Below are 230,686 nucleotides of genomic sequence, written 5' to 3' on the forward strand. Positions count from 1 at the left end.
CATCAGCGCGGGGTACGTTCCCCACCAGGTGGGGTAAACCCAAACCAGGTGATCGCACCACTGGATATCGGCCCATGCGGCTTCCAGGGCGGGTTCCCAGGGGGTGCGCTGGCGGTAGCCGTGATGAAGGTCGGGTTGGAAAGTTATTTCTCCGAGTTTCAGCTGGCGAACGGAATGCCCGGCTACAGCGGCTCCTTTTGCATAGGCGTCGGCCAAGGCGCCGCAGAAGCTGGCTGCATCGGGGTGGCCCAGGATCACGAGGATTTTCTTCGATTTCATGGGTGTAAAATTCAACAATGTGATGGGTGATCTTTTTGATATAAATCAATAAGTGGAATGATGGTGGTCGTGACGGATTGCCCGGTATCAGCGATAGCCGTGATGATCGTTTTTGGCAGGAGAATGATGGTGATGAAGGATTCCCCGGGATCAGTGAAAGCCGTGATCATCGTTTTTGGCGGGAGAATGCTGGAACAACCAGCACTACAAACTGCCGAAGCAAGAAAACCGAGGCGTCGACGCCCGGGAAAATGATGTTTGGAAATATTAATCCGAGGAAAGGGGGTCCGCGGCGTTGAGTAGCCGGAATATAAAAAGCATCGGAGGATAAAAAGCATCCCGATCATAAGAATACATCGGAGCATAAAAAGCATGCGGAGTATAAAAAGCATCGGAGCATAAAGAGCATCCGGAGTACAAGAAAGCATCAAAGCATAAAAAAAAGGTCCGTTAGAAAACGGACCTTCTACTAAACTAACCCAAACAAACGTTTAAAAAACGTATGTAAAATCTTGAATTTCATTTTGTTGTGCCGGGACTTCTGGCTGGAAACCGATCCTGTAATGGAGTTCATGTTTTCCAATTGCAGTTCCGGGATGTGGCGCATCCAATCTTAAGCGGAAGCTGCGGCTTCGGCGAGCTTCGCTTTGATCTTGGCTTCCACTTCGGCGGCTACTTCCGGATTGTCGAGCAGCAATTGCTTCACGGCATCGCGGCCCTGGCCGAGTTTGTTGCCTTCGTAGCTGAACCAGCTACCACTTTTCTGGACGATCCCGTATTCCACGCCCATGTCGATCAATTCGCCGACTTTGGAGATCCCGAGGCCGAAGATGATATCGAATTCGGCCATCCGGAAGGGAGGTGCCACTTTATTTTTCACCACTTTCACTTTCACGCGGTTACCTACTGCTTCGTCGCCGTCCTTGATCTGGCTCATACGGCGGATATCCAGGCGTACGGAAGCGTAGAATTTGAGGGCGTTACCGCCGGTCGTGGTTTCAGGGTTGCCGAACATCACGCCGATCTTTTCGCGCAGCTGGTTGATGAAGATGCAGCAGCAGTTCGTTTTGGAGATGGTGGCCGTCAGTTTCCTGAGTGCCTGCGACATCAGACGTGCCTGGAGGCCCATCTTGCTTTCGCCCATTTCGCCTTCCAGCTCGCCTTTCGGTACGAGGGCGGCCACTGAGTCGATCACCACTACGTCTACCGCGCCGGAAAGGATCAGGCGGTCGGCGATCTCGAGGGCCTGCTCACCATGGTCTGGCTGTGAAATCAGGAGTGAATCCACATCCACACCCAGCTTGCGGGCATATGAACTATCGAATGCGTGCTCGGCGTCGATGATGGCGCAAATGCCACCTTTTTTCTGCGCCTCCGCAATCGTATGAATCGCGACAGTCGTCTTACCCGAAGATTCAGGCCCGTAAATCTCGATGATACGGCCTTTCGGGAAACCGCCAATACCCAGGGCAATATCCAGCCCCAGCGAGCCCGTGGAAATAACCTCCATCGGCGCTTCCGCTTTTTCTCCCATCATCATCACGGATCCCTTTCCGAAATCCTTCTCGATTTTGTCCATGGTAAGGCGAAGGGCCTTCAGCTTTTCTGTATTGGCGTTTGACATATCAGTTTGAATTAGTAAGTCAGTATTTAGGTTTGTTTTCGTTTTTTTCATTCTCGGCTTGGTACTGCAAGGTAAAACTATTTTCAGATATTATCCTAAAAAAATTAGCAATTTCTTTCCAATGCTAATTTTAATAGTATGCTCCCTTCCGTTCACGATACAAAATTGCAGCGCCGCTACGCATGGGATCTGCGCAGTGAATAAATTCCTGAAAAAAAGCTGAAAAAAGAAGGAAAAAGCGGAAGTGTGCGACGCAACGGCGGCCCAAAAGCCCTACCAGCGCCGGCTTCACCCCTAACCTACCCCAAAATAAGATAGGCGCCCACCTGTGCCACGAGCCCTACGAAGAAGCCCGTCCACACCTCAGCAGGCGTATGCGCATCCAGCACCAGGCGCGCCGTACCCGCCACGCCGGCCAGCACAATGGCGATCGCCAGCGGCACCGCCACGTTCATGCCCATGCCGGCCATGAGGCAGACCAGGTAGCCCACAACGCCACCCCAGCCCACGGTATGCATGCTGATCTTCACGAAACTGTTGGCCACAAAGGATATCACCACGGCAATGAACACACCGAGCCAGAACGCATTATAAAATGCCGGCGCCGCCCCTTCGCGCTTGAAGGTATAAAACGCCCAGAAGTAAAATATGATAGAGGCTACGTAGGGAATGATCCGGTCTTTCTGGTCTTTCATCGTAATACTGCCCACGAAACCCAGGGCTTTCGATAAAGACACCACCAGCATGGGGAACAGCACGCTTGCCACCGCCACGCGGATGAAAAGCACGTCGTAATCCCAGCGGAAACTGTTGCTGCGGAACGAAGTAAAGAATTCGGGCAGCGCCGTTACGGACAGAAAAGTCACGAGCAGCGGGATAAATAAAGGATGCAGAACGTACGAAAATACGTTCGCCAAAGCCCTCGTCACGGGCGAAAAAGTCGGTTTCTGCTCTTCCATGAATGTCATCATAATTCCTTGCGTAAACGCGCCACCGGTATATTCAACTGCTCCCGGTACTTGGCCACGGTGCGCCGCGCGATGTTGTAACCCTTGTCTTGCAGCATCTTGGTCAGGTTCTCGTCGCTCAGCGGCTTGCGCTTGTTTTCCCCGCCGATCATGTCGGCCAGGATTTTCTTCACTTCGCGGGTCGATACTTCCTCACCGCTGTCTGTGCTGAGCGATTCGGAGAAAAAGAATTTCAGCTTGAAGGTGCCGAATTCGGTTTGAACGTATTTGCTGTTGGCCACGCGGCTCACCGTCGAAATATCGAGCTGGGTGATATCCGCTATATCCTTGAGGATCATGGGCCGCATCGTGGTTTCGTCGCCCGTCAGGAAGAAATCGTGCTGATAGTTCAGGATCGCTTCCATGGTGCTCAGCAGGGTGTGCTGGCGTTGCTTGATGGCGTCGATGAACCATTTGGCCGCATCGATCTTCTGTTTGATGAACAACACCGCCTCTTTCTGGCGTTTATCTTTTTTATCGCCCCGGTCGTATTCCTTCAGCATTTCGCGGTAACCTTCCGAAATCCGGAGGTCGGGCGCGTTTTTGCTGTTGAGGGACAGTTCCAGTTTGCCATTGTTGTTCATGATGAAAAAATCCGGGATCACATAGCTTTCCGCCTTGTTCATCACGCTGTAATTGGCGCCAGGCTTGGGGTTCAGCTTGATGATCTGGCCGATGGCCTCGCGGAGATCTTCGTCCGTAAGGTTCAGGGCGCGTTGTATTTTCTCGTAATGTTTTTTCGTGAATTCGTCGAAGTAGTCGTCGAGGATGCGGGTGGCGTAGATAACGCCTTCATCGTCCTGCGGTTTTCTCCGCAGCTGGAGCAGGAGGCATTCCTTGAGATCGGCGCAGCAAACGCCGGGCGGGTCGAACGTCTGGATCATTTTGATCATCTGGCGGATTTCTTCCTCATCGGTTTCCACATTCTGGGAAAAGGACAGGTCGTCTACGATGGCGGAAGCCTCGCGGCGGAGGTACCCGTCGTCATCGATCGAGCCGATGATCTGTTCGGCGATGCGGCGCTGGCGCTCGTCGAGCGTCTGCAGCCCCAACTGATCGAGCAGGTGGTCGTGGAAAGTGGTTTCCACACGGATGGGCATGGTGCGCTGCTCGTCGGGGTCCGGATAATTATCGTCGCGGAGTTTGTAGTCGGCGATTTCGTCGTCGCCCTCAGACACGTATTCGGAGATATCTATATTATCGTATTCGCTTTCGCTGCCATCGGGCTCGAATTCGTCTTCAGCACCCGCTTCGAATTCCTCGGCGGGCTTTTCCATTTCGTCGTCGGGAGAGGAGCCGTCTTCACTGTATTCGAGTGCGGGATTTTCTTCCAGTTCTTCCTTGATCCGCTCTTCCAGATTGGCAGTAGGTACCTGCAGCAGTTTCATGAGCTGAATTTGCTGAGGCGACAGTTTCTGTAATAATTTCTGTTGTTGGGTCTGCTTTAACATGGCTCGTTCCTTTTTACCACTTGTCCTCCCCGTCCAGGCTTAATTGATCCGGAAGCAAGCGGAACGACCTTCGGTGAAAGGGCGTATCGCCGTGGTTACGGATTGCGTCTCTGTGCTGGCGGGTCGGATAACCTTTGTTGTCTTTCCAGCCATAGTTCGGGAATTGTTCATGCAGGTTTTGCATGTATTCGTCCCGATAGGTTTTGGCCAGCACCGATGCTGCAGCTATGGAAGCATATTTTCCGTCGCCCTGAATTATGCAGGTATGCGGGATATTGCCATAGGGAGTGAACCGGTTACCATCGATGAGTAACAACTGGGGCTGTAGCGATAATCGTGCCAAAGCGATGTGCATCGCTTTGAACGAGGCTTTCAGGATATTGATCCTGTCAATTTCCTCGTTATCGACGCTGGCAACGGCGAAGGCTAAAGCCCGGGTTTCGATGACGGTCCTCAGTTCGAACCGGTCGGATTCCGTCATTTGTTTGGAATCGTTGAGGAACGGGTGGCTGAAATCTCTCGGCAAAATAACCGCCGCGGCGAACACGGGGCCTGCGAGGCATCCCCTTCCGGCTTCATCGCATCCGGCTTCCGTGAGTTCGTCCTGAAAATAAGGCAGCAGCAAGGTTACTGGTTTAGTTGGCGCTAAAATTACAAAAACCGGCCGAATGATTCCGGAATTGATAAAAATCATCCGCGGTGCCGGTAATTTCCCCATAAATTTGCGGGTTATGGACATGCAGCAAACAAAAGGGAACCGGGCCATCGTCATCTGGTTATACACCGGGGTGGCCATGATCATCGTGCAGGTATTGCTGGGCGGCATCACGCGGCTGACGGGCAGCGGGCTCAGCATCACGGAATGGAAGCCTATCCTCGGCGCCCTTCCGCCCATGAACGAAGCCGCCTGGCAGGAGGCGTTCGCGAAATACCAGGAGATCGGGCAAAGTAAATATATCAATAGTCACTTTACTTTGACCGATTTCAAATGGATTTATTTCTGGGAATGGCTCCACCGCAACTGGGCGCGCCTTATCGGCATCGTGTTCTTCGTCCCTTTTATATATTTCATCCTGAAAAAGATCATCGACCGCAGCATGATCTGGCCTATGGTGGTGCTTTTCGTGCTGGGCGGCCTCCAGGGCGGCATCGGCTGGATCATGGTGCAGAGCGGGCTGAACGAGGAAGACCTCTACGTGAGCCATATTCGTTTAGCCGGGCACTTTATCGCTGCGCTGGGATTGCTGTGGTACGTGCTCTGGTTTGCCCTGAAGCTGAGCGTTCCCCCTCCGGCCGCGCCGAAGCGCCGGGGCTCCGCCGGCTGTCTGGCTGGATCCTGGGGATTTTGGTCCTCCAATTAATATATGGCGCGTTCATGGCAGGTTTGCACGCAGCCCTTTCCGCGCCTACCTGGCCGTCTGTCAACGGGTTCGCCGTTCCGCCGGGGATGTTTGCGCAGGGAGGGTTCTGGGCCGATGCCACGCACAATCCCATCACGATACATTTCATCCACCGCGGGCTTGCCTATATATTAATAATACTGATCGCAGTATGGTACGTGAAAGCGCACCGGTTCCCGCAGCTGCAGGGCGCCCGCGCCGCCGCATTGTTCACCGTACTGCTGCAGGTATTCCTCGGCGTGCTCACCGTGCTGAACAGCTCCGTGAAAATTCCGCTGGCGTTCGCACTGGCGCACCAGTTTGTGGGCATGGGCCTGCTCATGGTGATGGTGTGGGCGCGGTTCCTGACACGGCCGGCGCACCGCTGACATATTATTAATTTTTCATTGCCGATTTTCTCCTTAATTTACTGAGGTGAAAAGATTTTGGACAAGATTCTTCTACTCCTTCCCTATTCAGCTGCTGCTGCTGCATTTCCGCAAGTACCAGGTGCTGTTGATATTCTGGGCGATCCTGTTCAGCACCATCAATGGCGGCTTCGCGAAGCTGTACGGCGGCGATGCGCTGTACCTCGCGCCCGAATACATGGGAAAGGTGAATTTCTACAGCACCACCGTGATGGGCGTGGCCACCGCCATTTTTACCATGAGCTGGAACATCACCACGTTCATTCTGCACAGCGGCCGGTTTAAATTCCTCGCCACCACATCCCAACCCTTTTCGCGCTACTGCCTCAATAACTCGATCATTCCCGCCGCCTTCCTGCTCATGCTGCTCTGGCGCGGATGGCAGTACCAACGCTGGCAGGAGCTCAATTCCGTTCCGCAGATCCTGCTGCTGGCCGAGGGTTTTATCTGCGGCTACCTCGCCATCCTGTTCGTCTCCTTTTTCTATTTCTTCAACGCGGATAAAAATATCGGGAAACGGCTGATGCGCAAATTCGGCAATCCGCGCAATTTCCTCCGCACCATCCTCATCCCCAACCAGGAGCACGACGAAAACGCCATCCCCGTACTGAATTATTTCGCCAGTCCATGGCGGGTACGCCGGGCCAGGAACGTAGGTCACTACAACAAACATTACCTCGATAACATTTTCCGCCAGCATCATTTCGCGGCCATGATCACGATAGGCCTGGCGCTGGTGTTCCTCGTCATCATGGCCTACCTCATGGATTATCCCGCGTTCCGCATCCCCGCGGGCGCGAGCGTCCTCATCTTCTTCGCGTTCCTCATCGGCGTGGCCGGCGCATACGCGTACCTGCTCGAAAGCTGGGCCATCCCCGTACTGATCGGCATCATCATCAGCCTCAACTGGATGGTGAAAAACCAGTGGCTCGACAACCGCAACAAAGCATACGGACTTAACTATAACAACAAAAAAGAACGCCCGGCCTACAGCGTGCCGCACCTGCAGGAATTCTTTACCGCAGCGCGCGCGGAAGCCGACCGGAAACATACCCTGCAGATCCTGGAGAACTGGAAAAAGCAGTTCCCCGCAGGCAGCAAGCCCCCGCTGATCGTACTGAACACCAGCGGCGGGGGAGCCGTTCCGCCGCGTGGACGATGAACGTGCTCCAGCGGTACGACAGCCTCCTCAAAGGAAAAATGCTCCGCCATACCTTCCTCATGACCGGCGCCTCCGGCGGGATGCTCGGGGCCACGTATTTCCGGGAGCTGTACCTCCGGCGCCAGGAGCACCGGCTGCCGGCATCGCAGAACCTGTACGACAGTTCGTACTGCGAAAAGATTTCCAGGGATTTGCTGAACTCCGTGTTCAGCTCGTTCGCCGTCAACGATTTCATCACCCCGTTCCGGCATTTCAAGATCGGCGACAACGCCTACGCGAAAGACCGCGGGTATGCCTTCGAGATGCAACTGAACCTGAACACCGATCACATCCTCAATAAAAAGCTCGGCGAATACCGGGAAGCCGAATTCGAAGCGCGGATCCCCATGCTGATCTGGTGCGCCAGCATCAATGCAGACGGGCGCCGGCTGTATATGTCGCCGCAGCCGGTAAGTTACCTCTGCGCGCCGGAGTACCGATACCCAACGAGGAGCATCCGGGATGTGGACGGAGTGGATTTCGCGCAGTTTTTCGCCAACCAGGACGCACAGGAGCTGCGGGTCACGAGCGCCATCCGCATGAGCGCCACTTTCCCTTATGTGCTGCCGAACGTTTTCCTGCCGAGCAACCCTATCATCGATGTGATGGACGCGGGCATCAGTGATAATTTCGGGCAGGAAACGAGCCTCCGGTTCCTGTATAATTTCCGGGACTGGATCAATGCCAATACTGCCGGCGTCATTTTCATGCAGCTGCGCGATTCGCGGAAAAACGACGTGAGCCCCATCAAACAGAAAAAAGATCTGGGCGATCTGATCTTCGAGCCCCTGTTTTCCATGCAGCGGCACTGGACGAGCATGCAGGATTTCGACCAGGACCAGCTTATTAATTATATGGAGGGATGTTTTCCCGGGAAGTTCACGCGGCTGATCTTCCAGTACGTTCCGCAGCAGGCGGATAAGGCGGCGGCGCTGAGCTGGCACCTCACCCCGCGGGAAAAACTGGACATCGCGCGGGCGCTCGACAACCCGGCAAACCAGCAGGCCTACCGGCAGCTGGAAACCGCGCTGGGCGGGGCTTCCACTACTCCATGACCCTCACACATGTTTGTCGCATCACATTTATAACAATCTATATAACAGTCGTTTGGACAAATGTCCGGATTCTGTTATTTCCGGGTTATTTAAAAATGTGCGGCACCAAATTCGCATGATTATTCGTACCTTTGCGCCTTCATTTCGGATTCTTCCGGTTTTTCAGAGCTATCAGGAAGGGGTCGGAAACGGCTAAAAACATTGTCATGCAAATCAGAAACATCGCTATCATCGCGCACGTAGACCACGGCAAAACGACCCTGGTAGACAAGATCTTACATTCTACCAACGTGTTCCGGGCCAACCAGGAAACAGGGGAGCTGATCATGGATAACAACGACCTGGAAAAGGAACGCGGTATCACGATCCTGTCCAAAAACGTGTCGGTTGAATATAACGGAGTGAAAATCAACGTTATCGATACTCCGGGCCACGCCGACTTCGGTGGTGAGGTGGAACGCGTACTGAAAATGGCCGACGGTGTGATCCTGCTCGTGGACGCCTTCGAAGGCCCCATGCCGCAGACCCGCTTCGTACTCCAGAAAGCCCTCCAGCTGAACCTGAAACCCATCGTCGTAATTAATAAGGTAGACAAAGCGAACTGTCGCCCCGACGAAGTGCATGACGCCGTTTTTGAACTCTTCTTCAACCTCGACGCAACCGAAGAACAGCTGAACTTCCCGACCTATTACGGTTCCGGCAAGAACGGCTGGTTCAACGATTCGCTCACGCCCCGTGAAGACATCCTGCCCCTGCTCGACGGTATCCTCAAACACGTTCCGCAACCGAAGATCGCAGAAGGCTCCCTCCAGCTTCAAATCACCTCTCTCGACTATAGCACCTTCCTCGGCCGTATCGCCGTAGGTAAAGTGACCCGTGGCACCATCGTCGAAAACCAGCCTATTTCGCTGGTTCAGGTAGATGGCTCCATCAAGAAATCCCGTGTTCGTGAACTGTACATCTTCGAATCGCTCGGTAAAAAACGCGTGACCGAAGTATACCCCGGCGACATTTGCGCTGTGGTAGGCCTGGAAGATTTTGGTATCGGCGACACCATCGCCGACTTCGAAAATCCCGAAGCACTGCCCGTTATCAGCGTAGACGAGCCTACCATGAACATGATGTTCAGCATCAACAACTCTCCCTTCTTCGGTAAAGACGGCAAATTCGTGACTTCCCGTCACCTGCGCGACCGCCTCATCAAAGAAACCGAGAAAAACCTCGCCCTCCGCGTGGTTGACACCGACTCCGCCGACTCCTTCCTGGTGTATGGCCGCGGTATCCTCCACCTCGGCGTACTGGTAGAAACCATGCGTCGTGAAGGATATGAGCTGACCGTTGGCCAGCCGCAGGTAATCCTCAAAAACATCGACGGCAAGAAATGCGAGCCTTATGAAACCCTCGTGGTAGACGTTCCCCAGGAATTCGCTTCCAAAGTGATCGACCTGGTTACCCGCCGCAAAGGTGAAATGCTCATCATGGAAACCAAAGGTGAAATGCAGCACCTGGAATTCGAAATTCCTTCCCGCGGCCTCATCGGTCTGCGTACCCAAATGCTGACCAACACCGCCGGCGAAGCCGTAATGGCACACCGCTTCAACGATTACAAACCCTGGAAAGGCCCCATCCCCGGCCGTAACAACGGTGTGCTCGTGGCAAAAGAAGCCGGTACCACTACCGGTTACTCGCTCGACAAACTGCAGGACCGCGGATCATTCTTCGTGGACCCGGGAGAAGAAGTTTACCGTGGCATGATCATCGGTGAAAACAACAAACCCGGTGACCTCGTGGTAAACCCGAACGAAGGCAAGAAACTGACCAACATGCGCGCGAGCGGAAGCGACGCGGCTACCAATATTGCGCCGAAGATCCTGATGACGCTTGAAGAATGTATGGAGTATATTCAGCAGGACGAATGCATCGAAGTTACTCCGAACCACATCCGTATGCGCAAAACCATCCTTGACGAAGAAGAACGCAAGAAATTCCAGAAGATGTTGAAAGCTGAAGAGGTGAACTGATGAATCAAAAGAACTAACGTTAGAAGGATACGGAACCGGGCCATAACAGCCCGGTTCTTTTTTTATCCTTACATCCCGGGAATGCCCATGCCGCCGAGCATACCGCCCGCCATGCCTTTCATTTCGGCTTCCCAGGTTTCTTCCGCCTGTTTCAGCGCGCGGTTCAACGCCGTGATGAGCAGGTCTTCCAGCTCCTCCTTCCTGTCGGCCGACAGCAATTCCGGATCGATCTCCACGCTCTTCACTTCCCGGCCGCCCGTCACCAGCGCCTTCACGCCGCCCGCTTCCCCTTCAATGGTAATATGACGCAGGCGCTCTTTGCTTTCCTGCATTTTCTGCTGCGCTTCCTGCAGCTTGCCGAACAAATCTCCAAACATATGATGCCGTTTTGGGCAAAGATATATTTTCCCCGGCGGCGGCAGAATACGTAACTTGCCGGATATGATCATGACGGATGTTTGCATTATCGGCGCCGGCCCCGGCGGTGCGGCGGCCGCCCTCCAGCTCGACAGGCTGGGCATTCCCTGCGTGGTAGTCGACAAAGCGGTTTTCCCGCGAGACAAAGTTTGCGGCGACGGCCTCAGCGGTAAAGTGATCGCCGGGCTCAACCGGATCGACCCGGCCATCGGCCAGCGGCTGCAGGCTTTCGCCGAAAAGGAAAACAGCTGGGGCGTAACGTTCGTAGCGCCCGGCCGAACGGGGATGGACGTTCCCTACAAACCGAATTACGATCCTGCCAACGACGCGCCCATCGGCTTCGTCTGCAAGCGGATACATTTCGATAATTTTTTGGTGGATGAGCTGAAACAATGCAAAAACGTGCAGCTGATCGAAGGGAAATCCATCGATCAATATACGCCGACTTCAAACGGATATGAACTGAGCGACGCGAAAGGCACTTTGCAGATCCATGCAAAGATCATCATCGTGGCCAACGGCGCGCATTCGGCATTCACCAAAGACGTGGCCGGCATCCGGATGGAACCGAAGCATTACGCCGCAGGCGTGAGGGCTTATTATACCGGGGTGACGGGCATGCACGATCACAGCTACATCGAGCTGCATTTCCTGAAGAACCTCCTGCCGGGGTACCTCTGGATTTTCCCGCTGCCCAACGGCGAAGCGAACGTGGGCATCGATATGCCTTCCGACACGATGCGCCGCCGCAAGGTAAACCTCAAAACCCTCCTCCACGAAACCCTCCAGTCCGACCCGGTTTTCGCGGAAAGGTTCCGTTCAGCCCAGCCCGTTAGCGCCGTGGAAGGCTACGGCCTGCCGCTCGGCTCCCGCTCCCGGAGGCTTTCCGGCGAACGCTGGATGCTCGTGGGCGATGCGGCCTTCCTCATCGATCCTTTTACCGGCGAAGGCATCGGCAACGCCATCTACAGCGGCGCCATCGCAGCGAAGCAGGCCGTGGAATGCCTGCAGTCCGGAGATTTTTCGGCGGAAACATTACTGGCGTACGATGCGTCTATCCAACGCGTATTGGGCGCGGAACTGCGGCTGAGCACCAAATTGCAGCAGCTCGTCCGCTACCCGCGGCTGTTCAACCTGCTCATGCGGGCTGGCACCCGGAACAAACAACTCCGCGACGTGATTTCCAGCATGTTCTACGAAGTGGACCTCCGGAAAAAACTCACCAAACCTTCCTTCTACATCAAACTGTTACTGAACCGGTAAACCTATGACGAGAGCGATATTCCTGCTGGCCGGGGTGCTGGCGATTTCAACCGTTAGCGCACAAACGAAATTTTACGATGAGCAGGACGGCATCCTCCGGCTTACCCAGGCGGGTGCGGAACATTTATCCGGCCTGCCCTTGAAATGCATGCAGCACGAGTTCCCCTACAAAACGGGCATCGTGTTCTCCGATTCTACCCTCATCGAAAAACCCATCACGTACCATCCCGCATTTTACGGTTGTTACGACTGGCACAGCAGCGTTCACGGCCACTGGATGCTGGTCCGCTTGCTGAAAACATACCCGAACCTCCCCAATGCCGCGCTCATCCGCGAGAAGCTGTCGCAAAACCTCACGGCCGACAATATCCGCAAAGAACTGTTGCTCTTCGCCAACAAGGAAAATAAAGGATTCGAAAGGATTTACGGGTGGAGCTGGCTGCTCCAGCTGCAAAACGAACTGCTGACCTGGAACGATCCCTTCGCCCGTGAGCTTTCGCGCAACATCGCTCCCATGGCCCGGTATTTCAGCGTGGCCTGGCGCGATTTCCTCAAAAAGATCGCCTACCCGATCCGCGTCGGCGAGCACACCAACCTCGCTTTCGGGCTCCGGCTGGCTTGGGATTACGCGGCCACGGCAAAAGATACCGCCCTCCAGTCTTCCATCCGCAGCACGGCCATGCGGTTTTACGCGGCAGACGCCGATTGCCCCGCCAGCTGGGAACCCGGTGGTTACGATTTCCTGTCGCCCTGCCTCGAAGAAGCCGATCTCATGTGGCGCATCCTTCCGGCGGCGGAATATAAGATTTGGCTGAAACGCTTCCTGCCGGGGCTTTTCAAACAGGAACCGCTGTTCAGGACCGCCATGGTCAACGACCGGACAGACGGGAAGCTCGTTCACCTCGACGGCCTCAACCTGTCCCGCGCCTGGTGCCTCTACGGCATCGCCCGGCACGCAGGGAGCCATGCGCCCGCCATCCGCGAACTGGCCGCACAACATCTGCGGGCCGCATTGCCGCACGTGGCGAGCGGCGACTATGCAGGAGAGCATTGGCTCGCTACTTTCGCCGTGTACGCGCTCACCGTGGAATAAACCCACAAAAATCAACGGAAAAACTGACGCGGACGAGGTATCTTTCGTCCCGGTTACGCCCTTCCATTCAAAGAAGAACAACCCTGATCGAATATTTATCCAATGCCTGGCAGTCCTGATTTTTTCCTTTCGCTCGCAATAATGCTGATCGTTATTGCAGCTTGCTACTTTGCCTCGCGGCGACTGTATGCCTATTCCTTACCGCCCACGTATCCCACGCCGGTACCGGAAAGATTGTCGTTAGGGATTTTCCTGATTATGGTGCTGATGATATTCAGTTTGCTGACCTGGGTCACGATGGTCCCGGATTTTCAGATCTGGAAAAAAGGGTTCTGGTCGAACAGCATTCCCGATGCAGACGTGCCGGTTAACAGGGGGCTGGAGTTGTATTTTGCCCTCGACGGTATTTTTACGCTGTGCGGCATTTTGTTTTGCCTGCTACTGCTGGTCCGGAAGCGCGACATTTTCCCGAAAGTATTCAGCTGGTTTCTGCACATCAACACTGGCATGTATTGCGTGGCGGTAGTCGTGGAAAAATGGATATTGACGGGCAGTTTTCAATTCGATGTGGAGGAAATCCGGCTGATTTCGCTGAACGTAGCCTTGGTGTTGTTCGTCCTTTGGTACCTCAACACGTCTGGCAGGGTGAAACGGATTTTTGTGTTGCCGCACCCCAGTTTGGTGGATCACGGGCAGCCATGATTTTAAAAGCTCACTATCATTATACCTGTACCTACAATCCGTTACCATGAATTTTCTTCAAACCGACTTTCTGATTTCCGCCTTACTGATCGCGTCAGCGTTCGTCGTTTTCGGCTTGATGGTCCTGCGGTTGAACAATACTTCGCTGCCACCGGTCTACCCCACTCCCAGGCCCATTGCTATCGGCGGCTGGCTGATCGTGATCGCGGTGCTGGTGATCATTTCATTGTGCTCGAGTTTCTTCAAACTTTTCGACCTGAGTATCTGGGTGGAGGGTTTCTGGACCGTCTATTTCCAGGATCCGGAATCATACCTAACCTTGTCGCTGCAGGTTTTAGATGCGTTGAACATCGTTTTCATCCTGACTTTCGGCTTCTTCTCCATTATACTGTTTTTTAAACGGCGGGATATCGCGCCGAAAGTGATGAATTATTACATCATCATCAGCACCGCCGTTAGTTGTATTATCAGTTTGACTGCTATTCTGGCCGAGCTTTCAGCCATCCCGCTCGATGGTTTGCCGGCGCGCCTTTTCATGATACAGATCCTCGCCATAATAATTGTCATTCTCATTACCTCGCTGATCGTCAGGTACCTGAGAAACTCCACCCGATCAAAGGAAACCTTCGTGCTGCCGCACCCCAGCCTGGTCGACCATGAGCTCCCGGATTTCGACCTCAACAAAGAATCGTAATAAAAAAGGGAGCCAGCAGGCTCCCTTTCGCGTAAGGGTTATTGTGGAATAGTTACGGAGTCGAAGACGACCACTTTCTCCCAAAGTGCGTTGCATTTTTCAATGAACGCCAGGTGGACGGGATGTTCCTGGTAGATGTCGTGCCCAGCCTCGTCGTTGAAAACGGTCAACAGGCAGTAGCTGTAGCTTTTGTCGATCACCGGCCTGTCTGTGCCGGCGGGTTTGCCGACGTTGAAGACTTTCAGCGTCTCGATTTTTTCAAGCGAGCTCACGCCTTCTTCAAATGTCCGGATTTCCGCTGCGGTGAGACCGGGTTTCAGATAAAAATTTACTACGTGCACGAATTTTTGTGATGACATGGCCGTTTGATTTTGGACAGACAAGTTAGTGGTTCCTTGTTTAAAAATCAAGCCGTCTTTCATGACGAAGCTCACCCGGCCCATCGCCTGAATGTCTTTCATCGGGTCTCCGTCCACAGCGGTGAAGTCTGCCAGTTTGCCCGGTTCCACGCTGCCGAGGCGCGCTTCTTCACCGAGCAGTTCCGCGGCCTTGATGGTGGCCGATTTGATGGCGTCCATCACGGGCATGCCGGCGTCGGTCATATACACGAATTCCAGCCAGTTGCGGCCGTGTTGATAAACGCCCGCGTCTGTTCCGAAAGCGATTTTCACGCCTTTCTTCCAGGCTTTGGCGAATGTTTTCTGGATTTGCGGGCCGATGGCTTCCGCTTTCGGCTTCACGATCTCGGGATAATACCCGGGAATTTTCGCGGAATCGGCCACAGACCGGCCCGCCGTGATGGTCGGCACATACCAGGTACCGTGCTTGATCGCCAGCGCCATGGCCTCATCGTCCATCAGCGTTCCGTGTTCTATGGAGTTAACACCCGCGCGGATGGCCCGTTTGATGCCTTCGGTCCCGTGTGCGTGGGCGGCCACTTTCATGTTATAATCTTTCGCCGTGCTGATGATGGCGGCCAGTTCTTCGTCGGTAAATTGCGGGCTGCTGCCGTCTTTCGCCACGCTGAGCACGCCACCGGTTGCCGTGATCTTGATCAGGTCTGCCCCGAATTTATATGCCTGGCGAACGGCTTTCCGGCACTCGTCCGGCCCGTTGGCCACGCCGGCTTCCGGCCCGGGATCGCCCATGAGCGCGCGGTTGTAACCATTTGTGGGATCGGCATGCCCGCCGGTGGTGGCGATGGATTTGCCGGCCGTGAAAATCCGCGGCCCAGTGATGAGCCCTTTCGCGATGGCGTTCCGCAAGGCGATGTTGACGCCCGTTCCGCCGAGGTCGCGGACGGTGGTGAAACCCGTCATCAAAGTCCTTTCCGCGTAGCGGACGCTCAGGAAAGCCAGGTCTGCGGGGTTTTGTGTGAATTTATCGGAATAGGCGGACTTGCTCGTTTCGGACTCGATGTGCACGTGCATGTCCATCCAGCCGGGCATGACCGTTTGCTTTTTCAGGTCTATCACTTTATCGCCGGGCGCGGGCGCCGTGAATCCGGATTGCACCGCGGTGATCTTGTTACCCGTGATGATGACGGACATATTTTGCCGGGGCTTGTCGAGCACCCCGTCGATCAGGGTGCCGCAATGCAGGATGGTCCGCTGCGCGAAGGCGTTGCCGGCGCAGACGATGGCCAGGAAAAGGGTCAGGATGGATTTCATATGTTGGTCAGGTATGAGCTTGGATCTCCTTGCGCACCGTCACCAGGTTCACGATATACACCAGCGCCAAAATCCCCAGCGTGGCGATAATGGTCATGATGCCGGGGTACGGCGCCACGAACATCCCGTGCTTCGCCAGCACGCCGCTGGCCCACCATTGCGCGGCAGATACTACGATCAGCGCTATCACGCCCGTCACGAAATACACCGGCACCAGCTGGCCCAGCAGGTAATGCTGTAACCGCTTCGGCGCGGTACCCAATGTCACCAGCAACCGGATTTCTTTCCTGCACGACGATATGACGAGCTGGATGAACATACTGAAAACGAGGAGCGCGAACATGAGCAGCACGCCGCCGAAAAACCCGACCACGCTCACGATGGTTTGCACGATGCCGCGGATTTTGTTGTATTTCGTTTTCTCGGAATCGGTCGAATAGTTATGTTGCTCGAGATAGTTTTTCAGTTCGATGCTGCTGGGGTCTTTCACGCGGATCACTACGCGCGACGGTAGTTTGGCCACGCCTTTTCCGTAGCGCGCATTCGCCCAGTCCATAAACGACTGCGGGACGAGCACAGTGGAGATGCGATCGGAAAATCCGGCGATCTTTCCCCTGAACTGCCCCTGCTGCATGCCATTGGAAATGATGACTTCCGGGGTGAGGCTTTTGATGGAGGTTTCGGAGAATTGCGGGATGCCGTTCCCCAGTGCAAATCCGAAGTTGAACATGTTCACGAAATCGCGCGGCACCACGATCGGCAGCATCTGGTCGCCTTCCCGCCATTTCCATTCGTCGGATTTTACATCGAGGAAAGTATCGGGCACGGCTTCGAAGAACGCGAGCGTCTGGAACCCCAGCTGGTCGGCCTGCATCTGCACGTTGAACTGCGCGGCGGTGATAGCGCCGAAAGCTTCCACGAAAGGCTGTGCGGCAAAATCTTTCTGCTCTTCGGGCGTGAACACCGTTTTTTCCGGCTTGCCCATCATATCGTTGGTGATCAGTTTGTTGACCACGAGATAATCGGCCCGTTCGTTCTGGTTCCGGCTGCCATGCAGCAGTTCGTTGAAATCCGTATGCACCTGGAGGGCTACGAGGATCAGCAGCATGGCTACGCCGAGGCCGATGATGGCCATCCAGTAGCGGCTTTTGCCGACGCCGGTGCGGATGATCTTTCTTAAAATCCGGTTGAATTGCATGCTATAGCTGATAGGTTACGTCGTAATTGAAATGTTGATCGTGGTCGAGATCGGTGAGGATGAACCCGGCGTTTCGCGCGCGGCATTCCTGGTCGATCAGTTTCGCGGCTTTGGCGGTATTGCCTTCGTCGAGGTGACTGAAGGGCTCGTCCATCATCAGCCACTGGAACGGCTGCATGAGGGCGCGGATGATGGCGATGCGCTGCCGTTCTCCATACGAAAGCGTGGCGGCGCTCTGGCCGAGCACATGCGTTACGCCCAGCTGTTCGGCGAATTCACGGATTTTCTCTGCCGGGTACAGGGGTTTGTTGTTCATGACCCGTTTCAGTTCGATGTTTTCTTCGGCGGTAAGCTGGTCGAACAGCCGGAGGTCCTGGAACACGACGGAGATATTATCCTGGCGGATGGCGGCGAGTTGCGCGGCGGAATAATCTGCCCAGGGCTTTCCGCCGGCCTTGATGGTGCCGGTATAATCGTATCGGATGTTGTAGAGATAATGTACGAGTGTGGTTTTGCCCGTACCGGAGGGGGCTTTGATCTTGACGAATTGTCCGGGCTGGAAGGCGACCTCCCGGTCCCAGATGTCCGATGGCCGCTGCCGGATCCTGTCGCGCAGGGGAACCGGCACCACGGCTGAAAGCTCGATCTGCATGTTGAAATGGATGTTAGGCTTAAATATAGGCAAAAAAAGAAAGCCGCCTCTTTGGAAAAGGGCGGCTTTCGGAAATATCGGTATCGATATGCGACTATTTTTCTTCAACTGCAGGTGCTGCAACAGCGGCATCTTCAACCATGGCGCTGTCTACGGTTACTGCGTCAGCAGCAGGCTCGCCCCACTGGGCTTCGTCGGCTTTACGCTTGGCGTTGGTCCAGTTGTACACTTTGTTGGTGAAATTGAACAGCTGGCTGAGCGCGTTCTTCGACTGGTCTTTAAACAGTACCACGCCGGAAGAATGGGATTTGTCGCCGCTGAACTGTTCGGATTTCGCAGAAATGGATTTCAGCAGGGATTTCAGATCGGTGCTGATGCTATCGGGCAGTTCCATTTGTTTGGAAGGGATGGCGTTCATGATTTTTTCCACGTCAACATAGAAAGCGCCGTAGCTGCCTTTCGCGTTGTCGAGCGCGTCTCCGTCGAGTTTTGCTTTGCCTTTGCCTTCATCGTAAGATTTCAGGAGCTCAGCATCGGAAGCAGCGAGCACGCGCTTGCTGTTGATCGACAGGGAAACTTCGCCGAGAGGCATGTTGGGAACGTATTCGTCGCTCTGTTTGGTGAGCGACTGTGCGATCATGGGAGAAGCCATTACTTTTTCGAAAGCGGCTTTGTCGCCCACTTTCAGGCTGAAGATCCATTTTGCTTCGGGTTTGGTAGCGGTGCTGTCCCATTCGGTAGGTTTGGGAACGGCAGCGAAGTCGGAACCTACGAGGGTCATTTCGCCTTTGAAAGCCAGCAGCAGATCGTCGAGGGTGATGCGTGCTTCGGAGAGGCCCATGTTGGCGAAGCCGTCCATGCCCATCAGTTTCAGCAGTTCGCCGATGATACGCAGGTCGAAGTTAATGGCAGCATAACCGAAAATGTTATCGGAAGGGTATTGTTCGATGGCGGCAACGTTGATTTTCTCAACGGGGTATTTTTTGATGATGGCGGCGAGCTCTTTGCTGGTGTAAGACCAGGCATCGAAATCGATCTTGCCGGCTTCGAAGTTGGCGGAACCGGTGGTGAAAGCGCCTTCGGTGATTTTCTTCATGTTGGAAGCCATGAGGGCGCCCATGCCGGAAGCGTTGGCACCGTTCATATTATAAAGGGCTTCGCTGCTCATCCAGAAGAGGATGTCGCCTTTTTCCTTGCTGATGTCTTTGAAAGACGCGATGGTGGCAACAGATTCGTCTGCTTTGAGGGTGAACAGTTTTTCGAGGAGCGCGGTGCCGGAAGCGGCCACGGGCTTGGCGGTATCTTCGCTGTCGAAGTAACGGCTGCCCTGGTCGATCGTGGCGATGCCGATCATGGTTTTGGCGGTGAAGCCAACCACGCTGTTATTGTCTTCTACATATTTAAAGTCCTTACCGGCTTTCACTTCTTTTTTGGATTTCTCCTTCACGAACGCTTCGAGTTTCGCTGCGTCGGAAACGTCGGCTACAACGATCATGCTCATGTTGCCGCTGGCTTCGCCGGGGACCATGGCGAAGAATACGTCGCCCTGGAGGTCGATACCGGAGTTTTTCGCGTCGGCGAGGGCTTTCGCGTAGTTATTAGAGGTGTCGGACTGCTGGAGGGTTTCGAAGATCTTGTCGATCGTGAGACCGTCTTTGGCCAGTTTGTCCTGGATTTGTTTGGATTTGAATCCGAAAACGATGGCGGCATTTTTAGGAATATGCTTTCCCGACTCGGGGGCTTTGGAGCACGAGGCTAACAGAATAAGCGCCGCACCAGTCATAAAGAGGAGCGCTTTTTGGATCGATCGTTTCATAAAGAAAGAGATGTTAAGAAAAATGGATTTGAAAATTAGAGGCGAAAATACAAGCTTTTTTGCTAATGCGTCTAAATTTGTTCCCTGGCGGGCGTTGGCTCGATTACTTTGCGCAATTTACATACCTTTGGCAGATATTCAGGATTTTAACCATTTTTTTGAAAGACCATATCTGACCTTTATGTACCTGATCCTCCTACAGTACATCCGCCCGCTGGCGGCTATCGAGCACTATATGGAAGCGCACAACGTCTTCCTGGAAAAGCAGGTCCGTGAAGGCCGCTTCATCCTCACCGGCAGGCGCAAGCCCCGCACGGGCTCCATCATCGTTTGCCGCGCAGGCAGCCGAAGGGAAGTGGAAGCCATCCTGGCGGAAGACCCGATGGACAAATTCCAGCTGGCCGTTTACGACATCATCGAGTTCGAGCCGAATACTTTCGAGATGGCCGGCATCAGCTCCTGATCTGCCTTTTATTCAACCACTCACTAGCCAACTTATCCAGCTCACACTTGCCGGCGTTCTTTCCCGGCGCTCCCCTTTCATCCGGAACGATCATCAAAAATGCTATCAGCCGCGCTACCGCGACCGGGGGGCACATTTTCATCAAACGATTGATTATCAAGCTATAACTTATTTCCTGCCGGCAGAAACGTTCGCTTCGGCGGCGGATTTCAGGCGCTGGAGGCTTTTCCGGAAATCGGTTTCGAGATTGTCTTTCATGAACATGCCCAGGATATTCTGCGGGCGGGGATATTTGGCGTCCATGCTCCACGACACGCGGGTGCCGCCGGCGGAATCGGCGAATTTGAAGGAGATATCGCAAATGGAGGCCAGCGGTTCGAAGAACTCCAGCTGCTGGCGGATTTCTGTATGGGGCGTAAGGGAAAGATGGCGCAGGCGGCCGAAGCCGATTTTTTTACCGGTCCAGGTGGTAGACGCGCCGGCCGTACCATCTACCCCGTTTATCCTGAATTGCGCATCAGGCTCCCTTTCCTTGAGGGTATTCCATTGATTATAACGGTCGAAACGGGCGGTTTGGTCCCACACCGCGGCAGGCGGCGCGTGAATAAATACCGATTGCTCGATGTGAACATGCGTGGGGGCCACCAGCAGCAGAATTGCCAGTAAAGCCATGGTCATGCCGATCACCCAGGCACTGTAATAGAAGAATTTTCTCAAAGGGATAGCTGGTTTTCCACAATTTACCGAATTTTTCCGGCGGATGGAAACCACGTTGCATTGGAAAGGCCGGCGCAAAGGAATTTGCACCGGCAGCATACAGTCAGGTTTTTTGGATGTGAATTACTTTTCTTTCCCGTTGAACTTCTTTTCCGCGTCCTGCGCTTTCTCGAAATCCAGGATCACCGAATTGATGCAATAACGAAGCCCGGTCGGCGGCGGCCCATCGTCGAACACATGCCCCAGGTGCGCCTTGCACCGGCCGCACTGCACTTCGGTACGCTGCATGCCGTGAGAATTGTCGGGCGTATAGATCACGCTCGTTTTGCTGACAGGCTGATAAAAACTTGGCCATCCGCAGCCGCTCTCGAACTTCGTGTCTGAAACGAACAGCGGATTGCCGCAAGCCGCGCAATAATACGTCCCGTGCTCCTTACTGTTCCAGAATTTTCCCGTAAATGCCCACTCAGTACCCTTTTCACGGGCAATGTCGTACACATCCTTGGGTAAGATCTTTTTCCACTCTGCATCTGATAGGTTGACTTTGCCCGTGTCTGTGCGGGAATACACCGGGCTCTTTTTTTCTTCCATAAATGATTTTTTAGTCCCGTTTTGTGAGTAGGAACAATGACTGACTGTCATGGCTACAACTAATAATAGGTAGGTCCATGTCCTCATGGCTTCAGTTTTAATATGCACAATACCTACGGAACATAATTATTTATAAATTATTAATCTGGATATGTGTTGTTCCGTCTATGCACCTTAAAGGTACGAAACGTACAACTGTATGGATTGTACGCCTTCATGTATTTAACAATATTTTTTCTTCCTAACTTTACGCCAAAAGGCAGGTAAGTGGCGGATATCATCAATTTATTACCGGACAATATTGCGAATCAGATAGCAGCGGGCGAAGTGATCCAGCGGCCGGCATCGGCGGTAAAGGAGTTACTGGAAAATGCGGTGGACGCTGGGGCTACTGAAATCCAACTCATTATAAGAGATGCGGGCAAAGAGCTCGTGCAGGTGATCGATAACGGAAGCGGGATGAGCGACACCGACGCACGGATGTGCTTCGAACGGCACGCGACTTCCAAAATCAGGTCGATCGACGATCTTTTCCAGATCCGGACCATGGGTTTCCGGGGCGAAGCCCTGGCTTCCATCGCCGCGGTAGCGCAGGTAGAACTGAAATCGAAGCGGCAGGACGATGAACTGGGGACTTTCATCGAGATCGACAACTCCGTCATCCGCCGGCAGGAGCCCTGCCAGGCGCCCGTGGGCACGAGCATCGCCATGAAGAACCTCTTCTTCAACGTGCCGGCCCGCCGTAACTTCCTGAAAAGCAATGCTGCCGAGATGCGCCATATCGTCGATGAATTCATCCGCGTGGCCCTCGCCTTCCCGCATCTCCAGTTTTCGCTGAACAGCAACGGGCAGCAGATGTTCCATTTCGAGAAAGGCTCCCTCAAGCAAAGGATCGTCTCCATCCTCGGCCAGCATTACAACTCCAAACTCGTCACCGTTAAGGAAAGCACCGATTATATGAACATCCACGGGTTTGTGGGGAAACCGGAAACGGCCAAGAAAACCCGCGGCGACCAGTTCTTCTTCGTCAACAACCGATTCATCAAATCCAGCTACCTGAACCATGCCGTGATGAACGCGTTCGCGGAAACGATCCCGTCAGACAGCTTCCCGCTGTACGTGCTCTTCATCGACCTCGATCCCGCACATGTGGACATTAACGTGCATCCCACCAAGCAGGAAATCAAGTTCGACGACGAGCGCATTCTGTACGCTTTCGTGCAATCGGCCATCAAACACGCTTTGGCGCAGTTCAGCGTAACGCCCGCGCTCGATTTCGACCTCGACCCCGGCATCCAGCAGCTCGACGCGCTCACGCAGCCTTTCACCGAAGAAAAGAAAGCACAGTCGACCGGCACTTCCATCTACAAAACCTTTACGAGCGCCAACCAGGCGCACGTGATCGATAAAACGGCCAACAGCAACCTGCAGCACTGGAAAGAGCTGTACGGCCCGCCGCCCGCGCGCGACAACGATTTCCCCTTGCCGCCGCCTTCCGAATTCCCGGCCGCTCCCACTTCTACCGCCTCCGTTATCGACGAACGCTGGCAGGAAGCAGCGCACGACCAGAAAGGGCCGGTGCAGGTGCATCAGCAGTATATCCTTTCGCAGATCAAATCAGGTTTCATTTTGGTAGATCAGCGATCGGCGCACGAACGTATTCTGTACGAACGATATCTCCGCGCCCTCGCCGAAAAACCCATCGCTACCCAGCAAAGCCTTTTCCCGCAAACGCTGGAACTGTTACCTGCGGATGCGATCATCGTCCACGAAATGCTGCCCGACCTGCAGGCCCTCGGTTACGACCTGGAACCTTTTGGCCAGCATACTTTTGTGGTGCGCGGAACGCCGGCCGATATTCAATCCGGCAACGAACAGGCCAGCATCGAAGGATTGCTCGAGCAGTTCAAGAATTTCAGTACCGAACTGAAACACAACCGCCGCGAGCGCCTCGTGCGCAGCATGGCCCGCAACAACGCCATCCCTTCCGGTAAACCGCTGACCTCCCGCGAGATGCAGAATATCATCGACGAGCTGTTCGCCTGTTCGATGCCCAATGTTTCCCCCGGCGGCAGAGGCACGTTCATCTCTTTTAAACTGAATGACCTGGAGAAAATGTTCGACAGGGGGTTTTAGAACGCAGACTTTTCCGTATCTTGATAGTATCCAAACCGAACGGCCATGAATAAACAAGCAACAACCGGTTCCAGATACGCATTTTTCGCGCGGTCGACCGCTTCGAAAAAGGAGCGTTTCCAGTCCCGTTTCTGGCTGATTTCGCTCGTGATCGAACTGATCGGCCTGCTGGCGAAGTAAACCGCCCGGGGTTTTATCCGTTCAATTTCCATCGACAACATTTCCATCATTCCATAAAAAGACAGCCGCTTCTTTCGAGGCGGCTGTCTTTTTTTATTTTTCCCGGAGGATGTCGGTGACATCTTTCAATCGTTCATATAACATGGAATACGCGCGGTAATTGCGTTCGTAAACTGGTGCATGTTCCGCGGCGGGCTCGAAAACGCGCGCGGCGGCGGCGGAATTGAACTGCCACGCGTCTACCTGCTCCAGCGCGTGCCAGGCCAGCATGGCGGCTCCGAGGGCGGAGGCGTCTTCGTCCTGGTGCAGGAGCATGGGCTTGCGGAAAATATCCGCCAGCAACTGGATCCACAACGGCGACGCGGTAAATCCACCGCTCACCGTCACTTCACGAATATCGCCCGTCACGCTTTCGAGGGCTTCGCCGATGTTGAGGAGGTTAAAGCAAATCCCTTCCACCAACGCCCGCTGGAAATGCGGCGAACCATGGTGCTGGCGCATGCCCACGAACGCGCCGGATGCGCGGCTGTCCCACACCGGGGCGCGCTCGCCCAGCATGTAGGGCAAACATAGCAGTCCATCGCTGCCGGCCGGCGCGGTGAAGGCCGTTTTCAGGAAATCGTTATAGTCTGACCAGGGCAGGAATGCTTTCGAGAACCATTGTAAAGCCACGCCACCGTTGTTCATGGCGCCGCCGCAAACGTAATGTTCGGGCGTGAGCACGTAAGAAAAAATCCTTCCGGCGGGATCATCGGCGGGCTTGGGGCTCATCACGCGGATGGCGCCGCTCGTGCCGATGGTGAGCGCGGCATGCCCGGGCTCCACGGCGCCGGAGCCCAGCTGCGCCAGGCAACCGTCGCTGCTGCCGGCCATGATGAGCGTGCCGTCGGGAACGCCCATGGCCTGTGCCATGGCGGGGTCCATGCCGATGAGGAGGCGTGTGGTCTCTACCGGGATGGGCAGGCGGTCGTCTGTAATGCCGGCGAGTTTCAGCGCGGGGGCGTACCAGTCGAGCGCCCGGATATCAAAAAGCCCCGAGCACGAGGCGAGGGAATAATCGGTGATGAATTCGTGGAAACAGCGGAACAGGAACAGGTCTTTGATCCCTACGAAACAGGCGGCCTGGTCGAAGATTTCGGGCTGCTGTTCGCGGATCCACTGGATTTTGCACAGGGGCGACATCGGGTGGATGGGTGTGCCCGTGGCGCGGTGGATATCTTTTCCTTCCGGCGTGTTGCGGAGGGCGGCGGCATAATCTTCGGCGCGATTGTCGGCCCAGGTCATCACGGGCGTGAGGGGCTCACCGTCCGCATCAACGGCCAGCAGACTGTGCATGGCGCTGCTCAGCGAGATGGCCGCGGGGGCGTAACCCATTTCCGCGACGGTTTCGCGGATGGTCTTGATGATAGCGGCGAGCACTTGCTCAGGGTCTTGCTCACTATACCCGGGAACCGGCTCCAGGGTGGGATAAGTTTGTCTGCGGGATGCGGGGATCTGCCCCGCCGTGGTCACCGCGATCGTCTTCGCACTCCCCGTTCCGATGTCTACACCGAGGATATATGGTGATTTTGTTGTCATAGAATAGAGCCCGAAAGTAAAAAACCCCTTTCATTTTCCGTATTTAATTTATAGATTTAAAATCTTTCAGGTTAAATCACGCTACAAAAATCCACGTACTTACAATGGCATTTGAGATAAAAAAACAAGCGAAAGCGTACGATGTGTGCATCATCGGATCTGGCGCTGGCGGCGGAATGGCGGCCAAAGTGCTGTCAGACGCGGGGCTGAAAGTGGCACTGCTCGAAGCGGGCCCGAAGTACGACCCTGCCGATCCGGAGCAGCAGACCCAATTGAAATGGCCCTACGAATCGCCCAGGCGGGGCGCCAACACCACCCGGCCCTTCGGCGATTTCGACGCCGCTTACGGCGGATGGGAGATCGAAGGCGAGCCCTACACACAAAAGAACGGCAGTAAATTCGACTGGTTCCGGTCCCGCATGGTAGGCGGCCGCACCAACCACTGGGGCCGCATTTCCCTCCGTTTCGGACCGAACGATTTCAAACATTATAGCCTCGACGGGCATGGAGACGACTGGCCGATCGGATACGATGAAGTGAAGCCCTGGTACGACCAGGTAGACAAAATGATCGGGGTTTTCGGGTCGAAGGAAGGGATTTACAACGAGCCCGACGGCTATTTCCTCCCTCCTCCCAAACCGCGCCTCCACGAGCTGATGGTAAAACAGGCCGGCGATAAGCTCGGCATCCCCGTGATCCATTCCCGCCTGTCGATCCTCACCCGCTCGGTGAACAAAGACCGCGGCGCGTGCTTCTTCTGCTCGCAATGCAGCCGCGGATGTACCGTTCACGGCGACTTCTCCTCCTCCACCGTGCTCGTGAAACCCGCCATGAAAAGCGGCAACGTGGATTTGTACGTGGGCGCCATGGCGCGGGAAATTGTGACGGACGCATCCGGTAAAGCAACGGGCGTGAGCTATGTCGATAAATCCGACATGCAGGAATACCGCATCGATGCCCGCGTGATCGTGCTGGCTGCGAGCGCCTGCGAATCGGCGCGGTTGCTCCTCAATTCCAAATCCCCCATGCATAAGAACGGCCTCGCCAATTCCAGCGGCCTGGTCGGAAAATACCTGCACGATTCCACCGGCGCCTCGCGCGGGGCGTACATGCCTTCGCTCATGGACCGGAAACGGTATAACGAAGACGGCGTGGGAGGGATGCATATGTACATTCCCTGGTGGCTCGACAATAAGAAGCTCGATTTCGCCCGCGGTTACCACATCGAGTTTTGGGGCGGAATGGGCATGCCGGCTTACGGTTTCGGTTTCGGGATCGAAGGCATGCATATGAAAGACCCCAACCGCGGCGGCGCTCCCGCCGGCGGTTACGGCGCCAGCCTGAAAAACGATTACCGCCGGTTCTTCGGTTCCACGATCGGGTTCGCCGGTCGCGGGGAAGCCATCGCGCGGGAAGACAACTATTGCGAAATCGACCCGAACGTCGTGGATAAATTCGGCATTCCCGTTCTCCGTTTCAATTACAAATGGAGCGAGCACGAGATCAAACAGGCACGGCATATGCACGAAACGTTCGAAGAGATCATCCACCAGATGGGCGGCATTCCCCTGGGCACCAAACCCGGAGAAGAAACCATGTACGGTCTCGAAAACCCGGGCCGGATCATCCACGAAGTGGGCACCACCCGTATGGGCAGCGATCCCAAACGCTCCGTCCTCAATAAATACAACCAGGCCCACGACGCCAAAAACGTATTTGTAGTGGATGGTGGCGCTTTCGTTTCGCAGGCAGACAAAAATCCTACCTGGACAATCCTGGCGCTGTCGCTGCGCGCATCGAATTACATCGTGGACGAATTGAAAAAACAAAATCTCTGATCATCATGGACAGAAGAGAATCGCTCAAAGCCCTCCTGATAGGTTCCGTATCCACCGGCGTTATCCTCAGCGCCTGCGAAACCAGCACCAAAGAGGCTGACAAAGCACCCAAAACCGGGAAATTCTACGGCCGTACGCCCGAAGAAGTGCTCCGCGACGAGGCGCTCAAAAAAGAAAAATTCTTCACAGACGCGGAGATGAAAACCATCACCGTGCTCGCAGATATCATCATCCCGAAAGATGAAACTTCCGGATCGGCTACAGACGCCAAGGTGCCGGAGTTCATCGATTTCATCGTGAAAGACCAGCCCAGGCACCAGCTGCCCATGCGCGGCGGCCTCCGCTGGCTCGATGTGCAATCCCAGAAACAGTACGGCAAGATCTTCACCGACCTGGAGCCCGACAAACGCCTGGCCATGGTAGACCAGATCGCGTTCCCCGAAAAAGCGGCGCCGGAAATGAGCCAGGGCGTAGCGTTCTTCAGTTTGATGCGCAACCTCACCGCCACAGGTTTCTTCACCAGCGAAATGGGCATCAAGGACATGGGGTACGCCGGCAACCGGCCCAATGAATGGGACGGCGTTCCGGACGATGTGCTCAAACAGTACAATCTCGCGTACGACGAAAAAATGCTGGCCGTTTGCCTGAAGAAGGAAGACCGCACCAAGCTCATGACCTGGGACGATTGATCCCATCTGAAATGCATAAAAAAAAGCGACGCCCGTAATGGACGTCGCTTTTTTATTTTTCCCCGGCGGATCAGTGCGCGTGTTCCTTAAACACACGGTTCAGCCAGCGCAGCATCAGGATGATGGTGCCCGCGGCAACGCCCAGCAACAGGAAGTTCACGAGGAAATAATTGACTTTATTGTCGTACTGGTCCCACATCGCGGCCAACACGCCCGACAATTTATTGCCGATAGACGTGGCCAGGAACCAGCCGCCCATCATCAGCGAAGTGAGGCGGGCAGGACTGAGTTTCGATACGAGCGACAGGCCCATCGGGCTGAGGAGCAATTCTCCCGCGGTGATGATGCCGTAGCTGCCGAACAGCCACCAGGGCGCTGCTTTCACCGCGCCGTTATCGCAAACCATGACGGCCGCCACCATGCAGAAAGTGGATACGGAAGAAATCACGAGCCCCCACGCGATTTTGGTCATCGTGGTCGGTTCTTTCTTCCGTTTGCGGAGGAAGGTGAAGAACGCGACGACGAGCGGCGTGAGGATGATCACGAAAAACGGGTTGATGGATTGGAATTGTTCGGTGTTGACGAGACTGATGGTGGCTCCTTCCGCCGGCATTTTTTCGGGCGCCACGTTCTTAAAGTAAACAGGCTTTCCGATTTCCTTCACCGGTTTGCCGTTTTCGTCTTTGATAACCCGGAATTCATGGTCGTACGCTACCACTTCGCCGGTTTGGTTGGTGGTGGTTTCCGCGAGGGACAGCGCGTTGGCGGGGCCGGTCAGCGAGGCAGACAGTTCGCGGTCTGTATAAAACTGCGCCCAGGTGGTGAGCGCGGTACCGTTTTGTTTGAATACCGCCCAGAACATGATAGACACTGCGAACACGGCGAGCAGGGCTTTTACGGGTTGCTTGTCTGTTCCCGAAGCTTTGCGCAGCAGGTTCACGAAGAAGTAAATAATGGGCAGGCAGGCGAAGATGAACGCGTCCGTAGAATCGGTGCCGAAGATATTGCCGGGGATGAACCAGCCGATGCAGCCCACGATCAGTACGGGAACGAATACCTGCGCGAAGATGGAGCCGAGGGGCATATCGCCGGGTTGGACGGGCTTGAGGACGTCTGCATGGCGGTAATGTTTAAGCCCCGCAACGAAGATGATGACACCGAGGAACATGCCTATGCCGGCTGCGATGAACGCTGCGCCCCAGTTGATGTTGTTGCGGAGGTACGATGCGAAGAAGGTGCAGATGAAGGCGCCGATGTTGATCCCCATGTAGAAGATGTTATAACCGGTGTCTTTGCGCTCGATGTACCGGGGGTCGTTGTAAACGTTGCCCAGCAGTGTGGAGATATTGGGTTTGAAGAAGCCGTTGCCCACGCAGATGAGCGCCAGCGAACAGTAGAAAACCGTTAAGTCTTTGACGGCCAGCCCGCAATACCCGATCCCCATGAGGATGCCCCCGATGATGATGGATTTGGAATATCCGATCTTACGGTCGGCCAGGAGCCCGCCGATGAACGGGGTGAGATATACGAATGCGATGAAGGTGCCGAAGATATCGACCGCGGCGTGGCGGTCCATGGCCCAACCGCCCTTCTCGGCGTCTGTCAGGTATAGTTGCAGAATGGCGAGCAGCAGGTAGAAACCGAATCGTTCCCACATCTCGGAAAAGAATAAAAACGGTAAGGCTACCGGATGTTTGCGGTTAGTCGACATGTTGTAACATAAGGTTTGAGACGGCTAAAAATAGGATAAAAAACCACATCCCCACCAACATTCCCGACGAACGGTAAGCCCATCCCACCCCAACAACAATTCCTGGTTGAAAAAATCGATTTAGCACAGGACAGTACAGGATGCCGCTCATAGAGATTATTGCTTTTTCTATAATTTTTTCTATTATATTGAACGAAAATTTATCAAATCATGGTTCAGGGAAAAAATAACAAAAGAAACCAGATTTCACGTAGATCATTTCTAACCAACAGCGCTACCGCCGCTGCAGGTTTCATGATCGTTCCACGTCACGTATTGGGAGGCCCGGGATACACCGCGCCCAGCGACAGGCTTCGCGTTGCCGGCATCGGTGTTGGCGGTAAAGGCGACAGCGATCTGAGCGAGATTTCCAAAGGCCCGGCAGACATCGTCGTACTGTGCGACGTTCACGACAGCCGCGCAGCAGGGTCCGTAAAACGCTTCCCCAAAGCAAAATACTACCGGGATTACCGCGAAATGCTCGACAAAGAACACAAAAACATCGACGCGGTAACCGTTTCCAGCCCCGACCATAACCACGCCGTGCAAGCCATGGCCGCCATGCAGCTCGGCAAGCACGTATACGTTCAAAAACCCCTCACCCACGACATCTACGAAGCGCGCATGCTCACGCAGGCCGCAAAAAAATATAAAGTAGTTACCCAGATGGGCAACCAGGGCGCCTCCGGCGACGGCGTCCGCCAGCTCATGGAATGGTACAATGCCGACCTCATCGGCGATGTACATACCGTGTATTGCTGGACCAACCGCCCCGTATGGCCGCAGGGAATTCCCTGGCCTGCACAGCCCGGCACCAAACCGGCCGACCTCGACTGGAACCTCTGGCTGGGCACCGCCCCGCAAAAAGACTTCGTCGACAAACTCGTTCCGTTCAACTGGCGCGGCTGGTGGGATTACGGTACCGGCGCGCTCGGAGACATGGGCTGCCACATCGTGGAACCTCCTTTCCGCGTGCTCGGCCTCGGCTACCCCGTTTCCGCGGAAGCCAGCGTTGGCAGCGTGTATGTAGACGAATTCAAACAGGGCTATTTCCCGGAAAGCTGCCCCCCGTCTTCCCACGTGATCATGACTTTCGAAACGAAACGCGGCCCGTTGAAACTCCACTGGATGGACGGCGGCATCCAACCCGCGCGCCCCGAAGAGCTGGGCCCCAATGAAAGAATGGGCGACGGCGGCAACGGCGCCATTTTCGAAGGCACGAAAGGCAAGATGATGTGCGGAACCTATGGTATGTACCCTTCGCTGCTGCCTTCCAAACGCAATGCGGAAGTGAACGTGAAGCAAACCATCGCCCGCGTGCCCGAAGGCCATTACGTACAGTGGGTAAACGCGTGCATCGCCGGTTACGGTAAGAAAGAACTGTCGGCCCCCTTCGAGATCGCCGGCCCGCTCACCGAAACCATCCTCATGGGCAACCTCGCCATCCGCAGCTACGATATCCGCAAGCCCAAAGCCGACGGCAAAGGTTTCGACTATCCCGGCCGTTACATCAAACTGTTGTGGGATGGCCCGAACATGAAGATCACCAACTTCGACGAAGCCAACCAGTTCGTGAAGCGTACCTATCGCGACGGCTGGACGCTCGGTGCGTAAGAAGTTTTTACGAAATAGTAAGGGCGCCCCCGACCGGAGGCGCCCTTTTTCTTATAGATACGATACGCTACTTGTTCTAACGGAACAGTTCCTTGAAATCGCGCTTGAACTCTTGCCACTCGCTGTCGGCTTTCTTCAGCGATTTATCGAGCCCTTCCTTCGTTTTGTCCCACGCATCCACCGTGGCGTTTTTCACGTCATCCGCCGCTTTGGCGAGGTCTGCCCGGGCGGCTTCCAGTTTGGCCTGCGCTTTTTTGCTTTTCGCGCTGCCGTCTTTTTTCAGCTCTTCGATGCGCACGTCCAGCGAATCCATTTTTTCCTTGATGGAGGCCGATGCTTCATCTTTCTGCCGCTGGAACCAAGCGCCGGCGGTATCCGCTTTCTGTTCGAGGCCTTCCTGGATGGAATCTACCCCTTCGTGGATCTTCGCATTGGCGGAAGTATCCTCGCCGGTAGTGGCAGTTTTGTTCTGGCAGGCCGCAAAGATGGCGGCTGCACCGAGGGCGATGAGTATTTTCTTCATATACGTTGATTTTTAGGTGATTATTATTGTTTTACGGCGGTAAATGTCGCTAAAACGGAATCTCCGCGCTGAATGCTGAGGATATCCTTTTCGATGGTGTATTTATTGGTGTTTTGCAGCGCCTGGCTGAAAGCGTTTTCCACGTTCAGGGCCGGACAGGCCATTTGGGTGGAAATGATGTCGGACACGGCCAGCTCGCCGGTGGGCGTGGCCACGAATTTGCCGCCGAAGCCGTTGCAGCCGAGATGGCCGCGTACCTGCGACGAGGAATCCACGAATTGCATATAAATTTCCTTCCCCCAGTTGCTGGTGTCTTTAGGGCCGTTCACGATTTCCTTCAACACCCATTTGGTGCCGGAAAGCGGCCATGCGGGCGCCCCATCTGTCGTAACGGCGGCTGCCGCGGCGGCGGAATCGGTACCCGATTGCTGTTGGGAACTTTGGCAGGCGGCCAGTATGGCCAGGGCGGCAAGGGCGGGAAGCAGTAACTGTTTCATGATAGTGGTTTTATGGTGTATTTGTTTTTCTTATCAATCATCAAGCCATTTTAACGCCACGGCACCTTCAATTGTTGACTTCCATGGCCGGTAAGGGCTATTATGAAAAAAATCGGTAGGTTTGGGCCCTTACAAAATCTAACATATGAAGAAAAATCTATTCCTGTTGCTGCTTTTGCTGTCTGTCAAGCTGGTAAGAGCGGACGAGGGCATGTGGCTCCCTTACCTGCTGGGGCCGCAAACTTATGCCGACATGGTGAAGAAAGGATTGAAGCTGTCGAAAGACCAGTTGTACAGCATCAACAAATCATCCATTAAAGATGCCATTATCATTTTCGGTGGAGGTTGCACGGGAGAGATCGTGAGCAATGAAGGGCTGATCTTTACGAACCACCACTGTGGTTACGGCGCCATCGCGTCTGCCAGTTCGGTGGAACATAACTACCTGCGCGACGGCTTTTATGCCCGCAGCAAGCAGGAAGAGATCCCTGCCAAAGGGCTCTCCGTTCAGTTCCTCGTGCGTGTGGAAGACGTGACCGCCAAAGTGGAAGAAGCCATCAAAGGCACTACCCTGGCCGATCGCAACCCCAAGCTCCAGGCTGCTTACGGTGATATCGTGAAAGCCGCCACCGACGGCAACGGTTACGAAGCTAAAGTGGTGCCCATGTTCAAGGGGAACCAATACCTCCTCTTCGTGTACGAACGCTACACCGACGTTCGCCTCGTAGGAACGCCTCCCGAAAACGTAGGCAAGTTCGGCGGCGATACCGATAACTGGGAATGGCCCCGCCATACCGGCGACTTCTCCGTGTTCCGCGTTTACGGCAACGCCAGCGGCAAACCGGCCGAATACGCTGCCAACAACATTCCCCTCAAGCCGAAACACTTCCTGCCCGTTTCCATCAAAGGCGTGAAAGAAAACGATTACGCCATGATCTTCGGGTACCCCGGCGGCACCAACCGTTACGAAACTTCCCTTGGCGTGAAACTGAAGACTGATGTGGAAAACCCTTCCATCGTCGGCCTCCGCGACATCCGCCTCAAATACATGTTCGAAGAAATGAAGAAAGATCCCGCCGTGAAGCTGCAACTCGCATCTTCCTACGCCGGCATCGCCAACTACTGGAAATTCTTCGACGGCGAAACCGCCCAATTGCTGAAGTACCACGTCTACGAAGAGAAACTGAAGAACGAAGCATCCTTCCAGCAATGGGCCAAAGGCAAATCCGAGTTCGAGCCCGTATTTACGCAGTATGAAGACATTTACAAGAAATGGTCTCCCTACGCAAAAGTCCGCCTCTACCTCATGGAAGGCATCCTCGGCTCGCCCCTCGCCGCATACGCCAGCTCCCTCGCGCAGCTCGAAAACACCATCCTCAAAAATGGTGACATCAAAGCCGCCGCCAACGCCGCAGACCAGGCCCGCACCAATTTCCTGAAAGACGAGAACAAACCCTCCGATCAGAAAATCCTCGCCGCCATGGCCATGCGCTATTACCAGGATATCCCGAAAGACCAGCACCCCATCGGTTTCTACGAAGGCCTGAAATCTTTCGGCGACCTGAGCGACGAAAAAACCTATCGCACCTGGGCCGCCAACGTGTTCAACAACACCATCATCTTCAACGACGCGAAATGGAAAACCTTCATCAGCCAGCCTGATGCCGTTACACTGCAGGAAGATCCCGCGTATGCCTACGCTTCCGCTTTCGTGAAGAACTACGCCACCAAATACGCGCCGATCTACGCCCAGTTCACCGCGCAAAACAACGAGCTCGGCCGCCTCTACCTGAAAGGCGAAGCCCTGCGCACGCCTAACGCGAACCGCTACCCCGACGCCAATTTCACCATGCGCCTTTCTTACGGCCAGGTGAAACCCTACTCCCCCGCGACGCCGTGGCTTACGACTACGTAACCACGATCGACGGTGTGATGGAGAAATATAAACCCGGCGATTACGAGTTCGATCTTCACCAGAATTTCATCGACCTCGTGAAGAAAAAAGATTTCGGCCAGTACATCGACGCGAAGCGTAAAACCCTCGTGGTAGGCTTCATCACCGGCAACGACATCACCGGCGGCAACTCCGGCTCGCCCGTCCTCAACGCCAACGGCGAACTGATCGGTCTCGCGTTCGACGGTAACTACGAAGCGCTCAGCCACAAAATCCAGTTCGACAAAAATTACAACCGTACCATCAACGTAGATATCCGCTACGTACTTTGGTGCATCGACAAACTGGGTGGTGCCAAAAACATCATCAACGAACTGAAAATCGTGAAATAAGATTTCCGTTCCGACCATAAAAAAATCCCGGCAAGCGTAACGTTTGCCGGGATTTTTATTTGCAGGAAGTACGTCAGCCCGCGTTGGCCGTGCGCACGAGGAATTTTTCCACCGCGCGGCGCACCGTAGCCGAAGAGTTTGCGTTGTGGTTATTGACAAGCACGCTGAAAATGAGCGTTTTACCCGATTTGGTGATCAGATATCCGCTGAGCGCAACCACGCCGCTGAGCGTGCCGGTTTTGGCATAGAGCCGGTTGGGCAGCGCCTGGTAGTAATTTTTCAGCGTGCCTTTTCCACCGGCGGGAAACAGCGGAAAGAGCCGTTCCTTCGAATGGTTTTTATACATTTTTTCGAGCACGGTAACGAAGTCGCGGGGCGTGAAAAGATTGTAGCGCGACAGGCCCGAACCATCCACCCAGTTCGGCGGATGCGGAAGATCGTTCAGCAATGTGTCCAGCAAATAACCGATCAGTTTCCGGGAATCGATCGCATCGTATTTGAGGGAAGATGCCATCATGAGGATTTGCTCCGCGAAGAAGTTATCGCTGCGGTGCATCATGGGTTGGAAAAGGGTATCTGTGGGGATGGATTTCAAGACCGTTCCGTTCAAAGGCGCCGTGGTGGCCATGATGCGGACGGGTTTGCGGATCGTGTCTTGCAGGCGGCGGGCCAATTGGGAAATATTCCCGGTGATGAAAGGCACTTCGAAAGTCTGCTCCGCGTGCACATCCGACCGGATGTGCAGCGTGAAGAGATTCTCGCGCTCTTCGCGGTCGGCCAGTGCTTCTGCCGGCGGGCGTTCGTATACTAGCTCAGTGGGGAATTCGGGCGTCATGGAATAACTGGCGCCTTTCATCCGGATGCGGGCAACGTTGCCGTACATGGGCCATTCGTTAAGCTCGGGCTGATAATAATCCGCATAATCGCTCCAGCCCCATCCCGGCCCGAAACGTTTATTCTTGATGACGGCAGGTTGCAGCCAGATGTTTTTCCCGGTTTGGGACAGCATGTCCAGCACGCGCTGGGCGGTAAAATCGGGATGGAGGAATGAAGGGTCGCCCGTTCCCTGGACGTACAGCGCCGTATCGTTTTCCACGAACCGCATCCCCGGCAACGAATCCCCCAGCAACTGCAAACCCGCGAACAGCGTGAAGATCTTCGTGTTCGACGCGGGCACGAAAAATTTATCGTCCTGGTATTGCAGCCAGTATTTCTTCGTGGCCGGATCGTAAATGCTGATGCCCACATGCGCGCTTTTCAGCTCTTTCGTCAGCAAAATATCTTCCTGTGCCCAGGCGCGCAGGTTCTTCGGTTGCGCCGCTGCGCCGAGGCTCAGCAACAGGGCGATGGCTCCCGTGAGGTACGATTTCATGTCCTGAATATAATCAATTTGAAGAAGGATCGCTTTCCATGGATGGACAGTTTCCGTAACCGGAACCGTTATTTGCATTCCCCATTTACCTGCGGACCGCAAAAGAAAAAGGCGCACCCGATATGGGTACGCCTTTCAGATATCGCAGCCTTTTCACTTGCGTGATCAGGAGAAATAGCGGGTGATGCCGGGCTTCGCGTATGCGTAGTGGCCGCTTGCATCCGGGAGTACCGGCGGCGGCGCGTCGAACGCATATTTCGCGGGTTGCAGGTTGATGCCGGATTTCAGCGCCTTGTCCCACTCGATCAGCTGACCGGAATAGGTGGCCATACGGCCGATGATGGCGGAAAGCGTAGCTTCTGCACCGCGTTGTGCATCCTGGTATTTGAACTGGCCGGCGGCGATGGCTTCGAACAGCTCATCGTGTTCGGCCTGGTACGGACGGTTGTGCATTTTACGATCGAACTGGTAGAGCGTTTTGCCTTTATGGTCAACGATCTGGCCACGGTCGCAGAAGATGCGGCCCTTGGTGCCCACGATCTCTTCGTCTACCTTGCTCACGGAATCTTTCCAGTGGCGGCATTGGGCGTTCATGACAACGCCATTGTCGTACCGGTATTCCACGAAGTGGTGGTCGAAGATTTCCCCTGCTTCCGGACCGGTGCGGATGGCGCGGCCACCCATACCTACGGCGTTTACGGGCGTTTTACCCATGAACCAGTTGCCCACGTCGATATTGTGGATATGTTGTTCTACGATATGATCGCCGCAGAGCCAGTTGAAATAGTACCAGTTACGCATCTGGTATTCCATTTCCGTGTATTCGGGCTTGCGCTCGCGCACCCAGAGGGCGCCCTGGTTCCACCACACCTGGATGGAGGTGATGTCTCCGATCATACCGTCTTTCAGGCGTTTGTACAATTCGCGGTAAGAGGTCATGTAGTGGCGTTGGAGGCCCACTACCACGTTGAGTTTTTTGGCTTTCGCCTTTTCCGCGGTTTCGAGCACTTTGGCGATGCCGGCGGGGTCTGTGGCCACGGGTTTTTCCATGAACACGTGCTTACCCTGCGCGATGGCTTCTTCGAAGTGGATGGGGCGGAAGCCGGGAGGCGTGGTGAGGATTACCACATCCGCCTTGGCGATGGCTTGTTTGTATCCGTCGAACCCAACGAATTTATCGGCTTCGGCCACTTTAACGCGCTCGGGCGTTTTTTTCATGGACTCCACGATTTCGTTGTAGCTACCATCGAGCCGGTCGCGGAAAGCGTCGGCCATGGCAACGAGCTGAACGTTCTGTTTAGTGCTGAGCGCCTGCACTGCGGCGCCCGTTCCGCGGCCACCACAGCCGATCAGGGCTATTTTGATGACACCGGCGGAGCCAGAGAAATAATTGGTCTGTGCTGCTTGCGACAGGTAAGGCGCGGCCATGGCGGCGCCTGCGAGGATAGAGGATTTCTTTACGAAGTCTCTGCGAGTTTGATCGTGGAATGAAGAGCGTGTTTCCTTTTCCATGTTTGGTAATTTACCGGACGCTTGCTGGCGCCGTTGGTGAAAAAGTATAATGAAATAGACAATAGCCTTATAAAGTACGGATTATCCTGCGAAAATCCATGTGGTGACAGAGATTTGACGGATCAGCGCGCGCCTACGAACTGGTCGATCATATCGGCGAAGAATTTCTCCGCTTCTTCTTTGGTCGGCTGCTGAACGGGGCGCACGATGCGGAACCCTACGAAAGGCGCATCGGCGTTCCACCATTTGCTTTTCGGGATCTGCGGGTCGCGGTCGTTCCACGCGATGTCTGACATGAGGCGGGCGGCGCTGCGCGTTGCGGCGGGGGCGTCCATATAGTTACCACCGCGTACGGTACGCGGGGTTTTGTCTGTCGGTTTCAGCCAGGGATTGGCAGCGTCAACGGTTTTGTAAGCCTCCGGTTCGTACTGGTCCATCGTCCACTCACCCACATTGCCGAGCATGTCGTAAAGCCCCCAGGCATTGGGTTTCAGCTCACCTACCTTGTGGTATTTATCTTCGGAATTGCTGGCCGTCCATGCGTATTCCTTCAATTTCGACGCATCGGCGCCGAAAGGATAAGCGGTTTTGGAACCCGCGCGGCAGGCATATTCCCATTCTGCCTCGGTGGGCAGGCGGAAGAAAACGCCGGTCTTATTATACAGCCAGCGGCAATACATCAGCGCGCCGTATTGGCTCATACTATTGGCAGGGAAACCACCGGATTTGCCCATACCGAGGGTCAGGTCGATGTAGGGCGGGCTGGGCCGGGTCATGCCATCGGGCAGCGGGGCCTTGTCCTTGTCTTTATCTGCATAGAGGTCGTACTGGTCGAACGTCACTTCATAAGCGCCCATCCAGAAAGCATCTACTTTCACTTTCTTCTGCGGCCCTTCGTCTGCGCCACGGCCTTTTTCGGAAGCGGGGCTTCCAAGGAGGAATTCTCCGGCTTTCACCGGCACCATGCGGATGGTAACGTCGCTGCCCTCGATTTTCTGATCGTAGGCCTCGAAAGGTGTAGTTTGTGCATGAACGGCGGCAGAGCAGATGCCTCCGATCAGGAATAACGCGGTTGTCCTTTTCATCTAGTTGGATTACAATAAAAGCGTGTGAATTTATCGATTTAGGGGCGGGAATGCAATTTTTATTTTATGAACGTCAAAAAATAAAGATAAGCGTTGCATGAAATCGAATGAAATCCCCGTTCATCTATTTTTTATTCAATACATGCGGATTTCCTTATTAAAAGCTATAAATTTCGCCTTCGCTAAGTCATTTTAAAATACACGCTATGGAAAGAAGAAGCTTTTTACAACAGTCGACCCTCGCCGGCATCTCCGCCCTGACCTTCGGAGGCGCCACCGCGCTGGCGGGCTCCGCCAAAGGGGCCGAGAAAGACAACACCGCCGCCGCGGGTAAAACTTTCAATCTCGATTACGCACCGCACCAGGGGATGTTCAAAAACTCCGGCGGCGAAGATTTCCTCGATCAGATCCGGTTCATGCACGACCAGGGTTTCAGGTCTATCGAAGACAACGGCATGCTCGGCCGCGACACCGCCCAGCAAAACAAGATCGGCGACCTCCTCGCCAAGCTCAACATGCGCATGGGCGTGTTCGTGATCGACGGCGGCGAAAACTGGAAAGTTTCGCTCACCACCGGTAAAAAAGAACATCTCGACGTATTCCTCAAAGCCTGCGAACGCTCCGTAGAGCTCGCCAAGCGCGTCAACGCCAAATGGGCCACCGTAGTTCCGGGCTTCTTCGAGCGCCGTACGCCCATCGGCGTTCAAACCGGCAATGTGATCGACGCGCTTCGCGCCGGTTCCGAAATCCTCGAAAAAGGCGGTCTCACCATGGTGCTCGAGCCTCTGAGCGATACGCCCGAGCTTTTCCTCCGCACCTCCGATCAAACGTACGAGATCTGCCGCGCGGTAAACAGCCCGTCCTGCAAAATCCTCTTCGATATCTACCACATGCAGAAAAACGAAGGCAATCTCATCAATATGATCAACCATTGCTGGAGCGAGATCGCTTATGTGCAGATCGGGGACAACCCCGGCCGCAACGAGCCCGGCACCGGAGAAATCAACTACCGCAACGTGTTCAAGCACCTCCACGAAAAAGGCTACAAAGGAGTGATGGGCATGGAGCACGGCAACGCCAAACCCGGCAAGGAAGGGGAAGCCGCGCTGATCAAAGCGTACCGCGATGCGGACAATTTCCTGTGATCTTTAGTGAATTGGTTTATAACGTCCCGGTTTGCTTCGGCAGGCCGGGATTTTTTGTGCGCATCAAAAAGCCCTCACAGCCAGGCTGTGAGGGCTTTTCTATATTGACATGAAGGTTATTTTTTGAAGAGCATCCCGTTGATCCAGTTCACCACGAGGCCGGGCCAGGTGTTGAGCACCGGGTCTTTCGGGGCCATCCCGAACCCATGGCCGCCATGGTCGTAAATATGCATGGTAGCGGGAATGTTGTGCTGCAGCAGCGCTTTGTAGAAAACGAGGCTGTTTTCCACCGGCACGCCTTTATCGTCGCTGGCGTGGATGAGCATGGTGGGCGGGGTTTCTGCGGTTACGCGGTTTTGGGTGGACAGCGAATCCTGTTTTTCCTTCGGCGCGCCCGCGCCCAGTAAATTATTGGCGGATCCCGCATGCCGGAAGCTTTCGCTGAGCGAGATCACCGGGTACACGAGCACGGAAAACGCGGGCCGCGAGCTGAACCGCTCGTGCGCTGCTTTCCCCTGCGGATCGGGCGCGATGTGCATCGTAGTGAGCATCGAAGCCAGGTGCCCTCCTGCCGAAAAGCCCAGCACGCCTACCTTTTCGGGATCGAAGCCCCAGGATTTGGCTTTGCTTTTTACGATGCGCATCGCCAGCGTCACGTCGTTGTACTGCGCCGGAAAAGTAGACCCGGGCTGCGGGCCGCCGTTCAGCCGGTAATGCAGCACGATGGCGTCGAAACCGTTGGCGTTGAAGAATTCGGCTACGTCTTTCCCTTCGTGGCCCAGGGCCAGGTTGGAATAGCCTCCGCCGGGGCAGACCAGCACGGCGGCGCCGTTCTTCTTGTCGCCCGGAGCGGGGTAATATTCGATGTGGGGAACGTCGTTGATTTCCTTTCCGCCCAGGATCTTCCATTCCGGATGGTCCGGGTACAGGTTGATGCGTTCCTGCGCGGTGGCGTTGATGGCGGCGATGGTAAGCATGGCGGCGATGAATGACTTTTTCATGCGTGGAATATTTCGCGTTTAATGTGCACCCGCCCGGCGCTTGATCATGCCGCCGCGGGTGTCGTTGATATTATGTTGCACAATAAACGCTTTTTCGTCGATCTTTTCAATCTCATCGATGACCTTATGCACTTCCAGGCGGGTCACAACGGTATAAATGATCTCGATCTCATTGTCCACTTCTCCCCTTTTTCCGTACCCGCTTTTCCCTTTAAAAACCGTCACGCCTTTTTTCAGCTTGAGTGTCAACGTCTTACGTATCAAATCCGCTCTGGGGGAAATGACGGTCAGGGCGATGTATTCCTCAAAACCCTGGATCACGAAATCCACTGTTTTCGAGGCAGACAGATAAGTGAGCATGGCATACAGCGCGGTTTCCACGTTGATGAGCACGGCGGCCACCCCGAAGATGAGGACGTTGAAATACATGATCACTTCGCCGATCGACAGTACGGTTTTCCGGGAAATCCACAGGGCGAGCACTTCGGTGCCATCGAGCACGGCGCCGCCGCGGATAGACATGCCGATGCCGGCGCCGAGGAAGAACCCTCCGAAAATGGCGATCAGTAATTTATCCTGCGTCAGTACCGGAACTTTGATGAGCGCCAGCGCCGTGGCGAGCCCTACGATGGCCGCGATGGTTTTCAGCGTGAAGAGGCGCGACAGTTGTTTGTAGGCCAGCACGATGAAAGGCGCGTTGATGACGATCAGCAAAACGGAGATCGACCATCCGGAAAGACGGTTTACCAGCAGGGAAATACCCGTTACGCCGCCATCGAGGAACCCGTTGGGCAGCAAAAAGGCTTTCAGGCCGATGGCGGCCAGCAATACGCCGATAGCGATAAGGGTGGCGTCTTGCGCATTCTGGATGATATTGATGCGGGCGAGCCTGGCTCTGCGGGGATGCGTCACATGATTTGCTTGAACGTTACCCTAAAAATAAGGAATTACAGGCGTTCCTGGCTACGGAGCCAACGCTCGGGCAGCTCGTTGTTGCTGGCCATGAGGTAATCCGAATAGGCGCAGGGCACGAAATTCTTGTCGGGCAGTTGCATCCACCAGCGGCCGGTTTTCTTGCTTTTCAAAAACACGGTGCTGATATCGGCCCCGGCGATGTGGAACTCCAGGAAAGCTTCGCGCTCGTTGAGCTGGGCTTCCTTGTTGCGGACATGCCGACCGTCGAGGAAATACCAGAGCATCTGCGAGATCTGCTTGGCCGTGAGATTGTCGCGGTCGCGGGTAGGATCGTATCCGTAAATACCGTAGGTGGAAAGGTTGTTGCTCATGCCGGCATAACGGGAAAGGGCACACGCCTCTTCGCCGGTGAAGCCGTTGGGAGACAGGGAGTGCGACGGTGCGTCGGTATGTTTGATCATGCAGACGTCTACCGAGAACAGGTCTGTGTTCCGCAGCACGGGCTCGATCTCTTCGATATTTTCGCGCACTTTGCCGAGGCGGTAGCAATCGAACCGGAGCTTGTCGAGCGTTTCGAGCATGCGTGGCTGAACGAAATAGCTCTGGAAGCCGATGTGGTTGTAGTGGCGGATGTAGTTGGGCTGTTCCATGAACATATCGAGCAGGAAGCGCTGCGATTTCATGGGCGAAGATTCCTGCAGGTCGATGAGGGCATCGGCTACGCTGACTTCGATAATATATTTTTTGCAGGCGTAGGCCTGGTATTGCGCGTAGGTGAGATCGTGGCTGCCGCCGAGGATGACGATGGTTTTGCCGGCGTCTATCAGTTCGGTGAGCACGGTTTTGAGGGCGGCGTAGGCATCGGCCTGGGAGCGCCCGGGGAGGAGGTTTCCGGCGTCGGCGATGCGGAGATCGCGGTGCCAGAGGAAGAGGCGGTAGAATTCTTTTCGGATAATGTCGGGTGCGGGAGTGGCGGAGTTGCTCCGTCCGTTGCCCCGTTCGTCGCCGGCGCCAAGGAAAATGACATCGGCGGCGTCGAGGTTGGGGAGGTGGCCTTGTTCGTAGCTGTCGATGATGTTCCCGACCTGGAGGTCGTCATATTCTTCATCTTCGTTCAGTTCCGCTTTGGAAACGGGCGACAGGTAATCTTGCAGGTGCGAAAAGTCTATCATCACAACGGATATTATTTGTGCGCAAACCTACAACAAGAATTTTACAAATCGTGCGGCGGCGCTGTTCAGTTCATGAACGGCATGGGCAGGACGGGGAGCCACCGGTAAGGTGGTCCGGGAAATGAAATGATGAGGTGGAAATAGTTACCGGAGACAGTTTTGCGGACCGGTTCGAAGTTGACTCTCTGCGTATTCACTTACTACTGAACAACGGGATGAACGTTGATGATCTGGCCGGGGAAGGAAGGCCTTTCCGGAATAGCGGGCTGGATACTTGCCCTTAGTTTTTGTGGATAATGAACTCAAATGCTTTCGGCTCCTTGCGGAAGAACGCGCGCTCCAACACTTTGCGTTTACTGGTAACGCGATGCTTGTTGCAATCCGCCACTTCGGTGGCGGCAGCCAGGAAATCCATCGTTTCTACCAGTGATAGCATATCGCTGATCTGCTTCACTTCCTGCTGGATCTCTTGCTCATTATAGCGGTCTTCGTGCAATAAAATGAGTAAATCCCTCTCTACAGGCTTCATGCTAATTAGGTTTGATTGTTTTCGCTGTTGTTGACATCCATGTTTTCAATAACGTGCGCACACGGTAAGATGTGCTTCAAGGTATAGGTGAGATATTCGCTAGTGCCGCATCCGCCCCTTCTGCATCGGCGGGCAGCCGCAATCGTTTTTCTTCAGCACACTGCAACCTTGCCACGTTAAACTGGCCATCGTCAAGAAAATGAAAATCCAGGAAATCCGTTTCATCATCCAAAATTAAAATGCTCGTCAAAATTGCTAGTCAGTCGGGCGGGAAGTTTACCTTTTCTTAACAATGATCATTTCTAAATTAAACTAATTTCGCAATAAATTCTGAAATATTTGTCCACAAATCCCACTGTGCAAAAAAAGTGCTGGTGGTACCCCTCGATTGGGGCCTCGGCCATGCCACGCGCGACATTCCGCTGATTCGTGAACTCTTAAACGCTGGTTGCGTGGTAGTTATTGCGGCCGAAGGAAAGCACGCCGCACTGCTCTCCCGGGAATTCCCGGAAATCACCATCCTTCCCCTGCCCGGATACCACATCACGTATAGTAAAAAAGGCCTCTTTTTCGGGGTCAAAATCCTGCGCCAGGTTCCCAAGATCTGGAAAGCCGTCCGCCACGAACAGGCCTGGCTGCGCAAAACCGTTGCCGAGCACGGCATTTCGGCCGTCATCTCCGACAACCGGTTCGGCCTTTACCATCCAGACATCCCCTGCGTCTTCATCTCCCACCAGTTGCTGATCAAGACGCCCTTCGGCGGCGTTACCGAACGCATCCTCCAGCGCATCAATTACCGGTATATCAATAAATACTCCGCCTGCTGGGTGCCCGACTTCCCCGGAGCGCACAACCTCAGCGGCGTGCTCGCCCACCCGGCGGAACTGCCCAATAACACCACTTACCTGGGCTGCCTCTCCCGGTTTGAGCCACAGCCGGGCGTTTCCCGGAAATACGACGTGCTCGCCCTCATCTCCGGCCCGGAACCGCAACGCACCCAGCTGGAAACCATCCTGAAAGAACAGCTCCGCCAGATACCCGGCATCAAAGCCCTCATCGTCAGCGGAAAACCCGACCAGGCCAGCGAAGAAACCACCGCACCGGGGATTTCGCAAGTCAGCCACCTTAATGCGGCAGACCTCAACGCCGCCATGCAAGCCAGCGACATCGTCATATCCCGGTCCGGGTACACCACCCTGATGGACCTCGCCAAACTGAACAAAAAAGCCATCCTCATCCCCACCCCCGGCCAGTCCGAACAGGAATACCTGGGCAAACACCTCATGCAGGAAGGCTATTTCATCAGCGTGCCGCAACACCGGTTCCGGCTCCAGCAGGCGCTCAACGACGCAAAAACATTCCCCTTCCGCTCTTTCGGCCGGCCGGAAGACATGAACGCATATAAATCAATCGTCCGCCGCTTCGCAGAATCACTTTAGGGAAATGTATAATTTGTGATCGATTAACGAAATCAGAGCGCGCTTTTCAGCGCCGCCACGGTTTTTGCGTCGTTCCCGATAAAAATTTTACCGTTCACGATCGCCACCGGCCGTTTCAGAAAAGTATATTCTTCGAGGATGAGATCGCGGTAATCATTTTCCGACAGTTCTTTTCCCGCAAGGCCGCGCGCCTTGTACAGCATCGACCGGCGGCTGAACAGCGATTCGTAACTGCCGGCCAGTGCGTGCATTTCTTCCAGTTGTTCCGGCGTAATTTTTTCCTTCTTGATGTCTTGCAATTCCGCACCTTTCGCCACCGCAGCCGTTTCTTCGAGGATACGGGCGCAGGTACTGCAGGTCGACAGGTAATAAATCTTCTTCATCCCGTAAAATTAGGAATTATGGGAATTGATTACTTTTGACGAATGAGCAAAAAACTCTTCTTATTGGACGCAATGGCGCTTATTTACCGCGCCTACTACGCATTGATCCGGAACCCGAGGCTTACCAGCAAGGGAAAGAACACCAACGCGCAGTTCGGGTTCACCACTACGTTAATCCACCTCCTCAACAAGGAAAAACCCACGCACATCGCCGTGGCTTTCGATACGCATGCGCCTACGGAGCGGCATACTGATTTCGCCGACTACAAGGCCAACCGCGAAGATGCGCCTGAAGACCTCCTCGCGGCCCTGCCCGACATCAAGCGGATCATCGAGGGATTCAACATTCCCGTGCTGGAGCTCGACGGGTACGAGGCAGACGATATCATCGGCACCGTTGCCTGGCAGGCCGCGGCCCAGGGCTATTCCGTATACATGGTTACACCGGATAAGGATTACGGCCAGCTCGTAAAAGACAATGTTTTCATCTGGAAGCCGCCCGCGCTCGGTAACAAGGAAGAAGTGATGGGGCCGAAGGAAGTTTGCGAGCGCTGGGGCATCAACGATGTGGCCCAGGTCGTGGATATTCTGGGGTTGATGGGCGATGCGGTAGACAACATCCCGGGGATACCTGGTGTGGGCGAAAAAACCGCCACCAAGCTGCTTTCCGAATGGAACACCCTCGAAAACGTTATCGCCAACGCCGATAAAATTCCCGGAAAGCTCGGCGAAAAAGTACGCGCCGGCGCCGATTCCGCCATCCTGTCCAAAAAACTGGCGACGATCATCACCGATGTACCGGTCGATTTCCATGAAGAAAATTTCTGCTGCACGGAAATCAACAAGGAAAAACTCACGGAAATCTTTTCCGAGCTGGAATTCAAAAGCCTCGGCAAAACGATCCTCGGCGATTCGTTCAACGCCCTGGCCGGAGATCCCGGAAAGCCCGTTCAACAAGATCTCTTCGGCAATCCCACCGAGGCTCCCCAGGCCGGAAGCGCCCTCGCCCAACAAGCGGAAGCCATCGAAGGCCCGGGCCTCGTCGCCGATAAAAATATCGAGAACACCCCGCATACCTACCACCTCGCCGATACGCCCGAAAAGCATGCCGCACTGGTAGCCCAGCTGATGAAAGAACCCCTCATCAGCTTCGACACGGAAACCACCGGCACCGACGCAAATGCGGTAGACATCGTGGGGATGAGCTTCTCCGTGAAACCGACAGAAGGCTGGTACATTCCCCTGCCACCTGCCCGGGACGAAGTGCTGCAGATCCTCGAAACGTTCCGCCCCCTTTTCGAACGGACAGACGCGGAGTTCGTGGCGCAAAACGCGAAATACGATATGATCGTCCTGAAATGGTACGGCATCGAAGTGAAAGGGAAATTGTTCGACACCATGCTCGCACATTACCTGATAGAGCCGGAGGGCCGTCGCTCGATGGACCTCCTCAGCGCCCAATACCTGCAGTACGCGCCGGTTTCCATTGAAACGCTCATCGGCAAGAAAGGCAAGAACCAGGGCAATATGCGCGATGTCGAGATCGAAAAGATCAAGGAATACGCTGCCGAAGACGCCGACATCACCCTTCAGCTCAAATCCAGTTTCGAGCCACTGTTAAGCGAACGCAATGTGGCCAACGTGTTTTACGACATCGAGGCGCCGCTCGTGCAGGTGCTGACTGATATGGAATTTGAAGGGGTGAAGATCGACACACAGGCCCTCGCCGATTATTCCCGCGAGCTGGAAACCGAAATCCGCAAGGCGGAAGAAAGCGTGTTCCAGCAGGCCGGCGTCCGTTTCAACCTCGGTTCGCCCAAACAGCTCGGTGAAGTGCTGTTCGAAAAGCTCCAGCTCGATCCCAAAGCCAAAAAAACCCGCACGGGGCAATACGCTACCGGCGAAGACGTGCTGGCCAAACTTTCCGCCAAGCATCCCATCGTGGAGAATATCCTCGTTTACCGCGAATTGAGCAAGCTCAAATCTACCTATGTAGACGCGCTGCCGACGATGATCAACCCGCGCACCAACCGGGTGCATACCTCCTACAACCAGGCGGTGGCGGTGACGGGGCGCCTCAGTTCCAACAATCCCAACCTGCAGAATATTCCCATCCGCACGGAAAGAGGGCGCGAAGTGCGCAAGGCGTTCGTGCCCCGCAGCGAAGAATTCACCCTTCTTTCCGCCGACTATTCGCAGATCGAACTTCGCATCATCGCGGCCATCAGCGGCGATCAGAACATGAGCGATGCATTCCGCAACAACCTGGATATCCACACTGCCACAGCCGCCAAAGTTTATGGCGTGGAACTGGCGGACGTAACGTCAGACATGCGCCGGAATGCCAAAAGCGTCAACTTCGGCATCATTTACGGCCAGAGCGCCTTCGGCCTCAGCGAGAACCTGGGCATCCCGAGAAGTGAAGCCAAAGCATTGATCGACAATTACTTCGCACAATATCCGTCCATCCGTCAATATATGGAAGACCAGGTGAAATTCGCGCAGCAGACCGGTTACGTGCAAACGCTCATGGGCAGGAAGCGCTGGTTGAAAGACATCAATTCCTCCAACGCCGTGGTGCGTGGTTTCGCGGAAAGGAACGCCATCAACATGCCCATCCAGGGAACGGCGGCAGACCTCATCAAACTGGCGATGATTTCGCTGCATAAAACCTTCCGGGAACATAATTTCCGCTCGCGGATGATCCTGCAGGTACATGACGAGTTGGTGTTTGACGCGCATAAAGACGAGGTAGACATCATTAAACCGCTCATCATCGAAGGAATGCGCAACGCCATGCCGCTCAGCGTGCCGATCGAAGCCGAGATCGGGACGGGCAGGAACTGGCTCGAAGCGCATTGATCCATATCGAAAAATCAGCAGACCTAACTAATACAAAGCCGGTACGGGACGGCGTTCCGTACCGGCTACAGTGAACAAAAAACAGCAACGTCGCCCTGCTCCTGCATGCAGGCCGCACCCCTTGCATTTCAGCGAATCGTTTACTAGTTTTCACTTATGATCCAAACCTCAAGGTTACAATTGTTACCCTGCACGTTGCAATATTTTGAAGCGCTTTTGCATGGGAATGAAGCATTAGCCCAGATCCTGGGAATAGACGTGCCGGAACAATGGACAGAATACCCTGAAATGGTATTGGTGGCCTACGACAAGTTACGCAACGATCCTTCCTTACTGGGTTGGTTCTTTTACCTGGCGATCCACAAGGCCGACAATCGCCTCATCGGCACCGCGGGTTTCAAGGGCCGGCCGGATGCGGATGGCGCGGTGGAAATCGGGTACGAAGTTTCCGGCCCTTACCGCGAGCAGGGATACGCCACTGAAATGGCGGAGATCCTTATCCGTTTTGCATTCAGCCATCCGTATGTGTCGAAGGTGATCGCGCATACGGAAGAAGAATATAATGCCGCCGTGAAAGTATTGCAGAAATCGGGGCTTCGCTTCGCCGGGGAAATCAACGGCCGGGAGGCCGGGGAACTTTGGCGCTGGGAAATCTCCCGGGAGCAATACCTCGGGGGCTGACCGCTCATCCATACCACAGCGCGCCGTTTCCCGCCGATCCCCTACATTTGTCGCCTAAATCTGCAATCAACATGAGCATGAAGAACTGGATGATGGGGGCGGCGATGCTCGCCGGCACCTCCGTCATGGCGCAAACAATGCCGCTCACCAACAAAGCGGGCAGCGAATACAAATTCACCATCCTCAAAAGCCAGGATGCCTTCGCGGTACAAAACCAGGGGCAAACCGGCACCTGCTGGTCTTTTTCCGGCCTCTCCTTTTTCGAATCCGAACTCCTCCGCACCGGTAAGGGCAAAGACCTGAACCTCAGCGAAATGTTCGTGGTCCGCAAAATGTATCCCCTCAAAGCCGCCAATTACGTGCGCATGCACGGAAAAGCCAACTTCGGTGAAGGCGGCGGTTTCCCCGACGATCTGCTCTGCCTTAGAAATTTCGGTCTCGTACCGCAGGAAGCATATGACGGCAACCGCGACAAAACCTACAACCACGCAGAAATGCTGGGCCTCCTCGAAGGCATGGTCAAAACCCTCGGCGACGCCAAAACGGTGAACCCGAATTGGCAAAAAGCCTTCACCGGCGTGCTCGACGCCTATATCGGCGCAACGCCCGAACAGTTCCAGTACAAAGGCAAAAGCTATACCCCGCAAACCTTCGCCAAAGAGCTCGGCCTCAATGCCGACGATTACGTGATCGTTTCCTCCTTCAACCACCATCCGTTCTACGAACAGTTCGTGCTGGAAGTGCCCGACAACTGGAACTGGGAAAAAGTATACAACGTTCCCCTGAACGAGTTCACCCAGATCGCCGAGCAAGCCGTCCTCAACGGTTACACCCTCGCATGGGCGGCCGATGTGAGCGAAAAAGGATTTTCTTTCAAAGATGGCCTCGCCATCGTACCTGAAAAAGAGTGGGCCGACTATTCCGACGCCGAGCGCCAGGCGCTGTTTACCAAGCCCGCGAAAGAAAAAACCATCACGCAGGAAAACCGCCAACTTGGTTTCGACAATTTCGAAACGCAGGACGACCACGGTATGCACATTACCGGCCTGGCCAAAGACCAGGAAGGCAAGAACTACTTCATCGTGAAGAATTCCTGGGGCGCCAATAACGGCTGCGGCGGCTACTTTTACGCTTCCGTTCCCTATTTCGCCTACAAGACCACCTGCTTCATGGTGAATAAAAAAGCCATCCCCGCCGCGATCGCGAAGAAAATGGGCATTTAATTACCTTCTATAGTAGCAACGTAGTTTTTTACAGGGCGCCTCCGGATGGGGGCGCCTTTTTTATGCGTGGCCTTACAGCTAATTCATCCTGCCATTCCAGCAACTTTTGCTTTGTCCCTTTCCACACATCTGAGCACTTTCATGATGTAAGCCACTCTTTTGGGAAACGAAGTTTGAATCCCATAGGCCCTGGCCAACATGACTACGTCCAGAGGCAATCCCTTTTTCTTTACTGATTTTTCAGCTCTCTTGTTCATCCTTTACTTTTTTTCGTATTCTAAATGTCGCAACTGGTATTTCCTTTTCCGGATCATACGGTAGTTCAAAGTTGAGCGCACTCATATTATTCAATACCGTTATCTCATATTTTCTTGAAAACCGTGGGAAATACCTTTTAAGGATCATCGAATAAATACGCGTTCTTTGCTGTGTACTCCCCGTAAACAGCAGACTGGCCTTCGGGTAAATCTCCAAAAAATCCTCCATCACCTTGATGATGGTTGCAAAGACCTTCAGCAGATCTCCGTTGTTGGATTCCTTAAGATCATCCAACGTTCCTTCAGCATCTAAATCGCCAAAGCCAACATTGAATTCGTCCGGCTTTAATCGGTTAAACTCCACCCTTTTACGGATGAAGCCGTGCTCGCCTTCGCTCTCAAAATCAAATTGATTTCCGCCGCGCGGAATTATTTTGTACGGGTCAACAGTCAATGGAAGTTCGTTTCGTGCAATAACGCGATTGCCGAAATACGAAACTTTTTTACAGCGATTTATTTTACCGGGAATTTCTCCGAAAATCGGAGATCGCGCGTCAGCTAACGGTTTCCCAATCCCCCGCGCCCTCGCGCACCACCATCGGCTCCGGGCCGGTACAGTCTACCACGGTAGACATCAGCACGCCGCCAGGGCCGCCATCCACCACAATATCCACCAGCTTGCCGAATTTGTCGTGGATGATTTCGGGATCGGTATATTCTTCGACGTACTCGTCGATGGGCAACGACGCACTCATCACCGGGTTCCCCAGTTCTTTCACCAGCGTCCGGCAAATAAGATTGTCTGGAACGCGGATACCGACGGTGTCGCGCTTCGTTTTCAGGAGCTTCGGCACCTGTTTGCTGGCCGGCAGAATGAAGGTATACGGCCCCGGTAACGCCCGCTTCAGGATACGGAACAGCGGCGTGTCCACACTTTTGGTATAATCCGTAAGATGGCTCAGGTCGTAACAGATGAAGGAAAAATGCGATTTTTTAGGGTCGATCCCCTTGATCCGCGCAATCCGCTCCACCGCTTCGGGCTTGAAAATGTCGCAGCCCATGCCATACACCGTGTCTGTCGGATAAATCACCACTCCTCCGTCCCGGAGGCATTCGATGATCGTTTTCAGGTTCCGGGGATTCGGATTTTGCGGATGCAGTTCTAGTCTCATGGGCCTTCCTTTTTATTATTAACAATCTTTCGCGGATCAATGTTGGCGGGTAAATTACAACCGTATCCATAATCTTGCTAACTTTCCGCCCTGTTTCGAAATCAAACCGGATGAAATTAAAAGGAATCGTCCCGAGAACATGGAAAATCATCAAAAGGGTTTTTCTTATTCTCTTTGTGGCACAACTGTTATACATCGTCATGCTCCGATGGGTGAACCCGCCCGTCACCATGACCATGATCGGCAGCTGGTTTTCCCTCATCGGTTCCGATAAATCTTTTCATCGCGATTATGTGGACCTCGGCGAAATGTCGCAACATGTCAAACTGGCCGTTATCGCCAGCGAAGACCAGTTGTTCCCCGATCATGACGGTTTCGATTTCAAATCCATCGAAAAAGCCCTCAAGCATAACCAGAAAAGCAAAAAGATCCGCGGCGCCTCCACCATCAGCCAACAGGTCGCCAAAAACGTTTTCCTCTGGCAGGGCCGGAGTTGGGTGCGCAAAGGGCTGGAAGTTTACTTCACTTTCATGATCGAACTGTGCTGGAGCAAGAAGCGCATCCTGGAAATGTACCTCAACGTGGCCGAAACCGGTGAAGGCATCTTCGGTGTGGAGGCCGCTGCGCAGGTATATTACAAAAAACCAGCGGCCAACCTGAACCGCGAAGAAGCCGCCATGATCGCCGCATGCCTCCCCAACCCCGTCAAATACACGGTGAATCCCCCCGCCCGCATCACCGCCTGGCGACAGAAACGCATCCTCCAGCAAATGCGCAACCTCGCGGGAGACCCCGACATCGCCGAGCTGATCACGGAGCCGAAAGCGGTTAAATTATCTTCGAAAGAAGCCGATAAATAGCCTTAATCGGCCGCAATACCGTATTTGTGTATTTCTTCCCCTAATTCTAAAATCGGTATTTTTAAAATTTCAGGAAATTGTGTCAAATCGCCAGAAAGCCTGTTAGCAAGGGTTTCGGCGGATTTCTTATCCGGTTGGTTATAGCAGTACGCAGAAAAGGTGAGAAATATCATCATACGGTTCGCATCATCCAATTCCGGGTCTTTCATCATCCGGATGAGTGCCTTTTCGATGATTTTCCGTTCGGCGGACTCCGCGAAAGCACGGCCAATCCTTCCGGGAGCACCGTAATAATGGAGCGGTGCTGGCATCTGGAACCGGAAAATACTCCCCAACAGCAAGGTGGAAGAAGGAATCGACAGCTGTTCCAACTCGCGGAGGTACGTTTTTCTTCCCACTTGTGCATAGCTGCCATCGCTCACCCGATCGAAGCGATCGTTCATTATATTAAGATGTGCGCGGATAAACACCGGCCAATCATGCGCGCGGGCGGCCCACACGGCGATGTCTCTCGCATGTTCGCGCGGACGGCTATCCATACTGCACATTCCCCACACCACCCGCGATCGTTTCAAGTTCATGATCAGCTCCGCATTTCCGCCCGGTTCGAGAAACGCCTCCAGCTCAGGGGTGCTGTTTATTGTCGCGAGCGCTTCCTTCGCGACCTGTTCCGACCTTGCCAGCAGCTCTTCGCGGAAAGCCGGCAGCGCCCAGATGCTATCCCGCAACTGCCCGCTCATGTCCATCAAATCTACCGTAGCGCCGAATGTTTTCTTCATCCAGCCACGGAATTCGGGGTACAGCGTATCTGTATTAACGAACAGCCGTTCCCTATCCGTGACCATCACAGTAGTAGAAGTATCCACCAGGCAATCCACAAACTGGACCATCGCGGCGTATTCGCCAGCCAGCTTTATGGAGCGCAGATCTTCCGTTAACTGCCAGGCATTTATTTCATAATACCTTCCTTTAACGGAAAACCCTTCCGTGATATTCGTTAGCCAGCTTCCCTTCCTCCCTGCATTTCCCGCCGACAATGATGCGCTGTCTACATATATATCCTGGATACCCTGGCTGCTGATCTGAAAAACGTGTTTATTTTTCTTCGTCCCTACCCACGCAACCGCTTCGGTTTTCGGTGCTCCCTTCAATAATTTTCCATATTTCCGTAGCAGCACATCCATCCCGATACCGGAATGAATATCTGACTGGATGGAATCGGGTCGCTTTACGGTTCTGAAAGTCAGCGAAGTGGCGCGGGCCTGCGGCCAGGAATAATATTCCGGCTTTTTTTCGCAATGCTGGTAGCGCAATTGGAGGGAATCGGATATTCGTTGAAGGGCGCGCATGTCATCGGGAGCATATAACATCCCGTTATAAGTCCGCATTTCACTTATGCGGTCAGCTTCCTGCGCGAAGCAAACCGAAGTGAATAACAGGGATAACAGCTGAAGCGAGATCTTTTTCATGCAGGGGAATTTCTATAGAGATGCTTAAACAGCCCAAATTCAATATTATATTTATCAGCCGATCATCCCACGCACCGCTTCCACCGCTGTTTCGAGGCGCTGGTTATGATCGCCGCGGACATCGGCCCAGGGCACCTCCGAATTGATGACGATATCGCGGTAGATATTATAATAATACAGCCGTTCTTCCGGGAGGGGGTGCTCGCGGAGGGGATCGTCTTCCCAGGGGATATCGATATAAGTGAGCAGGTAGCCGTGGTATTTCCGGACGGCGATCTGTTCGAGAATGCGCGGGTCGCATTCTCCGTACTTCGCTTCGCTCCAGACTTTGATGACATAGAGATCGGTGTCGCAGACGATGAAATCCCTCCCGCGGGCGGCGGCTTCGTCTTCCGCTGCGAGCTGCCCCTGCGCGATGTGCCAGAGGTCTTCCCTTTCGTACGGCCGGCCCAGCGATTCGAGGTAGGCCCGTGCGAACTCGGGGACCCACTCCGTTTTGTAGAAGGCCGCCAATTGCTGGCTGAGGGTACTTTTGCCCGTGGATTCCGGACCGATGACTACGATTCTCTTCACGCCTGTTCGTTTAGTTGTTCCCGGTAGATACGGCGCCAGTGGAAATATCCATTGACGGCCACGATGAACAAAATTACGGTTAATACAGCAGTCGGCGCAAGCCCTTTATACAGCAGCAACGGCACCGCGATGAAATTCGAAACGTTCAGCATCACCCAGTTTTCGATCTTCCGCTTCGCCAGCAGCCACATCCCGCTCCAGGCCGTGGCCGACACGAGCGCATCCAGGATCGGTACCGTACTGTCGGTAAAAGACCGCAACACCCACCAGATGAAAACCCATCCCACCACAACAATCCCCAGCGCGATCTGCCAGTCGCGGCGGCTCATCCACGAAATCCCTACCGCATGGTGCCCGTCTTTCTGCCGCGTCCAATTATACCAGCCGTACACGCTCATGACGAAATAATACGCGTTCAACCCGGCTTCGGCATACAAGCCCACGCCGGGTTTCGCGAACAGGTAAGTGAAAAACCCCGTGCTGACGAGCCCCGTCGGATACACCCACACACTATTGGCCCGCGAACAAAACACGCTCACGATCCCGAAGATCACACCGGTAGCTTCCTGCCACGACATCTGCAGAAATCCGTCTATCACCTGCTGAATAAATCCGTCCATATATAAAATAAAAAAGGCCGCCAAGCCGGCGGCCCTTACTGTAAAAGTAGTTATTCCTGATCGCCGATCAATACGCCGGACACATTCCAGAAACTGAAACTTCCGCCTTCGGGCTTGCCAAGCGGGATCGTCACCTGGATGGTATGTTTCCCGGGCGTGAGCTGCGGCAGTGGAATGTCAGTCGGCAGCGTCAGCGTTCCGGGGCACCAGTTGCTTCTGCTCAAGTCGGAAGAGGAAAGGCCGTTCCCGAAATTCCCCGAAGCCGGGTTCAGCAGGCGATAGGTGGCGCAATCTTCCCTCCAGGGAATGAAGTGGTATGCACGCTGGCCGTCCACATAAATCTCGTTAAGCTTGGGATTGAACTCGTCTCCGCCGCCCCAGCCGCCATGGCCGGTGGTGATGTAGCGCAGCTTGAGGTTTTTCACGCCCTGCGGAACGTTCACCGTCACTGTCAGCGAATCCTGGTCGAAGAAGGTCGCGTATTCCTGTCCCGCCATTTCCATGACGTTGGTGGAATTGAAGACCGGCTGCACCCATTTCTTCGGCTCGGGCTTGCCTTCGCCGTCGTACCCGGGATAATATTTGAATGAAAGACTGGCCTTATGACCGCCTTTATCGTAGTTCCCGATGTAGATGCCGATATACACATCGCCCTGCAGGCGGGGCGCCAGGTCGGAAATGTCTTGTTTGAAAACCGCGGAATCCGCCCAGGGATACCCTTCGATCTGTACCTGCTTATTGAAATGACGGACCCCGAACGGTGTGAAGAAGCGCATCACTTCCAGCGGCGCATTGTAATCGTCTGTGGAAACGTAGCCCTGGTAAGCTTTTCCGTTCCGGCCTTTGAAAGCGGGCAGCACGTTTGCGCCTTTTTCCAGCCCTTCGAGGAAACTGCGGGCCTTGTCTGTCGGCACCACGAACACGGAACCCGTACGGTCATACGCATCTCCGTTCGAATATTGCACCAGTTCGGCAAAGAGCCGCTGGCCGGATTTCACTTCGGGAAGGTTCACTTTTTTCAGCACCACGGTGCCGCCGGCGAAATGATAGGTGGCATTGAGCGGATAGCCTTGCGGGTTATCGATCTTGTTGCCCCAGCTGATCTGTTCGCTTTGGAAGATGGGAACGATGGCATACCGGCTGTCGATCACCTGGCGCTGGTACGCGGGCTCAGACACGAGTTTGCCCCAGGAGGCGGGCCATTTCAGCTCTTCGTTCGTCACTTTTCTATATTCGATCTTTTTGGCGAAGGTTTCGCTGTTGCCGTTGCGGACGATTTTGAGAATGAGGCCCAGTCCCGGCGCGATGGAGATCTGCGGCGACCCTTTGATGGCCAGCGCGTCGGTGTACCAGATTTCGATGGTGTTTGACCGGATGATGGCTTTGGCTTTTTTACAGGGGATGCCGGCTACGGTGTCTATTCCCGGGAGGAGCTCGGGCTTGATGTATTCGCCGAAGGGTTTCTTCAGGGTGAAAGTCCCGTTTTTGGATTGCAGCAGCTGGAAGGTGGCTTTGTCTGCATAACTGAGGAACTGTTGTTCCGTTTGTCTGCCAGAAGCCCCAACAGCAGCGCGTTTCCCCTGGATCAGTAGGGTTTGTTCGCCGCGGGATTCTTTCCCGTTATTGCGGAAGCCGTAGGTGACCACGGCCTCGGTCTGTTGCGCGGATACGGTTGCCGAAGTCAGCACCATCGCGCATCCGAATAGAATTCCTTTCATCGTTCACTGTTTTGTTGCAAAGCACCAAAGCTACACAACAAAACGAAAAAAGCGCAGTTATGAAAACTGCGCTTTAACACTATCATTCATTCAACTATGGCTTATTCGGATTCGGCCACCACTTCCTTCACTTCGGGGATCATGCGTTTCATGATGCCTTCGATGCCGGATTTGAGGGTGATCATGGACGACGGGCAACCGGAGCAGGAACCCTGCAGGATCACGGTAACCACACCATCTTCGTAATTTTTGAACTGGATGGCGCCACCGTCCATTTCCACGGCGGGTTTCACGGCGTTTTCCAGGAGGTCTTTGATGCGGGTAACCACATCGCTGTCGTCTCCGCTCATTACGGGGGCCGCTTTGATCTCGTCTTCATTGATCACCGCACGGTTATCTTCCAGGTATTCCTTGAGGAACTGGCGGATGGTGGGGATCACGTCTGCCCAATCGGTATCGTTGGTTTTGGTCAGCGTCACGAAATTGCTGGCTATGAATACGCCGCGGATGAAGGGGAAAGTGAAAAGCTCGGCTGCGAGCGGGCTCGGGCCGGTGCTGGCCGCATCGGGGAAATCGATGGATTTATTCGGATACAGGAGCTTGTTCGCCACAAACTTCATCGTTTCCGGATTCGGCGTCATTTCCGTATAGATACTGATGATGGGATTTCCTGTTTTGATCATTATTAGTCCAATTTTATCTCCTGCAAAATTAACATAATTTGGCGAGAATGCCCGCCCTAACTTGGAGTCTCGGGAAACAGGTATATTTTTGCAATATGTTACAGACTAAAACCCTGCATGCCCGCAAGCGGATTGCACTGATCGCGCACGATCACAAAAAAGCGGAACTGCTGGAATGGGCGACGTACAACAAAACGGTGCTCGTGCGCCACGAGCTGTACGCCACCGGCACCACCGGCAAGCTCATCGAAGAAGCGCTCGACGTTTCCGTGCGTAAGCTCCTCAGCGGCCCGCTGGGCGGCGATCAGCAGATCGGTGCGGCCGTTGCCGAAGGGCGGATAGACGTGATCATCTTTTTCTGGGACCCCATGGAGGCCCTGCCCCATGACCCCGACATCAAAGCCCTGCTACGGCTGGGCGTGGTCTGGAACATCCCCATGGCCTCCAACCGGGCTTCGGCGGATTTCCTCATGACCTCCCCGTTGATGCACCAGGAATACAACGTCATCCTCCCGGATTACAGCCAGTACCTCGGCCGGAAAGTGTAAAATCCGCCGCAGGCTTCATTTTAAGGCAAATTCCACCCTGCCGTTCCTGTCTTTTCAGAACAACCGGGCACCCTATTCCCTCAACACAATCCATTGAATATCACCGGTGATCGGTGTCGTAGTGGCGCTTGAGCGCATCGTCCCCGAAATCGTTTTTCAGTTCCCGGAACACCGAATGCACGTGGTTCGCATTGTTCTGCGTATTGTCGTATTCGATGAGGAACGTTGGCCCCTGGATGCGGTAATAATGGCCCTGGCCCCAGCTGGTAGCGCCCGCCCAGGCGAAACGGATACTGTCCATCCCCGCCGTTTCGATCTCTTTCCACAAAATATCCTTCATCAGCCGCGTATACCGGCCAATATACTCATCGATCAGCGTGCGGAGCTGCCGCTGCTGCGCAGGATGCAGCGATGCCCAACCGATCCCCGGCGGATCGAGCTGCCAGGCGCGGCGCTTGTTGCCGGTAATAATGTCTGACGGCGCCTTTTCCGCTACCATGGCGGTTTTACGCTGTTTTTCGTCGAGCCCGTTGACGAGCGTGAACGCCAGGTCGGTTTCCCCTTTCAGCAATTGATGGCCTTTATGCGGACCATCCGCCACCCGCGCGGGATTGGCGCCGAGGAACCCCGGGCCGGCAGACAGCACGTGGTTATTGAGGATGGTAAAGTTGAGGGACACGTGATGCCCCTCCATCCGCAGGCCCCAGGGCTTGCCGGCGAAAGGGCTTCCGAACACGGCGAAGTAGAAATTCCCCGTGTCGCGGTAAGTATCGTTGATGGCGCGGCCTTCCACTTCCCGTAAGATGGCTTCCAGCTCCACCACGCCTTTCGCTTTGCGGGCGCCGTCTTTGCTCAGGCAAAGGTTCACCAGCGCAAAGGCCTTCTCCTGCTGGGTTTGCGTCATGTCTTTCAGCCGCAGGCCGAAGCGGTCTTTCGGCACGAAATGCCACTCGGTCCGCTGTTCCCCGTCGAACGGAGCGGTCATCTTCGCCAATTTTTCCTTCCCCAGGTCGAAAAACAAATCCTGCGCGGCCTGTTCCAACGTTGGCGCGGCGGCTTTGGCCGGAAGTTTGGACTGTGGGTATGCTTTTCCGCAAATACAGTTGAAAAATAAACATATGGGAATGATGAGCGTTTTCATGGGCGTGGATTCTATTTACAAAATACAAATCCTGTCCGCATTTGGCATTTGACCTTCGGAACTTTATTTTCGCAGTTTACGGTAAACCGAAACAGGAAATGGTGAAGCACTTATTGACCGGACTACTACTGTGCGGCAGCTTTCTGCATCCCGCAAAGGCGCAGCAGCCCCCCAAACGGGAGTTCAGGGCGGTATGGATATCAACGATAGCAAACATCGACTGGCCCTCGCGGAAAGGGTTGCCGCCCGATCAGCAGCGCGCTGAATTTATCGAGCTGCTGGATTTTCACCAGCGGAACGGGATGAACGCCATCATCCTGCAGGTGCGGCCTGCGGCGGATGCGTTCTATCCTTCCCCTTACGAGCCCTGGAGCGAATACCTCACCGGAAAACAAGGCCAACCGCCCATCCCGTATTACGATCCGCTGGAATTCATGATCACGGAAACGCATAAACGTGGAATGGAATTCCATGCCTGGTTCAACCCCTATCGCGCCGTAGCCAACATCCGCGGCAGCAGCATCGCCGCCAATCATATCACCCGCACCCGGCCACAGTGGTTCGTGACGTACGGCGACAAAAAATATTTCGACCCGGGCATCCCGGAAGTCCGCTCCTACGTCACCGAGCTCATCCGCGACGTAGTGAAACGCTACGATATCGACGCCGTTCATTTCGACGATTACTTTTACCCTTACCGCATTCCCGGGAAAGATTTCCCCGATATCAGCTCCTGGCGGCTGTATGGCAAAGGCATGGGGCTCGACGAATGGCGGCGCTTCAACGTAGATACCATCATCCAGATGCTCAGCAGCGTTATCAAGGAAACCAAGCCCTGGGTGAAGTTCGGGATCAGTCCATTCGGTGTTTGGCGCAACCAGGAGAAGGATTTCTCCGGTTCCCCTACCCGCGCGGGCGTCACGAATTACGACGATCTGTATGCCGATGTTATCAAATGGCAGCGCCTCGGCTGGATCGATTACCTCACGCCGCAGCTGTACTGGGAGTTCGGGCACCGGCTGGTGGCGTATGAAGTGCTGGTAGACTGGTGGTCGAAGCACGCCTACGGCCGGCATATGTATATCGGCCACGGGGCTTACCGGCTGGGGAGCAGCGCCGCATGGCGGAACCCGCGGGAATTGCCCAACCAGATCGCGGCTACGCGGGCTTACAGCAATATTCATGGGAGCGCGTTTTTCAGCAGCCGCTCGTTCGACGGTAACCCGTTCGGTATCAACGACTCCCTGCGCAACCACTTGTATAAATACCCGGCGTTGGTGCCCACGATGCCCTGGATAGACGATAAGGCGCCGCTGGCGCCCTATTTCACGGACGCTTTCGAGAAAGACGGCGGGCTGGAGATCCGTTGGGCGGACGACGACACTTCGCACCAGACGCATCAATATGTATTATACCGGTTCGAGGAGGGCCAGGTGATCAATGTGAGCGACCCGACGAAGATCATCGCAATGGTGCCGCAGATGCCGGACCCCGTTTTCATGGACCGTCAATATATTAAAGGGCGCTCCTATATTTATATCGTTACCGCGCTGGACCGTATGCACAATGAAAGCATGATCAGTGATCCGATGCGGGTGGAAATGGTGAATGGGTCGGTGAAATTCGAATTTGCGCCCTGAAAATGATAGTTTTTTCACAACTTATTCACGGCCGGGAAAATTCCCGGCCTTTTTTATACCCCATCCTGCCCTCACCCGGGGGTCAATTTTCATGATTTTCGAATGAAGCGGCGGCCGATTTTAATTTTTTCTAAATTTTAGCGGTTTAATCAAACTTTCTGTAAAATAAACCGCATTCTATTAGTATCTTTAAACCGTTCCCAAAGCAAAATACGGTACCTGAGCCAGGGCTTTGTTGCCTGTGGGCGTAGTGTATCTGATAAGGATAAAAAGGAAAATTTTAACAGCCAATGCGAATTGTGAGCCAAGAACAAGGTTTATATCGTCCGGAATTTGAGCACGATGCGTGTGGTACGGGCTTTACCGCCCACATCAAGGGTCGGAAATCACACCAGATCATCCGCGACGCGTTAACCATGCTGGAAAACATGGAACACCGCGGCGCCTGCGGGTGCGAGCGCACCACCGGCGACGGTGCGGGTATCATGATCCAGATGCCGCATGAATTCTTGTATGCCGAATGCCTCAAAATGGGCATCCGCCTCCCGGATGCCGGAAAATACGGTGTAGGGATGGTTTTCTTCCCCAAAGAACCCCGCTGGCGCGAAGAGTGCCGCGAGATCATTCAACGCTGCGCGGAAAAAGTGGGCCTCGAAATCCTCGGTTACCGTAAAGTTCCCGTTCGGCCAGACGGCATCGGCGAAACCGCCCTATCCGTAGAACCCGAAATCGAACAACTGTTCATCGCCTGCCCGTATCACATCTCCGATCCGGAAGAATTTGAACGTAAACTGTTCGTGCTCCGCAACTATATCACCAAAACGGTACGTTGCTCCATCCCGAAAGAAAAGGCCGAAATCTATTTCGCGTCCTTCTCCCATAAAACAGTCGTATATAAAGGTCAGCTCACCACTTACCAGGTTGGCCATTATTATCCGGACCTTCGCGACGAGCGCATGGTTTCCGCGTTCGGCCTCATCCACAGCCGTTTCGCCACCAACACCTTCCCCAGCTGGAAGCTCGCGCATCCCTTCCGTTTTATCGCCCACAATGGTGAGATCAACACCCTGAAAGGCAACCTCAACTGGCTCCGCGCCGGCGAAAGTTCCTTCCTGACCAAATATTTCACCAAAGAGGAAATGGAAATGCTCTCGCCCATCGTGGACGAAGGGCAATCCGACTCCGCCTGCCTCGATAACGTGGTGGAACTGCTGAACCTCACCGGCCGCTCGCTCCCCCACGTCATGATGATGCTCATCCCCGAAGCGTGGGACGGCAACGACAGAATGGACCCCGTGAAGAAAGCTTTCTACGAATACCACGCGTCGCTCATGGAACCCTGGGACGGCCCCGCGTCGATCTCCTTCACCGACGGCAAGATCATCGGCGCCACCCTCGACCGGAACGGGCTCCGCCCCTCCCGCTTCGTAGTGACGAAAGACGATCGCGTGATCATGGCCTCCGAAGCCGGCGTGCTCCCCATCGATCCGAAAAACGTGAAAGAAAAAGGCCGCCTGCAGCCCGGTAAAATGTTCATCGTAGACATGGACCAGGGCCGCATCATCGGCGACGAAGAGCTGAAGCAGTCTATCTGCTCCGCACAGCCCTACGCCGAATGGCTTAATAAATACAAGATCCGGCTGGATGAATTGCCCGAGCCCCGCGTAACTTTCACGCACCTCGAGCACGACCAGATCTTCAAATACCAGCGCGCTTTCGGTTACAGCACCGAAGACATGGAAACGATCATCTCCCCGATGGCGATCGACGGCAAAGAGCCCATCGGTTCCATGGGCACAGACGTTCCGCTGGCTATTCTGAGCGATCAGCCACAGCACATCAGCAGCTACTTCAAACAGTTGTTCGCCCAGGTGACCAACCCGCCCATCGATCCTATCCGGGAAAGACTGGTTATGTCGCTGGCTACCTTCCTCGGCAACAACGGCAACCTGCTCGATGAAGATCCGCTGCACTGCCACTCCGTGGCGCTGCCGCACCCGGTATTGAACAACTACGAACTGGAAAAGATCCGCAGCATCGACACCGGTATTTTCCAGGCCAAGACTTTACATACTTATTTCAAGGCCGACGGCAAGCCCGGCTCCCTTGAAAAAGGCCTCGCCCGCCTCTGCCGTTATGCGGTAGACGCTGTGGAAGACGGCTTTGAAGTGATCATCCTTTCCGACCGCGCCATCGATTCCGAGCACGCTGCGATCCCGAGCCTCATGGCCGTTTCCGCGGTGCATCACCACCTCATCCGCAAGGGTTACCGCGGCCAGGTAGGTATCGTTGTGGAAGCCGGCGATGTTTGGGAAGTACATCATTTCGCTGCGCTCCTCGGCTTCGGCGCCACCGCCATCAACCCGTACCTCGCCCTTTCCACCATCCGCGACCTGCGGCTGCGCGGCAAATTGCAGACGGAGCTGGATGTGGACAAACTGAAAAAGAACTACATCAAAGCGGTTTGTGAAGGTTTGCTGAAAGTGTTCTCCAAAATGGGGATTTCCACACTGCAGTCTTACCAGGGCGCCCAGATCTTCGAGATCCTCGGCATCAACAAATCCGTCGTAGATAAATATTTTACCGGCGCTGTGTCCCGCATTCAGGGGCTGGGGCTGGACGAGATCGCGCAGGAAACGCTGGCGAAGCACTGGATGGGTTACGGCCGCAAGGAAACCCCGGTACAGCGCCTCACCACGGGCGGTGTGTACCAATGGAAACGGAAAGGCGAATTCCACCTTTTCAATCCCACCACCATCCACCTGCTGCAATATTCTACCCGCCAGAACGATTACAACATCTTCAAGAAATACTCGAAAGCCGTAAACGACCAGAGCGAGAAAGCCGCCACGCTGCGGAGCATGTTCACTTTCAAACGGAACCGCAACCCGGTGCCCATCGAAGAAGTGGAATCTGCGGAAAGCATCCTCAAACGCTTCGCCACCGGCGCGATGAGCTTCGGCTCCATCAGCCACGAAGCCCACTCCACCCTGGCGATAGCCATGAACCGCATCGGCGCGAAAAGCAATACCGGCGAGGGCGGGGAAGACGAAATGCGTTACGAGCCGCTGCCCAACGGCGACTCCATGCGCTCGGCCATCAAACAGGTTGCGTCTGCACGTTTCGGCGTTACGAGCTACTACCTGACCAATGCCGACGAACTGCAAATCAAAATGGCGCAAGGCGCGAAGCCCGGTGAGGGCGGCCAGCTGCCCGGTCATAAAGTGGACGAGTGGATCGGGAAGGTCCGCCACGCCACGCCCGGAGTAGGCCTCATTTCGCCGCCGCCGCACCACGATATTTATTCGATCGAAGATCTGGCGCAGCTGATCTTTGACCTGAAAAACGCCAACCGCGCGGCCCGCATCAGCGTGAAGCTCGTGTCGAAAGCCGGTGTGGGCACCATCGCCGCAGGTGTTGCGAAAGCACATGCCGACGTGATCCTGGTATCCGGCCACGACGGCGGTACCGGCGCCTCCCCCATCAGCTCCATCAAACACGCCGGGCTTCCCTGGGAACTGGGGCTGGCGGAAACGCATCAAACCCTCGTCCGCAACAAACTCCGCAGCCGCGTTGTGGTGCAGACAGACGGTCAGCTCAAAACCGGCCGCGACATCGCCATCGCCACCCTGCTGGGTGCCGAAGAATGGGGCGTGGCTACAGCCGCCCTCGTGGTGGAAGGCTGTATCATGATGCGTAAATGCCATCTGAACACTTGCCCCGTAGGCGTTGCCACGCAAGATCCCGATCTGCGCAAACGCTTTAACGGTACCGTTGAAGCCGTGGTGAACTTCTTCCACTTCCTCGTGGCCGAATTCCGCGAAATCATGGCCGAGCTGGGCTTCCGTACGGTGCAGGAAATGGTGGGACAGGTGGAAGTGCTGAAAGTGCGCGACAACATCTCTCATTGGAAATTCAAAAACCTCGACCTTTCTCCCGTGCTGTACCGCGAACCGGCTTCCGACGAAACCGGCCTGTACAAACAGGAAGAGCAAGACCACGGCCTGGCCGAAGTACTCGACTGGCAGCTGCTCAAGGCTTCCAAAGACGCGCTGGAAAGCAAAACCCGCGTTTTCGGCACTTATAAGGTGAAAAATACCGATCGTACCATTGGCACGATCCTGTCCAACGAAATATCCAAACGCTACAAGAGCGAAGGGCTTCCGGAAGACACGATCCATTTCAAATTCAACGGTTCCGCCGGCCAGAGCTTCGGCGCCTTCAATACCAAAGGCGTGACGCTCGAACTGGAAGGCGAAGCCAACGACTACTTCGGCAAAGGCCTCTCCGGCGCCAAACTGATCCTTTATCCGTCTACGGAAGCAGGATTCAAGGCGGAGGAGAACATCATCGCAGGTAACGTGGCCCTTTACGGCGCAACTTCCGGCGAAGCCTTCATCCGCGGAAAAGCCGGCGAACGCTTCTGCGTTCGTAACTCCGGCGCCACGGTAGTAACCGAAGGAACGGGCGACCACGGCTGCGAATACATGACCGGCGGCCGCGCAGTGATCCTCGGTGAAACGGGCCGCAACTTCGGCGCGGGCATGAGCGGCGGTCTCGCCTTCGTGTACGACGTGAAAGGCGCTTTCGCCGGACAATGCAACCCGGAAATGATCGACCTCGACCCGCTCGGCGAAGAAGATGCCGCACAGCTGCACGACCTGATCACCAAGCATCATGCGTACACCAACAGCACAGTGGCCAAATTCATCCTCAGCGACTGGGAAAATCAGCTCCGCCATTTCGTGAAAGTATTCCCGAAAGAATACAAGGCCGCCCTGAAGGCTGCCGCCACCAAAGGCGTGAAAAGCAAAGCGTAACTAACTAATTATCTAAGCGACCAAGCAGAGACAGATATGGGTAAACCAACAGGATTTCTGGAATTTACAAGGGAGTTGCCCGGAAAGGCAGACGTGAAATCCCGCGTGAAACATTATAACGAATTCGTAGAGCGATTCCCCGAGAAGAAGCTCAACGAGCAGGCCGCCCGCTGCATGAACTGCGGCGTGCCCTTCTGCCACAGCGGATGCCCTCTCGGCAACGTCATCCCCGAATTCAACGATGCGGTGTACCGCAAAGACTGGCAGGAAGCGTACGAAGTGCTCACTTCCACCAACAACTTCCCCGAATTCACCGGCCGTATCTGTCCCGCGCCGTGCGAAAGCGCCTGCGTGCTCGGCATCAACCAGCCGCCCGTGGCCATCGAGGAAATCGAAAAACATATCATTGAAATCGCATTCGATAAAGGACTGGTAAAAGCCAAAGTCCCCCGCGTGCGCACCGGCAAAAAAGTTGCCGTGATCGGCTCCGGCCCCGCAGGCCTCGCCGCAGCAGCGCAACTCAACTACGCCGGGCACCTGGTAACCGTTTTCGAGCGCGACGATAAGCCCGGAGGCCTCCTCCGCTACGGCATCCCCGACTTCAAACTGGAGAAATGGGTGATAGACCGCCGCGTGGCCCTCATGGAAGAAGAAGGCGTAACGTTCCAATGCAATGCGAACGTGGGTGTGAACGTTAGTATCAACGACATCCTCCGCGAATTCAACGCGGTTGTGCTGGCCGGCGGGTCTACCATCCCCCGCGACCTCACCATCCCGGGCCGGGAGCTCAACGGCGTTCATTTCGCCATGGACTTCCTGAAACAACAGAACCAACGCGTAGGCAAATCCAAAGTACAAGGCAACGACATCCTCGCCACCGGTAAAAACGTAGTAGTGATCGGCGGTGGAGATACCGGGTCCGACTGCGTAGGCACTTCCAACCGCCATGGCGCCAAAAGCATCACGCAGCTGGAATTAATGCCCAAACCCTCGGCAGACCGTACCCCGTACATGCCCTGGCCTACTTACCCGATGGTCCTCAAAACGTCGTCGTCCCACGAAGAAGGCGCCGACCGCCACTGGGCCATCGCAACTAAAGAATTCGTCGGTGACGATAAAGGCAATCTTACCGGCCTCAAACTGGTGGACCTTACCTGGTCTTTCGGTGAAGACGGCCGCCCCGGGCGCTTCGTGGAAGTGGCCGGATCTGAAAGGACCGTTCCCTGCGAACTCGCGTTCCTGGCTATGGGCTTCCTCCATCCCCAATTCAAAGGCATGCTGGAAGACCTCTCCATCGAAACGGACGAGCGCGGCAACGTCAAAGCCACCGAAAAAGCATATCAGACATCCATCCCGAAAGTATTTGCTGCCGGCGACATGCGCCGTGGCCAATCCCTCGTGGTATGGGCCATTAGTGAAGGACGAGAGTGTGCAAGAAAAGTGGACGAGTTTCTGATGGGCGCATCCCAATTGGAAAGCAAGGACGATTCCTTGGTATACCTTTCCATCTGATCCTTGAATCTTAAGTCTTCTCATAAGCAGGTTTAGATTTTGTTGTAACCTTCAGCCGGGCCGGGTTTTTACCCGGCCTTTCCGTTTTTACCGCCGTTCGGTTGCGCGGGCGCCAAAACCATTCCGCCAAACGGCCGAAAAACAGCGGCGCACTCATTTATTTCATAAATTTATAGCACTAACCAAAAGAGAACCATATGCGCTGGCAAGGACGCCGAGAAAGCACAAACGTTGATGACCGCAGGGGCTCCGGCCGCGGAGGCCTCGTAGTAGGCGGCGGCATCGGGACCATCGTAATCGCCCTTCTGGTATATTTCCTCGGCGGCGATCCCTCCCAGGTCGTGAACATGCAACAGCAAACCGGCACCGAACAGGGCCAGCTTTCCCCGCAACAGGAAGCCCAGCAGAAAGAAGCCGCCTCTTTCACCAAAGTAGTGCTGGCCGAAACGGAAGACGTCTGGAACAAGGTTTTCCGCGACATGGGCCAACAGTACCAGGAACCCACCCTCGTTATGTTCACCGATGCCGTTCAAAGCGCCTGCGGACAGGCGTCTGCCGCCTCCGGCCCTTTCTATTGCCCGGCAGACCACCAGGTGTATATCGACCTGTCTTTTTACGACGAACTTAAAAACAACCTCAACGCCCCCGGCGATATGGCCATGGCCTATGTGATCGCCCACGAAGTCGGGCACCACGTCCAGAACCTGCTGGGCGTTTCCCAGAAAGTACAGTCCATGCGCAGCCGCCTCAGCGAAGCGGAATACAATAAATTATCCGTGAAGCTCGAGCTGCAGGCCGATTTTTACGCCGGCCTCTGGGCGCATTATATGAAAGGCGAAGCCGATTTCATCGAGGCCGGTGATATCGAGGAAGCCCTCAACGCCGCAAACGCCATCGGCGACGATAGGTTGCAACAGCAGTCGCGCGGGTACGTGGTACCCGACGCCTTTACCCATGGCACGTCCGCGCAGCGCATGTACTGGTTCAAAAAAGGTTTCGAATCCGGCGATATCCGCCAGGGAGACACATTCAACAGCGCACAATGAAAAGACAGATCGTCTGGAAAGGACTTTACTATCAAATGATGGAATACTGCAGCATAGACGCGAGTGGGACGGATATCCGGATAAACGGGACCATCGTGGGTTTCGGGGAAGACGTGCCATTTTCCGTATCCTATGATATCGTTACCGACCGCGCCTGGCAAATGTCTGGCCTCGAAATGGCGATCGAGCGGGACGGCGATTGTTCCTGGATTTCCCTTCACCGCGATATCAACGGTAAATGGACGCAAACCGGGCACACGCGCGACGAGTGGGACCATTGCATCGATGTCGACATTTCCCTCACCCCGTTTACCAATACCCTTCCCATCCGCAGGCTCGGCCTGCAGCCCGGCGAGCGCACGCAGATTGACGCGCTGTACATCAACGTGCTGAAAAACGAGATCAAACCCGTCACGCAGTTTTATACGCGGTTAGATGAAAACCGTTACCTCTACGAAGGCGTGCTGAAAGATTTCAAGCGCGAGATCATCACCGACGAAGACGGGCTGGTGATCGATTACCCCGGGCTTTTCTACGCCGTTCAATCCGAAACGGAATAATACTTTTTCAATAGCCAGAGATATTTCTCCGGCATGTGGTGCACGAAAATGTTTTTCCCGTCGAACGGGAACTTTTTGTGGTACTCGGCGTCTGTCATGAGAATGATGGGTGTGCCGCAGGTCATGTAGTTGTTACTGAAAACATAATTGGGCTGCACCATTTCGGGCAGATGCCTTTTGGCGAGTCGGAACACGCCGTTGCCCAGGGTTTTCCGGAACCGGCGGACGCTGCGATTGGTAGTGCGGGTGAGGCGGTTGTAGATGAGGTTGCCGTACAGCCGAATGAAAAATTTCTGCTTCTTCAATTCTCCTTTTACGTTCATGAACGGGTTTGGCATATTGTAGTCTTCCACCGTCTGCAAAGACAGCGGTGTTTCGGGTACCCAATCGTCGCTGTTCACGATGCGGAATCCCCAACCGTCGCGGGTAATATTTTCGAAATCGTATGCATAGAAAAGATTGCCGGGTTTCGGCGCGGCGCTGCAATAGGTTTTGTAGATGATATCTTTCGGAAGATCGGGGTGATATTGCAGGTACGACCGCAGGAGAAATGCGATGGCGCCGCCCTGGCTGTGGCCGGTAACGATGAACTGGCGCGTGCCACGGGCATACCGTTCCTTCACATGGGAAATGATATCTGCAGACATGAAGCCCACGGCGGCCGTCCAACCCACATGCACATACGCTTTGGCCGTGTCTGCGGCCAGCTTGTATTCCCACCGGGTGCTGTCGTTCAATTGCAGCACGCCTTTGGCGGGGATCATGGCGGCGTAGAAATTGGCGAGCCAGCTTTCGAGTTTGCCGATGGTGCCGCGCACCTGGATCACATCTACCCCATCGTTCCTTTCCCACATCATCCAACGGTTATAAAAACCGACTTCCGGCGAAGTGTAAAGCAGCCGGTACGACGACGGATGATTTTTGGCGTTGGCGGTGTCTCCATCCTGATGGAGACGCATGAGATCCTGGTACTCGTTGGCGTCGAAACCCGCTTTCAGCTGGGCTTTCACAGGCAGGGCCAGTACGACCGAAAGGGCCCATAAGATAGCGCGCATGTGTTTTTTTCCAAACATAACAAAAATCTGTCGTGTAAGGTTGATATGCCTTAAATTGCAACGTCACCATTTAACCGCAGATCATGATCACGATTACGACAGCAGCGCCTGAACAATTGGCCATTGTGCAGCAGATCGCCTATGCAACCTGGCCGCATACGTTCGGCAGTATACTTTCTCCGACACAGATCGATTATATGCTGAAGATGATGTACGACCTGGACGTGCTGACCGAATCCGTGGAAAAGAAGAACGTTGTTTTCCTGTTGGCCAATGTGGACGGGGTTTTCGGCGGATTTGCCGGCTATGAGCTGCATTATAAAAAAGAACCGGTATCAAAATTGCACAAGATATACGTGCTGCCTTCGATGCAAGGGAAAAACGTGGGCCAGGCGCTCATGTCTGAAGTGGAACGCATTTCGCGGGAAGCCGGCATGAAAAAACTTTCGCTCAACGTAAACCGCGACAATAAAGCAGCCGGTTTTTACGAACGGAACGGATTTACGAAAACGGGCGAAGAAGATATCGACATCGGCGACGGCTTTTTCATGAACGACGCCATTATGACCAAGAAACTGTAAAGCGGAATATGATCCAACGAAAACACCTCCTGCCAACGCTCGCCGCGGCCGCATTGCTGTGCTTCAGCTCCTGCGCCCGCCAGATCTCCCAATCCGGAAAAGCCTCGTTTTACGCCGACAAGTTCCAGGGCCGCAAAACCGCCAATGGCGAAACCTTCCGCCAAAGCCACATGACCGCCGCCCACAAAACCCTCCCATTCGGCACCAAAGTCAAAGTCAAAAACCTCGACAACGGCAAAACCATCAAAGTCCGCATCAACGACCGCGGCCCCTTCGTTGCCGGCCGCATCATCGACCTCTCCAAAAAAGCCGCGAAAAAACTCGGAATGGTCAATTCCGGCGTGGCGAATGTTAAGATTAAGTATAAAAAGCCCAAAGGATAAGGCTGCGCTTTCTTTTAACAAATTTTCGTCATATATTAGAGTAAAGTGTTGTGTTCAACTATGGACTACTGGTTCCCCATACCTACAGTTTCCAATGAACTCCCTCCAATGACCAACCTGCCCGCTTACCCGGATTTTACCGTAACCCTTTCCGGCGATAACTGGCGACAGGCAGAGTTCGTCAATATTTCCAAGCTGAAATTAGTCGGCGAGGAAGTGGATGAAATCAAGGAAATCCATATCAATCACAGCCGCGAAATGGCGGAAGGCATTCGTGCGTTCGACAATGTGCACGTCCGCCGCAGTATTGGCGCTCCCGAACTTTTCATCCCCCTTTTCGAGCTCCGCTCCTTCCTCAACTCCGACACGCTTGGCGCTATTGCGATACATCAACATCCCGGGTTCGTGAAAACCGGCTTCGCTATTACGTCGCGCGGCGGATGTTATTACGGCACGGAAGAAAACGGGGTCGTCAAATCCCTTGCCCTTTGCGATGCCACACCCTGGGCCGGGTACGAGATCCCCCGCATCGTCCGGCAGTTTTCCCTGGTTTTCGTAGATTGGTGTGATTGTATCATCATAACACCGTAATCATATGTCGATCTTACTCGGCCGCATCGTGATCCTGGTGGAGGATTACGACGACGCATTTGAATTTTACGAACAAAATCTCGGCGCCCGCAAAATCGTGGACTATACCGTAGGCCCACAGCGATACCTGCATATCGGGTTCGACGAAGGTGGCGCGGGCATCTGGTTCCTCCGCTCCCCCGGCCACACCGGCCGGCAAACGAACGGCGAGCCGGCGATGGTCATGTACACCACCGAATTCGAAACCCTCAAATCCAGGCTGGAACAAAACGGGGTGAATATCTCCAAACCCGCGGTGTACACGGATGAAGCGTGGTTCCTCCATTTCCTGGATTTGTACGGGAATGAGATCGTGCTGGTAGAAATGAGGAAATGATTTCCTTCCCAATCCCCCGCTGCGTCTGTGTTTTGTCAATTTTGACGAACAAACTTGCATCCCGGCTCCGTGGTTTTTTTATTTGTTTTATGAAAATGATACGCTACTCTTTCCTCTGCTGCGCCCTCACCGCAGCGGCGCCCGCGATGGCGCAAAACGCCCAGGTGGTTTTGCCGGGCTTCACGGCTTATGCCGACCCCGCCGAAACCGGTGTGGATATCTCCGGCAGGAACGGGGTTGTACGGTGGACAGACAGTTCCAACGCCGTCCATTTCTGGTTTCACGCCGCCAACACCGGCTCCCTGAAACTGGGGCTCCAGGCAAAAGCTGACGCACCCTCCACCCTGCGCATTTCCGTCAACGGTACGGAAAAAACCGTACAAGTGCCTGCCGGAGCGGATTTCGCGGATATCCCCGTACTGTCTACCAAACTCAAAAAACCCGGATTTTACGATATCGCCCTCAAAGGCATCTCCAAACAAGGAAATGTATATGCGGATGTGAAAGGCGTTACCCTCGAAGGCCCCGCCACGAAAGACATCCAGTTCAATCCCAAACCCTGGCGCCGCTCGGCTTCCGTCCACCTCAACTACACCGCCCCCGAAGGCAAAGACGTGGAATGGTTCTACGGCGAAATCAAAGTTCCGGAAGGCCAGGACAAACTCGGTACCTACTTCATGTCTTGCGGATGGCACCGCGGTTATTTCGGGATGCAGGTCAACGGCCCCGATGAAAGAAGGATCATTTTCTCCGTGTGGGATTCCGGCAAAGAGCCCGATAGCCGCGATAAAGTGGCTTATGAAGACCAGGTGACGCTCCTGGCCAAAGGAGACTCCGTGATCGCGCACGGTTTCGGCGGCGAAGGCACCGGCGGCCACAGCCATTGGGTGTACGACTGGAAGGCTGGTCAGACTTACAAATTCCTCATGCACGCCGTCCCCAAAGGCACTACCACACAGTATTCCGCGTACTTCTTCGTACCGGAGCACAACGAATGGAAGCTCATCGCTTCGTTCCGCGCGCCCAAAGACGGCAAATACATGGGCCATCTCTATTCTTTCCTCGAAAACTTCAGCTTCGAGAACGGCCACGTTTACCGCAAAGGCTATTACGGTAACCATTGGATCAAAACGCCCCAGGGAGAATGGATCGAGCTGACGAAAGCGCGCTTCACCAACGACGCTACCGCCCGCGCCAAAGACCGCCTCGATTTCGGCGGCGGCTCCGAAAACGGGATGTTCTACCTCTGGACGGCCGGTTTCGTTCCCGCCGATGCCAAACTGGGCGACAATTTCGACCGCCCCGCCATCGGAAAAGCGCCCCTCATCGAGCTGCCCAACTTCTGATAATCAATCATTTCAAATAGAAAAAGCCTCCGGTTTGGAGGCTTTTTCATGCCCTAAAACGTAAAACAAACTTGTCACAATGTAAAATATACTTGACTTTATGTAAAAAATACTTAACTTCATGGCATAAACATCCCCCACATGAAATCTAAATTCCTCCTTCCGCACGCGTACAAAAAAATAGGCTGGTTCATCTGCTTGCCTTTTATCTTTCTCGGTTTCACCTGGACTTATTTAACAGAAGCAGATTCCAAGCTTTCTACGATGGTTGGTCAACAAATCGGCCGCGCCATGGGCGACTATTCCGACGAATTCATTTCCATCGGGATTTTCGTTGGCCTGCTGCTCGTTTCGTTCAGCCGGGAAAAGGATGAAGACGAGTACATCAGCAAAATACGGCTGGAGTCTTTACAGCTGGCCGTTTTGGTGAATTACGTCCTGCTCATTCTCGCAACGGTGTTCATTTACGACATGGCCTATTTTAACGTGATGATCTATAATATGTTCACCATTCTGCTCATCTTCATCATCCGTTTTCATTTCCTGCTGTACCGGCAAAAAAATCCCTGGCATGAAAAACATTATCAAAGTTGAACGGGCGCGGATGAACCTTACGCAAGACGAGCTCGCGCGACTGACGGGCGTTTCCCGTCAAACCATCAATACCATCGAATCCAATAAATACGTGCCTTCCACCATTCTGGCCCTGAAGATCGCTAAGGTTTTTTCCAAACCGGTCGAAGAGATTTTCCTCCTCACCGACGAAGATTGATCTTGTTGATCGAAGTTGGTAATCCTTCCCGGCCGCCGTTGTGTCACTCACTTCGGCGGCCGTTCTTTTTTCATCCTTTTCAAAAATTGTACATTAGCAGAAATTCCCCCGGTATGGCCAAAAACCCGATACTGCCGATTGCGGACGCGATCAATCCATTCAAGATCCGCAAAAAGAGATTGATGAACTTCAATCCCGTAACGGCCGTTTCTTCCCGCAAACCTGTTGACCATGTCCGGATCACGGTATACGAATACGACAGCGGGTATTTCCACGAAGAAACTACCGACACCGTATCCGATTGCTTCCGCTTCGCCGAAACCGACACCAAAAAATGGATCAATGTAGACGGCATCCGGCGCGAAGAAGTGGAATCCATCTGCCGGCATTTCAACGTCCATTTCCTCCTCATGGAAGATATCATGAGCGAAGGGCAGCGCGCCAAGATGGACGAAATCGGCAATAACCTGTTTTGCCTCCTGCCCATGTGCTATTTCAAAACGGAAAGCTCGGCGGTGGATATCGAACAGGTGAGCCTGGTGTTGGGAAAGAACGTGGTCATCTCCTTCCAGGACGATCCCAACCGCGACGTCTTCAACCCCATCCGCGAGCGCCTGCGCACCGATGGCACCAAGCTCCGCCTTTCCGGCTCCGATTATTTGCTCTACGCCCTGCTCGATATCATCGTCGATAATTACTTCGTGGTGATGGACCATTTGGGAGACCGTATCGAGCTCATGGAAGATATCATTCCCCGCCAGCCCAACAACCGCACGCTCGCCCGCGTCAATTACCTGCGCCGCGAGCTGATGGAATTCAAGCGCGGCATCGCGCCCGTCCGCGACCTCATGAACGGACTGCTGAAATCCGAAAACGCTTTACTGGAGGAGAATACGGAGAAATATTTCAAAGACGTTTCCGACCACATCATCCAGGCGGTGGACCTTGCCGAGAGTTATCGCGATATGATCATCAACTTGCAGGAGCTGTACCATGCGCAGATGAACCAGAAGATGAACGAAGTGATGAAGGTACTAACGGTGGTGACTACACTCCTTGCGCCCATGACTGTGATCACGGGGATTTACGGGATGAATTTCGATCACATGCCGGAATTAAAAAACCCCAACGGTTACTTTATAACCATTGGGGTGATGCTTTGCATATTTGTGGGGATGATCCTTTTCTTCCGCAAGCGCGGATGGTTTTGATCATTTTTTCTTGTAGACCGGAACGGTGGAACAGGGCTCCCCGTACATGAGGCTTTTCACGACCGGCCGGAGTTTCCGCGTGATTTCCACATACGCGGCTTCGGGCACGGCTTTATCTGCACAACCTTTGATGATCACGCGCAGATCGTTGAATTCGTTGGCGTCGATCGCCGCCACTTTTTCCAGGAAAATCGTGTTGCGGAGCGAGGTTTCGTCGCCGTAAGCCACGCGGGCCGCAACGGGCTCGAGGTAAGCGGCGGGGAGCATGTACGCCCAAAACGGGATGATGGCGTCTGCCGTGCAGGTGATGGTCACGGCTTTTCCGCGGTATTGTTCCCAATCATGCGCCTGCAGTGCGGCGCGGTAATCCTTTTCTTTCAGGATGAGCTCCATGAACAGGTAATCTTTCAGGTCGAAAACGATGATTTCTTCCTTGGGATAATATTGTTCGAGATCTATGGTGACGAGCGCGCTTTGCGCTACTTTATTTACTATTTCTTCCATACTGCAAATTTACGGATTTTATGGGAAGCCCGTTCCCTGGCGCAGGCGCGCCCAAACCTGTATAAAAAACATTATACGTTGGCCGAACCCCGCTCCTGTTTTGGGTTTCATGCATAAAAAAAGGCCGGGCTTGCGGCCCGGCCTTCCTATGTGGATTTCCTAAAATCAGTTGGAGCGGAAGAATTCAGCGCGGTTGTCTTTCACGTTGCTGTTCTTCTTCAGTACAGACTGGAACAGCTGCTGCTGTACCAGTTGCTGCATGGCGCCTTCGAAAGCCTGGCTTTGCTGGCCATAGTCGAGGTTGCCGATGCCGGATTCGGTGTAGTTGTTCACATGGATCACGAACACGCCGGCCTGGCCCTGGATGGGAGCCGAAACTTTAGCGGGGCCCCATGCTTTGTTGAACGCTGCGCCGATTACGCGGGGCTCGAAGTTGAGCGCCGGCGCGTAAGAAGAGGAGAAGTTCAGGCCTTCGGCGGTGAGCACCGGCTGGTTGGTAGCTTTGGCAGCTGCGTCCAGGTTGGCGGGTGTGCCGATTTTAGCGATAATCTGATCCGCTTTTTTCTGCTTGCGAACTTCAGCTTCTACGGTAGGACGAACCTCGTCGAGCGGAGCGGTCCCTTTTTCGCGGATGCTGGTCAGTACGGCTACTACGAAACGGTCTTCGAGGGAGAACACGCGGCTGACATCGTTCTTTTTGGCGCTGTAGGCCCAGTTAACGATTTCGCGTGCGGAGCCGAGGCCGGGCAGTACGAAATCCATCGGCTGGATGTTTTCAGCGATTTTTTTGTTCAGTCCTTTCTGCTGGATCGCTTTTTCGAATTTGTCGCGGTTGGTGTTGGCAGAAGCGAATTCGTTGGCTGCGGTCAGCATATCGTTGCTGGATGCGGAGCTGGCGTCTACACGTTTACCGAGGTAAGCGATTTTGAGGGCCGGTCCTACATTCTTTTGTTCCATGATTTTAACCACGGCGTAACCGATGGGGAGTTTCACGGTTTTCACGGCGCCTGTGGTACCGTCGAACGCGAAGGTTTTCACCTCGGCCAGTTCTGCGGGCATATCGGTGTGGGGGGCCAGGGTTACTTCGCCGCCGGTTTGTTTGGCGTTGGGGTCCTGGCTGATGGCGGTGGCGATGGCTGCGATGTCTCCGCCGCCGCGAATTACAGCTTCAACGCTGTCTGCACGTTTTTTGGCGATTGAATCCGCGCCCTGTTGAGCGAAGATGAGCACCTGGCGCAGTTTCACGGTGTCGGCCATTGTTTTGCGGTCGATCATTTTTGCGTACACCAGCATGTTGCCGTCGAGGTAGGGACCGAAGGTCGCGCCTTTGGGCAGGTCGATGATGGAGTCTTTGTTCGGCACCTGGATGGCGCTGCGGGAAACGTAGCCGTCGTATTGGTTATACTCGGAGTTCAGTTTTACGAATTGAGCCACATCGGGAGTGGTGTCCATTTCCGCTTTCAGTTTCTGGATATCGGCCAGTGCGGCGGCGGAGTCGGTACTGGTGGGGATTACGTCGAAGGAAACGTATTCCAGTTTGCGGCCTTCCGGAACTTCGAACATCCCTTTGTTATCCTGGATGTATTTGTTGAGTTCTGCGTCGGAGGGTTTGATGGTGCTGTCCGCGATGGTGGAGTACGGAACCTGTACGTAACCGATGTTGGCTACTTTGGCGGCATCTTCCTGTTGCTGTTTGGCCAGCCACTTGGGATAATAGATACCTTTATTAATTAAGGAATAGTATTTCAGATTTTGCTGATACTCTACGATAGCCTGGTCGAACTGCAGGAGTTGCGCGCGCATGTTGGGATCCTGCTTGGCGGCCTGGTTGACCTGTTGGATAACGGAGGGATCGAATTCGCCGGTTTCGCGGTTGGCGAATTGCTGACGTACCAGGGGGTGCGGGTTGTTCGCGCTGAACGCGTCTACCACTTCCGCATCGGTAACCGTGATGCCCAGGGCTTCGTACTGCTCGGTCATGATGTTTTCGCGGAGGAAGGCATTCCAGGCCTCTTCGCGGAAATACTGCTGCGCTTCTTCATCGAAAGTCTGGCCCGGCATGCGCTGGCGCATCTGCTCGGTCGTGAATTCGATACGGCGCTGATAGTCGGTGTTGGTCAGTTCCACACCGTTTACTTTGCCTACTACATTAGACTGGCCCATGCCGGTCCTACCAAAGAATACGTCTTGCAATAAAAAGCTCACGATGGCCAGGCAGATCAATACGATGATCCAGACAGCGTATTTGTCCCTGATTTTCTGAATAACTGACATATAATATATTGTCTGATTTTAAGAGGTAGCAAAAATAGAATAATTTAATTGTAACTGCAAAATAGCTTTTATTCCCCCAAAAGCCAATACAGTAAAGGGTTTGAGCGATTCAAGGAGGGGTGGTTTTTATCCTTCATTCACACATTATCCACATTTCATAAAGTTTTAATGCACAGGTATTGGTTGTTATCAATCAGGTTTAGACGGCCGCTGATGTACAGTTTCGGGAGAATATTTTCGCGGAACGGAGGTGGCGGTTATCCACAAAATAAGGAATACATCGATATAATCCACAACAAATTGTGTATTAATCGACCCCAAAAACTGAAAACACAAGAAAATTTCGTGGTTTTCCTGATTTCAGAAAAAGAGGCCTCTTTTTCCACAAATCCTGTGTATAAACCTGTTGTTAAGGCTGTTTTTTGTGGGAAAAGCCACGGTTGGACGGAGGTAAAACTAAATTTGTTTTTCTGGTCAACTCCGGTCCGGGAAAAACCGATGTGAAAAACCCGGTTGTTTTAACACTTTCTTAATACCCGCCCGTCAAAAAAGATATTCAGCAAAACTGTTGTCAACACTGTGGATAAACGAGGTCAAATTCAGCAGGGGCGCGGATTACGGTTGTTAATTTCGTGTGGATAGCGCACAGGAAAATAATAACAACTACATTTGTATCAGGAGGGAAAAACAAGTTTCCCCCAAATTCACACCCCTAATAGTAGTGGGCTTTTTCTTCTTTTTAAAAAGAAAATTTAATCTATAGCTATGTTTACGGAGTTAACGGAAGCAAAAAAATTTGCAGAAAAAGGGATTTCTGGATATGGAGGTGGACGTACGCCTGGATCTCTTCGCTGAAATCGACCGGCTCAAAAAGGAAAAAAATGCCATCATCCTGGCGCATTACTACCAGGAGCCCGATATCCAGGACGTGGCCGATTATATCGGGGACAGCCTGGGCCTCAGCCAGCAGGCCGCCAAAACCGATGCGGACATCATCGTTTTCGCCGGCGTTCACTTCATGGCCGAAACCGCAAAAATCCTCAGTCCACAGAAAAAAGTGCTCCTCCCCGACCTGAAAGCCGGCTGCTCGCTGGCCGACAGCGCCCCTCCGGAGCTCTTTGCGCGCTTCAAAGCACAATACCCAGACCACCTTGTCATCTCGTATATCAACTGCTCAGCGGGCATCAAAGCGCTGTCTGACATCATTTGCACCAGCTCCAACGCCGAAAAGATCATCGAGGCCGTTCCCAAAGACCAGCCCATCATCTTCGCGCCAGACCGCAACCTGGGCTCCTATCTCGTGAAGAAAACGGGCCGCGACATGGTTTTGTGGAACGGCGCCTGCATGGTGCATGAGATTTTCAGCCTGGAAAAAATCACCAAGCTGAAGGTGCGCCATCCACATGCCAAGATCATCGCGCATCCCGAATGTGAAGCGCCGGTGCTGGCCATCGCCGATTTCATCGGGTCTACGACGGGATTGCTGAAGTTCACCCAGCGCGACGATGCGAAGGAATATATCGTGGTGACCGAAACCGGGATCCTGCACCAGATGCAAAAAGAGAATCCGAACAAGACTTTCATTCCGGCGCCGCCGAACAACGCGTGTGCTTGCAACGATTGTCCGCATATGAAACTCAACACCCTGGAAAAGCTGTACCTCTGCATGGAGTACGAGCAGCCGGAGATTACGATGGACGAGCAGCTGCGCATTGCAGCGAAGCGCCCGATCGACCGGATGCTGGAGATCAGTGCACAGGCGGGGTTGTAAGTTCAGTACCGCATTCAGAAAAGCCGCATTTTTCAGAAATGCGGCTTTTTTTGGTCTACAGGGATTTGAATCACAATTTTATACATGTTACGACTCTTCTGCTGTAGCGGTTTTGGGAAAAGCATGGCGGATTTTCCGTCAAAATGTCTGATGATTTTTCCACATGAATAACTATTCCTTTTGTCCAGCCGCGGGATCAGATACATTTGCCGCTTCGGAAATTCCGTAATCGCTTCTTAGGGAGTGGGTTGCAGGGTTTTTGGATTGCGCCGGTGTCCGGAGCCGGATAATTTTTCTGAAAGATTTTTCGGGATGGAGAAGTTATGTCTTTTCGAGACGAAGTTTTTCGGTGGATGAGGTGATAGATTCATGCGCTGATTTTTGTTTCGAGGGATTTTTTCCGCCGGATGATTTTTCCGCTGTGTTTTTCTGAAAGCATTTTCGGGGTGGAGAAGGTGTGTTCGTTTGCGAATGTTTTATTGGTTTTGATGCGTGCACGCACCAGGATGAATACGCGAACGTTTTTTCCGCCGATGATGTTTTGGAAGGACCGTTTTTTCTGAAAGGCTTTTCGGGATGGAGAAGTTATGTCTTTTTGCGATCGGGGATTTGTGTTGCATGAAGTGATAGATTCGTGCGCATTGATTTGGATCGCGGAGGATTGAATGCCGCCGAAGGGTCGTTGTTTTTTTCTGAAGTTTTTTCGGACTGGAGAAGTTATACCTGGTTGTATCTGATGGCTGGTGAATGGAGTGATAGATTCGTTGACTGTGTGATCAGATGAAACAAGGGAGAATTTTTCGCTGATTGATTTTTGAGATGAGGACAGGATCGCTGGAAATTTTTCGGGATGGAGAGGATGTCTTTTCAGGTGATTTGAATGGTGGATGTAGTGATAGATATTTCTGCCTGGTGATGGTGGTGATGAATTGATTTTCCGCCGATGATTTTCGGGGATCGATTTTTCTGAAATGTTTTTCGGGATGGAGATGTTATGTCTTTTCGTGAATGAAGATCTGTTTGTATAGTGATAGATGTATGAACTGATTTTTGCTTGCGCAGATTTTTTTCCGCCGGAGAATTTTTCAAATGTTGACTTTTTCTGAATGTAATTCGGGTAGGGGATTTTATGTCCTGTTGTGATCGTTGATTTGTTCATTATATATATGGACAACGATTGTGAATTGAAAGGATTTTCCTGTCCGCCACATTTTCGGGAACAGATTTTAAGGAGCTATTTCAGGATGGAGAAATCATTTCTTTTTCGGATGGAAGTTCTGTTTTGTGTGGTGATAGACGCATGAAATGAGGGACGGATTTCCGGGAGGTTTTTTCCGCTGGAATGGTTCCAGGACATATGGGATTTTTCTGAAAGCATTTTCGGGATGGAGTAGTTATATCTCCGCTCCTATGCCGGGTGTTATGTAGTGATAGATGCATGCGCCTGGGGATTGGGGTTGGATGGATTTTATTCCGCTGAATTTGTATGGATGAAAAGCGAATTTTTTCTGAATGGATTTCGGAACGGGGAAGTTATGTCTTTCCGGATCAGCGACTATTTCTTTAGATCTACATAATAGAAATGCGGTTTCTGATCAGGTTGATGGATTTTCTGCTACCGGTTACATTCAGGGGAAAGGGAATTTTTTCTGGAAGGAATTTCGGACTGGGTGTGTATTGTCTATTTGTGAAGGTTGGAGGTTTGAATTGATTTTTTCTTTTTCAGGACATTTTTCTTTTCCGAATAGATCTTTGAAGCTAATGGGACATTTGTCGAAATTTAATTCGGTTGATATATCGATACTGGAGAATACACATAATAATATATAGGTGCATTTTCTCCTGGTTATATAACGCGATGTTTTTCGATAGGGATTGCTGGATGAGGGGTACATAATAATATATGGTTGTATTTCTTTGAAATTTGTTGGGGTATTCCGGCGTAAGGAATTTTGATTGGGAAGGATACGTAATAATATATAGTACAACTATCCCGATCAGGATTTGCAAGAGATGGATGAAATGCATTTTTCTTGGAAGGAAGATTTCCGCGATGAATGATAATATATAGCTGTACTTCTTCCGTTGTATTGTTGGCATCCATAAAATGGCCTGTGCGATGACCACTCCATAATATATGGCCGACGTCCCCTACTCCGAATAAAAAAGGCCATCTCAACGAGATGGCCAAAGATCTTATTAACGGTGGAGTGAATTTAAACGGCAACTTCTTCAACCCAGATATGATCGGCTTCTGTTTTACGGAGTGAAAGATTGTAGCCGGCAACGATAATGCAAATAGGATCTCCCAGCGGCGCGATCTTTTCTACTTTTACTGTTTCCCCCGGAACACATCCCATTTCCATGAGTTTTATATGAAGGTCGCTTTTCTCGAATTCCCGTATTACTGCACTTTTACCAAGGGTGAGGGAAGAAAGTTTAATCATATTTTCTTGTTGAGCGAGTTAAAACCAATCTGTGACTGCTGTCCCAGCTATTACGGGGCAAAGGTACCGCTCAACGGCCATAATGCAAAAAAAGGCCGCTGTTGAAAGGCTTTTTCACCATAATTTTACACAATGGCAATCAATTTTACATTACATGAGGTGAAAGTCCAGTTGAAAGAGCGTACCCGGCTGAAGGCGTTTCTGAAGGAGCTCTTTAGGCGTGAAGGACAGGGCTTAAAGAACCTGCATTATGTCTTTTGTTCGGACGATTACCTGTTAACGATCAACCAGGAGTTTCTGCAGCACGATACTTATACAGATATTGTCACTTTTGAGCTTTCGGAGAACCCGGATGTTACGGAGGGGGAAATCTACATTTCTATAGACAGGGTACGTGAGAATGCAGCGAAGTTCAAGGTATCGGAGAATTATGAGCTGCACCGCGTCATTTTCCATGGGGCATTGCATTTATGTGGTTACCGGGATAAATCCAGGAAAGAGGAAGCGATGATGCGGGAAAAGGAGGATGAGAACCTGAAACTGTACTTTGAGTCCTGACATGGCTGTTATGTTCCACGTGGAACATCCAGTTTGTAAGTATGTAGCTCCCAATTGGGAGCTTTTTTTATGCGGGATGGTTGGAGGATCGACTATGAATTTGCGTTCTATATGTTGTGCGGGGGAGCCTCACTTTCTACATATTCAATTCTTAATGCTTGAGAAAGCGAAGGTTTCCTCTTTTATTGTTGTTTGATTTCATTTAATTCGGCTGCGACTCTTGTGTTTAGTTGATTTTTCAGCCTGAGGATGTGATTCCGACCCTGCTATTTGAATGTTTGATGTGACCCCTGCCCTACTCTTATGTGTTTCAGTTGCTATTTACGATGGAAATTGTGTTTGGTATGTTAAGGGAGTTCTCTGGCACTGGTTTCAATTGTACCCCCGGCTTTTAAGGTGGGAGGCTCGTTTCATAAGGGGTTGTTATAGCGCTATCCAGCAGGATAAAATCCTAGTATGGAGGGTTTATAGTTCGTTGAAGAAGAAACCCGCTGCATTCAGGCTTCTTTATTCTGATTACGGATGGTTGATCGAGCGTTTTCCATTTGATTTCTTAGCCAGGTGTACCTGAAACGGTGTTATACAGGTGAATGGTTTCAGAACAACCTTATATCTGATACCTACTGGAGAATATCAACTTTGGGCTAATTGCCGTTGGGTTCAAGTGTATTCGTCGCTAGCGGAGGCCTAATTTTCTTTGAATTATGGTTGGAGGATAGCAGGCCGGCCCCTCCAAGTCACTAATAACCTCCGAGCAACGAGATATGAGCGGAAGTGCCAACTTACCGCCGGCGGTGTTGCGGGTGAAAGGCATTTCACTATGGGTAGGAATCGCACCGCCCCCATTGCAATGAGCGAATCGGTAGACTGGCGTTCCAAAAAGGGCGGAACGGTTCCTATTTAGGGGGATTTCCCATGAAAATGTAGCAAAGCTGAGGCACAATACAGCCTTTTGACATAGAATAAAGGGAAAACCGTATTTCTAGTTGGCTTTATTTGATGGTTTGGTAAAAGAAAGAGCCTCTTCTGCCCTACTGTACCTTGTATGTTATAATGGAAGATAGTTTTTTCCTCCGTATCCAGGAAAAATGGGAAAGAATAGGGTTGTTCCTGGGGAAACCCAATGTTTCCCCAATTGAACCCTGCCTTTAGATGGATGAAGAGACCATACAGTTGTTCAATAATGTTCAATAATGGCTAACATGCTAGAATTGGTGGTATAATGAAGCTAAGTTGGATGTTCCACGTGGAACATTCTCAGTCTTTTGTCGCTTTAGATGGTTATGCCCGTGTACAGGTAGTTTTGAATTCAATTTCGAGCATAACATATGGATTGCAGTTATGAATCCCAGCTGTTTCGGCATTTTCAAACGGGTGAATTAAGGTGTATTGCATATGGGATACTGATTAGCATCGCCGGGAAGGTCTGTGTGCTTTGATTAACTGATTTTACCGCCTCTAGTGATGCAGATAGTGGTTTATCAGGGTAGATTAGACTGGAAAATACCATGTTTTAGATGTTCCACGTGGAACATTGTAGGATTTGCAGTTCAAAGCCACGAATGCAAGGTAGATCTTATTGATTTTCTGATAATTGGGTACTATCCGGAAGTTATGATTGTGGTATTGGTTGATTAATGCCCATTTTTTAAACATTCTTGATTGAATATTCCCGGGACTGCGCCCTTAGAGGTACCATTTAAAAGCTACCCGTGCTATTTCTATGGGTATAAGGATTTATTAAGATGGTATTGGGGTGTAAAACTTGCCTACTTGCAATGATTTGCTGTTTTAGCCCTTTTTGCCTTTCTTCAGGACCCTCAGAGACATGTTTTCTCCCCCTCTTTTATTCTAATGGTTGTTTGTTTCTGTAGTTGGTTGACAAGGCGGACTATTTTTGATCTCTTGGTTAGTTTGCAGGTGGATCTTTGCTGCTGAGGCCGCCATTTTCATCATGTACATATGCGTTATTGGGATGGTAGCAGTGCTGAGCTGTATTATTTGGTGAAATCCTTCCTGTTCATAGCTCATTTAACTCATCTCGTGCAGTTAGGATATCCAGTTCGCATACTTTGAACCAATTAATGCCTTATTGATAGGGTGTCTCCCCGACCAGGTATGTGTTTTTTATTAAAGACTTGCATGTTCCACGTGGAACATGATTGGTTTTGCTCTTTTAGAAGCCGGAATGCTTCCTTCCCTTTTAAATTTGAAGTGATCGACGCCTTGAGGTAGGCATAACCCCATGTTCCACGTGGAACATAGAGCGTAAATGCATCAATATCTAGGTTAAACAGTTGCTTTTGGCTGGACTGAGGCACTCGAGGATAGATTTTGGGATTTAGCGTATGGGTTTTCGTGGGTGTTGCTTTAGTATTCTGAGTTAACAAGGACGTTCCCTGGGAAAGTAGTTTCTCGGTGGATTAGGAGGACGCAGCAGGGGAAGGTTTACCGGGGGCGTATGAAGAGGGCTGTCCCAGGTTGAGATAAGTCGGGGGAATGGGGTTTCATTATACTGAGGCTTTCGAAGGATGCCAACCAATGTTACTTGGTACCCAACTTTCTACTGTGAAAGGAGTTTGCTTTTTCTTAATCAGGGGCAAATAGGGTCTTTTTTTGCTTTTCTTTCTTGCTTGCCCCACTTCCGAGGGCTTTCTACGTGTTTGAGGCATTTTCGTGCCGAGGGATTTGGGTTTATTCATCTAGTATGCTGGTAAAGTAGTTCCTTCCCAACACAGCATCCCTTCCTTATGGATAATTCTGCAGGCTTAAGTTTTCTCTTTTGGCCCATTAGTAATGAGTAATTATCCCTCCACATCCCAGCGTTCTTGCCAATAAATCGCCACTTTCTGGAAATATCACTTAGACAAGGAGCTTTAGGGATAGAGGTTCTTAAGTTTCATTTCCAATTACTGTGTATTCAAAGGGCCTCAAGGATACCTTATTCATGTTTCAATACCCCCTCTTCCAGATGCTTTTCGTTCATTCCCGGTGTTCCTTCATGAATAGCTTCGCGATTTATTCCCAATTGCGACTTAATATGGTTCCTACACCCGCCAATACTTAGAAGTTTCGCCCTCTTCCTCTAAAAACCAATAATAATCTATGGTTCGATGTGGCCAAAACAAAGCTCCTATCCCCACATATCTTACTCCTCGGAGAGGAGAAACAAAGAAACTATGACCCTCATTCCAATGAGTTAAATCCCTTTTCCTCAAAGGAAGTTAGTTTCCTCACCCCCGGAGAGAAGAAACAGAGGAATTATTTCCCTTCACATCCAAAGGGTTTCCTCCCTTTCCCTCTAAGGGATTTAGTTTCCTCGCTCCTCGGAGAGCAGAAACAAAGGAATCATGTCCCCACTTCCAAAGAGTTTCTTCCCTTTTCCATCAAAGGAAATAGTTTCCTTACCCCTCGGAGAGCTCAACAAAGGAACAATGTCCCCGCATTCAAAGAGTTTCTTCCCTTTTCCCTCTAAGGAAGTTAGTTCTCTCACCCCCGAGAGCAGAAACATAGGAACTATGTTCCCCTCTTCCAAAGAGCCTACTCTCTATTTTCCCTAAAGGGATTAAGTTTCCTCGCGCCTTGGAGAGCCGAAGCATAAGAACCCGTGCCCACTTCTAAAGGTTTTACTCTCTATTTCTTCTAAAAGGATTTAATTTCCTCCCCCTCCGGAGAGCTGAAGCAATGAAACTATGTCCCCTCTTCCAAAGAACTTACTCCCTTTTTCCTGTATGGGATTTAGTTTCCTCCCCCTCGGAGAACAGAAACAAAGGAACTATGTTCCCCCACTTGCAAGGAGTCTCCTCCATTTACCGGTAAGGTGGTTCAATTTCATCACCTCTCGGAGAGTTGCAACAGGATTCAGTGTGCCCACTTCCCCAAACTAATCCCATGTTTTCCGGCCGTTATCTACATTGGCAACTACCTCTTACAGATATTCTACACCCCAAAAATCCCTGGAGCTCTTCCCCAACGAACGTATTTTCTGAGGTTAGGCGTTGTCTTTTTAGGTTGGAAGCGACACTCGGGGGAAGTTGATTTTACAATTCTCTGCCAGGTTAATCTATCCCCAAAAGCTCAATGCTTTCCAGGAAATTTTGGAGCCTGGAATCAAAGACAACGCCCAAAGTAGAATCTAATAAGCACCGCTGCGAATTCGCATCCGTTTCAATTAAAGAACGTAAGCGAGTATTTCCTATTTGGCCCCCAACTCCGTTACAATCTATATAACCACCTCCAACACCAGAAACCAGGCAAGCAATTCTCGCACCCCACCAAAGAAATCCTCCGTCCTAATCGAAAGTCAGACAAAGACCATATCCCACCCCATCCCCCAACTTCTACCCTGTCCATCAATCTTTTGACTTAACTTTGCACTTTCAAAATTCAAATATGTTCCCTGTTTACGATGTTATTGTAGTTGGTGCCGGACACGCAGGCTGTGAAGCCGCTGCTGCCGCCGCCAATATGGGTTCCCGGGTCCTCCTCGTTACCATGAATATGCAGACGATCGCGCAAATGAGCTGCAACCCCGCCATGGGTGGCATCGCCAAAGGCCAGATCGTTCGTGAGATTGATGCCCTCGGAGGCTACTCCGGCATCGTGACCGACCAGTCCATGATCCAGTTCCGCATGCTCAACCGTAGCAAAGGCCCCGCCATGTGGAGCCCCCGCACACAAAACGACCGCATGCTCTTCGCCGCTAAATGGCGCGAAGCCCTGGAAAATACCCCCAACGTAGATTTCTACCAGGATATGGTGAAAGCACTCATCATTAAAAACGGTGTCTGCCAAGGTGTAATCACCGGCCTCGGTCACGAAATATCCGCCAAAGCAGTCGTTCTCACCAACGGCACATTTCTCAACGGCGTCATCCATATCGGCGATAAACAGTTCGGCGGCGGCCGCGTAGCAGAAAAAGCAGCCACTGGAATCACCGAACAATTGGTATCCCTCGGGTTCGAAAGCGACCGCCTCAAAACCGGGACACCTCCCCGTATCGACGGCCGATCCCTCGATTACTCCAAAATGGAAGAACAAAAAGGCGACGAAGAAATCGTTGGCTTTAGCTATATGGACGTTGAAAAGATCCGCCCGGAACAACAACGCTCCTGCTGGATCACCTACACTTCGGAAAATGTACACGAAATTCTGAAGACCGGATTCGATCGCTCACCCATGTTCCAGGGAAGAATCCAGGGAATCGGGCCGCGCTACTGTCCCTCCATCGAAGATAAAATCAACCGTTTCGCCGAACGCGAACGCCACCAGTTGTTCGTAGAACCGGAAGGATTCAACACCGTCGAAATCTACGTCAACGGATTTTCAACTTCCCTCCCCGAAGATGTACAGCTAAAAGCCCTGCGCATGGTGGCCGGATTTGAAAATGTAAGAATGTTCCGGCCCGGGTATGCGATCGAATACGATTACTTCCCACCCACCCAACTGCAATTTTCCCTCGAAACGAAACAGGTCGCCAACCTGTTTTTCGCCGGCCAGATCAACGGAACCACCGGATACGAAGAAGCCGCATGTCAAGGTTTGATGGCCGGTATCAACGCACACCTGAAAGTTACCGAACAGGCGCCGCTCGTTTTGAAACGCAGCGAAGCATATATCGGCGTACTGATCGATGACCTCATCAACAAAGGGACCGACGAACCCTACCGCATGTTTACTTCGCGCGCGGAGTTCAGGACCCTCCTTCGCCAGGATAACGCCGACCTCCGCCTGACCGAACGCAGCCACGCCCTCGGTCTCGCGACCGACGAGCGCATGGCCCGCACCCGCGAAAAACTGGCAGGCGTTGAAAAAATAAAATCCATCCTGAAAGAATTACCGCTCGAGCCCGAAGAAGCGAACGCCTGGTTACAAGCCAGCGGCTCCGCTCCCCTCACCCAAAAACAACGCGCACACCAGATTTTGCTGCGCCCGGGTATCGACATTTTTTCCATGAAACAGCACTTGCCGAAAGTGGAAAAAGCACTCGAAAACTATTCAAAGGAAGTGCTCGAGCAGGTAGAAATCCAGGTGAAGTACGACGTGTATATCGAAAAGGAAAATGAACTGGTACAAAGAATGAGTCAACTCGAAGACCTGATGATCCCGGAATCGTTCGATTATTCCAAACTCGTTTCGTTATCGAACGAAGCGCGCCAGAAATTTTCGCGCATCAAACCGCGGACCCTCGGTCAAGCGAGCCGGATCAGCGGCGTCAATCCCAGCGACGTACAAATTCTCATGGTCTACATGGGCCGGTAGAAAAATATATTTCCAAGAAAAAAAGAGCGGTCGATTTTTTCGGCCGCTCTTTTTTATGTTCCACGTGGAAAATGGCCATTTCTTCCAAAAAAGCACAATTAGTTGAAAATCAATGAATTAAAAACGCCTTCAAATTTCGATGATCTCGGCATTACTGAGGGCTAGGTATCAAAAACGATAAAAACCGAAAATCGAGGCTAAAAAGTAGGTTATCTTTGAATGGGGCATTTTTGAGGAAAACGCGGAAGGAAAATCAACGAAATTTTGGGATCGAGGCAACCCTCGGGAAATGAAAACCGTACATACTGTAGTAACGCCCGAAAAAAATTTTAGCCATCCGTATTCCCGCGGTTTCGGGAAACCCGAATTTTAAAAAATCAGTGCAGGACATATCAGCAATCATAGCGGGCTGCAAGAACTGGAACCGTTCCAGTCAGGAAGCACTTTACCGGCAATTCTTTGGATATGCCATGGCTATCTGTTTGCGATATGCGAATAACAAAGAAGAGGCGATTGAAATTTTAAACGACGGTTTCTTGAAAATTTTTCACCACATCGATTCTTACGATACGTCCCGACCTTTCAAAAGCTGGTTGAGCAAAATCATGGCGAACACCGCTATCGACCATTTGCGCAGCCGGAAGAAAATCGTTTTTACGGAAGACATCACACAGGTGTATGAATTGGGAATGCCAGACGAATATGCGATCAGTAAATTGACTTGCGAAGAAATTCTCCAATTGGTACAACACCTCCCTCCCGCTTACCGGACCGTTTTCAATTTGTATGTGCTCGAAGGATTTCAGCACCAGGAAATTTCTAACATGCTCGGAATTTCGGAAGGGACATCCAAATCCAATTTGTTTAAGGCGAAGCGGATTCTCAAAGAAAAAATCGAAGCGATAACATCTATGAATATTTCCGGCCCGGGATCTATCGGTGCCGCCCAACCGTCATGAGCGAACAGTTTGAACATAACATCCGGAAAAAGCTGCAGGACGCAGAAATTCCATTCGAGCCCATGGCCTGGGAACGAATGGAAAAGCTGCTGGACGAGCCTAACCGCCGGCGCCCCATCTGGTGGTGGCTGAGCGGGCTTGTGCTCATCCTGGGGCTCGGCGGCTGGTGGTTCTTCTCGCAGCAAAATGTGGAAAACACCGGCGAAACTTCCGACAACAATATTATTTCCGAAAACCAATTGGCCAATCCGGAAGGAAAAAACGGAAAAGTGGATAATACCCCCGTTTCCGGAACTGCAAAACTTCCATCCGCGGATGATGGGAAATCGAATGTGGATAATCCATCGAAATCGTCCGCATCTCCTTCCGCCAATTTCATTTCAAAAGGAGAAAATTCGAATGATGTGGATAAAGGGGCTTCCACCTCCCCTTACTCTTCGGCAAAAAATAAGAACCAGAAATCCCGGATTGGAAAAAACAACTTCGCCGCAAACATCACCGCGCAAAACCGGAACAACGAAACTCCGGATGTGGATAAAGTGACCGGTTCATCATTGATGGCTAAAAAAGGAAACACCGGTGTGAATAATTCAACGGCTCCTTCCGCTAATAACCCTCAAAACAATGGAACGGAAAATCCGGATGTGAATAAGTTGACCGGATCAACGAAAATTATCGATCAAAAATCGAACGATACCAATTCGGATGTGAATAAGCCGGCGCCGCCGATCCTTCCTACGCAAAATCAGGCCGACAAAAAAACGGATGTGGATAAAGGCGCAGGAATTACACAAACGCCTGGATTGAATAATCCTTCCTCCGAAACGAAAACAGACTCGGCACAATCTAATCCCGATCCCAGGAAAGCCCCGCGGAGAAAGGGTTTCGAAGGAGGCATCTTCCTCGGACCAGACGTAAACGCCACCGGATCTTTCGTTGGCACCAAGATCGGGTTCACCGGCGGCCTCCTGCTCAGGTATCATGTGAATAACCGTTGGTATGTTAGTACCGGCGCCGCCTACACGAAAAAAATCTACGGCGCTTCGCCCGACGAATACAAAGTTACCGGCCCCGCATATTACACAGACATCGATGCGGATTGTGACGTGATCGACGTACCGCTCAATCTGCATTACGTTTTTGCAGAACGCCCGTCTGGCAGATGGAACGTGAGCGCGGGCGTATCCACCTATTTCATGCTGCGCGAAAAGTATGATTATTACTATACCAACTATCCCAAACGGACCCGCGTGTACAGCAACCAAAACCAACACTGGTTTTCCGTCATCAACCTCAGCGCCGGTTGGGAGAAAAACACGAAAGGCCGGTTGAACTGGGGCTTGCAACCGTACGTGAAAATTCCGGCCGGTGGCGTTGGGGAAGGAAAAGTGAAGTTGTATTCCGCCGGCGTCAGCCTGCAGCTCACATTGGGTAAAAAGTAAAAGCGGATTATTTTTTCTTCTCGCGGATGTTTTTGTACACCTTGATCGCCATCATCAGCGCGGCGGTAAAAAGGGCAAGTCCGGCCAGGGCCCAAACCGTACTCAGAAAACTTTTCAGGACTACCAGGAAAACGATCGCTACCAGGAAGATCGTGGCTACTTCGTTCCAGACGCGGAGTTGCGTGGAACTGCGTTTGATGACCCCGGCCTGGAGGTCTTTGTAAATACCATGAAGGAAAAAGAAATAAAAATACAGGCCGAGCACGAATGCCAGTTTTATCCACAGCCAAACCGGGATGCTACCCAGCAGAAATACCATCCATGGCCCAAAAATCAACGTCAGCACGGCCGACGGCCAGGTGATCCCGAACCACAACCTTTTCATCATGATCCGATATTGATCCTGGAGGATGCTGCGACGGGGCTCTTCCATCTCCTGCGCTTCCGTGAAATACACGAACAGCCGCACGATGTAAAACATCCCGGCGAACCAGGTCACGATGAAAATGATATGAAGCGCCTTGATGGTGAGGTACATAATGGCAAAAATAATTAAAAATCACGGGGCGTCCGTCACCCGCCCGTTTATAGTTGCTCGCGGTCCATGTAGGAACCCTTGCGGCTGTCGCGCGAGAAAACGTACACGAGCAGCGAAATGAAAATGCAAATCGTCACGTACCAGTAATACCACGATTCATGGCCGATCTCTTTGAGTTTGAACGCAATCGTTTCGGCCGTTCCGCCGAAAAGGGCCACCGTTAACGCATATGGGAATCCCACGCCGAGGGCTCTTACTTCCGCCGGGAACATTTCCGCTTTTACGACGGCGTTGATAGACGTGTAGCCGCTTACGATCACGAGTGCGGCGAGAATCAGAAAGAAAGCGCTCCAAACGGAACCGGCATGGCTGATGGCCGTTAGCAACGGAACGGTTAAAAGGGTTCCGAGCACGCCGAAGCCGATCAGTAAAGGCTTTCGCCCGATTTTGTCGGACAGTTTACCGAACAGCGGCTGGATGCAGGCGAAGATCAGCACGAGGAAAAACGAGATAAGTGTGGATTCTTCTTTAGACAGTTTCACGGTGTTGACGAGAAACTTTTGCATGTAGGTGGTATAGGTGTAAAACGCGAGCGTCCCTCCCATCGTCAATCCCACAACCGTGAGCACCGCGCGGGGATGATCGCGGAAAAGTGCTTTCACGGAGCCGCGCTCTTTCTTTTTCGTGTTGAGGTCTACGGATTCGTGCATGTTCCGGCGGAGATACAACGCCGTGATGGCCAATGCAGCGCCGATGATGAAAGGGATGCGCCATCCCCATTCCGCCAATTGTTCCGGGGTGAGGAAAACCCGCTGCAGGAGCATCTGTACGCCGAGCGCGAGGATTTGGCCACCGATAAGCGTTACATATTGAAAGCTGGAAAAGAAACCCCTGCGCGAGGAGTCCGCCACTTCACTGAGGTACGTTGCAGAAGTGCCGTACTCGCCGCCCACGCTGAGCCCCTGCATGAGGCGCGCCAGCAAAAGCAACGCAGGCGCGGCTACGCCGATGCTGGCAAACGAGGGTGTGCAGGCGATGAGCAAGGAACCGAGCGACATCAATAAAACCGACAAAGTCATCGCAGTTTTCCGGCCACGGCGATCGGCGATTGTTCCGAAGAGCCATCCGCCGAGGGGGCGCATGAGAAAACCCACGGCAAAAATGGCGGCGGTGTTTAATAATTGCGCGGTAGGATTATCCGACGGAAAAAAGACCGGCGCGAAGTAAATCGCGAAGGCGGAATAGGCATACCAATCGTACCACTCCACGAGATTGCCGACTGAGCCGGTAAAAATTGCTTTCAAACGCCACGCGGTGGAGGCTTCACGCGGAATGGAATTGGTGGTCATGGATCAAAAATAAATATTTCCCGGACATCCTTTTCTTAACAAACCTTTTACCCCCGGTTTCAACAAAAAAACGAAATTCGGAACATGAGAAAAAGAAGACGGCATCGCCGGAAATGGGCGCGTCAGCAGCAGCGGATCAGGATGTTTTCGGAAGAGCTGACCCGCTTCCGGCAACAGTTGGGAAAAGTGCAGCGGGAACGGAACCGGAAGTTGAATTACCTCGTGGAGCGGATGAACAGGCTCTGGCCCGGAGAATTCGGGTCATGAAACCCACGCCGCCGGCAAACCCATGAACTTTCCATAAAGCTTCGCGGCCGTGGCCAGCAGCTCCTCCCCGATCGAAATCCCTTCAAAAGGTATATAAACCATTTCCACCCCGTTTTTCCGGATCTCCCGGCGCCACGTACCCACAATCTTCCCTTTCGAAATCACCAAATTCGGCAAAATCCCATTCGGCGGCGATAGCACCCCCGCCGGCACGTCATCCGCTACCATCGACCGGTCCGCATAACTGATATGATATTCATCGAACCCCGACAGCAACCGCACTTTCGTATCCGGCCGCACCCTCGTTTCGCCATGCGTGAGGTAATACGTCTTTTCGCCGGACGAAAAACTTTCGAACACGGTGCCCGCCTCTTCAAACGCGCGCCGGCAGGCCGTTATCGGAAATCCGCACCACCACGAGAAATCTTCCGGCGTGGCCGGGCCGCGGCTTTTCAAATAACGTATAGCCAACTCCGTTAGTGGTTCATGGGTAAGTTGATACGGGATTTGGGGCAGCCATTCGTCGAGCAGCACATATGTGAATTCCTTTCCCCGTCGGGGGCCGCAGCAGATCACCTGCTCCAGGCCGCCCATGGTGAGGAATTGGTTCATGCGGTGGTCGGACGTATCGATCCGTTTTTTATCGAGAATGGTTTTCAGTTCATTGCGGGAAAGCGCCTCCCCGTTCTTCAACACCTCCCGGAAAATCTTGTAGACTTTCGAAAAGGAATCCGCGTCGAGCCCCAGCTTTTTCCACTGGCTGCCGCCCTGAATTTTTACCCGTGGGGCCACGAGCGTCGCCATCCAGCGCACATCCTGCGGATGCACGAAATGCAACGTGCCGCGGAGATTCGATATGCGGATGATCTCCCGTTTTTCAATGAGCTTTTCCACACCATCGTCGGTCAGGTTTTTACATCGCATCCCGAGCGACCACTTCGCCCCCGCGAAATCCTGCGCCTGCATGGCGCAAATGTGCGCAACAACAGATGCCGGCGCTTCGTTGGACGGACTGGATAAAAACTGTCGCTCGAGGCGGGTGGCGAGCATGGCGGACGGGTTCATTTTCCGAAAGTAAGAAAAACCTGCATGTTGGAAAGGATGGCGTGGGAATAAAAAAAGGCGGCCGGAGCCGCCTTCGAATATCAATCGAGCACGTACGGCCAGCGTTGTGGCCGGGTGAGCGTGGCATTGGCTTCGTCGTCGTTCTGGAAACGTTCTTTCACGGGGTCCCAGAAAAGTTTGCGTTTCAGTTTCATGGCGGTGTGGTTGAGCAGGCAAACCGTACAGGCGCGGTGGCCCACTTCGATCGGCGTGATCGGTTGCCGGCGCGAACGAACGGCTTCCAGCCAGTTGCCGTGATGGTCGAGACTGTCTACGAACCGGATTTCGTTTTCGCCGATGATCGAGGAAAGGATTTTGGGATCGGAAGCGTCGAGGGCTTTGCTGTTTTTCGCCTGGCCGGCGGGGTCGTTGGCGGTTGCCGAATAATTTCCGCGGGAAACGAAAATCCATCCATCTGAGCCTACGAATTTCACACCGTTAGGATAGCTGTTGCTGGCGAGCACTTTCACGCCGTCTGCATAAATATTTTCCGACTGGAAAGGGCCGTGTACGTTCCAGAGGTTCCCGGCGGCGGGGAATTCCGCTTTCGCCGAAACCTCGATCGGGCCGGTGTATTCGTAACCCAGTCCCCAGTTCACGATATCGAAATGATGCGCGCCCCAGCCGGTGATCATACCCGCTCCAAACTGTTCGCAGCGGAGCCATCCCGGCCGGCTGAAATCGTTCGTGGGATGCACGCGCTTGAGGGTATACGGCGCAAAGGGCGTTTCTCCGAGCCAGGCTTCGTAATTCAGTTCTGCGGGAACGGGCATTTCCTTTTCGGGCGTGCTCTGGGAAGGATCGTCGATGGGCAGGCCAACGTATACGGTGTGCACTTTCCCGATCCGGCCGTTGCGCACCAGCTCGCAGGCTTTTTTGAACTGCGGCATGGAACGTTGCTGGCTGCCGATCTGAAGGATGCGCCCGGCTTTGTGGACTTCATTGCTGAGGTACCGGCCTTCCGAAATGGTGAGCGACGCGGGTTTTTGCATGTACACGTCTTTCCCCGCGCGCACCGCCGCCACAGCGGGGATCACGTGCCAGTGGTCTGGCGTGGAGATGATAACGGCATCGATGTCTTTATCGGCCAGGAGCTCCTGGTAATTGTGGTAGGCTTTGACGCTGTTGTCTGCCTTCCCGGTTTTTTTCGTGTAGTAATCGTTGACGAGTTTTTGTGCGCTGCTGAGGCGGTTGCTGTCGAGGTCGCAAACAGCCATGATGCGGGCGGCATCGTGTTTCCAGACGCCGGGCATATCGTGCTCGCGGGAGATGCGCCCGTTGCCGATGGCGCCTACGTTGATTCGGTTACTGGGTGCCAGGGGCCCGCTGATCACGTGTGCCGGAACGATCATCGGGATGTGCGCGAGGGCCACGGTGCCGGCAGCGCCGGTAAGTGCGTTTTTAAGGAAGTTCCGGCGCGATCCGCCGCCGGCGTTGTTTTTGGGTCGCATGTGGAATATGATTGAGGGTGATCAGAATCCGATGGAATTGCCGCCGTCTACCGCCAGGCTGGTGCCGGTGATGAAACCGGCCGCCGCAGAAGCGAGGAACACGGCGGCGAGGGCCACGTCTTTCGGCTTGCCCAATTGCTGCATGGGCGTTCGCCCCAGCACACGGTTCTTCCGGTCGGGGTCGTTGTTCAATGCTTTGGCCGACATGTCTGTCTCGATAAAACCCGGTGCGATGCAGTTGATCCGTACGCCCCTGGCCGACCATTCCACCGCCATCGCCTTCGTCATCCCTTCCACCGCGGCTTTGGCGGCCGTGTAGGCGATCACTTTCGGGATGCCGTACTTCGCCGCCATGGAACTGATCATGATGATACTGCCCGATCGCCGTTCCGTCATCCGTCTCGCCGCCTCGCGCGACAGGGCAAAAACGGCCTGGAGGTTGGTGCGGAGCACGGTTTCGAATTCGGTATCGGTAACGTCGAGCGCATCTTTTTTGAGATGGATGCCGGCATTGTTGACGAGCACATCCAGCGGACCGTACGCCGATTCTATCCCGTCTACCAGGTCGGGGATCATGTCCAGCTGCGCGAGGTCGCAAACGATGGTGCGCACATTTCCACCGATATCGGCGGCGGCGGCATCGAGCACATCGGCGCGCCGCCCGGCGATGATCACTTCCGCGCCATATTCGGCGAAAGCGCGGGCAACGGCCAGCCCGAGGCCGGAGCCGCCGCCCGTTATCAAGGCTCTTTTTCCTGACAGATCGAAGTCGTGCATGGTCATTATTTGGTGATCTCTTTGGCCATCGCTTGTCCCGCGGTGGTCACGTAATATTTTGCGATCATGTTTTTCACTTCCCAGGCGGGAACGGCGCCGGCTTTGAGGAAACCGAGATAGCGTTGGAGCACTTCGGCAAAATGCGCTTCGTGGCCGGTTTTCAATTCCTGGGGGATGGCGATATGGAATTGCTTGCCCCGCGCCTCCACGGAAATACCAGGATACTTCGTGGCAAGGCGCTTCACAGCTGCTTCCAACGTTGCGGCGAATGCGGTATCGGCTGCGATGGGCTCCACGAACAGCTCAGGCTTCCAGGATTCCTCCGCGCCCTGGCGGATAACGATGTTGCTGCGGCTTCCGCGCGCAATGGCGAAATGCGTATCGCCCCCGCCGGCAGGCGCTTCGAAATTCCAAAGTGCCGACAGGCGGACGTGAAAACCTTTCACCGTATAATCCACCGTTCCATTGGCGGCGATGCCGGCCACGGAATCTTTCACATATGCCTGCAGAAAATCGGGGAATGTTTCGGCGCCGGTGATGGTGGAGAATTGCGCAAGCGTCAGCGGCGTTTTCCATTTCACGGCCTTGTTCAGCTGGATATCTTTCGTATAGTCGAGTGCGGTAGTGTCGAACAGCATCCAGTGGGTGAGGTCAACGAGATGGGTGTTTACGTCTACGAGCGCATCGCCCTGTTGCGAGGGGTCGAAGAACCAGGTGGGCCGGCGGAGGGGTTTGCCCGACACCATTTTATAGAAGTGGTGAATGCTTTCGATTTCGATGGCCGGTTTTTCCGGGGTGCCGGGCTGCATTTCCCCGAACACGGTTGCATCGCGGAGCAGTTCTTTCTGGAGGATGTTGGTGATCTCGGAACGTTCGGTCATGATATCGTACAGCAGCACTTTGGCGGCGCCGGCATCGGCGAAGCTTTTGCGGAGTGATGTAAAGTCCGCTTCGGTAATGGCCATGGGCTTATCGGCCAGTACGTGCATCCCGGCCTGAACGGCGGCGTCGATGTAACGGGTTTTATCGTGGTTGTTGCCGGCGAGTACCACAACGGAACCTTTGCGCTCGGATTTCAATTTTTCCAGCCAGTCGGCCCCGGTGTAAACTTCTTCTTTCCAGTGTGTGGGATCGGTTGGCCGTTCGTTATACTGTTTGATGAGATTGAGGTGCGCTTCCAGCTCGGGGCCTTGCGGAGCATAGACGTGCACGATGCTGTCGATACCCGGCGTAGCGGTTTTTTGGACGAGCGCGGCGTGGAAGTGGCCGGGCGCGAGGGTGATCAGGTGAACCATATCTTGCGCTTCTTTCGGTTGGCCGGGCTGGCAGGCTGCCATGAGCAGCGAGGCGCCCAGGAGGTAACTGTAACGGTATTGTTTCATGTTGATCATATTAACGTTGATAATCGACCGGTGTTTCGGGCGATGTGGCATATGCTTTGGACGGGTTGCGGCGGGCGGTTTGGCCGACCAGCCAGTGGAGCCCCTGGTAAAGGTGGTTCACGAAAACGGGATCGGTGTAATCGCGTTTGTGGTGCCCTAAAGAAGTGAACCAAACGAAACCGCCGTCGAAGTGTTGGTACCAGGCGGCGGGATAATAATTCCCGAACGAGCCCTGGTTTTTCGTGAGAACGGTATCGTTAACGTCTTGCAGGCTTTTGGAGTCGTGGGCGAGAATGGGATGGATGCCGCCGTACATCTCTTTCGAGAAATAGCATTCGTCTTCGCGCTCCCAGACCTTCGGCACGTCTTTCAGCGAAGGGTGCGCCGGGTCTACCGCCACCACGCGGAACCGCTGGAATTTGGCGTGCCAGGCGAAGGTGCCGCCGATCATCCGTTTGAACCAGTCCCATTTCCGTTCCGTGCCGATGGCGGAATGCACGCCCATGAACCCGCCGCCCGACTGGATGTACCGCATGAGCGCCACTTTTTGCGCGTCGGTGTCGAACACGTCGTTATTGGTGGACGTAAAAACCAGCGCGTCGTATTGCGCGAGGCGGGATTCGGAGAACACGGAAGCATCGTCCGTCACATCCACCGCGAAGCCATGATCGGTGCCCATTTTTTTGAAAGCGGCGGCAGCGTCGGGGATATTGTCGTGGACGTATCCTTTCCCGTTTTTGGTGAAAACGAGCACTTTCTTTTGTTTCCAGTTCACGGTGCCTTGCGGGGCGCGTTGGGATGCGCAGGCGGTGAGGAGGAACAGGCAGCTTATCAACAAAATCCCCCGGGCGGGGAAGCGTTTTACTTTCATAAGAGATTGATTGACTGTGGAATTCGCGGAGGGGAAAGCCCCTTTGCCTAAAAATAGGCAACCCATCGACGGTTTCCAACCCGAAGTGCCCTTTTACCGCCGGAAAGCCCGTTTACAACGTTTGAAGGAGGGACGAGCGGAGAAATATAAAATCTAAAACGGGGGGAATAAACGAGAATCAGGATGGAGATACTTTAATTCGCGTAATGCAAAAAAATAGGGAAGGAAATAAAGGGCAACATTTTGTCAGGGGAACGCAAGGCGCAGCGCGTAAATAGGGAGATCTGGCTGTTAATGCTATTGCCAGCTTCGAGGCCTTCTGCATGTCTCTCCTTGAACATCTTCGATCTCTTCCTGGAATTGGCTATCCGCTAGTTTTTTCCGCCCGATAACGAGCGAGCCACTGGCAGCATCCCTGACGGCGTCATTTACGCGGCCAGGTGGAAAAGCGACGAATGCCCGCTTATTTTTACTGGCATTTACAAATTTAATCGGAGGTAGTAGATCCGTATCTCCGGAAACAACCATGGCCATATCAAAATTATCTTCATAAAGATCGATCATGATTTGAGTGGCGATATTAACATCGGTCATTTTTTCACTTTCACTTTGATAGCTATTTCCACAAACTCCGCAGGAGACACGCTCTCTTTGGAATTTTCCATAGAAAATCTTTACGAGATCCAAAGTGTTCAATGCTTCCAGATAACATTTCTGTCGTTGGCGGGTCTCTGCATTATTGGTCACCAGGGTCGTAAAGTATTTTACCGCGATTAACTCCTGATGGGGTTTTAGCAGGTTCGAAACAAGCTTCTGGATATTTAACCACAGATACCGATCATACCCACTTTCTTTCAGGCCAAAATATAGATTGTAACCATCGATATATGCTATAACTCTTTCTTTTTTAGTGCTTTGCAATCTTCATGTTTTAAGGCAAGTAATTTTTTGCGGGAATCTTTTTTAGCGTTATCTTTGTTGTACCACGCTGAATATTTATTCAGTCCGACGCACCAGAGATGGTGCGTTTCTTTTTCAAGCGAGACGTTCTGCAACTAATCCAATGTCCTCACAAACCTTGTTAACGGCCGCTTTTAATGTGCTGTTGGGCCCCATTCTATTTTTGTTAATTTAGATGTAAGCTTCACCGGAAAGGGTGAACGCTTTCGTTTCCCATCATTATCCTCATACCGCATGTCCCGTATTACGATATTAACCGTCCTTATTTTTTCTACATTTTCCGCATCCGCCCAGGTGCTTCCGCTGGAAGATTTTTCTCCTTACAACGAACAGTTCCGCCGGTTAAAAGTGGAATCCGTAATCGACTCGGCAGGATCCTCCGTTACGCGCACTTTCTACGACAAACTCGGCAGGATCATTAAAAAAGAGGAACATGGAGAATCTACTTCCATCCAACATTTCCATTACCAGCAGCGTGGGGATACCCTCTTCCGGATGCGTACATCAAACGGTTCAAAGCAACCCGAAGAAATTGTGCGCTACGTTTTCAACAAAGGGAAACGGCTTGTGGAATGGTATGAATTCTATATGGAGCAGCCCGACAAGCCGGATGGATTACCGAACTGGAGCGGCAGTGCGAGACGTTTTTTCTATGACGATAATGGCCGGCTGGCGACCCGTCTGGATTATAGCTGGATCGATGTGAAACTGAGCCGTATGCCAGACCTTCACCTGCATCCCGCTTTATGGGAACTGAAATATCTGTATCGATACACCTACGACGCGAAAGGAAAATTGAAAGCCCGTTGGGAACACTTAAACAGGTATACGTATCATGAGCGTGACAGCGTCTGGTACGACCGCCAGAACCGGCCGGAGACGATCGTGCGGCGGATCGATCATTTGATTCTGGGGGAATGGGGCATCATGGATTACATCGCAAAATGGGAAATCAAGTATTGGGGAAATGAAAAAATGACGACCTATTCGCAACATCACCTCAACCCAACCGGACAATTTATAGAGATCGATTATACGAAAGTCGTTAAGGAAGAATTGTCGGGCCCACACGGTCTGCCGTCCAGGAAAACGGAAGGATCTACAAAGAAAATTACATGGACGAATCAATACCGGTACACCTTCTACCCTCGCTGAGATCCCCCCGCGGCAAACAGCTATATTGGCGATGAGAAGAAAATGATTATCAAGGAGTAATAAAAAAAGAGACCATCTTTCGATGATCTCTTTTTCGTGGTGTGAGCCGGGATCGAACCGGCGACACATGGATTTTCAGTCCATTGCTCTACCAACTGAGCTACCGCACCAACTTTTTTTGTTACCCTTTGTCTGAAGGGGAATGCAAAAGTAGGACATTTCCTGAAAATTCCAAAGAATTACTCGAAAATTTCTGCTTTCGTATTGATCCCGTTCCACAACTTATTTCTCCACTCCAGCGCTTTCACAGCATAGGCGGCACTTTCCGACCATTTCTCCGGATCGTTCCCGCATAATTCTTCCACCATTTTTTCCGCGAGTTTGCTATGATGATCGCCGTCTACTTCGATATGACGCTCGAGGTAATAAATGAAAATGTCGAATTTTCCGGGGAATTGTTCGTTCAGATCTTTCACTAATGCGTAGAACATATCAGGAATAAGATCTTCCCTTCCGAAAGTAAATACGGAGGCCATGATATGCGGCTTATCGGTAGCGATCACTTCAAAGGTAAACTCGAGGAATCCTTTTACGGATGGCGGAAAGCCCTCCAGCAAAGCGCTCAACGGTTGCCCGCCACGAATCCCCGCCAGGAGGTTATTGATCCTTTTCGTATCGGCGCCCGCCTGCTCCATCGCCTGAATGTACAGTTCGAAATGGCTGCAATGCATGGTGCCGGTTGCGTCTACGTCACTTTCCTCGCCGGTCACGATTTCGTTGATAAGGAACCGCGTTTCGGGGGAGCCCACAGGCACCCAGGGCGTTGTTACGCAGGTGAGCGCCCGCTGCAATCCTTTCAGCAGGCTCATGAAATCCCACACGGCAAACACATGGTGCTCCATGAACCGGCGCACGTCTTCGATCGACTGTAACTGTCCATACAGCGGGTGTGTCACGATCTGCCCGCGAACGCCGGCGATCTCTTTCTTTACGTCATTAATTCCCATAAACCACTAAAAACTTGATACGCATTAATTTCAACTGCTCGATCGAATAGTTGCCTTCTTCCAATTCTTCCTTCGCCAGCGCCAGGCTCGAGGTTTCGCAGCCTTTGAAGTATTCCAGGATCTCGTCTTGCGCGTAATCGTCCAGCTCTTCGTCGATGCAGTAGTCGAGGTTCAGCTTGGTACCGCTGGCCACGATGGTCTCCATTTCGTCGAGCAGTTCGGAATACGACAATTCCTTGTTGCGGGCGATAGTTTCGAGGGGCATTTTCTTGTCGATGTTCTGAATGATGAACACCTTCAGCCCGCTCTTGTTCACGACGGATTTCAGCACGAAGTCGTCCGGCTTCACGATATCGTTCTCTTCCACGAATTTGGCGATGACGTCGATGAACTGTTTGCCGTAGCGGATGGCCTTTCCCTTGCTCACGCCCTGGATCTTTTCCAGTTCCTGGGTGGTGGTGGGGAATTGGGTGGCCATATCTTCGAGCGATGTTTCGAGGAAGATGACGAACGGCGGCAGGTTCTTTTCGCGCGCAACCTTCTTGCGGAGGTCTTTGAGCATTTCGAACAGCACGGGGTCGGCAGTGGGCTGCGGTTCCGCGGCGGCGTTCTCTTCTTCTTCGGCCGCTTCTTCTTCGAACTGGTGGTTGAGGGCCACGTGGATGAGGTACGGTTTTTTCATGAATTTCCGGCCTTTCTCGGTGATCTTCAAAAGCCCGTATTCTTCGATATCCTTTTCGATGAGCCCTTCCAGCATCATCTGGCGGAGGAGCGAATTCCAGAAATGGGCGTCGAACTCCTTCCCTTCTCCGAACACGTCCAGCTTATCGTGCCGGAAAGTGGTGATCTGGGGGTTGGATTTGCCGGTGATGATATTCACGACGTAATCGGTGCCGAATCGCTCTTCGAGGGAGGAAATGGCTTTGAGGGCGATCACGACGCGGTTCTTGACTTCGATCTTTTCTTTCGGGTTGCGGCAGTTGTCGCATTTGCCGCAGTCTTCGGTGTCGTATTGTTCGCCGAAGTAATGCAGGATCACTTTGCGGCGGCAAACGGCGCTTTCGGCGTAAGCCACGGTTTCGTTGATGAGCTGTGCGCCCATTTCGCGCTCGGAAAGGGGCTTGTCGCGCATGAGGTGCTCCAGTTTCTGCACGTCCTGGTAGGAGTAGAAGCAGATACAGTTGCCTTCGAGGCCATCGCGGCCGGCGCGCCCGGTTTCCTGGTAATAGTTTTCCAGCGATTTGGGGATGTTGTAGTGGATAACGAAGCGGACGTCCGGCTTGTCGATCCCCATCCCGAAGGCGATGGTGGCCACGATCACTTCGCATTCCTCGAGGAGGAACATATCCTGCCGCTGCGCGCGGGTGGTGGCGTCGAGGCCGGCATGGTAGGCTACGGCTTTGATGCCGTTGGCCACGAGCATATCTGCGAGCTCTTCCGTGGTTTTACGGTTGAGGGTGTAGATGATGCCGGATTTGCCTTTATGCTGGTGAATGAATTTGACGATTTCCTTGATGGTCTGCTCCTTTTTGCGCTTCGGGCGGATCTCGTAATAGAGGTTCGGGCGGTTGAAGGAGGAGATGAAGATTTCGGGGGAACGGAGTTCCAGGTTTTTGACGATATCGCTCTGCACCTTGGGCGTAGCCGTGGCGGTGAGGGCGATGATGGGCAGGTTGGGACTGATCATTTCGATCATTTCCCGTAACCGCCGGTATTCCGGACGGAAATCGTGGCCCCATTCGGAGATACAGTGCGCCTCGTCTACAGCGATGAAGGAAATCTCCAGCTCGCGGAAGAAGTCGATATTTTCCTGTTTCGTGAGCGTTTCGGGCGCTACGTAAAGCATTTTTGTTTTGCCGGACTGCAGGTCTGTACGAACTTTCTTGATTTGCGCTTTCGTCAGGGTGGAGTTCAGGAAGTGGGCCACGTTGTCTTTGCTGCTGTAGGAACGGACCAGGTCTACCTGGTTTTTCATCAGCGCGATCAGCGGGCTTACTATGAGCGCAACTCCGGGGCTCATCAGGGCCGGCAGCTGGTAGCAAAGCGATTTGCCGCCGCCGGTTGGCATGATCACGAATGTATCTTTTCCGGAAAGTATGCTTTTAATAATTTTCTCCTGATTCCCTTTGAAAGAATCAAACCCAAAATGTTCGTGTAATGCATCCAACAAACTTACCTTTGCAACAGCCATCACATTTGTTTTAGTTAGATCCGAGTAATTGCAGCGAAAAAACGCTGACTATAGATGAAATATTATTGATATATAATTTTGGGGGACACGAAATTACTTAAAAAACCCCGTTGTGTCAATATAATTTACAGGATCGTGGGGCTTGGGTAAAAAATTGATAAATTTGTGTTTGTCGCATGAAACAGAAGACAACGGTTAATATTCGGGAAACAGGGATCAGGACGATCAGGCTGGAATCTTCGGCGATCGGGAGCCTGGAACAGTACATCAATGCGGATTTCGAGCGTGTGGTGGAGCTGATGGCGGCCTGTACCGGGCGTGTGGTGATCACGGGCATCGGCAAAAGCGCCATTATTGCGCAGAAGATCGTGGCCACGTTCAATTCCACGGGTACGCCGGCTTTGTTCATGCATGCGGCAGACGCCATCCATGGCGATCTGGGGATGATCACGCCAGACGATGTGGTGGTGGTCATTTCGAAAAGCGGGGAATCTCCCGAGATCAAGGTCCTCGTCCCCCTCGTCCGCAACCTCGGCAACGTGCTCGTGGCGATCGTGGGCAAGGCGGATTCCTACCTCGCGCAATCGGCACATTTTGTGCTGAATACATATGTTTCGCAGGAGGCCTGCCCCAATAACCTGGCCCCCACTTCCAGCACAACGGCCCAAATGGTGATGGGCGACGCCCTCGCCGTTTGCCTCATCGAGATGAAAGGCTTCACCGCCGAAGATTTCGCCCGGTTCCACCCCGGCGGCACCCTCGGCAAAAAGCTCTACCTCAAGGTGGGCGACCTCAGCCGCCAGCACCAGGTGCCGAAGGTAAACCTCGGCAGCAGCCTCCGCGAAGTGATCGTGGAAATCTCCTCCAAAATGCTGGGCGTCACCGGCGTTGTGGATGAAAATAACCAGCTCAGGGGCATCATCACCGATGGCGACCTCAGGCGCATGCTCGAAAAAAACATGAACGCCGCCGGCGTTACCGCGGCAGACATCATGAGCACGCACCCGAAAACCATCGACGCCGATGAGCTCGCCGTCAATGCGCTGGACATGATGAGAACTTATGATATCACCCAATTGCTGGTCATGAAAGGTGATCAGTATCATGGAATTATACATTTACACGACTTAATCCGAGAAGGAATTATCTGAGAGATGACACCGTTGAATAACCATTTTTATGTGGCCATTATGGCCGGCGGAATCGGAAGCCGCTTCTGGCCTTACAGCCGCACGGATTATCCTAAACAGTTCCTGGATATCCTCAATACAGGCAAGACCCTCCTGCAGTGGACCTATGAACGGTTCACGCAGTTCATTCCGGAAGAAAACATTTACGTAGTAACTCACCATCACTACGCCGACACCGTGGCCAAGCAATTGCCCAACCTGCCGGTCGCAAACATCGTGAGCGAACCGTCGCGGAAAAATACCGCACCCTGTGTGGCATATATTTCCCACAAAATCCACAAGAAAGACCCCAAGGCCAGCATGATCTGCGCCCCGGCAGACCATCTCATCATGGACGCCACGTCTTTCACCAGCACTTGCCTCAACGCCCTCCTGTTCGCCCAGAAAAACAATGCCCTGCTCACCCTCGGCATCAAACCCACCCGGCCAGACACCGGCTACGGGTACATCCAGTACGAAACGGAACAGGTGGCAGACAATGTCTACAAGGTGAAAACCTTCACCGAAAAACCCAACCTGGAACTGGCCAAAACCTTCCTGAAAAGCGGCGACTTCCTCTGGAACGCCGGCATTTTCGTCTGGAACTCCAAATCCATCCTCCAGGCCCTGGCCGCTTACCTCCCCGAAATGGACGAGCTCTTCGTGCAATCGCACGGCGCGCTCAATACGGCAAAGGAAAAAGAAACCATCGAACGGATATACACCCAGTGCACCAACATTTCCATCGACTACGGTATCATGGAAAAAGCGGACAACGTGTACGTGATCCCCTCCAACTTCGGCTGGAGCGACCTCGGCACCTGGGCCTCGGCTTACGAAAACCTGGAGAAGGATTACCTCGGCAACGCAGTGCAAGGCAAGAACGTAATGGTGATAGACGCCACCAAATGCATGGTGAAAGCACCGAACGATAAGCTCGTGCTGCTGCAGGGGCTCGATGATATGATCGTGATCGACACCAACGATGTGCTGCTCATCTGCAAAAAACAAAACGAACAGCAGATCAAGGAATACGTGGCCGAAGTGAAGCGTCACAAGGGCGACAAATTCATGTAAAGGGATTTCACGTCAAGACATAAAAAAAGCCGGAAGCGACTGCTCTTCCGGCTTTTGACTTTTCAGGGTCAGGCGGTTTTTTCTACGACCTGCAGCGGTTTTCCGATCCGCTTCGTGTGTTCGTGAAAAGTAACTACACCTGTTTCGACATCATACATGGCTCCGATAATGCCTACTTCCCCGTTATCGATCATCTCTGCGAGAATGATGCTTTGCTCCAGAATGGCCTGCACCGAGCGGTCGGTGTGGATATTCGTAACGGCTTCCACGAATTCGTGGTTATTTGAATTTCTGTTTTCCGTGATGGTTTTCTCCTGGAATACGGCCGGGCGGATCTTGCCGAGCAGGCCGGTGAGGTTGCCCATTTCCACATGGTCGCACGCGCCTTTGATGGCACCGCAATGCGTATGGCCCAGCACCACGATGAATTTGGAACCAGCTACCTTGCAGGCGTATTCGAGGCTGCCCAGCACGTTGTCAGACACAACGGCGCCGGCGAGGCGGATGCTGAAAACATCGCCCAGGCCCTGGTCGAAGATGAGCTCCGCGGAAGTGCGGGAGTCCATACAGCTGACGATCGCCGCAACCGGCCACTGTCCTTCTTTCGTATCGTTGACCATTCCGAGCAGGTTGCGGTTGATGCGCAGGTTGCTCACGAAACGGTCGTTCCCCTCTTTGAGGATTTCCAGCGCCATTTCGGGCGTAGTATTGCTTTGGGAGAGTTTATTGTGTGTTCTCATTTTCCGGATCATTTTTTTTAGTTAACTGATAATTCTTTCAATAATTCCTTGTGGGTGCCTTGTGAGTGAGACACTACCACCTGTGGTTCTTTCTCTCCGTCCATGAAGAGATGGTCGGTATTATTCACCTTATATGCGTCTTTAAAACCGCGGAGCACAACCTTGATCTGCTTTTGCGGCGCCTTGATCTGCGCGAATTCACGGATGATGTCGAGCACGTCCTGGTCGATGTACAGCGTTTTGGCCGCGTCGATGATCACGGTGCTCTTGTCGGGCATTTTATCCAGCGTGAGCAGGATGTTGGCTTTGTTGAGGAAGGAAACTTCCTGCGTGAGCTCGAGCACGAACATATCGCCGGTGCGGTATTTTTCCTTGCGGAAGAAATACGGGCTTTTCATGTTGCCCCAGAGGAGGAACAGCACGCTCACGCCCAGGCCGATGGCCACGCCCACGAGCAGGTCGGTCATCACGATCGTTACCACGGTTACCACGAAGGGGATCCATTGGTATTTGCCCTTTGCGAACATCTGCTTGAAGATGGTGGGTTTGCACAGCTTGAAACCGGTTACCAGCAGCACGGCTGCGAGGGTCGACAGCGGGATCATGTTGAGCAGTGTGGGGATGAGGGCCGCACAAACGAGCAGCAGCAGGCCATGTGAGATGGTGGCGATCTTGGTGCGGCCGCCGGCGTTGATGTTGGCGGAGGAACGGACGATCACCGAAGTCACGGGCAGGCCGCCGATGAGGCCGCTGATCATGTTACCGAGGCCCTGGGCGCGCAGCTCGCGGTTGGGGTCTGAGTATCGTTTCAGCGGATCGAGCTTGTCTGTTGCCTCGAGGTTCAGCAAGGTCTCAATGGAAGCTACCACGGCGATGGTGATCGCAACGGTGATAACATCGGCATTGAGGATCTTGCTGAAGTCGGGCAATGTGAACTGGCCGGCGAATTCGCTTGCGGAAGCGGCAACGGGGAGCGAAACCAGGTGGCTTTGCTCCAGGGCCAGCGTGGAGCCGGTGGCGATAAACAGGGCATTGAGGCCGATACCGGCGAGCACGGCCACAAGCGGAGCCGGGATGGCTTTCAGTTTGGGGATTTTCTGCCAGTACAGCAGGATCGCGATGGAAATCGCGGTGATGATCACTGCCCCCAACTGTATATGATTAATGGTGCTCAGGATGGAGGTGAAAGTATTCTCCCCATCGTGTTGGATGAAAGCAAGTTCCCCTTCTGCATGCTCATCGTACCCGAAAGCATGGGGGATCTGTTTTAAGACGATGATGATACCGATAGCGGTGAGCATACCGGTAATAACGTTAGACGGAAAATAGTTGGCGATGACCCCCGCGCGGATGAGCCCGAGCAGGAACTGGATGGCGCCCGCCAGTACCACGGCGAGGAGGAACGCTTCGAAAGCGCCCAGTTTGCCGATGGCGGTGAGCACGATAGCGGTGAGGCCGGCGGCCGGGCCGCTGACGCTCAGATTGGAGCCGGAAAAGAAACCTACGACGATGCCACCCACGATACCCGCGATGAGGCCGGAAAACAGGGGCGCGCCGGAAGCCAGGGCGATGCCGAGGCAAAGGGGCACCGCGATCAGGAATACCACCAGCCCCGCAGAGAGGTCGCCTTTCATATTGGACGTAGCAGGAATTTGCTTGCTCATGTAGCGTTGATTTTATACGGAACAACGGCATCGCGCACACCGGCCGGGCTGCAGTCATTAAAGCCATGCCGGAATGTTGGTCGCCAGAACCGCGGGCCCGTTCCGATCACCACCGTACATCTACCGCCCGCGGAGCAGCACATGAACGGAAACGTCGAACAGCCTCAGGATGGCTTTGCAATGCGTCTTCCGTGGAGAGAAAATAAAAAATGAAAAGTCAAATGCGCCATGCCCGGAACGGGTGGCGCGAACGGCAATTAAGCAAGCACGTTCGGAGGAGGGGTCTGGATCTCCTGCACAGGACCGGCAGGAACGTCTTCCAATAAACGATAAGTGTAAGAAGTAAGGAACAATGCCGGGTCCATCGCGGTTTCATCATCACCATATTTATGGCAATTCAGATCGGCCAGCAGCTTCACGCCGCCTTTAGACCCGCAGCTCCCTTCCACGTGTTCCTCTACAATCTGGTTATTAAACAATAGTTTCCCCACTTCCTTGATAGGAAGCACCTGAATGCACATCAGGCTGATTAGGAAAACACTGATTAATTTTTTCATGAATTGAAAGTTTCACACTTCAATGTGGAGCAAAAATAACCCCGGCAATCCATAAATTCTATTTTTCCGGGTCAAAAAAATGTTAAATAACCGGTAAGCTGCTATAAATCTGCAACTTACGGTTTAATAATAGCCATATGGCCCATCCCGCCCATTTACCGTTCATCATTTTCCCTTCCTTCCCTCCCCTCCCCCAATTTCACCCATAAATCAAACTAAATCAATTAGATATACGAGAAAAACCGGTAATGTTCTTCGCCAGTTATTTTGTATTAAAGGGTATTGTGTATTGCATAGTAGTAAATTGTTTGTATCTTTGAATCGTCAAGCTGAAAGCATCAGCTCAACATCAAAAGCTCACTTGCCATGAATATAGACAACACACAATCACAGATGAGAAAAGGGGTGCTCGAATTCTGCATCCTGTCCATCATCAAGCAAGGCGAGGCTTACCCTTCAGACATTATCGAAAAAATGAAAGAAGCGAAGCTGGATATCCTGGAAGGGACGTTATATCCGCTTCTGACACGCCTCAAGAACGCGGAATTGCTCACCTACCGCTGGGTGGAAAGCAGCTCCGGCCCCCCGCGCAAATATTTCTCCATGACCGATAAAGGGGAATCCTTCTATAAAGTACTGGAGGCCACCTGGAACGAACTGGCCAACGCCGTTCACCAACTCACCCAGCAACCGGAATCAAATCAGTAAATACCCATCCAAAACCTAAAAACCAAGATTCAGAGATGAAAAAGATTATCAACATAAACCTCTCCAGCCGCCTGATTCCCATCGAGGACTCGGCCTACGAGCTGCTCAGGCAGTATCTGGACAGCCTGAAGCGATATTTCTCGCAGGAAGAGGGGGCAGACGAGATCGTGAGCGATATCGAAAGCCGCATCGCCGAAGTATTCCAGGATAAAATCCGCAAAGGCGCGCATTGCATTACCGACGAAGACGTGATCGAGATCAAGGCTTCCATGGGCACGCCCGAGCAATTCGGCGACGAGCAGCCCGCTAACGGCAACGCTTCATCTTCCCAATCGCAACAGCAAAGCCAGCAACAGGCGTTCGACCCGTATATCCGCCCCCGTAAACGCTTCTACCGCGATTCCGACCACAAGGTGATCGGCGGCGTTTGCTCCGGCCTCGCAGCTTATTTCCGCATGGACCCCGTGATCATGCGCATCCTCTTCGTCATCACAGCCCTTTTCTGGGGTGGCGGCATCCTCGTATACCTCATCCTCTGGTTTGCTACGCCCGAAGCGGACACCGCAGCCGAAAAACTGGAAATGCGGGGGGAGCGTGTAGACGTTAACAATATTAAAGCGACCGTTCAGGAAGAGATGAGCCAGATCCGCGCCCGCATGGAAAGAATGGGGGACGATGTGCGAAATTTTTCTACGGGCCGCGGGAAACAGTTCGGTAGAGATGCCGGTTCTGCGATAGAGTCGTTCTTCCGGGGGCTGGGTAACGCCATCGCCTGGATCGCCAAAGGGTTTTTCCTCTTCTTCGGCTTCGTACTGCTCTTCGTGTTGGTAGTGGGACTGATCGCCGCTGCCTCCTTTTCCGCGGTCCTGCTGCCGATCAAACACCTCATTTTCGCCGATGGCACCCAAACGATGCTTTTCTGGCCCACGGTTGCCCTGCTGATCGGCATCCCCATCCTCGGGCTCATCCTTTTCCTGGTGCGCAAGATCACCGGCAACCGGATGCCGAACAAATACGCAGGCATGACGCTCGGCTTCTTCTGGATCCTCGGCATCGTATGCGCCGTTTCCCTCGCCGTGTCCGTTTCCCGCGATTTCACGACCGAAAACGGGATCCGGGAAGAGCTCACCATCCAGCAGCCTTCCAACGGCAGGCTCATCATCTCCCGCGCCGATGAAATGCTCGATATCGACGACCACTTTATGTTCGACGATCATGTGCGCATCTCCGACGACACCGTGGTGATCGGGCACATCGTCATCAACATCGAAAAAAGCCTGGACGATAAATTCAGCGTGGCCGTAGCGAAGAAATCCAAAGGCCGCACCAGCGCCGAAGCCCGCAAACTGGCCGGCCAGATCCAGTTCCAGCTTTCCCAGCGCGATTCCGTCCTGTTCCTGCCCAGCGGATTTTCCATCCCCCGCGATTCAAAATACCGCCTCCAACGGGTTTACCTCACGGTATACGTTCCCTCCCGCAAGGAAGTGATCGTTGACCGGGACGCGCGCAACCACTTCATTTTCGACGGCTACCGCCGCGGCCGCTGGTGGGATGAAGGGCACGATTGGGACAGAAATGAGCGTATGGAGTTGAAAATGAACGAGAACGGTGACTGGGAAAGAAGGGAAGTACCGCCCACGCCCGACCGCCAGTTCCGCGACTCCCTCGACCGGAACTACCGCTACCAGGGCCCCGACCGCGAAAATCCGCAACCCGAAAGGAAAACGGATTCCGTTCAGCCCGCCAAAACAACCGCAGCGAACCGGTTCGTCGGTTTCCTGTTCAGCCTCCCGAAACCCATCGCATAAGATATAGCAATTCGTCACAATAAGTTTAGTTTCTAAAACCTGAGAGACCGCGGTGTTTACCGCGGTTTTTTCTTTTTCGGGAAGCGCCGCCTGTCCTATTTTTCCCGATCCGATCATTGCCCTCCCTATTTAATTGCTAGTTTTGCATATTCAAAAAACCGGAGGATCAGATAAGGATGAAGGCACCCATCAACATTGCGCTGGTCGGCAACCCGAACAGCGGCAAAAGCTCGCTCTTTAATGCGCTGACAGGATTAAACCAGAAAGTAGGCAACTTCCCCGGCGTTACCGTCGACAAAAAAACCGGCAGCGCCCGCATTTCGCCGACGCTGGAGGCGAACATCATCGACCTGCCCGGTACCTACTCCCTGTACCCGAAAAGTGCAGACGAATATGTGACGTACGACGTGCTCCTCCAACCCGATAATGCCGACCGCCCGGATATGGTCATCATCATCGCCGACGCGTCTAACCTCAAGCGCAACCTGCTTTTCTGCTCCCAGATCATAGACCTGAAAATGCCCGTGATCATCGGGCTCACCATGATGGACATCGCCAAGAAAAAAGGCATCGAGATCGATCTGGCCGGGCTGGAACGTGAGCTGGGCGTGCCTGTGGTAGCCATCAACCCGCGCAAGAACAAGGGCTTGCAACCCCTGAAAAAGAATATCGAGCTCGTGGCGCAGGAGAAATTCGTTGTCCCCGCCCGGGAATTCATCGAAAACCGTCTGCTCGCCCCGGCCGTGATAGACGGCGTGAAGCAGATTTTCCCCGTTTCCAGCGACTACGCGGCGCTGCACGTGGCTGCCAATCACGAAGAGCTGACTTTCATCCCCGAAGCCCGGCAACACGGCCTGCGCGAATTGCTGAAAGCGCAAAACTTCAACAAAACGAAAGTGCAGGCGGAAGAGATCATGCAGCGATACGCCCGCATCAAACATATCATGAACATCACGGTGGTGGAAACCGACCCCCTCCAGCAGCAACTCCAGACGGAAAGGATCGATAACATCCTCCTGCACCGCGTTTGGGGCTACCTCATCCTGCTGGGCGTGCTGTTCCTCCTTTTCCAAAGCATATTCTGGCTCGCCTCCTACCCCATGGACCTCATCGAAGCCGGCTTCGGCTCCCTGGGCGGTTGGCTGACGGGCGTGCTGCCAGACAATAACTGGACAGACCTGCTCGTGAACGGCATCGTGGCCGGCCTCGGCGGCATCGCGGTGTTCATTCCGCAGATCGCGATACTTTTCGGGTTGATCACCATCCTCGAAGATACCGGCTACATGGCCCGCATCAGCTTCCTCACAGACCGGCTCATGCGCCAGGTGGGGCTGAACGGGAAATCCGTCATGCCCCTCATTTCCGGTGTGGCCTGCGCCGTTCCCGCTATCATGGCCGCACGCAATATCGAGAACCGCAAAGAGCGCCTGATAACCATCATGATCACCCCGCTCATGAGCTGCTCGGCCAGGCTGCCCATTTATACGATCATGATCGCCCTCGTCATCCCCGACGTTCCGGTGCTCGGCATCTTCAACCTGCAGGGCCTCGCCATGATGGTACTGTACCTGCTCGGGTTCGTGATGGCGTTCCTCGTAGCCGCTGTCATGAAGCTTTTCATCAAAATCAAGGAGAAAAGCTACTTCATCATGGAACTCCCCGTGTACCGCGCCCCCCGCTGGAAGAACGTGGGCACCACCATGATCGAGAAAGCGAAAATATTTGTCACCGATGCGGGTAAAGTGATCATGGTGATCTCGGTAATATTGTGGGCCCTGGCGTCTTACGGTCCGTCGGGGAAAATGGACGCCGTCCACAAGGAATATGAAGCGCAGATCGCCGCTACGACAGACAGTGCCGCCATCGAACAACTGAACCGCGACTTCTCTTCCGCCAAACTCGCCAACAGCTACGCAGGGATTCTTGGTCACGCCATCGAACCGGTGGTGAAACCGCTGGGGTACGATTGGAAAATCGGCATCGCGCTGATCACCTCCTTCGCCGCGCGCGAAGTGTTCGTAGGTACCATGGCCACGCTGTACAGTGTGGGCGACACCGAAGACAGCGACGCTACGCTGCGCGAGAAAATGGCCATGGCCAAATGGCCCGACGGGCGGCCCGTGTATACCCTGGCCACGGGGCTTTCGCTCATGATCTTCTACGCTTTCGCCATGCAATGTATGAGTACGCTCGCCATCGTAAAACGCGAAACCAAAAGCTGGAAATACCCCGTTATCCAGTTCGTGTACATGACCCTGCTCGCGTACGTCTGCAGCTGGGGCGTGTTCCACCTTTTCCAGTAACAAAGCATCCGAATATAGTAAAGCCGGCGCCTTTTCGGGTAGCCGGCTTTTTTGTGTTAACTGCGCGGGTTTAGCTGGCGTTATTCCCTACATTTGGGTAAATACGAACCAGATGAAGACACTCCTGACCCTAATATGCTGCGCAGCATTGGCCCCGGCTGCCATGGCACAGGTGGATTCCGTTCAGTTGCTGAAAGACGTGGAAACCCTCAGCGCCGACAAGTTCATGGGCCGCCAGACGGGCTCCAAAGGCAACCGGATGGCGCAGTTTTACCTCCTCGATCGTTTCAAAAAAGCAGGCATCCAACCCTGGGAAGGCACTTACGAACAACCGTTCTATTTCACGAGCGGCGACAAGCGCATCATGGGCACTAACCTCTTCGGATATATCCCCGGCAAAACCGACAGCGTGATCGTCGTATCCGCACATTACGACCACGTGGGCGTGGGGCCCGGCAACGGGGCAGACAGTATTTTCAACGGGGCAGACGATAACGCGTCTGGCGTAGCGGCCATCCTGGGCATTGCGGCGTGGTTCGCCAAACATCCGCCGCGCCATACCCTTATTTTCGCGGCGTTCGACGGGGAAGAAATGGGGCTCCGCGGCGCGAGGGATTTCGTGTCGCGCCCGCCCGTTCCCCTCAAGAAGATCAAAGCCAATATCAATCTCGATATGGTCAGCCGCAATGGTAAAAATGAATTGTACGCCTGCGGAACGTTTCAGAACCCGCACCTCAAACCCGCCATCACCGCCGCCGCCGCCAATTCGAAGATCAAACTGCTCATGGGGCACGACCGGCCCGACGAAGGCAGCCAGAACTGGACGAACCAAAGCGACCAGGGCGCGTTTCACGCACAGCAGGTGCCGTTCATTTATTTCGGTGTGGAAGATCATGAAGATTACCACAAAGTCAGCGACGAATTCTCCCGCATCCAACCGTCGTTTTTTTACCAGGCGGCCAATACGATACTCGATGTCCTGAAACGGATCGACCAGGAATAAAGAAAAAGGCGCCGCATCGGGCGCCTTTTTTTATGCAGGAAATGTTAGTTCCGTTTCGGGAGCGGATCGATGAAGTGGCCGCTGTAGGCTTTGAAGCTCCGGCTCGTCGCGATTTTATCGATCGCCGTACGATAGCCTTCCGGCGCGGCTTTGCGGCCGGCGGGCGCATGCCCGAGCACGCGGGTAAGGGCTTTCGAAAGTAACGGTTCGTGGATATCGCCGAGGGTGCCGAGGCGCAGGCCCTCTTGGTAAACATCCTGCGGCAACGGGCGGAAGCCGCCGGTATAATCGCTCTGGTCGGCAGAATTGAACGCCTGCGAAACGATGGGTTGCATGCCCCATTTGTTGTTCCGGTCGTTTTCTTCATAGATCGAGATGGAACCGAGATTTTTTCCGACTGTGGTATCTCCCATCAAATACACTTCCATATAAGGCCGGAGGCCATTGATGATCAGCTCGCTGGCGGATGCGGTGCCGGATGACGTGAGCACGATGAAATTCGTCAGCTGGTTGCCGATATTGTTGGCTTCGTTCGTGAATTTCGACGTGACGATGGATTCGCCGTAGGCTTTGATGAGCGCATCGCGGTACGCATCGTTGAACTTGCGGTAGAAGAACGTTTTATTCGGATCGAGACCTTTGACGATGTTGCTGCCCAGGTTGATGGTGGAACGGGAATCGCCGCCGGGGTTGTAGCGCAGGTCGAGGATGAGGTGCTGCACACCGGCGCTTTTGAACCGGCCGAACACGGCATCCACCTGGTTGTCGTACGCATTGGTATTATCGCCTTTGTCTGGCGCGAAGAAATTATACACGAAATACCCGATCTTCTTCCCTTCGATGGTATACACGGAATCGAGGTACAGCGGGTTTTCCGCCAGTTCTACGACAGACAGCTGCACGGCGCGCGCATCGGTAAGACTGTCTTTCCCGTCAGACCCCGTTACCACTTTGCGGATGCCCAGGCTGTGGGGTTTGCCGAGCGCGTCCACGAACTTGTTCACTTCCGATTGCAGGCCGGTGTACCTGACGGGCTGGCCGTTGATATCCACGAAAACATCGCCCCGCACGATCCCCGCCGCTTCGGCCGGGCTTCCCTTCTTCACATATTCCACGATCCCCGCGAGGTAATACGGATTACCGCCCACGAGGAAAAGATCGTAATCGATCCCCGATTCCTGCGACACGCCGGAAAGGCTCGCCAGCAGCTCTTCAAAATTATCCTGGATCCAGGAGTACCGGTCTTCCGGGCGCTTCAGCAGCGAACTGAAAAACTCCGGCGGCGAAACCGTTCTGTCAGGATTAGCGGGGATGTTACCGGTCCAGTAATAGACCTCCTTCATGTTTTTGTAAATCCAGTCGTTCACATATTTGTTCTGGTTGGCGGTTCCCGGGTCGTCGGTTTTCCTGTCTTTCTTACAGGCGGAAAGTACGATACCTGCCGCGAGGCAGGCACAGAGCGTCTGGAGCTTGGTCATAAGTTGGGTTGATGGGTGATGTGCATAAAGATACGGAAACGGCGCGGAAGCGTTACCGCCGGCTCAGGGAAGTTGGGCGGGCATAACGCCTTCTTCGCGGAGGGCGCTGTGGATGCGCTGTTGCCAGCGTGCTTCGGCGATGCCGTTGGCGCCGTGGCGCGCTTCGTCGTCGAACGCTTCCTGGAGCTGGTTCATTTCCCGGAAAGATTCGAGGTATTCGTATTGGATGCGGCTGTCGTGATCATCGATCGTCAGCGGCATGGACAGTACTTTTTTCCGGAAACGTTCCGCTACGAGGCGGGTGATGTCGAAATGCAGCTGTTCGTGGACGAGGATGTGGCGGGACGGGGGCCGGGTGCGCGTCCAGGAGGCGGAGCGGACCCAGAACACCTGGAGCACGAGGTGAACTTCGAGGGTGTCGCGAAAGCGGCGGGTGGAGCCGTCGAACCCGAAGCTGGTGAAGCTGACGGCGTCTGACCGGGCCCCGAAGCCCGGGGACCCGCGGAAATCTTCGGCGGTGGCGTGGCGCTGGTGGTAGAAAAGCGTGTCGGACGAGGGGTCGAGCGGCCGCTGTTCCTCCGTGAATACGACCTTCAGTACTTCCGGCGGGCCCGGCGGCGCGGGGGCGTCGGGAGGCGGAGGCCAGGCGGCCCAGCCTGCGAAGAGGAAAAGGGCGGAAAAAGGGCGCATATTCCCTAAAGTTCGCAAATCAATTTGACTTCAAAAAATCCGGAAATCCGCTACGGGAAAGGAAATTGGTGGGTTCTGGGGAAATCAGTAATTTACGGTAGACCAAAACAATCACCATTATGTACGGTGGAGGATACATTTTCGACGAACCGAACAAACGGCAGTTGAAGGAAGAGCAATTGCACGACGACCCCGTTAAGCTGGCCGAATTCGAAGCCCGCATCGCAAGAGGGGAAAAGATCGAACCGGGCGACTGGATGCCTTCGGAATACAGAAGGCAGCTCATCCGGCTCATCGAACAGCACGCGCATTCCGAGATCATCGGCGCGCTGCCCGAGGGCACCTGGATCACCCGGGCGCCGGGCTTCAAGCGGAAACTGGCGCTCATCGCCAAAGTGCAGGATGAAATCGGCCACGGCCAATTGCTGTACAACGCCGCCGAAACCCTCGGCAAAAGCCGCGAAGCCATGATCAACGACCTGCTGAGCGGAAAATCCAAATATTCGAACGTTTTCAATTACCCGGCAGAAACCTGGGCGGATGTGACCGTGATCGGTTTCCTCATCGACGCGGCGGCCATCGTGAACCAGGTGGCCAACGCGAAAGGGTCTTACGGCCCGTATTGCCGCGCCCTGGAGCGCATCTGCTACGAAGAAAGCTTCCACCTGAAACAGGGGCACGATGCGTTCATCGAACTGGCGACCGGCACGCCGGCGCAGAAACAGATGCTGCAAGACGCGCTGAACCGCTGGTGGCAGCCCATCATGCACTTCTTTGGTCCGCCGGACAAGGCTTCCGTCCACAGCCAGAAACTCATGGAATGGAAAGTGAAAATGGCGAGCAACGACGATATGCGGAACCAGTTCCTCGACATGTACGTTCCCAAGATCCGCGAACTGGGCATGACGTTGCCCGATCCGGAACTGAAGAAAGACGAAACCACGGGGAAATGGAGCTATACCGATCCCGACTGGGACCTTTTCAAGAAAGTCATCAACGGCGGCGGCCCCTGCAACGCAGAGCGCCTGCAGGTGCGCCAGTGGGCCGAAGAGCACGGGCGATGGGTGCGCAAGGCGCTCATGAACCCGAACGCCGCGAAAGTAGCCCCCGTTGCCTAATTCACACAACCGCACAACTATGGACCAACCACATCATTCTTTAGACCCCCGCGTGAACCGGTTGCAACTCCTCGAATCCGGGGAACCGGTGGAAGTGCAGGAAGGCGAAAACTGGAATTCGTTCGAAGTGTTCCACCAGGAAAAACGCGGCGCGCACCACGAGCACGTTGGCTGCGTACACGCACCCAACGCCCAACTGGCCCTCGTTTTCGCCAAAGAACAGTTCGCCCGGCGGAAGAAATGCGTCAACCTCTGGGTGGTTCGCAGTTCCGACATCCTGGCGTTCAACGCCGAAGACGAAGACATGTTCGCCAACAATGCCGAAAAAACTTACCGCGATGCCAGCGGCTTCAAGGTGATGGAAAAAATCAACCAGTTCAAAAAATCCGCGAATGACAAAAAATGACGCCCTCGCCCGGATGCTCACCGCCATGGCCGACGATGCCCTGGTCCAGGGGCACCGGAACTCGGAATGGACGGGCCTCGGGCCCATCATGGAGGAAGATATCGCTTTCTCATCCATGGCGCAGGACAAGATCGGCCATGCATGGGCGTTGTACCGCATATTGCAGGAAGACCTCGGCGGCCAGGACCCCGACGCATTCGCGTTCCTCCGCAACGAAAAAGATTACAAATGCTGCCACTTCGTGGAGCATCCCAACGGGGAATACGATTTCAGCCTCATGCGCCATTTCCTGTTCGACCATGCGGAGGCCATCCGCTACCAGCAACTGCGCAACAGCTCGTTTGCGCCACTGCGCCCGCTGGCCGAAAAACTGAAAGGGGAGATCAAATACCACACCCTCCACGCCAACGCCTGGATCACACAGCTTTGCCGCGCCGGCGAAGAAAGCTATGCCCGCATGCAATCCGCCCTCAACACCTGCTTCCCCCTCGCCCTCGGCATGTTTGAGCCGGACGAAGCCGCCGAAGCGATCTTGATGGCCGAAGGCGTTTATGCCGGAGAAAAACAGTTGAAGGAAATGTGGGTAGACAGGATCTATAACCTCTGCGCCGCCGCGGGGCTCAACCTGCCGGCGGAAGATGCCGTAACGCCCGTGTATGGCGGCCGGAAAGGGTATCATACCGAATATTTACAACCCCTGCTGGAAGAAATGGGCGCCGTTTTCCGCTCAGACCCGCAGGCCATTTGGTAATTATGACGATCAGTGAATCAGATATTTATAAAGCCCTGGAACAGGTGATGGACCCGGAAATCCCCGTGCTGTCCGTCATTGACCTGGGTATGATCACCGGGGTGAGCCTGGAGGAGGAAGGGGTCCGTGTGAAGATGGTCCCTACCTTCTCCGCCTGCCCCGCGGTAGATTATATCAAACAGAACATCCGCACGGTGCTGGAAAAGGCGCTCGATACGAAAGTGACGGTGGAGATCGACCGGGAAGCCACCTGGAACAGCGACCGCATGGCCGCCGGAGCGCATGAAAAGCTGAAGAACTTCGGGATTGCGCCGCCGCAGATGCGGCAGGGGGAAGAACATGCGGAGATCGAGCTGCACACGGCCTGTCCGCACTGCGATTCGGAAAACACTTACCTCCGCTCCCCTTTCGGCTCTACGTTGTGCAGGGCCATTCACTATTGCCGCAATTGCGGATATGTTTTCGAGCATTTCAAACCGCTCGGGTAAAATGGCATTTTCTTGTATATTGCCGGTATGAAAATCGGTTTATACTTCGGGTCCTTCAATCCCGTGCACACCGGCCATATGATCATCGCCAATTACATGGCGTACAATACTGACCTGGACAAGGTTTGGATGGTGGTGTCTCCCCACAATCCCCTGAAGGAATCCGCATCCCTGCTGAACGAGCATCACCGGCTGCATCTTACCGAGATGGCGGTAGACGGTGAGCAGAAATTGCGCGTCACCAACATCGAGTTCACGCTCCCGCGGCCTTCTTTCACCATCGATACCCTCACCTATCTCACCGAAAAATTCCCCACGCAGCAATTCGCCGTGATCATGGGGAGCGATAGTTTCCAGAATATTCCGCGGTGGAAGAATTACCGGCAGCTGCTCGATAATTACGAGATATATATCTATAACCGACCCGGCCATCCGGTCACCGATACTTTCGGCGGCAAATGCAAAATCGTGGACGCGCCGATGCTGGATTTGTCGAGCAGCCGGATCAGGGCGCTCATCAAAGAAGGAAAAAGCGCCCGGTACATGGTGCCGGACGCTGTGTGGAAATATATCCAGGAGAATAATTACTATAAATAGGCGGGCTATTCCTCTTTCTTCATCACTTTCTCTTTCGCCTGATGCGATTTCACGATTTTCACTTCGCGCTTCTTGACGAGGTATTCGTTGGAATAGATGCGGATGAGGACGATGAAGAGCGAGATGAGCAGCGGCCCGAAGATCAATCCCACGAAACCGAATAAGCTCACCCCGATGATCACGCCGAAGATGGTGATGAGTGGATGCACGTCCCCGATCTTTTTGGCGAGCAGCATGCGGAAGAGATTATCGCAGGTACCGACCACCCCGAACCCGTATGCCAGCACCGCGATACCCTGCCAGGTGTTGCCGATGGCGAGGAGATAAATCCCCATCGGAACGTAGACGGCCGCCGCCCCGATCACGGGGAGCATGGCCGTGAAGCTCGTTACCACGAACCAGAATACCGGCTCCGGCACCCCGAACAGCAAATACCCGATCAAAGACACGACACCCTGAATGAGCGCGATGAGCGGAATGCCGATGGCGTTGCTGATCACCATGTTTTTCATCTCACGGGCGAGCAGTTCCACGTTCTCGTCTTTCAGCGGAATGTATTCGTAGAGCGCTTCTTCCATTTCGCGGGCGTTCACCAGCATGAAGTACAAAATAAAGTACAGCATGGCCACGGCGGTGAGGGTGTTGAACGTGGCGCCGAGGAATCCCGGCAGCACATTGGTGATATATTCCTGCAATTTGGCCAGCCGCCCTTCCGCCATAATATTGATGCCCGTGGCCGATTCCAGTTTCCCGTTCATGGTTTTGAGCCCGGCAATCAGCTCGGTCGAGTGGCTGATGGCCCATCCTATCTTGGAAGTGAGCATGTTCACCAGCAGGCCGATGGGGAGGAGGAAGACGAGAAACGAGAGGATCATGATTACCGCGGCGGCCCAGGGGCGTTTCCATTTGCGGTTTTCCACGAGGCGGAACATCCAGCGGCGGGAAAGAACGTAGAGGGTCACGGCGCCGAGGAAACCGGGGAAAAATGCATACAGTTCCTTGAACAGGATAATGCCAAGGAATGCGATGATCAGGAGGAAAGCGATCTGTTTCAGCCGGTCGTTGTCGATGTAACTCATATATAATCGGGGGTGTTTTTCAAACCTACGGCATTTTGGCAGTACTGCAAAGTCTGCCGCCATGGGGAATTATGCAATAATAATGCTGATTTAACCAAATTGCCGGATGGTGTGAACAATTGTGGAACAAATTTTGTAACCTTAAAGCAAATTGGAGCATAGGCACCCCAGCTCCAGGGAACCCGATTTCTTCACTAAAAAACGCTTAGACCATGAGCAGAAATTCAAAAGCAGTCGTTTCTTTCATCGTGGGCGCCGCCGTGGGCGTGGCCGTTGGTTATTTCCTCAACTCCGATAAGAAAGAGGAATGGGTAGGTAAACTGAAATACCAGGCAGACAAGCTGAAGGATAAATTCCGCAACAAAAAGCAACAGCTCGAAGACGCCCTCGAAAACGAATTAACCTAAGCCCCGGCGCTTAAAAAACATTGCATGGAAGATAACTTTTCCAACTACTTCTCGGAAACCGGCAAGGTGGCCAAGGATTACCTTGAAACCCGGCTGGCAATTATCAAACTGCAGGCTGCAGGAAAGCTGTCGAAAGCGATGGGACTGTTCTTCTCGCTCATCATGGCTTTCCTGCTGTTTTTCTTCGTAGTGGTATTTCTCGGGATGGTACTGGGCTTTTGGATCGGCGAAAAAACCGGCAGCATGACCCTCGGGTTTTCCTGCGCGGCAGGCGCTTTCGTGCTCCTGTTCGTTGTATTGCTCATCGCCCGCAAATCCCTCATCCAGCGCCCGCTCGCCAATATGCTGGCGGCCGAGCTGGTTGAAGAGATCGAAGAAATGGAAGAACGCGCGGAAGAAAGAAAAGAAGCAAGAAAACAGGCCGCGAATGATTAATCACTACTCCCTCCACCATGGCGAAAATTAAAATCAAAGACATCGAAATGCTCGACCGTGAGGTGGAACGCCTCAAGCGCAGGAGCCGCCGGCTGGAAGAAGAGCTGGGCGCGCGGGCAGACCATCTCCGCGATAATTACCGCTCCATGGCCATGAACGCCGTGGTACCCGGTATCGCGAACAGCGGATTCCTGGGCGTGGTAGGCGGCATCGCCAAAACGGCCTTTAAATCCGGCGCCGGCAAATCGATGCTGAACAGCGTGCTCATCGGCGCGCTCGAATTCATCGGCGTAAAGCTGGGCATTAAGCTGGTAGACAAAATCCGGAACAGAAGACACCGGAGAAAAAGAAATTCGGCAGATCCCGAGGCCGACGGGGAATAATTTCCCCGCCCCTATGCCCGACGCTCCCCTTTCAATTTTTATGTGAGGATCAGCCCCAGACCTGGGTGCCCTCGCTGCAGTTCGCGCAAATATCGATATGCTTCCTGCCCTTGATAATCTGGGTGCGGAAGTTGACGTATTGCTCGTTGTGCCAAAGGGTCTTGAAATTCGTCTGCTTCAGGTCGCCGAGGCGGTGCGTGGCATCTTTGTCGAAACAACAGGGCACCACTAGGCCGTCCCAGGTAATTACGGGCGAATGCCAGAGGCGCCAGCAATGGTCTTCCATCTTGTTTTTGATGGTATAAGTACCGTCGTCGTTCTTTTTGTAGCGGGAATATTTATCGATCGTGGGGATAAGGCGGTTGCCTTCTTCATAATCGTACACCTGCGCGGTCTTGAACCGTACTTCATCCACCCCTACTTCCGCCGCCAGCTTCTTCACTTCTTCGATCTGGTGCTCGTTGGGCTTCACGACGAGGAACTGGAAGAACACGAAAGGCTTCTTGGAATTCAATTCCTTTTTCCATTTCACGATATTCTTCGCCCCGGCGATCACCTTGTCCAGATGCCCACCCACCCGGTATTGCGTGTATACGTCCTGGGTGGTGCCGTCGATGGAAATGATGAGCCTGTCCAGCCCGGATTCCACCGTTTTCTTCGCGTTCGCGTCGGTCAGATAGTGGGCGTTGGTGGAGGTGGCGGTATATATTCCTTTGGAAGACGCGTATTTTACCATGTCGAGGAACGCGGTATTGAGGTACGGTTCTCCCTGGAAATAGAAGATGAGGTACATGAGGTCTTTGTGCAGCTCGTCTATCGTTTGCCGGAAAAACTGGTTGTCGAGCATGCCGGTGGGGCGGGTGAAGGCCCTGAGCCCGCTGGGGCATTCCGGACAGCGGAGGTTGCACGAAGTGGTGGGCTCGAAGGAGATCGAGATGGGATAACCCCATTGGATGGGCTTCCTGCGCAGTTTGCTATAGTAAAAGCTACCCAATACTTTCCCCGCGTTCCAGGCTCTGCGGAGCGTGAACTTGGACAGGAAATTGAGCGCGTCGTTGATATTCGGTTTCGGCATAATAGGGGCCCGTTTGGCCGTTAAAAATACGACAACCAAACGGGTTTCATGCAAGCTTGCGAAAATTGACCTATACTTGCTGCTGATTTTACAGGAACAACCGATAAGAATATCCCAAACATTGGCTAAAAAGAACCGGAAACGCCTGCGCGCGTTTTTCCTGATCGTTTCAGTGCTGACGCTGGCCGCTACCGCCGGCGTATGGTGGCTCCTCCGGCAACAAGGGCCCGCAAACTTCGTGAGGTACGAAGAATTCGGGATAGACATTCCCGTCAATTACTCCGTGCACGGCATCGATATCTCCAAGTTCCAGGGGAACGTGAACTGGCGCGCCGTAAAGCAGATGGAAGTCGAGAACATCAAAATCTCTTTTGCTTTCATCAAAGCCACGGAAGGCATCACCCGGCAAGACGCCACCTTCCGCCGCAACTGGGAAAAAGCCCGCGACGCCGGGGTCATCCGCGGCGCCTATCACTTCTTCTACTCCACCCGCGACCCCCTCAAGCAAGCGATCAACTTTAAAAATGTGGTCCAGCTGGAGTCGGGAGACCTGCCCCCGGTGCTCGACATCGAGGTGCACAACAACCAGTCGCCCGCCGTCATCCGCAGCACGGCCCGCATCTGGCTCGAGGAAATGGAAAAGGCTTACGGCGTAAAACCGATCATCTATACCAATATCCACTTTTACGAAACATATCTCGGCAAGGAATTCGACGATTACCCGCTCTGGGTGGCGCATTATTACCAGAAGGAACGGCCGCGGAGCGCGCGCAACTGGGTGTTCTGGCAGCATTCCGACATCGGGAGGGTGAACGGGATCCGGACGATGGTGGATTTCAACGTATTCCGCGGCGACAGTGCCGCGCTGCGAAAACTCTGCATTCCGTAACTTTAATACATGGAAGACGATTCCCGCAATCAGTTCGACTGGCAGTTGATGAAGTTCCTTATCAAGATCATGAGGACCGTTTTCTACGGTATGTTCTGGCTGATGATCAATATTTTTTTCGGGTTGTACCTTGGGTGGGCAGACCCGGAAGTGTCTACCCCGCTGCTCATGGGCATTTTCTACACCTGGCTGGTGCTGAGTGCCGTTGGGTTCGTGTACTTGTTGTGGCGCATGTGGCGGAAAAAGATGCCGCCGCCATGATGGGCTAGCGGCCGGCGGGCGCGGCAAAAACCTGCGTCCAGAGGTCGGCGGTGCGGCCCACGCCCATTTCCCGGAAATTGGCGCTCATGAGGTTCTTGCAGTGGCCGGGGCTGTTCAGCCAACCGTTCACGACTTCCGCTTCGGACTTAGGGCCGGAAGCGATATTTTCTCCCCACCAGTTATAGTTGTAACCGGCTGCGGTGATGCGCTGAGAAGGCGTAGCGCCGGTCGGGCTATTGTGCGAAAAGTATTTGCGGTCGAGCATGTCTTTACTATGCTTGGCTGCGGCGAGCTCCAGCAGGGTGTTCCAGGCCACGGGCGAAACCGGGGGCATCCAGGTGTCTCCACATTGGCAGCCTTTGGCGCGTGCGGAATTGACGAGCTGGAGCACGAGGTCTTTGTTCGCGCGGTTTTCGACCACTACGGCCGTGGGCGGATCGCCGGGCTTTTCGGGCCCGGGGGCTTCCGGTTGCACGGCGTCATCTTTGGAGCAGGCGGTCAGCAACAGGCATGCCGCAGCATATACAGGTATATAACGGACCAGTTTCGGTAACATAATTCCCAGTTTGAATTGTTCGGTACTGGGCTTTTAATAGGAGGAGGTTAAAGCACGTTGGCTTTTTCAGAGGAAGGGCTAAAATCAAACAGGACCCAAAAATACATCCTCCCCTGCAAATCCTTGCAAAAATTATGTTAACGAAATTAATAAATTAATAATCAGTGCGTTATGATGGAAAACCTGTATATGAAAGCGGTTATTTGGCGGACTTGGGGACGGCCAGTTCCTGGCTCCAGAAGTTGCCGACCTTTGCCACGCCCATCTCGGTGAACCGGGGGTTCATGAGCACTTTGCAATGCGTTACGCTATTGAACCATCCATTCACCACGGTTTGTTCGGTGAGCTTTCCCAGTGCGATGTTTTCGCCCCAGGCAGACCAGGTGTAACCCATACTGGAAATGCGGTAGCCGGCCATTTGGCCGTCGCGGTCCTGGTGGCTGAAGTAATTGAAATCCTTCATGTCTTTACTGTGCAGATAGGCGGCGCGCTCCAGGGCCCTGTTCCAGGAAATGGGCGGTGCTGCGGCCATGAAAGTATCTCCGCAATTGCAGCCCCTGGAACGGACGTCGTTCACGAGACTGAGCAGCAACGCAGCGTTCACGGGATTATTCATGGCGAACGTTGTGTCTTTGACCGGTATCGGAGGAGGCGGTGTGATCGTTTCCAACGGTTCTTTCGTGCATGCCGCGGCCAATAGGCACAGCAGCAACGCTCCTGCCAATGCAGGATGCATCATGTGTCTTGACATAGTCAGATAATGGTTTAAGTCCTCAAAAAAAGTTGGCTTCTCGGGATGCGGTCAAAAATCACCACAAGGGATCCGGTTAAGGGAAAGTAGGTGCGAATCCGGGTTAATAACTCGAACGCAAAATTACAGCTGAATGTGAGAAATCTCACATCAGCGCCCGTAAAAAAGTTGTTAACGAATTGATTGTTAATGAGATGTAAAGATGATCCTCTCGGCCATACGGTATAGGTCTTTCAATGTTGCAAAGGAATTACTAGTTATCTTTCGTTCTGGAAAACAAACATATAATATAATTATTAAGTGTAATTGTACGAATTTGAATTATTGAAATGTTAAAGTTGGGGGTGGATGGAATATCGTGTAGGGATGGACGTATTTTTAACGTTGTGAATATGGCTGTAATATGGAATTTGTGGAGGCGGACCGGGGTTTGGACAAGATTGTTAATGCGCGCTGAAGACGGTATGCCCGCGGATGAAAACCGACGCCGCGGTTTCCGGGGTGCCCGGCGCAAATGCACCCCCATCGCAATTTCCGGGAATTTCCGCTTCACCCTTTCTCTTTAATTTCACGCCAAAATCCCGCCAACAAAAAATATCCCGTATGCATTTCTTCCGCCTGCTGATCCTCGCCGCACTCCTGCCCGGGAGCCCCGCTTCCGCCCAGCAAAACCTCCGCGAAGGCGATATCGTTTTCCAGGACAGCCAATCCCCGCAATGCGAAGCCATCCGCCGCGCCACGCATTCCCCCTGGTCGCACTGCGGTATCCTGTACCGCGCAGACAACGGCGCCTGGATGGTCCTGGAAGCCGTTCAACCCGTCAGCGTCACCACCCTCGAACTGTGGAAACTCCGCAACAAGCAAAGTTTCGCCGTCAAACGTCTCAAAAACGGAGAAAACATCCTCACCGCCGAGGTCATCGATAAAATGAAATCCGAAGCGGAACCGTATATCGGCAAAAACTACGATATCTATTTCAACTGGTCAGACGCGGAAATCTATTGCTCCGAGCTCGTCTGGAAAATATACCACACCGTAGGCATCGACCTCTGCGAACTGAAGCCCCTCCGGTCCTACGACCTCTCCCACCCCATCGTGAAAGCCACGATGGAAAAGCGTTACGGGAAAAACGCGCCATTCAGCGAAAAGATGGTTTCCCCCGGCGATCTGTTTAACAGCAGCCTGCTGGAATCCGTTCCCACCAAATAAAGTCACTCAACCCAAACCGGTTTCTGTTGTTATTTGCATAAAATCAGTTGCATGAAAACACACATCACCCTGTTCATGGCCGGCGCACTTGCCATGTCGGCCTGTCAGAACAGCAGTAAGCCACCGGCGGCCGACTCTACAGCTACGGCGGCCACCAGCGTGGTTTTGGACGGATATTACGAAGCCAGTATGCCCGCTGCCTCCTCGCCCGGACGGCTCGTGGGCCTCACTTTGCGCCCTACCAACGACGCGCAGATGACCACCGACTACATGAACTTCACCCCCGAAATCGTGCAAATGGGCAACTGGAGCACGCTCGACAGCGGGAAAATCCTCATCACGCTCGTGACCGTAGGCAGCGGCAACCCGAAAAAAGATTCGCTCCTCTTCCGGCAAGACGGTGAATCGCTCGTGTACCTGGGCGCCGATTACGGGACAGACGGGCTCACGCTCACGAAGAAAACCGCGCCTGCGCCCGCTACCAAAGAATTGCTGGTGTGGGTGAAATCGGAAGGGGAATGTGAAAACGGCCCCGGTTTCGGCAAAGTGAAATGTTACGACGTGCAATACGGCGACCGCCTCCAGGACGATCCCGCATCCTGGGAAAAACTCATGGGCGAAATCGAAGGTTTCAAATTCGAGAAAGGGAATGTATACCAGCTGAAAGTGAGCCGTATCCCGCACGATCCGCCGCGGCAAGACGTAGGCGCGTATGCGTACAAGCTCGTGGAAACCGTGAAAAAAGAGAAAGCGAAATAGCTGATTCTCGTCATAAACGCCGCCCGAAATTTTTAAAACCGGGGAATATGCCCTAACTTGCCGTCGAAATCTTAAAACTGTATATCATGTTGATGACTGTTTTCCTTAATTCCTTTTACGAGATCGGTAATAAGATCGGCCATTTTGGCGCGTGGTTTTTCATCATCCTGTTTGGTCTGATGTTCCTGTATGCGATGGTGAAATACGTGAAACCGTAATTCCCCGAAGAATCAAAACGCTACATACAAAAAGGCAGCTTTCTATAAGAAGGCTGCCTTTTTTATTCGTATAATATCCTGATAATCAGTTAAAAAGCTTCTGCGATCGACAGGTAGAAACCGCCTTGCCGCTTCTCCCCCGCGCGTTTTTCGCCGATCCCGTAGTCGAGGCGCACGGTGAGCCGGGAGGTTTTGTCGTAGAACCAGCGGATGCCGGCGCCGTAGTTCGGTTTGGGGTTGATATCGATATTGCGGTTGGAGAAAACGGTGCCCGCTCCTGCAAAACCCGCCAGCGCAAAGGTGGGATGCATGTCTACGAACCAGAATTTGATCCGGATCCCCGGGTCGAGGAAGTACCGGTATTCCGCCTGCGCGGCGATGTAGTTTTTGTCGCGGTACCGCCCGGTATAATACCCCCGCATGATATTATCGTTCCCCATTTCCCCCATCATGTAAAACGGCACTTCGCCCTGGGTAGACACGGCGTAGCCGTTGAGGCCCAGCGTACTTTTTCTGGACAGCGGAATGAAGTGGCTGGCCTTGCCCTCGAGGCGCCAGAGGCTCCGCGTGCTGATGAATTGCGGCGCCCAGGAGATGTTCATGCGAACGAAGGAGCCTTTGGTCGTATAATTCTGGTTATCGCGGTTGTCGAAGATCGCGGTGGCGCCGATGAACGTGTAGTATCCGCCTTCTTTATCGATCAGGTTAGACACGGGGTACACGCCTTTCGGGTCGTCGGAATCGTATGTATCGTGCTGGGACAGCAGCGACATCCCCGCGTAGAAGTGCCGGGAAACGCGGCGTTCCGCTTCGGCAGACACTTTATACCGGCGGTTGCCGACCAGGCTGCGGTTATCATAATGGGTGGTATCGCCGATCCCGAAGAAATACATGGGGAAATCGTGGTACCGGAAATTGGTGCGGATGTGCCAGAGATTGTCGCGCGTCCAGTTTTCGAAGCGCAAGTCGAGTTTGAACTGGCTGTTGGTGGTGAAGGTGGAAAGGAGACTGGCGGTGGAGTTGCGGGTGGTGGGCGCGGGGTTCTTTTTGTCGCCGTAATAGCTGTACAGCGCCACTACTCCGAATTCCAGTCCTTTTTCGGGGGAATATCCCAGGATGGGGACGGGCAGGAAGGATCGCCTTCTTGCGGCCAGCAGCGAATCTATTGGGGCATCCTGGGCCTGGAGGCCGGAAGCCAGTAAGCACAATGTCAGGGCAGAAACAACTTTACGCATAAGCCCGCAAGATGCGAAAAATTCGGAAACCACGGCGCAGTTGCGTTATTGTTCGGGCTTAGGGCTTTTTTTGCCGCGGATGAACCCGGCTATGAGGTTGATGACAAAAGCCAGTTGCCCGAGTAAGCAATACAGGATCAAAATAGACCCTTCGATGGTCGGCAAAAACGATGTGGGCAGGAATTGAACGGGCGGATATGGCGAGACTTCCGGAATACTGAAAGGCGAAAAGAAAATAACGGGCGGAAGCAAGCTGCCGATATGAAAGAATTGCCAGAAAGTAGACTGACGGTAATGGCGCGTGAGGAAGTAAACCAACGCCAGGATCGAAAAGAATCCCGTCATCGTCAGCAGTAGTTCCCGTTTGGGGATGATATAAGTATGCCAACCGGGAAACACGATGACCGGATTGCGGCCCCAGAAGAAGCACAACGCAGGAATGGCCATGGCGGCCGCCAGCAGCAAAAGGACGATATATGGCCGGATCGGCTTTCGGGGAGCAACAGGCATCATGAAGTGGCGGTTTTCTTACCCCGGATGAATCCGGCGATGAGGTTCAGGAGGAAAGCTACTTGTCCGAGAACGAAAATGAGGACTGTAGCAAGCGAGAGCATTTTGACGGAATTGAAGCGGTTGAAAACGTCATCTTGCCGGTAGTAACTTATCTGGAAATCCGTCGAAAGAAAGTATAGCAAAACCGGGATCATCCCAAAACTCAGTAGATGGAGATATTTCAATACAGCCCACTGCCGGAAATTCCTCGTCAGAAAATAGACAATCGCGGCGAAAGCAAGAGGAATGGCCAGTAGCATGCAGATGTGTGAAATTGCGATCACGTAATAGGTGTCGTGCAAGTGGATGTCGATCGAATTGTTGTCATCCCATGGGAAGAGCGCAGCCGTAGCCAGGCCCAGCGCCAGCAGGATAAGGATAACCTCCGGCCGGAGGAACCTCCGGAAAACATTCGGCTTTTTCATGCAATCGTTTTTTTACCCCGGATGAAACCGGCAATAATATTTACAATGAAGGCAACCTGTCCCCCAAAAACAAAAATCGCTGCGGGCAATATCAACACATCCACCATCGCCTGGTACGCTTCCCATCTATGTCGGCTGGCGAGATCGGGGAAAATATAAGACTCCTCCGGCATATTGCCCACCGTGGCCGCCCATTGAAACGTCAACACCGGGAAAATGATCAGACTCGCCACATGAAAATAGTGCAGGCCTTTCCACTGCCGGAACTCCCGCGTAAAATAATACATCACAGCAAACACAAACAAAGCCAAAGGCCACAGGAGCGTCGGTTCCGGCCAGATGCCGAAGTAGTCGTATCCCAGGGCGAAGTTCATCGCATATACGATCAACCAGAAAACGATCATCAACGTGATCAACCCCTCCGGCCGGAAAAACCATCGAAAAGAAAACGCTTTTTTCATGCACTCGGTTTTTTACCGCGGATAAAGCCGGCAATGAAATTCACGATAAAAATGATTTGTCCGGCGATGATGAAAAACACAAAAGGGATCGTAGCTATGTCGATGAACTGGCTGTACCGAAGTACTTGACGCTCCCACTCCTCCTTCACATTCTGGTTCGGAAAACCGGTAAATTCATACAGAATGGCACTGAACCAGGGCATCCAGCAATACACCAGCACGGGAATCGCGAACAGGCTGGCGACGTGAATATAAGACAACAGCGGCCACTGGCGATAATTCCGCGTAAAATGATACACCCCGGCAAAAGCTAGGGGTACCGGAGGCCAGAAGATCATTTCCGCCGGCCAGAAAACCGGTATCCCGAAAAAAATGTGGATATCGTACCCAAGCCCGGTAATCATCACATGCACCCAGGCCCAGAAAACCGCCATCAACACCAGCAAACCCTCCGGCCGCAAAAACCACCGGAAAGAGAAACGAACTTTCATGCATTGAATTTAACGTCTTTCACATAGGATGCCGCCAGTTTCACCACATAAATTATCTGTCCGACGATGAACGCCGCGAAAACGGCCACCAGCATAGCATTCAGCAATTTCTTATAGAAATCCGTTCCCGCGATGTAAAACGAAGGGTTCCCGGTAAAGTACGTCACACGATAAATTGACGCCACCTTGTACGTGATTAACGGCGCCGCCAACACGCTCACGAAATACACATACGGCAACAGTCCCTTTTCCGGGAGCCGCCGCGCCAGCCAGAAAGCCCCCGCGAACAGCAGCGCTATTATAGAAAACGGAGCATACCAGCTGTCGAAAACGATCGTGGTCACATAATCGGAGGTGTCTCCCCGCAGGCGGAGCCCGTGACTTTCGAGGCTCCAGTGTTGCAACTGGAAAAGCACGGCCAATAAGGACAGCAGGGATTCTGGGCGGAGGAATCTTCGGTTCATTCGGTTCATCTTCTAACTATATATTCTGGAAATTTTTTCTGCCGCGCATAAATCCGGCAACCACGTTCACAACGAACGCGAGCTGCCCCATCACGAGGATTATCGTCAAAATGCCGATCCACATTTCCGTGGCCGGACTGTAATAAAAAACAACGGGATTGCCGGGATAGGGAACGTCCATCAACCGGTCGCCCAGCCAAATGATCAGGGGAATGGCCAGGTAACTGCCCACATGGAAATACTGCAGCGCCGGCCATTGGCGGTAACGCCGGGTAAAACGGTAAACCGCCGCCATAACGAGCAACGCCACTGCCCCGAAACGCGGCCACAGCGCGGGATGGATATAGAAACTGCTGTCGTGGTAACCACCGGGGCTACCGTCGAGCACACGAACGAGATCGATGATGAAAAGGAAGAACGCCATGCAAATCAATAGCGTTTCCGGACGGAGATACCGGGAAATTTTGTTCAGGCGTTTCATAGGCATCGCAAAAATAGGTAAACGCGATCGCCTGAACGTTCATCCACCCCTCCAAAGTTTTCACAGTGGAAAAATCATGCGGCCGACTTCGCGCCCACAAAAACGCCGATCGAGATATGCGCGAAGAAAGCAAGATGCCCCGCCAGCAGGAAATATTCCGAAAAACATTGTAAAGCATGGGAAACCGGGCCCATGCTAACGCCCGGAACATCCCCGGAAACTTCGATCGCCCACATCACCACGGCGAAAAAGTACATCGACGCCACATGGATGTGCGACAGCCAGGGCCAGCACAATAACCGGGATACCAGCCTGTAGATGATCGTTTCCCCGATCAGCACCACGATCATATAAATATAAACGTGTGGCCAGTACCAGTGAGTGCCCCAATCAGTGATAAACGCTTCCCGCGAAGCGAAGAAATTTCCCCAGGCGAAGCAAGCCAGGGCCAGCAACAATAATTGGATGTGCGGACGGAAGAAAAACGGAAGGTTGCGAACGGTACGCATGAATAGGGATTTTGATCGTATGATATTAAAGTTCGGAATTAAAGACGTCTTCAAAAGTGAGCGTCGTCATCGCCCGGGATGATTCCCGACGGGGAAATTTCCGCCCGGCGATCCCTACCTACCACCAATCCCCTCAAATACACCGTTTTCTGAAGGATCGCTGCAAACCCGCTGCAGACAAGGCTTCAATAACTATTTATGTAAGCTGTACACAAAACAACGATATTTCGGAAGATCGCAATTTTTAATTTGTGTACAAAAGCATTTAAATTGACTGTGAATGCATTACGAGAAAATCTCCACCGGCGACCCACTTTCCTTCAATTCCCGGAATTTGTCGCGGTTGAAGCTGTATAATTGAGCCGGGCGCCCCTGCAAAGGGTGCTTCAATTTCTCCGGACGGGCAGCCAGCAATCCGAGCCCGTTGATCTTTTTCTGGAAATTCCGGCGGTCGACCGACCGGTCGTACACCCATTCGTACAACTTCTCCAACTCCGAAACCGGGAACTTTTCGTCGAGCATCTCGAACGCCAGCGGTTCGGTATGCAACCGCACCCGCAAGTGCTCGATGGCCGCCGCAACGATCTCCGCATGGTCGAATGCCGTAACCGGCAATTCGCGGACGGGATACCACTTCGCTTCCTTCGTTCCCATTCCCAACACGATCTTGCTGGCCGAATGCCGGATAAGCGCCAGGTGCGCCACGCAAAGCACCCTGCCGCGGGGATCGCGTTCCGGATGCCCCCAGGTGCTCATTTGTTCGAGGTAATTGGCCTTCAGGCCGGTTTCGTCTTTCAGTTCGCGGTGCACGCAAGCCTCCAAAGGCTCATCGTTATGAACGAATCCGCCCGGCAGGCCCCATTTGAATATATGCGGCGGGATGGTCCGCTTGGTAAGGAGCACCATCATGCCTTCTTTGGATGAGTACCGGAGCACGACGGCCTCCGCCGTCACACGGATGTGTTGATGCATGGTCAGGGATTAGGATATTCTAAGGATTAATAAGTCGGCTACTGTCTGTTACTGTCTGTTTCGAGGGATAATTACTGTCCGGCCACGTATTGCTGAACCTGCGCCGTGCCCTTGTGAAGGTTCACGAAAAAGGGATTCTTCTGCGGATCGAAAACGATGATCGCGTTGGATTCCCACGCATTTTGCGCGGTCGGCAGCACGATCTCCACCTGCAGGCCGTTGGCCCGGCGAAACATCAGACTGTCTTTCTCAATGAATTTGGCGGCAAACCCCTTCCCTTCCAGGAATTGAACGATACTGTCTTTGGCGATCTTCACCGCACTGTCCTGCATCGGTTGCTGGCGCAGCACGTAACATTTTTCCCCGATCACCTGGTAATTGGAGGTGTCTGTCCGTTCACGAACGGGGTTACACGCAATTGCCAGCAGGGCCGCGGCCATAATTAAATAACGCATGGCGCAAGTTATAAATAAAGGATTTAAAATTGGATGTCAAATACTTTCTCTTCGGTCCCGCGTTTCACCTTCACGGAGGTTTTATCGCCTTTCTTGAAAGTGCTGAGCGCTTTGGTATAGCTCATGGCATCGGTGACGGCATAATCCCCCAGCCGAACGATCACATCTCCCGCTTCAAGACCCGCGGCCTTGGCGGGTTTCCCATCCCTGACAGATTCCACTTTCGCACCGCCCTTGAACGTATAGTCGAGCATAACGCCCAAAGTCACCGTGAACCCGGTGCCAGGCATCGGCGGCGGATCGCTGGTGTGGGTGAACGCCAGTTTCGGGCGGCCGTTCGTTTTTTCGACGATGCCGTAAACGAGTTTCACGATGGTCAGTTCTCCGTCGAAATTGATTTTTTCGGTATCGTCTCCGGGTTTATGATAATCGCCATGGGTGCCGGTGAAGAAAAACAGCACGGGCACGTTTTTCAGGTAGAACGAAGCATGATCGGAAGGCCCCAGTCCGGACGAGTCGTAACTCACCTTCAGCCCTTTCGGTACCACGCCCGGCACTACTTCGCCCCAAACGGGCGAGGTGCCGTATCCGCCGATCTGCAACCCTTTTTCCGCGGAAAGCCGGCCTACCATGTCCATATTCAGCATGAAATTCACCTGCTGCATGGGCACGGGCCCTTTCTCCGCGAAATATTTACTGCCGAAAAGGCCCAGCTCCTCGCCAGAAAAGGCGACGATGGCGTAATTGGCATTTTTGAGTTTGGATTCCTTCAGCAACCGGGCTATTTCCAGCAGCGCGGCCGTTCCGGAGGCATTGTCGTCTGCCCCGTTATGCACCGCTTTTTCGTTGGGTGCGAGGGAGTTATGGTCTTCCCCGTATCCCAGGTGGTCGAAATGTGCGCCGATGACCACGGTGGCCGGGGCGCCGTTGTCGATAAAGCCGACCACGTTGGTGCCGGTGCGTTTAGACGGCACCAGGTCTGCCTCCAGCTCGATCTGGAAGCCGTTGGCATCGTCGGCCGAGAGGGTTTTGCTCCCTTCCTCCCCTACCCAGATCGCCGGGATGGCGAGGGTTTCGTGGGGAAGGTCGAGCCAGCTGGCAACCGTTTGCTGATCTTCGCCGCCGTTGAAGAACACGATGCCGGTGGCACCGCTTTCCTTGGCTTCTTTTGTCTTTTTAATATAGAAATCCAGCGGAGCGCCGTGGGGGTTTATTTCATCTTTCGCATCTTTTACATTGATGAGCCAGACGTTATCGACTTCGTTCACACCGGGCAGCACTTCGCCTTTGGCGCTTTTGCGGGCGGAAAACGGCAGGGGAACGAACTGTTCGCCGGCTTTGAGGGGCTGGCTGTTGATGGAAAAGCGCGCCTTTGGCCCGGATTCCAGTCCTTCGCGGACGAGGAACGGTTGCAGGAACCCGTCTGTCCCTTTCGGGCTGAGCCCGATCGCCTGCATCTGGCCGGCGATATAGGTGGCGGCGAGCTGTTCGCCCGGGGTGCCAGTCCGGCGGCCTTCGAGCTTGTCGGAGGCGAGGTAGGCTACATGCGCCTGGAGGTTGCCGAGCGTTTTCTTGTCGGCTTTTTTCTGGGGGTAAGCCGTGAGGGCGATACCCGCCAGGGGCAGGATGAGATAAAGCTTTTTCACTCCGGGGGTATTTTGGGGCAAAAATAAGACGAATAGCCGGGATGAAGTCATTATTTATCATGGGATTGTCTGACGGGAAGCGTCCGATTGTCCAATCCATAAATTATGTGCTAAATTTGCCCGGCCCGAAAGCCGGTTACAACAAAAAATGAATAAACACATGAAAAACACGCCATTTACGCACAAACACATTGCGCTGGGAGCCAAGATGGCCCCGTTTGCGGGATACAACATGCCCATTTCCTATACGGGTATCAACGATGAACATGCCGCCGTGCGCAACAGTGTAGGCGTATTTGACGTCAGCCACATGGGCGAATTCATCCTCAAAGGCGAAAATGCGCTCGACCTCATCCAGCGCGTGACAAGCAACGACGCGTCGAAGCTCACTGCCGGCAAGGCGCAGTATTCCTGCCTGCCCAACAACGAAGGCGGGATCGTAGACGACCTGCTCGTGTATTGCATCGAAGAGAACAAGACTTATATGCTGGTGGTGAACGCGAGCAATATCGAGAAAGACTGGAAATGGATCAGCCAGTTCAATACCAATAATGTCGACATGCAGGACATTTCCGACAAAACCTGCCTGCTGGCCATCCAGGGCCCCAACGCCACGAGCGTGCTGCAGACTTTGACGGACGTAGACATCGTCAATATGAAATATTACACCTTCGCGAAGGGGACCTTCGCCGGGGTGGAAAACGTGCTCATCAGCGCCACCGGCTACACCGGGGCAGGCGGTGCCGAGATTTATTTCGAAGATAAAGATGGCGCGGCAGACAAGATCTGGGACGCGATTTTCGAAGCAGGCGCCTCCAAAGGCATCAAGCCCGTGGGCCTCGGCGCGCGCGATACGCTCCGCCTCGAAATGGGCTTCTGCCTCTACGGGAACGATATCGACGACCGTACCAGCCCCATGGAAGCCGGTTTGGGATGGATCACCAAGTTCACCAAAGACTTCCCTTCCCGCGCGATCTTTGAAAAGCAGAAAGCAGAAGGCATCCAGCAGAAACTGGTAGGTTTTGAAATGGTGGACAAAGGCATCCCCCGTCACGACTACGAAATCAAGGACGCGGAAGGCAATTTGATCGGACGGGTTACCTCCGGCACCCAATCTCCCTCCCTCCAGAAGGCTGTCGGCCTCGGATATGTAACAACAGCGTTTGCAGCATTGGATTCCGATATCTATATTGCTGTGCGCGATAAACTGCTGAAGGCAAAAGTGGTGAAAGTGCCCTTCCTCGGATAATTCCGCGGAGCGCATACCAATTCTGCCCGGCGCAGCGTTACAGCAGCACACCCAAGACGACCATATCTTTTAAACTGTATAACCGCTATGCCAAGTATTCATCTGACCACGGTCATTCATGCGCCGTTGCAAAGGGTCTTCGACCTGAGCCGGAGCATCACCCTGCATAAACGCAGTATGTCGCACCTGAAAGAGGAAGCCATACGAGGGCGGACCAACGGGCTGATCGAATACGACGAAACCGTGACCTGGCGCGCCCGGCACCTGGGTAAAAACAGGGAGCTGACCACCCGGATCACCGCCATGAACAAACATGGGCACTTTACCGACGAAATGGAAAAAGGCGATTTCACCCACATGAAACACGACCATTTTTTCAAAGAAATCGGGAACGGAACGGTGATGATCGACGTTTTCGAGTTTGGCGTACCCTACGGCGTTTTCGGGAAATGGCTCGAAAAACTATACCTGCGGAAATACATGAGCCGGCTGCTGGAATTACGCAATCAAATCATCAAGGAATACGCAGAGAGCGAAAAGTGGCGTGTGATCCTTGATTAATATATAAAGAAAGAATGAGCGAGATTAACAAACCCAGGCTGGAAGTATGCCTGTCTCCCGCACTGCTGCACCTGTTCGACGTGAAGAACAGCATCGTGGTGATCATCGACGTATTGCGGGCCACCTCCACCATCTGTACCGCGCTCCATAACGGCGCCGCCAAAGTGATACCCGTGGCTACAGTGGAAGAATGCGTGAACATCGGCCGCCAGCTCAACGCCATCACGGCGGGCGAGCGCGACGGCAAGATCGCGGACGGGCTGCTGCACGGCAATTCCCCTTTCGAATACCCGGTTGAGTTTATCGACGGAAAGGTGCTGGTGCTCACTACCACCAACGGTACCAAGCTGCTGCACATGGCCAAAGACGCCGTGCAGATCATCACCGGATCGTTCCCGAACATTTCTTCCGTTTGCGAATACCTCATCTCACAGGGTCAGAACGTGATTTTGGGATGCGCGGCGTGGAAAGACCGGGTAAATATGGAAGATACGCTGTTCGCCGGTGCGGTGGTAAGCCGTATCAAGGAACATTTCGACGTCAACTGCGATTCCGCACTGGCCGCCGAAACCCTGTACCATAGCGCGAAGAGCGATCTTTTCGGGTTTATGAAGCAGGCATCGCACTTCCAGCGGCTGGCGCGCTACGGCCTGGAGGAAGACATCCGCTTCTGCCTCACGCCCGATGGCGCCAATGTGCTGCCCATCCTGCAGAACGGCGAATTGATAAAAGAGAAGTAACTGCGACTACGCATACACGTAAAAGGGTGAGTTTCATAATGAAAACTCACCCTTTTTGGTTGGTTCCGGTGATGGGTTTTAAGCCAGCGCGCCGGAAGATCTCTTTTGTTTCAGCAGATTGTCTACCGACCATACGCCACCGCCGCCCAGGGCAAACGCCAGGGTGATGAGCAGGGCGAAGAGCGGAGAGGCCACATCTACCATCCCGTTACCGGTATTGGCTTTGAGGATCACCGCCACAACCATCGTGATCACGAGCGACCAGGATGCCCAGCGGGTGAAAAGGCCGAGCGCCAGGAGCAATCCGCCGGCGAATTCGGCTATGGTAGCGAGCAGCCCGAAAAAGGTGGGTGCGAACGAAATGCCGAGGAAGTTCATGGCCCCGCCGATCATGGCCCACAATTGCGCACCACCGGCCAGCTTCTGCCAGCCGAAGTAGAAGAACAATAAGCCCACGCCAACGCGGAGAATGGTAAGGCCGAGGTCCTGGCCTTTAGAATTGTTGATTGAAAGGGTGTTTCCCATAGAAAGATTTTATACAAAAGTACAGCAGGAGCCCCCGGTACTCAATGGATATTTTTCCATTTGAGGTGTACATTTTTTTGCGGGCACGGCAGGATTTAGGACCCGTTTCAGCGATTCTTTTTGGATTTTTTTGCTTACTTTTGTGGATTGCCTTTTTTTGAGCCGTCATTGTATGGAATAACGAAGAAAAACAGAAGAATCGAGTGAAGATCCCGACAGCGCCAAATGTCATAAAACCCCGGCTCAAACAAAAGAAGGCATCACAAGGAAAGCATGTCGCTACCCCATTTATTAAAATATGTATATAATAACGGCACCGACGAGGTGATCCGAAGGGGGAAACGCATATTCGCAACCGGCGGCGTAGAGCTGCTCGAAGGCGATCCCGTACTGCGCTCGGCCTCGTTCCGGGTAAAGAGCGACACGCATGCCAATTTCTATAAAGTTACCATCAGCAAATACAACGAGCCGGCTACGATGAGCGTGCGTTGCCAATGCCCCTATAACCTGGGAGACATTTGCCGCCACGAAGCCGCCGCCCTTTTCCAGCTCCAGGAAATGCTGGACAGGAACCATTTCGATGCGTTCGACACGCAATACGACCAGCAACACACGCTGATCAAGATGAAGTCGATCGATCTCAAGACCATCAAACTCCTTACTTCCAATACCATCATCTCCGAAGCGGACCGCATCCTGCGGAAAACGCAGGCCGTCATCAAATCCGCCAAAGACGAAAAAGTGGAAGCCGAACTGCGGACCGAAGGGAAGAAATATCCCCTCATCCTCCAGCGGAACGAAGAACGCAATTTCGATACACATTGTACCTGCGACGAGCACGAGCATCCGCTCTGCGTCCACAAAACTGCGCTGTTCCTGCAGCTCCTCACCGCCCACGGGCCCTTCTATTTCGATACGCTCCGTAACTGGGACAAAGAGAAGAACAAACTCCTCTCCTCCTACGGCTATTCGCTCAACGACGATCTCGAAGGCAAATTCGCGTTCTCCTACATGAACGGGAAACCCTTCCTGCGCGTGCTCGACCCCACCATCAAAAAAGTGGAGGCCGTTGCCGCCGCCAAAACCGAATCGGCCCCGGAACCGGAAGAAACACTCACCGTAGCCAGGCGCCTGGGCGTGGTGCTCAATGCCAACGACAAACTGTTCCCCTATTTCCAGATGGAACTGGTGAGCGGAGATGCGAACGAAGATGAAACGGAATTCGTGTCGCTGGTAAACCGCATCGACCTGGGCAAATACGTCGACTTTTACCTTTTCAAGGAGAAAGACCGCGACCTCATTTCGCCCATCCGCAAGCTGCAACACACCGAAGTCAACAAGTTCCTCAACAAGAACTCCCCCTTCGCCGGCATCTGGGAAAACATCATGCACGAAAGCGAAAGCGGCCTGCCCATGGAAACCATGGAGCTCATCGTGGAATACCTCCAGCCCAAACTCGCCAAGCTGTTCCCGCTGCTGACCGACCACCGGCTCGTGTTCCTCCTGCGCGACGGGCAGTTGTTCAAAACCAAGAACCTGCAACAAATCCAGGTATCCGGATATCCCCTCAAACCTTACTTCAAAGCCGGCAACGGCGGCGATCATATAGAAGTAACCGCCTGGGTAGACATCGACGGCGAAGCCGTGAACGTATCGGCCAACCAGTGGGCCAGCCCGCTGTTGTTCCTCTACAACAATACCCTGCATTACTTCAACAATCCGAAAGATTCCATCCACCTCCTGCAATACCAGGAGCATAACGCCGTGCGCGTGCCCACCAACGAGTGGCAGGATTTTCTCAAGGAATCCATCCTCCCGCTCGGCAGGGAATACGCCGTTCAGTACGATGCGTCGCTGCTGGCGGAAGTGGACGACGTGATCCCCGAAAACCGCGTCTACCTGAAAGAAATGGGCGAAACATTCGTGATACAGCCCGCGTTCTCCTATCATGGGCACGACGTGGAGTGGAACGAGGAAACCCGCATCACCGTTCAGGAAGGCAACAAAGTACTGGTGATCCACCGGAACAAGGAAGCGGAAGATAATTTCGTGAACAGCATCCGCGCGCTGCACACCAACTTCTCCGTCAGCAGTAACTACAACTATTTCTTCCTCCGCGCAAAAGAAGCCCTGAAGAACAACTGGTTCTTCCTCTTCTTCGACGCGCTGAAGGAAATGGACGTACGCGTTTTCGGCTTCGAGCAACTGCGGAACTTCCGCTTCTCTGCGCAGAAACCCGTCACCAACCTGCAGATCAGCTCCGGCATCGACTGGTTCGACGCGCAGGTGGAAGTAGTGTATGGCGATCAGAAAGTCGGGATACGCGACATCAAGCGCGCACTCGCCAACAAACAGAATTACGTGCAACTGGCAGACGGCTCCCTGGGCCTGCTGCCGGAAGAATGGCTGAAAAAATATTCCCTCCTTTTCAAGATAGGGGAAGAAAAAGATAAAGGCGCCGGCCTCAAACTGAGCAAATACAACTTCTCGGTGATCGACGAGCTGTACGAGTTCATCGACGATGAGGCCATCCTCGTTGAGCTCGACGAAAAGCGGCGCAAACTGCTCCAGTTCGACGAGATCCGCAGCGTAGACCTGCCCACCAACCTCAACGCCAACCTGCGGCCTTACCAGGAAAGCGGCTTCCAGTGGCTCAATTACCTCGACGAAGTGAAGTGGGGCGGGATTTTGGCGGACGATATGGGTCTTGGTAAAACCGTGCAGGCGCTTACGTTCATCCAGCACTACAAGAACGTGCACGAACAATGCACCATGCTGGTGGTTTGCCCCACTACCCTGATCTATAACTGGGAGAACGAGATCAAGAAATTCACACCGGGCATCACCTATCACATCCATCACGGCCCGCAACGCCTCCGGATTTCGGAGGAGCTGGGCGCTTTCGACGTCATCATCACCACCTACGGCACCCTGCGCAGCGACGTGCAGCTGCTCATGAAGATCGATTTCGACTACGTGATCCTCGATGAATCGCAGGCGATCAAAAACCCGCAGTCGAAGGTGACCAAAGCCGCGCAACTGCTGAACACCCGCAACCGCATCGCGCTGTCGGGTACGCCCATGCAAAACAATACCTTCGATATCTACGCCCAGATGAACTTCCTCAACCCGGGGATGCTCGGCAGCGTAGACTTCTTCCGCAACGAATTTGCCACGCCGATAGACAAGTTCCAGGACGAGGAAAGGAAAGAGCACCTGAAAAAGCTCATCTATCCCTTCATCCTCCGCAGAACGAAAGAACAGGTGGCCAAAGACCTGCCGGAGAAAATCGAGACCGTCATCTTCTGCGAAATGGACCCGGAACAGCGCCATATCTACGACGCCTACCGCAACTCCTACCGCTCCAAGATCCTCGGCGTTATCGAAGACCAGGGGATGGAACGCAGCCAGCTCACGATTTTGCAGGGCCTCATGAAGCTCCGCCAGATCTGCGACTCGCCCGCCATCCTCAACGAAGCGGAAAAATATCCCAACCACTCCGTGAAACTGCATGAGCTGACGCGTGAGATCTCTGAAAATATCAGCAATCACAAAGTGCTGGTATTCAGTCAATTTCTCGGCATGCTCGGCCTCATTAAAGACCGCCTCGCCCATCAGAAGATACCGTATGAATATTTCGACGGCTCCACCAGCACCATGGACCGCGAAAAAGCCATCCAGAACTTCCAGAACAACGAGGAATGCCGCGTGTTCCTCATTTCCCTCAAAGCCGGTGGCGTAGGTCTCAACCTCACCGCGGCCGACTATGTCTATATCGTAGACCCCTGGTGGAACCCCGCGGTGGAACAACAGGCCATCGACCGGACGCACCGTATCGGGCAAACGAAGAACATCTTCGCCTACCGCATGATCTGTAAAGACACCGTGGAAGAAAAAATCCTGGAACTGCAGGAACGGAAGAAATCGCTGGTGAAAGACATCATCGCCGACGATTCCGGCTTCATCAAAAAACTCACGAAAGAAGACGTGCTCTACCTCTTCAGCTAATCAACTTATACCCCACCCCGCGAATATTGACGATCTGGATCTTCGGATCGTCTTTCAGATACCTGCGCAATTTTGTGATGAAAACGTCCATGCTGCGGGCGTTGAAGAAATTATCGTCGCCCCAGAGGTCGAGCAGTACGGGCCGGCGCTCCATCACCTGGTTTTTGTGCCGGCAAAGGCGCAGCAGTACTTCGGACTCGCGGTGCGAAAGGTACTCCGTGTACCCGTTCCGCGTGAGTGTCTGCTTGTAGGGCTGGAAAAGGAACTGGCCGATGAGGATTTCGTTTTCGGATGGCGGAGGTGGCGCGGCATGTCCTCCGAAACGCGCCAGCAGCGATCGTATGCGGACGATCAGCTCGTCCATGCTGAAGGGTTTTTTCAAATAATCGTTCCCGCCGGATTCAAATCCTTTTACCACATCCGCGGTTTGTGATTTGGCGGTGAGGAAGATGATGGGCACCTGCTTGTCGGTTTTCCGGATTTCGGTGGTGAGCGAAAATCCGTCGAGGTTGGGCATCATGACGTCCATCACGATAGCATCCGGTTTGTACTGGCGGAACAGGCGGAGGCCTTCCACGCCGTCTGCCGCGCAAATCATGTTAAAACCGCGCGTTTCGAGGCTGTCTTTCACGATCTGTGCGAGTTGCCATTCGTCTTCGATGAGTAATATGACGGGTTGGGATATGCTCATGCTGCGGGGATTTCCAGTTGAAATTCGCTGCCCTTGTCGGGCTCGCTTTTTACTTTGATGCTGCCGCCGTGTTTCTCGGCGATCTTCTTCACATAACTCAATCCAAGCCCGAAACCTTTTACATTATGCAGGTTGCCGGACGGTACGCGGAAGAATTTATCGAAAATGCTGTTGTGATAACCATGCGGGATGCCGATACCATTGTCTTTCACCGAAATGCGCACCCATCCCGGCCGGCGGGCCACATGCACGGAAATTTCGGCCGGGTCGTTGGAATATTTGATGGCATTGTCGACCAGGTTGTTGATGGCGTGGGAAAGATGAGTGGGATCGGCGAGCACGAGCGGGTCGGCGAGCAAGGTATAGCTGAAATCGATTTTTTTACCGGATTTGAGGCGGTGGTTGGAAATGATGTCGGCGATGATATCGTTGAGGTCCACCATTTCGGGTTGGAGCATCACCTCTTCTTTTTCTTCCGCGGCGATGTGGAGCACTTTTTCGACGAGGTCGCCCAGGCGCTGCAGCTCTTGCCGGGAAATGCGGAGGTAATTGGCGGTTTTCTGGGGATCGGCGAGGGCGTTGAACCGCTCGAGCGCCTCCACGGCCGCGGATACCGTGGCGATGGGGGTTTTCAGCTCGTGGGTCATGTTATTGATGAAATCGTTGCGGACTTCCGAAAGTCTTTTCTGCCGGAGGATCGTGCGGAGCATATACAGGAACGAGCCCACCGTCAGCAACAGCAAAACAGCCGTAGCGGCGAGGCTGCCGGTCATCCGGCCCAGAATATGCGGCATGGGGCTGGCAAAAATAGCCGTTACAAATATGTTGTTGATGGGGTTGAAAGGGATGATGGTGGTGCGGAACGGTGATTTGGGGAGGGATTGGAAGGCTTCGTGGCTGAGTGCGAGCGTATCCAGCTGGAAGCCGGTATTGATCCCCCGGTTCCCCAGCTCTATCCGGTAAAGACTGTCTAACTGATTGATAGTAAGGGAGGTGCGATAAAAATCCCTTCTCACCAGCACTTCCGAAATTTTGCGGGACAGCGTATCCGTCAACTGCCGGATCTGGGTGTCGCGGCGTACCATGTGCAATTCGACGTTCTCCCCTTCCGGCGGCGTCCCGAAATCGTCTGTCGGAAAAGCCGGTCGCGTGGGCCCCGCAAGGAAGTACGCGTTCTTGACCACGGCGCCGGAGGCTGCCGCGGCGGAATCCAGGTCGCTCACGATGCGGGTTACCTGGCCCATTGGCGAGATGCTGTCTGGCATGGTGGAAGTGAACGTCAGGTTGAATTTGGACAGGCCGAGCACTTTGCCGGCGTCGCCGAACTGTTTATGGAAAACAGCCGTGCGGAGGGCGTCGTTGATATCGCGCTGGAATTCCTGCAGGCGGATCTGGTACGCCTGGTACAGCCAGTACCCCTGGAGGGTGAGGATACCGAGTATGCAGGCGGTCATGAGCACGAGTATGTTTCTGATGCGGTTGCGCATGATGTAAAGCTATTCAATCTCATCCAACAGCCGCGAGACGCTTAACACTAATTAACAAACGTTATGAGTGGTTAACCCTTTTCCCCGCCCGGCTGCGTCATCTTTACAGAAAAAAGCCATGAAAACGTACCTGATTCTTTGTGCCGGACTGTTGACAGCCGCTGCCGTGCAGGCGCAGCAGCCGTCGGGCGTAATCGAATACGAAGTGAACTCCAAGATCGAGATGGGCCAGTTCAAGATGGTCATGCGCAGTGCAGACGGGTCGGTGACCACGAGCAACACGCCTCCGCCCGACATGCCGAACCTCCTTACTTTCAGCCAGACGTTCACCTTCGCCGGAGGGATGGGTAAGCTGGAAACGGAGAACGGTGGTAATATGATGCGGAAAATGACATTAAACCTCCCTGCGGGCGGTGGGCCTCCGGGCGGAGCTTCCGTTTCGGCAGGCGTAGCCGGGACGATGGCGGCTCCCGGGCCGGTTGGCCGGTCATCATCACTGCGCCCCCCTGTCACCAACGCAACGTATATTGACTTGCTAAACAAGCGGTATTTGTCGGTCCTCACGCAAAATAAAGATAGTGTGGTGGCCGGGGTTTGGTATTCGGAAGAAGCTTACAAACCTGCCGCGGAAATAAAAACCTCCGGGAGAACGAAGACCATCGCGGGGTTCCGTTGCCAGCGGGCTACGGCTGTTGTGGGCGAGGAATCTTTCGTGATCTGGTACACGACCGAGATCCCGATGCTGTTTTCGCCGGTGAACGGGGTTTGGCCGCCGCAGGGCGTAGTGCTGGCTTTGGAAAGCGAGAAACGCTCGTATATGGCGAAGAAAGTGGAGCTGAAACCCGTGCCCGATGCGCCGGCGTTGCCCGCAGGTGCGGAAAAGCTCACGGCGGTGCAGTTGAAGGAAAAGCAAAGGAGTATCCTGGAAGCGTTTCACAACGAACAACTGAAAAAATTACAGGAAGCGGAATAATTAACCCATAAGAAAAGACACAGCGCCCCTCATGAAGAAGATCCGTCAGATATGCCTGTTGACCATATGGCTGGTGCTCGGGATTGCCACCGCATCCCGCGCCCAGCTCCGCGAATTCCGCGTAACCGGCCGCATTACCGACCAGGCTACCCGCGAAGCGCTCCCTAATGCCCCCGTGGCCCTGCTGGGCAAGGATTCCGTGACGGCCGCCCATGCCGTGACGGACTCCCTCGGGCGGTTTACCCTCACAGCTACCCAGCGGGGCTCCCTGCGCCTGGTGATCGCTTACATGGGATACACGCAATATACCCGCGAGCTCCAGGTGTCGGATACCGTTACCTCCATTTCAGCAGGAACCATCGCTATGGCGCCGAAAGGCATCAACCTCGCGCGGATCGATGTGGAAGGGTTCCGACAACCGATTACCCTGAAAGAAGACACCATCGAATACAACGCCGGATCGTTCAAAACAAAGGAAAACGCCGTGGTGGAAGAACTGCTGAAAAAATTACCGGGTATCACCGTGGAGCGCGATGGTACCATCAAAGCCGGTGGCGAAACGGTTTCAAAAGTGTTGGTGGACGGGAAGCCCTTCTTCGGCAACGATCCTAAAATGGCCACGCGCAACCTCCCCGCGGATATCCTGGAAAAAGTGCAGCTCATCGACCAGAAAAGCGAACAGGCACAGTTTACGGGCATCCCCGACGGTCAAACGCAAAAGGTGCTGAACTTCACCGTGAAGGAAAACAAGCGCAGAGGGTTTTTCGGGCGGGCAACGGCAGGTTACGGCACCGATAATCGATTCTCCGGCAACGCCAACGTCAACGCATTCCGGAAAGAAAAACAGTATTCCTTCATCGGCAGCGCCAACAACACCAACGGCACCAGCAATCCCGAAGGCGGATTGGGCAACATGGGAGGAACATCGGGCATCTCCCGGAATTGGTTCGGCGGAATTCAATATAATAACAGCACGTCGAACAGGCTCAAGGTGAACGGCAGTTACCACATCAACGACGGGCGGACGGAAACGGAATCCAACGGCAGCCGCCAGAATATTTTCCGGAAAGATTCATCGAGTTATGTGCAGGATATGAATAATGGCTTCAACTCTGCCACCACACATAATATGAATATGCGGCTGGAAGGCGAGATCGATTCATTCTACTCCTTCATCGTAACGCCGAACGTGATGTATTCCAACAACGATAGTTACTCCCAACGCTTCAGCACCACGCTCAATAATGACCGGGATACCGTCAATACCAACCGCAGCAGCGGGATCACTTCGTCCAAAACGCCTAACATTTCCACCAGCGCCCTGCTTCGCCGGAAATTCAGGAAAAAAGGACGGACGCTCAGCGCCAACCTGACGTACAACTACAGCAACAGCGACGTCACCAATTTCAACGAAGCCTATACCCGCTTCACGGCAAATGGACAGTCGCGGCTAGATACGATCGATCAAAAAGTACAATCCGAAAATACGTCCAGGCTGTTCAATATACGCCTCGCTTATACCGAACCTGTTTTCCGCAACCGGTTCCTGGAGGTCAATTATACGTACAATAACGGCCTGAGCTCGTCTGACCGCTACACATGGGACCGCAGCAAGCCCGGCGGGGAATACGATCAGCTGAACGATAGCCTTACCAATCATTTCAACAACATCACGGAGTACCACCAGGCGGGCCTCAACCTGCGGACGGAAAAGCTGAAATACAACTATACCATCGGCTTCAACGTGCAGCGGAATATGCTGGAAAGCCGGAACCTGACGAAAGGGGAAACGATTGCCCAGACAACCACCAACTTCTCGCCCACGGCCCAATTCGCGTATAATTTTTCGCAGAACAAACGGTTTAAGATGACGTACCGGGGCAATACCTCCCAGCCCTCGCTCGACCAGTTGCAACCCGTTCCCGATCTCTCGAACCCGCTGCTGATCCGGCTGGGGAACCCCGACCTGAAGCCTTCTTTCCAAAACATGGTCAACATTTCCTACAATACGTTCAACAAGGAGAATTACCGCAGCTGGTTTTTGGGGATGACGGGGGTGGCCAATCTCAACAAGATCGTGAACAGTACCACGCTCCGGCAAGACGGGGTGCAGGTAACGCAGCCGGTAAACCTGAATGGGAGCTACAATCTGAATGCGTTTTCGGTGATCGGCCTTCCGCTGGACAAATCCCAGAAAGCCGCCTTCAACTTCACGACGGAAGCGGGTTACCGCAAAGAGCCAAGTCTTGTGAACGGCGCCAAGAATTTCGCCAACAACCTGACTTTGGGGCAAGTGGTGAACTTCAACTATTCGATGCAAGACAAATATTATCTGGGTACGGAAGCCAGGGTAACGTTCAACGACGCCAGCTTTTCCGCGAGCCCGCAGAACAATGCGAAATACTTCAATTACGATCTCAGCCTCGATGCGGCGGTTACCCTGCCCTGGGATGTGGCGGTGAACGCGCAGACGCTGTATACCGCTACAACGGGCCGTGGAGAAGGGTTTGATCAGCAGTTTACCCGCATCAACGCGTCTATCGCCAAAACATTCCTGCCCCGGCGCCAGGGCGTGCTGCGGTTGCATGTGTACGACCTGCTGAACCAAAGCGTGAGCGTGAACCGGACGGTGGCCGACAACTATATCGAAGACACCCGGAATATGGTGCTCCGCCGCTATTTCATGCTTTCCTTCACCTGGATTTTCAACCGGTTCGGCGGGCAAAACGGCGCTCCCCGCCCCCGATCATCCGCTGACGGCCCGGAAAAATCCTACCTTCCCCCGAAATCTGAACGCATGACCGAAGGTTATTCCGGCACTCTGCTCTTCAAAAAACTCGGCATCCGCGAAAACACAAGGTTGCGGCCGCTGCACGCGCCTCCCCATTACCGGGAGCTGCTGGCCGGGATGCCGCCCACCGCGGAGATCGTGCAGAGGGGTGCAGAGGTCATTCATGCGTTTTACCTGGAAAAATCTTTGCTGGAAAAGGAATTGCCGGAACTGGCGAACGAAATCCCGAAAAACGGCAGCATTTGGGTAAGCTGGCCGAAAAAATCTTCCCGGATACCCTCAGACGTGTCGGAAAACGTGGTCCGGGATGTGGCCCTGGGGTTGGGGCTGGTAGATGTAAAGGTCTGCGCCGTAGACGCGGGCTGGTCTGCCCTTAAGCTCGTCTGGCGTCTTTCAAATCGTTAACCACACGTTTCTTGCCCTGCGCCGCCCAATGGTTCGAAAGGTAAACCACGAGCCGCGCGATGGTGAAGGTAGGGATGAAGTCCAGGCCGGGAAACAGCTCTTCGATGAAGTTGAAGGCGCCGCCGAAAAGGCCTACCGGGCCACCGAACAGGCGGTAGAACACCACCGCCGAAATAGGCGCCCAGATCACATCGCTCACCTCCCCCAGCAAAGGCACCGCATAGCTGGCGAGGCCTATCAGGTCCATCACCACGCAAACGATCAGACTGGGAGTAGATTTTCTTTCCATACGCACGGGTTTATATCTATATAATCAAATTGCCCGCCAAAAAGTTACATGGCAGGGTGCCATCATCCCCCGATTTCTTCCCAAACCCTTGACCCTGCTGCATGTATATACGAATGCGACTGGTCATTTGGATGCACACCGCCGTCTTTTCGCAGCCCATCCGAAACTTGCATTCCGTCGGAAAAAGCCATATTTTCATGTCCGGTAAAATCGTCCACGTTATGACAACACCTTCATCCCGCAGAGATGCGATCAAAAAAGTAGCGACTATGGCACTGGCCGGCACAGCCCTTTCCTCCCTCAGCGAGCGTGTTTCCGCACACGAAAGCGCCGTGGGCACCGCCCTCAAAGGCAAAGTGAACCACTCCGTTTGCGCCTGGTGTTACGGCGGCATTCCGCTGGAAACCCTCAGCCAGGCAGCCCGCGACATGGGCATCAAAAGCATCGAGATCATTTCGCCCGAACAATTCGAGACCATCAAGAAGTACGACCTCACCTGTGCGATGGTGGGCTCTATTTCCAAAGACTGGGGCATTTCCCGGGGCTGGAACCGGAAAGAGCATCATGCGCCGCTGGTGGAATTCTACCGCGACCTGATCGATAAAACCTCGGCGGCCGGGTTCACCAATCTCATCTGCTTCTCCGGCAATCGCAACGGCCTCAGCGACGAGCAGGGGATCATCAACTGCGCAGAAGGCCTCAAACAGGTGATCGGTTATGCCGAAAAGAAAAAAGTGACGCTGGTGATGGAACTGCTCAACAGCAAGGTAGACCACAAAGATTACCAGTGCGATCATACCAAGTGGGGCGTGGAGCTCTGCAAGGCCGTGGGGTCAGACCGCTTCAAGCTGCTCTACGACATTTACCACATGCAGATCATGGAGGGCGACGTAATCCGCACCATCCGGGAAAACCAGCAATTCATAGCGCATTACCATACCGGCGGCGTGCCGGGGCGCAACGAGATCGACGAAACCCAGGAACTCTTCTACCCCGCCATCATGCAGGCTGTAGTGGATACCGGTTTCAAAGGTTTTGTGGCGCAGGAGTTTGTGCCCAAGCGGCCAGACAAGCTGGCGTCTCTCCGCCAGGGCGTTCAGATTTGTGACGTGTAAGGGAGGTCAGGTGCGGGATTTCTGCCAGTCGTGGCGCAACATCCCCATCACCACCATGTCAACATACTGCCCATGCAGCTTGGCGCTCTCCCGCAGAATGCCTTCGCGCGTAAAGCCCAGTTTAATGGGTATTTGCGCGCTTTTTTCGTTTTGGAGGACGAAGCGGACTTCCAGTTTGTTGAGCCGGAGGGTCGAGAAAGCGTAGGCTACGAGGCCGCGACAGGCTTCCGTGACGATGCCTTTCCCCTGGTGGACGTTGCCGAGCCAGTATCCGATCTCCGCTTTCTGGAGGATGTGGTCCCAGCCGTGAAGGTCGATCACGCCGCAAAGCGCGTCGTTATTCCATATCCCGAAAGCGACGGCTTCCTGCTCGTCTGCCTTCTGGAGCATCAGTTCGATGAACCGGAGGGAATGTTCTTCGGAGGTATTGTAATCGACCCAGGGCAGAAAGCGCCTGAGCGTTTTGCGGGAATCATGGATCAGCCGGAACAGGGCCGGCGCATCTTCCGTTTGCAGCTGGCGCAGCCGGATTTCGGTGTTGACAGGTATCTCTAGCATATGGTCGGGCAGGTAAACATAATAAAAAACCGGCTAAAACACCAACAGGCAACCCACCCGGAGGCAAGTCACCTGTTGATTTGATTATGACGGTACTGTACTACACTTAATTTCTGCCGATCAGCTGCTGCCTGGTCATATCAGCCACAACCTTGTTGGTGTACACCACTGCCATCCGCTCGGCGGACGCGGGGTCGAAGGTTTCTGTCTGGATGGAGTAGAGCAGTTGCTTGTCGCTGATGCTATACAGGTTCGATTCGAGGAAATAGCGGGTATTGGTGGTGTAATAGCCAGGGTCGTATACCCTGCCGTACATCCAGTTGTAATATCCCCACCAGCGGCCGTAGTATGGGCCACCGAACGGTCCGTAAAAGTTATTGCCGGGCACGTAGCTCTTCTCTTTCGATTTATCGAGCATCACGATCGTGAGTACTTTGTCGATATCGCCTTTCCGGAGTTTGTTCAGTGCCTGTTCTTCCTTCAGCCCCCTGAATGCTTTGGGCCCGAATTCATCGTATGCGGAAACTGCCTGGTATCCCTGCTTTTTGAGTGCCAGTACCATTTCTTTTTCCATTTGTCCACGCAATCTCCCTTCGCGGTCGTTCACGAGGCCGAGCACCATGATTTTCTGGTCTTTCTGCAATGAGGTTTCCGGTTCTTTCCACGAAGAGGTCACTTTCGTGCTGGAACAGGCTCCGAGGAACAACACCAGTCCGGTCAATATCCCTGCGGTCAAAAGTTTCATCCTGGTTTTCATCGTATTGGTGTTTTTATACCTGTTAGACGTTGGATGAGGCCCAAATGATACACGCGAACCCCCGATTTAACATTCTTTTCACCGAACTGTTAAGGTATTGTAAATGCTTGTCATACAAGGATTTGACACAATAAAAATGCGTGTTTTCCGTTAGCAGTTTCCCTAACGCAAACTGCCGGCGCGATGGCCGGCAGTTGCTATGTTACTTTCGAAAAAATCAGTAATTGATCACCTGTTCCTGGATGGATTCGGGGATGTCGCGGTATTCGTAAAGCTGGTTGCGGAGCTGCGGTTCGAAGCCGGCTTCGCGGATGGCGTCCTGCATGGATTTGTAGGTGAACCGGTGCGGTGCGCCGGCGGCGCTCACTACGTTTTCTTCGATCATGATCGACCCGAAATCGTTGGCGCCGGCATGGAGGCACAGTTGCGCTACCTGTTTGCCGACGGTGAGCCAGGATGCCTGGATGTTTTTGATATTGGGCAGCATGATGCGGCACATGGCGATCATGCGGATGTATTCTTCTGCGGTAGACGTGTTGTGGACGCCGCGGATGCGCGCCAGCAGGGTGTCTACGTCCTGGAACGTCCAGGGGATGAAGGCGGTGAAGCCGTAGTGCCCTTCCGGCTTTTCGGACTGTACCTGCCGGATGTCTACCAAATGTTCGAACCTTTCGAGCAAGGTTTCCACGTGGCCGAACATCATGGTGGCGGAGGATGCGATGTTGAGCTTATGAGCCGCGCGCATGACGTCGAGCCATTCCGCAGCGCCGCATTTGCCTTTGGAGATGAGCCGGCGGACGCGGTCGTTGAGGATTTCGGCGCCTGCGCCGGGCAGGGAGTCCATCCCGGCTTCCTTGAGTGCGCGGAGCACTTCGATATGCGTGCTTTTTTCGAGTTTGGTGACGTGCGCCACTTCCGGGGGCCCGAGGGTGTGGAGGCGGAGGTGGGGATACAGCTGTTTGAGCTGTCGGAAGAGGTCTACATAGAATTTGAGCCCCAGTTCCGGGTGGTGGCCGCCCTGCAGGAGGAGCTGGTCGCCGCCGTATTTGAAGGTTTCTTCTATTTTGACTTTATATTCTTCAATATCAGTGATATAGGCTTCCTTATGCCCGGGGATCCGGTAGAAGTTGCAGAACTTGCAATTGGCGGTGCATACGTTCGTGGTATTCACGTTCCTGTCTATCTGCCAGGTCACCTTGCCGGAGGGTACCTGTTGCTTCCTCAGTTCATTGGCGATTTCCATCAATTCGGCCAGGGGCGCGTTCTGGAACATGAAAACGCCTTCTTCCGCCGTGAGAAATTCAAACTGCTGTGCTTTCCTGTATAAATCCTGTAATTGCATCTTGTCAGCAAAGGTAGGGTATCCCCATAAATTATTTTGCCGCTTGTAAGATTTCGAAGCGCGGGGTATCGGAGGAAATGTTAAATTTAACAGGGAGAGACGGGTGCTGTCGCCCGTCCGTTCCGCAAACTTATATGGGAGCCAAATCCATTTTTCACGTTATCATCCTGATCCTGAGCCTGCTGTATGCCCCGTGTGAAACCTACGCACAGGGAGCCGAAACTGTCCACCACGAACCAGAAGCCCGGCTCATCACCCGCTTCCCCTTCAAGCAGTTCTACGGAGGCGTTGTGGTTGTTTCCGCCCGTCTCAACGATCATCCGGACACTCTCCAGTTTTTGCTGGACACCGGCAGCGCCGGCATTTCGCTGGACACGGCCACCTGCGTACGCCTCGGCCTGAAAGTGACCCCGTCGGATAAGGTGGTCCGCGGCCTCGCCGCCAGCAAGAACATCTCCTACGCGGCAGACAACACCCTTCACCTGCCGGGCCTCAGCGTAGACAGCCTCGATTTTCATATCAATAATTACGAGCTTATCAGCCAGGTATATGGCATCCAGATAGACGGTATCATCGGTTACAGCCTCCTCCACCGCTACATCATGCAGGTGGATTATGACAAGGAAGAAATCGCCATGTGGTCTAACGGCGCGTTCAAATATCCCCGCGGCGGACAAACCCTCAAGCCCAACCTGACCTTCATCCCCGTGGTGGGCGCCCCGCTCCGCAGCGGCAAGCGCAACGTGAACCACCGGTATTATTTCGATACCGGCGCCGGGATGTGCCTGCTGCTCACTACGCAGTTCGTGAAAGACAGCTCCCTGCTCGTGAAACGCAAAGCCAAAGTGATTCCCACCGAAGCGCAGGGCCTCGGCGGGAAGATGCAGATGTACATCACCACCATGAGCGAATTCCGCGTCGGGAATTATACTTTCCGGAATGTGCCCACCTATCTGTTCGACGATATTACCAACATCACCTCCTACCCTTCGCTGGCGGGGATGATCGGCAACGACCTGCTGCGGCGCTTCAATCTTACCCTCAATTACGCCAAAAAGGAAATCCATCTTATCCCCAACACCCACTACCGCGATCATTTCGACTATTCCTACACCGGCCTCATCATTTACCTGATCGATAACCGGATCGAGGTGACGGACGTGATCCGCAATTCGCCGGCGGAAAAAGCCGGGTTCAAGGTGGGAGATGTGATCCTGGCCATCAACAACAATTTTTCCACCAATCTCCAGCTCTACCGCGACATTCTCAAGAACATCGGTACCCGCCCGAAACTGCTGCTCATGCGCAACAACGAGCTCCTGGTAAAGCAACTGCCCATCCGCAGCATATTGTAAGGAACGGCTTTTGTCGTAGATTTGCATGTTACGGCCCGCCACTCCGGCGGTTGCCGGCAATTATTTTATATATTCGGCATATGGTTCATTTTTCAAAGTTTACGCTGGATAACGGATTGCGCGTGATCGTGCATGAAGACGCCACCACGCCCATGGCGGTGGTCAATGTGCTGTACGATGTGGGCGCGAGGGACGAAGACCCGCGGCAGACCGGTTTCGCGCATTTATTCGAGCACCTCATGTTCGGCGGAAGCGTCAATATCCCTGAGTACGACGAGCCCCTGCAAATGGCGGGCGGCGAAAACAACGCATACACGACCAACGACCTTACCAATTACTACATAGAACTGCCCGCCGAAAACCTCGAAACGGCATTCTGGCTGGAAAGCGACCGCATGCTTTCCCTGGCGTTCTCCGAAAAATCGCTCGAAGTACAGCGGAAAGTGGTTGTCGAAGAATACAAGGAACATTACATCAACAAACCTTACGGCGACGTTTGGCATAAAATGCGCGAACTGGCCTACTCCACGCATCCCTACCGTTGGATGACCATCGGCAAGGAGCTGAAGCATATCGAAGACGCGAAGCTGGAAGACGTGAAATCGTTCTTCTACCGCCATTACCGCCCGCAGAACGCGATCCTCGTGGTGGCGGGCAAGGTGACGGAAGCGCAGGTAAAGGAGCTGGCCCAGAAATGGTTCGGCGACATTCCCAGCGGCGAGCGGTACGTCCGCCATCTGCCGCAGGAGCCCGTGCAGGAAGCGCCGCATTTCCTGGAGATCAAGTCGAAAGTGCCGCTGGACGCGCTGTACAAGGCGTACCACATGCCTTCCCGCATCGATCCGAAGTATTATGCGGCCGACCTCGTGAGCGATGTGCTCAGCGGCGGAGGTTCCTCGCGCCTGCACCAGGTATTGGTAAAGGAAAAGAAACTCTTCAGCAACATCGAATGCTATCACTTCGGCAGTTTAGACGCAGGCCTGATGGCCATCGAAGGCAAGCTGGTGAAGGGCGTGAAGATGAAAGACGCGGAAAAAGCCGTGGAAGAAGAACTGGACAAACTCCGCAACGAGCTCATCTCCGAGCGGGAATTGCAGAAAGTGAAGAACCGCGTGGAAAGCATGCTGGCTTTCGAAGACATGGGGCTGCTGTCGCGCGCCAACAACCTCGCATTCTATGAACTGATCGGCGATGCCGCCGATATGAATACGGAGTTCGCCAAATACGAGGCGGTAACCGTGGCCGACATCCAGGAGCAGGCGAAGGCGATCTTCTCTCCCGCCAACGCCAACACGATCCATTATTACGCAGGAAATTAAAATTATGATCAACAGAAGAAAGGCACCCGCAATAAAAGACGCAGTAAACTTCGACATACAACTCAAGCCGCTGGAGCAGTTTCGGCTAGACAACGGCATACCCGTTTACGTGGTGCGCTCCTCCGAGCAGGAAACCCTGCAGCTGGAGCTGGTGTTCCCGGCAGGTAGCTGGTACGAATCGGAGAACCTCGTGGCCTCCGCCACCAACTTCCTCATGAAAAACGGCACCTCGGCACATTCCGCGCTCGAGATCAACGAGATGATCGAATACTACGGCGCTTACCTCAACCGTGGCGCCTTCCATGAAAACGCCACCTATACGCTGCACTGCCTCAGCAAGCACATCACCGAACTGCTGCCCACGCTCCAGGAAGTGATCCAGGACCCGGTGTTTCCGGAACAGGAACTGGCGATCTTCACCCAGAACATGAAGCAGAAGCTGGCCGTGAACCTGCAGAAAAGCGAGTTCGTCGCCAACCGGCACATCGATAAATACCTCTTCGGCGAATTCCATCCCTACGGCCGCGTGAGCAGCATGATGGCCTACGATGCGCTGCAGACCGAGAGTTTGCGCGGGTTTTATCAACAGCACTATACTTATAATAACTGCAAGATCTTCCTGGCGGGCAACTTGCCAGACAATATCATTCCGTTGCTGAACCAATATTTCGGCACCACGAAATGGAACGGCGAACGGCATAACCTCCGTCCGGAAATGCCGATCCTGCCGGCGGAAGAAAAGAAATACCGCATCTTCAACGATGAAAACGGCGTGCAGGGAAGCATCCGCGTGGCGAGAGCATTCCCGAACCGCTACCATCCCGATTTTCCGAAGATGCTGGTGCTGAACACCATATTCGGTGGATATTTCGGCTCGAGGTTGATGAGCAATATCCGCGAAGAAAAAGGCTATACGTACGGCATCCATTCGCAGCTCTACAATTTCAGGCAGGCGGGCGCACTCAACATCCAAACCGAAGCCGGACGGGATGTTTGCGAAAAAGCGATCGCGGAAATTTATCTTGAAATGAACCGGCTGCGCGAAGAACCGATCCCGGAGGAAGAACTGAGCCTGGTGCGGAATTTCATGATCGGATCTATCCTGGGCGACCTCGACGGCGCCTTCCAGGTGATCCAGCGGTGGAAAAACCTTATCCTCAACGATCTCGACGAAAATTACTTCTACAACAACATCCGTACGATCAAAACCATATCCGCGGAAGAGTTGCAGCAGATGGCACGCCTGTACCTGGTGCCGGAAGATTTTTATGAGCTGATCGTGATCTGATACCGCAGCGGCTAAACATTCCGCGTGCTTTTTGTGTATTTTGTAAAAGCACTAACAATTTATCCAATGTTAGGAATTCTTATCCGGATCCTCGTGACGGCGCTCGCCGCACTGTTGACCGCGTACCTTTTACCGGGCGTCAAGCTCCAGGATTTTACGACGGCCCTGCTGCTTGCCATCGTGCTGGGTTTGCTCAACCTGATCGTAAAGCCTATCCTCGTCATCCTCACCCTACCCGTGACCGTGGTGACCCTCGGCCTTTTCCTGCTCGTGATCAACGCGCTGATCGTGCTGTGGGCCAGCAGCCTGGTGAAAGGCTTCAAGGTAGACAACTTCTGGTGGGCGCTCCTGTTCAGCGTGGTACTGTCGCTCATCAGCAGCTTCATGATGTCTCTCGGGCCCGAAGACCGTGTAGACTGATCTTTACCGGCCCAGGCGCACCACCTGCCCCTTGCGGGTACCGTTGTGCTGCCCGTTCTCGATCGTCAGTACCCCGTTTACGATCACATGGCTGAAACCGGTGGAATATTGGTGGGGATGTGTGAAGGTAGACAGGTCTTTGACGGTGGCGGGGTCGAAAATCACGATGTCTGCCGCGTAACCCGGTACGAGCAGGCCCCGTTGCGACAGTCTGAATTTCTGCGCCGGCAGCGACGTCATCCGGCGGATGGCTTCCTCCAGCCCCAGCACTTTTTCTTCCCGCACGTATTTGCCCAGCACGCGTGCATTGGTTCCGTAGCCCCGTGGGTGCGGTACGCCCACGCCGAATTCGCGGATGCTCGCGTCTGACGCGAACATGTTGAAAGGATATTTCATGATCCGCTTCACGTCTTCCTCGCTCATCCCGTGAAATACCATGCCCGCGCTGCCCTGTTGCACCAGGTCGAGGATGGTTTCCACTTCGTTTGTCAGCGTGCTTTTCTTCCTTTTTAACTTATTGATTTCGGAAATGTTCTTCCCGTTGAGCGTCGTGTCTGCCTCGAAATAAGCCACTACGGCGTAGTCCAGGTTTTTGAGGCGGCGTTTTTTATAGATGCCCGTCATCTCCCCTACGATCTTTTTCCGGATATCGGGCGTGGTGAGGCGATACACGACGGAATCGTGCCCGCCGGAAAGCGCCCAGTCGGGCAGCATCGTTTTGAGACTGGTGCTGCTGGCGGTGTAGGGATATTGGTCGATGGTGACTTCCAATCCATCGCGCCGCGCTTTTTCGATCATGCCTAATGTGACGGTGGAGCGGCCCCAGTTTTGTTTCCCGCCGATCTTGAAATGCGAAATCTCGACGGGGATATTGGCCTCCCGGCCGATGGTGAGCGCCTCGTTGATGGCGGCTTCCACGGCATCGCCTTCGTTGCGCATGTGCGTGGCGTAGACGCCGCCGTATTTCGCGACGGCTTTGGCGAGGCCTACTACTTCGGGCGTTTGCGCGTAGTTGCCGGGCACATAAATTAACCCTGTGCTGAGGCCTACCGCGCCGTCCTGCATCGCCTTTTCGACGAGGGATTCCATTTTTCGCTGCTCTTCCGCTGTGGGCGGGCGGTTGGTGCTGCCCATCACGGCGCGCCGCACATCGTTATGCCCGATCAAAGATGCCACGTTGATGGAAATGGTCATACTGTCGAGCTGATGAAAGTAATGCGCGAGGTCGGTATTGGAGGAGCCGCAATTCCCGGTGATGACGGTCGTAACGCCGTCCATAAGGAAGCTTTCGGCCGTGGGCACTTTGAATTCATCGTCTTCGATATGGGTATGCACATCGATGAACCCCGGGGCCACGATGCGCCCGCCGGCGTCTATGACCTTTGCGGCGCGGAGGGTTTGCGGGAGTCGCGTCACGGCGAGGATGCGCCCGTTTTTCACCGACACTTCGCCGTAATACCAGGAATTGCCGGTACCGTCTGCGATGCGCGCATTGCGGATGAGGATGTCGGCTTCGGATTGGGCGCGGCCGGCCAGTGCAGCCAGCAGTGCGGGGAGCAGTAGCAGTTTTCTTTTCATGGTTCCGGGTTTAGCTGGAGTGGTCTGCCACGATCTTCCATTCGCCGTTGATGCGGCGGAGCAGGATGGAAAAATGCCCGTCGAGATTACCGATGGTGCGCGTGAGCTGCCACTTGCCTACTACAAAATAAGCATCGTTCCCCAGTTTTTTGAATTCGAGCAGTTTGAAGGCCAGCTGGCCCATGCCTTCCTTGCCGGGATAGGCTTTTTTGTAATTGTCGAGCGTAGCCTGCCATCCGTACGTCAGGCCTTTGCTGCCGATGAACAGCAGCGAATCGGATTTCCAGTAGGTGTCCATAAACGCTACGATATCGCCACGGTTCCAGGCTTCGAGCTGGGTTTGCATGACTTGCCGGATGCGGGTTTCGGCCGGGTCTTGTGCGGACGCGGAAGCGATGGCGGAAATAAAAATAGCGGTGGAAAGAAGGAGTTTTCGCATGTGATGGTTATTGATGGCATGAAAATAAGCAAATCCCCCGCTGCGGGGCCGGGAGGTTCCGGCTTTTTTGTGGCGGGTTTCCGCGGTTTCCGGATTAAAAATCTATATAAGACATTGATATTCATATATAAATAATTCAATTCCATTATATCTCATGCCCGAAAAGTTTAACGGTTTTTATCGAAATTCCATTCCGGGATTGTTCTACCTTTGCACCACTACAAAAATTTTGCATTATGCCCGGATTTGAACTATTTGGCGCCGAAGAAAAAAAGGAAGTGAACGACGTCCTCGAGACAGGAATTTACATGCGTTACGGATTCGACGGTCCCCGCAAAGGGATCTATAAAGCGAAAGAACTGGAGCAGGCGCTTTGCGAGCGTTTTAACGTGCAATACGCGCAGCTGACATCGAGCGGTACTACCGCGCTCACGACCGCCATGGCCGCTTTGGGCATTGGCGCGGGAGACGAGATCATCATGCCCACCTTTACTTTTGTGGCCAGCTTCGAAGCGGTGTTGTCTGTAGGCGCAACGCCCGTGCTGGTGGATGTGGACGATACGCTGACGCTGGCCCCCGCCGCCGTTCGCGCTGCCATCACCCCGCGCACCAAATGCGTGATGCCCGTTCATATGTGCGGCTCCATGGCCGATATGGATGCGCTGATGGAGATCTGCCGCGAGCATAACCTCATTTTGCTGGAAGACGCCTGCCAGTCTACCGGTGCCACCTACAAAGGTCAGGCCCTCGGTTCCATCGGCCACGCCGGCACTTTCTCCTTCGACTTCGTGAAAACGATCACCTGCGCAGAAGGCGGGGCGATCATCACCAACGATAAAGACGTATATACGAAAGCAGACGCTTACTCCGACCATGGCCACGACCATCTCGGCGGGGCAGACCGTGGTGCAGACGACCATCCGCACCTGGGCTTCAACTTCCGTATCTCCGAACTGCACGCTGCCGTAGGCCTTGCACAGATCCGCAAGCTGGATAAATTCCTCGCGATCCTGCGCAACAATTACGAAATCGTGAAAGAAGCACTGGCAGCCGTTCCGCAGGTGGAATTCCGCCGGATACCCGACCCCTCGGGCGACAGCTGCACCCATCTTTCCTTCTTCCTCCCCGACCTGGATACCGCACGCGCAGCCGCAAAGGCCATGAAAGCCGCCGGCCTGCCCGCGTTCCACTGGTTCGACAATAACTGGCATTACTTCCGCAAGTGGCATCACCTGCAATCGGGCGCTACGCTGTCGAAGTTCCCCGAACAACTCGCGAAAGACCTCGCCGCTTATCAAACCAAACAATTCCCCGCTTCCGACGCCATCATCGGCCGCTGCATCTCGTTCCCCATCAGCCTCGCATGGACTGACGCGGAAGTGCGCGAACGTGCCGAAAAACTGGCGACTGCCGTGAAAAGCGTACTGTAATCACAAATTCCCGTCATGAAGAAAATCGCATTGATCCCGGCGCGCTACGCCGCCAGCCGGTTTCCCGGCAAAATGATGGCAGTGCTGGCAGGTAAAACCGTCATCTGGCGGACATACGAGTCTACCCGCGACACCGGCGTGTTCGACGAAGTAATGGTGGTGACCGACAGCGAAGTCATTTTCGAAGAGATCACCCGCAACGGCGGAAAGGCCATTATGAGCAAGCGCGAGCACGAAAGCGGGTCTGACCGCATCGCCGAAGCCGTGGAAGATATGGACGACGTGGAAATTGTGGTGAATGTTCAGGGCGATACGCCTTTCACCCGGAAAGAACCGCTGGAAAAACTCCTGCAGGTTTTTGAAGGGGAAGCAGGAAAAAAAGTGCAGGTAGCATCGCTCATGCAGGAACTGAAAGACTGGAAAGACATTGAAGACCCCAACTTCGTGAAAGTTGCGGTAGACAAGGATTTCAACTCGCTCATGTTCTCCCGCTCCGTGATCCCCTACCCGCGCGACAAAAACGTGCCTACCGTGTACTACGAGCATATCGGCATTTATGCCTTCCGCCGCCAGGCGCTGCTCCGGTTCACGCAAACGCCTATGACGCCGCTCGAAGCCGCCGAAAAAGTAGAATGTTTGCGATATCTTGAAATGGGAATCCCCCTGAAGATGGTCGTAACCGACTATATGGGCGTGGAAATCGATACGCCGGAAGACCTGGAAAGAGCTTCCCGCCTGCTGGACCAACCGTAAACACAAAAAATCCGGGATATAACATGAAATTCAGAAATTTTAAACTGGTAGGATACGTCATTTTCGGACGAGGTGCGTTCAGCCAGCTCGACGAGATCATTGCGCCGCGCCGCAAAGGCGATGCGCCGATGATATTTTTTGTGGACCATTTCTTCGAAGGCAACGAGCCTTTCCTTTCCCGCATCCCCTTGCGGGGGAAGGACAAGGTCGTGTTCATAGACGTGACCCATGAGCCGAAAACCACTTACGTAGACCGCCTGCGCGACGAGCTGAAGGCCGAGTTCGGCGAAGTGAGCGGCATCATCGGCATCGGTGGCGGTTCTACCATGGACATGGCCAAAGCCGTGGCCCTCATGATGACCAACCCCGGCTCTTCGGCCGATTACCAGGGTTGGGACCTCGTGAAACAGCCCGCAGTTTATAAAGTAGGCATCCCCACACTGTCCGGCACCGGCGCCGAAGTGAGCCGGACCACCGTGCTCACCGGGCCTACCCGCAAACTGGGCATGAATTCCGACTACACACCGTTCGACCAGATCGTGCTCGACCCCGCGCTCATCCACAACGCACCGGTGAACCAGCGCTTCTATACCGCCATGGATTGCTACATCCATTGCATCGAATCCCTGGAAGGCACGTTCCTCAACGCTTTCAGCCGTTCTTACGGTGAAAAGGCCCTGGAGCTCTGCCAGGAAATTTACCTGAAGAAAGACCGCTGGGACGAAGACTCCGACGAAAAACTCATGATGGCCTCCTACGCTGGCGGCATGAGCATCGCATACTCGCAGGTAGGCGTGGCGCACGCAGTGAGCTACGGCCTCAGCTACCTCCTCGGCACCAAACACGGCGTGGGCAACTGCATCGTGTTCGACAAACTGGAGGAATTCTATCCCGCCGGTGTGAAGGAATTCAAGCAGATGGTAGACAAACACCAGGTGGAAATCCCGCAGCACATCACCAAAGGCCTCAGCGACGCCGATTTCGACACGATGATCGACGTATCCATGGGCCTGGCGCCGCTTTGGGAAAACGCACTGGGTAAAGACTGGCAAACACAAATGACCCGCGACCGCCTGCGCAAGCTATACGAAAAACTGTAAGCCGCGCGCGCGAAAGTATATCCAATGAGGCTGCAGACGCTCCGGCGATGCAGCCTCTTTTTTCAAAACCCGAACTCATGGACAAACTCGAAAAACTCACCCGGGATTACGCCGCCGTGCTGGAAAAAGTGAAAGAACGCCGCGCCGCCTGGCAGCAAAAGGCAAAGCCGTTCCTCATCCAGTACCTGAACGAAATAACGGCCCGCTTTCCCCTCAAATGGAAAACCGGTGCTAACGAAATGATGCAGGGCCTGGAAGCAGTGTACCTCCTGTTCGATCACGAGCCCAGCGGCATCGTAGAGCAATCGCCGTTCAGCGTGGTACAGAAGATGAAAATCGGTGGCTTTTTATCGTTTTCCCAAACCCGCAACGGCCAGATCGTGGTGTGGATCAGCTTCCCGTTCATCGACGGGATGACGGAAGAGAAACCCCGCAACGAAACGATCGAAACCCTTGAACCAGAAGAGCTTGAGCCAGAGGCGCTCAACCGTTTCATCGGTAAGTTCCTCGAAGAAATGATCCAGTGGGAAGATGATGCGCGGGACGAGATCGGGTTTATCCGGCATCGGGATTGACCTTCGTCATCGATTAATTTCCCGTGTTGACCGAACTTTGCGATATGGAAGACATCAGAAGCATAGACGATATCAAGCTGCTGGTAAACGGCTTTTACGACAAGATCCGTCTGGATGAAGTGCTGGGGCCGATTTTCAACCAGCGGATCGCTCCGGATGCCTGGCCCGCGCACCTGGAAACCATGTATAAATTCTGGGGCACGCAGTTGCTCGGGGAAAAGGAATATTTCGGCGCGCCCTACGCCAAGCACCGTACACTGCCGGTAGACCAGCCGCATTTCGAGCGATGGGTGGGGCTTTGGCATGGTACCGTGGATTCGTTGTTCCAGGGGCCGCGCGCATCCACCGCCAAAGTGAAAGGCGCTTCCATCGCCCAGATTTTTTTAGGGAAAATCCGTTTCGAAAGAGGGATTTTCGGGGAATAATGTTTCCCCTTTTACACACATCGCCGCACATATGATTTGATAACCCCCGCAGTGTGTATATTTATTTTATCAATTTAGTTTTGTTTGTTATATGATTGGCTGGCTTATTTTGCCATGGCTGTTCTGACCGTTATCCCATCTCCCCGCCGGCGCCCTGCCGCCTCCATCCTGCAAATTGGCCCGCAGATTGAGGGTTCTTTAGCCCGGGGAAAGCGCATATTTTGCATATGCAACCTTTCCCCGGAAACGATTGTTAGTGAAAATAAGTTCAACTATTCTTTGAAAACGACTGATTGGTTATTTCCCTTTACTGTTACCCTCATGTATTAACCGAAAAACTGGAAATATGAAAACGTCCACGCTTTTATTCACTATTTCAGCTGTTGCGGTCCTTTCCCTGCCGTCCCGCGCGCAGGAATCGGCTACCGCCACGGTAACAGCTACGATCGTTGCGCCGATCGCGATCTCGAAAGATATCGACATGAATTTCGGGAACGTGGCAGTGCAGTCGTCTACCGGTGGAACGGTGGTGATGACGCCGGCAGGCGTGCGGAGTACCACCGGCGGAGTGACCCTCCCCACCACCACAGGTAACGTAGCCGCCGCATCTTTTACCGTATCGGGCGTGGATGGCTACACCTACAGCATCACACTCCCTACCGCAGCGGTTACCATTACCAATACCGGCGGCAACACGATGACCGTGACGGCCTTTACCAGCTCCCCTTCCGGCCAGGGAACACTGACCGGCGGATCGGAAACGCTCACCGTTGGCGCCACGCTGAACGTGACCGCCGCGCAAGCGCCCGGTACTTATGTTTCCGCAACTCCTTTCGCCGTAACGGTGAATTATGATTGATCCTTTCCCGTAACAGCCAGCCTATTGTAACAGAACCGAACCGTCTTTGAAAAACCTGTGGCCGCCTATCGCCGGTCAAGGCCTTGCATTTTCTAAACCCGGGAATGAATGTCCACCAACAATCACCAAAACGCTATGCGCTTATTTTTCGCAGGCCTGTTTTCCTGCATTTGTATGCTCCCCGCCGCGCTCCGGGCCCAGGGCAACCTCCTGATCACCCCGATGCGCATCGTATTCGACGGTAAAAAGAAAGTACAGGAAGTGAACCTCGCCAATACCGGAGACGATACGGCTCGGTACCTTATTTCACTGATCGAAATCCGCATGAAGGATAACGGAACTTTCGAGCATATCACCAGTGCCGATACGGGACAGCGTTTCGCCAGCCCATTCATCCGCTTTTTCCCCCGCAGCGTTGTATTGCCGCCCCGCGAAGCGCAGGTGGTAAAACTGCAATTGTACAACACCAGCGAACTGGACAACGGCGAATACCGTTCTCATCTCTATTTACGCGCAGAGCCCAACCAGCCCGCCCTCGGTGAGCCGGAAGACCCGCCGGCCGATCCGGAAGGGATTTCCATCAAACTGACGCCGGTATTCGGTATTTCCATCCCCGTCATCGTCCGGAACGGCGACCAGCACGCGGATGTATCTATCGACAGCCTGGGTGTGATCGGGAAGGGCGACACCGCGAAACTGAAAGTCACGTTCAAAAGAAGCGGGAACATTTCCGTGTATGGCGACATCCGGGTGGAACATATCAGTCCTGACGGGAAGCGCAGCAGCGCCGGCCTCGTGAAAGGCGTGGCGGTGTATACGCCGAACGAGCGGCGGAGCATCCTGTTGCCGCTCAAAAAAGGGCCCGATTATACGAAAGGCCGGTTGGAGATAAGTTATGGACCGGAAGAAACCACGGATCCGCCGCTGGCGCGGGCGGCGCTTCCCCTGCGATAGTATCAACGGCTGTGCGGCACGCCTGCCGGCAATTAACTCCATGGAATGAAAACCGTTTACAATACAGTAATTTTAGCGATCGTATTTATGGCCGGAATGGCCTGGCCGCGTATTGCCCAGGCGCAAACCACCAGCTGGAAAGGAACGGTCAGCACCAGCTGGTCGAACGCCGCGAACTGGACGAACGGCGTGCCCAGCGCCACTGTAGATGCAGTGATCGGGGATGCGAGCTTCACCGGCCTGTGGGACCCATACATCAGTGCGAGCGCCGCCACGAAAAACCTCACGATCGGCGCCACGAACGTACCGCTCCTGACGATCGCCAAAGCATTGACGGTAAACGGAAACCTGACGATCAATTCAGGCGGATCGGTGTCGCACCGCGGCGTTACGCTTACGGTAAAAGGCAACTGGACGAACGGGGGATCGTATACGGGAACATCCACGTCTTCCCGCGTCAATTTCGCCGGAACGGCGCAAACCATCAGCGCCACGGTTACCCCTACTTTCCGGAGACTGAGTATCAACGCGGGCAGCACGGTCACCCTGCAGTCGAACATCGCGGTGAATGTTGCCTTGACGGTCAGCGGGACTTTCACGCCCGTGGAGGCCACGCCCCCGGTGGTGTCTGGTAGCGGCACGCTGACGGTAGACGCTACCGGCATCCTGAATGTTACCGCGGCCACATATGCGGGGAATTATGCGAATACCGGCACCACTACCCTGGCTGCAGGTTCGGTAGTTGCCTACAGCGCCACCACGCGCGCGCAGACCGTCAGGAATAACCTTACCTACTCTACATTACGGATCAGCGGTGCATCCACCGTCAAAACGCTGGCGGGCAACCTCAATACGCTGAACGCCACCACTTCGGCGGCGGGGCGCATCGAGGTGCAATCGGGTACGCTGGACCTGTCCACTTTTACCGCCAACCGCGGAACGACCGTAGCCGGTGGAAGCCTGCTGGTGTTCAACGGCGCGACGTTCCGGCTATCGGGAACATCGAATTATCCTACGGGTTTCGCGGCGAACGATCTGCGGATTACGAGCACCGTGGAATATTACGGCGGCGCGCAAACCGTGTCGGCCCAAACGTATGGCAACCTATCGTTGACGGGCAATTCCGGCGCGGCGGTCAAAACGATGCCGGGCACGGCTTTCACGGTGGAGGGGAGTCTCAGCAGCACACAGGGCACGGCCACTTCGGTGAGTTTTACCGCAGCATCGGCCATTACGGTGAATGGAAGCGTGAGTATCGGAACGGGTACCACTTTTAATGGCGGGAGTTTCACCCATAATTTTTCCGGGAATTTAACCGTAACCGGTGTGCTGACGGGCGGCACCAGTACCATCCGGATGGCAGGTGCAGGCAGTGTGATCGGCGGAGCTGGCACGCATAATTATTTCAACCTCACCATCGCGGCAACGGGCATTACTGCCGGGGCCGAGGCGGCGGTGAATGTTTCGGGGGATTTGACGAGCGTGGAGCCAGGCGCGTTCACGCATGCTACCGGCGGCACTTTCACCATGTCGGGCACCGGCAAATCGATCATAGGTGCCAACTTTATTTTCGACAATCTTGCGGTGACGGGCTCCGTCAGCAGCGCCGCCACCATAGAAGTGAGAAGCAATTTGACGGTGAACGGGACGTTCACGGGAACGGGCGGGAACGTCATCATGTCGGGCGCGTCGAAATCCATCGCGGGAACGGGCACCATCGTATTCGGGAGCCTTTCTCCATCGGGTACCATTTCCACCGCTATCTCCTTTACCGTCAACACCGCGCTGGACGTGAGCGGAACATTTACGGCCACGGCAGGAACGGTCACTTTCGCGGCCACGAGCAGTTTGCGCGGCACGGCGAATCTTTTCAACGCCACGGTAAACGGCACATCTTTCACCATGAACTCCAACGCGGTGCTAGGCGTGGCCGGCGCTTACACGGTAACGGCGGGAACGGTGGACGTGACGACCAACATCCCCAATACCGTAATTTATAACGGCACAGGCGCACAGAATGTACGGGCCGGCACGTACCATCACCTGACGCTCGGCGGCGGAGGAACGAAGACGGCGCTTGGCGCCACCACCGCCAACGGGAACCTCAGCATCCTCGCCGGCAGCACTTTCAGCAGCGGCACCAATACGCACACGGTTTTCGGGAACTGGTCGAACCTCGGGACTTTCACCGCCGGCAGCGGCACCGTTTCCCTGAACGGGACGCAGCCCGCAGATGTGAGCGGCAACAATACGTTCAACATCCTCACCGTCAACAAAGCCGCGGCCACCACGGCCGTCAACCTCCTGAGCAACACCACCGTGGCAACGCTGAACATGACCAGCGGCTGGATGAATACCGGCGCCAACACGGTCACGATCACCACAACCCGCAACAATTCCGGTATCATCCTCGGCTCCATCAAGCGGCAACATAGTTTCACGATCGGAACGGCCTACGCCTTCGAAAGCCCGAACAACCTCATCACCCTGACCGGCCTCAATTCCCTTTCGTCTATCACCGTAACCGTCCGCCGCACCACGGTATCCGACTTCCCCGCCGGTGCGAGCATCAACCGGGAATACACCGTCACTTCCGAAGGGCTGCTCAATGTTTCGCTGGTGACCATGCGGCTGCATTACGAAGACGATGAGCTGAATGGCAACCCCGAAGCGGGGCTGGGCCTCTGGCGGAATACCGCCGGCACCTGGGCGGCATTGGGAAAAAGCAGCAACAGCACCACGAGCAATTACGTGGAACAGACCAGCCTGCTGACGCTGAACGGCCGTTACACGCTTTCCGGCTCTGTGAACATCGCCCGGTGGAACGGAAAGATCAGCAGCGATTGGCATACAGCGGGCAACTGGTCGGTGGTGCAAGGCTCGCCGACATTGCCGCCCGGCCCGAACGATATCGCGGTAGTGGGCGACACCAATTTCGTGAACCAGCCGGTGATTTCGGCGGCGGTAAACGTACAGGGGCTTTACTTCGGCAGCATAAAAGCGGCTACCATCAATATGACGGGCGGATCCTTGACCACCAGCGGCAACATCGCCGGCGTCTGGACGCTCAACGCGATTCACACCATCAATGCGGGGAACCAGAACGTAACCGTGAACGGCGATCTTCAGCTGTCTGACGGTACGGCCGGGCATTCCATCAACATGAATATCGGCAACGGCAACCTGGCAGTGACGGGCGGCGTTACGCAGGCCGGCGATGCGGCGGTGAATGTTACCGGAAGCGCCAATTTCTCGATCGGGGGAAGTTACACGTATACCGGCGGAACGTTTACGGCGGGAAGCGGAACGACCACTTACAACGGCGCAGCCACGCAGACGGTGGCGGGATTGAATTACAACCATCTCACGATACAGAAGCCTGCGGGCACGGCGTTGCTCGCGGCACCGGCCACACTTGCCGGCGACCTGGCGGTCAATTCCGGGGAGTTCAATTTGAACGGGTCCAACATTACGGCGCAAAACGTAACGATCGCCACGGGCGCCACTGTACAGGGAAGCACCGCCACCATCACGGCTTCCGGCAACTGGAGCAACGCCGGGACGTTTGTGCCCGGCTCGGGAACGGTAGTGCTCACCGGCGCCAATCCGCAAGATATTTCGGCGACGGCCTTCAACAATCTTACCGTCAATAAATCTTCCGGCGTTGCGACGTTGGCGGGAAATATCAGCCTGGGCGGAAATCTTTCCATAACGAGCGGCGGGCTCGCGCTCGGAACGTTCACCGCCAACCGGACCGCCGCAGGCGGGTCGATGACCATGGCCAGCGGTACCACGCTGAATGCCGGCGGTGCGAATAATTTCCCGTCCGGATTTTCTACTTACGCGCTGAATGCCGCGAGCTCCGTAATGTACGATGGAGCCGTGGCGCAAAGCGTGGCGGGGAACATCACATACGGGAACCTGCTGTTCAGCAATGGGGGCGGCGCGGCCAAGACGTTGCTGAATACCATTTCCGTGGGCGGGAACCTGACTATCAACAGCGGGGCCACCCTGGCCGGGAGTATATATACCATCAACCTTTCCGGGAACTGGATCAACGGCGGCACCTTAACACCCGGTACCAGCACGCTGACCCTGAACGGCGCCGGCAAAACCATTTCGGGGAGCAATGTTTTCAACCGCGTAACCGTGTACGGCAGTTATACCGTGGCGGGAGGTGATATCACCTATAACGGATTGCTTAACATCACTGCCACCGGCTCCTACGACGCCGGCGGCGGAACGGCCATCGTGAACGGAGACCTCACCAACAGCGGATCGCTCGTCAGCAACGGTACCACCACGTTCTCCGGCACCCAATTGCAAACGATCCGGTTCATCAATGCCGTTACTTCCAGTTCCACGGGTATCATCAATTTTAACGGCAACGTAGCGCCGGTCCTCAATTCCACCAGCCGGCCCTCCTACGCAACGCTCAATATCAACAACACGGCCGGCGTGACTGCGAGCGTGGGGTGGGACGTATTCGTCGCCTTCAACATTTCCAGCGGCGCCACCTGGAATTCGGGCGGCGGCACGCACAACATTTACGGCAGCTTTACCAACAATGGCACCGTGACCAGCGGCGGCACCATCAATTTCCTGCCTGCCGTGCCGCGTACCATTCAATTATCCGGCACCGGGTTCTCCAGCACCGGCACCGTGGTTTTCGGCGGTACGGGCGCTACCAGCGTAACCGGATCGCCCACATCGATGAACAACGTCGTTATCTCGAATTCCGGCGGCGTAACGCCGTCTGCCAATTGGGGCATGACGGGCAGCTTCCTCATCGCCAACGGCGCCATATTCAATGCGGGCACCTATACCTTCACTGTGGGCGAAGACCTCGAAAGCAACGGCACCCTCAACGGCGGAACGTCCACCTTCAACCTGACTTCCATCTCCGGACAAGGCAATTTGTCCGGTTCGCACGGCACCACTTTTTACGACCTCGTCATCACCGGCACCATTTCGGCCGAATCGGACTACAACGTCAGCCATAACTTTACCAATAACGGCACCTACGACGGTGAGCCCGGTACGCTGACCATGACCGGCCCCCTCACGGGTACCATCACCAGCGCTTCCCTCGCGTCTTTCGACCTGGCTTATTTCACGATCCTGAAAGACCCCGGCGGCATCGTCACCCTCGGCAAACCGTTGACGGGCGTTGTGGCGATGGATGTGTCGCAAGGGATTTTCGACATCGGCGCCAATACCATTACGGAAAACGCGGGATTGATGACGCTGGAAGACGGCGGCCGCCTCATTATCCGCGGCACCAACTCGCTGCCGGCGTTTACGGATTACAGCGTAGACACGCTCAGTACCGTGGAGTACGCGGGCAGTACACAGGCGTTATCTTCCGCCACCGAATACGGCAACCTCGTGATTTCCGCTGCCGGTAACAAAACTGCTTCCGCCGTCCTCCATATCATGAACGATTTTACGCTGACGGCCGGCACCTTCATTCCCGGGGCATTCGCAGATACTATCGCCGGCAACTGGACCATGTCGGGAGGAACGTTCACCAATACCGGGTCTACCATGGTTTTTGCCGGCACCGGAACGCAACAGGTGTCTACCATCGCGCCATTCAATCATTTCACGGTGAATAAAGCGGCCGGGTTCGTGCAATTGGCGACCGACGTCACGGTGAACGGAACGCTGAATTTCCTGGCCAGGAACATCCGGACGGGAGACATGACCGTTATTATGCCCACGGGCAGCAACGTTACCGGCGCCGCCCAGGCCACGGGATGGGTTTTCGGTAATCTGCGGAAACCGGTACCCACCGGCACCGGCGTAGCGCGCACGTTCGAAGTGGGCGACAGTCTCCGTTACGCCCCCGCAACGCTCACTTTCGCCAGCGTGGGAACCGCAGGAACGGTAACCGCCAAAACGGTGGGCGCAGACCTGCCGGATCTGAACCTGTCCGGCATGGACGCAGCGAAGAGCGTGAACCGGTATTGGGTTTATACGAACGCAGGCACCGTGTTCACATCGGTAGCCGCTACCCTGAACTGGAACGCCGCCGATGTGGATGCGGGCGTGAATGCAGCGAACCTGCGGGTAGCGAACGTGGCCGGCGCAACACGTACCTTACCCGTGGTTAACTCGGCCACCACCACGTCTATCGCCGTGTCTGGAATCGGCGCTTTGGGAACGATGGCCGTGGCGGAACTGATCGCCAGCATCAACTGGTCGGGCGATCTCAGCACCAACTGGTACACCACCGGCAACTGGACGGGCGGAGTTGTGCCCTTGCAAACGAGCAATGTCGTAATCCCCACCGGCAGGCCCAATTATCCGAACGTTACCACCGGCACCGCCACCGCGAACGATCTGTCCATTCAAACCGGCGCGTCCGTGACCGTGAGCACCGGGCTGCTGCGGATCAGCGGCGCGATCACTTCTTCAGGAACATTCACCGTGAACGACGGCAGCATCGAGTTGAACGGGGCAGCGGCGCAATCCATCCCGGCAGGCATATTCGCCGGCAACGAAATCCGGAACCTGACGGTCAATAATGCCGCGGGCGTTTCCCTCGGCGGGACGCTCCTCGTCAACGGTATCTTGAAAATCACGACCGGGCAACTTTCGGCCGGCAGCTTCCTCACGCTCGGTTCCACCGCGGCCAGAACGGCGCTCATCGACGGTTCGGGCGGCGGACAGGTGAACGGCACCGTTACCATGCTCCGGTATGTGCCCACCGGCTTCGGGTACAAATATCTCGCATCGCCCTTCCAGGCTGCTACCGTCAATGAACTGGCCGACGAAGTGAACCTTGCTTCCACGTTCCCCTTGCTGTACCGGTACGATGAGAACAAAACTTCTTCCGGCTGGACGGCCTATACCACAGCAGCATCGCCCCTGGTGCCGATGCGCGGGTATACCGCCAATCTCGGAACGTCGGCCTCGCCCGTTACGATCGATGTGGCGGGAACGGTGAACAACGGGGCAGTGAGCCTCGCGCTGCAGAACAATAACCAGCCTTATACCAAAGGGTTCCAGCTCGCTGGTAATCCCTACCCCTCGCCTATCGACTGGAATGCGGCGGCAGGGTGGACCAAAACCAATATCGACGATGCGGTGTATTATTTCAATGCCAGCGCCACCGATCAATACGGCGGAACGTATAGTTCGTTCATCAACGGGATTTCCAGCGATGGGGTGGCGAACAATGTGATCCCCGCCATGCAGGGCTTCTTCGTGCACGTCAGCGACGGAACTTATCCGGTGATTGGGACGTTGGGCACCACCAACGCGGTGAGGATCAATAACCTGACGCCCGTTTTCCATCGGAAATACCCGAAAAACGCACCGTTGCTGCGGCTGTCGGCCGGCTTTGCCGACGAAGGGCAGCCGTCTGACCCAGCCGTCCTGTATTTCGATACGGCCGGCGTTCGCGGGTTCGACAAAGAACAGGATGCGCTCAAGATTTACAATACCGACAAGCGTGTGCCCAACCTGTTCGTGCAGATGGCAGACAAGCGGGAAGTTTCCGTGAAATCCTGGCCCGTGTTCATCGACACGGCAGACGTGATCGCGCTGCGGCTCGTTACCGAGCGAAGCGGTATGATCACTTTCCGCGTCGACAACCTGGAGCGGATGCCGGCCGGCAGGAACATCTATCTCTACGATTCGGCCATGAAACGAAGTCTGCAGTTGGTACCCGGCACGCAGTACCGGCTCGATCTGCCTTCGGGCGACCATAAAGAACGTTTTTACCTGGTGTTCGCGCCGCGAGGTGCCGTGGGGACGAGCGAGCCGGAAGGCGCATATTATGCTTATGTTTCCGGCGGACAGCTGTTCGGATATTTCTCCCATGCACCGGGAGACCGTTGTACCGTTACCGTTACGAACATGCTGGGCCAGGAGCTTTACCGGAAAGAGCTTTCCGGCGCAGGCCGCCACGCGTTGGGCAGCGGGTACAGCGGCGGGATGTACGTCGTCAGTTTCAGGACCAGCGAAAAAACGGAGAACAGAAAAGTAATGATCAATAAATGACCGGCATGAAAAGGGCAATCGGCAACATACGGCAATTGTTTACCGCGATCGTGATCATGGTGGCCCAACTGGCCATGATGGCGGATGCGCGGGCACAGGAGCCGCCGCCCCGGCCCATTTCCGTGCATGTAGACCCCGGGCAGGGGCTCATCTTCGGCGCGTTCTTCCTCGGTACGAGCGGCGGAACGGTCACCATCAACCCAGACGGGTCGCGGGTGATCATGGGCAGTATCGTGGGCGCTAACCTGGGATACCCGTTTTCCCCGGCCATTTTCGAAGTGCTGGCGAACCAGGGAACGCTCATCCAGGTGATGCGCGGGCCAGACGCCATTCTCACGGGCAGTAACGGTGGTACCATGACGATGCGGATCGGCACGCTCAGTACCGGCGATCAATTCATCACAACGGCGCAGCCGCCAACGAGGAACCTCGTGCGGGTAGGCGGCATCCTCACCGTGGGCAGCCCGTCGGCCAACCCGGTAGGCGCCTACAGCGGAACGTTTCAATTAACCTTTATCCAGGAATGACCGGATGCCTTCATATCGTTTTGCTGCTGAGGGCGCTCCGGTGCCTGGGGCTCCTGCTTCCGATATGGCTCGCATCGCCGGCCGTGGCAAGGGATAAGGGGAAAGACGACCCTCCCGTGCTGTACGAAACGTCCGTTTACCTCGTGGTACAGGGGATCGGGGGGATAGAAGTGCCGGCACTGGTGAACGAAGACACCGCCTACCTTTCCGTTGCCGACGTATTCGATTTTCTCAAGGTCAAACACAGTTATTCTTCGATGAGGGATTCGCTGATGGGATATTTCGTTGCAGAAAACAATCCTTACATTATCGATATGACCGGCCAGCGGATCCACTACCAGGACAAACATTTCCTCCTGCATCAATACGACGTGATCCGCTCCGAAACCGGTTTTTATTTAAGGCTGGAGTTTTTCGGTTCCGTGTTCGGCCTTCCCTCGAAATTCAATTTCCGTAACCTTTCCGTTCACATGAACGCCACAGTGGAGCTGCCGGCCGTCAGGGAGCTGAAGCGCCAACAAATGCGCGAAAACATGCGGCAGTTGCGGGGCGAGCTGAAAGCGGATACGGTCATCAAACGGTCGTGGCCCCTGTTCCGGTTCGGAATGGCCGACTGGTCGGTCATCACCAACCAGCGAGACCCCGGCGGCAACGACACCTGGCTGAACCTCCGCGCAGGAGCAACGGTCGCCGGCGGTGAAGCCACCGTTTCGCTCAATTACAATAACTACGCAAAGCAACAGGGCGACGATTTCAAGAACAGCAACATCATCAAGCCCTTCGACCACCGGCAACAATATTACCGCTGGCGATACGTAGACAACGACCAGCGCGCCCTGCGGCAGGTGGTGCTGGGCAAAATTTTCATTCCCACCATTTCCTCGCTGTTCGACCCCGTGGTCGGCGTGCAGGTGACGAACGCGCCTACCACTTACCGCCGCTCTTTCGGCACGTATACCCTTTCCAACGTCACCGAACCCGGCTGGACGGTGGAGCTTTACGTCAACAATGCTTTGGTGGATTACACGACCGCTGATGCCAATGGATTATATTCCTTCCAGGTGCCGCTCGTGTACGGGAATTCGCAGGTGCGGCTGCGTTTTTACGGGCCCTGGGGCGAGGAAAGGATGCTGGAAGAAAACGTGAGCATCCCCTTCAGCTTCCTTCCCAAGAACGAATTCGAATACACTGCCAGCGCGGGATATGTGGAAGATTCCGTCCACAGTTTCCTCACCCGCGCGCAGGGCGGATATGGCGTCACGAAATTCCTAACGATGGGCGCGGGCGTGGAATACAAAAGCACCATTCCCGGGAACAATACCATCCCCTTCGTGACCACCTCCGTGCGGCTGGCCAACAACCTGCTACTGAGCGGGGAATACGCGCATGAAGTGCGCGGAAAAGGCCTGCTGTCGTGGCGATTGCCCGCCAATATCCAGATAGACGCGGAATATACGCGCTACAAAAAAGACCAGCGGGCGATCATTTACAATTTCCGGGAAGAAAGGAAACTCTCGGTCGCGAAGCCGTTCTTCACGAAAGGCATGTCCATTTTTTCGCGCTTCACTTTCAACCAGCTTATCTCTGAGTATACCCGTTACTCCACGACGGAGCTGCTGCTTTCCGGCGCGGTGGGGAAAGTGGGCGTGAGCGTTTCGAACTATGCCGTTTGGGTGCGGGATACCGATCCTTTCATTTACAGCAACGTCGGCCTGTCGCTCCGGCTGCCCGGCAATTTGCTGGTGATGCCGCAGGTCCAGTATGGCTATACCGACGGCAAGTTCATTTCCGCGCGCTGCGAAGTAGGCCGTTACATTTTCAGGCGGGGGTATCTCAATGTGGCGTACGAAGAGAATTTCCGCGGAGGCGTGCGCCTGTTCCAGGCGGGATTGCGGTGGGATTTTGCTTTCGGGCAGATGGGCCTGTCCGTTTTAAAAGGCAATAAATCCACCACGGGCGTGGCGTCGATGCGAGGCAGTTTCGTGCACGAAGGGAAAACGGGCTACACGGCTTTCAGCAACCGCAGCCAGGTGGGAACGGGCGGGCTGCTCCTTTGCGCTTTCCTCGACCTGAACGGCAACAGCAAAAGGGATAACGGGGAACCACGCGTGCAGGGGCTCCGGATGTCCGTGAACGGCGGCAGGCTCATCCCGCGGCTGGAAGACACGGCCGTGCTCATTATGGAAATGGAGCCCTATGCGCGGTACGTGATGGACCTTGGCAGAAGCAGTTTCGACAATATTTCCTGGAAAATCAGGAACCCCATCATCAGCGTCATGGCCGAACCTAACCAGGTGAAGCTGGTAGAAGTGCCCGTGGTGGTGGTAGGTGAAGTGACGGGGCATGTTTTGTTCCAGGACCACGACCGGCGCCGCGGCATGGGCCGCATCCGGGTGGATTTCCTCCGGGAAGACGGGACCGTTTTCACGTCGGTGCTGTCTGAGCAGGACGGTTTCTACAATTTCCTCGGCCTGCCGCCCGGCAACTACATCGTAAGGCCAGATCCCGGGCAGTTGAAAAAACTCGGTCTGGCGGCCGTTCCCGCCCAAATACCCGTGCAAATCGACGCAGGTCGCGAAGGTGATGTGGTAGACAAAGTGAAGTTCGTGCTCCAGCGGGTCTCGGAATCGGCCGTCCGGTTTTAGCGGTTGCGGTAGTGTGATTTGATGGATTTCCGCGCGAAACGGACGTATTTGTTGCGATAGACGAAAAACAGGTAAATGGTGGCGAGGAAAGTGACGCCGGCCATGATGTAGAATACTTTGGAGAAGTGCGAAGGATCGTTGCCGTACCATTCGGCGGAGAAGAACGCCCCCAGCCCGATGCCCGCTTCCAGGGCAATGTACATGCTGCCCAGCGCGCGGCCCCTGTGCTCGGGCAGCCCCAGATCGATCGTCCAGGCCGTTACGGCCGGAGAATTCAATCCCAGCGAAACCCCATACAGCAAAGCGCCCGTCAACAGCACCGCCGGCGTATGCGCCACGCCGATCACCACCATGGAAATGGCCATGAGCGTGGCCGAGATTTTCAATATGGGGACGCGGCCAAACCTATCGGAGGTTTTGCCGGCCAGCAGCCGGATGCCGATGGAACTGGCGGTAAAGAAAGTGAAGAAAAGCCCCTTATTCTGCAAGCCCAGGAAAGCACTGAAATCCGGAATGATAGTGAGCAACGCGCCGTAACTGAAATAAGTGAGGAAAGTAATGACCACAGGCGCCATCACTGCAGGTTCGAATATCTCGTGACGGGAAATTTTAAGCAACGCCGGCCGGAAGCTCTGCCGGTTGTGCAGCGTTTCCTTCATACCGATGAGGATCACGACCGACAATAACGCAAAAACCGCTGAAATCTGGAACATGGTCACGATGCCCCAGGCGTTGGCGATGGAACCACCGATGGAAGGTCCGAGCGACAATCCGATCGTACTGGCCAGCCCTACCATGCCCATGGCCTCGCCCCTGCGGTTGAAAGGTACCATGTCTGCCACGTAGGCCGACGTGCCGGTGGGCTTGAAGCCGGTCGAAAAGCCGTGGAAGAAGCGCAGCAGCAGGAAAGCGCTCACACTGCTCACCAGCGGGTACAACAGGCTGCAGATCACGCAAACCACGGAACCGAAAACCATCACAGGGATCCGGCCGATAGTGTCTGTCAGTTTTCCGGAGAAAGGCCGGCTCAGACCGGCCATGAGGGTGAAAAGCCCGATGATGTAGCCTTTATAGTCGGCGCCGCCCAAACTGGTCAGGTAGGCCGGCAATTCGGGGATCATCATGTTGAAACTGGCGGAGAAAAGCAGGTTGCTCAGGCAAAGCAACCCGAATTGAAGCGTGTAAATCTTCCCACTCGACTGGTCCATACCGCAAAGTTAGCCTCCGCGAAGCAATTCCAACCGATTGTCAAAGAAAATTGTCGACCGCCCCGCTTTTCACGCCCCAAAGTCGTCCCAATCCTTCCAGACAGGGCTGTAGCCGTGGCTTCTGATCATATCGGCCACCACGGCCGGACTGCGCTCGTCCGAAATCTCGAATTGCTCCAACGACGAAGGTGCTACCGCATAACCTCCCGGGTTGGTTTTGCTGCCGGCGCTCATGGTGGTGATCCCGAGCGGAACGAGGTGGTCGCGGAAGCGGGGGCTTTCGCGGGTGGAAAGGCTTAATTCCACGTCAGGGTTGAAAAGCCGGTAGGCGCAGATGAGTTGCAGCAGTTGGCGGTCGCTCATGATGGATTTTGGCGGCAACCCGCCAGAAAAGGGCCGCAGCCGCGGGAACGAAATGCTGTAGCGGGTTTGCCAGTACGTCCGCTGGAGGTAATCGAGGTGCAGCGCGGTGAAGAAACTGTCGGTCCGCCAGTCTTCCAGCCCGATCAGCACACCGAGCCCGATTTTATGGATGCCTGCCCGCCCGAGCCTGTCGGGTGTTTCAAGGCGCCATCCGAAGCTGGATTTCCGTCCTTTCGGGTGATGTTTTTTATAATCTTCTTCGTGATAGGTTTCCTGGTAAACGAGCACGGAATGCAGGCCCAGGGGTTTCAGCGCACGGTAATCTTCCTCTTCCATCGGCTGTACTTCGATCGATAACTGCGGGAAATGCTGTTTGAAAACGGGAAGCGCGCGTGAGAAATAGTCCATGCCCACGGTTTGCCAGGCTTCGCCGGTCACGAGCAACACATGTCCGAAACCCATGGCTTTTACTACATCTATTTCGCGGAGCATTTCGGCGCCAGTGAGGGTTTTGCGGCGAAGGGGGTTGTTCAGGCTGAAACCGCAGTACGTACAAATGTTCTGGCATTCGTTGGAAAGGTATACGGGTGCGTACAGCTGGATGGTTTTGCCGAAGCGTTGCTGTGTGAGTTGCATGCTGAGCGCGGCCATGCGTTCGAGGTAAGGCGCGGCGGCGGGAGACACGAGGGCCATGAAATCGTCTAGCCCGCGGCGGGGCTTGTTCAGGGCGTTTTCCACGTCGGCCGGCGTTTTGGCGTAGATAGCGTTTTTAACGGTGTCCCAATCGTACTGCCGGAAAATATTTTCGAAAGAATGTGTTTGCATCGTTTAGTTGGCTACGTTATTTTCCACTGTTTCATCCAGGAATGCGAGAACGGGACTGCTGGCTTGTGCGCGGGTGCCGGCGACGGGCAGTCCCGCGAGGTAGGCGCTCCTTCCCGCCTGAACTGCCGCTGCGAAAGCGGCGGCCATGGCCACGGGATTTCCGGCCACGGCGATGGCGGTGTTTACCAGCACGGCGTCTGCCCCTAGCTCCATGGCGGCGGCGGCGTGGCTGGGCGCGCCGATGCCCGCGTCTACCACTACCGGTACCTTGCTTTGTTCGATGATGATTTCGAGGAAATCTTTCGTGCGCAGGCCCCTGTTCGAGCCGATGGGCGCACCCAGGGGCATCACGGCTGCGGCCCCGGCAGATTCCAGGCGTTTGCAGAGCACCGGGTCGGCATGGATGTATGGCAATACGATGAAACCTTTGGCGGCGAGGGCTTCCGTAGCGGCGAGGGTTTCAATGGGGTCGGGCAAGAGGTAGCGAGGGTCTGGATGGATTTCCAGTTTCAACCAATTGGTTTCCAGTGCTTCGCGCGCAAGTTCGGCGGCGTACACGGCTTCGCGGGCGTTGCGGACGCCGGAGGTGTTGGGCAACAGCCGGAATTGCGGGTGACGGAGGTGTGCGAGGAGGTTGTCGGGTTGATGGCCGGCGTCTACGCGCTTGAGGGCAACGGTCACGAGTTGGGAGCCCGATGCGAGGAGGGCTTGTTCCATGACGGTGAGGTCGCCGAATTTTCCGGTGCCGGTGAAGAGGCGGCTGGTGAAGGCCTGGCCGGCGATTATGAGTTCGTCCATATGCTATCGAGGATTTGTTGCACGAGGGATTTTTTATCCGGTGCGTGGGTGATCAATCCGGATACGGCGATGCCGTAAACGCCGGTGTCGAGCAGCGCGGGAATGTCTGTTAGCAAAATGCCGCCGATGGCGATGATGGGCACGTTGGGCCGGGCGGCCATCAGTCTGTTGTAGCCGGCCAAACCGAGAACTGGACTGAGTTTTTCTTTGGTGGTCGTGAACCGGAAGGGGCCGTAACCGACGTAGTCTGCGCCTGCTGCGGCGTGAGCGAGCGCATCTTCGGGAGTATTGGCGGTGCCACCGATGATGGCCTGTGGCCCGGCGATGGCGCGGGCTTCGGCAACGGGCATATCCTGCAGTCCAACATGGACGCCATGTGCGCCAACGGCTTTTGCGATGTCGGGATGGTCGTTGATGGTGAGTGTTGCGCCGTATTGGCGGCAGATGTCCATGGCCTGGAATGCCGCGGCGGAAGCATCGCCGTTTTTCACGCGGAGCTGGATCCAGCGGCAGCCGGCTTCGCAGGCGGCGAGGATATTATCGGCGTGCGATGCGGTGGCCGTTTGTTGCGAAATGTAAAGTAGTCGTTCCAACTTCATCATGTTTTCGGAGAATTTCTCGGTTTTTGTAATCGGGCGGAATGTTTGAAACCCTGTTCAGCATTTGTTTTCAAGTGTGTTATGGTGACCTCCGATTTTCGGAGCACGAACACGCCCCTGATTTTTCAATCGGGAATTTGTCTAATATGCTTTCGTTCCGGCGCATGCCATCCTACCAGTTCCGGGCTGCTCACCAGGTAGCGGTAGGTGTAATCCTTTCCCGCGCTGCAGGCGGCTTCCAATGGTAGTCCGCTGGCTAAGGCGGCGGTGATGGCGGCAGAGAGCACGCAACCGGAGCCGTGCTTCGGGAAGGCGTTGCTGGCGACCGGGGCGAAGTCTGTTGCGGAATCCTGGTGAAAGAGGGTGTCTACACCGGGTTTCAAGGGCCGATGACCGCCTTTGAGCAGCACTGCACAATGTTGAGCCATTGCTTTGGCGCCGGTTTCGCCGTCGGGAAGGCCGCTCATGGCTACGGCTTCATCGTAGTTCGGTGTGAGCAATGTCAGCGAGGGAAGTACGGATGCCCAATGCGCGTGAATGGCGTTATGGAAAACATAACCGGCCGAGGCGCGCAGCACGGGGTCGAGCACGAATGCGATGCCGGGCCGAACGGCGCGCAGTGCGGCAATTACTTCCGCGATCGTTTCGGGGTGCGAAACGATGCCGATTTTACAGTAATCCACGGGGTATTGCTGCACGAGTGGCAATGCCTGTGCGATGATATTATCGGCGCTGATCCATTCTACACCGAGGAATTCGGAGTCGGTTTGAACGGTGAGCGCGGTGCAGACGCCGAGCCCGCGGAGGTGCCAGGCTTCGAAGGTTTTGATATCGGCGAGGAGGCCTGCTCCTCCCGAGGGGTCGAGGCCGGCGAGGCTCATGGCGTATGGCATGGTGAGTGGGGTTTAAATGGGTGAATTGAATTTTTTGAGGAAGGCCATGCGGTTATCAAAGTGGAAATTATTTCGCCCATGCGATGGGGTTCCTTCCAGGCAGCGCCCAATACGGCTGCGCCGCAGAACCCTTTTGCGCGGGCTTCCGCGACATTCCCTGCATGCATTCCGCCGATGGCGATGGCGTTCGGAGGGATCGACTGGTAGGGCCGCGCATTGTAGCCGGGTTTGGATATACTGTCGAACACGGGGCCCATCAGCACGAAATCGAATCCGGACATGTCCGTTGAATCGTGATGAATGGAAGTGCTGACCCATTTGCCGGCCTCGCGGAGTTTCCGGATTTCGTAGGGCGCAGTTTTAGCGCGGGCTTCTTCGCTGAGGTGAACGCCTTTCAGCATAAACGTTTCCACCAGCGAAGGGAAAGTAGCCACGATCACTTTGGCGTGATATTGACTGGGTAGGCGCTCCAGCCACTTTCCGTAGTCGCTTTCGTTCCAGCCGGGTTTACGGAGCAGGAGGGTTTCCAATCCGGCTTCGAACGCGGATTGGATGACCTCGTGTTCAGACGGCATTTGGCCGGGCGATTCGGGGAACGGTGGTGTGCGCCCTTCCTGATGACGAGGAGCTACCTGATGCTCAGGCATCGAATGTCCGTTCGATTCAGGGAACGGTGTAGTTAACCTTTCCTGATCTCGGTGCATTTCCGGCAAAGGAAACTCCGGAGCTGTGATGAGCCAGATCATGCGTAGATCTCCCCTCCCTGGCGGTGAAATCTTTTGATTTTTCGGCCATGGCCGCCTCCCTTTCTGCGTGCTCGCGGACTTCCTGCGAAATCTTCATGGAGCAGAACTGCGGCCCGCACATGGAGCAGAAATGTGCCACCTTCGCGCCTTCCGCCGGAAGCGTGGCGTCGTGGTAACTGCGGGCAGTGTCGGGGTCGAGGGATAGGTTGAACTGGTCTTCCCAACGGAACTCGAAGCGCGCCTGGCTGAGGGCGTTGTCCCGATGCTGCGCGCCCGGGTGCCCTTTCGCCAGGTCTGCCGCATGCGCCGCCAGTTTGTATGTGATCACGCCCTGTTTTACGTCTTCCCGGTCAGGGAGGCCCAGGTGTTCCTTCGGCGTAACATAACACAGCATGGCCGTGCCGTACCAGCCGATCATAGCCGCGCCGATAGCGGAAGTAATATGGTCGTATCCCGGGGCGATGTCGGTAGTGAGGGGGCCGAGCGTATAGAAAGGCGCTTCGTGGCAATGCTCCAGCTGTTTGTCCATGTTCTCTTTGATGAGGTGCATGGGCACGTGCCCCGGGCCTTCGATCATTACCTGCACATCCTGCTTCCAGGCGCGGTGGGTCAGTTCGCCGAGGGTTTCCAGTTCGCCGAACTGTGCTGCATCGTTGGCATCGGCGATGGAGCCGGGACGGAGGCCGTCGCCCAGCGAGAACGAGACGTCGTACGCCTTCATGATTTCGCAGATCTCGTCGAAATGCGTGTAGAGGAAGTTTTCCTGGTGATGGGCGAGGCACCATTTCGCCATGATGGAGCCCCCGCGCGAAACGATGCCCGTCATTCTTTTGGCGGTCAACGGAACATAGCGGAGCAGCACACCGGCATGGATCGTGAAATAATCGACGCCCTGCTCGGCCTGTTCGATCAGTGTGTCGCGGAAGATTTCCCAGGTGAGGGCTTCGGCTTTGCCGTTCACTTTTTCCAGCGCCTGGTAAATAGGGACGGTCCCGAGCGGGACAGGACAGTTCCGGATGATCCATTCGCGGGTTTCATGGATGTTTTTGCCGGTACTGAGGTCCATGATGGTGTCTGCGCCCCATCGACAAGCCCATACCGCCTTTTCCACCTCTTCTTCGATAGATGAGCTGACGGCGGAATTACCGATGTTGGCGTTGATTTTAACGAGGAAGTTGCGCCCGATGATCATGGGTTCACTTTCCGGATGATTGATGTTGGCGGGGATGATGGCCCTGCCCGCGGCGATTTCGCTGCGGATGAACTCCGGTGTTATTAGCTTGGGCGCATTGCCTGTGCCGCGATGTTGTTGCCAGAGCGGATCTCCTTCCCGGAAAGCGACGTCGGCCCGTTGATTTTCCCGGATGGCGATGTATTCCATTTCAGGCGTAATGATGCCTTTGCGGGCGTAGTGCAGTTGGGTGACGTTGGCGCCGGCACGCGCCTTGCGCGGCAACGGCGGTTCCCCCGTGCGGAGGTGCGCCAGGGCCGGATCGGCGAGGCGTGCACGGCCGTAGTCGGAAGTCAATGCCGATAGTATGTCGACGTCTCCCCTTTCGTCGATCCAGTTTTCGCGGAAACGGGGCAGTCCTTTCGCGGGGTCTATGAAAATGGAAGGGTCTGTATAGGGGCCGCTGGTATCGTACACGGTAACGGAAGGATTAGGTGTGGAAACGCCCTGACGGCCATGAGCGCGCGTGTCTGTCTGGGAGATTTCGCGCATGGCTACTTGAATGTCTGGCCTGGAACCCTCGACATAAATCTTCTGTGAGGCCGGAAAAGGCGTGCGGGTAATACGGTGTTGCATGTTGAAAAAGATAAAAGGTTACGAATGGGCATGAAGAGGGCCTTACGTCCCGGAAGGGCGCAAAAGCTCGTTCGGCTCCTTGTGATAAGCGCGGATGCCGTTAAAAAATAATTGATGTGCCGTGATCAGCGATTCGGGCCGCTACGCCGGAAGCGTTGTTGCGCCTTCGTCTTTGTTGGTTGACGATGACAACGTGGATTCCTGTGTAATTCAGCGATGGTGGCTTGCTTCTTTGGAAAGCAACCTTGCGGTAGCCGGTGGTTATTACCAACAATGGCGCGTATTCATGTCTGGTCTGCCAGATAATTCGCTGCAATTGAAGCAATCCCGTTCTCCGTTTCCAATGTGAGCGGTAATGATGATGGATTTCCGGCGTACACCAGCGATCGAGATATGAAGCATTGCCTTATAAACCAGCTCATGCAGTTCGGATGCAGGAATCGACATTTCGCATCGTTGGTGATAATTCCGTCTTCCGCCCAACTGGTTTTGGATGTAGGAAATCACTGTCCGAGCGCCGCTGCCGGGAATTCTTGCTATCCAACTCATGGTGTTCGGATACAGAAATCGACATTTCGCATCATTGGTGATAATTCCGCTTTCTGCCCAATTGGGGTTAGATGAGGGAAATCACTGTCCGCGCCGTTGCTGCCCGGATTTCCTATTACCCACCTCATGTGTATTGGATTAGGAATTCAATACCTCGCGCATCGCTGATACGGTCCCCATTATCCACCCTGAGTGGCCTGGATGATGGTCACCTGATCGTCTGGTACAAGCAGGGTACTGGGCCAATCTGGCCTGGGTATGACCCTTCGGTTCACCGCTACGGCGATACCTTTGCCGGTTGAAAGCTGAATAAACTGTAAGAGCGCAGTAACGGAGGTTTCCGGCTGCACCGCATAAAGTTTATTGTTTACAAGCACTTCCATGTTTGCAAGGAATTTAAGTGAAACAATAAACTTTAAGGATGTGAGAGAAGGAGTTCAGTATTACTTTTCCCTACGGCAGTGTGAACTGCATCAGGTACTGAGGGTATCATCTCAGTTTTCCCGTTTCCGGGAAAACACCCCTAAAGTGATTACAAATCTAAGCGTTGATGAAACAATTTCCAAATGCATCCCGATCCGACAGCTTTTGCGGGTTAACTGCTTATCTTTTGTAAGGGGATCATCTGCAGCATTTCAGCGGAATAACCGTCGTTGAAAGTTCCCTGTTGCGGCGGGGCCGGTAGTCTCGAAAAATATTCCGCCCAATATCCTCGCAGGTAGAAATCCTGCACGGATTATTCGCGCCATCGAGACACAACCACCTGTTTAGCATTATCTTTGATATGATATAGTAAACAACCATTCGTATGACCCGTATCCTCCTGCCAGCGATCCTCCTCCTCGCCGCCGCGTGCAACAACGGCGAAGGTGAAGCGCATAAAGACAGTGTAGCCGTTACCGGAAGCGACACCATCTTCATCGAACGGCCGCTGGAACCCGCCGTGGCATTGGATTCGGTTCATATCGACTCCTCCCTCGTGCCCGGCCGCTGGGTACAGCCCGCCGAAGGGGTAGACACCCTCCTCCTCGGGTTTCAACTCAAAAAAGGCGGCAAAGCCTCCTCCATCCAGCTGGAATCCCTCAAATACCAATCCTGGAGCCTCCATAAAGACACCCTCCTCCTCCACGGCCTCGCCGGATACTCCAAAGCCGACACCACCTTCCTGCAGACAGACACCCTCCTCATCCGGGAACTCTCCGATACCGCCCTCCGCGTCCACCCCGTAAACGCCGCAGAAGGCCATATCGAAACCTTCAAACGACAAACCTCCACTTCCACCAAAAAACGCCGGTAACCACGAGCTTCATCCCCGGAAACATCACGTCAGCAAGCTTTCTGCAGATTCCACCAAAAACATTTCACCGGAAATTCCTCCCCGCGGGTTTTAGGGCGAAGTAACGCAAATCTGTTTGCGCAGCGGAACGATAAAAAGTCAGGAAACCCAAGCCGGTCCACCCCGAGCAATGCACGGTGGAATTCGATGGATCCGCTATGGTAAAGGTTTTCGGGTGAAGTAAGCCGCGCCTGGCAGCAGGAATTCACGAATTTGGGGCAACAGAACGCAAAAGCAAAAACAGCCCATTCCGACGAAATTCCGCCGAAAATTCTCCGTTTGCTCGTAAAAGGAATGAAATTCATCCGCCGGCTACCTTTCCAGGTGGCGACTGCATCATCAGCGTTGTTTCATGGATATCGGGATAGGAGGACCGGCCTTTCGGGTTACACAGGGTCGCTTCGGCCAGGGAGTCAACAGGATAGTAACGCAAGTTCCCCGTTCAGGATTCGGGAGGTTCTTCATCAGGCGGGTATGGTTTTCACCATCGCCTAAGAGAGGAACTTGCGGTCCAGCTTACGCTGTTTACAGGTTATACATTTGCCAGATCCCGATCGCAGTGGCTACGATCGCCAAAAACAAACCGGCAACGGTCATCTGCAATTCATCAATATTCTTGCGGGCAATAACGGCCGAAACCACGCAAAGCGTAACCCCCGCCGAGCCCATGTAAACCGATGCTTCGGGCGATTTAGTGATGAAAGCGAACGCAGCGGCAACTACGCCGATGAAAATGGATGCAAAACCTGCAATCTTGGGCAGACTTGTTGGGTGGTGCATTGTGTACGAATTATAAGTGATCAAAAAATTGGCTATTGGTGCAATCCTGTCTGTTGATGCTGCGGGTCCGCGACCGGCACATCTTCCCACGGTGTCTTCAGCAAGGGCCCGATCTGCTGATATCGTTCATCCAGGTACTCATCCAACCCATAACGAAGGCGGGTCGTATCTTTCACGGTCACGAACGTGCCAAATAGGCGGTCCCAGATAGAAAATATATTGGCGTAATTCGAATCGGTCTCCCGTTGATAACGACTGTGGTGCACCTTGTGCATGTCCGGCGAAACGATCACCCAGCTCAGCGCCCTGTCCACCGCTTGCGGCAAATGGATATTGGCGTGGTTGAACTGGCTCATGAAAGCGGAGAGCGACTGGTAAAACATCACCATCCACATCGGTACGCCCATCGTGAAAATCGCCAACAGCAACGCGCCCACTCTGAAAACACTCTCCACCGGGTGATGCCGCAGGGCCGTGGTGGCATCTACCGCCGTGTCTGTATGGTGGATTTTGTGGAAATGCCACATCCACGCGGTTTTGTGTTGCACCCAATGCACCAGCCAGGCCCCGATGAAATCCATCATCATCACCGCCAGCAGGCAATGCAGCCAAACCGGCATCCCGAAGAGGTACAACAGCCCGAAAGGCTCGCTGGCCGTCCAGTCAGACACTTTTACGATCAGAAAAGCGAATCCCAGGTTTACCAGCGCCGTCGTCAGCGTGAAAAACAGGTTCGTCCCCGCATGTTTGAACCGGTTATTCCGGAACCGCATCCTCGGGATCACGCCTTCGATCACCCAGAGGAGCACCAGCCCAGCCACCAGCATCGCGGTGCGGTAGTGAGATGGGATATGTTCGAAAAACTCCATCATTCATACCAGCGTTTCAGGTCGTGTAAGCGGATCAGTTATGAATTCTTACGGTTGTTATCACTTAGAAATTACGACATTTTGCCCAATAGTGGCGGGTTTCAGCCCATATATTTCTTACGGCTGAAGGAAGGTTTTCATTCATAGATTTATTTATATAACAAGAAAAAATTAAGCGTGGAGGGAAAATGGGGTTTGGGACAAGAATGCCGGAATTGTTTAATATATAATGGTTTTCCATGGGAAATAAAAAAGCCGCCTTTTAACGGGCGGCTTTTTCTATGCGGATTCGTTCGATGATCAATTGTTCATCAGCAGGGGCATCACCAGCATGAGCAGGTCTTCCTCTTCGGCTTTTTCTACCGGACGGAGGATGCCGGCCTTGGTAGGCGCGCTCAGGTCGATGGTGATTTCGTCTCCCTCCGCTGCGTGCAGCATTTCGATGAGGAATTTGGCGTTGAAAGCGATCTGCATATCCTCGCCGCTGTACTGGCAGCTCATGCGCTCGTTACCTTCGAAAGAGAAGTCCACATCCTGTGCGGAAAGCTGCAGCTCGGAGCCGCTGATGCTCAGCGCCACCTGGTTGGTGCTCTTGTTGGCGAACACGCTCACCCGCTTCAGGGCGTTCTGGAAATCGCTTTTCACGAGGGTGAGGCGATACGGATTGTCTTTCGGGATCACGACTTTATAATCGGGGAAACGCGCGTCGATCAGGCGGCAGATCATTTGTGCGTTCTCGTGGGAAACGAAGAAGTGGTTGCTGCTGTACGCGATGCGGATCTCGCTTTCGTTATCGGGAATAGCGGATTTCAGCAGGTTCAGCGGCTTTTTGGGAACGATGAAAGTATCGTCCTGCGGGCATTTCACGTCTGTCCGAACGTACTTTACCAGCCGGTGCGCGTCAGTAGCCACGAAGGTGATATTATCCGGGTGGAGCTCGAAGAACACGCCGGTCATCTGCGGGCGGAGGTCGTCGTTGCTAACGGCGAACAGCGTTTTGTTGATGGCCGTGAGCAGTGCGGAGGAGATCATGGTGAAATTGGTGGCGTCTTCTGCCGCGGGCTCTTTCGGGAAGTTCTCCGGGTTTTCGCCCATCACCTTGTATTTACCGTTGTCGGAAGTGATTTCGACAGCGAAGGAGTTGAGATCGATGTTGAAGGTCAGCGGTTGATCGGGCAGGTTCTTCAGGGAATCCATGAGGATCTTGGCCGGGATACAGATGCGGCCGCTTTCCTTGGCCTCTACCTCCAGTTTCACCTTCATCACGGTTTCCAGGTCGGTGGCCACAACGGTCAGCTCATTCTTTTCGATCTGGAAAAGAAAATCTTCGAGAATGGGCAGCACGGTGTTGGAGTTGATCACGCCGCTGATCTGTTGCAATTGTTTCAGTAAAGTGGAGGAAGAAACGATAAACTTCATAAGGTTACTTAATAATTGTTGCAAATGTAAGGCAAACAAAGATAGAAAGTTTCGCCAATGATCCACCTCCGGCTTTTCCACATCGCATGGCAACAAACAAAAATGCGAAAGACGAACGCTGCTTGTCAAAAATGCAGTTAATTCGACATTTCTTGAATAAATATCCGAGAAAAAGCCTGTATATTGAAAATATTGAAAACAATGTGCCGGTTCTTTTAAATTATTGTCAAATCGGTTAATTTTGCGGGCGCAAAAAACATCATTTCATTAAAATCAAAATCAAGGGATATGAAACTGTCTCATTTAGCCGAAACGCTGATAGGTTCCGAAATAATCAAACTTGCAGGAGAGATCAAGGAAAAGCAGGCTAAGGGTGAAAAGATCTATAATTTCACCATTGGCGATTTCGATCCCAAGGTTTTCCCCATCCCCCTGGAGTTCGAAAACGAAATCTGCCAGGCATACCGGGATAAATACACCAACTATCCTCCGGCAGACGGTATCCTGGAGCTCCGCAAAGCGGTAGGCCAGTTTATCAGCGAGCGTGAGGGCCTCGATTACGACCCCATGAGCGAGATCGTGATCTCCTGCGGCGGCCGCCCCATCATTTACGCTACTTACCGCACCATCGTTGACCGCGGCGAGAAAGTGATCTACGCCACCCCGTCCTGGAACAACAACCACTACACCCACTTCCTGGAAGGCGAGCACGTGGTGCTCGAAACCAAAGTGGAAAACGACTTCATGCCTACCGCGGCCGAGCTGAAGCCCCTCCTCAAAGGCGCTACCCTCCTCGCCCTCTGCTCTCCCCAGAACCCGACCGGCACCACCTTCGCCAAAAAGCAACTGGAAGAGATCTGCGACATGGTACTGGAAGAAAATAAAAGCCGCTCCGCTGATGAAAAACCCCTCTACGTACTGTTCGACCAGATGTACTGGGTGCTCACCTTCGGCGATACGCAGCACTACAACCCCGTTTCCCTCCGTCCGGAAATGAAGGACTACACCATCTTCATCGACGGTATGTCCAAAGCTTTCGCCGGAACCGGCGTGCGCGTGGGTTGGGCCCTCGGTCCCAAGCACGTGATGAGCAAAATGAAATCCATCCTTTCCCACGTTGGCGCCTGGAGCCCCATGGCAGAACAGAAAGCCGCGGCCAAGTACCTCGTGCAGAAAGAAAACGTCGATAAATACCTCGCTCACTTCAAAGGCGAAGTGGAAGAACGCCTCGTGAAAATCTACGAAGGGTTCGACGCGCTGAAGAAAGCCGGCCACGCCGTAGACGCCATCGCTCCCCAGGCAGCGATTTACCTGACCATCAAGCTCGACCTGAAAGGCAAAACCACTGCCGACGGGAAAGTGCTGGAAGACCAGGGCGCCGTTACCAGCTACATCCTCGACGAAGCGAAACTGGCGGTAGTTCCGTTCTACGCGTTCGGGTCCGACCGTACTTCTCCCTGGTATCGCCTGAGCGTCGGTACCTGCGTGAAGGAAGAGATCCCCGCGATGCTGAGCGCCCTCAAAGCTGCGCTTGAGAAACTGAAATAAGCCACACCGTATATAATGGTAACAATACCCGGCCCCGGTGCGCTCCGCACCGGGGCCGTTTCTTTATAGCCCCCGCCCCGCTTTAGTGTGACACGCAAAGTATTGAAAATCAATTACTCTTAACTTTCCCTGATATAGCCAACCTGCATGTTAGATAGGCTTTCATGCAGCTTAAACCGCTATTATTGACGTTTTTACACAAATATATTTAATGCGTAATTGTGGAAAATTGAAGGAACGATGGATAGGTTTTTCCCGGAAATTGGGAGTTCCTCCTGAACGTCCGCTTAAAATTCACAGCACCTGCCAAAGAAATCCAATTGAAAATCAGCCCGTTTTGTCGGGTAAAATATTTTAAAGGATAGGCAGCCCCATATCGTTATGCATCGCCTCAAATCGCCTAAAACCCTATTAATTACACTTTTACACAAAAGATTTTAATGCGTAATTTAAAAAGCTTCTTTTGTGTAAATTAGCCATTAATATAATAAGTTGTTGATTATCAATTTATATTGATTTTCGCCCCATTTCCGTCCAATTCATCCTCAACCACTTGCAGCCCCTTCAAACCCAGGAAACTCCCTAAACTCCCATCTGTCACCAAATCGTTAAAAATGCGTTAAATGGTCAACTGTGCTTACTAAATTCAATAGAAGTTTCTAATTTTGACTTTGTAACTAAAAAAGTCAGAAAGTTAATGTTGACTGAAAACAGGGATGAAACAAGGGAACGCATCATCGATGCGGCACTGAAACGGTTCACGTATTATGGCGCCTCCAAAACGACCATGAACGAAATCGCGGAAGACCTCCATTGCTCCAAAGCATCCCTGTATTACTATTTCCCCGACAAACAGGCACTGCACGTAGCCGTGCTCGAAAAAGCCGGGGAAACCTATTTCCACGATCTCCAGGAAAAAGCCGACCAGGCCGCAACCGCCCGCCAGGCATTCATGGAGCTCATCGCCACCAGGCACGAATTCGCCCGCAGGTTTTGCCGGCTCGAATTGTTTAAAGTGTTGAAAGACAAACACCTGGTACGGATCGCGAACAAAGCCTTCGAAGCCGCGCGCGACCGGGAAATAGGCATCATCACAAACATCATCGAAAAAGGCGTCGACCGTGGAGAAATGGTAAGCGCAGACCCGGCAAAGGTCGCCGCCTTGTATATGCATGCTATGATCGGCTTGCGCCTGTCACTGGTTAGCAAGGATTTAAGTGAAGAGATCAGTGACGAGGAATTTGAAAGGGTGCGGGAGTGGCAGGTGCAACTGGCCGACATATTCATCAATTCATTAAAAAAGTAAGATGCGAGACAGGATTCTGGAAACAACGCTGCGCTTGTGCAAAACTTTCGGGGTGAAAAGCATCACGATGCAAGACATCGCCCGGGAATGCGGTATCTCCAAGAAAACAGTTTACGAACACTTCTCCGACAAAAACGAACTGATCGACGAAGTGACCGGCTATATGACCGACACCTACCGCGACCGGCTCGCCGAATGTCACGACGCCGGAAAGAATGCGATCGATGAGCTCGTGATGTCTATCAACCACACCGAGCACATGGCGCGGAGCACCAACCCCGTCCTCCTCTTCGAACTGGAGAAATACCACCCCTCCGCCTGGAAGCGGGTGCAGCATTTCAAACAGGAAGAAATGGCGGCCACCGTGCTCGGCAACCTGGAAAGAGGCATCGCCGAAGGGCTCTACCGGCCCAACCTGCGGACAGACATCATGGTGCACCTGCGGCTCCTCCAGATGGATTCGCTCTTCAACCCGATGCACTTCCCCGCCGCGCAGTTCGAACTGCACGACGTGATGTACCAGCTCACCGTTCATTATATCAACGGCATCGCCACCCCGGAAGGACAGGCGCTGCTGGAAACATACCTTCCTTCCGCCATCACCGCATAACACTATCGTCACAATACACAGCATGAAAAAATGGATCATACCGTTCCTGTTCCTCTCTTCCGCCTGGACCACGAACGTTTACGCACAAACGAAACAGCTGTCGCTGCAGGAGGCCCTCCGTTTTGCGCTGGATCATAACCAGCAGCTGGCCGTCAGCCGCCTGGAAGAGCAGATCGGCAAGCAGAAAACCCTGGAAGTCCGCGCCCAGGCCCTCCCCCAGATCACCGGCAACGCCAACATCACCGACAACATCAAGAAACAGGTGATGGTGCTCCCCGGAGAATTCAACCGCGACGAGCCCGGCAAACCGGTGGCTCTCCCCGTTGGTACCACCTGGAACGCCTCGGCCTCCGCGGAACTGAACCAGCAACTGTTCAACCAGAGCGTTTTCACCGGCCTCCAGGCCGCCCGCTCCGGCGAGGAATATTACACCCTCCAAACGCAACAAACGAAAGAAGTTGTCATCTATAACGTGTCCGCACTGTATTACAGCCTCCTCGTAAAACAGGAAAAACTTAACGTAGTGCAGAGCAATATCGACAAGATGACCAAGCTCGTCGAAACCACCCAAAGCCAGCTAGATAACGGCCTGGCCAAAAGGATCGATCTCGACCGCATCAAAGTGAGCCTGGTGAACTACCAAACCCAGAAAAGCCAGCTGATCAACCAGCTGAAAGTGGACGAGAACAAGCTGAAACAAGCCATGGGCATGCCGGTGGCCGAAGACCTCGAGTTCCCTCCCCTCGCCCTCAGCGACATCGAACAGAAAGCCGCGGTGACGACGGATTTCGGGGAATTCAACCTGTCGAACCGCACCGAATACAAACTGCTGAAGAAAAACGAAGAGCTGCAGGAATTCCAGAAGAAAGCGTACATCGCCGAATACTTCCCCAGTCTTTCCTTCAACGGCCGGTATTCCTATAACAGCCTGAGCGACAAGTTCGACATGTTCAAAGGCAACAACGGCACCGCCAATAATTTCGGCATGGCTTCCATCGGGCTGACATTGAAGATCCCCATCTTCGACGGCTTCGCCCGCCGCAGCCGCGTGAACCAGGCCAATTACACCCTGGAGCAGATCGCCAAAAAACTGGATGCCAACAAAATGGAACTGACCACCGCGTTCGAGAACGCAAGGCTCAGCCTCCTGAACAGCCTCAGCACCATCAAGTCGCAAAAGGAAAACGTAGCCCTCGCCGACGAGGTGTACGCATCCACCCAAAATAATTACAACCTGGGCCTCGCCAACCTGACGGACCTCCTCAACTCGGAGACCTCCCTCGCCGAAGCCCAGAACAGCTATAACGAAGCCCTGCTCCAATATAAACTCGCAGAGCTCGACCTCATCAAATCACACGGTAACCTGCCCTCACTCTTAAACTAATGCAAGCCATGAAGAAAGTTTTAATCTACGGCACTTTAACTATAGCAGCCCTCGCGGCCATCGTCTGGAAACTCAACGCCAACAAGGCAGCCAACGTCGCCAAGACGGAATTCGTGAAACAAAGCAACTCGGGCGATATTCCCGTGCTCACCGAAAAGGCGACCCGTGTGGATTATGATCAGCAGTTCGCCGCCAACGGCAACTTCGAGCCGTTCAAGGAATTGACCTACCTCGCTGAAGCCGCCGGCCGCATCAATCAACTGCTTGTAGACGAAGGCAGCTACGTAAAACAAGGCCAGATCATGGCGCGTGTAGACGATGAGATCGTAGGTACCGACCTGGCTTCCGCAAAAGCCAATCTCGCACAACTGAGAGTAGATAAAGACAGATATGAGTCCGCTTTCAAAACCGGCGGCGTAACCCAGAAACAAATGGACGACGCCCGCCTCCAGTACGACCTTGCCGTTAGCCGCTACGAAGCCGCCAGCCGCAAAGTGAACGATACGTACGTGAAAGCCCCCATCTCCGGGTTCATCAACGCCAAATACGTGGAAAAAGGAACTTACCTCTCCGCCGGCACCAAAATGTTCGACATCGTAGACGTAAGCCGGCTCAAACTCCGCGTTACCGTTCCGGAAATGCAGGTTGTCAACCTCAACCTGGGCGACAAAGTGAACGTGACCACCAACGTATACCCCGAAATCCAGTATACCGGCAAAATCACCTTCATCGCCGCCAAAGGCGACCAAACACTCAGCTACCCGGTAGAAATGGAAGTGACCAATATCAACGGCAAGCAACTCAAAGCCGGCATGTACGGTACCGCCAACTTCGAAATGCCGAAGCAGGAACCCACCATGCTCATCTCCCGCAACGCATTCGTGGGCGGTGTGAACAGCAACCAGATCTATGTGCTGGAAGGCGGCGTGGCCAAATTGCGCAAAGTGACCGCCGGCCGCATCTTCGGCGATAAAGTCGAAATCCGTGAAGGCCTGCAGGACGGCGAAACCGTGATCACCAGCGGCCAGATCAACCTGACCAACGGAGCCAAAGTAGCCGTGCAGGCACAGTAACGATTTGCTTGACTTAACAAACCGACACAATGAAGATTACAGAAGTATCGATAAAAAGGCCAACGGTAGTGGTGGTGCTATTCACCATCCTGACGCTGCTCGGGCTCATGAGCTACAAGGCGCTCAACTATGAGCTGCTGCCCAAGTTCTCGTCGCCCATCGTGACCATTGCCACCGTATACCCCGGGGCATCGCCCTCGGAAGTGGAATCCACCGTCACCAAGAAAATTGAAGACGCCGTGGCCTCCATGGAAAACATCAAGAAACTGACCTCCAAATCCTCCGAAAGCCTCTCCCTGGTTACGGTGGAACTGAATAACGACGCCGACGAAGACATCGGCCTGCAAGACGCGCAAAGGAAGGTGAACGCCATCCTCGCCGACCTGCCGGGCGATGCCAAACCGCCGTCCCTCAACAAATTCTCCCTCGACGACCTTCCGATCATGACCCTCGCCGCCACGGCGAAAATGGACGACCGGAAATTCTTCGACCTGATCGACAAGCGCATCCAGCCCATGCTGTCCCGCTTGCCCGGTGTGGCCCAGATCTCCCTGATCGGCGGCCAGGAAAGGGAAATCCAGATCAACATCGACCCGAAAAAACTCGAAGCGTACAAGCTCTCCATCATGCAGGTACGCCAGATCGTGACCAACGCCAACCTCGATTTCCCGACCGGTAAGGTAAAAACCACCGATCAGCAGATCCTCGTTCGTCTGGCCGGTAAATATAAAGACGTAGACCAGCTCCGCGCCCTCGTACTCACCACCACCGCCTCCGGCACCCAGGTGCGCCTGGGCGACGTGGCCGATGTGCAGGATGCGCAGAAAGACGCAGAACGCCTGGCGCGGGTAGACCGCGACGCGTCTATCGCCCTCATGGTGCAGAAACAGTCGGACGCCAACGCCGTAACCGTTTCCGAAGAAATCCACAAATCCATCGCGAAAATCGAAAAAGAATATGAAGCGGCCGGATTGAAGATCAAGATCGCGAACGACAACTCCGTGTTCACCCTCGAGTCTGCCGACTCCGTGATCCATGACCTCATCATCGCCGTACTCCTTGTGGCGGCCGTGATGATGCTCTTCCTCCACAGCCTGCGCAACGCCATTTTCGTAATGATCTCCATCCCCGCGTCGCTCATCGCCACGTTCATCGGGATGAAATTGTTCGGCTTCTCGCTCAACCTCATGTCTTTGCTCGGCCTTTCGCTGGTAGTAGGTATCCTTGTGGACGACGCCATCGTGGTGCTCGAAAACATCTACCGCCACATGGAGATGGGGAAAAACAAAGTGCGCGCGGCGTTCGATGGCGTGAAGGAAATCGGGTTCACCGTAACTTCCATTACGCTCGTAATCGTGGTAGTGTTCCTCCCGATCTCGCTGACCAACGAACTGGTAAGTAAAATCCTCCGCGAATTCTGCGTGGTAGTGATGATATCGACCATGCTGTCGCTGCTGACATCGTTCACCATCGTGCCGCTGCTGGCTTCCCGCTTCGGTAAGCTCACGCATCTCACCGGCAAGAACTTCTTCGAGAAATTCATTCTGTGGTTTGAACGCCAGCTGGATAAATTCACCCGTTGGATGACCGGCATGCTGAAATGGGCGCTGGCACACAAAACGATCACCCTCGTTGGTTCCGTAGTGCTGCTGCTGGCTTCTTTCCAGCTCGTGGGCCGCGGGTACATCGGCGGCGAGTTCATCCCGAAAGGCGACCGCGGCCAGTTTATCGTGATGCTCGAAATGCCGAAAGACGCATCCCTCGAACAAACCAACCAGGCTACCCTGAAAGCGGAAGCCTTCCTGGAGAAAAAACCGGAAGTGACTTCGCTGATCACCACCGTGGGCCAGACTTCGGAAGACGGTTTCGGTACTTCCCAGTCTACCGCCTACAAATCGGAAATCACCGTTCAGCTGATAGATCTGCACAAGCGTGAAGCGGCAGACCTCATCGCCACCCGCGTGAAAAAAGAGCTGAAAGCGGCCCTCCCCGGCGTGAAGGTGAAAACCACCTCCGTGAGCATCATGGGTACGGCAGAGCGTGCGCCCATCGACGTGATCGTGATGGGTACCGATCTCGACTCGGTGTTCAAATTCGCGAAAGCGGGCATGGCAGAGCTGCAGAAGATCGAAGGCGCCACGGAAGTGAAACTGTCTGTGGAAGAAGGAAACCCCGAGATCAACGTGCAGGTAGACCGCGACAAGATGTCGGCACTCGGCCTCACGCTCGAAAACGTGGGCGGTACGATGCAGACCGCGTTCAGCGGTACGGCCGACGACTCGAAGGTGAAATTCCGCCAGGGAGAATATGAATACGACATCAACATCCGTTTCGGCGACTTCAACCGCCGCAACATCCAGGACGTTTCCAATATCGATTTCAAGAACGACAAAGGTGAGCTGGTGAAACTGGCGCAATTCGCGACCATCACCGAAGGTTCCGGCCCGAGCCGCCTCGAGCGCCGCGACAAGAGCACCTCGGTGTCTATCCAGAGCCAGGTGATGGGTAAGCCCGCGGGTACGGTAACCCAGGAGTTCGTGAAAAAGCTCAACGAGCTGCCGAAACCCATGGGCGTAAGCTTTGTGCTGGGCGGCGACGCCGAAAACCAGGGCGACTCGTTCTCTACCCTCGGTGTGGCACTGCTCATCTCCATTATTATGGTGTACCTCATCATGGTGGCGCTGTACGACAACTACATCTATCCTTTCGTGGTGATGTTCTCCATCCCGCTGGCCATCATCGGTGCCTTGCTGGCGCTGGCGTTGACCAACAATACGCTGAACATCTTTACCATCCTGGGTATGATCATGCTGATCGGTCTGGTGGCGAAGAACGCGATCATCCTCGTCGACTTTACCAACCAGATGAAGGAAGAAGGCCAGAGCACTTACGACGCGCTCATCCACGCCAACCACGCCCGTCTCCGCCCGATCCTCATGACCACCATCGCGATGGTGATCGGTATGTTGCCGATCGCTCTGGCAACGGGTGGTGTGGCCTCGACCAAGAACGGCCTGGCATGGGTGATCATCGGTGGTCTCATCACCTCGATGTTCCTCACGCTGATCGTGGTGCCCGTAATTTATTATGTGGTAGACAAGGCGATGGCGAAGTTCGGTATGGGACGTATTTCCAAGAAACGTTACATCCGCCAGCGGATGGTAGCGCCTACGGAACAGGAAATCGAATCGCGCGACCTGCAATCCGCTTCGATGATGAACTGATAAAATACTTGCATAAGTGATAATAGTGTTACAAACAGTGTAACAGTTGTAGGTTTAACTAAATGGCCGGGATATTCTTATCCCGGCCTTAGTTTTTTATGCAAATATCTGAAGGGTGTTAGCCTTTGACGATCTTGTTGTACGAACTGGTGATCCCTTTGATGAGCGAGGAGCTGAAGCCCTGGTGTTCCATTTCGTTGAGGCCCGCGATGGTGCAGCCTTTAGGGGTTGTAACCTTGTCAATCTCGGCTTCCGGATGGCGGTTGCCTTTGATGAGCAGTTCGGCGGCGCCTTTCACCGTTTGTGCGGCGATGAGGTTGGCCGTGGCCGCGTCGAACCCGATCTCGATGCCGCCCTGGATGGAGGCGCGGATGAAACGGAGGGCATAGGCGATGCCGCAGGCGCCGAGCACGGTGGCGGCGTCCATGAGCTTTTCGTCGATGGAAACGGTAACGCCCAGCTGGTCGAACATTTCCTTCACGAAGGCCGTCTGTTCTTCGGTGACGTTGCGGCCGCAGATGCAGGTAATGGACTCCTGGATGGCGATGGCGGTGTTGGGCATGGCCCGGAAGATGGGCAGGCCGGGCAGCGTGATCTTTTCGAGATCGTCGAGCAGCACGCCGGTCACCACGGAGATGAGGAGCTGTTTGTCTGCATCGAAGCTGGCGCGGAGCTCGGTGAGGACTTCCTTAACGTTATAGGGTTTGAGGGCCACTACCACCACGTCTGCTTCGCGGATGGCTTTGGCGTTATCTGATTCCACATGAACGCCCTGCTCGCGCAATGCGGCCAGGGTAGCGACGTTGCGCTTGGTAACGGTGATTTCTCCGGCCTGGGAGAACCCGCTTTTGAGGAGGCCTTCCGCGATGGCGGAACCGAGGTTGCCGCCGCCGATGATGGCGATTTTCTTGCCTGACATAGTCTACTGATTTGGAAGAGTAAGGTACGGTAAAACCCCCGTTCCTGCAAACCCCGCCAAAAATGAGAAAGCCCCCGGCAAGCCGGAGACTTTCGTCAGACAACATCAAAAAATATGACCATTCCTGATGACTCAGGCGTTAATCCAATGTTACGTGGCTCCAGTTTTCGCCGCTTTTGATCCGGTACAGCTGCATTTCGCTGATGGAAAATTGCTCTGCGATCTGCTTCATCGTTTTCCGCCCCGGCTTGTGCAACAGGCGCTTGATGCTCTTCACCTTGGCGATGTTCAGCTTCAGGCCTTTGGTACGGTGGCGCTGCTGCTCCTTGTAAGCAAGCTTCGCCGGGCTGTTTTGCTGGTGCTGCTCCATTTCCTCCTTGGTGGCCCAGCGGAGGTTGGAGACTTTATTGTTCTTCTTGTCGTAATCGAGATGGATGACGTATTTCTGCGAACGGCTGGTTTTGGGGATGAACAGGCGCGCCACTTCGCGGTGGAGGTAGAGCGACTGGTACGTGTCGGCCGGTTTGATGTTCAGCACCGTATAGCCTTCCACGGTAGAGCCGTTGAGCAGCCTTCCGTCTTCCTTGCTTTCCTGGTAACTCATCACCCTTCCCATATTGGAAACCGCGTAACGTTTACGCAGGGCAGATTTGTTTTTGATCTGCAAGTCTTTCCAGACCTCATTTTTCAAATTTTTGATTGTGGCCATTGTGAAAGCAATTTATATGGTTCATTTCTGGGGTTCAGTCCGGAACTTCACAACTCAGTTCTCTCTCCGGATGATTCGCTGTTGCTTCTATGCCAGCCATTGGGGCCATCGTCCTCTCAAATATATGATCTTTGTACTGATATGCTACGGCATCCAGGACCTCCTCGATCTTAGGGGCCGTAGTGCAAGTTACTAATTGTGCACGGAATTCTTTGATGTGCGGCAGTCCTTTCAGGTAATTCGTGTAATGCCGTCTCATTTCGAGGATGCCGACCACTTCCCCTTTCCATTGGATCGACCGGCGGAGGTGTTCCTTGCACACGTCTACCCGCTCGGAAACCGTGGGCGGCGGCAGGTGCTGGCCGGTACGGATGAAGTGCTTGATCTCATTGAAAATCCAGGGGTACCCGATGGCCGCGCGGCCGATCATCACCCCGTCTACCCCATATTTTTCCCTCGCCGCCACCGCCTGCTCGGGCGTGCAGATGTCTCCGTTGCCGAAGATGGGAATGTTAATGCGGGGATTGTTCTTGACTTTGCCGATGAGCGTCCAGTCTGCATGGCCCTTGTACATCTGCGTACGGGTGCGGCCGTGGATGGTGAGCGCCTTGATGCCCACGTCTTGCAGCCTTTCCGCCACTTCCTCGATGTTTTTGGTATCATCGTCCCACCCAAGGCGGGTTTTGACGGTAACGGGGAGCCTGGTGGCCTTTACGACGGCTTCGGTGAGGCGGACCATCTTGGGAATATCCTTCAGAATACCGGCGCCGGCGCCTTTACAGGTGACTTTCTTCACTGGGCAGCCGAAATTGATGTCGAGCAGGTCGGGGTTGGCGGCTTCCACGATCTGGGCGGCCATGGCCATGGGCTCTTCGTCTCCCCCGAAGATCTGGATGCCGACGGGGCGCTCGAAATCGAAAATATCCAGCTTCATCCGGCTCTTGATGGCGTCGCGGATGAGGCCTTCCGAGGAAATGAATTCGGAATACATCAGGTCTGCCCCCTCGCGCTTGCATACCGCACGGAACGGCGGATCGCTCACATCTTCCATGGGGGCCAGCAAAAGCGGAAACTCACCCAGTTCTATATCTCCAATTTTCACCATATAATTGCTGCCGGTTAGAATTTATTCTGACAAAACTGATAAATGCCCTGTAAATTTACGCAAATTTAGCACAGCGAAAGTATGATGGACTTTATACGGAAGGCGTCCCCGTTCGGACAACTGGCGATTTTATTGGGATTGATGTCTGTCTGCTACATGGCGTACGGTATCATCTTCCTGGAAGTATTCCCGGCTATCAGCGGGGGCTATACGATGTTGCAGGCGCAAGACCCTGCCGTCATCAAAATCCCTTCCGTCGCCGCCGCCCTTCGTATATCGCAATTCTTTTATACGTTTATCGTGTTCCTCGTGCCCGGCGCCCTTTTCGCCCTGGCCATGGACCGGCCGGCACAATACCTCGGCATCAACCGCGGGCTTCCCTTCCTCCAGCTGGTGCTTTCCCTGCTCATCCTGCTTTGCTCCCTGCAACTGGTAGGCGCATCCGTGGAATGGAACAAACTGATCGGCTTTTCGCAGAAATTCGAGGAAATGGAAAAGCTGGCCGAGCGGCAGACCAAAGCCCTGCTCGTAATGCCCGATGGCTGGACGATGGTCCGCAACCTCTTCCTCATGGCCCTGTTGCCTGCCATCGGCGAAGAAGTGTTCTTCCGCGGATGCCTGCAAACGATCGTTCAGCGGCTGGTGCGGAACGGCTGGGTGGCGGTGTTGATCACGGCGGTCATCTTTTCGGCCGTTCACCTGCAGTTTATCACTTTCCTGCCCCGTGTAGTGCTGGGCTTCGCGATCGGCGCGGTGTTCCTCGTATCGGGGAACCTCTGGCTGGCCATCGCGGCGCATTTTCTCAACAACGGCATGCAGGTAGTATTGTTTTATCTTTACCAGAACAAACTCATCAGCAAAGACCCTTCCGCCGACGAAACAGTGCCCGTATACCTCGCCGTTTTCAGCGCCGTCATCACGGGGCTCCTCATTTGGAGGCTCCAGCAGCGCGCGAAACAGGCCGGGTACAACTGGAAAACGGCATTGGCGGGACCAAAAAACTAACATTATGGAAAAAGACTGGGTAAAAGTGTACGCAAGCAACATCGCCTACGAATCCGAGATCATCCGCGGCATGCTCGACGAAAACGGGATCGAAGCCGTGATCGTCCCCCGGCAGGATTCATCTTTCGTTACCATGCTTCCGGGGATGGACGAAGTATATGTGCACGTCTCCAACGAGGCGCAGGCCAAACAGCTCATCGCAGAAAGCCGCCCCGAGCCCGGGAAAACGGAATAAACCGGGAATCGCCGGTTCACTTTAAATCAACACATGAAGACTTTCATTACGCGGACCATCACCGCCCTGTTTTTCGTGGCCATCATGCTGGGAGGCATTTTATGGTCGGGACTATCCTTTTTTACCCTGTTTTTCATCATCAATTTCTTTGCGCTGCGCGAATATGCGAGCCTGGTGCGCCATATCGATCCCGACTACACGGAAATTTCGCCCTGGCACCGCAATGGCGTGCTGGTGGCGGGATGCGCATTGTATATGTCTATTGCCGGCGACCGGTTCGGGTACGACGGGTTTTCGCTGGGCGAGATCGGCTGGGTGTTGACGTTTATTTTTCTGCTGGTGATGCCGCTGGGGGAAATCCTCATGGGCAAGAATTTTTCGCTGAAAACGATCGGTTATTCGCTGCTGGGGCTGTTGTACGTGACCGTCCCCTTCGGGATGCTGGTGGATATGAGCTTTTCACATGACGTTGTGCCCGGCTTCGGCCAGCAGTACGTATGGCTGTATCCGCTCACCCTGATCTGCGCCATCTGGATCAACGATACCATGGCTTACATCGTAGGCTCCCTCATCGGGAAAACCCCCTTCGCCCCGGCCATTTCGCCGAAAAAGACGATCGAGGGGACCGTTGGCGGGATGATCCTCGCGGTAGCGGCAGCCGGCGTGTTCGGTCATTTCTGGGGGTATCAGTGGATGCCGCTGCAACACTGGATCGCCTTCGCGGCTATCGCGGCGGTCTTCGGGACGGCGGGCGATCTGCTGGAATCGCGGCTCAAAAGGCTGGCGGGCGTAAAAGATTCGGGGAGCATCATGCCGGGGCACGGCGGGTTCCTCGACCGGTTCGATTCCCTGCTCGTGGCCGCCCCCATCGCCTGGATCTACATGCGGCTCTTCTTCTGATAAACATTTTTCTTCATACCTTCGTACCGCCTCTTTTAAAAAGGCCAGATAAAATCTACTGAATCATGACGATCCACCGTGAGGGCACCGCTACCATCGCCCTAACATTCGCCGTACTGGCGCTGCTCAACATCGCAGTGTTCTATTTCCTTTTCGATACGCCGGTACTGTGCTATACGCTGCTGGGTATTTCCATCGTGTTTTTCCTGTTCATCGTTTCCTTCTTCCGCATCCCCTCCCGCGAAATGAAATTCGACGAACGGCAGGTGATCGCCCCGGCAGACGGGAAGATCGTCGTGATCGAGGAAACCTACGAACCGGAATATTTTAAAGACAAGCGCCTCCAGGTGTCGATCTTCATGAGCCCGGCCAACGTGCACGTGAACCGCAACCCCATCAGCGGCAGCGTGAAACTCAGCCAATACCACGCCGGCAAATACCTCGTGGCCTGGCACCCGAAAGCCTCAACGGAGAACGAACGCCATACGGTCGTGATCGGCAACGGCAAAACCGACATCCTCGTGCGCCAGATCGCCGGCGCCCTCGCACGCCGCATCGTCAATTACCTGAAACCCGGTATGGACGTGAAGCAGAACACCGAAATGGGATTCATTAAATTCGGCTCCCGGGTAGACCTGTACCTGCCCATCGGCACCAAAGTGAACGTGAACCTCGAACAAATCGTTCGCGGCGGCCAAACCGTGATCGCTGAATTAGCATGATGATTTTAACGTTTCTTTTCAAAAGGGAAGCCGTATCTTCAATCATACAAAGACACACCGCATGAAACAATTCTTTTTGACGCTCTCCGCCGTAGCACTGCTCGCCGGCCCGGCACTCGCCCAGGAAAAGCCTGTTGCGACAAAAAAGGCTCCCGCCAAAAAAGAGGAAGCCTGCCACAAGGGTAAAGATGCATCGTGCTGCCAGAAAGAGACCGCCGCCAAAGGCAAATCCTGCTGCATGCCGATGCCCTCCCGCTCGCAAGCCGCCGCCAAAGCCTCGGCCGCCAAAAAGAAAACTGCGGACAAAAGCTGACTTTTTGCAGCCATTATATTGGGAAGTCCCGGTAGCATTACGTTACCGGGATTTTTTTGTGCCTATAATATGCTCTTCAGCTCGGAAAGGTTTTTGATAGTGTAAGTCGGGGAAACGCCCTGCTGTACGAGGTTCGGCGCAAAATACACCTGGTCCATCCCCGCTTGCTGCGCACCGAGGATGTCTACCTCCAGCGTGTCGCCGATCATGATGCTGTCTGCCGCCGTGGTGTTCGACAATTTCATCGCAAAATCGAAAATTTCGCGGTGCGGCTTCAGCGAGCCCGCGCTCTCGGAAGTCACGATATGCGTAAAGTAATGCCCGATCCCGGAGTGCTGCAGCTTCAGTTTCTGTGTTTCCTCAAACCCGTTTGTGATCAGGTGGAGGGGATATTTTTTATCGCGCAGATAATCCAGTACCTCTACCGTATCTGGGAAAAGGGCGGTTTTGGTGGGGAGGATTTCCAGGAACCGCTCGCTGAGGGTTTGGCACAGCTTGTCGTCGCACAGCTTGAAGGCAAGGAAAGTTTGCGTGAAGCGTTTGATGCGCAGCTCGTTGCGGTTGATGAAGCCCTTGCGGAAGCGGTCCCACAGCTTATCGTTGATCTCCGAATACACCGCGAAGAAATCTGCGTAGGAGGAAATGCCTTTGCCGGCAAGGTTATGCTCGTAAAAAAGTTCCTGCAGGGTGGCGTTGGAGTTGGCTTCGAAATCCCAAAGGGTATGGTCCAGGTCGAAAAAAATATGTTTATATCTCATGATGGGTCCGTTCGTTGGCTAAAGTGGTGAAAGGCAAAGGTACGACAAATCCATTTTTCCCTTATTTTGCCGTATTAAAAGCGTATTAACAACAAGACACACAAGGGTATGTATGCAATCATCACAGGCGCCAGCAAAGGCATCGGGAAAGCGGTAGCGGAGAAGCTGGCGGCGGAAGGGTTTGACGTGGCGATCTGCGCCCGGGGCGCAGCGGCGCTGGAAGGAACGGCCCGCGGCATCCGGGAGCAAAGCCCCGCCGCCAGGGTACTGGCGCTGCCAGTGGATATGGGCGACAAGCAGGCCGTGCTGGCTTTTGCCGACGCCGTTCGCCGCGAATTCGGCGAGGCGCCGGCCATCCTCGTCAACAATGCAGGCATCTTCGTGCCGGGGGCGGTGCATGAGGAGGAAGACGGTCACCTGGAAAAGATGATGGCCGTGAACCTCTACAGCGCCTATCACCTCACGCGCGCCTTCATCCCCGCCATGAAATCGGCGAAGAAAGGCCACGTTTTCAACCTTTGTTCCACGGCCAGCCACACGGCGTACCCGAACGGCGGGTCGTACAGCATCACCAAATTCGCCCTGCTCGGGTTTTCGAAAAACCTGCGGGAAGAAATGAAACTCCACGGCGTGAAAGTCACCTCCATCAGCCCGGGCGCCGTGCTGACGGCCTCCTGGGAAGGGTTCGACGGGCCGGAAGACCGGCTCATGGAGCCGGCAGACGTGGCGTCTATGCTCTGGGCAGCGTATAACCTCAGCGCCCAGGCCGTGATCGAAGACATCCTGATGCGCCCTCAGCTCGGGGACCTCGGGTAATTGCCGGATGACGCCCAAATCCTTTACTGTAGCCATTTTCAAGCTGCTTTTTTAACTTACTTTTAACTTGTCCGCGGCAAAGGCCGGCCAGGCATTGGTTAAATTTGTCATAGATGAAGTTTTATATCGCCAGATTGAGAAAAATCTCGTTTTGCTCTTCGCCGTACTGCTGACGGCGGCAGGCGCCAGCGCCCAGGAATTTCGCTTCACCGCGCAAGTCAACACCAATGTGATTGCGCAGGATGAATATGTGCAAGTCCAGTTTACGCTCATCAACCCCACGAACCTCAGCGAATTCAAAGCGCCCGCGTTCAAGGGCTTTGAAGTGGTGCAGGGGCCTTCGCAACAGCAGGGCATGTCTAACGACAACGGGCGTGTCACCACCTATTATGCATTTTCTTACACCCTGGCCCCTACGCAGCCCGGCAACTTCACCATTCCCGGCGCCACGGCGCGGGTGGATGGCAGAACGGTGCGCAGCAATCCCGTTTCCATCGAAGTGACGAAAGCCGGAACGCCCATAAAGCCGCAGGCGCAACAACCCGCCCAGCCGAATTACCCGCAGCGCCGGTATCCCGGAGAAGCACACCCCGGCGTGCTCCGCCCGGGCGACGATGCCAAGGAACAGTTGCGGAAAAACGTGTTCGTACGGGTGGAAGTGGATAAAACCAACGTATTCGAAGGTGAACAGATCACCGCTACCTATAAATTGTATACCCGGCTGCCGACGAACTCCAGTGTTACGAAAGTGCCCGCGTTCAAAGGGTTTTCCGCCAAAGACATGGACATTCCCAATCCGCCGCGGCCAACCGAAGAAATGGTGAACGGCGTGCCTTTCAATGTGTTCGTGATCCGCAAGACCTTACTGTTCCCCCTGCAATCCGGCGAGCTGGAACTGGACCCCGCGGAAGTGGATAACCAGGTCCATTTCGTGAAAGTAGGCGGCAGCGGCCAGCGCAAACGCGCGCAAACCAACGATCCGTTCCAGGATTTATTTGCGGACGATCCCTTCTTCGATCAACCCGAAGCCGAGATCGTGCCCTACAGGATCCAGAGCCCCGTGGTGAAAGTGCAGGTGAAACCGCTGCCGGCAGAAGGCAGACCGGCCAGTTTCAATGGCGCGGTTGGGCAATTCACCATGAACGCTACGCTGGATAAGGAACAACTGAGCACAGACGATGCGCTTTCGCTGAAAGTGGCCATCAGCGGGCGTGGCAACGTGAACCTGCTGAACGCTCCGCCGCTCGACATTCCGGCCGCATTCGAAAAATACGATCCCACCGTTACCGACAATATCGAAAAGAACAGCAATCCCCTCAGCGGCAGCCGCACGTTCCAATATGCGCTCATGCCCCAGCAGAAAGGCGATTACAACCTGAAACCGGTCGAGTTTTCCTACTTCGATCCCGCGGCGAAAGCTTATAAAATCATCACATCCGCGCCGTTCAGCGTTCATGTGGTGCAAGGGAAGGAAGTGAAGAAAGAAAAAGCCGATTTCGGTGGACAAACAGACCTGGCAGGCATCCGTACCAGCGGTACGAAATGGAGCAAGCAGCGCCCGTTCTTCTTCGGGAAGCCCCTGTTCTGGGTGCTGTTCCTGCTGCCGGTGCTGGCCATTGCCGGGGTAGCGTATTACCGCCGCCGCGAGCAGTACAACACGAACAATGCCGCGCTCCTTCGCCATCGCCACGCCAACAAGGTGGCCCTGAAACGCCTGGAGCTGGCGGCGCGTTATCTGAAGGAAGGAAAAGACAAGGCTTTCTACGAAGAAACATCGCGCGCGTTGTGGGGCTACCTCAGCCATAAACTCCGCATCCCCATGGCCGAAATGTCGAAACAGCAGGTGGATGATAAATTGACGAAACTTCGCCTCAGCGATGTCGCCAAAGAAAAACTCTTCGCGCTGACAGACCGTTGCGAACGGGCGCTCTACGCGCCGGGAGACTCCGTGGAGCTGCGCCAGGGCGCTTACCAGGAAGCCGTTGAAGTGATCACCAATATCGAAAACGAAATCAAAGGACGGGCGTAAACCACGCCGGAAAAACAGTTATATGCAACCATTCATTTCTTACTGCGCCCGCCTTCTCCTCATCTTCCTGCTTGCCGCAACTGCCGTCAAAGCCCAGGAACCCGCCGCATTCAATGAAGCCAACCGGCTCTACGAACAGCAACAGTTCGCCGAAGCCGCCGCCAAATACCAGCAAGTGATCGATTCCGGGTTCCAGGTGGCAGACTTGTATTTCAACGCGGGGAACGCTTACTACAAATCCAGCCAGACGGCCATGGCCGTTTACAGTTTCGAAAAAGCGCTCCGCCTCCAGCCCGGCGACGAAGCCATCGAGCACAATCTTGCCCTGGCCAACCAGAAAGTCGGCAGCAACGTGGAAACGCTTCCGCTGCTTTTCTTCGAACGCTGGTGGCTGCAATGGCAACAGCTGCACACGCCCGCGGGATGGGCCAACTGGAGCATCGCCTGGAGCTGGATATTTTCCGCGCTCATCATCGCTTACTTCTTCTTTCCCGTTCCGGGAAAAAATACATCCGCTGGGCGCTCGCCGTCTCCGGCATCTTCCTCATCGGTTATTTTTCCATGGCCGCATGGATGCACAGCCAGTCTTTCAACAGCAACGACGCCATCGTGATGAACAATTCGGTGAAAGCCAAATCCGCACCCGACGATGGGGCCAAAGACCTGTTTGAGCTGAAGGAAGGCATGAAGGTAAAAGTGCTCGACGCCACCAGCCAGTTCGGTAAAGTGCAACTGACAGATGGCAAAACCGGCTGGGTGCCGGTGAACGAGATCAAGCGGTTATAATTTCTCGATCTTTTCCAGGAATTCCTGTTTGCGGTTACGGGCCAGCGGCACGGTGCGCCCGTCGGCCATCACGATGTCGCCACCATCGCCCTTGATGTATTTGAACATGTGGGACAGGTTGATGATGAAGCTGTTATGCGTACGGAAGAATCCCTTGTCGCGCAGCGTATCGTCTACATCCCGCAGTGGCCGGCAGATCATGACCGGTTTAGGGCATTCGTGCAGAAAGATGCGGGTGTAACTTCCTTCTGATTCGCAATACAGGATATCTTTCACGGGGATCATACGGAGCCCGTCGAACGTGGGCAGTGCCACGCGCCCGAACTGCGGCAATTGTTCGCGCAGGAGGCGCAGGATCGTGTCTGCCTGCATCTGGGCTGCAGGGTGATGTTCCGCGGCTTTGTTCACGGCTTGTACCAATTCTTCTTTACCGATGGGTTTGAGGAGGAAATCGAGCGCGCTGTGGCGGATGGCTTTGATGGCGTAGCGGTCGTGCGCGGTGGTGAAGATGACGGAGAACTTGTGCCAGGAGCAGTTTTCGAGGACGGAGAAACCATCGGCGCCGGGCATTTCCACGTCGAGGAAAACGAGATCGGGCTGATGTTGTTCGATGGCGGCGCGGCCTGCTTCCGCCGATCCGCTGCAGGCAACGATTTCCAGTTGCGGGCAGTATCGGTTCAGTTGCATGCGCAATACTTCGCGGCAATGCTCTTCGTCGTCTATAATGATCGTTTTCATGGGGGTACAGATATGGCGATGTGTATTTCGGTCAACTTCGGGGGTACCTAAATTTACTTAAAAATCCTTTCTTCATGCGCCACCTCGTCGTACGTCACGTCTGGCAGGCGGATGATGGTATAGGTGCCGATGCGTTGGTGATGCTCGTCGTACCGGTGACCGGAGGTAATGTTGGCGTGCGTATGATACCGGTGATTGATCCAATGTAGCCGCTCCCCTGCTACGGCGATGGCGGGCGTTTTCTGCTGATGGAGGTGAAACGCGCCGTGCCGGGCGATGCCGTTGTCTTCCAGCCTCACGAACATGCCGTCGTCATTTTTCCCGATTTCGACCTGGATGTAGCCTTTGCCTTCTTCGCGCTGCAGGAGGCGGTTCCAGATGGCGTTTTGCACGTATGGCTGGATGAGGAACGGGGGGATGAGGACGTTGAGGGGCGGATGGCCGGGCAGCAGGCGGATGTCGTATTCGAACTGGCCGTCGAACCGGAGGGATTCCAGCTGGAGGTAGAGATCGAGGGTTTCGAGGTCTTCTTCCAGGGAGATCCATTCGCGGCCGCTGTGTTCCAGCGTCATGCGCATGAGGCGGCTGAAGCGGGTGAGGTAGGAAGAGGCCATGTCGGTGCTGGAGGAAAGGATGAAGCTATGGATGGCATTGAGGCTGTTGTAGATGAAGTGCGGGTTCATCTGCGTCTGGATGGTGTGAAGTTCCAGCGAGACTTTGCCGCCCTGGAGGTGGTATTGGTCCTGCATGCGGCGGCGCATCCTTCTTTCCCGCCACCAGAATGCACCTGCTACGAGGGCTCCTGCGAGGAAGAAAAGGATGGTCAGCGATACAGCGGTACCCGGGAAAAACGATGGTTCCGGCGCGGCAACCGTTGGATAAGCATGCGATTGAACCGAGGCATTTGCGGGGTTAATCATATCGAGTTCTAGTCCGCTCAAATATAATCTGCGGCCCGGCTCCGGAAAAGAGGGAAGTCATAGCTGGCGGGCGCCGCCGGAAAATCGGCGGCACAGCGGGGTTATCTGGCAAAAGGCATTATCAGCCGTCGGTAAACTTGTACCCTACGCCCCGAACGGAGTGGAAATAGCGGGAATTGCGGCTGTCTTCCTCGAAGTATTTGCGGAAATTGAGGATGAAGTTGTCGATCGTCCGGGTGGTGGGATATACGTTGTAACCCCAAACCACCTGGAGTATTTTTTCGCGGGTAACCACTTCGCCTTTGTTCTCGATGAGGAGCTTCAGCAGCATGGTTTCCTTTTTGGACAGTTCGTGGTGCTTTCCGTCTTTCCCCACACATTCCTGCGCGGCGAAATCGATCATATTGTTCCCGAAACGGTACACGTTGGGCACGCTGTCCTTATCCTGGATCTTCTTGTTTTTGACGATGAGTTTTTCTACCCGCAGGAGCAGTTCCTCGAGGTTGAAAGGCTTGGTCATATAGTCGTCTCCCCCTTTCTTGAGGCCCAGCACGCGGTCGGCGCTGCTGTTTTTGGCGCTGAGGAAAAGGATGGGCACTTCGTTGTTCTGGATCCGGATGTTCTCGCAAACCGCCAGGCCGTCCATCTCGGGCAGCATGATGTCGAGTATGATGAGGTCGAAATACTCGTTCTTGACGGCTTTGAGGGCGCTGGTGCCGTTATCTACCGCCGTAACCTCATAACCTTCCAGCTCCAGGTTGAGTTTTAATGCCTCCTGCAGGTTCTCTTCGTCTTCTACCAACAAAATTGATGCTTTCGTCGCTTCCTTCATAAATGCATTGGGTGAATGGTGAACGGTAAAATGCTTTTCCGGTTATTGCCTATAAAATTACGCACAACCGGTTAATTTTATACAGGTTGGAGGGAATAATCCTGCCATTTGATCTCAAAACACGTGCCTTTCGGCAAGTTGTCACGCACGGCGATGGTCCCGCCATGCTGTTCCACGATCTTCCGGGTGAGGTAGAGGCCCAGTCCGGAGCCCTTCGACTTCCGGGTATTCTCGTTCCCGATGCGGTAAAATTTCATGAAAATCTTGCTTCTCTCTTCCTGCGGAATGCCGTTTCCTTCGTCGCAAACCCGCATCAGCAGGTCGTTTTGCTCTGTCTTCAGGCTCACTTCGATCTTCGTCCCCTTCGGCGCATACTTCACCGCATTCTCTACGAGGTTGTTCAGCATCAGCGTGATCATAAATTTATCCGCTTCCATTCCGATCCCGGGCTCGATGTCTGCCAGTATGTCGTGACTTTGTATCCGGTCGCGCAGTTCCTGCAGTGCATTGCCCAGGGCCTGGCTCAGGTCCAGCGGCTCAAAGAAGGGTTGGGAGTTCTGATGTTCGAACTGCGACGCCAGCAGGATGTTGTTGCAGAGCTGGTCGAGCCGGTTCGTTTCCCGGATGGTGGCGTCGAGCAGTTTCTTCTCTTTTTCTTCGTCGAGCTTATGTTTGCGGAGCGTTTCGAGGTTGAGTTTGGCGATGGCGATAGGGCTTTTCAGCTCGTGGGTGACCGCCATCATGAAATTCTGCTGTTGCTGCTGCAGGCGCATTTGTTTCCATACGGCGCGGTACACGATGGAAGCGCCGGCGAGGATGATGATGAGGAAAATGGTGCCTTCGCCGATGTACTTGAGGGTGCGCATACGCTGTTCGTGATGATGGCGCTGCATCTCCCGCATGAATTCGGACGGTTCGCGCAACAGGTGCACCCGGTGCGTCAGTTCCAGCTGTTCGTAATAGGCGATCTCCTTCGATTGCTGGTGCAGCAGGATGCCCCACCAGAAAAGCTGGACCACGGTATATGCCAGTACGAAAATGTAAATGGCGGTGACCGTCTTTTTGCCCGGGAGGGCTGCTGTGGTCGACTGTTTCTTCATGCCTTATTTACGCGGAGCGGCTTTTTCCACGCGGAGGCCAACGCTGAGCATATCGGGCAGCGGGTCTTGTCGCATGTTCTGCTCGAAAGTGAAACGATAGGTGCCGGCCCTGGGGAGGATGGCGTTCTGCTGGATGGGAATGCGGTGCTCGAAGATATCATCGAGGCCACTGCCCAGCCATTTGCCGTAACTGTCTGCCAAAGGCAGCTCTACTCTCCGGGATTGCGGCAGGCTGTCGCCCGGCAATTGGGTGCTGACGATCAGCCAGATGTTGTTGTACGGGTAAGCGTCTTTATGGCGGACGTTCACGTACAGGTTGTAATAATACGCCGTGTCTTCATTGCCGAGCGTTACTTCGTATTGCGGTTTGAAGGACTTGTTCCAGCTGGATTGCGGGATGTCCCTGTTTTTTTCGAAGGTATCCAGCCTCGGGGGCTTGCAGGCGAAGGCGAGCAGGCCGAAGGCGAGGCAGGCGAAGCGAGATATCGTCTTTACGGTCATATGCTGTATTAGAGTACGTTGAGCACCTGCTCTTTGGCTTTCTCCAGTTCGTCTTTCATCATCACTACCCATTGCTGGATGCCTGCGTCATTGGCTTTGGAACCGGTGGTGTTGATCTCGCGGCCGATTTCCTGGAGCACGAAGCCGAGTTTTTTGCCTTTGGCGGGTTCTGCTTCGTTGAGAATGTCTTTGAAGTAGCGGCAGTGGTTCTGAAGGCGAACGAGCTCTTCGGAGATATCGAGTTTCTCTAAATAGAAAATGAGTTCCTGCTCCATGCGGTTGCCGTCTACATTCTCTTTGCCTACGTATTCGGCGAGGAGGGTTTCGAGGCGGGTGCGCACTTTGTCTTTCCGGAGCGGGTCCAGTTCGCGGACTTTCTCGGTGTAGAGGAGGATATTATCGATACGGAGCAGCAGGTCTTTTTCGAGCATCTGGCCTTCGTCTACGCGGTGGGCGTCCATTTCTGCGACGGCTTTGCGGACGATGGTGGCTACTTCGTTCCATTCATTTTCGGTGATCTGTTCGCTGGCGGGAGACACTACTTCTGGGAGTTTCATGAGCACGTTGAGCATGTCTTCCTGGGGGATGGCGAGGTCTCGCGCCATGCCGGAGATGGCTTCATGATAATACCGCGCCAGTTCGGTGTTGATGACTACGGGGCGGGTGGCGCCGTTTTGTTTGATGTTGATCGTGGCGTCGAGGGTGCCGCGCTGCAACTCCTGCTGGAGGATGTTGCGGATGTCGAATTCGTAGGGTTTCAGTAAGGGAGAGAGTTTGAGGTTCACTTCGAACTGCTTTCCATTGAGCGATTTGATTTCGGCCACAATGGTTGTTTCTCCCCGGGTTACTTCCGCACGGCCGAAGCCGGTCATGGATTTCAGCATATTATCTGTTTAATGTGACAAACCTAGTCAATTATTGTCATATTTCGGCCGGAGGGCCAGCGTGTTAGCGGAAGAGTGCGGCTTCGATCTCTTTTTTGCCCATCATGACCATATCGCCGGGCTGCATGTTTTTGACGTTGATGCGGCCGATGCGGTAACGGATGAGCCTCAACGTGGGGAAACCCACAGCCGCGGTCATTTTCCGTACCTGCCGGTTCTTGCCTTCGCTGAGCACGAGCCGTATCCAGGGTGCGGGTATGTGCTGCCGGAAACGGATGGGCGGGTTGCGGTCGGGCACTTCCGGCGGAGTGGTGAATATCGATGCCTTCGCGGGTTTTGTGCGGAAGGGCTTCCCATCCACCGTGATCGTCACCCCTGCTTCCAGTTGCCGGACCGCTTCGGGCGTAACCGCTCCGTCTACCTGCACCCAATATTCCCTTTCATGCGCCTGTGTGGGATGGAGCAAGCGTTGGTTGAGGGATTTGTCGTTCGTCAGTATCAGCAACCCTTCACTGTCATAATCGAGGCGCCCTACCGGGTACACGTCTTTGGGCACGTCGAAGTAATCGGACAAAACGGCTTTATCGCCCTCTTTCCCGAAACGGGTCAATACCTGGAATGGCTTGTAAACGGCAAAATAGGAAAGGCTCACGCGCACTGCTTTGGTTAAGGGCCTGTAAATTAGTAATTTTGCCGCATCCTTAGCGATTTTATGGCATATGACATGTTAAGCGAACCATCTCCCTGCCCGTACTGCGGCAAATACCTGGGCGAAATCTTTTCCGCCGCCACGCCTGAACATGTGGAAGAGATCTCCAACGCCAAAACCTGCAAGATCTACCGTAAAGGGCAAGACATATTCCAGGAAGGCGGGCATCCTTACGGTATCTATTTCGTGAATTCGGGTAAAGTGAAGTTGTCGCACAGCGGCGACGAAGGTCGCGAGCAGATCGTACGGCTGGTGAAGCCGGGCGACCTCATCGGGTATAAGGCGCTCATTAGCAATGCACCATATACGGCTACGGCTACCGTGCTGGAAGACAGCGCGGTTTGTTTCATCCCGCGGGAAGTATTTCTCGGCCTGTTGCAGAAAGATCCCACGCTTGCGCTGCGCATGATGCAGATCCTTTCGAGCGAGTTGCGGAGAGCGGAGCAGAAGATCACGCACCTGGCGCAGAAGCCGGTCCGCGAGCGCCTCGCTGAAACGTTGCTTACGCTGAAGGAAACGTACGGGCTGGAAGACGATGAGCAAACCATCAACGTGATGCTGTCGAGGGAAGAGATCGCCAACCTCGTGGGCACCGCTACGGAATCTGCCATTCGCCTCCTCTCGGAATTCAGGAAAGAGAAAGTGATCGACCTCGCCGGGAAAAAAATCCGCATTCTCCGCCTGCAGCAACTCATCAAAATGGCGAATCTCCAGGATTGATTCCCTTACATCCCGAAGTTTTGACCGCAAAAGGCATTTAAAAGCCGAAAATGAACGGAAACCCGTCCCGCCGACAAATTACCCATCCACGTCCGAAACACGAAATGTAACGCCCCGCAAGCCGGCGCATGTTGATGCATGTATGTTGAAGTGATTGATGAAACGCTGTGGTGGAAAGGGTTTCAGGGGGAATTAAAAAAGTCTGACTGCGAGAACAATCAGACTTTCTTAGTATGTGAATGGGTTAGTAAGTACAGGGAAATAAATTTCCCTACACAATATTAAAAAGAATTTCATCACAAAAGAAAAATTTTACAAGAAATTTTATTCACAAGCAAAAAAAATTGTGGATAACGCCCCCTAACTTTGCTTCGATTTAACGATGTACATATGAAGTTTGACACACCGATACCGGTTACGGAAATAGCAGCGCTCACCGGCGCAACGCTGAAAGGCAACGAAACGCTGATGGCTACGGGCATCAACGAGATACATAAAGTTACACCGGGCGACATCTCGTTCGTGGACTTCGAGAAGTATTACAGCGCCTGCCTCAACTCTGCGGCCACCATTATCATCATCAACAAGGATGTGGACGTTCCTCCCGGCAAAGCGATCCTCGTCACCGACGATCCGTTTTCCGCGTACGTGGGCCTCGTAAAACGCTTCCGCCCCTTTGTTCCGCAAACGCAGGCCGTGAGCGATAGCGCAGTGATCGGGGAAGGGACCGTCATCTCTCCCGGCGTAGTGGTTGGCCACCATGTCACCATCGGCCGCAACTGCGTCATCCACCCCAACGTCACTATTTACGAACATACCGAGATCGGCGACAACGTCATCATCCATTCCGGCACCGTGATCGGGGCGGATGCGTTCTACTTCAAGAAACGGGCAACCCGTGAAGTGATGTGGGACAAACTCGTGAGCTGCGGGCGCGTCATCATCGAAAGCGACGTGGAGATCGGGGCGCTTTGCACCGTAGACAAAGGTGTGAGTGGCGATACGATCATCGGGCAGGGCACCAAGTTCGATAACATGGTACACATCGGCCACGGCACCATCATCGGCCGCAACTGCCTCTTCGCCGCCCAGGTGGGCGTAGGTGGCAAAGCCATCATCGAAGACAACGTCATCCTCTGGGGGCAGGTAGGTGTGAACAAAGACCTGACCATCGGAAAGGGAGCTGTCGTTTTCGCCGGCAGCGGCGTGAAAGATTCCATCGAAGGCGGGAAAAACTACTTCGGTTCGCCGGTAGAAGAAGCGCGCACCAAGATGAAAGAGCTCGCCTGGATCAAAAGGATCCCCGAAATGTGGAACAAACTCAAAGGTTAATTTCCAAGTCATGATAAAATCCCTCACCGGGTTCGCCGCAGCCTGCCTTCTCCTGGCTGGCTGCGGTGTTACGAAACCTGCTTCCCCGACAGGCCTGTATACCTCCGCCAACGAACTTGCGGTAAAAACCGACGACGGATGGTTTTCCGCCAAAACGATCTCCATCGGCGACTACGCTACTTCGTCGCGCACAAACGGCATTCCCTCCGGCGCGCCGGCCAGGCAATGGAAAAACGTTTCCGACGCTTATTATTTGACGGTGAAGAACGGCAGTTCGCAAGTGCCGGTGCAGGTACTGAGCACGCCGCGGATCACTTTCTCCGCGCGCACTTTCCCCGGGTGGTTCCCGAACATGGGCAGCGACGCCCCGCTTTGGTATGTTCATGTGGGCGCTACCGCGGCAGACCCCCTCAAAAGCTGGGAACTGATCGTGAAAAGGAACATCGCGTTCCTGGAGCTGAACGACAATAAAGTGACCGGCATCCTCCGCTCCCCTACCGAAGAGCTGAAAGTGACGGCGCACAACCGTTACGGCGCGGTGAACAGCGCAGACAAAATCTGTTATGAATTCCAGTGGAAAGGGATCGCCGTGGCGGCGGTGCTGACCGGGAAAGACCAGCGCGTCTGGCTGCAGAAAGAGCTCGATCCCGCGCTGCGCGAAACGCTGGCGGCAGTGATGCTCGGCCTGCTGTTCAGGCCGCAGTAAAGCGACGTCAGGAAGGGTTGGATTGTTTTTCCCGGAGGAAGGCGAGCGAGATGTGCTCAATGGTATCTGCCAGGGGGCGGAACCGGAAACCGGGGAGTGCACCCAGTATCTTTTTGTTGTCGTAATAGACTTTCAGTTGTGCCGTGCGGGCGGTTTCGCGGGTGAGCAGCGGCCGTTTGCCGGTGAACATGCCGCGGATTTTTTCCACGCGCCACACGAGCGCCGCCATCCAGGGTTTGGTGGCGATGTGCGGAGGCTTTTTGCCGAGGTGGCGGGCCATTTCGGTGAAGAGTTGCCGGTACGGCCAGTTTTCTCCGTTGAGGATGAAGCGTTGCCCGGAAACATCGCTGTCCATCAACCTAATCATCGCTTCCACTACATCTTCCACATCCACGAATCCGTTCACGCCTTCGGTGTAATACGGAAACTCTTTCCATGCATTTTTCAACAGCATCCCCGACCCATCGTGCCAGAAACCGCTGCCGAGAATGATGGAAGGGTTTACGATCACGGCGTCGAGCCCTTCGGCGATGCCGCGCCAGATTTCCATTTCGCTGAGATGCTTGCTGATGGCGTAATTGCTGTTGTTGGCGCTTTCTTCCCATTGCGCGTCTTCCGACAGCTCTTGGTTTTGCTTTGCGCGGCCCAGCGAAGCTACGGAGCTGACATGAACGAGCTTGCGAACGCCGGCGTCGATGGCCATGTTCACGACGTTGGCGGTGCCTTCGATGTTGATCTTCATCATGGCGAGGCGCTTATCGGGCTGGAAGGAAACTACCGCGGCGCAGTGGTACACTTCGGTAATGCCGGCGAACGCGTCTTCGAGGGCGCAAACGTCGAGCACATCGGCCTGGAACCATTCTACTTTATCGGCGATATCCTGCACCTGGTCGGGTATGCGGCTGCGATAGAGGGCACGGACCGGTTTCCCGGCCTTCACCAGCGCCCGCAGCAGATAACTTCCCAGAAAACCCGTTCCGCCTGTGACAAGGATCATGTAGAATGAATTGTGAATGAAGCCACAAATGTAAATCAATACTTGTAAAAACCTTGGCCGGTTTTACGCCCCAGTTCCCCTTTTTCCACGAGTGCTGCCTGCAACGCGCCGGGTTTGAACCGTGGTGCTTCGTGGAAGGCTTCGTAGAGCGATTTGGTAACGGCGAAGTTGACGTCGTTCCCGATGAGGTCCATCAGCGCGAAGGGCCCCATGCGGAAACCCGCGGCTTCCAGGAGGCGGTCGATCGTTTGCAGGTCTGCCGCGCCCGATTGCGCGATCTCCATCGCTTCGAGGTAATAATGCCGGGCCACGCGGTTCACGATGAAACCGGGCGCGTCTTTCACATGTACGGGCGTTTTTCCCATGTGCTGCACGAGTTGGTACAGCAGCTGCGCGATGGCGAGACCCGTTTGGTCTGCCGACACGATTTCTACCAGCGCCATCAGGTGCGCGGGGTTGAAGAAGTGCATGCCGGCCACCCTTTCGGGATGGGGAATTTCCGCGGCGATGGCGGAAACGGATAAGGAGGAAGTATTGGAAGCGAAGATGGTGGTTGCGGGATTGTGTTGCGCCAGTTCGCGGAAGAGCGAAACTTTCACCGGCACCTTTTCCACGATGGCTTCGATGATGAGGTCGGCCCGGCAATCGGCGATGTGGTGGCAGGGCGTGAGCCTTTGGAGCGTGGCGTCGCTGTCTTCGGGTTTTAGTTTGCCTTTTTCAACGGCTTTGCCGAGGTTTTTGCGGATCATGTCCATCCCCGCGGAAACGGCTTCGGGCTTCACGTCGAAAAGTAAGGTGGGGAACCCCGCTGCGGCGGAAACCTGTGCTATCCCGGCTCCCATGGTGCCGGCGCCGCAAACTGCTATCTGTCTGATGTCGGATACGGATTGTAACATAAGGTAGATCGTTTTGGGGAGCGTAGCGAAAAAGAAAACGGCCGCCCCGGGAGTGGAGCGGCCGTGTTGCGATATGTTTATCGTGCGCCCTGGAATTGTTTCAGGAAGCGCAGATCGTTTTCGGAGAAAAGGCGAAGGTCTTTGATCTGGTACTTCAGCATGGTGAGCCTTTCGATGCCCATGCCGAATGCGAAGCCGGTGTATTTCGACGAGTCGATACCGCAGTTTTCGAGCACCTGCGGGTGTACCATGCCGCAACCGAGGATTTCCACCCATCCGGAATGCTTGCACACGCTACAGCCTTCGCCGCCGCAGATGAGGCAGGAAATGTCCATCTCCGCACTGGGCTCCGTGAAGGGGAAGTACGAAGGGCGGAAACGGATTTTGAAATTTTCGCCGAAGAACTCCTGTACGAAGTAATACAGCGTTTGCTTGAGGTCGGCGAACGAAACGTTCTCGGCCACGTACAGCCCTTCGATCTGGTGGAAGAAGCAGTGCGCGCGGGCGCTGATGGTTTCGTTACGGTATACGCGGCCCGGGCAGATGATGCGGATGGGGAGCTTTCCTTCTTCCATCACCCTCACCTGAACGGAAGAGGTATGGGTGCGCAAGAGCCAGTCGGGGTTGTTGTGCACGTAGAAAGTGTCCTGCATATCGCGGGCCGGGTGGTTTTCTGCGAGGTTGAGGGCGGTGAAGTTGTGCCAGTCGTTCTCGATTTCGGGCCCTTCGGCAACGGTGAAGCCCAGCCGCTCGAAGATGCGGATGGCTTTGTTGCGGACGATGCTGATAGGATGGCGGGTGCCCAGGCGATAAGGCTCGCCGGGAAGGGTAAGGTCCAGCTGGTCGGCCGCGCCTCCCACCTCATCTTTCAGCTGCTCGAATTCGGCATATTTCGCTTCCGCTTCAAGTTTGAACGCGTTCAGGACTTGCCCGAATTCCTTCTTCTGATCGTTCGGAACGTTTTTCATCTCCCCGAAAAGGGCCTTCACGATCCCTTTGGTGCCGAGGAATTTGATACGGTACTGCTCCAGCTGTTCCGCGTTTTCGGGGCGGAAAGCCGCAATTTCCTGTTTATAAGCTTCTATTTGCTGCACGATTGGCTCCATAGCCGACAAAGATAACGCTGCCGGAAGAAATTTCCACGCCGGATTTTATGGAATCCGCGGACGGGCGCATCTTACCTTCAAATCCTCCCCCGTTATGCAAGAATACATTCCTGTGATCCTGGCCGGCCTGCTCACCGCCTGCGCTCCGGCAAGGCCTGAAGACGCCCGCGAGGTAGCCATGCGCGAAGTTCGTGTGGCACAGATCGCCGCCGCCAGCGGCTATCAGCAGCAGAAAAAAGATACTTCCCATCCTCCGAAAGTACAATTCACACCCCCACCTCCCCCGAAATCCGCCGCAGAAGTGGAACGCGACAAGCTGGACGGTAAGCCGGTCGTGAGATTTACCCCGCCCGTGGTCCGTAAAGACGTGCAGCAAAAGAAATCCCCCATCAAAAAGGTGAAAGTGGATGAAGCCACCGGCGAAGTGAAAGTGTATGATGCGAACAATAAAGACATCACCGGGCAAATATCCCCCAGAACGAAGAAAGTGACGTTCGTGAAAGACGCGTCCGGCGGTGGAAAAGTGCTGGACGAAAACGGCAAGGAAGTGAAAGACATCCCGCCCCCGCCGCCGCCCGTCCAGTTTAAGAAGCCGGCCGCTCAACCTGCCCCCGGCAAGAAAGTTTCCGGCATCGCAGACCCGAACAACGAGCATAACCGGGAAATCCCTCCCCCACCGCCCCCCGTTCCCCCGAAAAAGGACAATTCCGTCAAAAAAGTGAAACTCGTGAATGAAGCCACCGGCGAAGTGAAGCTGTACGATGCCAACGGGAAAGACATCACCGGCAACATATCACCTAAAACCAAGAAAGCACGGCTGGTAAAAGATGCCGCAGGCAAATTGAAGGTGATCGATGAAAACGGTAAAGAAGTGAAAGACGTACCTCCGCCGCCGCCCGATTTGCCGGTGAAAGTGCCCGCAGAAAAAGTGAAAGACGCGACCGGGGGAACAAGCGCGTCGCGGATGGACCATCGCCTGGATACGCTGGTGGTGATCGCTTACAAACCCATCCACTGCGGCAGCATTGCGAAAATAGAAGTAGCGGCCAACCCGGCGGCATTACGGCACATCCCCACCATCCCGTTATCCCTGTAGCTTAAGATATCATCCCTTTCCCTTCCCTGCCCCCCGTTCTGCCCGCAGTAACCGCCATCGCTGCGGGAGGGACGGGCCTGGCGGGGAAAATTATTCCACGGCGCCCGCCATCGCCGGCAGGCCGGAGCGATCCGGCCTTTTTTTATTCGAACACCACCGTTTTGTTGCGATACACGAACACCCGGTCGCTGAACACCAGTTGCAGCGCATGCGCCAGTACCGACGTTTCGATCTCCTTTCCGGCTTTCATCATGTCTGAGGCCGTATAATTATGGTTGACGGGGATCACCTGCTGTGCGATGATGGGCCCTTCGTCCAGCTGGTCTGTCACGAAATGCGAGGTGGCGCCGATGAGCTTCACCCCTCTTTCGAACGCCTGGCGGTACGGATGCCCGCCTGCGAACGCCGGGAGGAACGAGTGGTGGATGTTGATGATCCGCTCGGGATAAGCCGCTACGAACGCCGGGCTGAGGATCCGCATGAACTTGGCCAGCACAATGAAATCAGGGCCTTCCGCATCGATCAGTTCCCGGATCCGGCTTTCGAATTGGGATTTGTCGCCCGCTTCGTGGGAAACGAGGTGAAAGGGTATGTTGAACCGCTTGCAGATATTTTCCAGGTGGGGATGATTGCCGATAACGCATTGAACGGTAGCGCCCAGGGTGTTGAACTGATTGCGGACGAGGATGTCTGCCAGGCAATGGTACTCCCGCGTTACCAGCACCACGATCTTTTTATCGGGCCGGGGGTTGATGCTCACCAGGGCGTCTGCCGGAAGCACTTTCCGGATGGAGGACTCCAGGGCCAAAGGGTCCGTTTCATTGTCGGCCGCTATCCGCATAAAAAAACGGTTGTCCGATTTGTCCACGAACTCCCGCAAAGACACGATGTTCAGGCCCGCCGCGGCCAGTATCGCCGACACATCCGCCACCAGGCCAACCCGGTCTTTCGATTGAATAAGTATGATCATAGTCCGCCTAAATTAATCATTCGCCACGCTTGTTCATAACGGCAGACCGATTTTCATCGGCCTGAAAGATTCGGCCCCACGCAGGTACCCGCTGGATGGGCCTTTGTGACCGTTGCCATTCCCGCTAACGGTTATATATGGGCTGATATCACGAAATAGAATACTTTACGCTTCACGCATACCCGCAGGATTACCCCGGGGCCTTTTGGCACCGGGGTTTTCATTTTTACCCCCGAATGTTCTACTTTCGTAAGCATTGCGTTGGGGAAATGGGAGTTTATCAAACCTACACAGACAGTGAACTGCTCGAACATCTAAAGGCCGGCGACCGTTTGGCCTTCGAAGAAATCTATCGCCGTTACTGGAGGGATATGTACAGGACCGCCTGGCTCATGCTGCACGACGATGCCGCCAGTACCGATATTGTACAGGACATTTTCGTTTGGTGTTGGGAAAAGCGGGGCGTGATGGCCGTGAGCTCGCTCGGCGGATATCTCAATATGGCCGTGCGGTACAAGGTCGCTAATTACATCCGGCGGGAGAAAGTGCGCGCGGGCCTTTTCGCAGAGGCGGAACTCCTGCAAATTCCCGGGCCGGTACAGGAATTGCCGCTGGAACTGAAGGAGTTACGGGCCATTATCGCGCAGTTTACCGAAGAGCTTCCCGGCCGTTGCCGCGACATTTTCTACCTCAGCAGATTCGAATATCTCTCCAATAAAGAAATCGCCGCCCGCCTGGGCATTTCCGAAAAAACGGTGGAAAACCAGCTCACCATCGCCCTGAAACGGTTGCGCACGCGCCTCGGGGTGCTATCCGCCTGGGCGGTACTTTTCCTGTAAAAAAATATTTTCCCGGCGTTTGGGGGATATAGCCTTGTGGCGTGCCGATAGGGTAAGGACCTACTATGCACAAGGAAGAATTCAAGGCACTATCGGCCAAAATCGCAGACGGCAGCGCTACTGACGAGGAGATCGTCCGGTTCAACGCGTATTACGACGCCCTGCTCGCTTCGGGCGGGGAAGTGCCGGCCTGGCCAAACGAAGCAGCGCTGCTGGAAGGCATCCGCCGGAAAACGGCGCCCGGCCGCGTGACGCGGTTCTCCTGGCCGAAGGTGGCCGCGGCGGCTGCCGTGGTGCTCGCCATTTCCGCAGGCATTTGGATGTTTGTCCGCAACAACGCGCCCTCCATCGTACAGGCGCGCCCCGAACGGCCGCTTATCCAACCCGGCGGCAACAGCGCCTTCCTCACGCTGGCCGACGGCCGCCGCATTTCGCTGGACGATGTGCAGCCCGGAGACGTGGCCAGCCAGGGAAATATCCGGATCACGAAAACCGACAACGGGGAAGTGGTGTATGAAGCGCGCCCCGCAGCGGAAGGTTCCGACGGGAAGCCGGTGTGGAACGAGCTGACGACGCCCCGCGGCGGGCAATTCCGCCTGCTCCTCCCCGATGGCACCAAAGTGTGGCTGAATGCCGCATCGGCACTGCGGTTCCCGGCGGCGTTCGCAGGGAACGAGCGGAAGGTGGAGCTTTCAGGGGAAGGATATTTTGAAGTGGCGCCCGACAAGTCGAAACCCTTTATCGTACAATCCCCCGCGCAACAGGTAAAAGTGCTCGGCACGCATTTCAACATACAAGCCTATGCCGATGAACCCCTCGCCAAAACCTCCCTCCTGGAAGGCCGTGTGGAAGTGACAGCAGGCAACAGTTCGGCAACGCTCGCGCCCGGCCAGCAAAGCAGCCTCAACGCGCAAACGGGCGAGCTGCGGTCGGGGCCCGCCGATGTGGCCGCCGCGGCAGCATGGAAAAACGGATTTTTTGTTTTTAATGATACTTACCTCTCCGATGTGATCCGGCAGTTATCGCGCTGGTACGATGTGAAGGCCGATTATACAAATCTGCCGCGCATCCGGTACACCGGTACCATTCCCCGGAATGTGCCGCTGGACAAGGCATTGACGATGCTGGAGATCACGGGGAACGTTCAATTCGACATCAACCAGAATACCATTCACGTTAAGTAAAAAACAGCAATCGCCTATGCAGTAAAACAATCCGGTAAAAATGCAAGACCGGCCACGTAGCAGCGTGACCGGCCGGTGCCAGGTAATACCGTATTACCAAATTTCACATTCAGTAACAACGCTTTCCATCACCTAACAAAACAAATGTATGACTAAAAACATGCATTGCGGGGGATTTTTGCGCCTATCCGCCGGCGCTTCCCTCTTCCAATGTCAACCAAAACTGATTAAGGTTATGAAATTGACCATCCTGATGCTGACGGTGGTCCTGATGCAGGTTTCAAACGCAGCCTTTTCTCAAAAGATCACCATACAGGCAGACAAGGCCTCGCTCAGGTCTGTGCTGGCGGCCATCCGCGAGCAATCCGGGTTCCAGTTGCTGTACAGTACCGAGGCGCTGGACAGGGCCGAAACGGTAACGGTGCGCCTCAAAGACGCTACGCTCGAACATGCGCTGGCCCAGATTTTCAACGGCCAGCCATTGACGTACAAACTGGAAGACCGCATGATCCTCGTTACACTCAAACCCTCTCCCACGGCTATCTTCGAACTGCCGGCGGCAAAAGAGATGACGGTAACGGGCACGGTAACCAACGCCACCGGAGACCCCATCCCCGGCGCTTCGCTGCAAGAGCGCGGAACCGGGAACGGCACGGTTACAGACGGTTCCGGCCGTTTCACCCTCCGCGTGAAAAGCGACACCGCCACCCTCATCGTCCGCTCCATGGGCTTCACCACCCAGGAAGTGAAAGTGGCGCCAGGTACCATGCGGATCGTCTTGAAAGACGACCAGGCCGCGCTCAGCGAAGTGGTAGTTGTCGGATTCGGTACCCAGAAAAAAGCGAACCTCACCGGCGCCGTGAGCTCCGTGAACATGGACGAAGTGTTGGGCAACCGCCCCGTGAGCGGCACCGCCCAGGCGCTGCAGGGCGCCGTTCCGGGTTTACAGATCACGTTCGGATCGGGGCAGCCGGGCGCCAGCGCAAACATCAACCTTCGCGGCTATGCGTCCATCAACGGCGGTGGACCGCTGGTGCTGGTAGACAACGTGCCGATGTCGCTCGATGACATCAACCCGCGCGATATCGAGAACATCACGGTGCTGAAAGACGCGGCGGCGGCATCCATTTACGGCGCCCGCGCGGCATTCGGGGTGATCCTCATCACCACCAAAAAAGGCCGGCGCAATTCACCGACCCGTTTCAATTACTACAACAACTTCACCTGGAGCAAACCCGCTTCGTTGCCGGAAAAAGCGACGCCGGTGGAAATGGTACAGGCGCTGAAGGATTTCGGGAACACCAGCTACTGGAGCGGCCAGGATGTGGACAAGTGGCTCGGTTACCTCGAGGAATACCGGCAAGATCCGGGGAAATTTCCGAACGGGGAAGCCATCCTCAACGGGCTGCATTACCCCTTGGCGCAACAGGACCTCTACGGCCAGCTCTTTAACGGCGGTGTGGAACAACAACATAATTTCTCCTTTTCCGGCGGTTCCGAAAAATCGACTTACCGCGTTTCTGGCGGGTACTCGGGCGAAGACGGGATCATGACGTCGGCCAACGACAAGCTCAACCGATATAACTTCAACGCCAGTCTTACCACCGACCTCACGAGCAAGCTCCGCTCCACCGTGAGCGCGTTTTACCGTAACGATCACCGGCGCACGCCTTCCGCGCTCACGGATCTGTTCTACAACGCCATCACGCTCGCGTCGTTCGTGCCCATCGGCGAATCTGTCGCTAATAACGGCCGGACGCTGCCCTACAGCACGCCCAATAACGTGGCGCGCATCGAGGCGGCGAACGTTGCGAAGACCGAGAACCTGCGGCTGTTCGGTAAAGTAGAATATACTCCCTTTAAGAACTTCAGAGTGGATGCGGAATATACCTTCTTCAAGAATACCGACAACGGCTACAACACGCGCCTGGTGAACGATTACATCGATCCCAGCACTTACGACGTGAAGTCGTTTTTTACCACGTCGCGGTTTACGCGGACCCTCGAGCAAAGGAGCCACCACGCCTTCAACCTTTACGGTACTTACAACCTGGAACTGAACGGCGGCCATAACTTCAAGGCCATGGCGGGGACCAACATGGAAATCGAGAAAGGCGACGACCTCACCACTTACCGCGAGAACCAGGCTTCGGCGTTCATCCCGACCCTGACCGCGTCTTCCGGGCCGGCCAACTCCTCGGATGCTTATCCGCAGTACGCCGTGCAGGGATTTTTCGGTCGGATCAACTACGATTATAAAGGCAGATACCTGCTCGAACTGAACGGGCGGTACGACGGTTCATCGAAATTCCCGCCGGGCGACCGTTTCGGCTTCTTCCCCTCCGTGTCTGCCGGCTGGAACGTGATGGAAGAGCGATTCATGGGCTTCGCCAGGCAGGCGGTGCAGCAATTCAAACTGCGCGGTTCATTTGGCGAGATCGGCAACCAGGCCACGCAAACCAACTTCCCCTATTTCCCCGGGATGGACCCGTACGTGTCTGGCTGGGTGGATGAAACCGGGACCAGGGCTTCGTCGCTGCAATCGCCCACACTTCCCAGCGGCAGGCTCACCTGGGAGCGCGTGCAAACGCTGAACGGAGGGGCGGACGTAACGTTGCTCAACAACCGGCTGGCTATCACGATCGACATCTTCAACCGCAAAACCCTCGGCATGCTGGCCAAAGGCGCGGCGCTGCCCGCGGTGCTCGGTATCCAGGCGCCGAACCAGAACGTGGCCGATCTCGAAACGAAAGGCTGGGAACTGGAAATCAGCTGGGGAGATAAAGCAGGCGATTTCAGCTATGGACTGGGCTTCAACCTGTCAGACAACCAGACGCATATCACGAAGTTCCACAATCCGGGCGGGCTGCTGAGCGACCGGTACGCCGGGCAAGACGTGTTCGAGATCTGGGGATACGTGACCGACAGGTATTATACGGTCGACGATTTCGAGAAAGGGTCGCTGAACGCGAACCTGACCGGGGGCAAACTGCTGCCGGGGATACCGTTTTTCAAAGGCGTTCCCCCGAACCCGGGAGACGTGAAGTACGTAGACCTCAACGGCGACGGCGTTATTTTCAGCGGCAACGGTACGCTCGCCGACCCGGGAGACAGGAAGATCATCGGCAGCAGCGCGCGCCGCTACCAGTTCGGGATGTTCGGGAACGCGTCTTACAAAAACTTCGACTTCAACTTCTTTTTGCAGGGCGTGGGCAAAAGGGACCTCTGGATGGGGAACCGCCTGTTCTGGGGATACATCGACCAGTTCAGCGCCCTTTATACCCACAACCTCGACTACTGGACGGCACAGCGGACGGGCGCCTACTATCCGCGCATCTATCCTAACGGTAGCGGCAACACGAGCACTAGCCGGAACGTGCAGACGAAATACCTGCAAAACGGGGCATACCTGCGCGTGAAGAACGTGACCCTCGCCTACAACGTGCCCAAACAAATCCTTTCGAGGGCGAAAGTGGAAGGGCTCCGCATCTTCGCCTCCGGCGAAAACCTGGCGCTGTTCGACCATCTGCCCGCTGGCATGGAAGGCGATGCGACCGACATCAGCAACGGCGGCATCTATCCTTCCCTCAAGAAATTCAGCTGCGGCCTGAACCTTACTTTCTGATCCATTAAAAAAAGAAACACATGAACCTTCACCGATATATCGTCGCTGGTTGCGTTTCCGCCCTGATGCTCGCGGGCTGTAAGGACTTCCTCGACCTGCAGCCGAAAGACCAGCTCACGGAATCGTATACCTTCACCAACTACCAGAATTTCAAAACCTACGCCTGGAATTTTTACAGCGCCTTCCCGGGATATTCCGGCGCCGCGCCCAATTCGGAAATTAATGCCGATCTTTTCCTGAATGCCAATCCCAACGGCATTTCCGACTGGATCTGGCAGCGGCAGACCATTCCTTCGGAAAATACCACCGATTATACAGCGGTATATAGCCGCATTCGCGACATTAACATCATGCTCGCCAATATCGATAAGGCCACGACCTTGTCGGATGCCGACCGCAAGCACTGGCGCGCGGTAGGTTATTTCTTCCGCGCATTTAATTATTATTTGCTGGTGAACAAATTCGGCGGCGTGCCCTACATCGATAAACCGCTGTCAGACACCGACAAGGACCTCCTCACCGCGCCGCGTACGCCCCGCGCAGAGATCACCGGTAAACTGCTGGAAGACCTGAAATGGGCGGAAACGAACATCAAAACCGACGGCGACGGCGAAAATACGGTCGACGTACACGTGGTACGCGCATTCATAACGCGGTTCGGCGTGATGGAAGGCGCCTGGCGGAAATACCACCAGCTTGGCGATCCCAAACCCTATTACCAGGCCGCTACCGCCGCGGGGGAAAAGCTCATGGCCAGCTTCCCGAAACCGGCGCCCAATTACGACGACGATTTCAACAGCGAATCACTCGCCGGCGTGCCGGGGATTTTGCTGTACCGCAGATACGAGATCGGCCAGATCGTGCATTCGCTCGCCTCGCTGGCGCGGAATTCCGCCGGCCGGTGGGACCTCACCAAAAAAGCGGCCGACATGTACCTGATGCGCGACGGGCAAACCCGGTGGACGAGCCCCCAGTTCCAGGGAGACAAATCGCCCTACACCGAATTCCGCTCCCGCGACCGGCGCCTCTACTTCACCGTGTCGCCGCCGTATGCCGTGAAGACCGTACATCCCAGCTACGAATTCACGCTCACCAATAATCCCGCCGACCGCGAGTACATCGATACAATGGCGAACATCTCCAGCGAAAAACGTAAAACCCTTCCCGTGCTCAACTGGCAGGGCATCGTGCTCCGGCAGGAACCGCATTTCGTGGATTTCCCGCAAGGGCAGCCGTTTTGCGTGACGTACACCGGCTACCGGTTCTATAAATTCAGCAATAAGATCGCGCGGATCCAGAACCAGGACATCAACGACGCGCCGATTTTCAGGATGGGCGAAGTACTGGTCAATTACGCCGAAGCCAAATACGAACTGGGTGAATTCAACCAGGCCGTAGCCAACGCCACCATCAACGTTTTGCGCGAAAGAGGCGCCGTGGCCCCGCTGCAGGTAGGCGCCATCCCCAATGATCCGCAGCGCGACCCCGGTGTGGAACCGGTGTTGTGGGAAATTCGCCGGGAACGTGCGGTGGAACTGATGGGCGAAGGCTTCCGGTTCGACGATCTCCGCCGCTGGAAGAAAATGGAATACGCCGTGACGCAGAAACTCGGCCGCTGGATCAAGAAAGGGACAGACGTTGGCGCAGACGCCAAAATCCCCATCCTGAACAATGCCACCGAAGGGTACATCGCCTATGAGGGCGTGCCGCCCGCGCCCTGGCCGGAATATTACTACCTGTATCCCATTCCTTCCAACGAACGGGTGCTCAATCCCAACCTGGAACAAAACCCCGGGTGGAAATAAACCTGATTTTTTAATGGCCGGTTACGCGATTGACCGGCCTTTTTTTATCTTCTCAACATGAAAAAGCACTTTCTGACGGCAGGGATGCTGCTACTCGCATCCCTCGGCATGGCGCAGCAAAAGAAACCGAACATCGTTTTCATCCTCGCAGACGACCTCGGTTACGGCGACCTCGGCGCTTATGGCCAGCAAAAGATCAAGACGCCCAACATCGACGGGATGGCCAGAAACGGCATGCGCTTCACCTCGTTTTACGCCGGCACTTCGGTATGTGCGCCTTCCCGCTCCAGCCTCATCACGGGCCAGCACACCGGCCACACC

206 protein-coding genes, 1 tRNA gene, 3 pseudogenes and 1 riboswitch (2 of these 211 running past the window's edge) are annotated in these 230,686 nt (G+C 54.3%); of the genes and pseudogenes, 107 read left to right on the forward strand and 103 right to left on the reverse strand.

Annotated features, from left to right (window positions below):
* The 5 genes from WJU22_RS04150 to WJU22_RS04170 all read right to left on the reverse strand — a co-directional run.
* Positions 1–279, reverse strand: partial view of an NAD(P)H-dependent oxidoreductase gene (locus tag WJU22_RS04150; protein WP_341842007.1) — the 5' end (the start) only. 306 nt of this gene lie to the left of the window's left edge; only the first 279 of its 585 coding nucleotides appear in the window; the start codon lies at positions 277–279; the stop codon falls past the left edge of the window.
* 613 nt (positions 280–892) lie between these two features.
* Complete coding sequence (gene recA / locus WJU22_RS04155; RefSeq protein WP_341842008.1) at positions 893–1,903, reverse strand: recombinase RecA; 1,011 nt, start codon at positions 1,901–1,903, stop codon at positions 893–895.
* A 299-nt stretch (positions 1,904–2,202) separates the two neighbouring features.
* Complete coding sequence (locus tag WJU22_RS04160) at positions 2,203–2,874, reverse strand: hypothetical protein (RefSeq protein WP_341842009.1); 672 nt, start codon at positions 2,872–2,874, stop codon at positions 2,203–2,205.
* Entirely contained in the window at positions 2,871–4,298 is a 1,428-nt protein-coding gene (gene rpoN, locus WJU22_RS04165; RefSeq protein WP_423738235.1) for an RNA polymerase factor sigma-54, read from the reverse strand. Before rpoN ends, WJU22_RS04160 begins: the two co-directional genes overlap by 4 nt.
* 76 nt (positions 4,299–4,374) lie before the next feature.
* Entirely contained in the window at positions 4,375–5,079 is a 705-nt protein-coding gene (locus tag WJU22_RS04170; protein ID WP_341842011.1) for a ribonuclease HII, read from the reverse strand.
* 76 nt (positions 5,080–5,155) lie between these two features.
* Between WJU22_RS04170 and WJU22_RS04175 the strand changes: the two are divergent.
* The 4 genes and pseudogenes from WJU22_RS04175 (at position 5,156) to typA (ending at position 10,445) form a co-directional block, all read left to right on the forward strand.
* A pseudogene (locus tag WJU22_RS04175) lies at positions 5,156–6,129 on the forward strand (COX15/CtaA family protein).
* A 46-nt stretch (positions 6,130–6,175) separates the two neighbouring features.
* Positions 6,176–7,330: a hypothetical protein gene (locus WJU22_RS04180; protein WP_341842012.1), complete on the forward strand. Its 1,155-nt coding sequence runs from the start codon at positions 6,176–6,178 to the stop codon at positions 7,328–7,330.
* Positions 7,327–8,424, forward strand: coding sequence for a hypothetical protein (locus WJU22_RS04185; protein WP_341842013.1), 1,098 nt, complete (start codon positions 7,327–7,329; stop codon positions 8,422–8,424). The genes WJU22_RS04180 and WJU22_RS04185 overlap by 4 nt, the downstream gene beginning before the upstream one ends.
* Before the next feature lie 206 nt (positions 8,425–8,630).
* A complete protein-coding gene (gene typA, locus WJU22_RS04190) occupies positions 8,631–10,445 on the forward strand; it encodes a translational GTPase TypA (RefSeq protein ID WP_341842014.1) in 1,815 nt (604 codons plus the stop codon).
* A gap of 68 nt (positions 10,446–10,513) precedes the next feature.
* Here the strand turns inward: typA and WJU22_RS04195 are convergent, their stop codons facing one another.
* Positions 10,514–10,822: a YbaB/EbfC family nucleoid-associated protein gene (locus WJU22_RS04195; protein ID WP_126248432.1), complete on the reverse strand. Its 309-nt coding sequence runs from the start codon at positions 10,820–10,822 to the stop codon at positions 10,514–10,516.
* A gap of 64 nt (positions 10,823–10,886) precedes the next feature.
* Here WJU22_RS04195 and WJU22_RS04200 point away from each other — a divergent pair, with 64 nt between their 5' ends.
* From WJU22_RS04200 to WJU22_RS04215, 4 genes are all read left to right on the forward strand, one after another.
* Positions 10,887–12,125 carry a geranylgeranyl reductase family protein gene (locus WJU22_RS04200; protein ID WP_341842015.1) on the forward strand — a complete coding sequence of 413 codons (1,239 nt, stop codon included), beginning with the start codon at positions 10,887–10,889 and terminating at the stop codon, positions 12,123–12,125.
* Between the two features lie 4 nt (positions 12,126–12,129).
* A complete protein-coding gene (locus tag WJU22_RS04205; RefSeq protein WP_341842016.1) occupies positions 12,130–13,218 on the forward strand; it encodes a DUF2891 domain-containing protein in 1,089 nt (362 codons plus the stop codon).
* 258 nt (positions 13,219–13,476) lie between these two features.
* On the forward strand, positions 13,477–13,920 hold the full coding sequence (locus WJU22_RS04210) for a DUF2569 family protein (protein ID WP_341842017.1): 444 nt from the start codon (positions 13,477–13,479) through the stop codon (positions 13,918–13,920).
* Positions 13,921–13,966: 46 nt separating this feature from the next.
* A complete protein-coding gene (locus tag WJU22_RS04215; protein WP_341842018.1) occupies positions 13,967–14,614 on the forward strand; it encodes a DUF2569 family protein in 648 nt (215 codons plus the stop codon).
* Between the two features lie 38 nt (positions 14,615–14,652).
* Here the strand turns inward: WJU22_RS04215 and WJU22_RS04220 are convergent, their stop codons facing one another.
* From WJU22_RS04220 to WJU22_RS04235, 4 genes are all read right to left on the reverse strand, one after another.
* Complete coding sequence (locus WJU22_RS04220; protein WP_341842019.1) at positions 14,653–16,284, reverse strand: amidohydrolase family protein; 1,632 nt, start codon at positions 16,282–16,284, stop codon at positions 14,653–14,655.
* Positions 16,285–16,291: 7 nt separating this feature from the next.
* Positions 16,292–17,482, reverse strand: coding sequence for an ABC transporter permease (locus tag WJU22_RS04225; protein ID WP_341842020.1), 1,191 nt, complete (start codon positions 17,480–17,482; stop codon positions 16,292–16,294).
* A 1-nt stretch (position 17,483) separates the two neighbouring features.
* Positions 17,484–18,134, reverse strand: coding sequence for an ATP-binding cassette domain-containing protein (locus tag WJU22_RS04230; RefSeq protein ID WP_341842021.1), 651 nt, complete (start codon positions 18,132–18,134; stop codon positions 17,484–17,486).
* A 94-nt stretch (positions 18,135–18,228) separates the two neighbouring features.
* Complete coding sequence (locus WJU22_RS04235) at positions 18,229–19,950, reverse strand: DUF4836 family protein (RefSeq protein WP_341842022.1); 1,722 nt, start codon at positions 19,948–19,950, stop codon at positions 18,229–18,231.
* A 181-nt stretch (positions 19,951–20,131) separates the two neighbouring features.
* Between WJU22_RS04235 and WJU22_RS04240 the strand changes: the two genes are divergently transcribed.
* Positions 20,132–20,413: a YciI family protein gene (locus WJU22_RS04240; RefSeq protein ID WP_126248448.1), complete on the forward strand. Its 282-nt coding sequence runs from the start codon at positions 20,132–20,134 to the stop codon at positions 20,411–20,413.
* Positions 20,414–20,581: 168 nt separating this feature from the next.
* Here the strand turns inward: WJU22_RS04240 and WJU22_RS04245 are convergent, their stop codons facing one another.
* Both WJU22_RS04245 and msrB read right to left on the reverse strand, forming a co-directional pair.
* Positions 20,582–21,130, reverse strand: a complete 549-nt coding sequence (locus tag WJU22_RS04245) for an SRPBCC family protein (protein WP_341842023.1) — start codon at positions 21,128–21,130, stop codon at positions 20,582–20,584.
* Between the two features lie 123 nt (positions 21,131–21,253).
* Positions 21,254–21,721 (reverse strand): peptide-methionine (R)-S-oxide reductase MsrB, encoded by a 468-nt coding sequence (gene msrB / locus WJU22_RS04250; protein ID WP_341842024.1) that lies wholly within the window; start codon positions 21,719–21,721, stop codon positions 21,254–21,256.
* Positions 21,722–21,988: 267 nt separating this feature from the next.
* Here msrB and mutL point away from each other — a divergent pair, with 267 nt between their 5' ends.
* On the forward strand, positions 21,989–23,857 hold the full coding sequence (mutL, locus tag WJU22_RS04255) for a DNA mismatch repair endonuclease MutL (protein ID WP_341842025.1): 1,869 nt from the start codon (positions 21,989–21,991) through the stop codon (positions 23,855–23,857).
* A gap of 45 nt (positions 23,858–23,902) precedes the next feature.
* A complete protein-coding gene (locus WJU22_RS04260) occupies positions 23,903–24,037 on the forward strand; it encodes a hypothetical protein (RefSeq protein WP_341842026.1) in 135 nt (44 codons plus the stop codon).
* A gap of 93 nt (positions 24,038–24,130) precedes the next feature.
* Here the strand turns inward: WJU22_RS04260 and WJU22_RS04265 are convergent, their stop codons facing one another.
* On the reverse strand, positions 24,131–25,615 hold the full coding sequence (locus WJU22_RS04265) for a gluconokinase (protein WP_341842027.1): 1,485 nt from the start codon (positions 25,613–25,615) through the stop codon (positions 24,131–24,133).
* A gap of 104 nt (positions 25,616–25,719) precedes the next feature.
* Between WJU22_RS04265 and WJU22_RS04270 the strand changes: the two genes are divergently transcribed.
* Entirely contained in the window at positions 25,720–27,453 is a 1,734-nt protein-coding gene (locus tag WJU22_RS04270) for a GMC family oxidoreductase (RefSeq protein ID WP_341842028.1), read from the forward strand.
* Positions 27,454–27,458: 5 nt separating this feature from the next.
* Positions 27,459–28,142, forward strand: a complete 684-nt coding sequence (locus WJU22_RS04275; protein WP_341842029.1) for a gluconate 2-dehydrogenase subunit 3 family protein — start codon at positions 27,459–27,461, stop codon at positions 28,140–28,142.
* Between the two features lie 70 nt (positions 28,143–28,212).
* Here WJU22_RS04275 and WJU22_RS04280 read toward each other — a convergent pair whose 3' ends face one another.
* A complete protein-coding gene (locus tag WJU22_RS04280; RefSeq protein ID WP_341842030.1) occupies positions 28,213–29,799 on the reverse strand; it encodes a peptide MFS transporter in 1,587 nt (528 codons plus the stop codon).
* Positions 29,800–30,063: 264 nt separating this feature from the next.
* On the opposite strand from WJU22_RS04280, the gene WJU22_RS04285 reads away from it, so the two are divergent.
* Entirely contained in the window at positions 30,064–31,506 is a 1,443-nt protein-coding gene (locus tag WJU22_RS04285; protein ID WP_341842031.1) for a Gfo/Idh/MocA family oxidoreductase, read from the forward strand.
* Between the two features lie 76 nt (positions 31,507–31,582).
* Here WJU22_RS04285 and WJU22_RS04290 read toward each other — a convergent pair whose 3' ends face one another.
* Complete coding sequence (locus WJU22_RS04290) at positions 31,583–32,029, reverse strand: hypothetical protein (RefSeq protein ID WP_341842032.1); 447 nt, start codon at positions 32,027–32,029, stop codon at positions 31,583–31,585.
* 23 nt (positions 32,030–32,052) lie between these two features.
* On the reverse strand, positions 32,053–32,526 hold the full coding sequence (locus WJU22_RS04295; protein WP_341842033.1) for an META domain-containing protein: 474 nt from the start codon (positions 32,524–32,526) through the stop codon (positions 32,053–32,055).
* Between the two features lie 253 nt (positions 32,527–32,779).
* Between WJU22_RS04295 and WJU22_RS04300 the strand changes: the two are divergent.
* Positions 32,780–34,812: pseudogene (locus tag WJU22_RS04300) on the forward strand (S46 family peptidase).
* A 73-nt stretch (positions 34,813–34,885) separates the two neighbouring features.
* On the opposite strand, the gene WJU22_RS04305 reads toward WJU22_RS04300, so the two are convergent.
* The 3 genes from WJU22_RS04305 to WJU22_RS04315 all read right to left on the reverse strand — a co-directional run bounded on the left by WJU22_RS04305 (position 34,886) and on the right by WJU22_RS04315 (position 38,781).
* The gene (locus WJU22_RS04305) at positions 34,886–36,184 is read right to left on the reverse strand and encodes a D-alanyl-D-alanine carboxypeptidase/D-alanyl-D-alanine-endopeptidase (RefSeq protein WP_341842034.1); all 1,299 of its coding nucleotides are present in this window, start codon (positions 36,182–36,184) and stop codon (positions 34,886–34,888) included.
* A gap of 165 nt (positions 36,185–36,349) precedes the next feature.
* A complete protein-coding gene (locus WJU22_RS04310) occupies positions 36,350–37,696 on the reverse strand; it encodes a Gfo/Idh/MocA family oxidoreductase (RefSeq protein ID WP_341842035.1) in 1,347 nt (448 codons plus the stop codon).
* Between the two features lie 122 nt (positions 37,697–37,818).
* Positions 37,819–38,781, reverse strand: coding sequence for a formylglycine-generating enzyme family protein (locus WJU22_RS04315; protein ID WP_341842036.1), 963 nt, complete (start codon positions 38,779–38,781; stop codon positions 37,819–37,821).
* A gap of 206 nt (positions 38,782–38,987) precedes the next feature.
* Between WJU22_RS04315 and WJU22_RS04320 the strand changes: the two genes are divergently transcribed.
* A complete protein-coding gene (locus WJU22_RS04320) occupies positions 38,988–39,926 on the forward strand; it encodes a hydroxypyruvate isomerase family protein (protein ID WP_341842037.1) in 939 nt (312 codons plus the stop codon).
* Between the two features lie 116 nt (positions 39,927–40,042).
* Here WJU22_RS04320 and WJU22_RS04325 read toward each other — a convergent pair whose 3' ends face one another.
* From WJU22_RS04325 to WJU22_RS04340, 4 genes are all read right to left on the reverse strand, one after another.
* The gene (locus WJU22_RS04325; protein ID WP_341842038.1) at positions 40,043–40,927 is read right to left on the reverse strand and encodes an alpha/beta hydrolase; all 885 of its coding nucleotides are present in this window, start codon (positions 40,925–40,927) and stop codon (positions 40,043–40,045) included.
* Positions 40,928–40,945: 18 nt separating this feature from the next.
* Complete coding sequence (locus WJU22_RS04330) at positions 40,946–41,839, reverse strand: YitT family protein (protein WP_341842039.1); 894 nt, start codon at positions 41,837–41,839, stop codon at positions 40,946–40,948.
* A 35-nt stretch (positions 41,840–41,874) separates the two neighbouring features.
* Positions 41,875–43,014, reverse strand: a complete 1,140-nt coding sequence (locus tag WJU22_RS04335; RefSeq protein WP_341842040.1) for a formimidoylglutamase — start codon at positions 43,012–43,014, stop codon at positions 41,875–41,877.
* Positions 43,015–43,294: 280 nt separating this feature from the next.
* Positions 43,295–43,543, reverse strand: a complete 249-nt coding sequence (locus tag WJU22_RS04340) for a hypothetical protein (RefSeq protein ID WP_126248486.1) — start codon at positions 43,541–43,543, stop codon at positions 43,295–43,297.
* Between the two features lie 368 nt (positions 43,544–43,911).
* On the opposite strand from WJU22_RS04340, the gene WJU22_RS04345 reads away from it, so the two are divergent.
* Positions 43,912–44,982 (forward strand): glycosyltransferase, encoded by a 1,071-nt coding sequence (locus tag WJU22_RS04345; RefSeq protein ID WP_341842041.1) that lies wholly within the window; start codon positions 43,912–43,914, stop codon positions 44,980–44,982.
* 32 nt (positions 44,983–45,014) lie between these two features.
* On the opposite strand, the gene WJU22_RS04350 is transcribed toward WJU22_RS04345, so the two are convergent.
* The gene (locus tag WJU22_RS04350) at positions 45,015–45,365 is read right to left on the reverse strand and encodes an arsenate reductase family protein (protein WP_341842042.1); all 351 of its coding nucleotides are present in this window, start codon (positions 45,363–45,365) and stop codon (positions 45,015–45,017) included.
* A 42-nt stretch (positions 45,366–45,407) separates the two neighbouring features.
* Between WJU22_RS04350 and polA the strand changes: the two genes are divergently transcribed.
* The 3 genes from polA (at position 45,408) to WJU22_RS04365 (ending at position 50,131) form a co-directional block, all read left to right on the forward strand.
* Positions 45,408–48,227 (forward strand): DNA polymerase I, encoded by a 2,820-nt coding sequence (gene polA, locus WJU22_RS04355; RefSeq protein ID WP_341842043.1) that lies wholly within the window; start codon positions 45,408–45,410, stop codon positions 48,225–48,227.
* A gap of 216 nt (positions 48,228–48,443) precedes the next feature.
* Complete coding sequence (locus WJU22_RS04360; protein ID WP_341842044.1) at positions 48,444–48,908, forward strand: GNAT family N-acetyltransferase; 465 nt, start codon at positions 48,444–48,446, stop codon at positions 48,906–48,908.
* 71 nt (positions 48,909–48,979) lie between these two features.
* Positions 48,980–50,131, forward strand: coding sequence for an aminopeptidase C (locus WJU22_RS04365; RefSeq protein ID WP_341842045.1), 1,152 nt, complete (start codon positions 48,980–48,982; stop codon positions 50,129–50,131).
* A gap of 240 nt (positions 50,132–50,371) precedes the next feature.
* Here WJU22_RS04365 and WJU22_RS04370 read toward each other — a convergent pair whose 3' ends face one another.
* The gene (locus WJU22_RS04370) at positions 50,372–50,842 is read right to left on the reverse strand and encodes a DUF6934 family protein (protein ID WP_341842046.1); all 471 of its coding nucleotides are present in this window, start codon (positions 50,840–50,842) and stop codon (positions 50,372–50,374) included.
* A gap of 100 nt (positions 50,843–50,942) precedes the next feature.
* The gene (locus WJU22_RS04375) at positions 50,943–51,560 is read right to left on the reverse strand and encodes an L-threonylcarbamoyladenylate synthase (protein WP_126248496.1); all 618 of its coding nucleotides are present in this window, start codon (positions 51,558–51,560) and stop codon (positions 50,943–50,945) included.
* A gap of 176 nt (positions 51,561–51,736) precedes the next feature.
* Between WJU22_RS04375 and mtgA the strand changes: the two genes are divergently transcribed.
* Complete coding sequence (gene mtgA / locus WJU22_RS04380; protein ID WP_341842047.1) at positions 51,737–52,420, forward strand: monofunctional biosynthetic peptidoglycan transglycosylase; 684 nt, start codon at positions 51,737–51,739, stop codon at positions 52,418–52,420.
* Between the two features lie 2 nt (positions 52,421–52,422).
* Here mtgA and WJU22_RS04385 read toward each other — a convergent pair whose 3' ends face one another.
* From WJU22_RS04385 to WJU22_RS04405, 5 genes are all read right to left on the reverse strand, one after another.
* Entirely contained in the window at positions 52,423–53,733 is a 1,311-nt protein-coding gene (locus WJU22_RS04385) for a hypothetical protein (protein ID WP_341842048.1), read from the reverse strand.
* Between the two features lie 210 nt (positions 53,734–53,943).
* Positions 53,944–54,462, reverse strand: coding sequence for an ATP-binding protein (locus tag WJU22_RS04390; protein WP_341842049.1), 519 nt, complete (start codon positions 54,460–54,462; stop codon positions 53,944–53,946).
* Positions 54,459–55,082 carry a nicotinamide riboside transporter PnuC gene (gene pnuC / locus WJU22_RS04395; RefSeq protein WP_341842050.1) on the reverse strand — a complete coding sequence of 208 codons (624 nt, stop codon included), beginning with the start codon at positions 55,080–55,082 and terminating at the stop codon, positions 54,459–54,461. Before pnuC ends, WJU22_RS04390 begins: the two co-directional genes overlap by 4 nt.
* Positions 55,083–55,132: 50 nt before the next feature.
* The gene (locus tag WJU22_RS04400; RefSeq protein ID WP_341842051.1) at positions 55,133–56,800 is read right to left on the reverse strand and encodes a PNGase F N-terminal domain-containing protein; all 1,668 of its coding nucleotides are present in this window, start codon (positions 56,798–56,800) and stop codon (positions 55,133–55,135) included.
* A gap of 101 nt (positions 56,801–56,901) precedes the next feature.
* Entirely contained in the window at positions 56,902–57,483 is a 582-nt protein-coding gene (locus WJU22_RS04405) for a NifU family protein (RefSeq protein ID WP_341842052.1), read from the reverse strand.
* 95 nt (positions 57,484–57,578) lie between these two features.
* Between WJU22_RS04405 and WJU22_RS04410 the strand changes: the two genes are divergently transcribed.
* Positions 57,579–58,031 carry a methylglyoxal synthase gene (locus tag WJU22_RS04410; RefSeq protein ID WP_341842053.1) on the forward strand — a complete coding sequence of 151 codons (453 nt, stop codon included), beginning with the start codon at positions 57,579–57,581 and terminating at the stop codon, positions 58,029–58,031.
* Between the two features lie 100 nt (positions 58,032–58,131).
* On the opposite strand, the gene WJU22_RS04415 is transcribed toward WJU22_RS04410, so the two are convergent.
* A complete protein-coding gene (locus WJU22_RS04415; protein ID WP_341842054.1) occupies positions 58,132–59,172 on the reverse strand; it encodes a DUF3500 domain-containing protein in 1,041 nt (346 codons plus the stop codon).
* Between the two features lie 98 nt (positions 59,173–59,270).
* On the opposite strand from WJU22_RS04415, the gene WJU22_RS04420 reads away from it, so the two are divergent.
* The 5 genes from WJU22_RS04420 to WJU22_RS04440 all read left to right on the forward strand — a co-directional run bounded on the left by WJU22_RS04420 (position 59,271) and on the right by WJU22_RS04440 (position 68,750).
* Positions 59,271–60,812 carry a glycoside hydrolase family 10 protein gene (locus WJU22_RS04420; RefSeq protein WP_341842055.1) on the forward strand — a complete coding sequence of 514 codons (1,542 nt, stop codon included), beginning with the start codon at positions 59,271–59,273 and terminating at the stop codon, positions 60,810–60,812.
* Positions 60,813–61,102: 290 nt separating this feature from the next.
* Positions 61,103–65,632, forward strand: coding sequence for a glutamate synthase large subunit (gene gltB, locus WJU22_RS04425; RefSeq protein ID WP_341842056.1), 4,530 nt, complete (start codon positions 61,103–61,105; stop codon positions 65,630–65,632).
* Between the two features lie 36 nt (positions 65,633–65,668).
* Positions 65,669–67,144 carry a glutamate synthase subunit beta gene (locus tag WJU22_RS04430; RefSeq protein WP_341842057.1) on the forward strand — a complete coding sequence of 492 codons (1,476 nt, stop codon included), beginning with the start codon at positions 65,669–65,671 and terminating at the stop codon, positions 67,142–67,144.
* 197 nt (positions 67,145–67,341) lie between these two features.
* Positions 67,342–68,190: a KPN_02809 family neutral zinc metallopeptidase gene (ypfJ, locus tag WJU22_RS04435; RefSeq protein ID WP_341842058.1), complete on the forward strand. Its 849-nt coding sequence runs from the start codon at positions 67,342–67,344 to the stop codon at positions 68,188–68,190.
* Positions 68,187–68,750, forward strand: a complete 564-nt coding sequence (locus tag WJU22_RS04440; RefSeq protein ID WP_341842059.1) for a putative glycolipid-binding domain-containing protein — start codon at positions 68,187–68,189, stop codon at positions 68,748–68,750. The genes ypfJ and WJU22_RS04440 overlap by 4 nt, the downstream gene beginning before the upstream one ends.
* On the opposite strand, the gene WJU22_RS04445 is transcribed toward WJU22_RS04440, so the two are convergent.
* Positions 68,732–69,805: a lipase family protein gene (locus WJU22_RS04445; RefSeq protein WP_341842060.1), complete on the reverse strand. Its 1,074-nt coding sequence runs from the start codon at positions 69,803–69,805 to the stop codon at positions 68,732–68,734. The two genes, WJU22_RS04440 and WJU22_RS04445, sit on opposite strands and share 19 nt — an antisense overlap.
* An 83-nt stretch (positions 69,806–69,888) precedes the next feature.
* On the opposite strand from WJU22_RS04445, the gene WJU22_RS04450 reads away from it, so the two are divergent.
* The 8 genes from WJU22_RS04450 (at position 69,889) to corA (ending at position 75,065) form a co-directional block, all read left to right on the forward strand.
* On the forward strand, positions 69,889–70,386 hold the full coding sequence (locus WJU22_RS04450; RefSeq protein ID WP_341842061.1) for a GNAT family N-acetyltransferase: 498 nt from the start codon (positions 69,889–69,891) through the stop codon (positions 70,384–70,386).
* A gap of 8 nt (positions 70,387–70,394) precedes the next feature.
* Positions 70,395–70,769 (forward strand): septal ring lytic transglycosylase RlpA family protein, encoded by a 375-nt coding sequence (locus WJU22_RS04455; RefSeq protein ID WP_341842062.1) that lies wholly within the window; start codon positions 70,395–70,397, stop codon positions 70,767–70,769.
* Between the two features lie 108 nt (positions 70,770–70,877).
* The gene (locus tag WJU22_RS04460; RefSeq protein ID WP_341842063.1) at positions 70,878–71,360 is read left to right on the forward strand and encodes a hypothetical protein; all 483 of its coding nucleotides are present in this window, start codon (positions 70,878–70,880) and stop codon (positions 71,358–71,360) included.
* 4 nt (positions 71,361–71,364) lie between these two features.
* Positions 71,365–71,736, forward strand: coding sequence for a VOC family protein (locus WJU22_RS04465; protein WP_341842064.1), 372 nt, complete (start codon positions 71,365–71,367; stop codon positions 71,734–71,736).
* A gap of 89 nt (positions 71,737–71,825) precedes the next feature.
* Positions 71,826–73,082, forward strand: a complete 1,257-nt coding sequence (locus WJU22_RS04470; RefSeq protein WP_341842065.1) for a DUF3472 domain-containing protein — start codon at positions 71,826–71,828, stop codon at positions 73,080–73,082.
* Between the two features lie 264 nt (positions 73,083–73,346).
* Positions 73,347–73,676 (forward strand): hypothetical protein, encoded by a 330-nt coding sequence (locus WJU22_RS04475; protein ID WP_341842066.1) that lies wholly within the window; start codon positions 73,347–73,349, stop codon positions 73,674–73,676.
* Positions 73,654–73,854, forward strand: a complete 201-nt coding sequence (locus WJU22_RS04480) for a helix-turn-helix transcriptional regulator (protein WP_341842067.1) — start codon at positions 73,654–73,656, stop codon at positions 73,852–73,854. Before WJU22_RS04475 ends, WJU22_RS04480 begins: the two co-directional genes overlap by 23 nt.
* Before the next feature lie 113 nt (positions 73,855–73,967).
* Positions 73,968–75,065, forward strand: a complete 1,098-nt coding sequence (corA, locus tag WJU22_RS04485; protein WP_341842068.1) for a magnesium/cobalt transporter CorA — start codon at positions 73,968–73,970, stop codon at positions 75,063–75,065.
* Here corA and WJU22_RS04490 read toward each other — a convergent pair whose 3' ends face one another.
* Positions 75,066–75,569, reverse strand: a complete 504-nt coding sequence (locus tag WJU22_RS04490) for a DUF2480 family protein (RefSeq protein WP_126248543.1) — start codon at positions 75,567–75,569, stop codon at positions 75,066–75,068. It abuts the gene before it with no gap.
* 165 nt (positions 75,570–75,734) lie between these two features.
* A complete protein-coding gene (locus WJU22_RS04495) occupies positions 75,735–77,843 on the reverse strand; it encodes a peptidylprolyl isomerase (protein WP_341842069.1) in 2,109 nt (702 codons plus the stop codon).
* An 820-nt stretch (positions 77,844–78,663) separates the two neighbouring features.
* On the opposite strand from WJU22_RS04495, the gene nadA reads away from it, so the two are divergent.
* Positions 78,664–79,614: a quinolinate synthase NadA gene (gene nadA / locus WJU22_RS04500; RefSeq protein WP_341842070.1), complete on the forward strand. Its 951-nt coding sequence runs from the start codon at positions 78,664–78,666 to the stop codon at positions 79,612–79,614.
* Positions 79,615–79,981: 367 nt separating this feature from the next.
* Here nadA and WJU22_RS04505 read toward each other — a convergent pair whose 3' ends face one another.
* Together WJU22_RS04505 and WJU22_RS04510 are read right to left on the reverse strand one after the other, a co-directional pair.
* On the reverse strand, positions 79,982–80,773 hold the full coding sequence (locus WJU22_RS04505) for a hypothetical protein (RefSeq protein ID WP_341842071.1): 792 nt from the start codon (positions 80,771–80,773) through the stop codon (positions 79,982–79,984).
* A 1,057-nt stretch (positions 80,774–81,830) separates the two neighbouring features.
* Positions 81,831–82,061 carry a FeoA family protein gene (locus WJU22_RS04510; protein ID WP_126248549.1) on the reverse strand — a complete coding sequence of 77 codons (231 nt, stop codon included), beginning with the start codon at positions 82,059–82,061 and terminating at the stop codon, positions 81,831–81,833.
* Positions 82,062–82,193: 132 nt separating this feature from the next.
* Here WJU22_RS04510 and ybeY point away from each other — a divergent pair, with 132 nt between their 5' ends.
* From ybeY to WJU22_RS04530, 4 genes are all read left to right on the forward strand, one after another.
* Positions 82,194–82,619, forward strand: coding sequence for an rRNA maturation RNase YbeY (gene ybeY / locus WJU22_RS04515; protein ID WP_341842072.1), 426 nt, complete (start codon positions 82,194–82,196; stop codon positions 82,617–82,619).
* A 4,392-nt stretch (positions 82,620–87,011) separates the two neighbouring features.
* Positions 87,012–88,880 (forward strand): tRNA uridine-5-carboxymethylaminomethyl(34) synthesis enzyme MnmG, encoded by a 1,869-nt coding sequence (gene mnmG, locus WJU22_RS04520; protein ID WP_341842073.1) that lies wholly within the window; start codon positions 87,012–87,014, stop codon positions 88,878–88,880.
* Between the two features lie 380 nt (positions 88,881–89,260).
* Positions 89,261–89,839, forward strand: coding sequence for an RNA polymerase sigma factor (locus WJU22_RS04525; RefSeq protein WP_341842074.1), 579 nt, complete (start codon positions 89,261–89,263; stop codon positions 89,837–89,839).
* The gene (locus WJU22_RS04530; protein ID WP_341842075.1) at positions 89,836–91,281 is read left to right on the forward strand and encodes an outer membrane beta-barrel protein; all 1,446 of its coding nucleotides are present in this window, start codon (positions 89,836–89,838) and stop codon (positions 91,279–91,281) included. Before WJU22_RS04525 ends, WJU22_RS04530 begins: the two co-directional genes overlap by 4 nt.
* Before the next feature lie 7 nt (positions 91,282–91,288).
* Here WJU22_RS04530 and WJU22_RS04535 read toward each other — a convergent pair whose 3' ends face one another.
* The gene (locus WJU22_RS04535) at positions 91,289–91,819 is read right to left on the reverse strand and encodes a CopD family protein (RefSeq protein WP_341842076.1); all 531 of its coding nucleotides are present in this window, start codon (positions 91,817–91,819) and stop codon (positions 91,289–91,291) included.
* A 47-nt stretch (positions 91,820–91,866) separates the two neighbouring features.
* Positions 91,867–93,168 (reverse strand): MFS transporter, encoded by a 1,302-nt coding sequence (locus WJU22_RS04540; RefSeq protein WP_341842077.1) that lies wholly within the window; start codon positions 93,166–93,168, stop codon positions 91,867–91,869.
* Between the two features lie 84 nt (positions 93,169–93,252).
* Between WJU22_RS04540 and WJU22_RS04545 the strand changes: the two genes are divergently transcribed.
* Positions 93,253–93,435, forward strand: coding sequence for a hypothetical protein (locus WJU22_RS04545; RefSeq protein WP_341842078.1), 183 nt, complete (start codon positions 93,253–93,255; stop codon positions 93,433–93,435).
* Here the strand turns inward: WJU22_RS04545 and WJU22_RS04550 are convergent.
* From WJU22_RS04550 to WJU22_RS04575, 6 genes are all read right to left on the reverse strand, one after another.
* Complete coding sequence (locus WJU22_RS04550; protein ID WP_341842079.1) at positions 93,430–94,500, reverse strand: winged helix DNA-binding domain-containing protein; 1,071 nt, start codon at positions 94,498–94,500, stop codon at positions 93,430–93,432. The genes WJU22_RS04545 and WJU22_RS04550 overlap by 6 nt on opposite strands.
* An 80-nt stretch (positions 94,501–94,580) precedes the next feature.
* Complete coding sequence (locus WJU22_RS04555) at positions 94,581–95,990, reverse strand: Gfo/Idh/MocA family oxidoreductase (protein ID WP_341842080.1); 1,410 nt, start codon at positions 95,988–95,990, stop codon at positions 94,581–94,583.
* A gap of 21 nt (positions 95,991–96,011) precedes the next feature.
* The gene (locus WJU22_RS04560; protein WP_341842081.1) at positions 96,012–96,767 is read right to left on the reverse strand and encodes an SDR family NAD(P)-dependent oxidoreductase; all 756 of its coding nucleotides are present in this window, start codon (positions 96,765–96,767) and stop codon (positions 96,012–96,014) included.
* Between the two features lie 5 nt (positions 96,768–96,772).
* On the reverse strand, positions 96,773–98,149 hold the full coding sequence (locus WJU22_RS04565; protein ID WP_341842082.1) for a putative oxidoreductase C-terminal domain-containing protein: 1,377 nt from the start codon (positions 98,147–98,149) through the stop codon (positions 96,773–96,775).
* Between the two features lie 10 nt (positions 98,150–98,159).
* Entirely contained in the window at positions 98,160–99,020 is an 861-nt protein-coding gene (locus WJU22_RS04570; RefSeq protein WP_341842083.1) for a ThuA domain-containing protein, read from the reverse strand.
* A gap of 297 nt (positions 99,021–99,317) precedes the next feature.
* Positions 99,318–99,941: an NYN domain-containing protein gene (locus WJU22_RS04575; RefSeq protein WP_341842084.1), complete on the reverse strand. Its 624-nt coding sequence runs from the start codon at positions 99,939–99,941 to the stop codon at positions 99,318–99,320.
* Between the two features lie 273 nt (positions 99,942–100,214).
* Here WJU22_RS04575 and WJU22_RS04580 point away from each other — a divergent pair, with 273 nt between their 5' ends.
* On the forward strand, positions 100,215–101,135 hold the full coding sequence (locus WJU22_RS04580; protein ID WP_341842085.1) for a hypothetical protein: 921 nt from the start codon (positions 100,215–100,217) through the stop codon (positions 101,133–101,135).
* Positions 101,136–101,232: 97 nt separating this feature from the next.
* Here the strand turns inward: WJU22_RS04580 and WJU22_RS04585 are convergent.
* From WJU22_RS04585 to recQ, 3 genes are all read right to left on the reverse strand, one after another.
* Positions 101,233–101,305: transfer RNA gene (locus WJU22_RS04585), tRNA-Phe, on the reverse strand.
* Positions 101,306–101,374: 69 nt separating this feature from the next.
* Positions 101,375–102,142, reverse strand: coding sequence for a DUF3050 domain-containing protein (locus tag WJU22_RS04590; RefSeq protein WP_341842086.1), 768 nt, complete (start codon positions 102,140–102,142; stop codon positions 101,375–101,377).
* Positions 102,132–104,333: a DNA helicase RecQ gene (recQ, locus tag WJU22_RS04595; RefSeq protein WP_341842087.1), complete on the reverse strand. Its 2,202-nt coding sequence runs from the start codon at positions 104,331–104,333 to the stop codon at positions 102,132–102,134. The genes WJU22_RS04590 and recQ overlap by 11 nt, the downstream gene beginning before the upstream one ends.
* Before the next feature lie 176 nt (positions 104,334–104,509).
* On the opposite strand from recQ, the gene WJU22_RS04600 reads away from it, so the two are divergent.
* Together WJU22_RS04600 and WJU22_RS04605 are read left to right on the forward strand one after the other, a co-directional pair.
* Positions 104,510–105,484, forward strand: a complete 975-nt coding sequence (locus WJU22_RS04600) for a KpsF/GutQ family sugar-phosphate isomerase (RefSeq protein WP_341842088.1) — start codon at positions 104,510–104,512, stop codon at positions 105,482–105,484.
* 3 nt (positions 105,485–105,487) lie between these two features.
* On the forward strand, positions 105,488–106,579 hold the full coding sequence (locus tag WJU22_RS04605) for a mannose-1-phosphate guanylyltransferase (RefSeq protein WP_341842089.1): 1,092 nt from the start codon (positions 105,488–105,490) through the stop codon (positions 106,577–106,579).
* Positions 106,580–106,647: 68 nt separating this feature from the next.
* Here the strand turns inward: WJU22_RS04605 and WJU22_RS04610 are convergent, their stop codons facing one another.
* From WJU22_RS04610 to WJU22_RS04620, 3 genes are all read right to left on the reverse strand, one after another.
* Complete coding sequence (locus WJU22_RS04610; protein ID WP_341842090.1) at positions 106,648–107,319, reverse strand: carbonic anhydrase family protein; 672 nt, start codon at positions 107,317–107,319, stop codon at positions 106,648–106,650.
* 17 nt (positions 107,320–107,336) lie between these two features.
* Positions 107,337–108,983: a SulP family inorganic anion transporter gene (locus tag WJU22_RS04615; protein ID WP_341842091.1), complete on the reverse strand. Its 1,647-nt coding sequence runs from the start codon at positions 108,981–108,983 to the stop codon at positions 107,337–107,339.
* Positions 108,984–109,240: 257 nt separating this feature from the next.
* Positions 109,241–109,540 carry a hypothetical protein gene (locus WJU22_RS04620; RefSeq protein ID WP_341842092.1) on the reverse strand — a complete coding sequence of 100 codons (300 nt, stop codon included), beginning with the start codon at positions 109,538–109,540 and terminating at the stop codon, positions 109,241–109,243.
* 366 nt (positions 109,541–109,906) lie between these two features.
* Between WJU22_RS04620 and WJU22_RS04625 the strand changes: the two genes are divergently transcribed.
* The 4 genes from WJU22_RS04625 to WJU22_RS04640 all read left to right on the forward strand — a co-directional run bounded on the left by WJU22_RS04625 (position 109,907) and on the right by WJU22_RS04640 (position 115,362).
* The gene (locus tag WJU22_RS04625; RefSeq protein ID WP_341842093.1) at positions 109,907–110,248 is read left to right on the forward strand and encodes a PadR family transcriptional regulator; all 342 of its coding nucleotides are present in this window, start codon (positions 109,907–109,909) and stop codon (positions 110,246–110,248) included.
* A 35-nt stretch (positions 110,249–110,283) separates the two neighbouring features.
* On the forward strand, positions 110,284–112,056 hold the full coding sequence (locus WJU22_RS04630) for a PspC domain-containing protein (protein WP_341842094.1): 1,773 nt from the start codon (positions 110,284–110,286) through the stop codon (positions 112,054–112,056).
* Positions 112,057–112,232: 176 nt separating this feature from the next.
* Entirely contained in the window at positions 112,233–114,359 is a 2,127-nt protein-coding gene (feoB, locus tag WJU22_RS04635) for a ferrous iron transport protein B (protein WP_341842095.1), read from the forward strand.
* Positions 114,360–114,471: 112 nt separating this feature from the next.
* A complete protein-coding gene (locus WJU22_RS04640; RefSeq protein ID WP_341842096.1) occupies positions 114,472–115,362 on the forward strand; it encodes a M20/M25/M40 family metallo-hydrolase in 891 nt (296 codons plus the stop codon).
* A 44-nt stretch (positions 115,363–115,406) separates the two neighbouring features.
* Here the strand turns inward: WJU22_RS04640 and WJU22_RS04645 are convergent, their stop codons facing one another.
* On the reverse strand, positions 115,407–116,840 hold the full coding sequence (locus tag WJU22_RS04645) for a S41 family peptidase (protein WP_341842097.1): 1,434 nt from the start codon (positions 116,838–116,840) through the stop codon (positions 115,407–115,409).
* A 63-nt stretch (positions 116,841–116,903) separates the two neighbouring features.
* On the reverse strand, positions 116,904–117,530 hold the full coding sequence (locus WJU22_RS04650) for a DUF922 domain-containing protein (protein ID WP_341842098.1): 627 nt from the start codon (positions 117,528–117,530) through the stop codon (positions 116,904–116,906).
* A 119-nt stretch (positions 117,531–117,649) separates the two neighbouring features.
* Between WJU22_RS04650 and paaA the strand changes: the two genes are divergently transcribed.
* The 5 genes from paaA to nadD are packed head-to-tail and all read left to right on the forward strand — an operon-like array spanning position 117,650 to position 120,890.
* Positions 117,650–118,648 carry a 1,2-phenylacetyl-CoA epoxidase subunit PaaA gene (gene paaA, locus WJU22_RS04655; RefSeq protein WP_341842099.1) on the forward strand — a complete coding sequence of 333 codons (999 nt, stop codon included), beginning with the start codon at positions 117,650–117,652 and terminating at the stop codon, positions 118,646–118,648.
* Between the two features lie 19 nt (positions 118,649–118,667).
* On the forward strand, positions 118,668–119,054 hold the full coding sequence (locus WJU22_RS04660; RefSeq protein WP_341842100.1) for a hypothetical protein: 387 nt from the start codon (positions 118,668–118,670) through the stop codon (positions 119,052–119,054).
* Entirely contained in the window at positions 119,041–119,805 is a 765-nt protein-coding gene (gene paaC / locus WJU22_RS04665) for a 1,2-phenylacetyl-CoA epoxidase subunit PaaC (RefSeq protein WP_341842101.1), read from the forward strand. The genes WJU22_RS04660 and paaC overlap by 14 nt, the downstream gene beginning before the upstream one ends.
* Before the next feature lie 2 nt (positions 119,806–119,807).
* The gene (gene paaD, locus WJU22_RS04670; protein ID WP_341842102.1) at positions 119,808–120,293 is read left to right on the forward strand and encodes a 1,2-phenylacetyl-CoA epoxidase subunit PaaD; all 486 of its coding nucleotides are present in this window, start codon (positions 119,808–119,810) and stop codon (positions 120,291–120,293) included.
* A 27-nt stretch (positions 120,294–120,320) separates the two neighbouring features.
* A complete protein-coding gene (nadD, locus tag WJU22_RS04675; RefSeq protein WP_341842103.1) occupies positions 120,321–120,890 on the forward strand; it encodes a nicotinate (nicotinamide) nucleotide adenylyltransferase in 570 nt (189 codons plus the stop codon).
* 5 nt (positions 120,891–120,895) lie between these two features.
* Here the strand turns inward: nadD and WJU22_RS04680 are convergent, their stop codons facing one another.
* A complete protein-coding gene (locus WJU22_RS04680) occupies positions 120,896–121,969 on the reverse strand; it encodes an AI-2E family transporter (protein ID WP_341842104.1) in 1,074 nt (357 codons plus the stop codon).
* Positions 121,970–122,181: 212 nt separating this feature from the next.
* On the opposite strand from WJU22_RS04680, the gene WJU22_RS04685 reads away from it, so the two are divergent.
* Genes WJU22_RS04685 through WJU22_RS04695 form a run of 3 tightly spaced genes read left to right on the forward strand, consistent with a single transcriptional unit; the run spans position 122,182 to position 123,194 of the window.
* Positions 122,182–122,376 carry a YtxH domain-containing protein gene (locus tag WJU22_RS04685; RefSeq protein ID WP_126249386.1) on the forward strand — a complete coding sequence of 65 codons (195 nt, stop codon included), beginning with the start codon at positions 122,182–122,184 and terminating at the stop codon, positions 122,374–122,376.
* Between the two features lie 24 nt (positions 122,377–122,400).
* The gene (locus WJU22_RS04690) at positions 122,401–122,811 is read left to right on the forward strand and encodes a hypothetical protein (RefSeq protein ID WP_341842105.1); all 411 of its coding nucleotides are present in this window, start codon (positions 122,401–122,403) and stop codon (positions 122,809–122,811) included.
* 17 nt (positions 122,812–122,828) lie between these two features.
* Positions 122,829–123,194 (forward strand): hypothetical protein, encoded by a 366-nt coding sequence (locus tag WJU22_RS04695; RefSeq protein ID WP_341842106.1) that lies wholly within the window; start codon positions 122,829–122,831, stop codon positions 123,192–123,194.
* A gap of 49 nt (positions 123,195–123,243) precedes the next feature.
* On the opposite strand, the gene WJU22_RS04700 is transcribed toward WJU22_RS04695, so the two are convergent.
* On the reverse strand, positions 123,244–124,269 hold the full coding sequence (locus WJU22_RS04700) for a radical SAM/SPASM domain-containing protein (RefSeq protein ID WP_341842107.1): 1,026 nt from the start codon (positions 124,267–124,269) through the stop codon (positions 123,244–123,246).
* 121 nt (positions 124,270–124,390) lie between these two features.
* Here WJU22_RS04700 and WJU22_RS04705 point away from each other — a divergent pair, with 121 nt between their 5' ends.
* Both WJU22_RS04705 and WJU22_RS04710 read left to right on the forward strand, forming a co-directional pair.
* On the forward strand, positions 124,391–125,158 hold the full coding sequence (locus WJU22_RS04705) for a glycoside hydrolase family 25 protein (RefSeq protein WP_341842108.1): 768 nt from the start codon (positions 124,391–124,393) through the stop codon (positions 125,156–125,158).
* 9 nt (positions 125,159–125,167) lie between these two features.
* Positions 125,168–125,419, forward strand: a complete 252-nt coding sequence (locus WJU22_RS04710; RefSeq protein WP_341842109.1) for a hypothetical protein — start codon at positions 125,168–125,170, stop codon at positions 125,417–125,419.
* A gap of 4 nt (positions 125,420–125,423) precedes the next feature.
* On the opposite strand, the gene WJU22_RS04715 is transcribed toward WJU22_RS04710, so the two are convergent.
* Both WJU22_RS04715 and WJU22_RS04720 read right to left on the reverse strand, forming a co-directional pair.
* A complete protein-coding gene (locus tag WJU22_RS04715; protein WP_341842110.1) occupies positions 125,424–125,975 on the reverse strand; it encodes a CAP domain-containing protein in 552 nt (183 codons plus the stop codon).
* A 199-nt stretch (positions 125,976–126,174) separates the two neighbouring features.
* Positions 126,175–126,726, reverse strand: a complete 552-nt coding sequence (locus WJU22_RS04720) for a CAP domain-containing protein (RefSeq protein WP_341842111.1) — start codon at positions 126,724–126,726, stop codon at positions 126,175–126,177.
* 603 nt (positions 126,727–127,329) lie between these two features.
* Here WJU22_RS04720 and WJU22_RS04725 point away from each other — a divergent pair.
* The 3 genes from WJU22_RS04725 (at position 127,330) to WJU22_RS04735 (ending at position 128,912) form a co-directional block, all read left to right on the forward strand.
* On the forward strand, positions 127,330–127,935 hold the full coding sequence (locus WJU22_RS04725) for a YiiX family permuted papain-like enzyme (protein ID WP_341842112.1): 606 nt from the start codon (positions 127,330–127,332) through the stop codon (positions 127,933–127,935).
* Between the two features lie 51 nt (positions 127,936–127,986).
* Positions 127,987–128,694 carry a DUF4377 domain-containing protein gene (locus tag WJU22_RS04730; RefSeq protein WP_341842113.1) on the forward strand — a complete coding sequence of 236 codons (708 nt, stop codon included), beginning with the start codon at positions 127,987–127,989 and terminating at the stop codon, positions 128,692–128,694.
* A gap of 86 nt (positions 128,695–128,780) precedes the next feature.
* On the forward strand, positions 128,781–128,912 hold the full coding sequence (locus tag WJU22_RS04735) for a hypothetical protein (RefSeq protein ID WP_262707091.1): 132 nt from the start codon (positions 128,781–128,783) through the stop codon (positions 128,910–128,912).
* An 89-nt stretch (positions 128,913–129,001) separates the two neighbouring features.
* Here WJU22_RS04735 and WJU22_RS04740 read toward each other — a convergent pair whose 3' ends face one another.
* The 11 genes from WJU22_RS04740 to WJU22_RS04790 form a co-directional block, all read right to left on the reverse strand.
* The gene (locus WJU22_RS04740) at positions 129,002–130,147 is read right to left on the reverse strand and encodes a BamA/TamA family outer membrane protein (protein ID WP_341842114.1); all 1,146 of its coding nucleotides are present in this window, start codon (positions 130,145–130,147) and stop codon (positions 129,002–129,004) included.
* 45 nt (positions 130,148–130,192) lie between these two features.
* Positions 130,193–130,660, reverse strand: coding sequence for a hypothetical protein (locus tag WJU22_RS04745; RefSeq protein WP_341842115.1), 468 nt, complete (start codon positions 130,658–130,660; stop codon positions 130,193–130,195).
* The gene (locus tag WJU22_RS04750) at positions 130,657–131,124 is read right to left on the reverse strand and encodes a hypothetical protein (protein ID WP_341842116.1); all 468 of its coding nucleotides are present in this window, start codon (positions 131,122–131,124) and stop codon (positions 130,657–130,659) included. The genes WJU22_RS04745 and WJU22_RS04750 overlap by 4 nt, the downstream gene beginning before the upstream one ends.
* Complete coding sequence (locus WJU22_RS04755) at positions 131,121–131,585, reverse strand: hypothetical protein (RefSeq protein WP_341842117.1); 465 nt, start codon at positions 131,583–131,585, stop codon at positions 131,121–131,123. The genes WJU22_RS04750 and WJU22_RS04755 overlap by 4 nt, the downstream gene beginning before the upstream one ends.
* Complete coding sequence (locus WJU22_RS04760) at positions 131,582–132,031, reverse strand: hypothetical protein (protein ID WP_341842118.1); 450 nt, start codon at positions 132,029–132,031, stop codon at positions 131,582–131,584. Before WJU22_RS04760 ends, WJU22_RS04755 begins: the two co-directional genes overlap by 4 nt.
* 41 nt (positions 132,032–132,072) lie before the next feature.
* Complete coding sequence (locus WJU22_RS04765; RefSeq protein WP_341842119.1) at positions 132,073–132,540, reverse strand: hypothetical protein; 468 nt, start codon at positions 132,538–132,540, stop codon at positions 132,073–132,075.
* A gap of 16 nt (positions 132,541–132,556) precedes the next feature.
* The gene (locus WJU22_RS04770; RefSeq protein ID WP_341842120.1) at positions 132,557–133,021 is read right to left on the reverse strand and encodes a hypothetical protein; all 465 of its coding nucleotides are present in this window, start codon (positions 133,019–133,021) and stop codon (positions 132,557–132,559) included.
* A 74-nt stretch (positions 133,022–133,095) separates the two neighbouring features.
* On the reverse strand, positions 133,096–133,530 hold the full coding sequence (locus WJU22_RS04775; RefSeq protein ID WP_341842121.1) for a hypothetical protein: 435 nt from the start codon (positions 133,528–133,530) through the stop codon (positions 133,096–133,098).
* Positions 133,531–133,815: 285 nt separating this feature from the next.
* Complete coding sequence (locus WJU22_RS04780) at positions 133,816–134,502, reverse strand: NUDIX hydrolase (RefSeq protein ID WP_341842122.1); 687 nt, start codon at positions 134,500–134,502, stop codon at positions 133,816–133,818.
* A gap of 71 nt (positions 134,503–134,573) precedes the next feature.
* Entirely contained in the window at positions 134,574–134,957 is a 384-nt protein-coding gene (locus tag WJU22_RS04785) for a hypothetical protein (RefSeq protein WP_341842123.1), read from the reverse strand.
* Positions 134,958–134,980: 23 nt separating this feature from the next.
* Positions 134,981–136,603 carry a M20/M25/M40 family metallo-hydrolase gene (locus WJU22_RS04790; protein WP_341842124.1) on the reverse strand — a complete coding sequence of 541 codons (1,623 nt, stop codon included), beginning with the start codon at positions 136,601–136,603 and terminating at the stop codon, positions 134,981–134,983.
* A gap of 160 nt (positions 136,604–136,763) precedes the next feature.
* Between WJU22_RS04790 and gcvT the strand changes: the two genes are divergently transcribed.
* From gcvT to WJU22_RS04805, 3 genes are all read left to right on the forward strand, one after another.
* Positions 136,764–137,852: a glycine cleavage system aminomethyltransferase GcvT gene (gene gcvT / locus WJU22_RS04795; RefSeq protein ID WP_341842125.1), complete on the forward strand. Its 1,089-nt coding sequence runs from the start codon at positions 136,764–136,766 to the stop codon at positions 137,850–137,852.
* An 87-nt stretch (positions 137,853–137,939) separates the two neighbouring features.
* Positions 137,940–138,413 (forward strand): SRPBCC family protein, encoded by a 474-nt coding sequence (locus WJU22_RS04800; protein WP_341842126.1) that lies wholly within the window; start codon positions 137,940–137,942, stop codon positions 138,411–138,413.
* A 14-nt stretch (positions 138,414–138,427) separates the two neighbouring features.
* Positions 138,428–139,153: a 2-phosphosulfolactate phosphatase gene (locus WJU22_RS04805; protein ID WP_341842127.1), complete on the forward strand. Its 726-nt coding sequence runs from the start codon at positions 138,428–138,430 to the stop codon at positions 139,151–139,153.
* 78 nt (positions 139,154–139,231) lie between these two features.
* Here WJU22_RS04805 and WJU22_RS04810 read toward each other — a convergent pair whose 3' ends face one another.
* Entirely contained in the window at positions 139,232–139,678 is a 447-nt protein-coding gene (locus WJU22_RS04810; protein ID WP_341842128.1) for a DoxX family protein, read from the reverse strand.
* A 273-nt stretch (positions 139,679–139,951) separates the two neighbouring features.
* Here WJU22_RS04810 and WJU22_RS04815 point away from each other — a divergent pair, with 273 nt between their 5' ends.
* Entirely contained in the window at positions 139,952–143,686 is a 3,735-nt protein-coding gene (locus tag WJU22_RS04815) for a DEAD/DEAH box helicase (protein ID WP_341842129.1), read from the forward strand.
* Here WJU22_RS04815 and WJU22_RS04820 read toward each other — a convergent pair.
* Together WJU22_RS04820 and WJU22_RS04825 are read right to left on the reverse strand one after the other, a co-directional pair.
* Entirely contained in the window at positions 143,679–144,377 is a 699-nt protein-coding gene (locus WJU22_RS04820; protein WP_341842130.1) for a response regulator transcription factor, read from the reverse strand. The genes WJU22_RS04815 and WJU22_RS04820 overlap by 8 nt on opposite strands.
* Complete coding sequence (locus WJU22_RS04825; RefSeq protein ID WP_341842131.1) at positions 144,374–145,864, reverse strand: HAMP domain-containing sensor histidine kinase; 1,491 nt, start codon at positions 145,862–145,864, stop codon at positions 144,374–144,376. Before WJU22_RS04825 ends, WJU22_RS04820 begins: the two co-directional genes overlap by 4 nt.
* 118 nt (positions 145,865–145,982) lie before the next feature.
* On the opposite strand from WJU22_RS04825, the gene WJU22_RS04830 reads away from it, so the two are divergent.
* Both WJU22_RS04830 and WJU22_RS04835 read left to right on the forward strand, forming a co-directional pair.
* Entirely contained in the window at positions 145,983–146,837 is an 855-nt protein-coding gene (locus WJU22_RS04830; RefSeq protein ID WP_341842132.1) for a hypothetical protein, read from the forward strand.
* A gap of 31 nt (positions 146,838–146,868) precedes the next feature.
* Positions 146,869–150,033 carry an outer membrane beta-barrel protein gene (locus WJU22_RS04835; protein WP_341842133.1) on the forward strand — a complete coding sequence of 1,055 codons (3,165 nt, stop codon included), beginning with the start codon at positions 146,869–146,871 and terminating at the stop codon, positions 150,031–150,033.
* On the opposite strand, the gene WJU22_RS04840 is transcribed toward WJU22_RS04835, so the two are convergent.
* Entirely contained in the window at positions 150,002–150,322 is a 321-nt protein-coding gene (locus WJU22_RS04840) for a hypothetical protein (RefSeq protein WP_341842134.1), read from the reverse strand. The genes WJU22_RS04835 and WJU22_RS04840 overlap by 32 nt on opposite strands.
* Positions 150,323–150,543: 221 nt before the next feature.
* Here WJU22_RS04840 and WJU22_RS04845 point away from each other — a divergent pair, with 221 nt between their 5' ends.
* Positions 150,544–151,437 carry a hydroxypyruvate isomerase family protein gene (locus tag WJU22_RS04845; protein ID WP_341842135.1) on the forward strand — a complete coding sequence of 298 codons (894 nt, stop codon included), beginning with the start codon at positions 150,544–150,546 and terminating at the stop codon, positions 151,435–151,437.
* A 6-nt stretch (positions 151,438–151,443) separates the two neighbouring features.
* Here WJU22_RS04845 and WJU22_RS04850 read toward each other — a convergent pair whose 3' ends face one another.
* The 3 genes from WJU22_RS04850 to mqnC all read right to left on the reverse strand — a co-directional run bounded on the left by WJU22_RS04850 (position 151,444) and on the right by mqnC (position 154,094).
* Positions 151,444–151,995: a GNAT family protein gene (locus WJU22_RS04850; RefSeq protein WP_341842136.1), complete on the reverse strand. Its 552-nt coding sequence runs from the start codon at positions 151,993–151,995 to the stop codon at positions 151,444–151,446.
* A 106-nt stretch (positions 151,996–152,101) separates the two neighbouring features.
* A complete protein-coding gene (locus WJU22_RS04855; RefSeq protein WP_341842137.1) occupies positions 152,102–152,752 on the reverse strand; it encodes a hypothetical protein in 651 nt (216 codons plus the stop codon).
* 217 nt (positions 152,753–152,969) lie between these two features.
* The gene (mqnC, locus tag WJU22_RS04860) at positions 152,970–154,094 is read right to left on the reverse strand and encodes a cyclic dehypoxanthinyl futalosine synthase (protein ID WP_341842138.1); all 1,125 of its coding nucleotides are present in this window, start codon (positions 154,092–154,094) and stop codon (positions 152,970–152,972) included.
* A gap of 134 nt (positions 154,095–154,228) precedes the next feature.
* On the opposite strand from mqnC, the gene WJU22_RS04865 reads away from it, so the two are divergent.
* From WJU22_RS04865 to WJU22_RS04880, 4 genes are all read left to right on the forward strand, one after another.
* Positions 154,229–155,449: an aspartyl protease family protein gene (locus tag WJU22_RS04865; protein ID WP_341842139.1), complete on the forward strand. Its 1,221-nt coding sequence runs from the start codon at positions 154,229–154,231 to the stop codon at positions 155,447–155,449.
* A gap of 80 nt (positions 155,450–155,529) precedes the next feature.
* A complete protein-coding gene (locus tag WJU22_RS04870; protein WP_341842140.1) occupies positions 155,530–156,768 on the forward strand; it encodes a pitrilysin family protein in 1,239 nt (412 codons plus the stop codon).
* 4 nt (positions 156,769–156,772) lie between these two features.
* Positions 156,773–158,056 carry a pitrilysin family protein gene (locus WJU22_RS04875; RefSeq protein WP_341842141.1) on the forward strand — a complete coding sequence of 428 codons (1,284 nt, stop codon included), beginning with the start codon at positions 156,773–156,775 and terminating at the stop codon, positions 158,054–158,056.
* A 66-nt stretch (positions 158,057–158,122) separates the two neighbouring features.
* Positions 158,123–158,476, forward strand: coding sequence for a phage holin family protein (locus WJU22_RS04880; RefSeq protein ID WP_126249236.1), 354 nt, complete (start codon positions 158,123–158,125; stop codon positions 158,474–158,476).
* Between the two features lie 3 nt (positions 158,477–158,479).
* On the opposite strand, the gene WJU22_RS04885 is transcribed toward WJU22_RS04880, so the two are convergent.
* Complete coding sequence (locus tag WJU22_RS04885) at positions 158,480–160,054, reverse strand: D-aminoacylase (RefSeq protein WP_341842142.1); 1,575 nt, start codon at positions 160,052–160,054, stop codon at positions 158,480–158,482.
* Positions 160,055–160,064: 10 nt separating this feature from the next.
* Positions 160,065–160,493 carry a nuclear transport factor 2 family protein gene (locus WJU22_RS04890; RefSeq protein WP_341842143.1) on the reverse strand — a complete coding sequence of 143 codons (429 nt, stop codon included), beginning with the start codon at positions 160,491–160,493 and terminating at the stop codon, positions 160,065–160,067.
* A 236-nt stretch (positions 160,494–160,729) separates the two neighbouring features.
* Between WJU22_RS04890 and WJU22_RS04895 the strand changes: the two genes are divergently transcribed.
* From WJU22_RS04895 to WJU22_RS04940, 10 genes are all read left to right on the forward strand, one after another.
* The gene (locus WJU22_RS04895; RefSeq protein WP_341842144.1) at positions 160,730–161,923 is read left to right on the forward strand and encodes a DegT/DnrJ/EryC1/StrS family aminotransferase; all 1,194 of its coding nucleotides are present in this window, start codon (positions 160,730–160,732) and stop codon (positions 161,921–161,923) included.
* A gap of 15 nt (positions 161,924–161,938) precedes the next feature.
* Entirely contained in the window at positions 161,939–162,676 is a 738-nt protein-coding gene (gene kdsB / locus WJU22_RS04900; RefSeq protein WP_341842145.1) for a 3-deoxy-manno-octulosonate cytidylyltransferase, read from the forward strand.
* Between the two features lie 23 nt (positions 162,677–162,699).
* Positions 162,700–163,776 carry an iron-containing alcohol dehydrogenase family protein gene (locus tag WJU22_RS04905; protein ID WP_341842146.1) on the forward strand — a complete coding sequence of 359 codons (1,077 nt, stop codon included), beginning with the start codon at positions 162,700–162,702 and terminating at the stop codon, positions 163,774–163,776.
* Positions 163,777–163,853: 77 nt separating this feature from the next.
* Complete coding sequence (locus WJU22_RS04910) at positions 163,854–164,351, forward strand: hypothetical protein (protein ID WP_341842147.1); 498 nt, start codon at positions 163,854–163,856, stop codon at positions 164,349–164,351.
* A gap of 44 nt (positions 164,352–164,395) precedes the next feature.
* Positions 164,396–164,776: a group III truncated hemoglobin gene (locus WJU22_RS04915; protein ID WP_341842148.1), complete on the forward strand. Its 381-nt coding sequence runs from the start codon at positions 164,396–164,398 to the stop codon at positions 164,774–164,776.
* Between the two features lie 346 nt (positions 164,777–165,122).
* Entirely contained in the window at positions 165,123–165,635 is a 513-nt protein-coding gene (locus WJU22_RS04920) for a DUF4402 domain-containing protein (protein WP_341842149.1), read from the forward strand.
* Positions 165,636–165,770: 135 nt separating this feature from the next.
* The gene (locus WJU22_RS04925; protein WP_341842150.1) at positions 165,771–166,589 is read left to right on the forward strand and encodes a hypothetical protein; all 819 of its coding nucleotides are present in this window, start codon (positions 165,771–165,773) and stop codon (positions 166,587–166,589) included.
* A 45-nt stretch (positions 166,590–166,634) separates the two neighbouring features.
* The gene (locus tag WJU22_RS04930; RefSeq protein WP_341842151.1) at positions 166,635–174,599 is read left to right on the forward strand and encodes a hypothetical protein; all 7,965 of its coding nucleotides are present in this window, start codon (positions 166,635–166,637) and stop codon (positions 174,597–174,599) included.
* 5 nt (positions 174,600–174,604) lie between these two features.
* Positions 174,605–175,126 carry a DUF4402 domain-containing protein gene (locus tag WJU22_RS04935; protein WP_341842152.1) on the forward strand — a complete coding sequence of 174 codons (522 nt, stop codon included), beginning with the start codon at positions 174,605–174,607 and terminating at the stop codon, positions 175,124–175,126.
* On the forward strand, positions 175,123–177,771 hold the full coding sequence (locus tag WJU22_RS04940) for a hypothetical protein (protein WP_341842153.1): 2,649 nt from the start codon (positions 175,123–175,125) through the stop codon (positions 177,769–177,771). Before WJU22_RS04935 ends, WJU22_RS04940 begins: the two co-directional genes overlap by 4 nt.
* On the opposite strand, the gene WJU22_RS04945 is transcribed toward WJU22_RS04940, so the two are convergent.
* The 8 genes and pseudogenes from WJU22_RS04945 to thiS form a co-directional block, all read right to left on the reverse strand.
* Positions 177,768–178,979, reverse strand: a complete 1,212-nt coding sequence (locus WJU22_RS04945) for an MFS transporter (RefSeq protein ID WP_341842154.1) — start codon at positions 178,977–178,979, stop codon at positions 177,768–177,770. The two genes, WJU22_RS04940 and WJU22_RS04945, sit on opposite strands and share 4 nt — an antisense overlap.
* A gap of 69 nt (positions 178,980–179,048) precedes the next feature.
* Positions 179,049–180,167, reverse strand: coding sequence for a 2-iminoacetate synthase ThiH (thiH, locus tag WJU22_RS04950; RefSeq protein ID WP_341842155.1), 1,119 nt, complete (start codon positions 180,165–180,167; stop codon positions 179,049–179,051).
* Positions 180,168–180,170: 3 nt separating this feature from the next.
* Positions 180,171–180,965 carry a thiazole synthase gene (locus tag WJU22_RS04955; RefSeq protein ID WP_341842156.1) on the reverse strand — a complete coding sequence of 265 codons (795 nt, stop codon included), beginning with the start codon at positions 180,963–180,965 and terminating at the stop codon, positions 180,171–180,173.
* Positions 180,950–181,564, reverse strand: a complete 615-nt coding sequence (locus WJU22_RS04960; protein WP_423738234.1) for a thiamine phosphate synthase — start codon at positions 181,562–181,564, stop codon at positions 180,950–180,952. The genes WJU22_RS04955 and WJU22_RS04960 overlap by 16 nt, the downstream gene beginning before the upstream one ends.
* 125 nt (positions 181,565–181,689) lie before the next feature.
* A complete protein-coding gene (locus WJU22_RS04965) occupies positions 181,690–182,457 on the reverse strand; it encodes a hydroxymethylpyrimidine/phosphomethylpyrimidine kinase (protein ID WP_341842158.1) in 768 nt (255 codons plus the stop codon).
* Positions 182,442–183,104 (reverse strand): thiamine phosphate synthase, encoded by a 663-nt coding sequence (locus WJU22_RS04970; protein WP_341842159.1) that lies wholly within the window; start codon positions 183,102–183,104, stop codon positions 182,442–182,444. Before WJU22_RS04970 ends, WJU22_RS04965 begins: the two co-directional genes overlap by 16 nt.
* 142 nt (positions 183,105–183,246) lie before the next feature.
* Positions 183,247–185,010, reverse strand: a pseudogene (gene thiC, locus WJU22_RS04975) (phosphomethylpyrimidine synthase ThiC); the annotation flags it as partial.
* Positions 185,011–185,738: 728 nt separating this feature from the next.
* Positions 185,739–185,942, reverse strand: coding sequence for a sulfur carrier protein ThiS (thiS, locus tag WJU22_RS04980; protein ID WP_126249216.1), 204 nt, complete (start codon positions 185,940–185,942; stop codon positions 185,739–185,741).
* A 50-nt stretch (positions 185,943–185,992) separates the two neighbouring features.
* A riboswitch (TPP riboswitch) is annotated at positions 185,993–186,094 on the reverse strand.
* 273 nt (positions 186,095–186,367) lie between these two features.
* Between thiS and WJU22_RS04985 the strand changes: the two genes are divergently transcribed.
* On the forward strand, positions 186,368–186,856 hold the full coding sequence (locus tag WJU22_RS04985; protein ID WP_341842161.1) for a lipocalin family protein: 489 nt from the start codon (positions 186,368–186,370) through the stop codon (positions 186,854–186,856).
* Between the two features lie 564 nt (positions 186,857–187,420).
* Here the strand turns inward: WJU22_RS04985 and WJU22_RS04990 are convergent.
* The 3 genes from WJU22_RS04990 to dnaN form a co-directional block, all read right to left on the reverse strand.
* The gene (locus WJU22_RS04990) at positions 187,421–187,675 is read right to left on the reverse strand and encodes a hypothetical protein (RefSeq protein WP_126249214.1); all 255 of its coding nucleotides are present in this window, start codon (positions 187,673–187,675) and stop codon (positions 187,421–187,423) included.
* Between the two features lie 32 nt (positions 187,676–187,707).
* Positions 187,708–188,547 (reverse strand): sterol desaturase family protein, encoded by an 840-nt coding sequence (locus WJU22_RS04995; protein WP_341842162.1) that lies wholly within the window; start codon positions 188,545–188,547, stop codon positions 187,708–187,710.
* A gap of 297 nt (positions 188,548–188,844) precedes the next feature.
* Positions 188,845–189,963: a DNA polymerase III subunit beta gene (gene dnaN, locus WJU22_RS05000; RefSeq protein ID WP_126246035.1), complete on the reverse strand. Its 1,119-nt coding sequence runs from the start codon at positions 189,961–189,963 to the stop codon at positions 188,845–188,847.
* Between the two features lie 288 nt (positions 189,964–190,251).
* On the opposite strand from dnaN, the gene WJU22_RS05005 reads away from it, so the two are divergent.
* The 6 genes from WJU22_RS05005 to WJU22_RS05030 all read left to right on the forward strand — a co-directional run bounded on the left by WJU22_RS05005 (position 190,252) and on the right by WJU22_RS05030 (position 199,108).
* The gene (locus WJU22_RS05005; RefSeq protein WP_341842163.1) at positions 190,252–191,511 is read left to right on the forward strand and encodes a pyridoxal phosphate-dependent aminotransferase; all 1,260 of its coding nucleotides are present in this window, start codon (positions 190,252–190,254) and stop codon (positions 191,509–191,511) included.
* Between the two features lie 697 nt (positions 191,512–192,208).
* Positions 192,209–192,817: a TetR/AcrR family transcriptional regulator gene (locus tag WJU22_RS05010; RefSeq protein WP_341842164.1), complete on the forward strand. Its 609-nt coding sequence runs from the start codon at positions 192,209–192,211 to the stop codon at positions 192,815–192,817.
* Position 192,818: 1 nt separating this feature from the next.
* On the forward strand, positions 192,819–193,427 hold the full coding sequence (locus WJU22_RS05015) for a TetR/AcrR family transcriptional regulator (RefSeq protein WP_341842165.1): 609 nt from the start codon (positions 192,819–192,821) through the stop codon (positions 193,425–193,427).
* 22 nt (positions 193,428–193,449) lie between these two features.
* The gene (locus WJU22_RS05020) at positions 193,450–194,811 is read left to right on the forward strand and encodes a TolC family protein (protein ID WP_341842166.1); all 1,362 of its coding nucleotides are present in this window, start codon (positions 193,450–193,452) and stop codon (positions 194,809–194,811) included.
* 8 nt (positions 194,812–194,819) lie between these two features.
* Positions 194,820–195,884 carry an efflux RND transporter periplasmic adaptor subunit gene (locus tag WJU22_RS05025; RefSeq protein ID WP_341842167.1) on the forward strand — a complete coding sequence of 355 codons (1,065 nt, stop codon included), beginning with the start codon at positions 194,820–194,822 and terminating at the stop codon, positions 195,882–195,884.
* A 29-nt stretch (positions 195,885–195,913) separates the two neighbouring features.
* Positions 195,914–199,108: an efflux RND transporter permease subunit gene (locus WJU22_RS05030; RefSeq protein WP_341842168.1), complete on the forward strand. Its 3,195-nt coding sequence runs from the start codon at positions 195,914–195,916 to the stop codon at positions 199,106–199,108.
* 118 nt (positions 199,109–199,226) lie between these two features.
* Here WJU22_RS05030 and proC read toward each other — a convergent pair whose 3' ends face one another.
* The 3 genes from proC to dusB all read right to left on the reverse strand — a co-directional run bounded on the left by proC (position 199,227) and on the right by dusB (position 201,841).
* Positions 199,227–200,027, reverse strand: coding sequence for a pyrroline-5-carboxylate reductase (gene proC, locus WJU22_RS05035; protein WP_341842169.1), 801 nt, complete (start codon positions 200,025–200,027; stop codon positions 199,227–199,229).
* Between the two features lie 139 nt (positions 200,028–200,166).
* On the reverse strand, positions 200,167–200,736 hold the full coding sequence (locus WJU22_RS05040; protein WP_341842170.1) for an HNH endonuclease: 570 nt from the start codon (positions 200,734–200,736) through the stop codon (positions 200,167–200,169).
* A gap of 34 nt (positions 200,737–200,770) precedes the next feature.
* Positions 200,771–201,841 (reverse strand): tRNA dihydrouridine synthase DusB, encoded by a 1,071-nt coding sequence (gene dusB / locus WJU22_RS05045; RefSeq protein WP_341842171.1) that lies wholly within the window; start codon positions 201,839–201,841, stop codon positions 200,771–200,773.
* A gap of 81 nt (positions 201,842–201,922) precedes the next feature.
* Here dusB and WJU22_RS05050 point away from each other — a divergent pair, with 81 nt between their 5' ends.
* From WJU22_RS05050 to WJU22_RS05070, 5 genes are all read left to right on the forward strand, one after another.
* Complete coding sequence (locus tag WJU22_RS05050) at positions 201,923–202,846, forward strand: CPBP family intramembrane glutamic endopeptidase (RefSeq protein ID WP_341842172.1); 924 nt, start codon at positions 201,923–201,925, stop codon at positions 202,844–202,846.
* Positions 202,847–202,850: 4 nt separating this feature from the next.
* Complete coding sequence (locus tag WJU22_RS05055; RefSeq protein ID WP_341842173.1) at positions 202,851–203,081, forward strand: putative signal transducing protein; 231 nt, start codon at positions 202,851–202,853, stop codon at positions 203,079–203,081.
* A 33-nt stretch (positions 203,082–203,114) separates the two neighbouring features.
* On the forward strand, positions 203,115–203,981 hold the full coding sequence (locus WJU22_RS05060) for a phosphatidate cytidylyltransferase (protein ID WP_341842174.1): 867 nt from the start codon (positions 203,115–203,117) through the stop codon (positions 203,979–203,981).
* Positions 203,982–204,046: 65 nt separating this feature from the next.
* Positions 204,047–204,703 carry a phosphatidylserine decarboxylase family protein gene (locus tag WJU22_RS05065; RefSeq protein ID WP_341842175.1) on the forward strand — a complete coding sequence of 219 codons (657 nt, stop codon included), beginning with the start codon at positions 204,047–204,049 and terminating at the stop codon, positions 204,701–204,703.
* 61 nt (positions 204,704–204,764) lie between these two features.
* Complete coding sequence (locus WJU22_RS05070; RefSeq protein ID WP_341842176.1) at positions 204,765–205,016, forward strand: hypothetical protein; 252 nt, start codon at positions 204,765–204,767, stop codon at positions 205,014–205,016.
* Positions 205,017–205,078: 62 nt separating this feature from the next.
* Here the strand turns inward: WJU22_RS05070 and WJU22_RS05075 are convergent, their stop codons facing one another.
* The gene (locus tag WJU22_RS05075; protein ID WP_341842177.1) at positions 205,079–205,774 is read right to left on the reverse strand and encodes a YjjG family noncanonical pyrimidine nucleotidase; all 696 of its coding nucleotides are present in this window, start codon (positions 205,772–205,774) and stop codon (positions 205,079–205,081) included.
* Positions 205,775–205,882: 108 nt separating this feature from the next.
* On the opposite strand from WJU22_RS05075, the gene WJU22_RS05080 reads away from it, so the two are divergent.
* The 4 genes from WJU22_RS05080 (at position 205,883) to WJU22_RS05095 (ending at position 209,405) form a co-directional block, all read left to right on the forward strand.
* The gene (locus WJU22_RS05080) at positions 205,883–206,590 is read left to right on the forward strand and encodes an SDR family oxidoreductase (protein WP_341842178.1); all 708 of its coding nucleotides are present in this window, start codon (positions 205,883–205,885) and stop codon (positions 206,588–206,590) included.
* Positions 206,591–206,741: 151 nt separating this feature from the next.
* Positions 206,742–208,619, forward strand: a complete 1,878-nt coding sequence (locus WJU22_RS05085; RefSeq protein ID WP_341842179.1) for a BatD family protein — start codon at positions 206,742–206,744, stop codon at positions 208,617–208,619.
* Between the two features lie 22 nt (positions 208,620–208,641).
* Positions 208,642–209,232, forward strand: a complete 591-nt coding sequence (locus tag WJU22_RS05090; protein ID WP_341842180.1) for a tetratricopeptide repeat protein — start codon at positions 208,642–208,644, stop codon at positions 209,230–209,232.
* Positions 209,181–209,405, forward strand: coding sequence for an SH3 domain-containing protein (locus tag WJU22_RS05095; RefSeq protein ID WP_341842181.1), 225 nt, complete (start codon positions 209,181–209,183; stop codon positions 209,403–209,405). Before WJU22_RS05090 ends, WJU22_RS05095 begins: the two co-directional genes overlap by 52 nt.
* On the opposite strand, the gene WJU22_RS05100 is transcribed toward WJU22_RS05095, so the two are convergent.
* From WJU22_RS05100 to WJU22_RS05130, 7 genes are all read right to left on the reverse strand, one after another.
* Positions 209,400–210,143: a LytTR family DNA-binding domain-containing protein gene (locus tag WJU22_RS05100; RefSeq protein WP_341842182.1), complete on the reverse strand. Its 744-nt coding sequence runs from the start codon at positions 210,141–210,143 to the stop codon at positions 209,400–209,402. The two genes, WJU22_RS05095 and WJU22_RS05100, sit on opposite strands and share 6 nt — an antisense overlap.
* A gap of 53 nt (positions 210,144–210,196) precedes the next feature.
* The gene (locus WJU22_RS05105) at positions 210,197–211,063 is read right to left on the reverse strand and encodes a histidine kinase (protein ID WP_341842183.1); all 867 of its coding nucleotides are present in this window, start codon (positions 211,061–211,063) and stop codon (positions 210,197–210,199) included.
* A gap of 121 nt (positions 211,064–211,184) precedes the next feature.
* Positions 211,185–211,895 carry a response regulator transcription factor gene (locus WJU22_RS05110; protein ID WP_109695708.1) on the reverse strand — a complete coding sequence of 237 codons (711 nt, stop codon included), beginning with the start codon at positions 211,893–211,895 and terminating at the stop codon, positions 211,185–211,187.
* Between the two features lie 77 nt (positions 211,896–211,972).
* Positions 211,973–212,995: a sensor histidine kinase gene (locus WJU22_RS05115; RefSeq protein WP_341842184.1), complete on the reverse strand. Its 1,023-nt coding sequence runs from the start codon at positions 212,993–212,995 to the stop codon at positions 211,973–211,975.
* 3 nt (positions 212,996–212,998) lie between these two features.
* The gene (locus WJU22_RS05120; protein ID WP_341842185.1) at positions 212,999–213,496 is read right to left on the reverse strand and encodes a gliding motility lipoprotein GldH; all 498 of its coding nucleotides are present in this window, start codon (positions 213,494–213,496) and stop codon (positions 212,999–213,001) included.
* Between the two features lie 8 nt (positions 213,497–213,504).
* Positions 213,505–214,380, reverse strand: a complete 876-nt coding sequence (locus WJU22_RS05125; protein ID WP_341842186.1) for a YicC/YloC family endoribonuclease — start codon at positions 214,378–214,380, stop codon at positions 213,505–213,507.
* A gap of 64 nt (positions 214,381–214,444) precedes the next feature.
* A complete protein-coding gene (locus WJU22_RS05130) occupies positions 214,445–215,032 on the reverse strand; it encodes a pseudouridine synthase (protein ID WP_341842187.1) in 588 nt (195 codons plus the stop codon).
* Between the two features lie 72 nt (positions 215,033–215,104).
* Between WJU22_RS05130 and WJU22_RS05135 the strand changes: the two genes are divergently transcribed.
* The 3 genes from WJU22_RS05135 to WJU22_RS05145 all read left to right on the forward strand — a co-directional run bounded on the left by WJU22_RS05135 (position 215,105) and on the right by WJU22_RS05145 (position 217,847).
* Entirely contained in the window at positions 215,105–215,809 is a 705-nt protein-coding gene (locus WJU22_RS05135; RefSeq protein WP_341842188.1) for a Crp/Fnr family transcriptional regulator, read from the forward strand.
* A gap of 390 nt (positions 215,810–216,199) precedes the next feature.
* Positions 216,200–217,141 (forward strand): UDP-3-O-(3-hydroxymyristoyl)glucosamine N-acyltransferase, encoded by a 942-nt coding sequence (locus WJU22_RS05140; RefSeq protein WP_341842189.1) that lies wholly within the window; start codon positions 216,200–216,202, stop codon positions 217,139–217,141.
* A 10-nt stretch (positions 217,142–217,151) separates the two neighbouring features.
* A complete protein-coding gene (locus tag WJU22_RS05145) occupies positions 217,152–217,847 on the forward strand; it encodes a hypothetical protein (protein ID WP_341842190.1) in 696 nt (231 codons plus the stop codon).
* Between the two features lie 7 nt (positions 217,848–217,854).
* Here the strand turns inward: WJU22_RS05145 and WJU22_RS05150 are convergent, their stop codons facing one another.
* The 3 genes from WJU22_RS05150 to pheS form a co-directional block, all read right to left on the reverse strand.
* Positions 217,855–218,844 carry an NAD-dependent epimerase/dehydratase family protein gene (locus WJU22_RS05150; RefSeq protein ID WP_341842191.1) on the reverse strand — a complete coding sequence of 330 codons (990 nt, stop codon included), beginning with the start codon at positions 218,842–218,844 and terminating at the stop codon, positions 217,855–217,857.
* A gap of 35 nt (positions 218,845–218,879) precedes the next feature.
* Complete coding sequence (locus WJU22_RS05155; protein ID WP_341842192.1) at positions 218,880–219,740, reverse strand: 3-hydroxyacyl-CoA dehydrogenase NAD-binding domain-containing protein; 861 nt, start codon at positions 219,738–219,740, stop codon at positions 218,880–218,882.
* A gap of 77 nt (positions 219,741–219,817) precedes the next feature.
* The gene (gene pheS, locus WJU22_RS05160; protein ID WP_341842193.1) at positions 219,818–220,846 is read right to left on the reverse strand and encodes a phenylalanine--tRNA ligase subunit alpha; all 1,029 of its coding nucleotides are present in this window, start codon (positions 220,844–220,846) and stop codon (positions 219,818–219,820) included.
* A gap of 94 nt (positions 220,847–220,940) precedes the next feature.
* On the opposite strand from pheS, the gene WJU22_RS05165 reads away from it, so the two are divergent.
* Positions 220,941–221,942: a hypothetical protein gene (locus tag WJU22_RS05165; RefSeq protein WP_341842194.1), complete on the forward strand. Its 1,002-nt coding sequence runs from the start codon at positions 220,941–220,943 to the stop codon at positions 221,940–221,942.
* 142 nt (positions 221,943–222,084) lie between these two features.
* Here WJU22_RS05165 and purU read toward each other — a convergent pair whose 3' ends face one another.
* Positions 222,085–222,912: a formyltetrahydrofolate deformylase gene (gene purU / locus WJU22_RS05170; RefSeq protein WP_341842195.1), complete on the reverse strand. Its 828-nt coding sequence runs from the start codon at positions 222,910–222,912 to the stop codon at positions 222,085–222,087.
* A 269-nt stretch (positions 222,913–223,181) separates the two neighbouring features.
* Between purU and WJU22_RS05175 the strand changes: the two genes are divergently transcribed.
* From WJU22_RS05175 to WJU22_RS05195, 5 genes are all read left to right on the forward strand, one after another.
* Positions 223,182–223,751: an RNA polymerase sigma-70 factor gene (locus WJU22_RS05175; RefSeq protein WP_341842196.1), complete on the forward strand. Its 570-nt coding sequence runs from the start codon at positions 223,182–223,184 to the stop codon at positions 223,749–223,751.
* Between the two features lie 65 nt (positions 223,752–223,816).
* A complete protein-coding gene (locus WJU22_RS05180; protein WP_341842197.1) occupies positions 223,817–224,935 on the forward strand; it encodes a FecR family protein in 1,119 nt (372 codons plus the stop codon).
* Between the two features lie 235 nt (positions 224,936–225,170).
* The gene (locus WJU22_RS05185; protein WP_341842198.1) at positions 225,171–228,560 is read left to right on the forward strand and encodes a TonB-dependent receptor; all 3,390 of its coding nucleotides are present in this window, start codon (positions 225,171–225,173) and stop codon (positions 228,558–228,560) included.
* Positions 228,561–228,580: 20 nt separating this feature from the next.
* Positions 228,581–230,365 carry a RagB/SusD family nutrient uptake outer membrane protein gene (locus tag WJU22_RS05190; protein WP_341842199.1) on the forward strand — a complete coding sequence of 595 codons (1,785 nt, stop codon included), beginning with the start codon at positions 228,581–228,583 and terminating at the stop codon, positions 230,363–230,365.
* A gap of 57 nt (positions 230,366–230,422) precedes the next feature.
* Positions 230,423–230,686: the beginning of an arylsulfatase gene (locus WJU22_RS05195; RefSeq protein WP_341842200.1), read on the forward strand. The gene runs 1,152 nt beyond the window's last position; the window shows 264 of its 1,416 coding nt (coding positions 1–264); its start codon is at positions 230,423–230,425; its stop codon lies off the right edge, out of view.

It is taken from the genome of Chitinophaga caseinilytica, from assembly GCF_038396765.1.
Classification (GTDB): domain Bacteria; phylum Bacteroidota; class Bacteroidia; order Chitinophagales; family Chitinophagaceae; genus Chitinophaga; species Chitinophaga caseinilytica.

Bases quoted from the DNA above. Each gene is read 5' to 3' on its own strand.
- WJU22_RS05065 (WP_341842175.1), top strand. From the start codon at position 204,047: ATGACGATCCACCGTGAGGGCACCGCTACCATCGCCCTAACATTCGCC.
- WJU22_RS04480 (WP_341842067.1), top strand. From the start codon at position 73,654: ATGAAAAACATTATCAAAGTTGAACGGGCGCGGATGAACCTTACGCAA.
- WJU22_RS04905 (WP_341842146.1), top strand. From the start codon at position 162,700: ATGAAATTCAGAAATTTTAAACTGGTAGGATACGTCATTTTCGGACGA.
- WJU22_RS05175 (WP_341842196.1), top strand. From the start codon at position 223,182: ATGGGAGTTTATCAAACCTACACAGACAGTGAACTGCTCGAACATCTA.
- WJU22_RS04820 (WP_341842130.1), bottom strand. From the start codon at position 144,377: ATGAGCATATCCCAACCCGTCATATTACTCATCGAAGACGAATGGCAA.
- WJU22_RS04590 (WP_341842086.1), bottom strand. From the start codon at position 102,142: ATGGGAATTAATGACGTAAAGAAAGAGATCGCCGGCGTTCGCGGGCAG.
- WJU22_RS05020 (WP_341842166.1), top strand. From the start codon at position 193,450: ATGAAAAAATGGATCATACCGTTCCTGTTCCTCTCTTCCGCCTGGACC.
- WJU22_RS04325 (WP_341842038.1), bottom strand. From the start codon at position 40,927: ATGAAAAAGTCATTCATCGCCGCCATGCTTACCATCGCCGCCATCAAC.
- WJU22_RS04600 (WP_341842088.1), top strand. From the start codon at position 104,510: ATGAAACAGAAGACAACGGTTAATATTCGGGAAACAGGGATCAGGACG.
- rpoN (WP_423738235.1), bottom strand. From the start codon at position 4,298: ATGAAACTGCTGCAGGTACCTACTGCCAATCTGGAAGAGCGGATCAAG.
- WJU22_RS04955 (WP_341842156.1), bottom strand. From the start codon at position 180,965: ATGGACGAACTCATAATCGCCGGCCAGGCCTTCACCAGCCGCCTCTTC.
- WJU22_RS04185 (WP_341842013.1), top strand. From the start codon at position 7,327: ATGAACGTGCTCCAGCGGTACGACAGCCTCCTCAAAGGAAAAATGCTC.
- WJU22_RS04965 (WP_341842158.1), bottom strand. From the start codon at position 182,457: ATGCCATACGCCATGAGCCTCGCCGGCCTCGACCCCTCGGGAGGAGCA.
- WJU22_RS04740 (WP_341842114.1), bottom strand. From the start codon at position 130,147: ATGCGTAAAGTTGTTTCTGCCCTGACATTGTGCTTACTGGCTTCCGGC.
- WJU22_RS05125 (WP_341842186.1), bottom strand. From the start codon at position 214,380: ATGCTGAAATCCATGACCGGCTTCGGCCGTGCGGAAGTAACCCGGGGA.
- WJU22_RS05040 (WP_341842170.1), bottom strand. From the start codon at position 200,736: ATGGCCACAATCAAAAATTTGAAAAATGAGGTCTGGAAAGACTTGCAG.
- WJU22_RS04935 (WP_341842152.1), top strand. From the start codon at position 174,605: ATGAAAAGGGCAATCGGCAACATACGGCAATTGTTTACCGCGATCGTG.
- dusB (WP_341842171.1), bottom strand. From the start codon at position 201,841: ATGGTGAAAATTGGAGATATAGAACTGGGTGAGTTTCCGCTTTTGCTG.
- WJU22_RS04335 (WP_341842040.1), bottom strand. From the start codon at position 43,014: ATGATAGACTTTTCGCACCTGCAAGATTACCTGTCGCCCGTTTCCAAA.
- WJU22_RS04280 (WP_341842030.1), bottom strand. From the start codon at position 29,799: ATGTGGGAACGATTCGGTTTCTACCTGCTGCTCGCCATTCTGCAACTA.
- dnaN (WP_126246035.1), bottom strand. From the start codon at position 189,963: ATGAAGTTTATCGTTTCTTCCTCCACTTTACTGAAACAATTGCAACAG.
- gcvT (WP_341842125.1), top strand. From the start codon at position 136,764: ATGAAAAACACGCCATTTACGCACAAACACATTGCGCTGGGAGCCAAG.
- WJU22_RS04560 (WP_341842081.1), bottom strand. From the start codon at position 96,767: ATGCACGACTTCGATCTGTCAGGAAAAAGAGCCTTGATAACGGGCGGC.
- WJU22_RS04285 (WP_341842031.1), top strand. From the start codon at position 30,064: ATGGTTCAGGGAAAAAATAACAAAAGAAACCAGATTTCACGTAGATCA.
- WJU22_RS04715 (WP_341842110.1), bottom strand. From the start codon at position 125,975: ATGTTACCGAAACTGGTCCGTTATATACCTGTATATGCTGCGGCATGC.
- WJU22_RS04530 (WP_341842075.1), top strand. From the start codon at position 89,836: ATGAGCGAACAGTTTGAACATAACATCCGGAAAAAGCTGCAGGACGCA.
- WJU22_RS04825 (WP_341842131.1), bottom strand. From the start codon at position 145,864: ATGCGCAACCGCATCAGAAACATACTCGTGCTCATGACCGCCTGCATA.
- WJU22_RS04750 (WP_341842116.1), bottom strand. From the start codon at position 131,124: ATGAAAAAGCCGAATGTTTTCCGGAGGTTCCTCCGGCCGGAGGTTATC.
- WJU22_RS04960 (WP_423738234.1), bottom strand. From the start codon at position 181,564: ATGAAGTTGGAACGACTACTTTACATTTCGCAACAAACGGCCACCGCA.
- WJU22_RS04315 (WP_341842036.1), bottom strand. From the start codon at position 38,781: ATGAAAAGGACAACCGCGTTATTCCTGATCGGAGGCATCTGCTCTGCC.
- WJU22_RS04230 (WP_341842021.1), bottom strand. From the start codon at position 18,134: ATGCAGATCGAGCTTTCAGCCGTGGTGCCGGTTCCCCTGCGCGACAGG.
- thiS (WP_126249216.1), bottom strand. From the start codon at position 185,942: ATGGAAGTGCTTGTAAACAATAAACTTTATGCGGTGCAGCCGGAAACC.
- WJU22_RS04880 (WP_126249236.1), top strand. From the start codon at position 158,123: ATGTTAGGAATTCTTATCCGGATCCTCGTGACGGCGCTCGCCGCACTG.
- WJU22_RS05010 (WP_341842164.1), top strand. From the start codon at position 192,209: ATGTTGACTGAAAACAGGGATGAAACAAGGGAACGCATCATCGATGCG.
- WJU22_RS04660 (WP_341842100.1), top strand. From the start codon at position 118,668: ATGGACCAACCACATCATTCTTTAGACCCCCGCGTGAACCGGTTGCAA.
- WJU22_RS04870 (WP_341842140.1), top strand. From the start codon at position 155,530: ATGGTTCATTTTTCAAAGTTTACGCTGGATAACGGATTGCGCGTGATC.
- WJU22_RS04630 (WP_341842094.1), top strand. From the start codon at position 110,284: ATGAAAAAGATTATCAACATAAACCTCTCCAGCCGCCTGATTCCCATC.
- WJU22_RS04610 (WP_341842090.1), bottom strand. From the start codon at position 107,319: ATGAGAACACACAATAAACTCTCCCAAAGCAATACTACGCCCGAAATG.
- WJU22_RS05030 (WP_341842168.1), top strand. From the start codon at position 195,914: ATGAAGATTACAGAAGTATCGATAAAAAGGCCAACGGTAGTGGTGGTG.
- pheS (WP_341842193.1), bottom strand. From the start codon at position 220,846: ATGGAGCCAATCGTGCAGCAAATAGAAGCTTATAAACAGGAAATTGCG.
- WJU22_RS04885 (WP_341842142.1), bottom strand. From the start codon at position 160,054: ATGAAAAGAAAACTGCTACTGCTCCCCGCACTGCTGGCTGCACTGGCC.
- WJU22_RS04685 (WP_126249386.1), top strand. From the start codon at position 122,182: ATGAGCAGAAATTCAAAAGCAGTCGTTTCTTTCATCGTGGGCGCCGCC.
- corA (WP_341842068.1), top strand. From the start codon at position 73,968: ATGGCCAAAAACCCGATACTGCCGATTGCGGACGCGATCAATCCATTC.
- paaC (WP_341842101.1), top strand. From the start codon at position 119,041: ATGACAAAAAATGACGCCCTCGCCCGGATGCTCACCGCCATGGCCGAC.
- WJU22_RS04445 (WP_341842060.1), bottom strand. From the start codon at position 69,805: ATGCGCGCTATCTTATGGGCCCTTTCGGTCGTACTGGCCCTGCCTGTG.
- WJU22_RS05165 (WP_341842194.1), top strand. From the start codon at position 220,941: ATGCAAGAATACATTCCTGTGATCCTGGCCGGCCTGCTCACCGCCTGC.
- WJU22_RS04460 (WP_341842063.1), top strand. From the start codon at position 70,878: ATGACCAACCTGCCCGCTTACCCGGATTTTACCGTAACCCTTTCCGGC.
- WJU22_RS04565 (WP_341842082.1), bottom strand. From the start codon at position 98,149: ATGAAACAATACCGTTACAGTTACCTCCTGGGCGCCTCGCTGCTCATG.
- WJU22_RS04570 (WP_341842083.1), bottom strand. From the start codon at position 99,020: ATGAAAGTAAAACGCTTCCCCGCCCGGGGGATTTTGTTGATAAGCTGC.
- paaD (WP_341842102.1), top strand. From the start codon at position 119,808: ATGACGATCAGTGAATCAGATATTTATAAAGCCCTGGAACAGGTGATG.
- WJU22_RS04995 (WP_341842162.1), bottom strand. From the start codon at position 188,547: ATGATGGAGTTTTTCGAACATATCCCATCTCACTACCGCACCGCGATG.
- pnuC (WP_341842050.1), bottom strand. From the start codon at position 55,082: ATGGACGGATTTATTCAGCAGGTGATAGACGGATTTCTGCAGATGTCG.
- WJU22_RS04400 (WP_341842051.1), bottom strand. From the start codon at position 56,800: ATGAAAGGAATTCTATTCGGATGCGCGATGGTGCTGACTTCGGCAACC.
- WJU22_RS04875 (WP_341842141.1), top strand. From the start codon at position 156,773: ATGATCAACAGAAGAAAGGCACCCGCAATAAAAGACGCAGTAAACTTC.
- WJU22_RS04765 (WP_341842119.1), bottom strand. From the start codon at position 132,540: ATGAACCGAAGATTCCTCCGCCCAGAATCCCTGCTGTCCTTATTGGCC.
- WJU22_RS04465 (WP_341842064.1), top strand. From the start codon at position 71,365: ATGTCGATCTTACTCGGCCGCATCGTGATCCTGGTGGAGGATTACGAC.
- WJU22_RS04680 (WP_341842104.1), bottom strand. From the start codon at position 121,969: ATGAGTTACATCGACAACGACCGGCTGAAACAGATCGCTTTCCTCCTG.
- WJU22_RS04350 (WP_341842042.1), bottom strand. From the start codon at position 45,365: ATGAAGAAGATTTATTACCTGTCGACCTGCAGTACCTGCGCCCGTATC.
- WJU22_RS04810 (WP_341842128.1), bottom strand. From the start codon at position 139,678: ATGGGAAACACCCTTTCAATCAACAATTCTAAAGGCCAGGACCTCGGC.
- WJU22_RS04695 (WP_341842106.1), top strand. From the start codon at position 122,829: ATGGCGAAAATTAAAATCAAAGACATCGAAATGCTCGACCGTGAGGTG.
- WJU22_RS04910 (WP_341842147.1), top strand. From the start codon at position 163,854: ATGGACAAACTCGAAAAACTCACCCGGGATTACGCCGCCGTGCTGGAA.
- WJU22_RS04475 (WP_341842066.1), top strand. From the start codon at position 73,347: ATGGTTGGTCAACAAATCGGCCGCGCCATGGGCGACTATTCCGACGAA.
- WJU22_RS05070 (WP_341842176.1), top strand. From the start codon at position 204,765: ATGAAACAATTCTTTTTGACGCTCTCCGCCGTAGCACTGCTCGCCGGC.
- WJU22_RS04720 (WP_341842111.1), bottom strand. From the start codon at position 126,726: ATGTCAAGACACATGATGCATCCTGCATTGGCAGGAGCGTTGCTGCTG.
- WJU22_RS04785 (WP_341842123.1), bottom strand. From the start codon at position 134,957: ATGCGTTATTTAATTATGGCCGCGGCCCTGCTGGCAATTGCGTGTAAC.
- nadA (WP_341842070.1), top strand. From the start codon at position 78,664: ATGGAGGTGGACGTACGCCTGGATCTCTTCGCTGAAATCGACCGGCTC.
- WJU22_RS04195 (WP_126248432.1), bottom strand. From the start codon at position 10,822: ATGTTTGGAGATTTGTTCGGCAAGCTGCAGGAAGCGCAGCAGAAAATG.
- WJU22_RS04340 (WP_126248486.1), bottom strand. From the start codon at position 43,543: ATGAAGCCTGTAGAGAGGGATTTACTCATTTTATTGCACGAAGACCGC.
- WJU22_RS04625 (WP_341842093.1), top strand. From the start codon at position 109,907: ATGAATATAGACAACACACAATCACAGATGAGAAAAGGGGTGCTCGAA.
- mnmG (WP_341842073.1), top strand. From the start codon at position 87,012: ATGTTCCCTGTTTACGATGTTATTGTAGTTGGTGCCGGACACGCAGGC.
- WJU22_RS04375 (WP_126248496.1), bottom strand. From the start codon at position 51,560: ATGAGACTAGAACTGCATCCGCAAAATCCGAATCCCCGGAACCTGAAA.
- WJU22_RS04290 (WP_341842032.1), bottom strand. From the start codon at position 32,029: ATGAAGAAAATACTCATCGCCCTCGGTGCAGCCGCCATCTTTGCGGCC.
- WJU22_RS05190 (WP_341842199.1), top strand. From the start codon at position 228,581: ATGAACCTTCACCGATATATCGTCGCTGGTTGCGTTTCCGCCCTGATG.
- WJU22_RS04855 (WP_341842137.1), bottom strand. From the start codon at position 152,752: ATGAAAACCAGGATGAAACTTTTGACCGCAGGGATATTGACCGGACTG.
- WJU22_RS04915 (WP_341842148.1), top strand. From the start codon at position 164,396: ATGGAAGACATCAGAAGCATAGACGATATCAAGCTGCTGGTAAACGGC.
- WJU22_RS05015 (WP_341842165.1), top strand. From the start codon at position 192,819: ATGCGAGACAGGATTCTGGAAACAACGCTGCGCTTGTGCAAAACTTTC.
- WJU22_RS04845 (WP_341842135.1), top strand. From the start codon at position 150,544: ATGACAACACCTTCATCCCGCAGAGATGCGATCAAAAAAGTAGCGACT.
- WJU22_RS04755 (WP_341842117.1), bottom strand. From the start codon at position 131,585: ATGAAAAAAGCGTTTTCTTTTCGATGGTTTTTCCGGCCGGAGGGGTTG.
- WJU22_RS04770 (WP_341842120.1), bottom strand. From the start codon at position 133,021: ATGAAACGCCTGAACAAAATTTCCCGGTATCTCCGTCCGGAAACGCTA.
- WJU22_RS04990 (WP_126249214.1), bottom strand. From the start codon at position 187,675: ATGCACCACCCAACAAGTCTGCCCAAGATTGCAGGTTTTGCATCCATT.
- WJU22_RS04775 (WP_341842121.1), bottom strand. From the start codon at position 133,530: ATGCGTACCGTTCGCAACCTTCCGTTTTTCTTCCGTCCGCACATCCAA.
- WJU22_RS04260 (WP_341842026.1), top strand. From the start codon at position 23,903: ATGAATAAACAAGCAACAACCGGTTCCAGATACGCATTTTTCGCGCGG.
- WJU22_RS04535 (WP_341842076.1), bottom strand. From the start codon at position 91,819: ATGTACCTCACCATCAAGGCGCTTCATATCATTTTCATCGTGACCTGG.
- WJU22_RS04700 (WP_341842107.1), bottom strand. From the start codon at position 124,269: ATGCCGAAACCGAATATCAACGACGCGCTCAATTTCCTGTCCAAGTTC.
- nadD (WP_341842103.1), top strand. From the start codon at position 120,321: ATGAAAATCGGTTTATACTTCGGGTCCTTCAATCCCGTGCACACCGGC.
- WJU22_RS04690 (WP_341842105.1), top strand. From the start codon at position 122,401: ATGGAAGATAACTTTTCCAACTACTTCTCGGAAACCGGCAAGGTGGCC.
- WJU22_RS04505 (WP_341842071.1), bottom strand. From the start codon at position 80,773: ATGAACAAATCAACGATCACAACAGGACATAAAATCCCCTACCCGAAT.
- WJU22_RS04415 (WP_341842054.1), bottom strand. From the start codon at position 59,172: ATGAAAACGCTCATCATTCCCATATGTTTATTTTTCAACTGTATTTGC.
- proC (WP_341842169.1), bottom strand. From the start codon at position 200,027: ATGTCAGGCAAGAAAATCGCCATCATCGGCGGCGGCAACCTCGGTTCC.
- WJU22_RS05115 (WP_341842184.1), bottom strand. From the start codon at position 212,995: ATGAAGAAACAGTCGACCACAGCAGCCCTCCCGGGCAAAAAGACGGTC.
- WJU22_RS04545 (WP_341842078.1), top strand. From the start codon at position 93,253: ATGAGAAAAAGAAGACGGCATCGCCGGAAATGGGCGCGTCAGCAGCAG.
- WJU22_RS04200 (WP_341842015.1), top strand. From the start codon at position 10,887: ATGATCATGACGGATGTTTGCATTATCGGCGCCGGCCCCGGCGGTGCG.
- WJU22_RS04800 (WP_341842126.1), top strand. From the start codon at position 137,940: ATGCCAAGTATTCATCTGACCACGGTCATTCATGCGCCGTTGCAAAGG.
- WJU22_RS04210 (WP_341842017.1), top strand. From the start codon at position 13,477: ATGGTGCTGATGATATTCAGTTTGCTGACCTGGGTCACGATGGTCCCG.
- WJU22_RS04270 (WP_341842028.1), top strand. From the start codon at position 25,720: ATGGCATTTGAGATAAAAAAACAAGCGAAAGCGTACGATGTGTGCATC.
- purU (WP_341842195.1), bottom strand. From the start codon at position 222,912: ATGATCATACTTATTCAATCGAAAGACCGGGTTGGCCTGGTGGCGGAT.
- WJU22_RS04510 (WP_126248549.1), bottom strand. From the start codon at position 82,061: ATGATTAAACTTTCTTCCCTCACCCTTGGTAAAAGTGCAGTAATACGG.
- WJU22_RS04305 (WP_341842034.1), bottom strand. From the start codon at position 36,184: ATGAAATCGTACCTCACGGGAGCCATCGCCCTGTTGCTGAGCCTCGGC.
- WJU22_RS04615 (WP_341842091.1), bottom strand. From the start codon at position 108,983: ATGAGCAAGCAAATTCCTGCTACGTCCAATATGAAAGGCGACCTCTCT.
- WJU22_RS04645 (WP_341842097.1), bottom strand. From the start codon at position 116,840: ATGACCAAGCTCCAGACGCTCTGTGCCTGCCTCGCGGCAGGTATCGTA.
- WJU22_RS04815 (WP_341842129.1), top strand. From the start codon at position 139,952: ATGTCGCTACCCCATTTATTAAAATATGTATATAATAACGGCACCGAC.
- WJU22_RS04275 (WP_341842029.1), top strand. From the start codon at position 27,459: ATGGACAGAAGAGAATCGCTCAAAGCCCTCCTGATAGGTTCCGTATCC.
- WJU22_RS05105 (WP_341842183.1), bottom strand. From the start codon at position 211,063: ATGATTAACCCCGCAAATGCCTCGGTTCAATCGCATGCTTATCCAACG.
- WJU22_RS04605 (WP_341842089.1), top strand. From the start codon at position 105,488: ATGACACCGTTGAATAACCATTTTTATGTGGCCATTATGGCCGGCGGA.
- WJU22_RS04215 (WP_341842018.1), top strand. From the start codon at position 13,967: ATGAATTTTCTTCAAACCGACTTTCTGATTTCCGCCTTACTGATCGCG.
- WJU22_RS04940 (WP_341842153.1), top strand. From the start codon at position 175,123: ATGACCGGATGCCTTCATATCGTTTTGCTGCTGAGGGCGCTCCGGTGC.
- WJU22_RS05025 (WP_341842167.1), top strand. From the start codon at position 194,820: ATGAAGAAAGTTTTAATCTACGGCACTTTAACTATAGCAGCCCTCGCG.
- WJU22_RS04540 (WP_341842077.1), bottom strand. From the start codon at position 93,168: ATGACCACCAATTCCATTCCGCGTGAAGCCTCCACCGCGTGGCGTTTG.
- WJU22_RS04455 (WP_341842062.1), top strand. From the start codon at position 70,395: ATGATCCAACGAAAACACCTCCTGCCAACGCTCGCCGCGGCCGCATTG.
- WJU22_RS05060 (WP_341842174.1), top strand. From the start codon at position 203,115: ATGAAGACTTTCATTACGCGGACCATCACCGCCCTGTTTTTCGTGGCC.
- WJU22_RS04320 (WP_341842037.1), top strand. From the start codon at position 38,988: ATGGAAAGAAGAAGCTTTTTACAACAGTCGACCCTCGCCGGCATCTCC.
- WJU22_RS05140 (WP_341842189.1), top strand. From the start codon at position 216,200: ATGAAGTTTGACACACCGATACCGGTTACGGAAATAGCAGCGCTCACC.
- WJU22_RS05120 (WP_341842185.1), bottom strand. From the start codon at position 213,496: ATGACCGTAAAGACGATATCTCGCTTCGCCTGCCTCGCCTTCGGCCTG.
- WJU22_RS04920 (WP_341842149.1), top strand. From the start codon at position 165,123: ATGAAAACGTCCACGCTTTTATTCACTATTTCAGCTGTTGCGGTCCTT.
- WJU22_RS04495 (WP_341842069.1), bottom strand. From the start codon at position 77,843: ATGTCAGTTATTCAGAAAATCAGGGACAAATACGCTGTCTGGATCATC.
- WJU22_RS04450 (WP_341842061.1), top strand. From the start codon at position 69,889: ATGATCACGATTACGACAGCAGCGCCTGAACAATTGGCCATTGTGCAG.
- WJU22_RS05185 (WP_341842198.1), top strand. From the start codon at position 225,171: ATGAAATTGACCATCCTGATGCTGACGGTGGTCCTGATGCAGGTTTCA.
- WJU22_RS04555 (WP_341842080.1), bottom strand. From the start codon at position 95,990: ATGCGACCCAAAAACAACGCCGGCGGCGGATCGCGCCGGAACTTCCTT.
- WJU22_RS05080 (WP_341842178.1), top strand. From the start codon at position 205,883: ATGTATGCAATCATCACAGGCGCCAGCAAAGGCATCGGGAAAGCGGTA.
- mqnC (WP_341842138.1), bottom strand. From the start codon at position 154,094: ATGCAATTACAGGATTTATACAGGAAAGCACAGCAGTTTGAATTTCTC.
- WJU22_RS05055 (WP_341842173.1), top strand. From the start codon at position 202,851: ATGGAAAAAGACTGGGTAAAAGTGTACGCAAGCAACATCGCCTACGAA.
- WJU22_RS04830 (WP_341842132.1), top strand. From the start codon at position 145,983: ATGAAAACGTACCTGATTCTTTGTGCCGGACTGTTGACAGCCGCTGCC.
- WJU22_RS05145 (WP_341842190.1), top strand. From the start codon at position 217,152: ATGATAAAATCCCTCACCGGGTTCGCCGCAGCCTGCCTTCTCCTGGCT.
- WJU22_RS04805 (WP_341842127.1), top strand. From the start codon at position 138,428: ATGAGCGAGATTAACAAACCCAGGCTGGAAGTATGCCTGTCTCCCGCA.
- recA (WP_341842008.1), bottom strand. From the start codon at position 1,903: ATGTCAAACGCCAATACAGAAAAGCTGAAGGCCCTTCGCCTTACCATG.
- gltB (WP_341842056.1), top strand. From the start codon at position 61,103: ATGCGAATTGTGAGCCAAGAACAAGGTTTATATCGTCCGGAATTTGAG.
- WJU22_RS04220 (WP_341842019.1), bottom strand. From the start codon at position 16,284: ATGAAATCCATCCTGACCCTTTTCCTGGCCATCGTCTGCGCCGGCAAC.
- WJU22_RS04650 (WP_341842098.1), bottom strand. From the start codon at position 117,530: ATGCGCCCTTTTTCCGCCCTTTTCCTCTTCGCAGGCTGGGCCGCCTGG.
- WJU22_RS04550 (WP_341842079.1), bottom strand. From the start codon at position 94,500: ATGAACCCGTCCGCCATGCTCGCCACCCGCCTCGAGCGACAGTTTTTA.
- WJU22_RS05180 (WP_341842197.1), top strand. From the start codon at position 223,817: ATGCACAAGGAAGAATTCAAGGCACTATCGGCCAAAATCGCAGACGGC.
- WJU22_RS04970 (WP_341842159.1), bottom strand. From the start codon at position 183,104: ATGCCTGAGCATCAGGTAGCTCCTCGTCATCAGGAAGGGCGCACACCA.
- WJU22_RS04205 (WP_341842016.1), top strand. From the start codon at position 12,130: ATGACGAGAGCGATATTCCTGCTGGCCGGGGTGCTGGCGATTTCAACC.
- WJU22_RS05150 (WP_341842191.1), bottom strand. From the start codon at position 218,844: ATGATCCTTGTCACAGGCGGAACGGGTTTTCTGGGAAGTTATCTGCTG.
- WJU22_RS04925 (WP_341842150.1), top strand. From the start codon at position 165,771: ATGCGCTTATTTTTCGCAGGCCTGTTTTCCTGCATTTGTATGCTCCCC.
- WJU22_RS04240 (WP_126248448.1), top strand. From the start codon at position 20,132: ATGTACCTGATCCTCCTACAGTACATCCGCCCGCTGGCGGCTATCGAG.
- WJU22_RS04310 (WP_341842035.1), bottom strand. From the start codon at position 37,696: ATGGAAAAGGAAACACGCTCTTCATTCCACGATCAAACTCGCAGAGAC.
- WJU22_RS04620 (WP_341842092.1), bottom strand. From the start codon at position 109,540: ATGAAAAAATTAATCAGTGTTTTCCTAATCAGCCTGATGTGCATTCAG.
- WJU22_RS04890 (WP_341842143.1), bottom strand. From the start codon at position 160,493: ATGCGAAAACTCCTTCTTTCCACCGCTATTTTTATTTCCGCCATCGCT.
- WJU22_RS04365 (WP_341842045.1), top strand. From the start codon at position 48,980: ATGAGCATGAAGAACTGGATGATGGGGGCGGCGATGCTCGCCGGCACC.
- WJU22_RS04170 (WP_341842011.1), bottom strand. From the start codon at position 5,079: ATGGGGAAATTACCGGCACCGCGGATGATTTTTATCAATTCCGGAATC.
- ypfJ (WP_341842058.1), top strand. From the start codon at position 67,342: ATGCGCTGGCAAGGACGCCGAGAAAGCACAAACGTTGATGACCGCAGG.
- WJU22_RS05095 (WP_341842181.1), top strand. From the start codon at position 209,181: ATGGCCGCATGGATGCACAGCCAGTCTTTCAACAGCAACGACGCCATC.
- WJU22_RS05100 (WP_341842182.1), bottom strand. From the start codon at position 210,143: ATGAAAACGATCATTATAGACGACGAAGAGCATTGCCGCGAAGTATTG.
- WJU22_RS04235 (WP_341842022.1), bottom strand. From the start codon at position 19,950: ATGAAACGATCGATCCAAAAAGCGCTCCTCTTTATGACTGGTGCGGCG.
- kdsB (WP_341842145.1), top strand. From the start codon at position 161,939: ATGAAGAAAATCGCATTGATCCCGGCGCGCTACGCCGCCAGCCGGTTT.
- WJU22_RS04850 (WP_341842136.1), bottom strand. From the start codon at position 151,995: ATGCTAGAGATACCTGTCAACACCGAAATCCGGCTGCGCCAGCTGCAA.
- WJU22_RS05155 (WP_341842192.1), bottom strand. From the start codon at position 219,740: ATGTTACAATCCGTATCCGACATCAGACAGATAGCAGTTTGCGGCGCC.
- thiH (WP_341842155.1), bottom strand. From the start codon at position 180,167: ATGCAAACACATTCTTTCGAAAATATTTTCCGGCAGTACGATTGGGAC.
- WJU22_RS04835 (WP_341842133.1), top strand. From the start codon at position 146,869: ATGAAGAAGATCCGTCAGATATGCCTGTTGACCATATGGCTGGTGCTC.
- WJU22_RS05075 (WP_341842177.1), bottom strand. From the start codon at position 205,774: ATGAGATATAAACATATTTTTTTCGACCTGGACCATACCCTTTGGGAT.
- WJU22_RS05005 (WP_341842163.1), top strand. From the start codon at position 190,252: ATGAAACTGTCTCATTTAGCCGAAACGCTGATAGGTTCCGAAATAATC.
- WJU22_RS05050 (WP_341842172.1), top strand. From the start codon at position 201,923: ATGATGGACTTTATACGGAAGGCGTCCCCGTTCGGACAACTGGCGATT.
- WJU22_RS04440 (WP_341842059.1), top strand. From the start codon at position 68,187: ATGAAAAGACAGATCGTCTGGAAAGGACTTTACTATCAAATGATGGAA.
- WJU22_RS04295 (WP_341842033.1), bottom strand. From the start codon at position 32,526: ATGAAACAGTTACTGCTTCCCGCCCTTGCCGCCCTGGCCATACTGGCC.
- WJU22_RS04780 (WP_341842122.1), bottom strand. From the start codon at position 134,502: ATGCATCAACACATCCGTGTGACGGCGGAGGCCGTCGTGCTCCGGTAC.
- WJU22_RS04225 (WP_341842020.1), bottom strand. From the start codon at position 17,482: ATGCAATTCAACCGGATTTTAAGAAAGATCATCCGCACCGGCGTCGGC.
- WJU22_RS04470 (WP_341842065.1), top strand. From the start codon at position 71,826: ATGAAAATGATACGCTACTCTTTCCTCTGCTGCGCCCTCACCGCAGCG.
- msrB (WP_341842024.1), bottom strand. From the start codon at position 21,721: ATGGAAGAAAAAAAGAGCCCGGTGTATTCCCGCACAGACACGGGCAAA.
- WJU22_RS04735 (WP_262707091.1), top strand. From the start codon at position 128,781: ATGTTGATGACTGTTTTCCTTAATTCCTTTTACGAGATCGGTAATAAG.
- WJU22_RS04430 (WP_341842057.1), top strand. From the start codon at position 65,669: ATGGGTAAACCAACAGGATTTCTGGAATTTACAAGGGAGTTGCCCGGA.
- WJU22_RS04745 (WP_341842115.1), bottom strand. From the start codon at position 130,660: ATGATGCCTGTTGCTCCCCGAAAGCCGATCCGGCCATATATCGTCCTT.
- ybeY (WP_341842072.1), top strand. From the start codon at position 82,194: ATGGCAATCAATTTTACATTACATGAGGTGAAAGTCCAGTTGAAAGAG.
- paaA (WP_341842099.1), top strand. From the start codon at position 117,650: ATGTACGGTGGAGGATACATTTTCGACGAACCGAACAAACGGCAGTTG.
- WJU22_RS04865 (WP_341842139.1), top strand. From the start codon at position 154,229: ATGGGAGCCAAATCCATTTTTCACGTTATCATCCTGATCCTGAGCCTG.
- WJU22_RS04945 (WP_341842154.1), bottom strand. From the start codon at position 178,979: ATGGACCAGTCGAGTGGGAAGATTTACACGCTTCAATTCGGGTTGCTT.
- WJU22_RS05135 (WP_341842188.1), top strand. From the start codon at position 215,105: ATGTTAAGCGAACCATCTCCCTGCCCGTACTGCGGCAAATACCTGGGC.
- WJU22_RS04895 (WP_341842144.1), top strand. From the start codon at position 160,730: ATGCCCGGATTTGAACTATTTGGCGCCGAAGAAAAAAAGGAAGTGAAC.
- WJU22_RS04985 (WP_341842161.1), top strand. From the start codon at position 186,368: ATGACCCGTATCCTCCTGCCAGCGATCCTCCTCCTCGCCGCCGCGTGC.
- WJU22_RS04410 (WP_341842053.1), top strand. From the start codon at position 57,579: ATGTTACAGACTAAAACCCTGCATGCCCGCAAGCGGATTGCACTGATC.
- WJU22_RS05110 (WP_109695708.1), bottom strand. From the start codon at position 211,895: ATGAAGGAAGCGACGAAAGCATCAATTTTGTTGGTAGAAGACGAAGAG.
- WJU22_RS05090 (WP_341842180.1), top strand. From the start codon at position 208,642: ATGCAACCATTCATTTCTTACTGCGCCCGCCTTCTCCTCATCTTCCTG.
- WJU22_RS04580 (WP_341842085.1), top strand. From the start codon at position 100,215: ATGTCCCGTATTACGATATTAACCGTCCTTATTTTTTCTACATTTTCC.
- WJU22_RS04710 (WP_341842109.1), top strand. From the start codon at position 125,168: ATGGAAGACGATTCCCGCAATCAGTTCGACTGGCAGTTGATGAAGTTC.
- WJU22_RS04405 (WP_341842052.1), bottom strand. From the start codon at position 57,483: ATGATCAAAACAGGAAATCCCATCATCAGTATCTATACGGAAATGACG.
- WJU22_RS04840 (WP_341842134.1), bottom strand. From the start codon at position 150,322: ATGGAAAGAAAATCTACTCCCAGTCTGATCGTTTGCGTGGTGATGGAC.
- WJU22_RS04265 (WP_341842027.1), bottom strand. From the start codon at position 25,615: ATGACAACAAAATCACCATATATCCTCGGTGTAGACATCGGAACGGGG.
- polA (WP_341842043.1), top strand. From the start codon at position 45,408: ATGAGCAAAAAACTCTTCTTATTGGACGCAATGGCGCTTATTTACCGC.
- WJU22_RS04730 (WP_341842113.1), top strand. From the start codon at position 127,987: ATGAAAACACACATCACCCTGTTCATGGCCGGCGCACTTGCCATGTCG.
- WJU22_RS04490 (WP_126248543.1), bottom strand. From the start codon at position 75,569: ATGGAAGAAATAGTAAATAAAGTAGCGCAAAGCGCGCTCGTCACCATA.
- WJU22_RS04420 (WP_341842055.1), top strand. From the start codon at position 59,271: ATGGTGAAGCACTTATTGACCGGACTACTACTGTGCGGCAGCTTTCTG.
- WJU22_RS04160 (WP_341842009.1), bottom strand. From the start codon at position 2,874: ATGATGACATTCATGGAAGAGCAGAAACCGACTTTTTCGCCCGTGACG.
- WJU22_RS04725 (WP_341842112.1), top strand. From the start codon at position 127,330: ATGCATTTCTTCCGCCTGCTGATCCTCGCCGCACTCCTGCCCGGGAGC.
- WJU22_RS04640 (WP_341842096.1), top strand. From the start codon at position 114,472: ATGAAGACACTCCTGACCCTAATATGCTGCGCAGCATTGGCCCCGGCT.
- feoB (WP_341842095.1), top strand. From the start codon at position 112,233: ATGAAGGCACCCATCAACATTGCGCTGGTCGGCAACCCGAACAGCGGC.
- typA (WP_341842014.1), top strand. From the start codon at position 8,631: ATGCAAATCAGAAACATCGCTATCATCGCGCACGTAGACCACGGCAAA.
- recQ (WP_341842087.1), bottom strand. From the start codon at position 104,333: ATGGCTGTTGCAAAGGTAAGTTTGTTGGATGCATTACACGAACATTTT.
- WJU22_RS04930 (WP_341842151.1), top strand. From the start codon at position 166,635: ATGAAAACCGTTTACAATACAGTAATTTTAGCGATCGTATTTATGGCC.